Annotated in this window: 216 protein-coding genes, 3 tRNA genes and 1 rRNA gene (1 of these 220 only partly in view); 94 read left to right on the top strand and 126 right to left on the bottom strand. The window is 72.8% G+C overall.

The genetic code is table 11. From position 1 onward, the window contains the following. A protein-coding gene (locus ABFT23_RS09195) for an APC family permease (RefSeq protein ID WP_347895070.1) crosses the window boundary here: on the bottom strand, positions 1 to 76 show its start. 1,979 nt of this gene lie to the left of the window's left edge; only the first 76 of its 2,055 coding nucleotides appear in the window; its start codon is at positions 74 to 76; its stop codon lies off the left edge, out of view. A 73-nt stretch (positions 77 to 149) separates the two neighbouring features. Here ABFT23_RS09195 and ABFT23_RS09190 point away from each other — a divergent pair, with 73 nt between their 5' ends. Both ABFT23_RS09190 and ABFT23_RS09185 read left to right on the top strand, forming a co-directional pair. Further along, complete coding sequence (locus ABFT23_RS09190; protein WP_457623300.1) at positions 150 to 800, top strand: potassium channel family protein; 651 nt, start codon at positions 150 to 152, stop codon at positions 798 to 800. A gap of 1 nt (position 801) precedes the next feature. Further along, complete coding sequence (locus ABFT23_RS09185) at positions 802 to 1,476, top strand: potassium channel family protein (RefSeq protein WP_347894436.1); 675 nt, start codon at positions 802 to 804, stop codon at positions 1,474 to 1,476. Positions 1,477 to 1,627: 151 nt separating this feature from the next. Here the strand turns inward: ABFT23_RS09185 and ABFT23_RS09180 are convergent, their stop codons facing one another. Genes ABFT23_RS09180 through dut form a run of 4 tightly spaced genes read right to left on the bottom strand, consistent with a single transcriptional unit; the run spans position 1,628 to position 3,878 of the window. Continuing rightward, positions 1,628 to 2,398, bottom strand: coding sequence for a DUF3159 domain-containing protein (locus ABFT23_RS09180; RefSeq protein ID WP_347894434.1), 771 nt, complete (start codon positions 2,396 to 2,398; stop codon positions 1,628 to 1,630). Next, positions 2,395 to 2,760, bottom strand: a complete 366-nt coding sequence (locus ABFT23_RS09175; protein ID WP_457623201.1) for an OB-fold nucleic acid binding domain-containing protein — start codon at positions 2,758 to 2,760, stop codon at positions 2,395 to 2,397. The genes ABFT23_RS09180 and ABFT23_RS09175 overlap by 4 nt, the downstream gene beginning before the upstream one ends. A 15-nt stretch (positions 2,761 to 2,775) precedes the next feature. Next, positions 2,776 to 3,393, bottom strand: coding sequence for a DUF3710 domain-containing protein (locus ABFT23_RS09170; protein ID WP_347894433.1), 618 nt, complete (start codon positions 3,391 to 3,393; stop codon positions 2,776 to 2,778). Continuing rightward, positions 3,390 to 3,878, bottom strand: coding sequence for a dUTP diphosphatase (dut, locus tag ABFT23_RS09165; protein WP_347895066.1), 489 nt, complete (start codon positions 3,876 to 3,878; stop codon positions 3,390 to 3,392). Before dut ends, ABFT23_RS09170 begins: the two co-directional genes overlap by 4 nt. A gap of 78 nt (positions 3,879 to 3,956) precedes the next feature. Between dut and ABFT23_RS09160 the strand changes: the two genes are divergently transcribed. Together ABFT23_RS09160 and ABFT23_RS09155 are read left to right on the top strand one after the other, a co-directional pair. Beyond that, positions 3,957 to 4,409 carry a DUF3093 domain-containing protein gene (locus tag ABFT23_RS09160; RefSeq protein ID WP_347894431.1) on the top strand — a complete coding sequence of 151 codons (453 nt, stop codon included), beginning with the start codon at positions 3,957 to 3,959 and terminating at the stop codon, positions 4,407 to 4,409. 33 nt (positions 4,410 to 4,442) lie between these two features. Next, entirely contained in the window at positions 4,443 to 4,763 is a 321-nt protein-coding gene (locus tag ABFT23_RS09155; protein WP_347894429.1) for a DUF4235 domain-containing protein, read from the top strand. A gap of 78 nt (positions 4,764 to 4,841) precedes the next feature. Here the strand turns inward: ABFT23_RS09155 and ABFT23_RS09150 are convergent, their stop codons facing one another. The 3 genes from ABFT23_RS09150 to ABFT23_RS09140 form a co-directional block, all read right to left on the bottom strand. Then, positions 4,842 to 5,132 carry a DUF4193 domain-containing protein gene (locus tag ABFT23_RS09150; protein ID WP_347894427.1) on the bottom strand — a complete coding sequence of 97 codons (291 nt, stop codon included), beginning with the start codon at positions 5,130 to 5,132 and terminating at the stop codon, positions 4,842 to 4,844. 173 nt (positions 5,133 to 5,305) lie between these two features. After that, positions 5,306 to 6,127, bottom strand: coding sequence for an inositol monophosphatase family protein (locus ABFT23_RS09145; RefSeq protein ID WP_347894425.1), 822 nt, complete (start codon positions 6,125 to 6,127; stop codon positions 5,306 to 5,308). Continuing rightward, entirely contained in the window at positions 6,124 to 7,218 is a 1,095-nt protein-coding gene (locus tag ABFT23_RS09140; RefSeq protein WP_347894423.1) for a ferrochelatase, read from the bottom strand. The genes ABFT23_RS09145 and ABFT23_RS09140 overlap by 4 nt, the downstream gene beginning before the upstream one ends. An 88-nt stretch (positions 7,219 to 7,306) precedes the next feature. Here ABFT23_RS09140 and ABFT23_RS09135 point away from each other — a divergent pair, with 88 nt between their 5' ends. Next, entirely contained in the window at positions 7,307 to 8,518 is a 1,212-nt protein-coding gene (locus ABFT23_RS09135; RefSeq protein WP_347894421.1) for an MFS transporter, read from the top strand. A 45-nt stretch (positions 8,519 to 8,563) separates the two neighbouring features. Then, the gene (locus ABFT23_RS09130) at positions 8,564 to 9,364 is read left to right on the top strand and encodes a DNA-formamidopyrimidine glycosylase family protein (RefSeq protein ID WP_347894419.1); all 801 of its coding nucleotides are present in this window, start codon (positions 8,564 to 8,566) and stop codon (positions 9,362 to 9,364) included. 11 nt (positions 9,365 to 9,375) lie between these two features. Here ABFT23_RS09130 and ABFT23_RS09125 read toward each other — a convergent pair whose 3' ends face one another. Next, on the bottom strand, positions 9,376 to 9,996 hold the full coding sequence (locus tag ABFT23_RS09125; protein WP_347894417.1) for a trimeric intracellular cation channel family protein: 621 nt from the start codon (positions 9,994 to 9,996) through the stop codon (positions 9,376 to 9,378). A gap of 111 nt (positions 9,997 to 10,107) precedes the next feature. On the opposite strand from ABFT23_RS09125, the gene sepH reads away from it, so the two are divergent. The 7 genes from sepH to ABFT23_RS09090 all read left to right on the top strand — a co-directional run bounded on the left by sepH (position 10,108) and on the right by ABFT23_RS09090 (position 16,792). Next, entirely contained in the window at positions 10,108 to 11,148 is a 1,041-nt protein-coding gene (gene sepH, locus ABFT23_RS09120; protein WP_347894415.1) for a septation protein SepH, read from the top strand. A gap of 271 nt (positions 11,149 to 11,419) precedes the next feature. Further along, positions 11,420 to 13,405: an SDR family oxidoreductase gene (locus ABFT23_RS09115; RefSeq protein ID WP_347894413.1), complete on the top strand. Its 1,986-nt coding sequence runs from the start codon at positions 11,420 to 11,422 to the stop codon at positions 13,403 to 13,405. 101 nt (positions 13,406 to 13,506) lie between these two features. Continuing rightward, positions 13,507 to 14,451, top strand: coding sequence for a metal ABC transporter substrate-binding protein (locus ABFT23_RS09110; protein WP_347894411.1), 945 nt, complete (start codon positions 13,507 to 13,509; stop codon positions 14,449 to 14,451). Then, a complete protein-coding gene (locus ABFT23_RS09105) occupies positions 14,442 to 15,242 on the top strand; it encodes a metal ABC transporter ATP-binding protein (protein ID WP_347894409.1) in 801 nt (266 codons plus the stop codon). Before ABFT23_RS09110 ends, ABFT23_RS09105 begins: the two co-directional genes overlap by 10 nt. Then, entirely contained in the window at positions 15,239 to 16,252 is a 1,014-nt protein-coding gene (locus ABFT23_RS09100) for a metal ABC transporter permease (protein WP_347894407.1), read from the top strand. Before ABFT23_RS09105 ends, ABFT23_RS09100 begins: the two co-directional genes overlap by 4 nt. Next, positions 16,239 to 16,664: a Fur family transcriptional regulator gene (locus tag ABFT23_RS09095; RefSeq protein WP_347894405.1), complete on the top strand. Its 426-nt coding sequence runs from the start codon at positions 16,239 to 16,241 to the stop codon at positions 16,662 to 16,664. The genes ABFT23_RS09100 and ABFT23_RS09095 overlap by 14 nt, the downstream gene beginning before the upstream one ends. Further along, positions 16,661 to 16,792, top strand: a complete 132-nt coding sequence (locus ABFT23_RS09090) for a hypothetical protein (protein WP_347894403.1) — start codon at positions 16,661 to 16,663, stop codon at positions 16,790 to 16,792. Before ABFT23_RS09095 ends, ABFT23_RS09090 begins: the two co-directional genes overlap by 4 nt. Positions 16,793 to 16,797: 5 nt before the next feature. Here ABFT23_RS09090 and ABFT23_RS09085 read toward each other — a convergent pair whose 3' ends face one another. From ABFT23_RS09085 to ABFT23_RS09075, 3 genes are all read right to left on the bottom strand, one after another. Further along, positions 16,798 to 17,562 carry an isoprenyl transferase gene (locus ABFT23_RS09085; protein WP_347894401.1) on the bottom strand — a complete coding sequence of 255 codons (765 nt, stop codon included), beginning with the start codon at positions 17,560 to 17,562 and terminating at the stop codon, positions 16,798 to 16,800. Positions 17,563 to 17,679: 117 nt separating this feature from the next. After that, a complete protein-coding gene (recO, locus tag ABFT23_RS09080; protein ID WP_347894399.1) occupies positions 17,680 to 18,408 on the bottom strand; it encodes a DNA repair protein RecO in 729 nt (242 codons plus the stop codon). Between the two features lie 16 nt (positions 18,409 to 18,424). After that, positions 18,425 to 19,297 carry an alpha/beta fold hydrolase gene (locus tag ABFT23_RS09075; RefSeq protein ID WP_347894397.1) on the bottom strand — a complete coding sequence of 291 codons (873 nt, stop codon included), beginning with the start codon at positions 19,295 to 19,297 and terminating at the stop codon, positions 18,425 to 18,427. Positions 19,298 to 19,412: 115 nt separating this feature from the next. Between ABFT23_RS09075 and ABFT23_RS09070 the strand changes: the two genes are divergently transcribed. Then, complete coding sequence (locus ABFT23_RS09070) at positions 19,413 to 21,671, top strand: PAS domain-containing sensor histidine kinase (protein ID WP_347894395.1); 2,259 nt, start codon at positions 19,413 to 19,415, stop codon at positions 21,669 to 21,671. On the opposite strand, the gene leuA is transcribed toward ABFT23_RS09070, so the two are convergent. Further along, entirely contained in the window at positions 21,658 to 23,382 is a 1,725-nt protein-coding gene (gene leuA / locus ABFT23_RS09065; protein ID WP_347894393.1) for a 2-isopropylmalate synthase, read from the bottom strand. The genes ABFT23_RS09070 and leuA overlap by 14 nt on opposite strands. 198 nt (positions 23,383 to 23,580) lie before the next feature. On the opposite strand from leuA, the gene ABFT23_RS09060 reads away from it, so the two are divergent. The 3 genes from ABFT23_RS09060 to ABFT23_RS09050 are packed head-to-tail and all read left to right on the top strand — an operon-like array spanning position 23,581 to position 25,763. Then, complete coding sequence (locus tag ABFT23_RS09060) at positions 23,581 to 24,066, top strand: flavodoxin family protein (protein WP_347894391.1); 486 nt, start codon at positions 23,581 to 23,583, stop codon at positions 24,064 to 24,066. Between the two features lie 34 nt (positions 24,067 to 24,100). Beyond that, the gene (locus ABFT23_RS09055) at positions 24,101 to 24,928 is read left to right on the top strand and encodes a septum formation family protein (RefSeq protein ID WP_347894389.1); all 828 of its coding nucleotides are present in this window, start codon (positions 24,101 to 24,103) and stop codon (positions 24,926 to 24,928) included. Further along, positions 24,921 to 25,763 carry a septum formation family protein gene (locus ABFT23_RS09050; RefSeq protein ID WP_347894387.1) on the top strand — a complete coding sequence of 281 codons (843 nt, stop codon included), beginning with the start codon at positions 24,921 to 24,923 and terminating at the stop codon, positions 25,761 to 25,763. Before ABFT23_RS09055 ends, ABFT23_RS09050 begins: the two co-directional genes overlap by 8 nt. Positions 25,764 to 25,946: 183 nt before the next feature. Here the strand turns inward: ABFT23_RS09050 and era are convergent, their stop codons facing one another. The 9 genes from era to ABFT23_RS09005 all read right to left on the bottom strand — a co-directional run bounded on the left by era (position 25,947) and on the right by ABFT23_RS09005 (position 35,325). Then, on the bottom strand, positions 25,947 to 26,885 hold the full coding sequence (gene era, locus ABFT23_RS09045; protein WP_347894385.1) for a GTPase Era: 939 nt from the start codon (positions 26,883 to 26,885) through the stop codon (positions 25,947 to 25,949). After that, positions 26,882 to 27,595, bottom strand: coding sequence for a siderophore-interacting protein (locus ABFT23_RS09040; RefSeq protein WP_347894383.1), 714 nt, complete (start codon positions 27,593 to 27,595; stop codon positions 26,882 to 26,884). The genes era and ABFT23_RS09040 overlap by 4 nt, the downstream gene beginning before the upstream one ends. Positions 27,596 to 27,653: 58 nt before the next feature. Then, entirely contained in the window at positions 27,654 to 28,952 is a 1,299-nt protein-coding gene (locus ABFT23_RS09035; RefSeq protein ID WP_347894381.1) for a cyclopropane-fatty-acyl-phospholipid synthase family protein, read from the bottom strand. An 8-nt stretch (positions 28,953 to 28,960) separates the two neighbouring features. Further along, positions 28,961 to 30,376, bottom strand: coding sequence for an FAD-binding oxidoreductase (locus ABFT23_RS09030; RefSeq protein WP_347894379.1), 1,416 nt, complete (start codon positions 30,374 to 30,376; stop codon positions 28,961 to 28,963). Between the two features lie 83 nt (positions 30,377 to 30,459). Next, positions 30,460 to 30,786, bottom strand: a complete 327-nt coding sequence (locus ABFT23_RS09025) for a cytidine deaminase (protein WP_347894377.1) — start codon at positions 30,784 to 30,786, stop codon at positions 30,460 to 30,462. A gap of 5 nt (positions 30,787 to 30,791) precedes the next feature. Then, the gene (locus ABFT23_RS09020) at positions 30,792 to 32,513 is read right to left on the bottom strand and encodes a S49 family peptidase (RefSeq protein ID WP_347894375.1); all 1,722 of its coding nucleotides are present in this window, start codon (positions 32,511 to 32,513) and stop codon (positions 30,792 to 30,794) included. A 34-nt stretch (positions 32,514 to 32,547) separates the two neighbouring features. After that, positions 32,548 to 33,858 (bottom strand): hemolysin family protein, encoded by a 1,311-nt coding sequence (locus tag ABFT23_RS09015; protein WP_347894373.1) that lies wholly within the window; start codon positions 33,856 to 33,858, stop codon positions 32,548 to 32,550. Continuing rightward, positions 33,855 to 34,304: an rRNA maturation RNase YbeY gene (ybeY, locus tag ABFT23_RS09010; RefSeq protein WP_347894371.1), complete on the bottom strand. Its 450-nt coding sequence runs from the start codon at positions 34,302 to 34,304 to the stop codon at positions 33,855 to 33,857. Before ybeY ends, ABFT23_RS09015 begins: the two co-directional genes overlap by 4 nt. A 7-nt stretch (positions 34,305 to 34,311) precedes the next feature. Continuing rightward, a complete protein-coding gene (locus tag ABFT23_RS09005) occupies positions 34,312 to 35,325 on the bottom strand; it encodes a PhoH family protein (protein WP_347894369.1) in 1,014 nt (337 codons plus the stop codon). Positions 35,326 to 35,428: 103 nt separating this feature from the next. Here ABFT23_RS09005 and ABFT23_RS09000 point away from each other — a divergent pair, with 103 nt between their 5' ends. After that, a complete protein-coding gene (locus ABFT23_RS09000) occupies positions 35,429 to 35,698 on the top strand; it encodes a hypothetical protein (protein WP_347894367.1) in 270 nt (89 codons plus the stop codon). 25 nt (positions 35,699 to 35,723) lie between these two features. Here the strand turns inward: ABFT23_RS09000 and ABFT23_RS08995 are convergent, their stop codons facing one another. After that, positions 35,724 to 36,083 (bottom strand): HIT domain-containing protein, encoded by a 360-nt coding sequence (locus ABFT23_RS08995; RefSeq protein WP_347894365.1) that lies wholly within the window; start codon positions 36,081 to 36,083, stop codon positions 35,724 to 35,726. 55 nt (positions 36,084 to 36,138) lie between these two features. Here ABFT23_RS08995 and ABFT23_RS08990 point away from each other — a divergent pair, with 55 nt between their 5' ends. From ABFT23_RS08990 to ABFT23_RS08975, 4 genes are read left to right on the top strand one after another with little or no spacing between them, the layout of a single operon-like run. Further along, the gene (locus ABFT23_RS08990) at positions 36,139 to 36,711 is read left to right on the top strand and encodes a SigE family RNA polymerase sigma factor (protein WP_347894363.1); all 573 of its coding nucleotides are present in this window, start codon (positions 36,139 to 36,141) and stop codon (positions 36,709 to 36,711) included. After that, positions 36,708 to 37,673, top strand: coding sequence for a Gmad2 immunoglobulin-like domain-containing protein (locus ABFT23_RS08985; RefSeq protein WP_347894361.1), 966 nt, complete (start codon positions 36,708 to 36,710; stop codon positions 37,671 to 37,673). Before ABFT23_RS08990 ends, ABFT23_RS08985 begins: the two co-directional genes overlap by 4 nt. Before the next feature lie 27 nt (positions 37,674 to 37,700). Beyond that, complete coding sequence (locus ABFT23_RS08980; RefSeq protein WP_347894359.1) at positions 37,701 to 38,636, top strand: Gmad2 immunoglobulin-like domain-containing protein; 936 nt, start codon at positions 37,701 to 37,703, stop codon at positions 38,634 to 38,636. Between the two features lie 10 nt (positions 38,637 to 38,646). Then, positions 38,647 to 39,690 (top strand): winged helix DNA-binding domain-containing protein, encoded by a 1,044-nt coding sequence (locus ABFT23_RS08975; protein WP_347894357.1) that lies wholly within the window; start codon positions 38,647 to 38,649, stop codon positions 39,688 to 39,690. On the opposite strand, the gene ABFT23_RS08970 is transcribed toward ABFT23_RS08975, so the two are convergent. Further along, complete coding sequence (locus tag ABFT23_RS08970) at positions 39,659 to 40,528, bottom strand: MmyB family transcriptional regulator (protein ID WP_347894355.1); 870 nt, start codon at positions 40,526 to 40,528, stop codon at positions 39,659 to 39,661. The genes ABFT23_RS08975 and ABFT23_RS08970 overlap by 32 nt on opposite strands. Before the next feature lie 100 nt (positions 40,529 to 40,628). Between ABFT23_RS08970 and ABFT23_RS08965 the strand changes: the two genes are divergently transcribed. Beyond that, the gene (locus ABFT23_RS08965; RefSeq protein WP_347894353.1) at positions 40,629 to 41,366 is read left to right on the top strand and encodes an SDR family oxidoreductase; all 738 of its coding nucleotides are present in this window, start codon (positions 40,629 to 40,631) and stop codon (positions 41,364 to 41,366) included. A 30-nt stretch (positions 41,367 to 41,396) separates the two neighbouring features. On the opposite strand, the gene ABFT23_RS08960 is transcribed toward ABFT23_RS08965, so the two are convergent. From ABFT23_RS08960 to hrcA, 3 genes are read right to left on the bottom strand one after another with little or no spacing between them, the layout of a single operon-like run. Then, entirely contained in the window at positions 41,397 to 42,137 is a 741-nt protein-coding gene (locus ABFT23_RS08960; RefSeq protein ID WP_347894351.1) for a 16S rRNA (uracil(1498)-N(3))-methyltransferase, read from the bottom strand. Continuing rightward, on the bottom strand, positions 42,137 to 43,288 hold the full coding sequence (dnaJ, locus tag ABFT23_RS08955) for a molecular chaperone DnaJ (protein WP_347894349.1): 1,152 nt from the start codon (positions 43,286 to 43,288) through the stop codon (positions 42,137 to 42,139). The genes ABFT23_RS08960 and dnaJ overlap by 1 nt, the downstream gene beginning before the upstream one ends. Positions 43,289 to 43,333: 45 nt before the next feature. Further along, the gene (gene hrcA, locus ABFT23_RS08950) at positions 43,334 to 44,353 is read right to left on the bottom strand and encodes a heat-inducible transcriptional repressor HrcA (RefSeq protein ID WP_347895065.1); all 1,020 of its coding nucleotides are present in this window, start codon (positions 44,351 to 44,353) and stop codon (positions 43,334 to 43,336) included. 184 nt (positions 44,354 to 44,537) lie between these two features. Here hrcA and ABFT23_RS08945 point away from each other — a divergent pair, with 184 nt between their 5' ends. The 4 genes from ABFT23_RS08945 to ABFT23_RS08930 are packed head-to-tail and all read left to right on the top strand — an operon-like array spanning position 44,538 to position 47,295. Then, positions 44,538 to 45,287, top strand: a complete 750-nt coding sequence (locus ABFT23_RS08945; RefSeq protein WP_347894347.1) for a hypothetical protein — start codon at positions 44,538 to 44,540, stop codon at positions 45,285 to 45,287. A 24-nt stretch (positions 45,288 to 45,311) separates the two neighbouring features. Beyond that, a complete protein-coding gene (locus tag ABFT23_RS08940) occupies positions 45,312 to 46,184 on the top strand; it encodes an MBL fold metallo-hydrolase (protein ID WP_347894345.1) in 873 nt (290 codons plus the stop codon). Between the two features lie 40 nt (positions 46,185 to 46,224). Next, positions 46,225 to 46,425, top strand: coding sequence for a hypothetical protein (locus ABFT23_RS08935; RefSeq protein ID WP_347894343.1), 201 nt, complete (start codon positions 46,225 to 46,227; stop codon positions 46,423 to 46,425). 36 nt (positions 46,426 to 46,461) lie between these two features. After that, on the top strand, positions 46,462 to 47,295 hold the full coding sequence (locus ABFT23_RS08930) for a DUF3097 domain-containing protein (RefSeq protein ID WP_347894341.1): 834 nt from the start codon (positions 46,462 to 46,464) through the stop codon (positions 47,293 to 47,295). 10 nt (positions 47,296 to 47,305) lie between these two features. Here ABFT23_RS08930 and hemW read toward each other — a convergent pair whose 3' ends face one another. From hemW to ABFT23_RS08890, 8 genes are all read right to left on the bottom strand, one after another. After that, a complete protein-coding gene (hemW, locus tag ABFT23_RS08925; RefSeq protein ID WP_347894339.1) occupies positions 47,306 to 48,502 on the bottom strand; it encodes a radical SAM family heme chaperone HemW in 1,197 nt (398 codons plus the stop codon). 187 nt (positions 48,503 to 48,689) lie between these two features. After that, a complete protein-coding gene (locus ABFT23_RS08920) occupies positions 48,690 to 49,478 on the bottom strand; it encodes a dioxygenase family protein (RefSeq protein ID WP_347894337.1) in 789 nt (262 codons plus the stop codon). A gap of 58 nt (positions 49,479 to 49,536) precedes the next feature. Further along, on the bottom strand, positions 49,537 to 51,357 hold the full coding sequence (locus ABFT23_RS08915; RefSeq protein ID WP_347894335.1) for an AMP-dependent synthetase/ligase: 1,821 nt from the start codon (positions 51,355 to 51,357) through the stop codon (positions 49,537 to 49,539). An 80-nt stretch (positions 51,358 to 51,437) separates the two neighbouring features. After that, on the bottom strand, positions 51,438 to 52,013 hold the full coding sequence (locus ABFT23_RS08910; RefSeq protein WP_347894333.1) for an MOSC domain-containing protein: 576 nt from the start codon (positions 52,011 to 52,013) through the stop codon (positions 51,438 to 51,440). A 25-nt stretch (positions 52,014 to 52,038) separates the two neighbouring features. Continuing rightward, a complete protein-coding gene (locus ABFT23_RS08905; RefSeq protein ID WP_347894331.1) occupies positions 52,039 to 52,899 on the bottom strand; it encodes an aminoglycoside phosphotransferase family protein in 861 nt (286 codons plus the stop codon). A gap of 29 nt (positions 52,900 to 52,928) precedes the next feature. Beyond that, positions 52,929 to 54,809 carry a translation elongation factor 4 gene (gene lepA / locus ABFT23_RS08900; protein ID WP_347894329.1) on the bottom strand — a complete coding sequence of 627 codons (1,881 nt, stop codon included), beginning with the start codon at positions 54,807 to 54,809 and terminating at the stop codon, positions 52,929 to 52,931. A gap of 89 nt (positions 54,810 to 54,898) precedes the next feature. Further along, positions 54,899 to 56,620: a thiamine pyrophosphate-dependent enzyme gene (locus tag ABFT23_RS08895; RefSeq protein ID WP_347894327.1), complete on the bottom strand. Its 1,722-nt coding sequence runs from the start codon at positions 56,618 to 56,620 to the stop codon at positions 54,899 to 54,901. 85 nt (positions 56,621 to 56,705) lie between these two features. Next, positions 56,706 to 58,286, bottom strand: coding sequence for an FMN-binding glutamate synthase family protein (locus ABFT23_RS08890; RefSeq protein WP_347894325.1), 1,581 nt, complete (start codon positions 58,284 to 58,286; stop codon positions 56,706 to 56,708). A gap of 70 nt (positions 58,287 to 58,356) precedes the next feature. Here ABFT23_RS08890 and ABFT23_RS08885 point away from each other — a divergent pair, with 70 nt between their 5' ends. Together ABFT23_RS08885 and rpsT are read left to right on the top strand one after the other, a co-directional pair. After that, the gene (locus ABFT23_RS08885; protein WP_347894323.1) at positions 58,357 to 59,313 is read left to right on the top strand and encodes a phosphotransferase family protein; all 957 of its coding nucleotides are present in this window, start codon (positions 58,357 to 58,359) and stop codon (positions 59,311 to 59,313) included. 130 nt (positions 59,314 to 59,443) lie between these two features. Next, positions 59,444 to 59,704, top strand: a complete 261-nt coding sequence (rpsT, locus tag ABFT23_RS08880) for a 30S ribosomal protein S20 (protein ID WP_347894321.1) — start codon at positions 59,444 to 59,446, stop codon at positions 59,702 to 59,704. Positions 59,705 to 59,795: 91 nt separating this feature from the next. Here the strand turns inward: rpsT and holA are convergent, their stop codons facing one another. The 6 genes from holA to ABFT23_RS08850 all read right to left on the bottom strand — a co-directional run bounded on the left by holA (position 59,796) and on the right by ABFT23_RS08850 (position 68,474). Continuing rightward, positions 59,796 to 60,764: a DNA polymerase III subunit delta gene (holA, locus tag ABFT23_RS08875; RefSeq protein WP_347894319.1), complete on the bottom strand. Its 969-nt coding sequence runs from the start codon at positions 60,762 to 60,764 to the stop codon at positions 59,796 to 59,798. A 43-nt stretch (positions 60,765 to 60,807) separates the two neighbouring features. Beyond that, positions 60,808 to 63,159: a ComEC/Rec2 family competence protein gene (locus tag ABFT23_RS08870; protein ID WP_347894317.1), complete on the bottom strand. Its 2,352-nt coding sequence runs from the start codon at positions 63,157 to 63,159 to the stop codon at positions 60,808 to 60,810. A gap of 4 nt (positions 63,160 to 63,163) precedes the next feature. Beyond that, on the bottom strand, positions 63,164 to 64,171 hold the full coding sequence (locus tag ABFT23_RS08865) for a ComEA family DNA-binding protein (RefSeq protein WP_347894315.1): 1,008 nt from the start codon (positions 64,169 to 64,171) through the stop codon (positions 63,164 to 63,166). Between the two features lie 133 nt (positions 64,172 to 64,304). Next, positions 64,305 to 65,168 (bottom strand): DegV family protein, encoded by an 864-nt coding sequence (locus tag ABFT23_RS08860; RefSeq protein ID WP_347894313.1) that lies wholly within the window; start codon positions 65,166 to 65,168, stop codon positions 64,305 to 64,307. Between the two features lie 26 nt (positions 65,169 to 65,194). Further along, positions 65,195 to 67,705: a leucine--tRNA ligase gene (gene leuS / locus ABFT23_RS08855; RefSeq protein ID WP_347894311.1), complete on the bottom strand. Its 2,511-nt coding sequence runs from the start codon at positions 67,703 to 67,705 to the stop codon at positions 65,195 to 65,197. A gap of 151 nt (positions 67,706 to 67,856) precedes the next feature. Beyond that, positions 67,857 to 68,474 carry a TetR/AcrR family transcriptional regulator gene (locus ABFT23_RS08850; RefSeq protein ID WP_347894309.1) on the bottom strand — a complete coding sequence of 206 codons (618 nt, stop codon included), beginning with the start codon at positions 68,472 to 68,474 and terminating at the stop codon, positions 67,857 to 67,859. Between the two features lie 146 nt (positions 68,475 to 68,620). Between ABFT23_RS08850 and ABFT23_RS08845 the strand changes: the two genes are divergently transcribed. Genes ABFT23_RS08845 through ABFT23_RS08835 form a run of 3 tightly spaced genes read left to right on the top strand, consistent with a single transcriptional unit; the run spans position 68,621 to position 72,130 of the window. Next, a complete protein-coding gene (locus tag ABFT23_RS08845) occupies positions 68,621 to 69,424 on the top strand; it encodes an SDR family NAD(P)-dependent oxidoreductase (RefSeq protein WP_347894307.1) in 804 nt (267 codons plus the stop codon). A 2-nt stretch (positions 69,425 to 69,426) separates the two neighbouring features. After that, positions 69,427 to 70,572 carry a DUF5938 domain-containing protein gene (locus ABFT23_RS08840; protein WP_347894305.1) on the top strand — a complete coding sequence of 382 codons (1,146 nt, stop codon included), beginning with the start codon at positions 69,427 to 69,429 and terminating at the stop codon, positions 70,570 to 70,572. Positions 70,573 to 70,576: 4 nt separating this feature from the next. Then, the gene (locus tag ABFT23_RS08835; protein ID WP_347894303.1) at positions 70,577 to 72,130 is read left to right on the top strand and encodes an AMP-binding protein; all 1,554 of its coding nucleotides are present in this window, start codon (positions 70,577 to 70,579) and stop codon (positions 72,128 to 72,130) included. Here the strand turns inward: ABFT23_RS08835 and ABFT23_RS08830 are convergent. Then, complete coding sequence (locus ABFT23_RS08830) at positions 72,120 to 73,019, bottom strand: alpha/beta hydrolase (RefSeq protein ID WP_347894301.1); 900 nt, start codon at positions 73,017 to 73,019, stop codon at positions 72,120 to 72,122. The genes ABFT23_RS08835 and ABFT23_RS08830 overlap by 11 nt on opposite strands. 14 nt (positions 73,020 to 73,033) lie before the next feature. Here ABFT23_RS08830 and ABFT23_RS08825 point away from each other — a divergent pair, with 14 nt between their 5' ends. After that, complete coding sequence (locus tag ABFT23_RS08825; protein ID WP_347894299.1) at positions 73,034 to 73,795, top strand: SDR family NAD(P)-dependent oxidoreductase; 762 nt, start codon at positions 73,034 to 73,036, stop codon at positions 73,793 to 73,795. 82 nt (positions 73,796 to 73,877) lie between these two features. Here ABFT23_RS08825 and ABFT23_RS08820 read toward each other — a convergent pair whose 3' ends face one another. Beyond that, positions 73,878 to 76,034: a PhoX family protein gene (locus ABFT23_RS08820; RefSeq protein ID WP_347894297.1), complete on the bottom strand. Its 2,157-nt coding sequence runs from the start codon at positions 76,032 to 76,034 to the stop codon at positions 73,878 to 73,880. Positions 76,035 to 76,232: 198 nt separating this feature from the next. Between ABFT23_RS08820 and ABFT23_RS08815 the strand changes: the two genes are divergently transcribed. Continuing rightward, positions 76,233 to 77,945, top strand: coding sequence for an alkaline phosphatase (locus ABFT23_RS08815; protein WP_347894295.1), 1,713 nt, complete (start codon positions 76,233 to 76,235; stop codon positions 77,943 to 77,945). Positions 77,946 to 78,139: 194 nt separating this feature from the next. On the opposite strand, the gene ABFT23_RS08810 is transcribed toward ABFT23_RS08815, so the two are convergent. Then, positions 78,140 to 79,087: an AraC family transcriptional regulator gene (locus ABFT23_RS08810; protein WP_347894293.1), complete on the bottom strand. Its 948-nt coding sequence runs from the start codon at positions 79,085 to 79,087 to the stop codon at positions 78,140 to 78,142. Between the two features lie 70 nt (positions 79,088 to 79,157). Between ABFT23_RS08810 and ABFT23_RS08805 the strand changes: the two genes are divergently transcribed. Continuing rightward, positions 79,158 to 80,627 carry a flavin-containing monooxygenase gene (locus tag ABFT23_RS08805; RefSeq protein WP_347894291.1) on the top strand — a complete coding sequence of 490 codons (1,470 nt, stop codon included), beginning with the start codon at positions 79,158 to 79,160 and terminating at the stop codon, positions 80,625 to 80,627. Positions 80,628 to 80,828: 201 nt separating this feature from the next. Here the strand turns inward: ABFT23_RS08805 and ABFT23_RS08800 are convergent. The 12 genes from ABFT23_RS08800 to ABFT23_RS08745 form a co-directional block, all read right to left on the bottom strand. Next, positions 80,829 to 80,901 (bottom strand) — tRNA-Ala (locus ABFT23_RS08800). 51 nt (positions 80,902 to 80,952) lie between these two features. After that, on the bottom strand, positions 80,953 to 81,564 hold the full coding sequence (locus ABFT23_RS08795; protein ID WP_347894289.1) for a histidine phosphatase family protein: 612 nt from the start codon (positions 81,562 to 81,564) through the stop codon (positions 80,953 to 80,955). Then, a complete protein-coding gene (gene rsfS, locus ABFT23_RS08790; protein ID WP_347894287.1) occupies positions 81,561 to 81,938 on the bottom strand; it encodes a ribosome silencing factor in 378 nt (125 codons plus the stop codon). The genes ABFT23_RS08795 and rsfS overlap by 4 nt, the downstream gene beginning before the upstream one ends. Beyond that, on the bottom strand, positions 81,935 to 82,552 hold the full coding sequence (gene nadD / locus ABFT23_RS08785; protein WP_347894285.1) for a nicotinate-nucleotide adenylyltransferase: 618 nt from the start codon (positions 82,550 to 82,552) through the stop codon (positions 81,935 to 81,937). Before nadD ends, rsfS begins: the two co-directional genes overlap by 4 nt. 11 nt (positions 82,553 to 82,563) lie before the next feature. Beyond that, positions 82,564 to 82,731, bottom strand: a complete 168-nt coding sequence (locus ABFT23_RS08780) for a hypothetical protein (protein WP_347894283.1) — start codon at positions 82,729 to 82,731, stop codon at positions 82,564 to 82,566. A gap of 22 nt (positions 82,732 to 82,753) precedes the next feature. Next, positions 82,754 to 83,233 carry a VTT domain-containing protein gene (locus tag ABFT23_RS08775; RefSeq protein WP_347894281.1) on the bottom strand — a complete coding sequence of 160 codons (480 nt, stop codon included), beginning with the start codon at positions 83,231 to 83,233 and terminating at the stop codon, positions 82,754 to 82,756. Between the two features lie 4 nt (positions 83,234 to 83,237). Then, positions 83,238 to 83,858 carry a CDP-alcohol phosphatidyltransferase family protein gene (locus ABFT23_RS08770; RefSeq protein ID WP_347894278.1) on the bottom strand — a complete coding sequence of 207 codons (621 nt, stop codon included), beginning with the start codon at positions 83,856 to 83,858 and terminating at the stop codon, positions 83,238 to 83,240. Between the two features lie 41 nt (positions 83,859 to 83,899). Further along, positions 83,900 to 85,147 carry a glutamate-5-semialdehyde dehydrogenase gene (locus ABFT23_RS08765; protein WP_347894276.1) on the bottom strand — a complete coding sequence of 416 codons (1,248 nt, stop codon included), beginning with the start codon at positions 85,145 to 85,147 and terminating at the stop codon, positions 83,900 to 83,902. A 93-nt stretch (positions 85,148 to 85,240) separates the two neighbouring features. After that, positions 85,241 to 86,191, bottom strand: a complete 951-nt coding sequence (locus ABFT23_RS08760) for an electron transfer flavoprotein subunit alpha/FixB family protein (protein WP_347894274.1) — start codon at positions 86,189 to 86,191, stop codon at positions 85,241 to 85,243. Positions 86,192 to 86,225: 34 nt separating this feature from the next. Continuing rightward, entirely contained in the window at positions 86,226 to 87,002 is a 777-nt protein-coding gene (locus tag ABFT23_RS08755) for an electron transfer flavoprotein subunit beta/FixA family protein (protein WP_457623182.1), read from the bottom strand. A gap of 285 nt (positions 87,003 to 87,287) precedes the next feature. Beyond that, the gene (locus tag ABFT23_RS08750) at positions 87,288 to 87,854 is read right to left on the bottom strand and encodes a hypothetical protein (RefSeq protein ID WP_347894270.1); all 567 of its coding nucleotides are present in this window, start codon (positions 87,852 to 87,854) and stop codon (positions 87,288 to 87,290) included. 4 nt (positions 87,855 to 87,858) lie between these two features. Further along, positions 87,859 to 88,638: an enoyl-CoA hydratase/isomerase family protein gene (locus ABFT23_RS08745; protein ID WP_347894269.1), complete on the bottom strand. Its 780-nt coding sequence runs from the start codon at positions 88,636 to 88,638 to the stop codon at positions 87,859 to 87,861. Between the two features lie 46 nt (positions 88,639 to 88,684). Here ABFT23_RS08745 and glgX point away from each other — a divergent pair, with 46 nt between their 5' ends. The 4 genes from glgX to ABFT23_RS08725 all read left to right on the top strand — a co-directional run bounded on the left by glgX (position 88,685) and on the right by ABFT23_RS08725 (position 93,564). Next, the gene (glgX, locus tag ABFT23_RS08740; RefSeq protein ID WP_347894267.1) at positions 88,685 to 90,847 is read left to right on the top strand and encodes a glycogen debranching protein GlgX; all 2,163 of its coding nucleotides are present in this window, start codon (positions 88,685 to 88,687) and stop codon (positions 90,845 to 90,847) included. A 76-nt stretch (positions 90,848 to 90,923) separates the two neighbouring features. After that, the gene (locus tag ABFT23_RS08735) at positions 90,924 to 92,498 is read left to right on the top strand and encodes an alkaline phosphatase D family protein (protein WP_347894265.1); all 1,575 of its coding nucleotides are present in this window, start codon (positions 90,924 to 90,926) and stop codon (positions 92,496 to 92,498) included. Positions 92,499 to 92,573: 75 nt separating this feature from the next. Further along, complete coding sequence (locus ABFT23_RS08730; protein ID WP_347894263.1) at positions 92,574 to 92,762, top strand: hypothetical protein; 189 nt, start codon at positions 92,574 to 92,576, stop codon at positions 92,760 to 92,762. Then, positions 92,740 to 93,564, top strand: coding sequence for a peptidoglycan recognition protein family protein (locus tag ABFT23_RS08725; RefSeq protein WP_347894261.1), 825 nt, complete (start codon positions 92,740 to 92,742; stop codon positions 93,562 to 93,564). The genes ABFT23_RS08730 and ABFT23_RS08725 overlap by 23 nt, the downstream gene beginning before the upstream one ends. Positions 93,565 to 94,038: 474 nt before the next feature. Here the strand turns inward: ABFT23_RS08725 and glgP are convergent, their stop codons facing one another. Continuing rightward, complete coding sequence (gene glgP / locus ABFT23_RS08720) at positions 94,039 to 96,636, bottom strand: alpha-glucan family phosphorylase (protein ID WP_347894259.1); 2,598 nt, start codon at positions 96,634 to 96,636, stop codon at positions 94,039 to 94,041. Between the two features lie 125 nt (positions 96,637 to 96,761). Here glgP and ABFT23_RS08715 point away from each other — a divergent pair, with 125 nt between their 5' ends. The 5 genes from ABFT23_RS08715 to glgB all read left to right on the top strand — a co-directional run bounded on the left by ABFT23_RS08715 (position 96,762) and on the right by glgB (position 107,873). Then, on the top strand, positions 96,762 to 100,346 hold the full coding sequence (locus ABFT23_RS08715; RefSeq protein WP_347894257.1) for a M36 family metallopeptidase: 3,585 nt from the start codon (positions 96,762 to 96,764) through the stop codon (positions 100,344 to 100,346). A gap of 111 nt (positions 100,347 to 100,457) precedes the next feature. After that, the gene (locus ABFT23_RS08710) at positions 100,458 to 102,422 is read left to right on the top strand and encodes an alpha-1,4-glucan--maltose-1-phosphate maltosyltransferase (protein ID WP_347894255.1); all 1,965 of its coding nucleotides are present in this window, start codon (positions 100,458 to 100,460) and stop codon (positions 102,420 to 102,422) included. An 8-nt stretch (positions 102,423 to 102,430) separates the two neighbouring features. Next, a complete protein-coding gene (treS, locus tag ABFT23_RS08705; protein ID WP_457623179.1) occupies positions 102,431 to 104,248 on the top strand; it encodes a maltose alpha-D-glucosyltransferase in 1,818 nt (605 codons plus the stop codon). Continuing rightward, positions 104,245 to 105,618: a maltokinase N-terminal cap-like domain-containing protein gene (locus tag ABFT23_RS08700; RefSeq protein ID WP_347894253.1), complete on the top strand. Its 1,374-nt coding sequence runs from the start codon at positions 104,245 to 104,247 to the stop codon at positions 105,616 to 105,618. The genes treS and ABFT23_RS08700 overlap by 4 nt, the downstream gene beginning before the upstream one ends. Next, entirely contained in the window at positions 105,615 to 107,873 is a 2,259-nt protein-coding gene (glgB, locus tag ABFT23_RS08695) for a 1,4-alpha-glucan branching protein GlgB (protein ID WP_347894251.1), read from the top strand. Before ABFT23_RS08700 ends, glgB begins: the two co-directional genes overlap by 4 nt. Here the strand turns inward: glgB and ABFT23_RS08690 are convergent. Continuing rightward, positions 107,786 to 108,742 (bottom strand): EamA family transporter, encoded by a 957-nt coding sequence (locus ABFT23_RS08690; protein WP_347894249.1) that lies wholly within the window; start codon positions 108,740 to 108,742, stop codon positions 107,786 to 107,788. The genes glgB and ABFT23_RS08690 overlap by 88 nt on opposite strands. Before the next feature lie 73 nt (positions 108,743 to 108,815). Between ABFT23_RS08690 and ABFT23_RS08685 the strand changes: the two genes are divergently transcribed. Together ABFT23_RS08685 and ABFT23_RS08680 are read left to right on the top strand one after the other, a co-directional pair. Beyond that, on the top strand, positions 108,816 to 109,739 hold the full coding sequence (locus ABFT23_RS08685; protein ID WP_347894247.1) for a LysR family transcriptional regulator: 924 nt from the start codon (positions 108,816 to 108,818) through the stop codon (positions 109,737 to 109,739). A gap of 9 nt (positions 109,740 to 109,748) precedes the next feature. Continuing rightward, positions 109,749 to 110,630 carry an NUDIX hydrolase gene (locus ABFT23_RS08680; protein WP_347894245.1) on the top strand — a complete coding sequence of 294 codons (882 nt, stop codon included), beginning with the start codon at positions 109,749 to 109,751 and terminating at the stop codon, positions 110,628 to 110,630. 4 nt (positions 110,631 to 110,634) lie between these two features. Here the strand turns inward: ABFT23_RS08680 and ABFT23_RS08675 are convergent, their stop codons facing one another. Further along, a complete protein-coding gene (locus ABFT23_RS08675; RefSeq protein WP_457623176.1) occupies positions 110,635 to 111,987 on the bottom strand; it encodes an MFS transporter in 1,353 nt (450 codons plus the stop codon). A gap of 24 nt (positions 111,988 to 112,011) precedes the next feature. Here ABFT23_RS08675 and ABFT23_RS08670 point away from each other — a divergent pair, with 24 nt between their 5' ends. Beyond that, positions 112,012 to 112,350, top strand: coding sequence for a winged helix-turn-helix transcriptional regulator (locus ABFT23_RS08670; RefSeq protein WP_347894241.1), 339 nt, complete (start codon positions 112,012 to 112,014; stop codon positions 112,348 to 112,350). 13 nt (positions 112,351 to 112,363) lie between these two features. On the opposite strand, the gene ABFT23_RS08665 is transcribed toward ABFT23_RS08670, so the two are convergent. Both ABFT23_RS08665 and ABFT23_RS08660 read right to left on the bottom strand, forming a co-directional pair. Next, entirely contained in the window at positions 112,364 to 113,128 is a 765-nt protein-coding gene (locus tag ABFT23_RS08665) for an EI24 domain-containing protein (RefSeq protein ID WP_347894240.1), read from the bottom strand. 19 nt (positions 113,129 to 113,147) lie between these two features. Next, a complete protein-coding gene (locus tag ABFT23_RS08660; RefSeq protein WP_347894239.1) occupies positions 113,148 to 114,104 on the bottom strand; it encodes a tetratricopeptide repeat protein in 957 nt (318 codons plus the stop codon). A 137-nt stretch (positions 114,105 to 114,241) separates the two neighbouring features. Here ABFT23_RS08660 and ABFT23_RS08655 point away from each other — a divergent pair, with 137 nt between their 5' ends. Continuing rightward, a complete protein-coding gene (locus ABFT23_RS08655; RefSeq protein ID WP_347894238.1) occupies positions 114,242 to 115,489 on the top strand; it encodes an endonuclease/exonuclease/phosphatase family protein in 1,248 nt (415 codons plus the stop codon). 7 nt (positions 115,490 to 115,496) lie between these two features. On the opposite strand, the gene meaB is transcribed toward ABFT23_RS08655, so the two are convergent. Beyond that, complete coding sequence (gene meaB, locus ABFT23_RS08650; RefSeq protein WP_347894236.1) at positions 115,497 to 116,462, bottom strand: methylmalonyl Co-A mutase-associated GTPase MeaB; 966 nt, start codon at positions 116,460 to 116,462, stop codon at positions 115,497 to 115,499. 6 nt (positions 116,463 to 116,468) lie between these two features. Then, positions 116,469 to 117,659 (bottom strand): acetyl-CoA C-acetyltransferase, encoded by a 1,191-nt coding sequence (locus tag ABFT23_RS08645; protein WP_347894234.1) that lies wholly within the window; start codon positions 117,657 to 117,659, stop codon positions 116,469 to 116,471. A 119-nt stretch (positions 117,660 to 117,778) separates the two neighbouring features. Here ABFT23_RS08645 and mce point away from each other — a divergent pair, with 119 nt between their 5' ends. The 4 genes from mce (at position 117,779) to ABFT23_RS08625 (ending at position 122,525) form a co-directional block, all read left to right on the top strand. Beyond that, positions 117,779 to 118,225, top strand: coding sequence for a methylmalonyl-CoA epimerase (gene mce / locus ABFT23_RS08640; RefSeq protein WP_347895063.1), 447 nt, complete (start codon positions 117,779 to 117,781; stop codon positions 118,223 to 118,225). Positions 118,226 to 118,447: 222 nt separating this feature from the next. After that, on the top strand, positions 118,448 to 119,797 hold the full coding sequence (ccrA, locus tag ABFT23_RS08635; protein WP_347894232.1) for a crotonyl-CoA carboxylase/reductase: 1,350 nt from the start codon (positions 118,448 to 118,450) through the stop codon (positions 119,795 to 119,797). A gap of 233 nt (positions 119,798 to 120,030) precedes the next feature. After that, positions 120,031 to 121,329 (top strand): coiled-coil domain-containing protein, encoded by a 1,299-nt coding sequence (locus tag ABFT23_RS08630; RefSeq protein ID WP_347894230.1) that lies wholly within the window; start codon positions 120,031 to 120,033, stop codon positions 121,327 to 121,329. Continuing rightward, a complete protein-coding gene (locus ABFT23_RS08625) occupies positions 121,326 to 122,525 on the top strand; it encodes an AI-2E family transporter (RefSeq protein WP_347894228.1) in 1,200 nt (399 codons plus the stop codon). The genes ABFT23_RS08630 and ABFT23_RS08625 overlap by 4 nt, the downstream gene beginning before the upstream one ends. An 8-nt stretch (positions 122,526 to 122,533) precedes the next feature. On the opposite strand, the gene ABFT23_RS08620 is transcribed toward ABFT23_RS08625, so the two are convergent. Then, complete coding sequence (locus ABFT23_RS08620; protein ID WP_347894226.1) at positions 122,534 to 123,505, bottom strand: EamA family transporter; 972 nt, start codon at positions 123,503 to 123,505, stop codon at positions 122,534 to 122,536. Between the two features lie 39 nt (positions 123,506 to 123,544). Here ABFT23_RS08620 and ABFT23_RS08615 point away from each other — a divergent pair, with 39 nt between their 5' ends. Both ABFT23_RS08615 and ABFT23_RS08610 read left to right on the top strand, forming a co-directional pair. Further along, complete coding sequence (locus ABFT23_RS08615; RefSeq protein ID WP_347894224.1) at positions 123,545 to 124,081, top strand: CGNR zinc finger domain-containing protein; 537 nt, start codon at positions 123,545 to 123,547, stop codon at positions 124,079 to 124,081. Between the two features lie 49 nt (positions 124,082 to 124,130). Next, entirely contained in the window at positions 124,131 to 124,574 is a 444-nt protein-coding gene (locus tag ABFT23_RS08610; RefSeq protein WP_347894222.1) for an SRPBCC family protein, read from the top strand. Positions 124,575 to 124,613: 39 nt separating this feature from the next. On the opposite strand, the gene ABFT23_RS08605 is transcribed toward ABFT23_RS08610, so the two are convergent. Together ABFT23_RS08605 and ABFT23_RS08600 are read right to left on the bottom strand one after the other, a co-directional pair. Next, positions 124,614 to 125,399, bottom strand: a complete 786-nt coding sequence (locus ABFT23_RS08605) for an endo alpha-1,4 polygalactosaminidase (protein ID WP_347894221.1) — start codon at positions 125,397 to 125,399, stop codon at positions 124,614 to 124,616. 74 nt (positions 125,400 to 125,473) lie between these two features. Continuing rightward, on the bottom strand, positions 125,474 to 126,466 hold the full coding sequence (locus tag ABFT23_RS08600; RefSeq protein ID WP_347894220.1) for a TIGR03557 family F420-dependent LLM class oxidoreductase: 993 nt from the start codon (positions 126,464 to 126,466) through the stop codon (positions 125,474 to 125,476). Positions 126,467 to 126,590: 124 nt separating this feature from the next. Here ABFT23_RS08600 and ABFT23_RS08595 point away from each other — a divergent pair, with 124 nt between their 5' ends. From ABFT23_RS08595 to ABFT23_RS08585, 3 genes are read left to right on the top strand one after another with little or no spacing between them, the layout of a single operon-like run. Further along, positions 126,591 to 126,995, top strand: a complete 405-nt coding sequence (locus tag ABFT23_RS08595) for a hypothetical protein (RefSeq protein ID WP_347894218.1) — start codon at positions 126,591 to 126,593, stop codon at positions 126,993 to 126,995. A gap of 41 nt (positions 126,996 to 127,036) precedes the next feature. Then, a complete protein-coding gene (locus ABFT23_RS08590) occupies positions 127,037 to 127,240 on the top strand; it encodes a hypervirulence associated TUDOR domain-containing protein (RefSeq protein WP_347894216.1) in 204 nt (67 codons plus the stop codon). Positions 127,241 to 127,293: 53 nt separating this feature from the next. Beyond that, a complete protein-coding gene (locus ABFT23_RS08585; protein WP_347894214.1) occupies positions 127,294 to 128,796 on the top strand; it encodes a catalase in 1,503 nt (500 codons plus the stop codon). Between the two features lie 67 nt (positions 128,797 to 128,863). On the opposite strand, the gene ABFT23_RS08580 is transcribed toward ABFT23_RS08585, so the two are convergent. The 15 genes from ABFT23_RS08580 to ABFT23_RS08510 form a co-directional block, all read right to left on the bottom strand. Continuing rightward, entirely contained in the window at positions 128,864 to 133,546 is a 4,683-nt protein-coding gene (locus ABFT23_RS08580; protein ID WP_347894212.1) for a S8 family serine peptidase, read from the bottom strand. Between the two features lie 230 nt (positions 133,547 to 133,776). Then, positions 133,777 to 134,049 (bottom strand): DUF7218 family protein, encoded by a 273-nt coding sequence (locus tag ABFT23_RS08575; protein ID WP_347894211.1) that lies wholly within the window; start codon positions 134,047 to 134,049, stop codon positions 133,777 to 133,779. Then, the gene (locus ABFT23_RS08570; RefSeq protein ID WP_347894209.1) at positions 134,049 to 134,255 is read right to left on the bottom strand and encodes a hypothetical protein; all 207 of its coding nucleotides are present in this window, start codon (positions 134,253 to 134,255) and stop codon (positions 134,049 to 134,051) included. Before ABFT23_RS08570 ends, ABFT23_RS08575 begins: the two co-directional genes overlap by 1 nt. A gap of 68 nt (positions 134,256 to 134,323) precedes the next feature. Further along, a complete protein-coding gene (locus ABFT23_RS08565; RefSeq protein ID WP_347894207.1) occupies positions 134,324 to 135,031 on the bottom strand; it encodes a GNAT family N-acetyltransferase in 708 nt (235 codons plus the stop codon). A 33-nt stretch (positions 135,032 to 135,064) separates the two neighbouring features. Next, positions 135,065 to 135,853, bottom strand: a complete 789-nt coding sequence (locus ABFT23_RS08560) for a GntR family transcriptional regulator (RefSeq protein WP_347894205.1) — start codon at positions 135,851 to 135,853, stop codon at positions 135,065 to 135,067. 16 nt (positions 135,854 to 135,869) lie between these two features. Continuing rightward, complete coding sequence (locus tag ABFT23_RS08555) at positions 135,870 to 137,204, bottom strand: NtaA/DmoA family FMN-dependent monooxygenase (RefSeq protein WP_347894203.1); 1,335 nt, start codon at positions 137,202 to 137,204, stop codon at positions 135,870 to 135,872. A 103-nt stretch (positions 137,205 to 137,307) separates the two neighbouring features. After that, a complete protein-coding gene (locus tag ABFT23_RS08550) occupies positions 137,308 to 138,099 on the bottom strand; it encodes an ABC transporter ATP-binding protein (protein ID WP_347894201.1) in 792 nt (263 codons plus the stop codon). Further along, the gene (locus ABFT23_RS08545) at positions 138,099 to 138,956 is read right to left on the bottom strand and encodes an ABC transporter ATP-binding protein (RefSeq protein WP_347894199.1); all 858 of its coding nucleotides are present in this window, start codon (positions 138,954 to 138,956) and stop codon (positions 138,099 to 138,101) included. Before ABFT23_RS08545 ends, ABFT23_RS08550 begins: the two co-directional genes overlap by 1 nt. A 31-nt stretch (positions 138,957 to 138,987) precedes the next feature. Next, positions 138,988 to 140,610, bottom strand: a complete 1,623-nt coding sequence (locus tag ABFT23_RS08540) for an ABC transporter substrate-binding protein (RefSeq protein WP_347894197.1) — start codon at positions 140,608 to 140,610, stop codon at positions 138,988 to 138,990. Positions 140,611 to 140,706: 96 nt separating this feature from the next. Further along, the gene (locus tag ABFT23_RS08535) at positions 140,707 to 141,636 is read right to left on the bottom strand and encodes an ABC transporter permease (RefSeq protein ID WP_347894195.1); all 930 of its coding nucleotides are present in this window, start codon (positions 141,634 to 141,636) and stop codon (positions 140,707 to 140,709) included. Beyond that, on the bottom strand, positions 141,633 to 142,769 hold the full coding sequence (locus ABFT23_RS08530; protein ID WP_347894193.1) for an ABC transporter permease: 1,137 nt from the start codon (positions 142,767 to 142,769) through the stop codon (positions 141,633 to 141,635). The genes ABFT23_RS08535 and ABFT23_RS08530 overlap by 4 nt, the downstream gene beginning before the upstream one ends. A gap of 129 nt (positions 142,770 to 142,898) precedes the next feature. After that, positions 142,899 to 143,810 carry an aldo/keto reductase gene (locus tag ABFT23_RS08525; RefSeq protein ID WP_347894191.1) on the bottom strand — a complete coding sequence of 304 codons (912 nt, stop codon included), beginning with the start codon at positions 143,808 to 143,810 and terminating at the stop codon, positions 142,899 to 142,901. A gap of 110 nt (positions 143,811 to 143,920) precedes the next feature. Beyond that, a complete protein-coding gene (locus ABFT23_RS08520; protein WP_347894189.1) occupies positions 143,921 to 144,439 on the bottom strand; it encodes a flavin reductase family protein in 519 nt (172 codons plus the stop codon). After that, positions 144,436 to 144,960, bottom strand: coding sequence for an NADPH-dependent FMN reductase (locus ABFT23_RS08515; protein WP_347894187.1), 525 nt, complete (start codon positions 144,958 to 144,960; stop codon positions 144,436 to 144,438). Before ABFT23_RS08515 ends, ABFT23_RS08520 begins: the two co-directional genes overlap by 4 nt. A 329-nt stretch (positions 144,961 to 145,289) precedes the next feature. Next, positions 145,290 to 145,928 (bottom strand): IMPACT family protein, encoded by a 639-nt coding sequence (locus ABFT23_RS08510; protein WP_347894185.1) that lies wholly within the window; start codon positions 145,926 to 145,928, stop codon positions 145,290 to 145,292. A gap of 34 nt (positions 145,929 to 145,962) precedes the next feature. Here ABFT23_RS08510 and ABFT23_RS08505 point away from each other — a divergent pair, with 34 nt between their 5' ends. The 3 genes from ABFT23_RS08505 (at position 145,963) to ABFT23_RS08495 (ending at position 147,365) form a co-directional block, all read left to right on the top strand. Further along, positions 145,963 to 146,844 carry a serine hydrolase domain-containing protein gene (locus ABFT23_RS08505; RefSeq protein ID WP_347894183.1) on the top strand — a complete coding sequence of 294 codons (882 nt, stop codon included), beginning with the start codon at positions 145,963 to 145,965 and terminating at the stop codon, positions 146,842 to 146,844. Positions 146,845 to 146,878: 34 nt separating this feature from the next. Beyond that, the gene (locus ABFT23_RS08500) at positions 146,879 to 147,055 is read left to right on the top strand and encodes a hypothetical protein (protein ID WP_347894181.1); all 177 of its coding nucleotides are present in this window, start codon (positions 146,879 to 146,881) and stop codon (positions 147,053 to 147,055) included. Positions 147,056 to 147,122: 67 nt separating this feature from the next. Then, entirely contained in the window at positions 147,123 to 147,365 is a 243-nt protein-coding gene (locus ABFT23_RS08495; protein ID WP_347894179.1) for a hypothetical protein, read from the top strand. 7 nt (positions 147,366 to 147,372) lie between these two features. On the opposite strand, the gene ABFT23_RS08490 is transcribed toward ABFT23_RS08495, so the two are convergent. Beyond that, complete coding sequence (locus ABFT23_RS08490) at positions 147,373 to 148,281, bottom strand: EamA family transporter (RefSeq protein WP_347894177.1); 909 nt, start codon at positions 148,279 to 148,281, stop codon at positions 147,373 to 147,375. A gap of 83 nt (positions 148,282 to 148,364) precedes the next feature. Between ABFT23_RS08490 and ABFT23_RS08485 the strand changes: the two genes are divergently transcribed. From ABFT23_RS08485 to ABFT23_RS08450, 8 genes are all read left to right on the top strand, one after another. Continuing rightward, positions 148,365 to 149,237 (top strand): LysR family transcriptional regulator, encoded by an 873-nt coding sequence (locus tag ABFT23_RS08485; protein WP_347894175.1) that lies wholly within the window; start codon positions 148,365 to 148,367, stop codon positions 149,235 to 149,237. Positions 149,238 to 149,303: 66 nt separating this feature from the next. Further along, on the top strand, positions 149,304 to 150,068 hold the full coding sequence (locus ABFT23_RS08480) for an enoyl-CoA hydratase/isomerase family protein (protein WP_347894173.1): 765 nt from the start codon (positions 149,304 to 149,306) through the stop codon (positions 150,066 to 150,068). Next, positions 150,065 to 151,285: a CoA transferase gene (locus tag ABFT23_RS08475; RefSeq protein ID WP_347894172.1), complete on the top strand. Its 1,221-nt coding sequence runs from the start codon at positions 150,065 to 150,067 to the stop codon at positions 151,283 to 151,285. The genes ABFT23_RS08480 and ABFT23_RS08475 overlap by 4 nt, the downstream gene beginning before the upstream one ends. Then, entirely contained in the window at positions 151,285 to 152,112 is an 828-nt protein-coding gene (locus ABFT23_RS08470; RefSeq protein ID WP_347894170.1) for an HpcH/HpaI aldolase/citrate lyase family protein, read from the top strand. The genes ABFT23_RS08475 and ABFT23_RS08470 overlap by 1 nt, the downstream gene beginning before the upstream one ends. Then, complete coding sequence (gene fabG / locus ABFT23_RS08465) at positions 152,109 to 152,852, top strand: 3-oxoacyl-ACP reductase FabG (protein WP_347894168.1); 744 nt, start codon at positions 152,109 to 152,111, stop codon at positions 152,850 to 152,852. Before ABFT23_RS08470 ends, fabG begins: the two co-directional genes overlap by 4 nt. Then, complete coding sequence (locus tag ABFT23_RS08460) at positions 152,849 to 153,658, top strand: FAS1-like dehydratase domain-containing protein (RefSeq protein WP_347894166.1); 810 nt, start codon at positions 152,849 to 152,851, stop codon at positions 153,656 to 153,658. The genes fabG and ABFT23_RS08460 overlap by 4 nt, the downstream gene beginning before the upstream one ends. Continuing rightward, positions 153,655 to 154,872, top strand: a complete 1,218-nt coding sequence (locus ABFT23_RS08455) for an acetyl-CoA C-acetyltransferase (RefSeq protein ID WP_347894164.1) — start codon at positions 153,655 to 153,657, stop codon at positions 154,870 to 154,872. Before ABFT23_RS08460 ends, ABFT23_RS08455 begins: the two co-directional genes overlap by 4 nt. Beyond that, on the top strand, positions 154,869 to 155,345 hold the full coding sequence (locus ABFT23_RS08450) for a MaoC family dehydratase (RefSeq protein WP_347894162.1): 477 nt from the start codon (positions 154,869 to 154,871) through the stop codon (positions 155,343 to 155,345). Before ABFT23_RS08455 ends, ABFT23_RS08450 begins: the two co-directional genes overlap by 4 nt. Positions 155,346 to 155,364: 19 nt before the next feature. Here ABFT23_RS08450 and ABFT23_RS08445 read toward each other — a convergent pair whose 3' ends face one another. Continuing rightward, positions 155,365 to 156,087, bottom strand: coding sequence for an SDR family oxidoreductase (locus ABFT23_RS08445; protein ID WP_347894160.1), 723 nt, complete (start codon positions 156,085 to 156,087; stop codon positions 155,365 to 155,367). Between the two features lie 83 nt (positions 156,088 to 156,170). On the opposite strand from ABFT23_RS08445, the gene ABFT23_RS08440 reads away from it, so the two are divergent. Continuing rightward, positions 156,171 to 156,725, top strand: coding sequence for a TetR/AcrR family transcriptional regulator (locus tag ABFT23_RS08440; protein ID WP_347894158.1), 555 nt, complete (start codon positions 156,171 to 156,173; stop codon positions 156,723 to 156,725). Here ABFT23_RS08440 and ABFT23_RS08435 read toward each other — a convergent pair. The 7 genes from ABFT23_RS08435 to ABFT23_RS08405 are packed head-to-tail and all read right to left on the bottom strand — an operon-like array spanning position 156,722 to position 166,915. Continuing rightward, complete coding sequence (locus ABFT23_RS08435; protein ID WP_347894156.1) at positions 156,722 to 157,885, bottom strand: ABC transporter substrate-binding protein; 1,164 nt, start codon at positions 157,883 to 157,885, stop codon at positions 156,722 to 156,724. The two genes, ABFT23_RS08440 and ABFT23_RS08435, sit on opposite strands and share 4 nt — an antisense overlap. A gap of 19 nt (positions 157,886 to 157,904) precedes the next feature. Then, positions 157,905 to 159,668 (bottom strand): ABC transporter permease, encoded by a 1,764-nt coding sequence (locus tag ABFT23_RS08430; RefSeq protein ID WP_347894154.1) that lies wholly within the window; start codon positions 159,666 to 159,668, stop codon positions 157,905 to 157,907. Between the two features lies 1 nt (position 159,669). Next, a complete protein-coding gene (locus ABFT23_RS08425; RefSeq protein ID WP_347894152.1) occupies positions 159,670 to 160,785 on the bottom strand; it encodes an ABC transporter ATP-binding protein in 1,116 nt (371 codons plus the stop codon). Continuing rightward, positions 160,782 to 162,998 (bottom strand): acetate--CoA ligase family protein, encoded by a 2,217-nt coding sequence (locus ABFT23_RS08420; protein WP_347894150.1) that lies wholly within the window; start codon positions 162,996 to 162,998, stop codon positions 160,782 to 160,784. The genes ABFT23_RS08425 and ABFT23_RS08420 overlap by 4 nt, the downstream gene beginning before the upstream one ends. Further along, positions 162,995 to 164,401, bottom strand: coding sequence for an MmgE/PrpD family protein (locus ABFT23_RS08415; protein WP_347894148.1), 1,407 nt, complete (start codon positions 164,399 to 164,401; stop codon positions 162,995 to 162,997). Before ABFT23_RS08415 ends, ABFT23_RS08420 begins: the two co-directional genes overlap by 4 nt. Next, positions 164,398 to 165,552: an acyl-CoA dehydrogenase family protein gene (locus tag ABFT23_RS08410; protein ID WP_347894146.1), complete on the bottom strand. Its 1,155-nt coding sequence runs from the start codon at positions 165,550 to 165,552 to the stop codon at positions 164,398 to 164,400. The genes ABFT23_RS08415 and ABFT23_RS08410 overlap by 4 nt, the downstream gene beginning before the upstream one ends. Positions 165,553 to 165,589: 37 nt before the next feature. Then, on the bottom strand, positions 165,590 to 166,915 hold the full coding sequence (locus ABFT23_RS08405; protein WP_347894144.1) for an MmgE/PrpD family protein: 1,326 nt from the start codon (positions 166,913 to 166,915) through the stop codon (positions 165,590 to 165,592). A gap of 139 nt (positions 166,916 to 167,054) precedes the next feature. Here ABFT23_RS08405 and ABFT23_RS08400 point away from each other — a divergent pair, with 139 nt between their 5' ends. Both ABFT23_RS08400 and ABFT23_RS08395 read left to right on the top strand, forming a co-directional pair. Then, positions 167,055 to 167,768 carry a GntR family transcriptional regulator gene (locus ABFT23_RS08400; RefSeq protein ID WP_347894142.1) on the top strand — a complete coding sequence of 238 codons (714 nt, stop codon included), beginning with the start codon at positions 167,055 to 167,057 and terminating at the stop codon, positions 167,766 to 167,768. Positions 167,769 to 167,774: 6 nt separating this feature from the next. Continuing rightward, the gene (locus ABFT23_RS08395) at positions 167,775 to 168,974 is read left to right on the top strand and encodes an MFS transporter (protein WP_347894140.1); all 1,200 of its coding nucleotides are present in this window, start codon (positions 167,775 to 167,777) and stop codon (positions 168,972 to 168,974) included. A 1-nt stretch (position 168,975) separates the two neighbouring features. Here the strand turns inward: ABFT23_RS08395 and ABFT23_RS08390 are convergent, their stop codons facing one another. The 3 genes from ABFT23_RS08390 to ABFT23_RS08380 are packed head-to-tail and all read right to left on the bottom strand — an operon-like array spanning position 168,976 to position 171,237. Next, positions 168,976 to 169,761, bottom strand: coding sequence for an SDR family oxidoreductase (locus ABFT23_RS08390; protein ID WP_347894138.1), 786 nt, complete (start codon positions 169,759 to 169,761; stop codon positions 168,976 to 168,978). A gap of 25 nt (positions 169,762 to 169,786) precedes the next feature. After that, on the bottom strand, positions 169,787 to 170,836 hold the full coding sequence (locus tag ABFT23_RS08385) for an alpha/beta hydrolase (protein WP_347894136.1): 1,050 nt from the start codon (positions 170,834 to 170,836) through the stop codon (positions 169,787 to 169,789). A gap of 29 nt (positions 170,837 to 170,865) precedes the next feature. Further along, complete coding sequence (locus ABFT23_RS08380) at positions 170,866 to 171,237, bottom strand: nuclear transport factor 2 family protein (RefSeq protein WP_347894134.1); 372 nt, start codon at positions 171,235 to 171,237, stop codon at positions 170,866 to 170,868. Positions 171,238 to 171,315: 78 nt separating this feature from the next. Between ABFT23_RS08380 and ABFT23_RS08375 the strand changes: the two genes are divergently transcribed. Both ABFT23_RS08375 and ABFT23_RS08370 read left to right on the top strand, forming a co-directional pair. Then, the gene (locus ABFT23_RS08375) at positions 171,316 to 172,122 is read left to right on the top strand and encodes a MerR family transcriptional regulator (RefSeq protein WP_347894132.1); all 807 of its coding nucleotides are present in this window, start codon (positions 171,316 to 171,318) and stop codon (positions 172,120 to 172,122) included. A 392-nt stretch (positions 172,123 to 172,514) separates the two neighbouring features. Beyond that, positions 172,515 to 172,856 (top strand): hypothetical protein, encoded by a 342-nt coding sequence (locus tag ABFT23_RS08370; protein ID WP_347894130.1) that lies wholly within the window; start codon positions 172,515 to 172,517, stop codon positions 172,854 to 172,856. 10 nt (positions 172,857 to 172,866) lie between these two features. On the opposite strand, the gene ABFT23_RS08365 is transcribed toward ABFT23_RS08370, so the two are convergent. The 9 genes from ABFT23_RS08365 to ABFT23_RS08325 all read right to left on the bottom strand — a co-directional run bounded on the left by ABFT23_RS08365 (position 172,867) and on the right by ABFT23_RS08325 (position 183,979). Then, the gene (locus ABFT23_RS08365; protein WP_347894128.1) at positions 172,867 to 173,196 is read right to left on the bottom strand and encodes a hypothetical protein; all 330 of its coding nucleotides are present in this window, start codon (positions 173,194 to 173,196) and stop codon (positions 172,867 to 172,869) included. A 54-nt stretch (positions 173,197 to 173,250) separates the two neighbouring features. Continuing rightward, on the bottom strand, positions 173,251 to 174,423 hold the full coding sequence (locus ABFT23_RS08360) for a hypothetical protein (protein WP_347894126.1): 1,173 nt from the start codon (positions 174,421 to 174,423) through the stop codon (positions 173,251 to 173,253). Between the two features lie 245 nt (positions 174,424 to 174,668). Then, positions 174,669 to 174,742 (bottom strand) — tRNA-Met (locus ABFT23_RS08355). 69 nt (positions 174,743 to 174,811) lie between these two features. Continuing rightward, entirely contained in the window at positions 174,812 to 178,060 is a 3,249-nt protein-coding gene (locus ABFT23_RS08350) for a hypothetical protein (RefSeq protein ID WP_347894125.1), read from the bottom strand. A 115-nt stretch (positions 178,061 to 178,175) separates the two neighbouring features. After that, the gene (locus tag ABFT23_RS08345; protein WP_347894124.1) at positions 178,176 to 181,322 is read right to left on the bottom strand and encodes a UPF0182 family membrane protein; all 3,147 of its coding nucleotides are present in this window, start codon (positions 181,320 to 181,322) and stop codon (positions 178,176 to 178,178) included. Then, the gene (locus ABFT23_RS08340; RefSeq protein ID WP_347894122.1) at positions 181,319 to 181,999 is read right to left on the bottom strand and encodes a PPA1309 family protein; all 681 of its coding nucleotides are present in this window, start codon (positions 181,997 to 181,999) and stop codon (positions 181,319 to 181,321) included. The genes ABFT23_RS08345 and ABFT23_RS08340 overlap by 4 nt, the downstream gene beginning before the upstream one ends. A gap of 1 nt (position 182,000) precedes the next feature. Continuing rightward, positions 182,001 to 183,104 (bottom strand): YlbL family protein, encoded by a 1,104-nt coding sequence (locus ABFT23_RS08335; protein WP_347894120.1) that lies wholly within the window; start codon positions 183,102 to 183,104, stop codon positions 182,001 to 182,003. 67 nt (positions 183,105 to 183,171) lie between these two features. Next, positions 183,172 to 183,504, bottom strand: a complete 333-nt coding sequence (locus tag ABFT23_RS08330; RefSeq protein ID WP_347894118.1) for a hypothetical protein — start codon at positions 183,502 to 183,504, stop codon at positions 183,172 to 183,174. A gap of 49 nt (positions 183,505 to 183,553) precedes the next feature. Continuing rightward, the gene (locus ABFT23_RS08325; RefSeq protein WP_347894116.1) at positions 183,554 to 183,979 is read right to left on the bottom strand and encodes a molybdenum cofactor biosynthesis protein MoaE; all 426 of its coding nucleotides are present in this window, start codon (positions 183,977 to 183,979) and stop codon (positions 183,554 to 183,556) included. 37 nt (positions 183,980 to 184,016) lie between these two features. On the opposite strand from ABFT23_RS08325, the gene ABFT23_RS08320 reads away from it, so the two are divergent. Continuing rightward, a complete protein-coding gene (locus ABFT23_RS08320) occupies positions 184,017 to 185,354 on the top strand; it encodes a zinc-dependent metalloprotease (RefSeq protein ID WP_347894114.1) in 1,338 nt (445 codons plus the stop codon). After that, positions 185,351 to 185,962: an NUDIX hydrolase gene (locus ABFT23_RS08315; protein WP_347894112.1), complete on the top strand. Its 612-nt coding sequence runs from the start codon at positions 185,351 to 185,353 to the stop codon at positions 185,960 to 185,962. Before ABFT23_RS08320 ends, ABFT23_RS08315 begins: the two co-directional genes overlap by 4 nt. Here the strand turns inward: ABFT23_RS08315 and ABFT23_RS08310 are convergent. The 3 genes from ABFT23_RS08310 to ABFT23_RS08300 all read right to left on the bottom strand — a co-directional run bounded on the left by ABFT23_RS08310 (position 185,878) and on the right by ABFT23_RS08300 (position 188,590). After that, positions 185,878 to 186,426 (bottom strand): M48 metallopeptidase family protein, encoded by a 549-nt coding sequence (locus ABFT23_RS08310; protein WP_347894110.1) that lies wholly within the window; start codon positions 186,424 to 186,426, stop codon positions 185,878 to 185,880. The two genes, ABFT23_RS08315 and ABFT23_RS08310, sit on opposite strands and share 85 nt — an antisense overlap. 9 nt (positions 186,427 to 186,435) lie before the next feature. Then, on the bottom strand, positions 186,436 to 187,482 hold the full coding sequence (locus tag ABFT23_RS08305; RefSeq protein ID WP_347894108.1) for a PHP domain-containing protein: 1,047 nt from the start codon (positions 187,480 to 187,482) through the stop codon (positions 186,436 to 186,438). A gap of 316 nt (positions 187,483 to 187,798) precedes the next feature. Continuing rightward, positions 187,799 to 188,590, bottom strand: coding sequence for an enoyl-CoA hydratase/isomerase family protein (locus ABFT23_RS08300; protein WP_347894106.1), 792 nt, complete (start codon positions 188,588 to 188,590; stop codon positions 187,799 to 187,801). 236 nt (positions 188,591 to 188,826) lie between these two features. On the opposite strand from ABFT23_RS08300, the gene ABFT23_RS08295 reads away from it, so the two are divergent. Beyond that, positions 188,827 to 188,985 carry a DUF5679 domain-containing protein gene (locus tag ABFT23_RS08295; RefSeq protein ID WP_091115022.1) on the top strand — a complete coding sequence of 53 codons (159 nt, stop codon included), beginning with the start codon at positions 188,827 to 188,829 and terminating at the stop codon, positions 188,983 to 188,985. Between the two features lie 153 nt (positions 188,986 to 189,138). Continuing rightward, on the top strand, positions 189,139 to 189,957 hold the full coding sequence (locus ABFT23_RS08290) for a hypothetical protein (protein WP_347894103.1): 819 nt from the start codon (positions 189,139 to 189,141) through the stop codon (positions 189,955 to 189,957). Between the two features lie 14 nt (positions 189,958 to 189,971). Here ABFT23_RS08290 and ABFT23_RS08285 read toward each other — a convergent pair whose 3' ends face one another. The 5 genes from ABFT23_RS08285 to ABFT23_RS08265 form a co-directional block, all read right to left on the bottom strand. Then, the gene (locus ABFT23_RS08285; RefSeq protein ID WP_347894102.1) at positions 189,972 to 190,136 is read right to left on the bottom strand and encodes a hypothetical protein; all 165 of its coding nucleotides are present in this window, start codon (positions 190,134 to 190,136) and stop codon (positions 189,972 to 189,974) included. A 165-nt stretch (positions 190,137 to 190,301) separates the two neighbouring features. After that, the gene (locus ABFT23_RS08280; RefSeq protein ID WP_347894100.1) at positions 190,302 to 190,457 is read right to left on the bottom strand and encodes a hypothetical protein; all 156 of its coding nucleotides are present in this window, start codon (positions 190,455 to 190,457) and stop codon (positions 190,302 to 190,304) included. Positions 190,458 to 190,531: 74 nt separating this feature from the next. After that, positions 190,532 to 190,951, bottom strand: a complete 420-nt coding sequence (locus tag ABFT23_RS08275) for a WhiB family transcriptional regulator (protein ID WP_457623151.1) — start codon at positions 190,949 to 190,951, stop codon at positions 190,532 to 190,534. Between the two features lie 124 nt (positions 190,952 to 191,075). Next, positions 191,076 to 191,336 (bottom strand): hypothetical protein, encoded by a 261-nt coding sequence (locus ABFT23_RS08270; RefSeq protein WP_347894098.1) that lies wholly within the window; start codon positions 191,334 to 191,336, stop codon positions 191,076 to 191,078. Positions 191,337 to 191,488: 152 nt separating this feature from the next. Continuing rightward, the gene (locus ABFT23_RS08265) at positions 191,489 to 193,525 is read right to left on the bottom strand and encodes an ATP-dependent DNA helicase UvrD2 (RefSeq protein WP_347894096.1); all 2,037 of its coding nucleotides are present in this window, start codon (positions 193,523 to 193,525) and stop codon (positions 191,489 to 191,491) included. 113 nt (positions 193,526 to 193,638) lie between these two features. Here ABFT23_RS08265 and ABFT23_RS08260 point away from each other — a divergent pair, with 113 nt between their 5' ends. After that, positions 193,639 to 194,229 (top strand): sugar O-acetyltransferase, encoded by a 591-nt coding sequence (locus ABFT23_RS08260; protein ID WP_347894094.1) that lies wholly within the window; start codon positions 193,639 to 193,641, stop codon positions 194,227 to 194,229. Further along, positions 194,226 to 194,690, top strand: coding sequence for an NUDIX domain-containing protein (locus tag ABFT23_RS08255; protein ID WP_347894092.1), 465 nt, complete (start codon positions 194,226 to 194,228; stop codon positions 194,688 to 194,690). Before ABFT23_RS08260 ends, ABFT23_RS08255 begins: the two co-directional genes overlap by 4 nt. Before the next feature lie 296 nt (positions 194,691 to 194,986). Here the strand turns inward: ABFT23_RS08255 and ABFT23_RS08250 are convergent, their stop codons facing one another. Beyond that, positions 194,987 to 196,450 (bottom strand): RNB domain-containing ribonuclease, encoded by a 1,464-nt coding sequence (locus ABFT23_RS08250; protein ID WP_347894090.1) that lies wholly within the window; start codon positions 196,448 to 196,450, stop codon positions 194,987 to 194,989. 24 nt (positions 196,451 to 196,474) lie between these two features. On the opposite strand from ABFT23_RS08250, the gene yaaA reads away from it, so the two are divergent. Then, positions 196,475 to 197,266 carry a peroxide stress protein YaaA gene (yaaA, locus tag ABFT23_RS08245; protein ID WP_347894089.1) on the top strand — a complete coding sequence of 264 codons (792 nt, stop codon included), beginning with the start codon at positions 196,475 to 196,477 and terminating at the stop codon, positions 197,264 to 197,266. After that, positions 197,266 to 197,757 carry a DinB family protein gene (locus tag ABFT23_RS08240; RefSeq protein WP_347894087.1) on the top strand — a complete coding sequence of 164 codons (492 nt, stop codon included), beginning with the start codon at positions 197,266 to 197,268 and terminating at the stop codon, positions 197,755 to 197,757. The genes yaaA and ABFT23_RS08240 overlap by 1 nt, the downstream gene beginning before the upstream one ends. A gap of 3 nt (positions 197,758 to 197,760) precedes the next feature. On the opposite strand, the gene ABFT23_RS08235 is transcribed toward ABFT23_RS08240, so the two are convergent. The 4 genes from ABFT23_RS08235 to ABFT23_RS08220 form a co-directional block, all read right to left on the bottom strand. Continuing rightward, positions 197,761 to 198,915 carry a bifunctional RNase H/acid phosphatase gene (locus ABFT23_RS08235; RefSeq protein ID WP_347894085.1) on the bottom strand — a complete coding sequence of 385 codons (1,155 nt, stop codon included), beginning with the start codon at positions 198,913 to 198,915 and terminating at the stop codon, positions 197,761 to 197,763. Next, complete coding sequence (locus ABFT23_RS08230) at positions 198,915 to 199,658, bottom strand: zinc ribbon domain-containing protein (RefSeq protein WP_347894083.1); 744 nt, start codon at positions 199,656 to 199,658, stop codon at positions 198,915 to 198,917. Before ABFT23_RS08230 ends, ABFT23_RS08235 begins: the two co-directional genes overlap by 1 nt. A 10-nt stretch (positions 199,659 to 199,668) precedes the next feature. Next, positions 199,669 to 200,787 carry a Nif3-like dinuclear metal center hexameric protein gene (locus ABFT23_RS08225; RefSeq protein WP_347894081.1) on the bottom strand — a complete coding sequence of 373 codons (1,119 nt, stop codon included), beginning with the start codon at positions 200,785 to 200,787 and terminating at the stop codon, positions 199,669 to 199,671. A gap of 285 nt (positions 200,788 to 201,072) precedes the next feature. Next, positions 201,073 to 202,659 carry an AMP-binding protein gene (locus ABFT23_RS08220; RefSeq protein WP_347894079.1) on the bottom strand — a complete coding sequence of 529 codons (1,587 nt, stop codon included), beginning with the start codon at positions 202,657 to 202,659 and terminating at the stop codon, positions 201,073 to 201,075. A gap of 149 nt (positions 202,660 to 202,808) precedes the next feature. Here ABFT23_RS08220 and ABFT23_RS08215 point away from each other — a divergent pair, with 149 nt between their 5' ends. The 3 genes from ABFT23_RS08215 to ABFT23_RS08205 are packed head-to-tail and all read left to right on the top strand — an operon-like array spanning position 202,809 to position 205,304. Further along, complete coding sequence (locus tag ABFT23_RS08215; protein ID WP_347894073.1) at positions 202,809 to 203,168, top strand: hypothetical protein; 360 nt, start codon at positions 202,809 to 202,811, stop codon at positions 203,166 to 203,168. After that, positions 203,089 to 204,624: a sensor histidine kinase gene (locus ABFT23_RS08210; RefSeq protein WP_347894069.1), complete on the top strand. Its 1,536-nt coding sequence runs from the start codon at positions 203,089 to 203,091 to the stop codon at positions 204,622 to 204,624. Before ABFT23_RS08215 ends, ABFT23_RS08210 begins: the two co-directional genes overlap by 80 nt. 5 nt (positions 204,625 to 204,629) lie before the next feature. After that, positions 204,630 to 205,304 (top strand): response regulator transcription factor, encoded by a 675-nt coding sequence (locus ABFT23_RS08205; RefSeq protein ID WP_347894067.1) that lies wholly within the window; start codon positions 204,630 to 204,632, stop codon positions 205,302 to 205,304. An 11-nt stretch (positions 205,305 to 205,315) separates the two neighbouring features. On the opposite strand, the gene ABFT23_RS08200 is transcribed toward ABFT23_RS08205, so the two are convergent. The 3 genes from ABFT23_RS08200 to ABFT23_RS08190 all read right to left on the bottom strand — a co-directional run bounded on the left by ABFT23_RS08200 (position 205,316) and on the right by ABFT23_RS08190 (position 207,468). Then, positions 205,316 to 206,191 (bottom strand): serine/threonine-protein kinase, encoded by an 876-nt coding sequence (locus tag ABFT23_RS08200; RefSeq protein WP_347894065.1) that lies wholly within the window; start codon positions 206,189 to 206,191, stop codon positions 205,316 to 205,318. After that, positions 206,188 to 206,664, bottom strand: a complete 477-nt coding sequence (locus ABFT23_RS08195; protein ID WP_347894063.1) for a hypothetical protein — start codon at positions 206,662 to 206,664, stop codon at positions 206,188 to 206,190. Before ABFT23_RS08195 ends, ABFT23_RS08200 begins: the two co-directional genes overlap by 4 nt. 114 nt (positions 206,665 to 206,778) lie before the next feature. Then, complete coding sequence (locus tag ABFT23_RS08190; protein WP_347894061.1) at positions 206,779 to 207,468, bottom strand: DNA alkylation repair protein; 690 nt, start codon at positions 207,466 to 207,468, stop codon at positions 206,779 to 206,781. A 57-nt stretch (positions 207,469 to 207,525) separates the two neighbouring features. Between ABFT23_RS08190 and ABFT23_RS08185 the strand changes: the two genes are divergently transcribed. After that, a tRNA-Val gene (locus ABFT23_RS08185) sits at positions 207,526 to 207,600 on the top strand. Between the two features lie 11 nt (positions 207,601 to 207,611). Here the strand turns inward: ABFT23_RS08185 and ABFT23_RS08180 are convergent. The 4 genes from ABFT23_RS08180 to ABFT23_RS08165 all read right to left on the bottom strand — a co-directional run bounded on the left by ABFT23_RS08180 (position 207,612) and on the right by ABFT23_RS08165 (position 210,989). Then, positions 207,612 to 207,914 (bottom strand): DUF3467 domain-containing protein, encoded by a 303-nt coding sequence (locus tag ABFT23_RS08180; RefSeq protein ID WP_347894059.1) that lies wholly within the window; start codon positions 207,912 to 207,914, stop codon positions 207,612 to 207,614. A 259-nt stretch (positions 207,915 to 208,173) separates the two neighbouring features. Beyond that, positions 208,174 to 208,647, bottom strand: coding sequence for a peroxiredoxin (locus ABFT23_RS08175; RefSeq protein WP_347894057.1), 474 nt, complete (start codon positions 208,645 to 208,647; stop codon positions 208,174 to 208,176). After that, a complete protein-coding gene (locus ABFT23_RS08170; protein WP_347894056.1) occupies positions 208,644 to 210,287 on the bottom strand; it encodes an AMP-binding protein in 1,644 nt (547 codons plus the stop codon). The genes ABFT23_RS08175 and ABFT23_RS08170 overlap by 4 nt, the downstream gene beginning before the upstream one ends. A 258-nt stretch (positions 210,288 to 210,545) precedes the next feature. After that, the gene (locus ABFT23_RS08165) at positions 210,546 to 210,989 is read right to left on the bottom strand and encodes a DUF3052 domain-containing protein (protein WP_347894054.1); all 444 of its coding nucleotides are present in this window, start codon (positions 210,987 to 210,989) and stop codon (positions 210,546 to 210,548) included. Positions 210,990 to 211,269: 280 nt separating this feature from the next. Here ABFT23_RS08165 and aceE point away from each other — a divergent pair, with 280 nt between their 5' ends. Further along, positions 211,270 to 213,993, top strand: a complete 2,724-nt coding sequence (gene aceE, locus ABFT23_RS08160) for a pyruvate dehydrogenase (acetyl-transferring), homodimeric type (protein ID WP_347895061.1) — start codon at positions 211,270 to 211,272, stop codon at positions 213,991 to 213,993. 73 nt (positions 213,994 to 214,066) lie between these two features. Here the strand turns inward: aceE and ABFT23_RS08155 are convergent, their stop codons facing one another. After that, positions 214,067 to 215,041: an alpha/beta hydrolase family protein gene (locus ABFT23_RS08155; protein ID WP_347894052.1), complete on the bottom strand. Its 975-nt coding sequence runs from the start codon at positions 215,039 to 215,041 to the stop codon at positions 214,067 to 214,069. Positions 215,042 to 215,226: 185 nt separating this feature from the next. Here ABFT23_RS08155 and ABFT23_RS08150 point away from each other — a divergent pair, with 185 nt between their 5' ends. From ABFT23_RS08150 to ABFT23_RS08120, 7 genes are all read left to right on the top strand, one after another. Further along, positions 215,227 to 216,462, top strand: a complete 1,236-nt coding sequence (locus tag ABFT23_RS08150; RefSeq protein ID WP_347894050.1) for a PucR family transcriptional regulator — start codon at positions 215,227 to 215,229, stop codon at positions 216,460 to 216,462. A gap of 91 nt (positions 216,463 to 216,553) precedes the next feature. Beyond that, positions 216,554 to 217,738, top strand: coding sequence for an acyltransferase domain-containing protein (locus tag ABFT23_RS08145; protein ID WP_347894048.1), 1,185 nt, complete (start codon positions 216,554 to 216,556; stop codon positions 217,736 to 217,738). After that, positions 217,738 to 218,742, top strand: coding sequence for a beta-ketoacyl-ACP synthase III (locus ABFT23_RS08140; protein WP_347894046.1), 1,005 nt, complete (start codon positions 217,738 to 217,740; stop codon positions 218,740 to 218,742). Before ABFT23_RS08145 ends, ABFT23_RS08140 begins: the two co-directional genes overlap by 1 nt. Before the next feature lie 71 nt (positions 218,743 to 218,813). After that, positions 218,814 to 219,059 carry an acyl carrier protein gene (locus tag ABFT23_RS08135; protein ID WP_347894044.1) on the top strand — a complete coding sequence of 82 codons (246 nt, stop codon included), beginning with the start codon at positions 218,814 to 218,816 and terminating at the stop codon, positions 219,057 to 219,059. A 1-nt stretch (position 219,060) separates the two neighbouring features. Further along, a complete protein-coding gene (locus ABFT23_RS08130) occupies positions 219,061 to 220,329 on the top strand; it encodes a beta-ketoacyl-[acyl-carrier-protein] synthase family protein (protein WP_347894042.1) in 1,269 nt (422 codons plus the stop codon). A 12-nt stretch (positions 220,330 to 220,341) separates the two neighbouring features. After that, positions 220,342 to 221,778, top strand: coding sequence for an acyl-CoA carboxylase subunit beta (locus tag ABFT23_RS08125; protein WP_347894040.1), 1,437 nt, complete (start codon positions 220,342 to 220,344; stop codon positions 221,776 to 221,778). 98 nt (positions 221,779 to 221,876) lie between these two features. Next, a complete protein-coding gene (locus tag ABFT23_RS08120) occupies positions 221,877 to 222,308 on the top strand; it encodes a hypothetical protein (protein ID WP_347894038.1) in 432 nt (143 codons plus the stop codon). Positions 222,309 to 222,332: 24 nt separating this feature from the next. On the opposite strand, the gene ABFT23_RS08115 is transcribed toward ABFT23_RS08120, so the two are convergent. Next, positions 222,333 to 222,836 (bottom strand): DUF3145 domain-containing protein, encoded by a 504-nt coding sequence (locus ABFT23_RS08115; RefSeq protein ID WP_347894036.1) that lies wholly within the window; start codon positions 222,834 to 222,836, stop codon positions 222,333 to 222,335. A gap of 208 nt (positions 222,837 to 223,044) precedes the next feature. Here ABFT23_RS08115 and ABFT23_RS08110 point away from each other — a divergent pair, with 208 nt between their 5' ends. Beyond that, positions 223,045 to 223,560, top strand: a complete 516-nt coding sequence (locus ABFT23_RS08110; protein WP_347894034.1) for a hypothetical protein — start codon at positions 223,045 to 223,047, stop codon at positions 223,558 to 223,560. 27 nt (positions 223,561 to 223,587) lie between these two features. Here the strand turns inward: ABFT23_RS08110 and ABFT23_RS08105 are convergent, their stop codons facing one another. Continuing rightward, positions 223,588 to 224,256, bottom strand: coding sequence for a hypothetical protein (locus ABFT23_RS08105; protein ID WP_347894032.1), 669 nt, complete (start codon positions 224,254 to 224,256; stop codon positions 223,588 to 223,590). 328 nt (positions 224,257 to 224,584) lie between these two features. Further along, a 5S ribosomal RNA gene (rrf, locus tag ABFT23_RS08100) occupies positions 224,585 to 224,700 on the bottom strand.

Genomic DNA, 224,700 nt, shown 5'->3' with positions numbered 1-224,700 from the left:
GCAGGGTCTCCCCCAGCTGCGCACTTCTCAGCTTGCGCCCGAGCAGGATCCGCTTCGAGACGTCACCGACACCCACGAGCGTGAAGGCTACGGCAGCGGGCACCGTCCGGTTGCTTTACGGCTACGGTGGGCGCGTGCACGTCGTGATCATGGGCTGCGGCCGCGTCGGCTCGACGCTGGCCCGCAGCCTCGAGGACCGCAACCACACCGTCGCCGTCATCGACTCCGAGCCCGACGCCTTCCGGCGTCTCGGGCCCTCGTTCAACGGCGACAAGGTGACCGGGCAGGGCTTCGACCAGCAGGTCCTGCAGAAGGCCGGCATCAAGCGCGCCGACGCGTTCGCGGCGGTCTCCAGCGGCGACAACTCCAACATCATCGCCGCGCGCGTGGCCCGCGAGACCTTCGGCATCCAGTCGGTCGTCGCCCGCATCTACGACCCCGGCCGCGCCGAGGTCTACCAGCGGCTCGGCATCACCACGGTCGCCACGGTCAAGTGGACCTCCGACCAGGTGCTGCGCCGCATCCTCCCGGCCGGCGCCGAGCCCGACTTCCGCGACCCCAGCGGCGCGATCCGGGTCGACCAGGTGCCGGTGCCGGAGGTGTGGGTGGGTCAGCGCACGATCGACCTGCAGGCCCAGTCCGGTGGCCGCATCGCCTGGATCGACCGGCTCGGCGAGGGCATGCTGCCCGACCGCGACACCGTCATCCAGGAGAGCGACCTCATCCACCTCGTGATGCGCGAGGCCGACGCCGGCAAGGTCTTCGACGTCATCAAGAACGGGCCCGAGGAGCAGCACTGACATGCGAGTCGCGATTGCCGGGGCCGGCGCCGTGGGGCGCTCCATCGCCCGCGAGCTGATCCAGAACGGCCACGAGGTGCTGCTGATCGACAAGAGCCCGCGCTCGGTGCAGCCCGAACGGGTCCCCGACGCCGAGTGGCTGCTCGCCGACTCCTGCGAGCTCTCCTCGCTCGAGGAGGCGCGGCTCGACAAGTGCGACGTCGTCATCGCCGCCACCGGCGACGACAAGGTCAACCTGGTCACCTCGCTGCTGGCCAAGACCGAGTTCGGCGTCCCGCGCACCGTCGGGCGGGTGAACCACCCGAACAACGAGTGGCTGTTCACCGAGGCCTGGGGCGTCGACGTCAACGTCTCGACCCCGCGCATCATGTCGGCACTGGTGGAGGAGGCCGTCTCGGTCGGCGACCTCGTCCGGCTGTTCACGTTCCGCCAGGGCAACGCCAACCTCGTGGAGATGACGCTGCCGGCCGACTCCCCCTACGTCGGCAAGCCCACCGGTCTCATCCCGCTGCCGGAGAACTGCGCGCTGGTCTCCATCCTGCGCGACGGCCAGGTCTACGTGCCCGACGCCGAGCAGCCGGTCGAGTCCGGCGACGAGCTGCTGTTCGTCGTCCCGGCCGAGCTCGAGGACGAGCTCGAGCGGCTGCTGGCGCCCTCGGCGCACCCGTCACCCTGACCCACGACGCCGGTCGAGGGCCCACGCTGATCGAGGTGCGAGCGCAGCGAGCCTCGAGATCCACCGGCCCCCCACACCCAGGCCCATAGCGCGGCGGGGTCTCGAGGCTCCTCGCAGAGCTCGCCGCACCTCGACCAGCGCAGGCGCAGAGCTATGCCTGGTCGTCGGCCGACTCGAGCCCGGTGGCGTCGGAGGAGATGGGCGTGGCGTTGCGGGCCAGGAGCCAGACCATCGCCGACCACGAGGCGATGCGCAGCGGCCAGCCGAGCCCGTAGCGCAGCCCCGCGATGATCGCGACGGCCGTGCCGGTGCCGATGGCGTCCTGCCACCCCAGGATCCACACGGGCCCCTGCAGGAGCACGCCGACGGCGCCCGGCGCACCGAGGAGCAGGGTGAGGCGGCTGCAGAGCCTCACCACCTGCTTGTCGTCGTGCCAGGCCGTCGGATCGCCGGTGACGCTGCCGAGCATGAACCCGACGACGGGCCAGCGGGCGGCCACCGAGCCGAAGAGCAGGATCGTGTAGCCGAGGCTGTAGAGGATGCCCGGCAGGAAGAACGCGAGCGCCTGGTCGTCCTCGGAGCCGCCGCTGCCCTGGGCGATGCGCACGAACAGGTAGCCGATGCCGATCGAGAACACGGCGTTGAGCACGTACTGCAACGTGCTCTTCTGCACGAGCCGGACCACGAGAGCGGCCACGGCCGAGGCCAGGCTGACGATCAGGGCCAGCCGGAGGTCCTTGGTCGGCAGCCAGATCGCGGTGAACAGCAGGCCGGGGATGGCGGCCTCCAGCATGCCGCGCTTGCCGCCGAGGGCCTTCGACATCTGCTGGCGCACCATCGCCTCGACCGTCTCGACGGTCGCGGCCGGCTTGCCGGGCTCGGCGGGATGGGGCCCCTCGGTCGTTCCTGCGGGCTCGCTCATGAGCAGATCAGCTCGTATCGGGGGTTGTAGATGATCCGGTGGCCGTCGTGGACGCCGATGCGGCCGCGCACCTGCAGCGACCGGCCGGGGTCGATGCCGGCGATGCGGCGGCGTCCGAGCCAGACGATGGTGAGCACGGCCGAGCCGTCGTACAGCTCGGCCTCGAGCGCCGGGACGCCGCCCCGGGGGCGGACCGTCACCGTGCGCACGGTGCCTCGCAGCGTGACGAGCTCACGGTCGGGCGCCTCGTCGATCGACAGCTCGGACTGGGCGGAGTAGGTGGCGCGCATGTCACGGGCGTAGGAGTCGTCGGAGCTGGCCCACTTGCTGATGGTGCGCCGCAGTCGGCTCTTCCCGGTCATGGGTCCCGACCCGCGCTAGCCCTGGACGCGGCGCGCCGAGTCGGGCAGCACGAGCGGCAGCGGCTCGCCGACCATCATCGGGTTGCCGCCGCGGCGGACCGCGACCCGGGTGATGAGGTCCTCCCAGTCGCCGGCCTCGTCGACCGCACGGGCCGGCTGGCCGAGGAACGTCGCCCGCAGCAGCCAGCGCGGACCGTTGATGCCCACGATGCGTGAGTGCTGGACGCCGGTGCCCTCGGGGCGCTGGACCTGGATCTCGCAGCTCAGCTCGGTGCCGAAGCGGCCCTCGCGCTCGTCGGCCTTGCCACCACGCTGGGTCATGTCGGCGGCGATCTTGGGACGGACCTCGCTCCACAGGTCGCCGTGGCGCGGGGCCGCGAAGGCGCGCAGCTCGACAGCGCCGTCGGGGCCGGCGAGCATGACCGACTGCACCTGGCCGGACGACTCGTCGACCTGCATGCGCAGCGCGCGTCCCTCGCCCGGCGCGATGAGGAGCGAGCCGAGGTCGATGCGGTCGAGGCCGTCGTCGGGCAGGTCGTCGACATCGTGCGGACCCTCGGGCGCCTCGGCGGTGGTCGCCTCCGACTCCTCGGCCGATGCGGCCTCCGGGGTGGACTTGCGGCGGAACTTCACGGGGTGACTCCTCGATCGTCGACGTCGGGGCGGCCGAAACCGCCGGTAGAACCGTAGCCCCCGGAGCCACGAACACTGTCGCTGAGGCCGTCGACCTCGACGAACGCGGCGCGCTCGACCCGCTGGACGACGAGCTGGGCGATCCGGTCGCCGCGCTTCAGCTCGATCGGCTGACGGGGGTCGAGGTTGACCAGGAGCACCTTGATCTCGCCACGGTAGCCCGCGTCGACGGTGCCCGGGGTGTTCACGATCGACAGGCCGTGGCGGGCCGCGAGGCCCGACCGGGGGTGCACCAGGGCCACGAAGCCGTCGGGCAGCGCGATCGCGATCCCGGTCGGCACCAGCACCCGCTCCCCCGGCGCGAGCGTGACGTCGACGGTGGTCAGCAGGTCGGCGCCGGCGTCGCCGGGGTGCGCGTACGACGGCAACGGCAGGTCGGGGTCGAGGCGCACCACCTGGACCTCGAGGTCGGGGAGGTCGGGGATGTCTTGCACGCTCGGACACTAGGGCAGGCTGGTGGGGTGACGACGACCAGGCCGGACCCGGATGGGAGGCTTCTCCCCGTGGTGACGGCCTACGACGAGCGGCTGCACGTGCCGTTGCGCTGGTGGGTCCAGGGCTCGATGCTGGTGATCAGCCTCTTCCTCGCCCTCGTGGTCGCCACACCCGCCGCCCTGGCGTTCTCGGTCACCGCGGTGTGCCTGCTGATGCTGGTCGGTGCCCTGCGCAGCTACGGCGCAGCCCGCGTCGTCGTCGCCGACGGCGTCCTGCGCGTGGGCCGCGCCCAGATCGAGGCGCGCCACCTCGGCGACGCCGAGCCGCTCGACGCCGAGCAGACCCGCCGGGCCGCGGGCGTCGAGGCCGACGCCCGCGCCTTCTTGATGCTGCGGCCCTACCTGTCCCGAGCGGTCAAGGTCGCGGTCACCGACCCGGCCGACCCCGCGCCCTACTGGCTGGTGAGCACGCGTCACCCCGACGAGCTGGCCGACGTCGTCAGGACGATGACACGGTCATGACCGGGCGGGGTGCGGCCGGATAGGGTCGTCGCCATGGCGAAGAAGGCGAAGAAGGACCCCGGCGCGGTCCCCGACAGCTCGAAGATCTGGTCCGCGTTCTCGGTGGTCGCCGCGCTCGGCGCGGCCCAGGTGGCCAAGAGGGGGCTCAACGCCACCTGGAAGGCCGCCACCCGTCGCAACCCGCCGGAGAACCCGGCCGACCCCGACGTCGCCTTCCGCGAGGCCGTCGCGTGGGCGGTGGCCAGCGGTGCGTTCGTCGGTCTGGCCCGCATGCTGGCCCAGCGCCGGGCGGCGTCGTACTACGCGCGCTCCACGGGTCACCTGCCGCCCGGGCTGCAGAAGGACGGCCAGTAGCCTCCGCGCAGCACGACCACACGGCAAAGGCCCGTCACGTCGACGACGTGACGGGCCCTCTCGACCAGCGTCGTGCGATCACACGCAGTCGACGCAGTACATCTTCTTCTCGTCGGCCAGCTGGCTGCGGTGGTGCACCAGGAAGCAGCTCATGCAGGTGAACTCGTCCTCCTGCTTGGGCTTGACCTCGACGGCCAGCTCCTCGTGCGACAGGTCGGCCCCGGGAAGCTCGAAGGACTCTGCGGCTTCGGTCTCGTCCTCGTCGACCTTGCCCGAGTTCTTGTCGTGCCGCCGTGCCTTGAGCTCCTCGATGCTCTCCTCGGACTGGTCTTCCTCGGTCTTGCGCGGTGCGTCGTAGTCGGTCGCCATCGCGGCGCTCACTCCTCTCCACTGATGATGTCTAGATCGGCGGGCGCGTCCGACGGGCCCGTCCCCGGTGGCCCCCTGGGGTTCCCTCACCGGCGCGGCAGATCATGCACCATGCCGCCAAGTGTGGGAACACCGGTCTCACCGACGTGCGCACAACAGGCCGTGAGGCCCTGCTATTCCGCCCAGAAACCGGCGTCGACGGTGGCTGCTCGCAGCTCGTCGAAGCCGTGCTCCGGAGCGCACAGCAGCAGGGTCAGCCCGCCTCGTCCGGGGCCGAGCTCGGACCGGGCCCCGGCGGCCCGGGCGATGAGCGCTCCGGCGGCGTGGTCCCACGGGTTGACGCCCTCCTCGACGTAGCCGTCGAGCAGCCCCTCGGCGACGTGGCACAGGTCGAGGGCGCAGGAACCGAGACGACGGACGTCGCGCACCCGCGGCAGCAGCGCCGACACGGCAGCCGCCTGCACCACCTTGACGTCGCGCACGTAGGAGAACCCGGTGCCGACCAGCATCTGCCCCAGCGCCCGCTCGGGCCCGACGCCGATCGCGACGCCGTCGCGCAGCGCGACGGTGGCGCCGTCGGCGCTGCGCGGGTCGGGCCGGGCGACGTACTCGACGCCCTTGGCGACGTCGATGACGACCCCGGCGACCGCCTCGCCGTCGACCACGGCGGCGACCGAGACGGCGTACTGCGGGATGCCGTAGAGGAAGTTGACGGTGCCGTCGATGGGGTCGACGACCCAGGTCACCCCGCTGGTGCCCTCGACGTCGGCGCCCTCCTCGCCCTCGAAGCCGTCGTCGGGACGGCGCGCGAGGATGCGCGACCGGATGAGGTCCTCCGCCGCCCGGTCGGTCTCGGTGACGACGTCGATGTCGCTGGTCTTGGTGTCGGCCACCGTCACCTGGCCGTGCCGGGCGTCCCGCACGAGCCCGGCCGCCTCGCGGGCGACGTCGAGCGCGACGTCGGCCAGCCGGCCGGCCTCGGCCGGGTCGGTCACTCGGGCTCCCCGCACAGGGCCGGGCGCGGGCCCTGCGGGTTCGGGCAGCAGCCCACCGGGCACCGGTCCCAGCGCGGCCCGATGTCGCCCAGGGCGGCCCGCGTCGGCGTCTCGCCGCGCTCGGCGGCCGCGCGCTCGAGCAGCAGGTCGCGGACGACGGCGACGAACCGCGCGTCGTCGCCGGGCGTCGCTGCCCGCTGGGCCGCGATGCCGAGCCGCTCGGCCGTGGCCAGCGCCTCGGTGTCGAGGTCGTAGATGACCTCCATGTGGTCGGAGACGAACCCGACCGGCACCAGCACGACGGCGGTCACGCCATGCTCGGCGAGGGCCTCGAGGTGGTCGTTGACGTCGGGCTCGAGCCACGGCGTGCGCGGCGAGCCGGAGCGCGAGCAGTAGACGAGGTCGTGCTCGTGACGCACCCCGGACTCGGCCGCGACCCGCTCGACCACGACGCCGGCGACGTCGAGGTGCTGGCTGACGTAGGCGCCCTGCACGTCGGGCGGGCCCGAGCCCTCGTTCATCGCCGTGGGGATCGAGTGGGTGACGAAGACGAGCCGGGCGCCGTCGCGCAGGTCGTGGGGCAGCTCGGCCAGCGCGCTCCGGGTGGCGGAGACGACCGGCTCGACGAAGCCGGGGTGGTTGAAGTAGTGCCGCAGCTTGTCGAGCCGCGGTGCGCCGTCGACGGGCTCGACGGCGTCGAAGAGGTTCTCGCGGTACTGCCGGCAGCTCGACCACGACGAGTAGGCGCTGGTGACGAAGCACGCCGCCCGCTGCACGCCGTCGGCGGCCATCTGCGCGACCGTGTCGCGCAGGTAGGGGTCCCAGTTGCGGTTGCCCCAGTAGACCGGCAGGTCGAGGTCGTGGGCCGCGAGGTCGGCCCGCAACGCGTCGAGGAACGACCGGTTCTGGTCGTTGATGGGCGAGCGACCGCCGAACAGGAAGTAGTGCTCACCCACCTCCTCGAGGCGTTCGCGCGGGATGCCGCGACCCCGGGTGACGTTCTCCAGGAACGGGACGACGTCGTCGGGGCCCTCGGGGCCACCGAACGAGACGAGGAGCAGGGCGTCGTACGGCGAGGCGTCAGGCACCACGCCATCCTAGGAGTGCGGCGACCTCACCTGCGGGTGAGCGTGCGGCCTTTCGTCCGGGCCGCCGCGGCCGCACTAGCATCGGCGCGCCATGTTCTCGTCGTACTCGCGGATCCTCGCGCACCCCGGCGCGGCGCTCTTCTCGGGCACCGCGCTCGTCGCCCGGCTGCCGATCGCCATGCTCGGCCTCGGCATCGTGCTGCTCGTCGAGGACGCCACCGGGTCGTACGGCCTGGCGGGCGCGGTCTCGGGCGCCGGCCTGCTCGCCAACGCCGCCTGCGCGGTGCTCCAGGCCCGGCTGATCGACCGGTTCGGGCAGTCGCGGGTGCTGCCCGTGGCGATCAGCCTGTGGGGCGTGTGGCTGGCCGCCCTGATGTCCTCGGTCGAGGCCGGCTGGGCGCTGTGGACGACCTACGTGTTCGCGGTGCTCGCCGGCGTCTGCATGCCGTCGGTCGGCTCGTGCGTGCGGGCGCGCTGGGCGCACGTGCTGCCCGAGGACCGCGACCGGCAGACGGCCTTCGCCCTCGAGGCGGTGGCCGACGAGGCCGTCTTCATCGCCGGACCGATCCTGGCCACGGTGCTCGCCACGGCGATCCACCCCGTCGTCGGACTGACGACCGCGCTCACCACCGGCGTGCTCGGCACGCTCGCGTTCGCCGCGCAGCGCGCCACCGAGCCGCCGCCGCATCCGGCCGTCGTCGAGCCGACCGACCGGGCGCGCATGCCGTGGGCGACCGTCCTGCCGCTCTCGGTGGCCTCGCTCGCGCTCGGCACCCTCTTCGGCGCGGCCGAGGTGACCACGGTGGCCTTCGCCGACGAGCGCGGCGCCAAGGCGGTCTCGGGCGTGCTGCTCGCGCTCTGGGCGGCCGGCAGCCTCGTCGCGGGGGTGCTGACCGGCATGGTCGTCTGGCAGCGACCGGTGCTCTGGCGCCTGCGGGTCGGCGCTGCCGCCATGACCGTGGTCATGGTGCCGCTGACGTTCGTCGAGCCGCTGTGGCTGATGGGCGTCGTGCTGCTCGGCGCGGGCCTCGCGATCGCACCGACCCTCATCGCCGTCATGACGCTCACCGAGCAGGTCGTGCCGCCGTCCCGGCTGACCGAGGGCATGGCCTTCGTGCACACCGGGATCGTCGCCGGGGTCGCCCCCGGCGCCGCGGCGGCCGGCCTCGTCGTCGACGGAGCCGGGGCGTCGGCGGCCTACCTGGTGCCGGTGGCCGGCGGTCTGCTCGCCCTGGCGGCGACGGCAGCCGTCCGCTCCGGGGCAGTACCGACACGCTCCCCGCGCGACCTCGCCACGACCTGACACCGGGGTGAGCAGCGCCGGCGGTCGGGGTCCGAGGATGGTCCCGTGCCGGAGCTGCCCGAGGTCGAGTCCGCCCGTGCCGCGATCGAGCGGTCGGCACTCCGGCGCACCATCGCCGACGTCGACGACCAGGACACCTACGTCTGCCGCCCTCACGCGCCGGGTGAGATCCGCGAGGCCCTGGTCGGCCGACAGCTGACCGCGGCCCACCGGCGCGGCAAGTCGATGTGGGTGACGACGTCCCGGCCCGGGCCATCGCTCGGGCTGCACCTCGGCATGGCCGGGCGCATCATCGTGACCTCGCCCGACGGCGACACCGTCGAGGGCGGCGACCCGATCCGCCGCGGCGGCAGCGAGCCGAAGGCCGAGTGGGACCGGTTCACGATCACCTTCGAGAGCGGCGCCGTGCTGCGCCTGTTCGACAAGCGACGCCTCTCCCGGGCCCGGCTCGACCCCGACGTCGACGCGCTCGGCCCCGATGCCGCCGAGGTGCGCCTGCCCGAGCTGCGCGAGCTCCTCGCCCGGGGCACGGCACCGCTCAAGGCCCGCCTGCTCGACCAGTCGGCGCTGGCCGGGGTCGGCAACCTGCTCGCCGACGAGACCCTCTGGCAGGCCCGGCTCGACCCGCGACGTCGGGTCGACACCCTCGACGCCGACGAGGTCGCGACCCTGCACCGGGCACTGAGACGGGCGACCCGCGCCGCCATCCGGCACGGGGGTGTGCACACCGGCGAGGTCATCGGCCACCGGCGACGAGGTGAGCACTGCCCGCGGTGCGGCGCCGAGATGTCCCGCGGCACCGTCGGCGGCCGCACGACGTGGTGGTGCCCCCAGGAGCAGCGCTGATGCGCCGGTGACTACACGCTGGCCGGGCCGGTCGGCAGGGGCGCCGTCCAGCCGCGCCACAGGGCCAGCAGCCGCCAGACCAGGCACACCGCCGCTCCCGCGACGGCGACCACGGCGACGGGGAGGTCGGCGCGCTCGCCCAGCACGGCGATCGCCCCGCCGGCCAGTGCCGGGGTCGCGTAGAGCTCGCCGCGGAAGACGACCGGGACCCGGCCGGCGAGCACGTCGCGCACCATGCCACCGCCGATCCCGGTGACCATGCCCATCAGCGCCGCCGGGATCGGGCTGAGGCCGTAGTCGGTGGCCTTGAGCGCCCCGGCGACGCAGAAGACCGAGAGCCCGAAGGCGTCGAAGACCACCACCTGACGCTCGACACGGCCCACGGCACCGTGGAAGGCGAACGTGACCAGCCCGGCCGCCACCGGGACGAGCAGGTAGCGCCAGTCGGCGAGCGCGGCCGGCGGCGTCGCCCCGATGAGGACGTCGCGCAGGAAGCCCCCACCGAGGCCGGTCGTGCCGGCGAGCACGAGCACGCCGAAGACGTCGAGGTCCTTGCGTACCCCGACCAGGGCGCCCGAGATCGCGAACACGAAGATGCCCACGAGGTCGAGGGTCACGAGCGTGGCGGTCACCCGCCGACTGTAGGGCCCGGCGTCGGGCGCGCCGCCCGGGGATCGGGGCACGCCTGGCGTAGGGTCGAGCGGAACGGATCAGGGCTGATCACGACGGGCGAGGGGCACACCATGGAGCGGGCGCAGCAGGTCGAGCAACCTGCCGAACCGCGACGGCTCGCGCCACCCGGGCCGCGCGAGACGTTCCTCAGCTTCGCCGGCGTGAGCGACGACCGCGAGCACGTGCTCCTCGTCGACGAGAGCGGCGCCTCGTTCCGCCTGCCCGTCACCGCCGGGCTGCGGGCGGCCCTGCGCCCCCGCACCACCGACGCCCCCCGCCCCGGCCGCTTGGAGACCACCATGGACAGCGTCCTGCGCCCCCGCGACATCCAGACCCGCATCCGCGCCGGAGAGTCCCCCGAGGCGGTGGCCGAGGCCGCCCAGACCACCGTCGACAAGATCATGCCGTTCGTCGCGCCGGTGCTTGCCGAGCGCGAGCACGTCGCCGACCGCGCCCAGCGCGCCAACGTGCGCCGTCCGGCCGGCGAGGGCGCCTCCGCCTCGCGCATCCTCGGCGACGCCGTCGAGGCCCACCTGCGCTCGCTCAACGTCGACCCCGACGGCGTGGCCTGGGACGCCTGGCGCCGCGAGGACGGCCGCTGGACCCTCACCGCCTCCTACGCCCTGCCGGTCCGCACCGGCACGGCCCACCTCACCTACGACGTGCGCGGCAGCTACGTGGTCGCCGACGACGACGACGCCCGGTGGCTGCTCGGCGACGGGGTCGCCACCCCGCCCGCCGTGCACGACGACCTGCAGAGCGTGCGCGCTCGCCGCCTCGCCCCGGTGGTCGACCCCGCCGACGAGCTCCCGCTCGGCGACGACGCGATCGAGCTGGTCGCCGACCCTGAGCCGGTCTCGGAGTCGGTCTCGGAGTCGGTCTCCGTCGACGAGCCGCTCGAGGCGTTCCTCGACGAGTCCCCCGCCTCCGACGACCCCGAGGCGCGCGACGACGCCGCCGACGCGGCCGCCGCAGAGCCCGAGCCGGACCCCGAGCCCGAGCCGGACCCCGAGCCCGAGCCGCCGGCGCGGCGTCCGGTGCAGAAGAAGAAAGGCCGCGCCTCGGTCCCGTCGTGGGACGAGATCATGTTCGGTGGGCCGAGCTCGGACTGATCGAGCTTGCTCGATCAGTCCGAACGCGAGGCGGTCGAGGGAGCCCGAGGCCGAGCTTGCTCGGGCTCGACGGCGGCTCGAGACCCAAGCGAGCAGTGACCCAGCGAGGAACGAGCTGGGTCACGTCGCTCGCGCAGATCGAGCAAGCCTCCGGCTGAGGAACGAAGCCGGAACGGCGCGTCGAGATCACCGCAGCGTCAGCTCGACGGGTCCACGACAGCCGCTCGCGAAGCCCTGTCCGCACAGGTGACCCGGCAGTAGGGTTCGGCCCATGGCCTACTTCGTGACCGGCGCCACCGGCTTCATCGGTCGTCACCTCGTCCAGGAGCTCGTCGACCACCGCGAGGGTGAGATCTTCGTGCTCTGCCGCGCGGGGTCGATGGGCCGGCTCAAGACGCTGATGCGCCGGTGGGGCTCCGAGCGCGTCGTCCCGGTGGTCGGCGACCTCGGCCAGGACGGTCTCGGCGTCGACCCCGACTGGGTGGGCGAGCACACGGGCGGCATCGACCACTTCTTCCACCTCGCGGCCATCTACGACATGACCGCCGACGACGCGACCAACGAGGTCATGAACGTCGGCGGCACCCGCAACGCGGTCTCGCTCGCCTCCGCCCTCGACGCCGGGACCTTCCACCAGGTCTCCTCGGTCGCCGCGGCCGGCGAGTTCCGCGGGCGCTTCGACGAGACGATGTTCGCCGAGGGCCAGCACCTGCCCTCGCCCTACCACCGCACCAAGTACGAGTCCGAGAGGATCGTGCGCGACGAGAGCACGGTGCCGTGGCGGGTCTACCGGCCGGCGATCGTGGTCGGGCACTCGCAGACCGGTGCGATGGACAAGGTCGACGGGCCCTACTACTTCTTCCCGTTGATGAAGACGCTGCGCGACCGGCTGCCGGCGTGGCTGCCGCTGGTCGGGGTCGACCTCGGCGCGACCAACGTCGTCCCGGTCGACTACGTCGCCAAGGCCATGGACCACCTCGCCCACCTCCCCGACCGCGACGGCGAGGCGTTCCACCTCGTCAACCCCGAGCCGCAGCCCACGGTCGAGATGGTCAACCTGTTCTGCAAGACCGCAGGCGCGCCCCAGTTCGCGACCACCGGGCCTCGGCTGCCGGTACCGGCACCGTTGCGGACGGCGCGTCTGATCAATGCCGTCGTCAAGCAGAGGCCAGCCCAGGTCCTGCTCGACCAGACCCTCGGCCGGCTCGGCATCCCGGCCGAGGTGGTCGCGCACACCGGCTTCACCGCGACCTTCGACTCACGCCGCACCGAGGAGGCCCTGTCCGGGTCCGGCATCGCCGTCCCCGACCTGGAGAGCTACGCGCGCACCCTGTGGGGCTACTGGGAGGAGAACCTCGACGAGTCGACGGGGCGCGACTCCCGGGTCCGCTCGGCCCTGGCCGGCAAGCACGTCGTGATCACGGGCGCGTCGTCCGGCATCGGCCTGGTGACGGCCCTCAAGGTCGCGCAGGCCGGTGGCGTGCCGGTGCTCGTCGCGCGCGGCAAGGACAAGCTCGAGGAGACCCGGGCCACGATCGAGATGCGCGGCGGACGGGCCTACGTCTTCCCGTGCGACCTGTCCGACCTCGAGGCCATCGACCGCCTCTGCGAGCAGATCACCGCCGAGGTGCCCTCGGTCGACTACGTCGTCAACAACGCCGGTCGCTCGATCCGTCGCTCGCTGCGCCTGAGCACCGACCGTTTCCACGACTTCGAGCGCACGATGCAGCTCAACTACTTCGGCGCGATCCGCCTCGTCATGGGCCTGCTGCCCGCGATGGAGCAGCAGAAGTCGGGGCACGTCGTCAACATCTCCTCCATCGGCGTGCAGACCAACCCGCCGCGCTTCTCGGCCTACGTGGCCTCCAAGGCCGCGCTCGACTCCTGGAGCAACGTCGTCGCCTCCGAGGTGGTCGGCAACGGGATCACCTTCACCAACATCCACATGCCCCTGGTGCGGACGCCGATGATCGCGCCGACGAAGATCTACGACAAGTTCCCCACGATCTCGCCGGCGCAGGCCGCCGACACGGTCATCACCGCCATGGTCGACAAGCCGCACGAGATCAACACGCTGCTCGGCAACGTGGGCGCCGTCGCCCACACCATCGCGCCCAAGATGGCCTTCCGGGTGCTCAACATGGCCTACCACGTCTTCCCCGACTCGGCCGCCGCGAAGGGTCAACCCTCCGCGGGCGGCACCCGCGAGTCGGAGCAGATCATGCTCGCCAAGGTGTTCAAGGGCGTGCACTGGTAAGCGCCCGGCGCTCGCCCGATAGGCGAGCCTGCTCGCGGGCGGGCCGGTCCCGCACGCTCGCACTTTGACAACGGTTCTCATCTGCAATGAGAATGATTCTCATGCGACGTCTGGCTCTCACTGCCGCCGCCCTGGTCGTGGCGACCCCCGGCTGCGCCGCCTTCGGCGACGACGCCGACGGCACCCAGGTCGCGGCCGCCTTCTACCCGCTCGCCTTCGTCGCCGACCGGGTGGCCGGCGACCTCGCCGAGGTCGACAACCTCACCACGCCGGGCGCCGAGCCGCACGACCTCGAGCTGACCATCAAGGAGACCGCGGTCATCGCGCAGGCCGACCTCGTCATCCACGAGCAGGGCCTGCAGCCGGCGGTCGACGAGGCGGTCGAGCAGAACGCGGCGGGTGACGTGCTCGACGCCGCCGCCGTCGTCGGCCTGCAGCCGTTCGCCGACGACCACGACGACCACGGCGGTGAGGACGACGGGCACGACGAGCCCCACCACGAGGACGACGGGCACGACCACGACGGCGGGCTCGACCCGCACTTCTGGCAGGACCCGCTCCGCATGGCCGACCTCGCCGACGCCGTCGCCGACCGGCTCGCCGACCTCGACCCCGAGCACGCCGACGACTTCGCCGCGAACGCCGCCTCGCTGCGCGCCGACCTCGAGGACCTCGACGCCGCCTACACCGACGGCCTCGCCGACTGCGAGCGGCACACGATCGTCGTCTCGCACGACGCGTTCGGCTACCTGACCCGCTACGGCCTCGAGGTGGCGCCGGTCTCCGGTCTCTCCCCCGACGCCGAGCCCAGTCCCGCGACGCTCGGCGAGCTGCAGCGCCTCATCGAGGACGACGGCATCACCACCGTCTTCTCCGAGCGGCTCGCCAGCCCACGCCTGACGCGGTCGCTGGCCGCCGACGCCGGGGTGACCACGGCCGTGCTGGACTCCATCGAGGGGCTGACCGACGAGACCGCCGACCAGGACTACCTGAGCCTCATGCGTGCCAACCTGGCCGCGCTGCGGGAGGCCAACGCATGTCGCTGACCGACCCGCCGCCCGTCGAGCTGCGCGACGGCGCCGTCGCCATCGGCGGCCGTCCCGTGCTGCGCGGCATCGACCTGACCGTCACGACCGGCGAGTTCGTCGCCCTGCTCGGGGCCAACGGCTCCGGCAAGTCGACGCTGGTCCGCGCCCTGACCGGCCTGCGCCCGCTGACCCGCGGCGAGCTCCGACTGTTCGGCACGCCGTTCGACGAGTTCCGCACCTGGCACCGCATCGGGTTCGTGCCGCAGCGCACCGGCGCGGCGTCGGGCGTGCCGGCCTCGGTGCGCGAGGTCGTCACCTCCGGCCGCCTCACCCGGCGCCGCCTGCTCCGCCCGCTGCGCGCCGCCGACCGGCTGGCGATCGACGAGGCGATCGAGCTCGTCGGCCTCACCGACCGGGCCACCGACGGCGTCAGCACGCTGTCGGGCGGTCAGCAGCAGCGCGTGCTCATCGCCCGTGCCCTGGCCGGTGACCCCGAGCTGTTCTTCCTCGACGAGCCGACCGCCGGCGTCGACCTGCACCACCAGCAGGTGCTGGCCGACGCGCTCGCGGCCCTCAAGGCCCGCGGCTCGACCGTCGTCCTCGTGGCCCACGAGCTCGGGCCGATCGAGCCGCTCGTCGACCGCGCCGTCGTGATGCGCGACGGCCGCATCGACTACGACGGCCGGCTCGCCGACCACGTCGACCCCACGGGGCACCACCACGCCGCGCACCGGCGCGTGCACGACCACGTGCCCCACGTGGCCGCACCGCTCGAGCACCTCCACAGCAGCCGGGAGCCGCGCGCATGAGCCCGGCCGAGCTGTTCAGCCTGCCGTTCATGCAGCGCGCCCTCCTCGCCGCGCTGTTCACCGGCCTGGCCGCGCCGGCCGTCGGCACCTACCTGGTGCAGCGGCGTCTCGCGCTCATGGGCGACGGCATCGGCCACGTCGCCGTCACCGGTGTCGCGATCGGCCTGCTCACCGGCTGGTCACCCACCTGGACGGCGGTGCTGGTCGCCGTCGTCGGCGCGATCGCGATCGAGCTGATCCGCGAGCGTGGCCACACCAACGGCGACGTCGCGCTGGCCCTGCTGTTCTACGGCGGACTCGCCGGCGGCGTCCTGGTGACCGGCATCGGGGGGCAGAGCGCCGCGCGGCTCCAGCAGTACCTGTTCGGCTCGATCACCACGATCTCGTCGGGCGACGTCGTCGTCACGATGGTCCTCGCCGCGCTCGTGATCGGCGTCTGCGTCGGTCTGGCGCCGCAGCTGTTCGCCGTCGCGCAGGACCCCGAGTTCGCCCGCGTCGCCGGGCTCCGGGTGCGCTTCTACAACCTGCTCGTGGCGGTGCTCGCCGCCGTGAGCGTCACGGTGGCCATGCGCACCGTCGGCCTGCTCCTCGTCTCGGCGCTCATGGTCGTGCCCGTGGCGACGTCGCAGCAGCTCGCCCGCTCGTTCCGCACCACGCTGGGCGCCGCGATGGTGCTCGGCGCGGTGGCCTCGGTCGGCGGCCTGGTGATCGCGGCGTTCGCCTCCTACGAGGTCAACGCAGCCCCCGGACCGACCATCGTGCTGCTCGCGCTCGCGATGTTCGCCGTCACCTGGCCGATCGGCGTCTGGCTGCGCCGACGCAGCCGTCTGCAGGCCCCCTTCGACGACGACCCGCCCGGGCACGACGAGGCCGACCACGACCACGGACCCCACACGCACGACCACGGACCCGCCTGCGGGCACCCCGCCGTCCAGCACGACGACCACGTCGACTACGTCCACGACGGCCACCGTCACGCCCCGCACGGGAGTCACTATGACGAGCACTGAGCCGTCCTCGCGGCCGACCCGACAGCGCGCCGCGGTGGAGGAGGTCCTCGACCACACCGACGGCTTCCGGTCGGCGCAGGAGATCCACGCCCTGCTCGAGGAGCGCGGCGAGCAGGTCGCGCTGGCCACCGTCTACCGCACCTTGCAGCGCCTCGCCGACGCCGGCGAGATCGACCTGCTGCGCACCGACGGCGGCGAGGCCACCTACCGGCGATGCTCCGGGCGGCACCACCACCACCTGGTGTGCCGCTCGTGCGGCGCGACCGAGGAGATCGAGGGCCCGGCCGTCGAGCGGTGGACCCGCGCCGTTGCCACCGAGCACGGCTTCATCGACGTCAGCCACACGCTCGAGGTCTTCGGGACGTGTGCGCCCTGTCGCCGAGCGGGGTCCGGGCGTACCGTCTCGGCATGAGCCGCTTCTCCGAGCTGCCCGAGCCCACGAGGCTCGAGGACACCATCACCTCCGAGGACGTCGTCCACCTCGACCCCGACGTCGGTCAGGTCGAGGACGACTGGCTGCTGCGCAACGCAGGCGGCTGAGCCCCTCAGGCCTTGCCGTAGCGCCGGTCGCGCTCGGCGTAGATCTCGATCGCCCGCCACAGGGCGAGCCGGTCGACGTCGGGCCACAGGATGTCGGTGAAGACCATCTCGGCGTAGGCGGCCTGCCAGAGCACGAAGTTGCTGAGGCGCTGCTCGCCGGACGTGCGCCAGACCAGGTCGGCCTCGGCGAGCTCGGGCACGTAGAGGTGCTTGGCGAACGTCTTCTCGGTGATCTTCTCGGGGTCGAGCCGGCCCGCCGCGACCTCACGGCCGATCGAGCGAGCGGCGTCGGCCAGCTCGGCCCGGCCGCCGTAGTTGACGCACATCGTGAGGGTGCAGACGTCGTTGTCGCGGGTCATCTCCTCGGCGACCTGCAGCTCCTTGATCACCGATCGCCACAGCCGCGGCGCGCGACCGGCCCACCGCACCCGGACGCCGAGCTCGTGCATCTCGTCGCGGCGGCGGCGGATGACGTCGCGGTTGAAGCCCATGAGGAACTTGACCTCGTCGGGCGAGCGAGTCCAGTTCTCGGTGGAGAACGCGTAGGCCGAGACGGCCTTGACGCCGATCTCGATGGCGCCCTCGACGACGTCGAACAACGACGCCTCGCCGGCCTCGTGGCCCCTGGTCCGCGGCAGCCCGCGGTCCTTGGCCCAGCGGCCGTTGCCGTCCATGACGATCGCGACGTGCCGCGGCACGAGGTCCTTCGGGATCGCCGGCGGCCGGGCCCCCGACGGGTGCGGCGTAGGTGGTCGGACGGCGCGCTTCACGGCGTCCACCGTAGTGGGCCGGCGTGGTGGGGCGGTGCGTGAGCCACCGGATCAGACCCCGCTCGGGTCCCGGACGGTGGCTCACCTACCGCCCGACCGCCCCACCGACCGCCCGCCTCAGCGCGCGACGTGCTCCCACGACCTGAGCTGGCGCTCGAGGTGCCAGGTCAGGAACGCCGAGACGAGGCCGCTCGCCTCGCGCAGCTGCCGCTCGGGGGTGGCGTGGACGACGTCCCAGTCGCCGGCGAGCAGCGCGCCGAGGGCGACGATGGTCTCGGGGGCGGGCGCGGCGGAGCCGGGCAGCCGGCAGGTGACGCACAGGACGCCGCCCATCGACGGGTTGAACCAGCGGTGCGGCCCCTCGACCCCGCAGTGGGCGCAGTGCTCGAAGGACGGCGCGTAGCCGGCGACCGAGAGCGAGCGGAGGACGTAGGAGTCGAGCACCTGCAACGGACGGCGGTCGGGCGAGGTCAGGGCGCGGAGGCCACCGACGAGCAGGAGGAACTGCTGGAGCGCGGGCTCCTTCTCCTCGGTGACGAGCCGCTCGGCGGTCTCGAGCATCGCGGTGCCGGAGGTGTAGCGGTCGTAGTCGGCGCCCAGGCCCGCGTGGAACAGCGAGCGGGTCTCGGCCTGGGTGATGATCTCGAACGTGCGGCCCTCGGCGAGCTGGAGGTCGACGTGGGTGAACGGCTCGAGGCGCGAGCCGAACTTGCTCGTCGTGCGGCGCACGCCCTTGGCCACCGCACGCACGCGGCCGTGGTGGCGGGTGAGGAGGGTGACGATGCGGTCCGCCTCACCGAGCTTGTGGGTGCGCAGCACGACCGCCTCGTCGCGGTAGACGGGCACGCCCCCATCATCCCCCTCAGGCGGTGGAGCCCCGTGGACGCCGCGCCCGTTGACGGGGTGCTCGTCGCCACGCCGCGAGCGCGAACTCGGCGGCGGCGGCGTCGAGCCGCTCGGGCCGCAGGCGCCACTCGAGGATGCTGTGGGCCTGCACGAACGTCGCGCGCGGCAGCTCTGCGGCGAGCATGGCGGCGTCGGCGGCGGGGTGGATCGGGTCGGCCGGGTGCCCGACGACGAGGGCCGGCATCGTCATCTGCTTGCGCAGCCTCGACGACGGCGCCACGCGCCCGAAGAACAGCCCGTGCACCACGGCGGCCATCGAGTCGGCGCGCTGGTTGCACGTGTCGAGCGCGATGCCGGCCCAGAACGGCACCAGCCCGCGAGGCACCGTCCTGGTGACCCTGCGCAGGCCGTTGACGGTGAACGGCAGGAACCGGGCGGCGAACATGAGCGGGGCGAAGGCGATGATGCCGGCCTCGACGGCGTTGTCGAGCACCGGCATCTCCAGGATCATCCCGCGCACCCGCTCGGGCGCGATGGCGGCGACCTCGAGCGAGACGTTCGCGCCGAGCGAGGTGCCGCCGACGACGGCCTGCTCGGCGCCGAGGTGGTCGAGCAGCGCCACGACCTGCTCGCCGAACGCCGTCATCGAGTAGACGAGCGGGTCGGCCGGGCGGTCGGAGCGGCCGTGGCCGAGCAGGTCGAGGGTCACGACGTGGAGTCCCTCGGCGGCCAGCGCCCGGGCGAGCGGCTGGTGCATGCGGCGCGGCATGAGCTGGCCGTGCACGAGCACCACCCACGAGTCTCCCCCGCCGTACTCGGTGTACTCGAGCCGGTCACGGCCCGACTCGCCGTCGAGGAAGAACTGGCCGATGCGCTCGGAGACCACCATGCCCCCGAGGTTACGCGCCGGTAGCCCCGACGTCCCGGACCCGCCGGCGCACGCGGTCGGGGCAGGGGTCCGCGTTCTCCTGCGATCGGACGGCGAGTGGCACAGACTGGACCCCGTGACGGCCCCCCGAGCGACGCCTGCGCGCGCCGGCGAGGTCGTCGTCCAGGTCGCGGTGCTGGTCGCCGTCCTGGCCGCGGTCTTCGCGCCCGGTCAGCAGCTGCCGCTGATGTTCGTCACCGCGACACCCCTGGTGTGGGCGGCACTGCGCCTGCCGTGGAGCATGGTCGCCGTCGAGCTCGCCGGGTTCGCCGCCGTGGTGAGCGGCGCGACCGTGGCCGGTCTCGGCCCCGTGGGCACCTCGGGCCTGGGCGCCCCGGCCCGCGCCGCCACGGTCGCCGCGTTCGTGGTCTCGGTCGCCGTGGTGGTGCTGGTCCTCGCGCGCGGCGTGCGGCGGCGCGCCGAGCTCGTCGCCCGCGCCACCGCCGACAGCATCCTGTTCCGGCGGGCGTTCACCGAGTCACCGCTCGGCCTGCTGCTGCTGCGCGGCGAGGGCGACCACCTCGTGGTCGAGGAGATCAACGCCAGCGCGGTGACGATCCTCGGCACGCCTCACGCCGACGCGATCGGGACCCCGCTCGACGACCTGATCGCGCGTGACGGCCCTGACGAGGCCGGGCTCCGCGCGGTCGTTTCCGGCCGGCTCGAGGCCTGGCACGGGTGGGCCTCCGTGCCCGGGCGGCCCGGCAGCCGGCTCGAGGTCACCGTGGCGGCGCTGGACGGCGGAGGCGGCCCCCGCACCTACTCCGCGCAGCTGCTCGACGTCACGGGCGAGCACGAGGCGCGCCGGCGCCTCCTCACGGCCGAGCGTCTGCACGAGGCCACCATCGACACCACGGCCTCGGTCACGGTCGTCATCGACGCCGACGGGGTGGTGGTGCGGGCCAACCCGGTCGCCGCCGAGCTCGCCGGCGTGGCCGAGGGCGAGCTGGTGGGCCGGCCCGTGTGGGAGAGCGGGCTCGGCGCCCTCTCCCGCGCCGAGGTCGAGGCGCTGTTCGTCTGGCCCAACCGGTCCGACGTCCCGGTGGTCACCGAGCGGACGACGAGCACCGGCCCCGGGCGGGTGGCGACCATCGTGTGGCACACCCGCGTCGTGCGCGACGACATCGGGACGCCGTCCCACGCCGTGCTCACGGGCACCGACGTCACCGCCGCCCGGTCGAGCGCGCAGCTGACGACGCGGCTGCTCGGGGCCTCGATCTCCACCGCCCTCGTGGGCGTCTCCGCCGACGGGCTGATCACCTTCGTCAACGCCGGCGCCGAGCACATGCTCGGCTGGTCCGCCGACGACGTCCGCGGGCGCGCCTTCGCCGAGCTGTTCGACGCCGACGAGCTGCGCTCGCGGGCCGACGGCTTCGCCGGGCTGCTGCGCACGATCGAGGAGGGTGGTGAGACGCCCGCCCGCGACTGGACCTGGCGCACGCGCGACCGCGAGGCGGTCGTCGTATCGATGACGGTGAGCCGGACCGGTGACGACGGGGGCGACCTGCTCTGCGTCGCCCGCGACGTCACCGAGCAGCGCGCCACCCAGGGGCGCCTGCGCGACGCGCTCGAGAAGGAGCGGGCCGCCATCGAGCGGCTCCGCTCGCTCGACCGCGCCAAGGACGAGTTCGTCTCGACGGTCTCGCACGAGCTGCGCACCCCGGTGACCAGCATCGTCGGCTACACCGAGATGCTGCGCGACGGCAGTGTCGTCGACGCCGCCCCGGCGCAGCACCCGCTGCTCGACAAGATCGCCCGCAACGGCGCGCGCCTGGTCGCGATCTGCGACGACCTGCTCCTGCTGAGCGGCTTCGACTCCGACGCCGCGACCGGCGTGCCGACCCGCGTCGACCTGCGCTCGTGCGTCACCAACGCCGTCGACACCACGCCGGCCGGCGACGTCCGGGTGCACGTCGTCCTCGACCCCGAGCCGGTCGAGGTCGTCGGCGACCGGGCGCAGCTCGACCGCGTGGTCGCGAACCTGCTCGGCAACGCCGTCAAGTTCACCTCCCGCGCTGCCGGCGCCGCCCCCGACGGCGAGGTACGGGTCACGCTGCAGCGCGACGCGGGCCACGCCGTGCTCGAGGTCGCCGACACCGGCATCGGCATCGCACCCGACGACCTCTCGGCCGTCTTCGACCGCTTCTACCGCTCGGAGGAGGCCCAGCTGCGCGCCGTCCCCGGCACCGGGCTCGGCCTGTCGATCGTCGCCGCCGTCGTCGAGGCGCACGACGGCCGGCTGACGCTCGACTCGGAGCCCGGGCGGGGCGCGACGTTCAGCGTGCGGGTGCCGTTGGTCGACACCCGCGTGGACGCCGACGTCAGGCGCGGTTGACCGCGCTGATCACGGCCTTGAGCGAGGCCGTGACGATGTTGGGGTCGAGGCCGACGCCCCACAGCACCTTCTCGCCGACCGCGCACTCGACGTAGGCGGCGGCGATGGCGTCGCCGCCGGCGCTGAGCGCGTGCTCGTGGTAGTCGAGCACGCGGACGTCGAAGTCCTGCGGGAGTCCGTTGATCGCGTCGCAGAAGGCCGAGAGCGGGCCGTTGCCGGTGCCCTGGAGGGAGTGGACGACGCCGTCGACGTAGACGTCGACGTCGAGCGCGTCCTTCTCGCCCGCGGCCGAGCTGGTGTGCACCGAGTTGAGCCGCAGCGGCGTCTCGCGGTCGAGGTACTCGGCCCGGAACGCCGTCCAGATCTGGTCGGGCGTGACCTCGCCGCCCTCGGCGTCGGTGCGGGCCTGGATGACGCGGCTGAACTCGATCTGCGCCCGGCGGGGCAGGTCGAGCTTGTGCTCGGTCTTGAGGATGTAGGCCACGCCGCCCTTGCCGGACTGGCTGTTGACCCGGATCACGGCCTCGTAGGAGCGTCCGACGTCCTTGGGGTCGATCGGCAGGTAGGGCACGGCCCAGGTGTGCTCGTCGACCGGGACGCCGGCCGCGGCCGCGTCACGCTCGAGGGCCTCGAAGCCCTTCTTGATCGCGTCCTGGTGGCTGCCGGAGAAGGCGGTGTAGACCAGGTCGCCGCCGTAGGGGTGGCGCTCGGGCACGGGCAGCTGGTTGCAGTACTCGACCGTGCGCCGGATCTCGTCGATGTCGCTGAAGTCGATCTCGGGGTCGACGCCCTGGGTGAACAGGTTGAGGCCGAGCGTGACCAGGCAGACGTTGCCGGTGCGCTCGCCGTTGCCGAACAGGCAGCCCTCGATGCGGTCGGCGCCGGCCAGGTAGCCGAGCTCGGCGGCGGCGACGCCGGTGCCGCGGTCGTTGTGCGGGTGCAGCGACAGCACGACGTGCTCGCGGTGGGCGAGGTGGCGGTCCATCCACTCGATCGAGTCGGCGTAGACGTTGGGCGTGGCCATCTCGACCGTGGCCGGCAGGTTGATGATGACCGGCTTCTCGGCGGTGGGCTGGAAGACCTCGAGCACGTCGTTGCACACGCGGACGGCGAACTCGAGCTCGGTGCCGGTGTAGGACTCGGGGCTGTACTCGTAGAAGACCTCGGTCTCGGGCACACCCTCCTCGTACTTCTTGCACAGGCGCGCGCCCTGGACGGCGATGTCGGCGATGCCGTCCTCGTCGAGGCCGAAGACGACGCGCCGCTGCAACGTGGAGGTCGAGTTGTACAGGTGCACGATCGCCTGCTTGGCACCGCGAATGGCCTCATAGGTGCGCTCGATCAGCTCCTCGCGCGCCTGGGTGAGCACCTGGATGACGACGTCGTCGGGGATGAGGTCGTCGTCGATGAGCTGGCGGACGAAGTCGAAGTCGGTCTGGCTGGCGCTCGGGAAGCCGACCTCGATCTCCTTGTAGCCCATGCGCACCAGCAGCTTGAACATCTCGAGCTTGCGGGCCGGGCTCATCGGGTCGATGAGGGCCTGGTTGCCGTCACGCAGGTCGACCGCGCACCAGCGCGGAGCCTTCGTGATGCGCTTGGTCGGCCAGGTGCGATCGGTCAGGTCGATCGGGATGAACGGCTGGTAGCGCGCGTGCGGCATGCCGCTGCTCTGCTGCTCACCGGTGTGATGAGTCGGGTTCTGGGTGGTCATGGCTTCTCCTGCGGGACGTCGGTCTGAGCGGCGCCGGCGCGTCACGAACTCCGCAGCGAGGAGGTCGGCTGGTCAGACCTCGCTGCGGCAGCGAAGGAGGAGGCTCGTCGTCATGACGCGACCACCATAGCGAGTGGGGCCGGCGAGGTCGCGACCGGCTCGAGCAGCGGTCACCGGGCGGGCGGCTAGCGTCGTGCCGTGCCCACGCTGCTCGTCGTCCACCACTCCCCGACCGCCTCGGTGCAGCGCCTCACCGACGCCGTCGTCGCCGGCGCCGGCGACGACGCGATCGAGGGCGTCGACGTCATCGTGAAGCCGGCGCTCACCGCCACCGCCGACGACGTGCTCGCCGCCGACGGCTACCTGCTCGGGACACCCGCGAACTTCGGCTACATGAGCGGCGCGCTCAAGCACTTCTTCGACTCGCTGTTCCTCGAGATCGGCGGCTCGCTGTCCGACGACGGGTCGGCGACGACGGCAGCCGGCGGCAAGCGGCCGTTCGGGCTCTACGTGCACGGGCGCTACGACACGACGGGCGCCGTCCGCTCGGTGCTCTCGATCGTCGGCGCGCTGTCGTGGCGCCAGGCCGCCGGGACGCTCGAGGTGCTCGGCGACGTCGGGGAGGCCGACCTCGAGCGAGCCTACGAGCTGGGCGGCACGCTCGCCGCACTCGTCGCCGGGTGAGCCGCCGACCATGGCGCCGGTAGCATCGCCCCTCGTGGCACCCCGCTCGACTCCCGCCCGGATCGTCTCGGCGATCGCGGCGCTGGCGACCCTCGGTGGTCTGCTCGCCGCCTGTGGCGAGCCGGCGACGCCGGTACCGCCGGGCGCCGACCGCGACCAGGTCGACGCCGTCGAGGCCCCGCCCAACGGCGCGTGCCGGGTGCTGGAGATCGAAGACGTCAGCGCGCCGACCAACGCGAGCCCGATGGTCGACTGCGCGAGCCCGCACACCGCGCAGACCTACGCCGTCGGCGAGGTGCCCGACGAGATCGGCGACGCCGGCTACGACTCCCCCGAGATGGGGGCCTTCGCCTACGCGACGTGCACCAAGGGGCTGCAGGAGTACCTCGGCGCCGACGAGAGCACCGCGATGCGCACGCTGCTCAGCTGGGCCTGGTTCCGCCCCTCGCAGAAGGCCTGGGAGGAGGGCGCCCGCTGGTACCGCTGCGACGTCGTCGGTGGCGGCGAGCAGAGCCGCGAGCTGGTGAACCTGCCCCCGACGGCCAAGGGCCTGCTGATGGGCCGGCCCGACGACAAGTGGCTCGCGTGCGTGAAGGGCGCGACCGTCAGCGGCTCGCAGAAGATCCCCTGCTCCGAGCCGCACGACTGGCGGGCGGTCACCACGATCAAGCTCGGTGAGGCGGCCGACCCCTACCCGGGCGACCGGTTGTCGGAGGTGCGCACCAACGACTTCTGCAAGCGGTCGGTGCAGGCCTACCTGAACTACCCGCCGGCCTTCACCTGGGGCTACACCTACTTCCACGAGCCGGAGTGGAAGGCCGGCAACCGGCGCTCGGTGTGCTGGGCCCAGACGAGTGAGTAGCCGGGCCCGGTCCGCGCTCGCCGCCGCCGTCGGTCTCCTGCTCGCGACGACCCTCGGTGCCTGCTCGGACGACGAGCCCGCCGAGCCCGCGCCCACCACCCCGACAGCCACGCCGACCCCGCCGCCGGCCGCGACCGCCGTCCCGGCGCCGTCCGCCGACGCCTGCTACCGGCTCAGCTACCGGCAGGCGGTCTCGCCCACCAACGGCGCCCGGGCGGTGCCGTGCCGGCGTCCGCACACCGCAGAGACCTTCGCCGTCGGCGAGCTCGACAACGTCGTCGCCGGCCACCTGCTCGCGGTCGACTCCGAGCGCGTGCAGACCGCCGTCGCGACCACCTGCCCGGAGCGGCTCGGCGACTTCGTCGGGGGCTCGCTCGACGACCAGCGGCTCAGCATGCTCCGTGCGGTCTGGTTCACCCCGAGCCTCGAGCGCTCGGCCGCCGGCGCGTCGTGGTTCCGCTGCGACGTCGTCGCCTCCGCCGGGGCCGAGTCGCTCATCGAGCTCACCGGCTCGCTCCGCCAGGTGCTCGACGACGAGGAGGGGCGCGAGCGCTACGCCATGTGCGGCACCACGAGCCCGGACGCCGACGACTTCGAGCGCGTGCCGTGCGCCGGCGAGCACTCCTGGCGCGCCATCTCGGTCGTCGACCTCGGCGACGGCGAGTTCCCGGGCCGCGACGCCGTGACCGACGCCGCCGCCGGCTGCGAGGACGACGCCGAGGCCCAGGCGAGCGACGCGCTGGACTACCGCTGGTCGGCCGAGGGCCCGAACGCCGAGCAGTGGGCCACCGGCCAGACGTTCGTGCGCTGCTGGATGCCCGAAGCGGACAGATAGATTGCTCGCTGCGCGAGCCGCGCCCAGCTGCCGCCTTCGCGCGGCCCGCTCCGCTTCGCGGCAGTTGTCTCCGACCCGTGGTGGCGTCGTCGTGGCGCTCGGCTCGGTGCGCGAGCCGCGGCAGTTGTCTTCGGCCCGTGGTGGCGTCGACGTGGCGCTCGGCTGACCTGCCCGAGCACTGCCTCAGAATCCCAGCTTGCGCAGCTGCCTCGGGTCGCGCTGCCAGTCCTTGGCGATCTTGACGTGCAGGTCGAGGTAGACCGGAGTGCCGAGCAGGGCCTCGATCTGCAGCCGGGCCCGCTGGCCGACGTCCTTGAGCCGGGAGCCCTTGTGGCCGATCATGATCCCCTTCTGCGAGTCGCGCTCGACGTAGAGGTTGGCGTGCACGTCGAGCAGCGGCTTGTCGTCGGGGCGGTCGTCGCGCAGGTTCATCTCGTCGACGACGACGGCGATCGAGTGCGGCAGCTCGTCGCGCACACCCTCCAGGGCGGCCTCGCGGATGAGCTCGGCGACGAGGACCTCCTCGGGCGCGTCGGTGAGGTCGCCGTCGGGGTAGAGCTGCGGGCCCTCGGGCAGCCGGCCGACGAGGAGGTCGGCGAGCAGGTCGACCTGGTGGCCCTCGGCGGCGGAGACCGGGACGATCTCGGCCCAGTCGGTGCCGGTCTCGGTGCCGAGCGCGGCGATGTCGAGCAGGTGCTGGCCGAGCTGCTCGGGCGTGGCGAGGTCGGTCTTGGTGGCGATGGCGACCTTGGTGGTGCGCTTGACCTTGCCGACCTCGTTGACGATGAACCGGTCCCCCGGCCCGATCTTCTCGTTGGCCGGGAAGCAGACCGCGACGACGTCGACCTCGGCGAGGGTCGTCTTGACCAGGTCGTTGAGCCGCTCGCCGAGCAGCGTGCGCGGCCGGTGCAGGCCCGGGGTGTCGACGAGGATCAGCTGCGCGTCGGGGCGGTGCACGATGCCCCGGACGACGGTGCGCGTCGTCTGCGGCTTGTTGCTGGTGATCACCACCTTCTGGCCCACGAGGGCGTTGGTCAGCGTCGACTTGCCGGCGTTGGGCCGGCCGACGAACGACGCGAAACCGCTGCGGTGCGGGGGCAGCTCTGCGGGCTGGTCGGTCATGTGTCTCCTCGGACGGGGTCGACGGCGCGCGGCTGGCGTCCGGCCACCGAGCGCCAGTAGCCCATCACGTCGTAGGCGGTGGCGGGTAGCCGTCGGACCCGCATCAGGTGCTTGCGGACGGCGCGCATCTGGGCCGACTCCCCCGCCATCCAGAAGTAGCCGTCGCCGTCGGGCCAGTCGATCGTCTCGACGACCTCGGCGAGGTGGCTGACGCCGTCGGCCTCCTGGTCGAGCCAGGTGACGTCGCCGGGCTCGTTGTCGGGCAGGTAGTCGGGCACGTGCTCGGGGCTCTCGGCCCAGACCCGGGTCGGCACGTCGACGGTCTCGCGGATCCGGGCCATCGCCGGTAGCGCCGTCAGGTCGCCGACGAGCAGGAGCCAGGAGGCGCCGTCGGGAAGCGTGAACGAGCCCTTCGGCTCGCTGATCGTGACGACGTCGCCGACGCACTCGCCGCGCGCCCACTCGGTGACCAGGCCGACGTCGTGCACGACGACGTCGAGGGTGAGCTCGGTCCCGGTCCACGACCGCACGGTGTAGTAGCGGCTCTGGAACTGCCCGGGCACCACGAGGCCCACCCACTCGTCGGGGGTGCCGGTGCTGACGAAGCCCTCGCGGAGCTGGTCGCCGCCGAGCACGAGCCGGACCAGGTGGTCGGTGAGCTGGGTACGACTGACCACCTCGGCGGTGTAGGTCTCGGCCCGGGTGCTCATCGGCTCGATGCTAGTGGTGCGGCCCGAGGCGCCCCAGCCGGGACTCCGCGCGACGAGGTCAGGAGACCCAGGTGGGTCGGAGCGCGAACCCGTTGGACCCGCCGTCGGCGACCTTGGCGGCCAGCACCTGGTGCAGCTGCACCTCGTTGCGCTCGAAGCCCACGCGGCACGCGGCCATGTAGAGGCCCCACACCCGGGCGGTGCCGAGGCCGACCTCCTCGACGCAGGCGTCCCAGTTGTCGACGAGGTTGCGGTTCCAGTCGCGCAGCGTCATCGCGTAGTGGATGCGGAGGTTCTCCGAGTGCTGTACCTCGAGGCCGACGTCCTGCATCTCGGTGATGAGGCGACCCGACCCGGTCAGCTCGCCGTCGGGGAACACGTAGCGGTCGATGAACGCGCCGGTGCGCACCGAGCGGTTCTCGTGGCGGGTGATGCAGTGGTTGAGCAGTCGCCCCTCGGGCTTGAGCTTGTCGCGCAGGAACGTGAAGTAGGACTCGAGCTGACCGACGCCGATGTGCTCGGTGAGGCCGATGGAGGAGACCGCGTCGAAGTCGGTCTCGAGCACGTCGCGGTAGTCGAGGTGGCGCACCTCGGCGAGGTCGGAGAGACCGGCCTCGTCGATCGCATGCTTGGCCCACTCGGCCTGCTGACGGCTGAGGGTGACGCCGAGGGCCTTGACGCCGTAGTGCTTCGCCGCGTGCATGACCATGCCGCCCCAACCGCAGCCGACGTCGAGCAACCGCTGACCGGGCTGCAGGTCGAGCTTGCGTGCTACGAGGTCGAACTTCTCGTGCTGCGCCTCCTCGAGCGTCGCCGTCTCGGACGGGTAGACCGCGCAGGTGTAGGCCATCGACGGCCCCAGCACGTGGCGGTAGAAGGCGTTGGAGACGTCGTAGTGGTGGTGGATCGCCTCGGCGTCGCGGGTCAGCGAGTGCCGCATGCCCTCCATGAGCCGGCGCCAGCGCGGCAGGTGCTCCTGCGGCGGGGGCGGCGGCGGCTTGAGGTTCGACAGCCCGAGACCTCGCACGATCGTGACGAGCTCGGACGCCGACGGGGCCCGGAACTTCGTGTGGTCCTTGAGCTTCTGCATCACCTCGTAGGGGTTGCCCGGGTGCTCGCCGTGCACGACGAGGTCTCCGGACACGTAGGCGCGGGCCAGGCCGAGGTCGCCGGGCGCGGTGACGAGGTACTGCAGGCCCCGCTGGTTGACCAGCTCGAGACGGATCTCGGCGTCCTCGGGGCCGGCGGCGCTGCCGTCGTAGGCCTCGAACCGCAGCGGCATGCCGCCCCGGGTGAGGTCGGCGATGACGTCGGCGATCTTGAACGCGGGCTTGTCCTTGATGCTGCTGCTGCTCATGGGGGTGATCACTTCCTGCGGACGGTCTTGTCGTAGAGGCTCGTCAGTCGGTCGTCGGGGTCGTAGCGGGCCTTCACGGCCGCGACGTGGTCGCCTCCGTAGAGGCTGTCGAAGGTCTCGCGGTCGTAGAAAGCCTCCGAGTACAGCGATTTATGCCCGCCGAGCTCGTGCACCTTGGTCTCGATGGCCCGGTTGCGCGGCGCGTCGACCGCCTCGGGACCGACGTGGACGGTGCCCCAGAACCCCACGTTGACGTAGGGCTCACCGGCCTCGAGCGGGTAGGCCGGCCAGGGACGGCGCGCGACCAGCGGGCACAGCCACACCGGCCGCATGCCGATCTCGTCGTCGAACCAGCGCAGGAACTCGGGCAGCTGCTCGGTGGGCACCTCGATGTCCTGGACGACGCGCTCGCGCTGCGGCCGGCCGGCCCGGCGGTCGAGGCGGTCGGCGATGTCGAAACGCCGGTCGAGGCCGAGCAGCTTCATGTACACGTCGGAGCGCCGGAGCGCACGCGGCCAGAAGCGGCGGATGCGCGGGTTCTGGGCGCCGAAGGCACCCGAGCACCAGAACCAGTCGGTGTCCCAGCGCCACAGGTAGTCGTACATCGTCAGCAGGTCCGTCTCGCGCTCCTGGAGCGAGCGGAAGAAGACCTGCTGGCCGGCGTAGTCGGACGGGTCGGCATCGAGAGCCGCGCCGGCAGCGCCGGTCGGGCCGGCCGGGCCCGAGACCCAGCGCGCGATCGTCAGGTAGAGCTCGTCGGGCGAGAACGCGACGCCGTCGAGGCCGTCGACGGGCTCGCCGTCGTGCTCCCCGCTCGCGACGATCTCCTCGATCGTCTTGGTGAGCAGGGCGGCGTCGTCGAAGCGCACGTGGCGCAGGGCGACGTAGGCCGGCACGGGCTCGAGCTCGATGCGCAGCCGCGTGGCGTAGCCGAGCGAGCCGTAGGAGTTCGGGAAGGCGTCGAACAGCTCGTCGCCCGGGCGCGTGGTGACGACCTCTCCGGCGCCGGTGAAGACGTCCATCTCCAGCACCGACTCGTGCGGCAGGCCGTTGCGGAAGCTCGTCGACTCGATGCCGAGGCCCGTGACCGCGCCGCCGAGCGTGATGGTGCGCAGCTGCGGGACGACGAGCGGGATGAGGCCGTGCGGCAACGTGGCGTCGACGAGGTCCTCGTAGGTGCACATGCCCTGCACCTCGGCGGTGCGCGTGTCGGGGTCGACCTCGATGACGCCGGTGAGCCCGGAGACGTCGAGGCCCGGAGCCGTCGTCGCAGCCCTGACGCGGAACAGGTTCGTGGTCTTCTTGGCCAGCCGCACCGGTTGCCCGGGCGGGATCGCCGCGTAGGAGGCGGCCAGCCGCGCGACCGCCTGCGCGTGCTGCTGCCAGGCCGGTGAGCCTGCTTGTGTAGTGGGCACATCCCTCACGCTTCGCAACCTACCCCCGCCCCACGCGGGCGCGCTCGCGGGTGCCCGGTGGTGTGACCCACGCCCTTCGTCCGGCGGCGAGGTCAGTGCAGCGTGCCGCGCGCGTCGCCGAGGTGGACGACGACGTCGGGGCCGGCGTACTCGTCGAGCACGGCGCGGTCGGCGTCGGCCAGTTCGGTGGCCTCGCCCAGCACGACGACGGCGGCGAGCCCGCGCGAGCCCGACGAGACCGCCATGGCCACGCACACCTGCACGGCGCTCACCTGGAGCGAGGCCAGGTCGACCGTCGCGGCGGCGTAGGTGCGGCCGTCGAGGTCGCGCACGGCGGCGCCCTCGGCCGCCTGGGTGCGGGCACGGGTGGCGCGCGCGAGGGTGACGAGCTTGGTGTCCTCGGGGCTCAGGTCGGGCATGGGGATCAGCGTAGGGAGACCCCGACCGGCATCGACAGCACCCCGTGCGGGACGGCGATGCCGACCGACGCCGCGAGCGTGGCCAGCAGCGACTCGGGGCCCGTGGGCAGCACCATCGCGGCCGCGGCCGGCGACTCGCTCGACTCGGCGGGGCGCAGCTGCTGCAGCCACTCGAGTGGTGACGACGACGGCACCACGACGTCGTCGGGGTCGATGCCGGCGAGGGCGCAGGAGCGCTCGACGGCGAGACGGGTGCCGCCGAGGTGGTCGACGAGGCCGCGCGCGTGGGCGTCGGTGCCGAGCCACACGCGTCCCCGGGCGAGCGGCTCGAGCACGGCGTGCTCCATGCCGCGGTCGGCGGCGGCCTTGGTCGTGAAGTCGTCGTACACCTCGTCCAGCCAACGGTCGAGGAACGCCCACTCGTCGTCGCTGAAGCCACGGGCCGCCGACAGGAAGCCGGCGCGGGGACCGGCGTCGATGCCCTCGTGGACGACGCCGACCCGGTCGAGCAGCCGCCGGACGACGAGCTTGCCGGCGAGCACGCCGATCGAGCCCGTGAAGGTGGTGGGTTGGGCGACGATCTCGTCGCAGGGCATCGAGACGAAGTAGCCGCCGGAGGCTGCGGTGGCGCCCATCGCTGCGACCACCGGACGGCCGCCCTCGCGCAGGCGGATCACCTCGCGGCGGATCGCGTCGCTGGCGACGTAGGACCCGCCGGGGCGGTCGACGCGCAGCACGACGGCCTTGACGGCGTCGTCGCGGCCGACCTCGCGCAGCCGCGCCGTGACGCGGTCGGAGCCGGCCTGGTTGCCGGTGCCGGGGCCGAGCACGATCGGACCGGCGACGTCGACGACGGTGACGACCGGCCTGTCGCGCCGGGTGAGCGCCTGCAGCCGCTCGGCCGGCGACGGCTGCTGCGCGTGGGCGTAGCGGTGCACGAACAGCGGCTCCCAGGACGGCGTCCAGGCCGTGGCCGCGTGGGCGTAGACCTCGTCGCGGTAGCCGAGCCGGTCGACGAGACCGGCCTCGAGTGCGGCAGCGGCGCCGACCGGTGCCTGCGCCATGGCGGCGCGCACGGCGGCGTCGTCGAGCCCGCGGCGAGCGGCGACCCGGGCCACCGTGTCGTCGACGACGGCGTCGGCGAGCCGCTGCACCATCTCGCGGTTGGCCTCGCTCACCTCGGTCGCGGCCAGCTGGTCGGCAGCCGACTTGTACTCGTGGCGCTGCGCGAACTCGGGGTCGACGCCCACCTTGTCGAACAGCCCGCGCAGCAGCGTGATGCCGGCGTGGACGCCGGTCAGCCCGAGCGCACCGGTCGGCTGCAGCCAGATCTCGCGGGCGTTGACCGCGATCCGGTAGGCCGCCAGGCCCGGGCCGAGCTCGCCGAAGGTCGCCGTCCAGGCGATGGAGGGCTTGGCCTGCGAGAAATCGGCCACCATCGCCGCGACCTCGTCGGCCGCGGCGAGCGTGAGCGGTGTCGTGCCGACGTGCACGAGCAGCCCGAGCACGTCGTCGTCGTCGGCCGCGGCGCGCAGGCCCGCCCCGACCGCCCGCAACGACGGGGAGTGACGCTGCCGCAGCGCCTCCAGCGGGTGGCGCGCCGGGCCGGTGCGGACGCCGTGCGCCAGGTCGAGCTCGAGCACCGTGCGCCGAGCGGTGCCACCGAGGCCGGGGACGCCGGGGATCGCCGGGAGGTGGCGCAGGAGGGGCAGCGAGGGCAGGTCCATGCCCCCGAGCGTAGGCAGCCCGAGGTAGACAGGTTCAGGCGTCGACCGCGGCTGCGACGTCGTCGGTCTCGGCGCGCGCGACGAGCCGGATGCGCACGGTGCCGATCTTGTTGCGGCGTCCGGCGGCGTCCTCGGCCTCGAACCGCAGGCCGTGGGCCTCGACGGCGGAGCCCGGGATCGGCACGCGGCCCAGGTGCTTGGCCATGAGACCGCCGACGCTGTCGACGTCCTCCTCCTCGACGTCGAAGCCGAACAGCTCCTCGAGGTCGTCGACGGGGTAGCGCGACGAGACCCGTACTCCCCCGCCCTCGACGTCGTCGAGGTGCTCGATCTCGATCTCGTCCTCGTCGTACTCGTCGGTGATCTCGCCGACGATCTCCTCGAGGAGGTCCTCGATGGTGATCAGCCCGGCCGTGCCGCCGTACTCGTCGACGACGACCGCGATGTGCTGGCGTCCGGCCTGCATCTCGCGCAGCTGCGCGTCGACAGGCTTGGACTCCGGCACCCAGGAGACGGGGCGCATGACCTCCTCGACGTGCTGGGTGAGCTCGACGTCGGGGGCCTCGAAGTCGCGGCGCACGATGTCCTTGAGGTAGGCGAAGCCGCGCACGTCGTCGAGGTTCTCGCCGATGACGGGCAGGCGCGAGAAGCCGCTGCGCAGGAACAGCGACATCGTCTGCCGCAGGTTCTTGTAGTGCTCGATGTAGACGACGTCGCCGCGGGGCACCATGACCTCGCGCACGGTCGTGTCGCCGAGCTCGAAGACCGAGTGGATCATCCTCCGCTCGCCCTCCTCGATCAGCGCCGACTCGCCCGCCATGTCGACGAACTCGCGCAGCTCGGTCTCGGTGGAGAACGGGCCCTCGCGGAAGCCCTTGCCGGGCGTGATGGCGTTGCCGAGCAGGATCAGCAGCCGGGTGATCGGGCCGAGCACCCGGGTGACGACGGCGAGCGGGCCCGCCGAGAGCACGGCGACCGTCTCGGAGTGCTGGGTGCCGAGCGTGCGCGGGCCGACGCCGATGACGACGAACGAGACGACCAGCATGATGGCGATGGCCAAGAGCATGCTGATCCACCACGAGCCGTTCAGGGCGTCGTCGAGCTCGAGGGTGACCAGCACGATGGCCGCGATCTCGCAGGCCAGGCGCAGCAGCAGCGCGGTGTTGATGTGACGGGCGGCGTCGTCGAGCACCGCGACGAGTCGCTTGGCGCCCGTGCGCTCCTCCTGCACGAGCTCGGCCGCGCGGGCCTTGGAGAACGAGGCGAGGGCGGCGTCGACGGCCGAGAACAGTCCGGCGAGGACGACGAGCAGGGCGGCGACGACGAGGGTGAGGGTGCCGCTCACCGGCTACGCCACTCCGCGAGCAGCCGGTCCTGCAGGCCGAACATCTCGCGGTGCTCCTCCGGCTCGGCGTGGTCGTAGCCGAGGAGGTGGAGGATGCCGTGGGTGGTGAGCAGCTCGATCTCGGCGAGCGTGCCGTGCCCGGCGGTCTCGCCCTGGGCGGCCGCGACCTGCGGGCACAGCATGATGTCGCCGAGCACGCCCTCCTCGGGCTCCTCGTCGACCAGGCCGGGCCGCAGCTCGTCCATGGGGAAGGCCAGCACGTCGGTGGGGCCCTCCTTCTCCATCCACTTCTCGTTGAGCTCGGTGATGGTCGCCTCGTCGACGGCCTTGATGCACAGCTCGGCGAGGGGGTGCACCCGCATCTGGTCCATGACGAACCGGCTCAGCTGCGCGAGGTGCTTGACGTCGATGCCCGTGCCGGACTCGTCGAGGATCTCGATGGTCATCGGTGGGTCACCGTCGCTGCTCCTGCGCTGTCGACAGGCCGCCGCGGGCGTCGAACTCGTCGTAGGCCGCGACGATCCTGCCCACCAGCCGGTGGCGGACGACGTCGTGGCTGGTCAGGCGCTGGAAGGAGATGTCGTCGACGTCGTCCAGGATGTTCTCGATGATCCGCAGACCGGACTTGGTGCCGCCCGGCAGGTCGACCTGGGTGATGTCGCCGGTGACGACGATCTTCGAGCCGAAGCCGAGACGGGTGAGGAACATCTTCATCTGCTCGGGCGTCGTGTTCTGCGCCTCGTCGAGGATGATGAAGCTGTCGTTGAGCGAGCGGCCGCGCATGTAGGCCAACGGGGCGACCTCGATGGTGTTGGCCGCCAGCAGCTTGGGGATCGACTCGGGGTCGATCATGTCGTGCAGGGCGTCGTAGAGCGGGCGCAGGTAGGGGTCGATCTTCTCGCTCAGCGTGCCCGGCAGGTAGCCCAGGCTCTCGCCGGCCTCGACCGCCGGACGGGTCAGGATGATCCGGTTGACCTGCTTGGCCTGCAGCGCCTGCACGGCCTTGGCCATCGCCAGGTAGGTCTTGCCCGTGCCGGCGGGGCCGATGCCGAAGGTGATCGTGTGCTTGTCGATCGCGTCGACGTAGCGCTTCTGGTTGAGCGTCTTGGGCCGGATCGAGCGGCCGCGGTTGCTGAGGATGTTCATCGACAGCACGTCGGCCGGGCGCTCGGTGGTCTCGGCCCGCAGCATCTCGATCGCCCGCTCGACGGTCTCGGACGTGACGCCCTGCCCGGTGCGGATGATCGTGACGAGCTCGTCGAGCAGCCGGTCGGCCAGCGCGACCTCGCCCGGGTTGCCCCGCATGGTGATGCGGTTGCCGCGCACGTGCAGCTCGGCGTCGAAGCCACCCTCGATGATGCCGAGGAACTCGTCGCCGGGCCCGAGCAGGGTGACCATGTCGATGCTGTTGGGGACCACGACGGTGTGCCGCGTCTGGAGGTCTCCGGGATTGTCAGTGGAAGTCATGGGTGCCCGGGCGGGCGGCCTTTCAGTGAGGAACTCCTGTGAAAACCATGCTACGCCGCCCCGATCGGGCCGTCTCGGGGGTTCTGGGACGTACGGTGTGCGCATGGGCCCGGACCAGCACGTCGACGAGTTCGACGAGGACTACGGTCCCGACGACGACACCCCGCCCTACTGGTTCGCCGGGCAGCACCTGCCCGAGCACGCCCGCAAGATGGGCCTCAACCACAGCGTCCCCGACGGCGCCCTGCTCGACTTCGCCGGCAGCCTCGACGCCACCAAGCCCCTGCACCGCATCACCGCCTGGGTGCTGCTGGTCGTCTTCGGCCTGCCGGTCGTCTTCGCGATCATGCGGATCTTCGTCGCGTTCACGTGATCGGTGGTCGAGCCGGGCGCGGGCGTCATCCCGGGGGCCAGGCGAGGTCGCGGCCGGCGAGCACGTGCAGGTGGGTGTGGAAGACGGTCTGGCCCGCGCCGGCGCCGGTGTTGAACACGAGGCGGTAGTCGTCGGGGTGACCCTCGGCCGTCGCGACCGCGGCCGCCGTCCGCACCAGCTCGGCCGTGGCCTCGGGATCGCCGGCCGCCAGCTCGGCGGCGTCGGCGTAGTGGTCGCGCGGGACGACGAGCACGTGCGTCGGAGCCTGGGCGTTGATGTCGCGGAAGGCGACCGTGCGCTCGGTGGCGTGCACCACCTCGGCGGGGACGTCGCCGGCGACGATCCTGCAGAAGAGGCAGTCGGCTTCGGTCTTCGGGGTGCTCACGAAATCACCGTAGTGCGCCGGTAAACCGGCGGCGAGCCTCGGGCGTCGCACTAGCGTGACCACCCATGCGACCGAGCGCGGACCGGCGGGTCCGGTGACGGGCGACCCGGCGGGTGACCCGGCGACCTGGGACGCCGACGCCGCCGTCGACGCGCTCTACGCCGCCCACTGGCGCCGTCTCGTGCGCCTCTCGGTGCTCCTCGTCGGCGACGTCGGCACGGCCGAGGAGGTCGTGCAGGACGCCTTCGTCGCCCTCCACGGCCGCTGGGGCCGTCTCCGCGACCCCGACCGGGCCGCGGCCTACCTGCGCCAGAGCGTCGTGAACCGCTCACGCTCGGTGCTGCGGCACCGCGGCGTCGTCGACCGCCACGCCGCCCGCGAACGGCGTCCCGACGACGCCTCCCCGGCCGACGCGCCGCTCCTGGACGACGAGCGCCGGGCCCGGGTGCTCGCCGCCCTTCGCGCGCTCCCCCGCCGCCAGCGCGAGGTGCTCGCGCTGCGCTACTACCTCGACCTCTCCGAGGCCGACATCGCCGACACGCTGCGGATCAGCCGCGGTGCGGTGAAGTCGCACGCCTCCCGCGGCAGCGCCGCGCTCCGCACGCTCCTCGAAGGACACGACCTGTGACCGACCCACGAGACGACCAGGACCTCCACGACCTGTTCGACGACACCGTCTCCGACGTCGAGCCGGTCGACCGGCTCGGCCAGATCCGCGCCCGGACGACGCGCGCCACCGTCCGGCGACGCCGCGGCTGGGCCGTCGCCGGCGGCGCGGCCGTCGCCGCCGCCGCGGTGGTGGCCGCGGTGGCCGTGGTCTCGACCGGTGACGCCCCCGAGGGCGACGTCGCCGGACCTGCGCCGGCCCCGGCCCCGACCCGGACGACGACCGCGACCACCGACGCCACCACCCACGCCACCGACGCCACCGACGCCGTCACCGCGGTCTACTACGTCAGCCAGGGCGGCAGCGCCGAGGGCTCGCCCGAGGCGCTCTACCGCTACTTCGAGCCCGCCGGCGACCCGCTCGAGCTCCTGATGAGCACGCCCAGCGACCCCGACTACCAGACCTTGTGGCCCGAGGGCTCGCTGCTCTCGTGGGAGGTGACCGACGACGAGATCGTCGTCGGGGTCGCCGACGTCCAGGAACCCGGCCAGGGAGACCTGGCGTTGCAGCAGCTGATCTACACCCTGCAGGCGGCGACCGGGACGGACCTGCCCGTCCGGCTCGAGGGGGTGGCCAGCGGCGTCCTGGAGCGCCGCGCCCCCCTCGACGTCCTGTCGCACATGTCCATCAGCGACCCTGCCGAGGGCAACGTCTACGACGCCCCGTTCACCGCCCGCGGGGTCGCGAACGGCTACGAGGGCAACGTCGCCTGCCAGGTCGTCACCGCCGACTGGACGCCGGTCTGGAGCGGCGCGACCATCGCGGGCTGGACGGAGGACCGGCTGTTCCCGTGGGAGCTCGAGGTCGACCTGACCGGGGTGGCGCCCGGCGACTACACCTTCACCTGCTCGACCGACGACCCGGCCGGGGGCGCCGAAGGCACCGGCACCTTCACCGACACGCGGTCGATCACCGTCCGCTGAGCACCGCCGCCCGACAGGATGGACCTCATGCGCCCCCTCACCGCCGTTGCCGCGCTCGCCCTGACGACCGGACTGTCCGGCCTGCTCGCCGGCTGCGGCGACGACACCGAGCCGACGTCGTCCGAGACCGGCAGCGACACCCCCACGAGTGCGACCACCGACGAGGCGACCTCGCAGCCGGCCACGCCGACCGAGACGCCGACGGACACCGCGACCGACACCGACGGCGCGGCCCCGAGCGGCACCGCGCCGATCTACTTCACCGGCTCGACCCCGCTCGGCACCCGGCTCTACCGCGAGTTCCGCGAGGTCGAGGCCGACAACCCGCTCGAGGAGGCCGCCGCGCTGCTCGTCGCCGGCGACACGGCCGACCCCGACTACAGCACCCTGCTGCAGGGCGTGGTGGTCGACGCCGTGGCCCAGGAGCCCGACGCGATCGTGGTCACGCTCGGCGACGACTCCGCCGTCGCGCCCGACAAGGGGATGTCGCCCGACGACGCCGCGCTCGCCGTCCAGTCGCTGGTCTACACGCTGCAGGGCGTCGCCCAGGAGCGGCTGCCCGTGCGCGTGCAGCTGAGCGACGGCAGCCCGGCCGACCTGTTCGACCAGCCCACCGGCGCCGGCGTCGACGCCGCGCCCGAGCTCGACGTGCTCGCCCTGGTGAGCCTGACGACGCCCGAGGAGGGCGCCACCTACGCCGCCGGCGACACCCTCACCGTCGACGGCCGGGCCAGCTCGTTCGAGGCCACCGTGCCCGTCGTCCTGCTCGACGCCGACGGGCAGCCCGCGCTCGACACGTTCGCCACCGCCGAGGGCTGGACGGACCGGCTCTACCCCTACTCGGTCGACCTCACCCTCGACGTCGCCCCGGGCACCTACACCGTCGTGGCGCGCACCGACGACCCCTCCGACGGCGAGGGCCCCGGGCCGTTCGAGGACACCCGCACGATCGTCGTCGAGTGACGCACCCGCGATGAGGCTGTCGGCGCGGCGGCTCAACCGCACGCTGCTGCGCCGTCAGCACCTCCTCGAACGGGTCGACCTGACCGTCGAGGAGATGTCGAGACACCTCGTCGGCCTGCAGGCCCAGGAGAACCTCTCCCCGTTCTTGTCACTGCACGCCCGGCTCGACCCGTTCGACCCGCTCGACGTCACCCGCGGGCTCGACGACCGCTCCCTGGTGCGCCTGCTCGTCATGCGCGGCACCGTGCACCTGCTGGCGGCCGACGACATCGGCCTGCGGACCTGGACGACGCCCGTGCACGAGCGCGAGGTCAGGGCCAGCCGGGTGATCGGCCCCGCCCGCGAGGTCGACCGCGACGCGTTCCTCGCCGCCCTGCACGAGGTGCTCGGCGACGGTCCGTTGCCGCAGAGGGCCATCGGCGAGGCGCTCACCGTCCGGTTCCCCGGTGCCACAGCCACGCAGCTCGGCCAGCTCGCCCGCTGCACCGCCCCGCTCGTGCAGCTGCCGCCGCGCGGCACCTGGAGGGGCTCGGGCGGCGTCGTCCACGACCTCGCCGACCGCTGGACCGGCGCCTCGCTGGAGGCGCCCGACCCGGCCGACGTCGTCCGGCGCTACCTGCGGGCCTTCGGGCCGGCGTCGGCCGCCGACGTGACGGCGTGGTCGGGGGTCACCCGGCTCGGTCCGGTCGTGGCGGCGATGGACGACCTGGTGCACCACGAGGACGACGACGGCCGCCCGCTCGTCGACGTCGCCGACGGCGTCCTCGAGGACGACGACTCCCCGGCCCCCGTACGGCTGCTCGGGACGTACGACAACGTCTGGCTCAGCCACGCCCGTCGCGACCGGGTCACGCCGCCCGGCAGCCGCGAGGCCTGGTCGGGACCCAACGGCGGCTCGGCCTGCACGCTGTTCGCCGACGGTTGGCTGGTCGGTCTCTGGCGGGCGGTCGACGGGCGGGTGCAGGTCGTCGAGACGCTGCGCGACCTCACACCCCGCGAGCGGTCGGGGCTCGACGACGAGATCAGCCGCGTGGAGGCCCTGCTGGCGCGCTGAGGCCGCCGAGGTCCTGGGTGCCCACGACGCTCAGCAGTGCGAGCCGGTCGGCGCTGTCGGTGCCGAGGGCCGGGGTGAACCACAGCAGGCGCTGACGTCCGTCGTCGCTGAACAGGTTGAGGCAGTTGACCTCCAGCACCCCGAGCTCGCGGTGCACGATGCGCTTGCGCTCGGCGCGGCGGAAGCCGACGTCGTGCTGCTCCCACAGCGCCGCGAACTCGGGCGAGCGCTGCTGCAGCTCGGCGACCAGGTCGGTGACCTCGGGGTCGTCGGCGGCCCGCCGGGACGACGCGGCGCGCAGGTCGGCGACGAACGTGCGGCTGTGGTGGTCGTGGTCGACCACGGGGTAGAGCTCGCGCGCCTCGACGTCGGTGAACCATCGGTACAGGAAGCTGGCGCGTGCGCCGGTGTGCACCGAGGCGTCGCCGAGCAGCGCGATGGCCAGGTCGTTCTGCAGCAGCACGGCGTGGAGGTCGGTGATGACCTGGGCCGGGGTGCCGTCGAGCCGCTGCAGCAGGTCGGCCAGGCTCGGGTGCACGTGGGACGACGTCCCGCCGGCCGGCACGGGCCGGCCGGCCAGCTGGTACAGGTGATCGCGCTCGTCGCGGGTCAGGCGCAGCGCCCGGGCGAGCGCGGCGAGCATCTGCTCCGACGGCTGCGAGCCGGCACCCCGCTCGAGCTCGATGTAGTACTCCACCGAGGCCCCGGCCAGCACCGCGACCTCGTCGCGCCGCAGCCCCGGCACCCGGCGGCGCGGGCCGACCGGCAGCCCGACGTCGCTCGGGCGGATGCGGTCGCGCCGCGAGCGCAGGAAGCGGCCGAGCTCGGGGAGGTCCACCCGGCCAGTGTGCCGCGACCGGCGGCCCCGAGGGAGGGGACGTCGTCCCCTGGGTGAGCGCCGTCTGTTCCGTGCGGTGGCGGGGCGGCACGGTGGAGCCATGACCGAGAACACCCGTACTGCCATCGTCACCGGCGGCTCTCGCGGCATCGGCCGCGCGGTCGCCACCCGCCTCGCCGCCGATGGGCTGGCCGTCGTCGTCGGCTACGCCGGCAACCGGGCCGACGCCGAGTCGGCCGTCACCGAGATCGAGGCCGCCGGCGGCACCGCGACCGCCGTGCAGGCCGACGTGGCCGACGAGCACGCGGTGGCGGCGCTCTTCGACGCCGCCGACGCCCTCGGCGGCGGCGTCGACGTCGTCGTCCACGCCGCCGGCCGCATGGTGCTGAGCCCGATCGCCGACCTCGACCTCGACGACCTCGACGCGCTGCACCGCACCAACATCCGCGGCACGTTCGTCGTCGCCCGGCAGGCCGCACGCCGACTGCGCGACGACGGCTCCGTCGTGACCTTCTCGACCAGCGTCGTCGCCACCCAGTTCCCGACCTACGGCGCCTACGCGGCGAGCAAGGGCGCGACCGAGGCGATCACGCTCATCCTGGCCCGCGAGCTGCGCGGGCGCCGGATCACCGTCAACTGCGTGGCGCCCGGGCCGACCGCGACCGAGATGTTCCTCGACGGCAAGTCCGACGAGCTCGTGGCGGACCTGGCACAGCAGAACCCGCTCGAGCGGCTCGGGACGCCGTCCGACATCGCCGAGGTGGCCGCCTTCCTCGCCTCGCCCGCCGGGCACTGGGTCAACGGCCAGGTGCTGCGCGCCAACGGCGGCATGGCCTGAGCGTGAGCGAGCCGGGTCGGTCGGCGGTCGTCAGCCCCAGCGCGGCGTCCGGCTGAGCAGGGCGGCCACGGCGGCCACGCCCGCGGTGGAGGTGCGCAGCACCTCGGCGCCCAGCAGGACCGCGTGCGCCCCGGCGTCGGTGAACGCCACGACCTCGTCGTCGGTGAGCCCGCCCTCGGGGCCGACGACCACCACCACCCGCCCGGTGGCCGGCACGGCGAGCGCGGACAGCGGTGCGTCGGTGGCCTCGTGCAGCACGACGGCGAGGTCGGCGCCCGCGACGAGGTCGACGACCTCGGCCGTGGTGGCCATCGGGACGACGCTCGGGTGCCACGTGCGGCGGGCCTGCTTGGCGGCCTCGCGGGCGGTGGCCCGCCACCGGGACAGGGACTTCTCGGCCCGCTCGCCCTTCCAGACCGCGACCGAGCGCGAGGCGGCCCACGGCACGACCGTCGCGACCCCGATCTCGGTGAGCACCTCGACCGCGAGCTCGCCGCGATCGCCCTTCGGCAGGGCCTGCACGACGACGACGTCGGGCTCGGGGCGGGGGTGGTGCGACACCTCGGCGGCGGTCACCTCCAGTCGTCGCTTGCCGACGCCGGCGACCTCACCGACCACCGACGTGCCGGCGCCGTCGGTGAGCACGAGCCGCTCGCCGACGCGCATGCGCCGCACCGCGACGGCGTGGTGCGCCTCGTCGCCGTCGACGACGACCCTCGCTCCCGGAGCGACGCCGTCGAGCGACGGCACGAGGTGGACCGGGAGCGACATCAGTGGCCGAACAGGCGCCCGAAGACCGACTTCTGCTGCGCCTTGACCTGGCCGGTGGGCCGCTCCTCGTCGCGCAGGCGGGCCAGCTCGCGCAGCAGCTCCTCCTGGCGCGCGTCGAGGCGGCCGGGCGTCTCGACGATCGTGGTGACGACGAGGTCGCCGCGACCACCGCGCAGCCCGGGGACACCCCGGCCGCGCAGCACCGTCTCGGCCCCGGACTGGGTGCCGGCGGGGACCTCGAGCTCGAAGCTGGTCTCGACGCCCGAGCCGGCGCCGTCCTCGACGTCGGCCTCGAGGGTGGGCAGCGTGAGCGTGGTGCCGAGCGCGGCCGCGGTCATGGGCAGCGTGACGGTGCAGTGCAGGTCGTTGCCGTGCCGGGTGAAGGTCTCGTGGGGCGCGACGTGGATCTCGACGTAGAGGTCGCCGGCCGGGCCGCCGCCGGGGCCGACCTCGCCCTCCTCGGCGAGCTGCACGCGGGTGCCGGTGTCGACGCCGGCCGGGATCTTGATGGTCAGCGTGCGGCGCGAGCGCACCCGGCCGTCGCCGGAGCACTCGCGGCACGGGTCGGGGATGATCGTGCCGAAGCCGCGGCACGCGGCGCACGGGCGCAGCGTGCGCACCTCGCCGAGGAACGAGCGCTGCACGTGGGCCACCTCGCCCTGCCCGCGACAGGTCTCGCACGGCACCGGGTGGCTGCCCGGCGCGGCGCCGTCGCCGTGGCAGGTGGTGCACACGACGGCCGTGTCGACCTTGAGCTCCTGCGAGACGCCGAACGCCGCCTCGGCGAGCTCGATCTCGACCCGGATGAGCGCGTCCTGGCCGCGACGCACCCGCGAGCGGGGTCCACGTCCGGCCCCCGGGCCACCCTGGCCGCCGAAGAAGGCGTCCATGATGTCGGTGAACGAGAAGCCGGCGCCCTGACCGCCGGCGAAGCCCCCGAACGCGTCGCCTCCGCGGTCGAAGGCGGCGCGCTTCTGCGGGTCGGAGAGCACCTCGTAGGCGGCCGTGACCTCCTTGAAGCGGTCCTGCGTCGCGGGGTCGGGGTTGACGTCGGGGTGCAGCTGGCGGGCGAGCTTGCGGTAGGCCTTCTTGATCGTGTCGGCGTCGGCGTCGCGGGCGACGCCCAGCAGCTCGTAGGGGTCCTGAGGCACGGGTTTCCTTCGGGTGGTTCGCGGTGTGGTGCGGGGCGGGTCCGGTCAGGACTCGTCGAGGATGCGGGAGACGTAGCGGGAGACGGCGCGCACGGCGGCCATGGTGCCGGGGTAGTCCATGCGGGTGGGCCCGACGATGCCGAGCGTGGCCAGGGCGTCGTCGTGGGGCCCGTAGCCGGTGGTGACGACGCTGGTGGAGGCGAACTCCTCGATGGGGCCCTCGGCGCCGATGCGCACGGTGACGGTGCCCGAGGCCGAGGCCTCGCCGAGCAGCTGGAGCAGCACGACGTGCTCCTCGAGCGCCTCGAGCAGCGGGCGGACGGCGGAGTCGAAGCTGTCGCCGTAGCGGGCCAGGTTGGCCGCTCCGCCGACCGCGACCCGCTCGTCGGAGCGGTGGTCGCTCATGGCGTCGACGAGCACCTGGACGACGGCCGCGGTGGCGGCGTCGTGCGGCTCGTCGGCGGCCGCGAGGTCGCCGAGCGCGGTGACGGCCGCGCCGATGACCTCGCCGGTGACGCTGAGGTTGAGCCGGCTGCGCAGGCGGGCGAGGTCGTCGTCGGGCAGGTCGGCGTCGAGGTCGACGACGCGCTGCTCGACGCGGCCGGTGCTGAGGATGAGGATGACCAGCAGCCGGTCGGGGGCGAGCGCGACGACCTCGACGTGGCGCACGGTCGAGCGGCTGAGCACGGGGTACTGCACGACCGCGACCTGGCGGGTGAGCTGCGAGAGCAGGCGGACGCTGCGGCTGACGACGTCGTCGAGGTCGACCGCGCCGTCGAGGAAGCTCGCGATGGCCCGCTTCTCGGCCACGCTCAACGGCTTGACCGCACCGAGCCGGTCGACGAAGAGGCGGTAGCCCTTGTCGGTGGGCACGCGGCCGGCGCTGGTGTGCGGCTGGGTGAGGTAGCCCTCCTCCTCGAGGGCCGCCATGTCGTTGCGCACGGTGGCCGGCGAGACGTTGAGCCCGTGGCGCTCGACGAGGGCCTTGGAGCCGACCGGCTCCTCGGTGGCGACGTAGTCCTGCACGATCGCCCGCAGGACCGCGAGGCGGCGCTCCTCCTGCACGGTGACCTCCCGGGCTCGACGACGGACGACCTGACGCACGACGCCTGGCACTCCGAGACGTCGAGTGCCAAGCCTACCGTCCTGCGGAACCCGGGTGGACGTCGTCCGTCGCCAAGGTTAGGCTTGCCTTACGTTGCGCACCGCGACCTACCTCGCGCGACGTCCCGCCGCCGGAGGAGACCGCATGACCAGCCTCGACCACCACACCTCGACCGGTGACCCCGCGCTGCTCGCGGCGGCCGCCCGGGCCGTGCTCGCGTGCCCGGCCGCCGTCAACCTCGTGGTCGACGGCGTCGACGACGTGCTCGGCGACCTCGGCGACCCCACCGAGGGTGGCCGCGGCGAGCTCGGCATGCAGGACATCGCCGGCGTGCCGACGTTCTCCAGCCCCGCCGGCACCCGCCTCGTCGAGGCCGCGGCCCGCGGACGCCGCGCGCTGCTGACCCTCGAGAGCGGCCTCGGCCCGGCCGCCTCCGCCGACCGCGACGCCGTGCTCACCCTCGGGGGCCGGCTCGAGCGCCGCGGGCAGGAGGCCTGCGAGTGCTGCACCGAGGTGCGCGAGACCGTCGTGCTCGTCGTCGACGTCGTCGTGCTCAGCCGCCCGCAGCGCGGCGGCGACCAGGTGCGGGTCCCGGTCGCGGCCTTCCGCTCCCCCGCCCACGTGCTCAACCGCGGCTACCTGCAGCGCTCGGCCGAGCACGCCAACCTGTGCCACCAGGACGAGCTGCGCCGCGCCGTCTCGACCACCACCGGCACCCGCCTGGCCGAGGTCGTCGGTGTCTCCCTCAGCGGCCTGACCGCCACCGGCGTCGAGGTGCAGTGGGTCGACGTCACCGGCGCCCATCGCACCCGGCTGCGCTTCCCACGGGCGGCCACCAGCACCGACGACCTCGGCGACCTGCTGCGCGGCGAGCTGCACGCCGGGCTCTGCTAGAACCGCCTCTGCTAGAACGGCCGGGTGCCCTTCACCGAGATCGCCGACCGCGTCTGGGTGGCGCGCTACCCCTGGTTCGACGTCAACGTCACGGTCGTCGGTGGCGACCGCGGCCTGCTCGTCGTCGACACCCACGCCTCCGCCGAGGCGGCCCGTGAGGTCGTCGACGACGTCCGCGCCCTCGGTGCCGGGGAGGTGGTCGAGGTCGTCAACACCCACGAGCACTTCGACCACACCTTCGGCAACGCCACGCTGCGCGCGGCCTACGGCGACGTCCCGATCCACGCCCACGAGAGCGCGGCCGAGTCGACGCTCGCGGCCGGACGCCGCGTCCAGGCCCTCTACGAGGCCGAGGCCGGAGAGGCCGCCGACCCGCACCGCGCCGAGGTGCTGGCCACCGAGATCGTGGTCGCCGACCACACGTTCTCCTCGGCGCGCGTGCTCGACCTCGGCGACCGCTACGTCGAGCTCGTCCACCCCGGGCGCGGCCACACCGCCGGCGACGCCGTCGTCCGGGTGCCCGACGCCGACGTCGTGCTCGCCGGCGACCTGATCGAGGAGTCCGCCGACCGCGACGCGACCCCCGGCTTCGGCGCCGAGTGCTGGCCGCTCGAGTGGCCGCTCACCCTCGACGTCGTGCTCGGCCTCTGCACCCGGTCGACCGTCGTCGTGCCCGGGCACGGCACCGTCGTCGACCGCGAGTTCGTCGAGCAGCAGCGCAACGACATCGGCATCGTCGCCGAGACGATCCGCGACCTCGCCGGCCGGGGCGTGCGGGTCGACGAGGCGCTGGGCGCGGCCGAGCAGTGGCCGTTCCCGGCCCGCTACCTCGCCGACGCCGTCGTCCGCGGCTACGAGCACCTGCCCCGGTCGCAGAAGCGACTTCCCCTGCTCTGAGGTGAGGCGACGGCGCCCGGGCGCGGCCTACGGTCGCGAGATGAGCGAGACCGACCCGGCGCCCGAGGCGATCGACGACGACCAGCTGCCCGACGACGTGCGCCCGGGCGAGGACAACCCGCTCGCCGACGGCCTCGGCGACAACGAGACGGTCGGCGACCTGCTCACCGACGGCAAGCGGCCCGAGCAGTCCGACGACCGGTCGACCGGGTCACAGGACGGTGACGACGGCGCGTCCTGACGCCCGCGCCCCGGTCCGCGCCCTAGCGTCGGCGAGGTGGATCGATACGGCACCGACGTCCTGAGCGGCGACTGGCGCGTCCCGAAGCGCGGCCGCGCCACCGAGGCGACCGCCGACCTCGGCGTCGTCGTCGAGGAGGTGATGACCGACTTCGTGGGCGAGGTCGTCGCCGTCGACCGCGACCTCGACACCCTCACGCTCGAGGACCGTCGCGGCAAGCGGCGCACCTTCCCCCTCGGCCCCGGCTTCCTGCTCGAGGGCAAGCCGGTCGTGCTGGTCGCGCCGATCCGTCAGGTCGCCCCGGCCAAGCCGACGCGCACGGCGTCCGGCTCGGTGGCGGTGCACGACACCAAGGCACGCGTGGCGCGAGCCAGCCGGATCTTCGTCGAGGGCCGCCACGACGCCGAGCTCGTCGAGAAGGTGTGGGGCGACGACCTGCGCATCGAGGGCGTCGTCGTCGAGCTGCTCGACGGCGTCGACCACCTCGAGTCGGTGCTCGCCGAGTTCGGCCCCGGCCCCACGCGCAAGGTGGGCGTGCTCGTCGACCACCTCGTGCCCGGCTCGAAGGAGCAGCGCGTCGCCGCGAAGGTCGAGGGCCCGCACGTCCTGGTCGTCGGCCACCCCTTCGTCGACGTGTGGGCCGCGGTCAAGCCCGAGCGCATCGGCCTCGAGCGCTGGCCCGACGTGCCGCGCGAGGTGGAGTGGAAGAAGGGCGTCTGCGCCGCCCTCGGGTGGCCGCACGACACCCAGGCCGACATCGCCCGCGCCTGGAAGCAGATCCTCGGCCGCGTCGACTCCTTCGCCGACTGCGACCCCGCTCTTCTCGGCCGCGTCGAGGAGCTCATCGACTTCGTGACCGCCGAGGACTGACCGCAGTCTCTCAGAGCAGGTCGCGCACGACCGCGTCGGCGAGCAGCCGGCCGCGGTCGGTGAGCACCAGCCGGTCCCGCTCGACGCTCGCCAGACCGTCGGCGACGACCTGCGGCACGGCGGCCCGTCCGGCGTCGTCGAGCACACCGAGGGGCAGCCCGTCGCGCAGCCGGACCTCCAGCAGCACCCGTTCGACCCGGCGGGTCTCGTCGTCGAGCACCTCCCGGGCGTGCGCCGGCGAGCGACCGGCTGCGATGCGCTCGGCGTAGGCCGCCGGGTGCTTGACGTTCCACCAGCGGGTGCCGCCGACGTGCGAGTGGGCGCCCGGGCCGACGCCCCACCAGTCGGCGCCGCGCCAGTAGGCCAGGTTGTGACGGCACGGCTCGCCCCAGTTCGAGACCTCGTACCAGCCCAGCCCCGCCGACGTGAGCCGCTCGTCGGCGGCGACGTACTTGTCGGCGAGGTCGTCGTCGTCGGGCATCGGGACGACGCCGCGCCGCACGTTGCGCGCCAGGGCCGTGCCGTCCTCGACGATGAGGGCGTAGGCCGAGACGTGGTCGGGCCGGCAGGCGAGCGCGGTGTCGAGCGAGGTCTCCCAGTCGGCGAGCGACTCCCCCGGCGTGCCGTAGATCAGGTCGAGGCTGACGTTGTCGAACCCGGCGGCGCGAGCCGCCTCGACCACCCGCGGCACCCGCTCGGGGTCGTGCGTGCGGTCGAGCACCCGCAGCACGTGGCTCACCGACGACTGCATGCCGAACGAGATCCGGTTGTAGCCGGCCTCCCGCAGCGCCTCGAGGTCGGCCGGCGTGACCGAGTCGGGGTTCGACTCGGTGGTCACCTCGACGCCCGGAGCCAGCCCGAACTCGGCGTCGATCGCGGCGAGCACCGCACCGAGGTCGGACGGCGGCAGGAGGGTCGGTGTGCCGCCACCGAGGAAGACGGTGTGCACGGGCAGGTCGCGGTCGCCGAGGACGCCGCGCGCGAGCCGGACCTCCTCGACCGCCTGGGCGGCGTAGGTGGCGCGGCTCACCCCCGGGCCGAGCTCGTCGGCGGTGTAGGTGTTGAAGTCGCAGTAGCCGCAGCGCACCGAGCAGTACGGCACGTGCACGTAGAACGAGAGCCCGCCCGCGCCGAGGTCGCGCAGCGCCGTCGACGGCAGCGCGCCGTCGTCCGGCACCGGGTCACCGGGAGGCAGGGCGGACGGCATGCCTCCAGTCTCGGGGGCGGTGGGTGAGCCACCGAATCCGGCCCGGGGCCGTGGCTCACGCACCGCCCCGGTGGACGACGTCAGACCGGCACGTTGAGCGTGAACGTGTACCCGTCTGCGACCGAGCCGGTCACGGCGGCCATCTGCAGCGAGTAGCCGTCGGAGAAGATGCCGTCGGAGTCGAGGCTCACCTGCGAGAAGGTCGAGACGCTCGCGTCGTAGCCCTCGCGACGCCGTAGACCTCGGCGCAGGTCGCCTCGGGGATCGCGAGCTGCGAGGTGCGCAGCTTGTTCTCCGCCGAGGTCGCCTCGTCGACGCTCGGGTAGACCTCGAAGTGCATGTGCGGCCACCGTCCGGCGTAGCAGGCCGGGAAGATCGTCGTGAACTCGACCACGCCGTCGGCGTCGGCCACCTGCACGCCGCGCAGGTAGTTGGCGTCGACCGCGTCGCCGTCGTACATCGAGTAGCTGCCGTCGCGGTCGCAGTGCCACAGGTACAGCGCGGCACCCTCGAGGATCGTGGCGTCGGTGCCGTCGAGGTCGTAGACCTTCATGCGCACCGTCACCGGCACGCCCTCGGCCGTGCCGCTCGCGCTGCCGAAGCTCGTCGTGATGTCGCTGCGGACGACGCCCGACTGCCCCAGCACGTCGGGCCCGTTGGAGCCGTCGCCCGGGTAGGGGCCGGCGGTCTCCTCGGGGATCTCGCCCTCGGCGACCTCGACGCTGCTGGCGCCGCCCGTCACGCCGTCGGGCGGCGTGCCACCGGGGCCGCCGGGGCTGCCCGCCGATGTCGTGGTCTCGGACGCCGTGCCGCCGCTGTCGGTCGCGCACCCGACGACGGCCACGGCACCGAGCCCGCCGAGGACGCCGAGCAGCCCCCGTCGTCCGAGCCGCTGCCGCTGCTCACGGATGCGGGTCAGGTCGTGGGTGAGGCCGAGGTCGTGCTCCTCGACGCCGTCGTGGTCGTGGCTGCTCATGCCCCTACGATGCGGGTCGCGTCTGTGCGGTCGCTGTGCGAGCCCGGTGAGCGGGTGATCAGCCGTAGAACGCGTCGATGCGCTCCTTGTTGTTGGCCTCGACGACGTTGCGCTTGACCTTGAGCGACGGGGTGAGCTCGCCGGACTCGATCGAGAGGTCCTCGGAGAGGATCTCCCACTTCTTGATCGTCTCCCACCGGTTCAGCTTGGCGTTGAGCTCGTCGACGTAGCCGCCCACCATCGCCTTCGCGGCGTCGGAGGCGACGACGTCGGCGTAGGACGCACCGGCCATGCCGTTCTCCTCGGCCCAGCCGGCCATGGCGTCGGGGTCGAGGGCGATCAGCGCGACCACGAAGTTGCGGTCGTTGCCGAAGACCATGAACTGACTGGCGTAGGGGCAGATGGCCTTGAACTTCGCCTCGATCGACGACGGCGCGATGTACTTGCCGCCCGAGGTCTTGAAGAGGTCCTTGATGCGCCCGGTGATGGTCAGGAAGCCCTCGCTGTCGAGGGAGCCCTTGTCGCCGGTGTGCAGCCAGCCGTCGGCGTCGACGGCCTTCGCGGTCTCCTCCGGGTTGTTGTGGTAGCCGGCCATCACGTGCGGGCCGCGCAGGAGGACCTCGTCGCCCTCGCCGATCTTCACCTCGGCGCCGGGCAGCGCCTTGCCCACGGTGCCCATCTTGTACTCGTCGGGATGGTTGACCGTGGCGCCGGCGGCGTTCTCGGTCATGCCGTAGCCCTCGAGGATGAGCACGCCGGCGGCGTGGAAGAACGCCGCGATCTCGGGGTTGAGGGCGGCGGAGCCGGAGATGAAGAACTTCACGCGGCCGCCGAACCGGTCGCGCACCTTGCTGAAGACGAGCTTGTCGAACAGGCCGTGCTGCAGCTTGAGCGGCAGTGGGACCGACCTGCCGGCCGTGGTGAGCTCGTCGACCTTCGTCCCGACGGCGAAGGCCTGCTTGAAGATCTTCTCCTTCAGCCCGCCCTCGGACGCCTGCATCGTGACGATGCGGGCGTGCGCCTTCTCGAAGATGCGCGGCGCGGCGCCCATGAAGGTGGGCTTCACGACGGCGAGGTTGTCGACGATCTTGTCGACGCGGCCGTCGATGGCGGTTGCGAAGCCGCAGGCGAGCTGCGCGGACAGCAGGACCTTGCCGAACGAGTGGGCCATCGGCAGCCACAGGAACTGCAGGTCGGTCTCGTCGAGGATGTCCTGGACCTTGATGGCCGCACCCTCGTAGACCCAGGCGCGGTGCGTGAGGCGGACGCCCTTGGGGCGCCCGGTCGTGCCCGAGGTGTAGATCAGCGTGGCCAGCGCCTCGGCCGGGATGGCGGCCGCGATCTCGGCGATGGCGCCCGGGTGCTCGGCCAGGTAGGCGTCGCCCAGCTCGCCCAGGCGGTCCATCGTGATGACGCGATCACCGTCGGCGGTGCCGTCGAAGGTGATGATCGTGGCGAGCTGGTCGAGCTTGGCGGCCTGCTCGTCGAGCTTGGCCAGCTGCTCGTCGTCCTCGGCGAAGACGAAGCGCGACTCGGAGTCGCCGAGGATGTAGGCGGTGTCCTCGGCGTTGGTGCTCGGGTAGACCGTGGTGGTCGCGCCGCCCGCGCACATGACGGCGAGGTCGGCGAGGATCCACTCGTAGCGCGTGCCCGACGCGATGCCGACGCGCTGCTCGCGCTCGAGGCCGAGCGACAGCAGGCCGGCGGCGAGCCGCTGCACCTGGTCGCCGGCCTGCCTCCAGGTCACCGACTCCCACGACTCGCCGCGCGGGAAGCGGAAGGCCTCGCTTCCCGGGGACTTCTCCACGCGCTCGAGGAAGAGCAGGGCGACGTTCTGGGTGAGGTGGTCGACGAAGGAGGTGTCACGGTTGACGGGCATCGAGGCTCCAGGGTCCGGCCGAGAGTGGCGATCGGTTGCTGATGAGTAACTTAGTGCCCTACGCCACACCACCGACAGGCCTATCCGGTTCTCCGCACGACGTCGCCGAACCAGGAGGCCACCGTGACGCCGGTGCCGGGCTGGTGCACCACGTCGACGGGGTCGCCGGCCTGCACCAGACCGGGGACGACGACGCGCAGGTAGGCCCCCGGGCGCCCGTCGTCGGCGAACCGGCGCACCCAGGCCCGCTCGTCGTAGCCGTTGCGGCCCATCCAGGCCTTGAAGGTCTGGCACGGCGTGCGGAACATGGTGACCTCGACGACGACGTCGTCGCCGATGCGCCACCGCTCGCCGATCTCGGCGCCGTTGACGTCGAGGCCCTCGGTCGTGAGGTTCTCGCCGAACGTGCCGTCGGGCACCGGCAGGTCGAACGTCTCGGCCCAGCGGTCGAGGTCCTCGCGGGCGAAGGCGTAGACCGCCTTGTCGGGGCCGCCGTGGTGGCGGGTGTTCGAGACCTCGTCGCCGTCGAGCCCCAGCGGGCCGACGGCGACCGGCACCGTGAGCGTGGTCTTCTCGATCGAGGTGCGCCCGATCGTCGTCCACGACGCCGGGCGGGGCCGGCCGACGTTCACCGAGCGCAGGACTGCGTCTGCCATGACGCCATCGTCTCGCGCCCCGGGCTCAGTCCTGCACGGCCTTCGCGATCGTCAGCATCGTCGTGATGGAGACCGGGTCGGGGTCGCCGTCCTCGATCTCCCACAGCACCCGGTGCAGCATCCGGACGACGACCCAGTCGCGGGCGCGGTCCTCGTCGAGCCCGGCGGCGTCGATCGTGGCGTGGAAGCGACGGCGCACTCCCCCGCGCACGTCGCCGGCCAGCTCGTCCCACCGGTTCCACAGCAGCGGCGCGACCTCGTAGTGCGGGTCGCCGCTCACCGGCTTCGGGTCGATCGCCAGCCACGGCTCGCGGTCGGCGGCGAGCACGTTCTCGTAGTGCAGGTCGCCGTGGATCATCGTGCCGACGCTCGCCGCGTCGTCCACGAACGAGCGCCCCAGCGACACGGCCTGCTCGACCATGCGGTGCGGCACGCCCGCGTCGCGGGGCAGCGCGGCGAGACCCTCGGTCCAGCGCGCGACGTACGACGTGAGCGGGCGCAGCTGCGGCGGCGCCGGCACGTGCAGCCGGCCGTAGAGACCGGCGACGACCTCGCAGGCCTCGAGGTCCCACAGCTCCGACAGGTCGGTGGGGTGGAGCCGCTCGAGCAGCAGGGCGTAGCGGCGCGGATCGGCCCGCAGCAGCTGGACGGCGCCACGGCCGTGCCAGTGCTGCAGGGCGAGGTGCTCGTGCTCGGACTCGTCGTCAGGGCGGTGCACCTTGAGGACGGCGCGCTGCCCGTCGGCGTCGAGCACCGGGACGACGAGCGCGCACTCGCCGTGGGTCGGGTCGCCGTCCGGCGTGAGCGACCACTCGTCGAGCAGGTCGCGCACGAGGCGCGGCAGCGCGTCGACCCACGCGGCCCAGCCGGGCCCGCGGGTGGCCATCGCCGCCACGCCGGGCGGCAGGACGACGGCTACTTCTTGCCCTTCTCGGACGAGCCGGCACCGTCGTTCGAGAGCGCGGCGACGAACGCCTCCTGGGGGACCTCGACGCGGCCGACCATCTTCATCCGCTTCTTGCCCTCCTTCTGCTTCTCCAGCAGCTTGCGCTTGCGGGTGATGTCGCCGCCGTAGCACTTGGCGAGGACGTCCTTGCGGATCGCGCGGATGTTCTCGCGGGCGATCACGCGCGCGCCGATGGCGGCCTGGATCGGCACCTCGAACTGCTGGCGCGGGATGAGCTCCTTGAGCTTGCCGGCCATCATCACGCCGTAGGCGTAGGCGGCGTCCTTGTGCACGATTGCGCTGAAGGCGTCGACCGGCTCGCCCTGCAGCAGGATGTCGACCTTGACGAGGTCGGCGGCCTGCTCGCCGGAGCGCTCGTAGTCGAGCGAGGCGTAGCCCTTGGTGCGCGACTTGAGCTGGTCGAAGAAGTCGAAGACGATCTCGCCCATCGGCAGCGTGTAGCGCATCTCGACGCGGTCCTCGGAGAGGTAGTCCATGCCGCCGAGCTGACCGCGCTTGGTCTGGCACAGCTCCATGATCGTGCCGATGTAGTCGCTCGGGCTGAGGATGGTGGCCTTGACGACCGGCTCGCGCACCTCGGCGATCTTGCCCTCGGGGAACTCGCTCGGGTTGGTCACCTCGATCTCGGAGCCGTCCTCCATGGCGACCTCGTAGACCACGTTGGGCGCGGTCGAGATGAGGTCGAGGCCGAACTCGCGCTCGAGGCGCTCGCGGGTGATCTCCATGTGCAGCAGGCCCAGGAAGCCGACGCGGAACCCGAAGCCGAGCGCGCCGGAGGTCTCGGGCTCGTAGACGAGGGCGGCGTCGTTGAGCTGCAGCTTCTCCAGCGACTCGCGCAGCTCGCCGTACTGGTCGCCGTCGATCGGGTAGAGACCCGCGTAGACCATCGGGTTCGGGTGCTTGTAGCCGCCGAGGGCGTCGACGGCGCCGTGGTGCTGCGTGGTGACGGTGTCGCCGACCCGGGACTGACGGACGTCCTTCACGCCGGTGATGAGGTAGCCGACCTCGCCGACACCGAGCTCGCCGGCCTTGACCTGCTCGGGGCTGATGACGCCGATCTCGAGCATCTCGTGGGTGGCCCCGGTCGACATCATCTTGATCCGGTCGCGGTGGGTCAGTGCGCCGTCGACGACGCGCACATAGGTGACCACGCCGCGGTAGGTGTCGTAGACCGAGTCGAAGATCAGAGCACGGGCCGGCTTGTCGGCGTCGCCCACGGGCGCCGGCGTCTCGGCGACGACGTGGCTGAGCAGCTCGGCGACCCCGAGCCCGGTCTTGGCGCTGACCCGCAGGACGTCGTCGGGCTCGCACCCCACGAGGCCGGCCAGCTCGGCGGCGTACTTCTCCGGGTTGGCGCTGGGCAGGTCGATCTTGTTGAGCACCGGGATGACGTGCAGGTCGGCGCCCATCGCGAGGTAGAGGTTCGCCAGCGTCTGCGCCTCGATGCCCTGGGCGGCGTCGACGAGCAGGATGGCGGCCTCGCACGCCTCGAGCGAGCGCGACACCTCGTAGGTGAAGTCGACGTGGCCGGGGGTGTCGATCATGTTGAGGATGTAGGTGCCGGGCTCGGCACCCGCCTCGTTGTCGGCCGGCACGGTCCAGGGCATGCGCACGGCCTGGCTCTTGATCGTGATGCCACGCTCGCGCTCGATGTCCATGCGGTCGAGGTACTGCGCCCGCGCGGCCCGCTCGTCGACCACGCCGGTCAGCTGCAGCATCCGGTCGGCCAGCGTCGACTTGCCGTGGTCGATGTGGGCGATGATGCAGAAGTTGCGGATGATGCTCGGGTCGGTCGATCCGGGCTTCGGCGCGTCAGCAGGCAGGGACATGGTGCGCCCCATTGTTCCAGGCTGGCCCGGCCCGGCGAATTCGGTGACCGGACGCCGTCCTCGCCGGGCCGGCCCGGGGTGTCCCTGGGTCACTCGGGCGACTCGACGAACTCCTTCGTCTTGGCGATGGCGAAGCCCCAGCCCTGGGCGAGGGTGGGCCGGGGCGGCACGGCGATCTCGTCGGCGCTGGTGACCACGTCGAGCAGCGCCGGACCGTCGTGGGCCAGCAGGTCGCGAACCGCGGCGTCGACGTCGTGCGGGTCCTCGACCCGGATGCCGTGCAGACCCGTGGCCCGGGCGACGGCGGCGAGGTCGGGGTTGTGCAGGGTGGTGCCGAAGGCCGGCAGCCCGGCCTGCTCCATCTCGAGCTTGACCATGCCGAGGCTGCCGTTGTCGAAGACCACGATCTTGACCGGGAGGTCGTGCGAGGCGGCGGTGAGGAGGTCGCCCAGGAGCATGGTGAGCCCGCCGTCGCCGCAGAACGCGATCGTCTGGCGCGTGCGGTCGAGGGCAGCGGCGCCCAAGGCCTGCGGCATCGCGTTGGCCATCGAGCCGAGGTTGAACGAGCCGAGCAGCCGGCGTCCGCCTGTCATGCGCACGAACCGGGCGAGCCAGGTCGTCGACATCCCGGTGTCGGCGGTGAACACGGCGTCGGCGGCGGCGTGCCGGTCGACCGTGGCGGCCAGCAGCTCGGGCCGCACCCGCGCGTCGGGGTTGTCGACCTTGCGGCGCAGCAGCCCCTTCGGCTTGCGGTCGTAGTCGGGGTCGACGAACGACTGCTGACGCTCGCGCCACGACTCGTGCCTCGACCGGGCGGCGTCGAGGTGCGCGCGGTCGGTCTTGGCCTGCACCAGCGGGAGGAGGGCCTCGACCGTCTCCCCGGCGTCGCCGACGACCGGGTGGGTGACGACCGCGCGGCGTCCGATGTGGCGGCCGGCGTGGTCGATCTGCACGACCGGGACACCCTCGGGCAGGAACTCCACGTAGGGGAAGTCGGTGCCGACCATCAGCAGCAGGTCGCAGCCGTCGAAGGCGACCTTGCTGGCCGGTCCGCCCAGCAGTCCGGACAGACCGACCTCGTGGTCGGTGCCCTCGAAGCCCTCCTTGGCCTGCAGCGTGATCACCATCGGCGCCGCCAGTCGCTCGGCGAGCGCGAGGGTGGCCGCGCGGGCCGGTCGCGCGCCGCGCCCGACGAGCATCGTCACCCGCTCGGCGACGTTGATCGCGGCCGCGGCCGCGCCCAGGGACTGCAGGTCCGGTCCGGCGGCGGCCGCGGGTCGGGCGAACCGACCCGGCGCGACGGCGCTGGGCAGCTCGAGCCCGCCGACGTCGCCGGGCAACGTGAGCACGGCGACCCCGCGCTCGGTCAGGGCGGCGTTGGCGGCCTGCTCGACGATGCCGGGCAGCTGCTTCTCGCTCGTCACGGTCGCGGTGAACACGGCGACGTCGCTGAACAGCACGTCGTTGTCGACCTCCTGGAAGAAGTCGCTGCCGATGTCGGGTCGGGGCACCTGGCCGCAGATGGCCAGCACGGGCGTGTGCGACTTCTTGGCGTCGTACAGCCCGTTGAGGAGGTGGATCGCGCCGGGCCCGACCGTGCCCATGCAGACACCCAGGCGGTCCGTCAGCTGCGCCTGCGCGCCGGCGGCGAACGCGGCGACCTCCTCGTGCCGCACTCCCATCCACTCGATGCGGTCCTCGCGCCGGATGGCGTCGGTGACCGGGTTGAGCGCGTCGCCGACGACCCCCCAGACCTGGGTGACGCCGTGCTCGGCCAGGGACTCGACGAGGTGCTCGGCGATGGTGGTCATGTGTCCACGCTGGCACTCGCCCCGGCTCGTGGGACCACCCGGAGTGACGGGTGCGGGGGCAGGATGCGGGCGGCCCGCACCTGGCTCAGGGCGTAAAGCGGTCCGGGTCGGCGGCGTCCCAGTCGGCGCGCCAGGCCGGCGGTGCATCGGTGAGCAGCTGGCCGGGAGCGAGGTAGTCGAACATCTCGGCGTAGGAGCGGATCGTCTGGTGGTCGACCCGGCGGCGCAGCTGGTGCGGGGCGAGGTCGTCGAAGGAGTGCAGGCCCATCGAGGCGACGACCTTGGTCGCCGCCGTCATCACCTCGCGCTGGTAGCTGGCGACGCGCTGCGTCTTCGTCGGGACGTCGAGCGCCCGCGTGCGCTTCGGGTCCTGCGTCGCGACGCCCACCGGGCAGGTGTTCGTGTGGCATGTCTGAGCCTGGATGCAGCCGACGGCCATCATCATCGAGCGCGCGGCGTTGGTGTAGTCGGCGCCCTGGATGATGCGCTTGACCACGTCGACGCCGGTGGCGACCTTGCCGCTGGCCCCGACCCTGACTCGGTCGCGCAGGCCGACACCGACCAGGGCGTTGTCGATCGTCATGAGCGCCTCGGTGAGCGGCATGCCGACGTGGTCGGCGTACTCCATCGGCGCGGCGCCCGTGCCGCCCTCGGCGCCGTCGACCACGACGAAGTCCGGCGTCGTGCCCTCCTCGACCATCGCCTTGCAGATCGCCAGGAAGTCGACCCGCGAGCCGAGACACAGCTTGAACCCGGTCGGCTTGCCGCCCGAGAGCTCGCGCACGTGCCGGACGAAGAGCACGAGCTCGCGCGGCGTCGAGAACGCCCGGTGGTACGCCGGCGAGACGACGGTCTCGCCGACCGGCACGCCCCGGGTCGCGGCGATATCGGCGTCGACCTTGGCCCCCGGGAGCACGCCGCCGAGGCCGGGCTTCGCGCCCTGACTGAGCTTGATGTTGATCATCTTGACCTGCGGGTCGGCCGCCTTCTCGGCGAAGACCCGCTCGTCGAAGCCGCCGTCCGGCGTCCGGCAGCCGAAGTAGCCGGACCCGATCTCCCAGACGAGGTCGCCGCCGTGACGGTGGTGGGGACTGATGGCCCCCTCGCCGGTGTCGTGGGCGAACCCGCCGAGCGCGGCGCCCTGGTTGAGCGCCTGGATCGCCTGAGCGCTCAACGAGCCGAAGCTCATCGCGCTCACGTTGAGCAGCGCCAGGTCGTAGGGCTGCGTGCACTCCGGGCCACCCACCCGCACCCGCGGCGGCACCGGCATCGGGTCGACCGGGCGGCTCGAGTGCACCAGGTACTCGTAGCCGACCGCGTAGAGGTCGCGCTCGGTGCCGAACGGCTGCTCCTCCTGGGCCCCCTTGGCGCGCTGGTAGATCGACGAGCGGGTGTTGCGGTCGTAGGGCCGGCCGTCGAAGTTGCGCTCGATGAAGTACTGCTGCAGCTCGGGCCGGATCTCCTCCATCAGGAAGCGCATGTGCCCGATCACCGGGTAGTTGCGCAGGATCGCGTGCTGCTTCTGCACCAGGTCGTGCACGCCGACCACGAGCAGCACCACCGCCACCGCGGCGAGCAGGATCCAGCCCGGACCGCCGATGGTGGCCGCGAGCGTGGCGACGGCGCCGACGAAGACCAGGGAACCCAGCACGTAGAAGCGCAGCACGAGGCGTTTCTACCAGCGCCGGGCCGACGTCGACCGTCACGGTGACCGCCCATGGGTGAGGATGCCACGCGTGAGTGAGCGTCGTGCCTACCCCGCGCCCGTCGGCCGGACCGCCCAGCGGCTCGAGTGGCAGCACCTGCCCCCGCGGGTCCGCGCGGTCGTCGAGCAGCGCATCGGGACGACGGTCGCCGACGCGCGCTCGCAGACCTCCGGCTTCACGCCCGGGTTCGCCTCCGTGCTCACCGGCGCCGACGGGTCGCGACACTTCGTCAAGGCCGCCTCGGTCAAGGCGCAGCGGATGTTCGCCGAGTCCTACCGCACCGAGGCCCGCAAGCTCGCTGCACTCCCCGACGGCGTCCCGGCCCCGCGGCTGCGGTGGCTCCACGACGACGGCGAGTGGGTGGTCCTCGGCATCGAGCACGTCGAGGGCCGCGCCCCCCACCGGCCCTGGACCGACGCCGACCTGACGACCTCGCTCTCGATGCTGGCCACCACCGCCGAGCACCTCACGCCACCGCCCGCGGGACTCGCGCTCGACACCTTCGAGGACGCGTTCGCCGGCTGGCCCGCCCACTGGGACTACGCCCGCGCCACCTTCGTGCTCCCCCACGGCGCCGAGGCGGCCGCGCTCGCCGCGCGCTACCCCGAGGTGTGCGGCGGCACCACGCTCGTGCACACCGACGTGCGCGACGACAACATCCTCCTGCGACCCGACGGCACCGCCGTGCTGTGCGACTGGAACTGGCCGGTCGTCGGAGCCGCCTGGCTCGACCCGCTCTTCCTGCTCATCGGTCCGCGCGGCGACGGCCTCGACGTCGAGGCGGTCCTGGCGGGGCACCCGGCCTTCGCCGGCGTCGAGCCCGAGTCCGTCGACATCATGCTCGCCCTGGTCATCGGCTACTTCCTCAAGACCGCCGACGACCCGGTGCCTCCGACCTCGCCGTTCATCCGCGAGCACCAGCGCTGGCAGGCCGACGTGCTCTGGGACTGGCTGTGCGAGCGGCGGGGCTGGGAGACCGGCGAGTGAGGCTCGTGAATTAGGCCGCCCCGGACCCCACTGGTAACTTTGGGGGTCGCGTGCCATGACGCTGAGTCCACGCGCGCACGCAACCAGACTTCAGTCCAGTACCCCGAGCAGCAGAGGCGAAGGCACACCCGTGGCGAACATCAAGAGCCAGATCAAGCGCAACAAGCAGAACCAGAAGCGCTACGAGCGCAACAAGGCTGTGAAGACCGGTCTGAAGACCGCGATCCGCAAGTTCCGTGAGGCCGCCGAGTCCGGCGACAAGGAGCAGGCCGTCGTGCTGGGCCGTGAGGCCAACCGTCAGCTCGACAAGGCTGCCTCGAAGGGCGTCATCCACAAGAACCAGGCGGCCAACCGCAAGTCGTCGATCTCCAAGAAGGCTGCCGCTCTCTGAGCCCGGCGTCTCCCGCGGCCCGTCACCTCCTCGGTGGCGGGCCGCGGTCGTCTGTCGGCACCGTCGCCGGTCGCCGGAGCGAGGATGCGCTCTAGTCGCGCAGCGCTGCGACGGTGAGCACCAGCCGCTCGAGCGCGTAGGCGGCGTCGCTCGCGGCGCCCTTGACGTCGGCGTCGGCCTGGGCGACAGCCCGGATCGCACGCGCAAGCCCCTGCTCGGACCAGCTCTGCGACTGACTGCGGATCGTCTTGAGCTTCCACGGCGGGACGCCGATCTCGCGCGCCAGGTCGCCCTCGCGCATGCCACGGGGCGCGCCCTTGTAGCGGGCCAGGCCGCGGACGCTGCCGGCGAAGGCCGAGGTGATCAGCACCGCCGCGGTGCCGTTGTCGAGCGCCCAGCGCAGCTCTTCGAGGGCCTGCTCGCGGCGCCCGTTGAAGGCGTGGTCGGCGACCGCGAACGACTTGGCCTCGGCCCGGCCACCGAAGTAGCGGCCGACCTTGTCGGCGGTCAGCTTCTCGCCCGGGAAGTCGTTGGTGAGCTGATGGCTGGCCGCGGCCAGTGACCGGAGGTCCTGGCCGACGGCCTCGACCAGCAGGCGGGCGGCGTCGTTGTCGATGCTCGCGCCGTGCCGACGGACCTCGGCGGTGACGAACCCGGGGAACTCGGAGGCCTTGAGCTCCTCGGACTTGTGCTCGGTGACGGTCTTCAGCTTGCGCAGCTTGGTGAGGTGGCCGGACCCCTTGGGACCGCCGCCGTGCACGAGCACCAGCGCGACGTCGTCGACGGGCGCTGCGGCGTAGTCGAGCAGGCCGGGCGCCGCGTCGTCGGTGAGGTTCTCGAGGCCGTTGACGACGACGAACCGCGTGCTGGAGAACAGCGACGGCGCGGTGAGCTCGCCGAGCGTCGCCGCGCTCAGGTCGGACGCGGCGCTGTCGGCCACCTCGGTCTCGGCGTCGTGAGCCAGCACGGCCGCCCGCGCCACCTGGATCGTGCGCTGGTTGAGGAACTCCTCCTTGCCGGTCACGAGGGTGACCCGGCCGAGCACGTCTCCGGCTTGCATGTCGCCACCTTGGCACAGCCCACCGACAGTGCGGCGCCAGGCCTCACCGCCGCACGAGCCGCACCCCGTCGCCGTCGGGCACCACCACCACGGTGCCGTCCAGGTCGGTGCGCGCGACCTCTGCCCCGACCTCCTCCAGCGCCGCCAGGACGCCGGCGTTCGGATGGCCGTAGTCGTTGTCCTCCCCCACCGGCACCAGCGCCACGTCGGCGCCGAGCGAGGTCAGCCACCCGACGTCCTGGTAGCGGCTGCCGTGGTGCGGCACCTTGAGGACGTCGACCTGCAGGCTCGGCAGCTCGCGGGCCAGCACGGCCTGGCCGGGCGGCTCGAGGTCGCCGGTCAGCAGGATGCGGACGCCACGTACCTCCGCGACGAGGACCACGCTCGCGTCGTTGGCCGTGCTGCCGTCGCCCGGCCCGGCCCGCGGGTCCCCGGACGGCGGCCACACCGGCTGGAGGGTGACGTCGCCGACGGTCGTCGCCGTGGTGGCGGGCAGCGTCGGCACGACGCCGACCTCGCCGGACTCGGCCACCACCTCGTCGACGGCGTCGGGCGGGTCGAGCAGCGACGTCGTCCAGACCGCACCGACCACGCGGTCGTCGAGCACGCCGGGGAGCCCGTCGACGTGGTCGGCGTGGAAGTGCGTCAGCACCACCAACGGCACCTGCTCGATGCCGAGGTCGTCGAGACACCGGTCGATGGCGCCCGGGTCGGGGCCGGCGTCGACCACGACGCCGCTGCCCGGGCCGGCCCGGATCACCAGCGCGTCGCCCTGACCGACGTCGCACATGGCCAGCACCCAGCCCTCGGCCGGCCAGCCCGGCGTGGGGAGCCGGACCGTCGTGACCAGCACCAGGACGGCGACCAGCGGCACGGTGCGCCGGGCCGAGCGGAGCAGCCACGGTGCCGCGGCCGCGAGGGCGACGCACGCGGCCGTGAGCACCACCAGCGCGGTCGCACCGGTGCCCCACTCGACGGCCGCCAGCGGCAGCTCGGCACCACGGCGGGCCACGGCCGCGATCCAGCCGACGCACCAGCCCGCCCCCGTGCCCAGCAGCCGACCGAGGGGGGCCGACACCAGCGCCACGAGCCCGCCGCCCAGCCCCAGCACCGTCGCCGGCCCCACGGCCGGCGCGACCACCAGGTTGGCCAGCACCGCGACGATGCTGACCTGGCCCGACAGCGCCGCGACCACCGGGGTGCACGCCACCTGGGCCGCGGCCGGCACCGCGACCGCCTCGGCCAGCCACCGGGGCAGCCACCGCGCCATCGCGTCGCGCCAGCCGGGCGCCAGCAGCACGATGCCGGCCGTGGCGAGCGCCGACAGGGCGAAGCCGGCGGACGTGGCCAGCGCCGGCTGCACCAGCAGCAGGACCACCACGGCCACGCCGAGCCCCCGCGTCGCCCGGAGCCGCCCGTTGCTGCCGAGGGCCAGCAGCCCGACCGTGCCCATCGTCGCGGCGCGCAGCACGCTCGGCTCGGCCCGGGCGACCAGCAGGAAGCCGATGATGCCCAGCCCGGCCACCGGCACCAGCCACCTCCCCCGCACCCGGCACCACCGGGCCAGCACGAGCAGGAACCCGACGACGAGGGTGAGGTTGGTGCCGCTGACCGCGGTCAGGTGGGTCAACCCGGTCGTGCGGAACGCGTCTTCGAGGGCAGGGTCGAGGCCGGCGTCGTCGCCGGTGACCAGGGCCGGGACGAGCGCGCGCTGGTCGTCGGGTCGGTGCGCGACCGCGTCGCGGATCGAGGCGCGCACTGCGGCGGCGCCCCGCCACCACACGTCGGGCGGCGCCACCCGGGTGGGCGGCCCCGCCCCGGTGAGCAGCGCCGAGACGCCGTCGCGAGGATCGTCGGGCTCGACCAGCCGGCCGGTCGCCGCCACCGTCGCGCCGAGCGGCTGCCGCAGCCAGGCCGGGTCGCCGAGCACCACCACCGGCGCCCGCACCCGGTGCCGCTCACCCCGGCCGGCGACCTCGCGCACCGACAGCCGCACCACGACCTGGTCGCCGAACCGGCTCGCCACCGCTCGCGGGTCGGACGAGACGACCCCGACCAGCTCGACGGCCGCCCGCTCGCGGGCGAGGTCGGCCACCGGGTTGTGCGAGGTCGCCTCGACGCGGACCCACGCCGAGGCGACGACGGCGAGCCCGACGACGGTCGCGGCGAGCACCGCGGCCACGCCCCCGCGCCCGCGTCTCGGACCGGCGACCAGCAGGCCGACCACGGCCGATCCGGCGACGACGGCGAGGCAGACACCGCGGGGCGCGACGGCGAGCAGCCCGCCGGCCCAGGCGGCGACCGCGAGGAACGGCATGCGCAGGTCGGCGCCCGGGTCGGTTCCCGGGTCAGTGCCCGGCCCGACGCCGGGGTCAGGATCGTCGATGCGCGGCACGCGGTCACACCGTCACCAGCGGGGTGAGGACCGCGAGCGTCTTGTCACCGATGCCGTCGACCTCGAGCAGCTCGGTGACCGCGGAGAAGCCACCGTGCTGCTCGCGCCAGGCGATGATCGCCGCCGCGGTGACCGGACCGACCTGCGGCAGCGCCTCGAGCGCGGGCTGGTCGGCGAGGTTGAGGTCGACCAGCGCACCCGGCGGCGACGCCATGCCACCGCTGCCGGTGCCGCTGCCGGTGCCGGACGACGGGGGTGGCCCCGGGGCCGCACCACCGTCGACCCCGACCAGGATCTGCTCTCCGTCGACGAGCACGCGCGCCAGGTTGAGCGAGGTGAGGTCGACCGCGGGCCGGGCCCCACCTGCCTGCTCGAGGGCGTCGACGACCCGCGCGCCGGCGTCGAGGACGACGATGCCGGGACGACGCACCTTGCCGGCGACGTCGACGGTGACCGTGCCGGCCTCCGCCCCCGGCGCCGGGGAGGACGGCGTCGACGGCACCGAGGGCGGCACCGCAGGCGGCACCGACGGCGGCGGACCCTCGGCCACGGAGACGAGTCCGTCGGCCGGGTTCACGGGTGCGGCCTGGGGTGCGGGGTCGTCGCGCACGACCTGCCAGCAGGTGTAGGCAAGTCCCACCGCCACCAGCAGCGCGACCACCGCCAGCGGACCCGGGCCGAGCGCGACCCGGCCGCGGAGCGTGTCGGGCAGGGCGGCCGACCACGCCCCGGCCCGGCGCGAGGCGTGTCGTCCCGGCTCGGGCAGCAGGGCCGGCGCGGGCGCACGCGCGGCCTGGGGGACGTCGGGCGCCACGACCGGCGGCGCGGGCCCGTCGTCGTCGGTGACGGCGTGCAGCACCGGGCGCGCCGAGACGTGGGTGTGCCCGCCCCACCACTCGTCGCCCACCGCCGCGCCCTCCTCCTCGCGAGCGCTGGCGAGCTGGTCGGAGAGCAGGGCGAGCCGTCGGGCCACGGCGTCCTGGTGCTCGGGACTGGGTCGTCGACTGCGCATGGCGGCGAACCTAGGCGCGCCCGGAGACAGCGGCGACCGGCCGGGGCGGCCGCTGTGGACAACTCCCCGGGAACGGCTCCTGTGGACGGTTCCGGGACGTTTCCACAGGCCGCGACCGGCCGGGGCCGGGGTCCTACCGGTCGGTGGGCGCCGGCGCGACGCAGACGGCGAGCATCCCGGGTCCGACGTGCGCCCCGAGCACCGCACCCACCTCGGAGCACCCCACGTCGCCGACGAGCTGCTCCCCCAGCCGCTCGGTGAGCTGCGTGGCCAGGTGCTCGGCTCGCTCGGAGCTCGCCAGGTGCGCCACCGACACCTCGACGGCGTCGTCGCCCGCGGCCTCGACGGCCAGCTCGGCCAGGCGCGCCAGGGCCCGCCCCGACGTCCGCACCCGCTCGAGCGACTCGACGACGCCGTGCTCGATGGTCAGCAGCGGCTTGACGGCGAGCGCGCCGCCGAGGAGCGCGGCCGCGGCCCCGATGCGGCCGCCGCGGCGGAGGTACTCGAGGGTGTCGACGTAGAAGTACGACGCGCAGGCCGCGGCCACGTCGCGGGCGGCCCTGGCCGCCTCGTCGGCGCTCGCCCCACCGGCCGCCGCCCGTGCGGCGGCCGCCACGGCGTAGCCGGTCGCGACGCCCACCTGGCGGGTGTCGACGCAGACCACCGGCACCGCCGCGTCGCGGGCCGCCACCTGGGCCGACTCGAACGTGCCGCTCATGTCGCCCGAGAGGTGCACCGAGACGATCGCGGTCGCGCCGGCGTCGACCAGGCCGGCGTAGACCGCACGGAACACCTCGGGGGCCGGGCGCGACGTGCTCACCGAGCGGTGGGCCCGCAGCGCGGTGGCCACCGCCTCGGGGGTCGCCTCGGGCGCACCCTCGTCGAAGACCTCGTCGTCGACGACGACCTGCAGCGCCACCACGGTGACGCCGAGCCCGGCCGCGACGTCCGGCGGGAGGCTGGCCGTCGAGTCGGTGACGACCACGACCTGGGACATGGGCGCGAGACTAGTGGCCCGCGACGTCACACGACGACGTTGACCAGCTTGGGCTCGCGCACGATCACCTTGCGCACCTCGCGGCCGGCGATCGCGGCGACGACGGTGTCGTCGGCCAGCGCCCGGGCCTCGAGGTCGGCGGCGGTGATGTCGGGCGCGACCTCCAGGCGGGCCTTGACCTTGCCCTGGATCTGCACGACGGCGGTCACCGACTCCTCGACCAGAAGCGCCGGGTCGACGACGGGCCACGGCGCGTGCGCGACCGACGGCGCGTGGCCGAGCCGCTCCCACATCTCCTCGGCCACGTAGGGCGCGACCATCGAGAGCAGCTTGGCGACGGTCTCGGCTGCTTCGCGCACGGCCGGGTCGGCGCCGCCGACGCCCGTGTCGATGGCCTTGCGGGTGGCGTTGACCAGCTCCATCGTGCGGGCCAGCATCACGTTGAACCGGTGGCTCTCGACCAGCGTCTGGGCGTCGTCGACCGTGCGGTGGGTGACACGGCGCAAGGCGACGTCGCCGGTGGCGGGGTCGGCGTCGGGCGCCGACGTGACGTCGCCACTCAGGCGCCACGCCCGCTGCAGGAAGCGCAGCGAGCCCGACGGGCTCATCTCGGCCCAGTCGATGTCGTCCTCCGGCGGGCCGGCGAACACCAGCGTGAGGCGGACGGCGTCGACGCCGAACTCCTCGAGCTGTGCGCCGAGGTTGACCCCGTTGCCGAGCGACTTCGACATCTTCTTGCCGTGGTTGATCACGAAGCCCTGGTTGAGCTGGGCGGCGAACGGCTCGCGCACGTCGAGCATGCCCATGTCGGCCAGCACCTTGGTGAAGAACCGCGCGTACAGCAGGTGCAGCACGGCGTGCTCGACCCCGCCAATGTAGATGTCGGCCGGCATCCACGCCTTGGCCAGCTCGACGTCGAACGGCCCCTCGGTGTAGCCGGGCGAGCAGTAGCGCAGGAAGTACCACGACGAGTCGACGAAGGTGTCCATCGTGTCGCTGTCGCGGGTGGCCGGGCCGCCGCACGAGGGGCAGTCGACGTTGACCCAGTCGGTGGCCGCGGCCAGCGGCGAGACGCCCTTGGGCTTCAGGTCGGCCCCGCGCAGCTCGGGCAGCGTGACCGGCAGCTGGTCGTCGGGGACGGCGACCTCGCCGCACGCCTCGCAGTGCACGATCGGGATCGGCACGCCCCAGTAGCGCTGGCGGCTCAGCAGCCAGTCGCGCAGGCGGAAGTTGACGGTGCCTTGGCCAAGGCCCTCGGCCTGCAGGTGCTCGATCGCCCGGCGAACGCCGTCGGCCTTGGTCTCCACGCCCTCCAGCAGGGGCGAGTTGACGTAGGCGCCGTCGCCGACCGTGGCCTCGAAGGTGACGGCGGGGTCGTCGGTGCCGGGGACGTCGACGACGCGGCGCACCGGCAGGTCGAAGACCTTCGCGAAGTCGAGGTCGCGCTGGTCGTGCGCCGGAACGGCCATGATCGCGCCGGTGCCGTAGTCGGCCAGCACGTAGTCGGCGGCCCAGATCGGGATCTGCTCGCCGTTGACCGGGTTGGTCGCGTGGACGCCCAGGAACACGCCGGTCTTGGGCCGGTCGGTCGCCATGCGCTCGATCTCGGACGCCGTGCGCACCTGCTCGAGGTAGGCCTCGTAGGCAGGTCGCTGCTCGTCGGTGACCAGCTCGGCGGCCAGGGCGGCGTCGGCCGCGACGACCATGAAGGTGGCGCCGTACAGGGTGTCCGGTCGAGTCGTGTAGACGGTGAGCGGCGCCTCGCGCCCGGGCACGACGAAGTCGACGTGGGCTCCCTCGGAGCGACCGATCCAGTTGCGCTGCGCGGTGACGACGCGGTCGGGCCAGGTCGGCGCCAGCACCTCGAGGTCGTCGAGCAGCTCTTGGGCGTAGTCGGTGATCTTGAAGTACCACTGGGTCAGCTCGCGCTTGGTCACCGTGGCCCCGCAGCGCTCGCAGGTGCCGTCGACGACCTGCTCGTTGGCCAGCACCGTCTGGTCGTTCGGGCACCAGTTGACGGGGCTGTTGCGGCGGTAGGCCAGGCCGCGCTCGCGGAAGCGCAGGAACAGCCACTGGGTCCAGCGGTAGTACTCGGGGTCGCTGGTGTGCAGCCGGCGCGACCAGTCGAAGCTCAGCCCGAACTTCTTGAACGAGTCGTACTGGGTCTCGATGTTGGCGTAGGTGTAGGTGGCCGGGTGCTCGTCGTTGCGGATGGCGGCGTTCTCGGCCGGCAGCCCGAACGAGTCCCAGCCCATCGGGTTCATGACCTCGTAGCCGCGGAAGCGCCAGTAGCGGGACACGACGTCGTGCAGGGCGGTGACCTCGGCGTGACCCATGTGCAGGTCGCCGCTCGGGTAGGGGAACATCGTGAGCGCGTAGCGCTTCTCGCGCTCGCCCGCGAGCACGGCGGCGTCGTCGGCGACGAAGGGCTGCAGGTCCTCCCAGACCTGCTGCCACTTGGCCTCGACGCTCGCGACGTCGTAGGACGTCGCCTCGCCCGCCGGCCCGGCGCTGTCGGTGCTGTGGTCGGTGCTCATCTGCTGCTCCTGGTGGGGATCCCTGCGGTGGACCTCGGGGTAGACATGAAAAAACCCCTCGCATGGAGGGGTGGCCGCGCGATCAACGAGTGATCAGCGCGGCTGGCCGAGAAGCAGGCTGTGGGTGCTCACGCCGTGATCGTATCGCGCGTCAGGGCTTGAGCATCATCGGCATCAGGCCGTGCACCTGGGCGACGAGGTCGTCGAGGACCTCCTGGCCGCCGTCCTGGTGGGCGAGCAGTGCCTGCTGGAACAACCCGTCGAGGACGCCGTAGGCCGCGGCCGGCGCGAGGGCGGGCTCGCGGCCCGCGAGCCGGGCGTAACGGTCGACGACGCGCCAGATCATCTGCTGCAGCGTGGAGTCGATGTGGGTGACCGCGTCGCGCAGTCCGGGCTCGAACATGCTCTGTGCCCGCAGGTCGTACCAGAGGCGGTGCATGGGCGCCTCGGTGGAGAGCGTCTCGACGAGCTTGGCGGCGAAGGCGTCGAGCAGGCCGTCGGCCGTGGTCGCGTCGGCGACCACGGAGTCGTAGCGGGTGACGCACTGCGCCTTGTAGTAGCGCACGCAGTAGACGATCAGCTCGAGCTTGTCCTGGAAGTAGTAGTGGACGACGCCGTGGCTGAACTCGGAGTTGGTGGCGATCTCGCGCAGGCTGGCGCGGGCGTAGCCGAGCTCGCCGAGGGTCTGCAGCGCCGACTCGGCCAGCTGGTTGCGGCGCGCGTCGTGCTTCTCAGCCGGCGTGCGGCGGGCCTCCCGGGTCGGGCTCATGCCGCCATCGTGACACAGCGAGCGGCTCGGAGAACACGCGTCCACCCAGACTCTTGACAGTCGTCCAGAAAACCCGTCAGGTTGGTGACGCGCCTCACAGTCCCCATCCCGGGGTGCACCCGACCGACGACGCTCGAGGAGACCGCATGACCGTGTTCGACCTGACCGGACGCACCGCCCTGGTGACCGGTGGAGCCCAAGGACTCGGCGAGGGGATGGCGCGGGCGCTCGCCCGCGCCGGCGCCACCGTCGTCATCGGCGACCTGCAGCACGACCTCGCCGCCACGGTGGCCGGGTCGCTCGGCGACCAGCCCGACCAGCACGCGGCCGTGCACCTCGACGTCACCGACGAGGCGTCGTGGGAGGCCGCGATCGCCACCACCGTCGAGCGCACCGGCCGCCTCGACGTGCTCGTCAACAACGCCGGGGTCGAGATCACCAGCCTGATCACCGAGATCGAGGCCGCCGACGTGCGCACCATGCTCGAGGTCAACGTGCTCGGCACGGCGCTCGGGCTCAAGCACGGCCTGCGCGCGATGCGGCCCGACGGCGCCGCCGGGCAGGGCGGCAGCATCGTCAACATCTCCTCGGTGGCCGCCACCATCGCCTTCCCCGGCATCCCGATCTACTCGGCCACCAAGTCGGCCGTCGACCGGCTCACCCGCGTCTCGGCCATGGAGGCCGGCAAGCTCGGCTACGGCGTCCGCGTCAACTGCGTCTACCCCGGCCTGGTGCCCACCGCGATGGGGCAGGGCCTGGCGGTGAGCATGGCCGACATCGGCCTGTTCGAGTCGCCCGACGCCGCCGTCGGCGCCGTCGTCGAGCAGACGCCGCTCGGCCGGCTCGGCGAGGTCGGCGACATGGCCGACGCCGTGGTCTTCCTGGCCTCCGACGCATCGAGGTTCGTCACCGGCACCGGGCTGTCGGTCGACGGCGGGATGGGGATGTGAGCATGAGCGAGACGAGCGAGAAGAACCAGAAGAAGGTCGTCGTCTACGGCGCGTCCGGCTACACCGGCCGGTTGGTCTGCGAGTACCTGCGCGAGTACGGCGTGCCGTTCGTCGCCGCGGGTCGCTCCGCCGAACGGCTCCAGGAGTCGATGGACGGCCACGTCGCCGGCATCGAGACCGCCGACTACGAGGTCGTCGAGGTCACCCACGACGTCGAGTCACTCACCGATCTGTTCCGCGGCGCGAGCGTCGTGCTCAACACCGTCGGCCCGTTCAGCAAGTGGGGCCCGCAGGTCGTCGAGGCGTGCCTGGCCACCGGCGCCCACTACACCGACACCACCGGTGAGCAGGACTGGCTGATGACCTGCGACGAGACGTACGGCGCCGACTTCGCCGCCGCCGGCCTGCTGCTCGCGCCCGGGATCGCGCACATGTACACCACCGGCGAGATCGCGGCGCAGCTGTGCCTCGAGAAGCCCGGGCTCGACACCCTCGACATCGCGGTGTTCTGGGGCGGCAGCCCGACCATCGCCTCGACGCAGACCATCCTGGTCAACGCCGCCACCTCCGCCGCGCACTACCTCGAGCAGAACGCCTACGTGCCCTTCGACCCCGGGCAGGGTCTGCTGCCCCTCGTCGTGCCAGGCCAGCACGAGCTCGCGCTGTCGCTGCCCTGGGGCGGCACCTCGCACCCGGTCTGGTTCAAGCGCGACCCGCGGGTGGCCAGCTGCAAGGCGCAGGGCGGGGTGTTCAACGCGGCGCTGATGAACGGCGTCCCGCAGATCGTCGCGGCCGCGCTCGAGGCGACCAAGGACATGAACGAGGAGGACCGCGACGCCGCGCTCACCGCCACCGCGGCGCAGGTGATGAACACGATGCCGCCCCGCGAGAACCCGCGGCTCAACAAGTCGCTCGACTCGGTGCACGCCTCCGGTCCGCTGGGCCGGGCGCACTGCGTCATCCACGGCAACCAGAACTACAAGCAGACCGGGCTCCTGCAGGCCTACGCCGCCTACTCGCTCCTGCAGCAGCCGCCGCTGCGGGTGGGCTTCGCGTCGGGGTGCCAGGCCTTCGGGCACCGTGAGCTGCTCGGCGTCCTGCGCGCGTTCGGCCTGGTCGCCGAGCCGGTGCTGACGGTCGAGGGCTGAGCCGGTGGGCGCACGGCTGGTCGACTACCTCGACAAGGGCTGGTCGGTCTCGCCCGATGCGCCCTGCCTCACCACCGACGGCGTCTCCAGCAGCTACGCCGAGGTGCGGGAGCTCAGCTTCCGCATCTCGGCGGGCCTGGCCGCGCAGGGCGTCGGGCGGGGCGACACCGTCGCGATCCTCTCGGCCAACGACCCGGTCGCGTTCGCCACCCTGCTCGGCATCAGCCGGGCCGGCGCGGTCTGGAGCCCGCTCAACCCGCGCAACGAGGCCGGGGAGAATTGCGACCTGCTCGACCTGGTCGGGTGCCGGCTGCTGGCCTTCCAGGCGGCGTTCGCGCCCCTGGTGGAGCGGATCAAGGACGACCTGCCCGACCTGCAGGCCCTCGTCTGCCTCGACGGCCACCTCGACTGGGCCCTCGACTGGTCCGACTTCCTGGACGGCGGCGACGGGGCGGTCGACCGTCCGGCCGCCGACGACCTCGCCGCGATCGTCGGCACCGGCGGCACCACCGGTCGCCCCAAGGGCGTCCGGCTCACCGGGACGAACCTCGAGACGATGACGGCCATCACGCTGATGGCCTACCCCTGGCGCGGCCGGCCGGTCTACCTCGCCCTCGCGCCGCTCACCCACGCGGCCGGCGTCCTGTGCTTCCCGGTGCTCGCGCACGGCGGCGAGATCGTCGTCATGCGGGCACCCGACGTCGGCGGCTTCCTCGAGCACGTCGAGCGCCACGGCGTCACGCACACGTTCCTGCCGCCCACGCTCGTCTACATGGTGCTCGCCCACGAGCGGCTCGAGAGCACGGATCTCTCCAGCCTGCAGTGCTTCTGGTACGGCGCTGCGCCCATGTCCGCGGCCCGGCTCGAGGAGGCCCTGACCCGCATCGGCCCGGTGATGGCCCAGCTGTTCGGCCAGACCGAGGCGCCGATGATGATCTCGACCCTCTCCCCGGCCGAGCACTTCCGCAACGACGGCAGCATCGCCACCGAGCGGCTGTCGTCGGCGGGGCGTCCGGCTCCGCTGGTGACGGTCTCGATCATGGACGGGGAGGGCACCCTGCTCCACCGCGGCGCGACCGGTGAGATCGTCGTCCGGTCGTCGCTCGTGATGGCCGGCTACCATCGCGACCCCGGGGCCACCGCCGAGGCCTCGGCGCACGGCTGGCACCACACCGGCGACGTCGGCTACCTCGACGACGACGGCTACCTCTTCATCGTCGACCGGGCGAAGGACATGGTCATCACCGGCGGCTTCAACGTCTACTCCACCGAGGTCGAGCAGGCCGTGATGGCGCACCCCGACGTGCAGGACTGCGCGGTCGTCGGGCTGCCCGACGAGAAGTGGGGCGAGCGCGTGGTCGCCGTCGTCGAGGCCCGCGGCGGCGCGACGATCGACGGCGCGGCGCTCACCGCGTTCGTGAAGGAGCGCATCGGCAGCGTGAAGGCGCCGAAGCAGGTGGAGGTGTGGGACGACCTGCCGCGCTCGAAGGTCGGCAAGGTGCTCAAGACCGACATCAAGCAGCGGCTGCATGCCGACGACACGGGGGTCAGGGGCTGAGCACCGAGTCGAGGAACGCGACCTGGGCGGCCACCGAGGTGGCGAACGGCTCGCCCTCGTAGATGGCGAAGTGGCCGACGTCGAGGCGGAGCGTCTCGACCCGGCCACCCGCCTTCCGGGCCACGGACTCCACCGCCGTGGGCGGCGCGATGGTGTCGTCGGAGGCGATCACCAGCAGCAACGGCGCCGACACCTTCGAGGCCGCCGCGACCGGGCGGTTGAGCAGGATCAGCAGGATGCCGCGGGCCAGCATCTCGTTGCGGAACGTCGGCCCCATGATCAGCTGATAGCCGGACAGGCCGTCGTGTGAAGTAATCGCGGCCAGCGACCCCGGCTCGCCCACGATCGGCAGCGTGTGACCACGCTGGACGACGCCCCGCAGCGCGTGGGCGGTGAGGCGGAGCACCTGCCGCAGGCCGGCGTAGCGCCGGATCTCCAGCACCGCGGCGAGCCCGTCCATCGCGGCGCCCTGCGAGACGACGGCGGCGATGCGCGGGTCGCGGGCGGCGACGGCGACCACGTGGCCGCCCGAGTACGACGACCCCCACAGCACGACGCGGTCGGCGTCGACGCCGTCCATGGATCGCACGTGGGCGACGACGGCGGCGTAGTCCTCGCGGTGCCGACGGTGGTCGACCGCCTGGCGCGGGATCCCGTCGGAGGTGCCGAACCCGCGGTAGTCGAACACGACGACGTCGGCCCCGGCCGCGGCGAACCGCTCGGCGAAGGGCGCGAGGCCGGCGTCCTTGGTGGCCCCGAACCCGTGCGCCATGACGACGACCGGGCGGCCGGCGGGCGTCGTCCAGGCCCCGGACGACGCCCGGTAGTGCCAGGCCGACAGCCGGACGCCGTGGCTGGTGATGTCGAGGTCGGTGCGGGGGTTCGTCACCCTACGATCACAGCATGACTGTCAACGACATGTTCCGTCTCGACGGCAAGGTCGCCGTCGTGACCGGCGCCTCCAGCGGCCTCGGCGTCGCCTTCGCGCAAGGTCTGGCCGAGGCCGGCGCCGACGTGGTGCTCGGCGCCCGCCGGGTCGACCGCCTGGCCGAGACCGCCGCCCTCGTCGAGGCCACAGGCCGCAGGGCCCTCACCGTCGCCACCGACGTCGCCGACCCCGACTCCTGCACCAACCTGGTCGCGCTGGCGATGGAGGAGTTCGGCCGGGTCGACGTGCTCGTCAACAACGCCGGCGTCGGCACCGCCGTGCCGGCGACGCGGGAGACGCCGGACGAGTTCCGGGGCGTCATCGACGTCAACCTCAACGGCTGCTACTGGATGGCGCAGGCGTGCGGTCGCGTCATGCAGCCCGGCTCGAGCATCGTCAACATCTCCTCGGTGCTCGGCATCACCACCGCGGGCCTCCCCCAGGCCGCGTACGCGTCGTCCAAGGCCGGGCTCATCGGCCTCACCCGCGACCTGGCCCAGCAGTGGACCGGGCGCAAGGGCATCCGGGTCAACGCGATCGCCCCGGGCTTCTTCGTCTCCGAGATGACCGACACCTACCCGCCCGGCTACCTCGACTCGCAGCTGCCGCGCATCCCCGCCGGCCGCAAGGGCGACCCGGCCGAGCTCACCGCGGCCGTCGTCTTCCTCGCCTCCGACGCCGGTGGCTACGTGACCGGGCAGACCCTCGCCGTCGACGGCGGGATGACGATCACCTGAGGTGGTGTGCGTACCGTGAGCACGCACCCCGGCCGCGGGGGTGGACATCCGACGGCGGCCGGGGTGCGAGCGTCTGCGGCGCCTACTGGTCGAGGTAGGCGACGACGACCGACGGCCGCGGGAAGTCGTCGGTGTGCGGCCACGTGCTGGCCTGCTCCTCGAAGGTCGCGCCGGTGATCTCGCCCGGGTGCTGGACGGCGACGAACAGCGAGCGGTCCCTGTCGGCGACCAGCGGGCCGCACGCCTCGGCGCCCTTGGGCACGGTGAGGAACTGCGTCACCCGGCCACGGTCCGGGCCCGTCACCGGCACGCGGAAGACGCCGTCGTTGGAGCCGAGCGCGTTGCCGTCGGTGGAGATCCACAGGTTGCCGACGCTGTCGAAGGCGACGTTGTCGGGGCAGCTGATCGGGCTCACCCGCCGCTTGTCGAAGCCGCCGAACCAGGTCTCGGCGGCAGCCGGGTCGCCGCAGACGAGCATCAGGTTCCAGCTGAACCGGCGTCCGGCGTGGCCGTCGCGGGCGGTCTCCTCGAGCTCGAGCACGTAGCCGTTGCGGTTGCCCGAGGCCGACGTGAGCGGCGCGCCGATCGAGGCCCGCACCATGGACGACGCCAGCGGGTTGGCCTCGTCGACCGGCATCGCCGCGCTGCCGCGGTTGGAGTTGTTGGTCAGCGCGGCGTAGATGCGGCCGTTGACCGGGTTGGGCTCGACGTCCTCGGGTCGGTCCATCTTGGTGGGCCCGACCCTGTCGGCGGCGAGCCGGGTGAAGATGAGCACGTCGTTCACCGACATCCCGGGCACGAAGGACTCCCGGTCGGTGCACAGGCGGATCCACTCGCCGGTGCCGTCGAAGCGCCCGTCCTGGGAGCCGTCCCCGGTGAGCCGGGCGACGTAGAGGGTGCCCTCGGTGAGCAGCTCGAGGTTGTGACGGCGTGCGGCGCGGTTGCCGCGGGGGTCGTAGGCCCGGCGGGAGACGAACTTGTAGAGGTAGTCGCCGCGCTCGTCGTCGCCCATGTATGCCACGGCCTGGCCCGTCTCGGCGATGGTGACGTTGGCGCCCTCGTGCTTGAAGCGCCCGAGCATCGTGTGCTTGCGCGGGGCACCGTCGGGGTCGTGGGGGTCGACCTCGACGACCCAGCCGAACCGGTGGGCCTCGTGCGGCTCGCGGGTGAGGTCGAAGCGGGCGTCGACGCTGCTCCATCCCTTGCCCTGGCCGGTGATGCCGTAGCGCGCGTACTCGGCGGAGTAGCGGGGGTCGAGCCCGGCCGAGGCGTCGAAGTACTGGTTGATGTTCTCCTCGCCGGAGAGCACCGTGCCCCACGGCGTCATGCCGCCCGCGCAGTTGTTCAGGGTGCCGAGCACCGTGCGGCCGCGCCGGTCCGCCGACGTGCGCAGCCGCGGGTCGCCGACGGCGGGGCCGGTCAGCTCGAAGGAGGTGTCGATGGTGATGCGGCGGTTCTCGGGGGTGCGGCGGCTGGGCTCGACCCGCTTCCACGAACCGGGGACGAGACCGCGGCGCACGCGGAGCACCGACATGCCGTGGTTGACCATGGCGATCGCCTTGATCTCGTCGTCGGTGTAGGTGTCGGCGGGGAACATGAGGTTCTCGTCGGTGTACTCGTGGTTCACCACGAGCAGCGCCTCGTCGCCGGGGACCGCCGCGTCGGGGTCGCGGCGCTTGAACGGGTCGAGGGGCAGCAGACCGACGTAGTCGCAGTTGTAGCCGAACTGCGTGCGGGCGGCCTCGACCGACTGCCGGTGCGCGTCGAACGCCGGACCGGCCACGACCGGGTCGCCCCAGCGGACGACGACGGCGGAGGTGAAGGACGGCGCGGTCACCAGCGCGTCCCGCCTGTTCGGCTCCACCGCCGACCACGTCCCGGTCAGCGCGGCCCCCCGGCCCGAGGGCCCGCCGGAGGGTCGGCCGGAGGGGCCGGGGCGGTGGGGCGCGGCCGCGGCCGCACCGGCCGTCGCCGTCGCCGCGGCGCCACCGACGGCCAGCGCCGTGCCGCCGAGCAGCGCGCTCTGCAGCAGCCCGCGGCGTCCGACGACCTTCGCGATCTCGTCCTGCACGTGCCCGTTCTCCGAGCGGTTGGGCTCGGGGTGGTCGCAGGCGTTGCCGCACTTGAACAGGCAGGTCATCGGGTCGCGCGAGGTGCGCCCGTGGGCACCGATCGCGTCGTGCTTCGGGGTGATCGGGAGGAGTCGACGAGTGCCGGAGGATTCGGTACTGAGAGTCATGATCGAGAAGGTAGGCGCGGCGGGCGGATGGCCCTCCACCTCGAGGTGAACGGCGGGCGACGGACGTCCGTCGGCACGGTGTCGCCGGTCGCCCAGCGGCCACCTGATCGTCATGCCCGGGACCCCTGGGCGATGCCGTGAGGTGTGGCGCGACCGGTTGGTTGGCACGTGGACATCCGACCGAAAGGAAGCACCCTCGTGCGACGCAGTACTCGCAAGACCCTGGCCGTGGCCACCCTCGCCACGACCGCCGCTCTCGGCGTCACCGCCGCCTTCGCCGTCCCCGGCGCCACGCAGCGCGTCGACCCCGGCTTCACCCAGGACCGCTCGGGCGAGCTGGCCGCCCAGATCGACCCGGCCAAGCCCCAGAACGTCATCCTCATCATCGGCGACGGCATGGACGACTCGATGATCACCGCCGCACGCAACTACTCGGTCGGCGCCGACGGCCGGTTCGCCGGCCTCGACAACCTGCCGTTCACCGGCGCGATGACGACGCACGGCCTCAAGGTCGGCGCGAACCCCGCGGACTATCAGTTGGCCTACGTCTCCGACTCGGCCCCGACCGCCTCCGGCTGGTCGACCGGCAAGAAGACCGTCGACGGGCGCCTCTCGCAGGGCCCCAGCGCCGCCGCCAACATCCCCGGCGAGAACTACAAGACGGTGCTCGAGACCTACCAGGAGCAGGACTGGCTCGTCGGCAACGTGTCGACCGCCGAGATCACCGACGCCACGCCGGCCGCCGCCGCGTCGCACATCAGCCAGCGCGGCTGCCAGGGCCCGACCGACATGGCGAACTGCGCGGTCGAGAAGAAGTCGGCGACGCCCCCCGGCCTCGGCTCGGTCGCCGAGCAGCTCGTCGACCACGACATCGACGTCCTCATGGGTGGCGGCAAGCAGCGCTTCACCCAGGCCACCGACGCCGGCTCCACGCCGCTCGCCGACGCCCAGGCCAACGGCGCCCGCCTGGTCGAGACCGAGGCCGCGATGAACGCGATCACCTCGCTCGACGACGGACCGGTGCTCGGGCTGTTCACCAACGGCAACATGACGCCGAAGTACAACCAGCTGGTCGCCGCCGCTCCCCCGGGATCCGGCAGCGCCACCACGCGGTGCACCGAGGCCGACCGCGGCGCGCAGCCCGACTTCTCCGAGATGACCGCCAAGGCGATCGAGCTGCTCGACAACGACAACGGCTTCTTCCTGCAGGCCGAGAGCGCCATGATCGACAAGCAGGAGCACGCCTCCGACATCTGCGGCGCGATCGGTGACCTCGAGGAGCTCGACGAGGCCGTGCAGGTCGCGCTCGACTTCCAGGCCGACAACCCCGACACGCTCATCATCGTCACCGGTGACCACGCGCACTCGACCCAGATCGTCGGCGACGGCTCGCAGGGCCGTCAGACCGCGACCGTGCAGACCTTCGACGGCGACCCGATGAGCGTGGCCTACTCGACGTCCGCCTCGGGCTCCAACCACACCGGCGCCCAGATCCGCGTCGCCGCCTCCGGCCCGCAGGCCGCCAACGTCACCGGCGTCATCGACCAGACCGACCTGTTCGCCACGCTGCTCGGACGCACCCCGAGCACGCTGCCCCCGGGCCCGACGCCGCCCGCCCCGCCGGCCACCCCGCTCAAGCCGTCGGTCTCCGTCGCCGCCCAGCCGTCGATCCGCCGCGCGGTGCTGAAGAAGGCCGGTCTGCCGGTCTCGATCGCCGCCGCCGGCACCACCCAGGTCACGCTCACCGTGCGCAACAAGGGCAAGGTCCTGCTGACCAAGACGGTCTCGCCCCGCGGCACCACCGCCTGGGTGAAGATCAAGAGGAACATCACCGGCCCGCTGACCCTCCAGGTCCGCGGCACCGGCAAGGGTGGCACCGCCACCGCGACCAAGACGGTCCGCACGCGGTGAACTGCCTCGCTTCGCTTCGGCTGCTGCGGCGCCTTTGAGCGACCGTCTCCGTCGCGGCCCGTGTGGTCGGGCTGACCTTCGGTAGGCAGCCGCGCCGGACACGATCGCGCGCCGCAGCGCAGCAGGGCGGAAGTTGCGGGCCGGCGTCCTCCGCGGACGCCGGCCCGTGCCGCGTCGGTCTCCTCGGCCCGCCGTCAGCCGCTCGAGGCGGGACCGCGCCGGGTCCAGCGAGCCCGGGCGTGCAGGTAGGCCGGCGCGCTCGCGTAGCCCAGGCGCGCCGCGAGGTCGTCGAGCGGCAGCGTGGAGCGTCCGGCGGTGAGCGCCTCGGCCATCGACGAGCGCACCTCGTCGACGAGCTCGCGGTAGGAGACGCCCTCCTCGGCGAGGCGCCGCCGCAGCGTCCGCTCGGTCCAGCCGAGCGAGGCGGCGACGTCCGGCATCGGTGCGCCGTCGCGCAGCCGCTGGACGACGAGCACGCGCACCTCGGCGGCCAGGCCCGTGCGGGCACGACGCCGGTCGACCACGTCGCGGCACACCGTGGCCGCCGCCTCGAGCGCGTCGGCGCTGCGCCCGGGCAGCGGTCTGTCGAGCTGGTCGGCACCGAACTCGAGCGTCGACCGGTCGCCGTCGATGCTCAGCCGGGCGCCCACCCCGCCGGGCACGAGCTCCTCGACCACCTGCCGCACGGCCTCGGCGTCACGTTCGAGCAGGAACCGCCGGACGTCGTCCGGCAGGTCGACGGCGTCCTGGACGACCAGCACGCGCTCGCCCACCACCTCGGCCCGCGGGAGGGCGAACGCGAAGCTGAGGTCGATGAAGCGCGCCGCGGTCGCCATCGCCTCGAGCACCGTGCGCGACGACCGCACCGCGTACCCGAACGCCCCGAAGGTCGCGGCCCGGTAGGTGGCGCCCACCTCGAGCCCGACCTCGCCGAGCTCGCTGCGCAGCGTGCGGACGACGCGCAGCTCCTGCGCCGCCGTCACCTCGCGGCCGGCGTCGTCGAGGTCGGCGGGGCCCAGGCCCGTGCCGGCGAGGCACCGCCGCGCGCCCAGCCCGTGGCTCTGCCCGTAGCGCACGAGCACCGCGACCCCGGTCACGTCGCGCGCGAAGCCCCAGTCGTCGGCGGCGGGCTCGAAGCGCATGTCCGCAATTATCAACCCGATTCGCCCGAGCGGCTATGGCCGGCGCGCGCGGCGTCCTAGCGTCGACGCCATGGCTTCCCAGAACGGACCCCGCGTCGTCGTCATCGGCTCCGGCTTCGGTGGGCTCGGCGCCGCCCGGGCCCTGCTGCAGCGGGGCATCACCGACGTCACGATCCTCGAACGGGCCGACGCCACCGGCGGCGTGTGGCGCGACAACACCTACCCGGGCGCGGCGTGCGACGTCCCCTCGCCGCTCTACTCGTGGTCGTGGGCGCTCAACCCGGCCTGGGGACGGCGCTACTCGCAGCAGCCGGAGATCCTCGCCTACCTGCGTGCGGCCGCCGAGCGCGAGGGACTCACCGACCTCGTCGTGTTCGACGCGGCCGTCACCTCGTGCACCTGGGACGACGACGCCGCGACCTGGCAGGTCGCCTGCGCCGACGGCTCCACCTACGAGGCCGACGTCGTCGTCTCGGCGATGGGCCAGCTCTCGAACCCCGTCGTCCCCGACCTGCCGGGGCTCGAGACCTTCGCCGGGCCCGCCTTCCACTCCGCGCAGTGGCGCCACGACGTCGACCTGACCGGGCGGCGCGTGGCGGTCATCGGCACGGGAGCCAGCGCCATCCAGTTCGTGCCCGGCATCGTCGACCGGGTCGGCGCGATGACGGTGTTCCAGCGCTCGGCCCCCTACGTCGTGCCGAAACCCGACCAGGAGTACCGCAACCACCACCACCGGGCCTTCGACCGGTGGCCGGGCCTGCTGCGTGGCGAGCGGCGCACCGTCTTCTGGCTGTCGGAGAGGCTGAACGCCGCACTCGGCGGCCAGGTGCCGTGGTCGAAGCCGTTCCTGGCCGCCGTGAAGGCCGCCTGGCGGCTGCACCTGCGCCGCCAGGTGCGAGACGAGACGCTACGCGCCCAGCTCGTGCCCGACTACGACATCGGCTGCAAGCGCATCCTGTTCTCCAACGACTGGTACCCCGCCCTCGCCCGCGAGCACGTCGACGTCGTCACCCACGCCGTCGGTGCCGTGGAGCCCGGCGGCGTGCGCACCGACGACGGCACCCTGCACGAGGCCGACGTGATCATCTGGGGCACCGGGTTCGCGGCCACGGGGTTCCTCGCCGGGGTCGCGGTCACCGGCGTCGGCGACGCCGACCTGCACGAGCGGTGGGCGGACGGCGCCCACGCCCACCTCGGCCTGTCCGTGCCCGGCTTCCCGAACTTCTTCACGATCTACGGCCCCAACACCAACCTCGGCGGCAGCTCGATCATCGGCATGATGGAGGCCCAGGCCGACTACGTCGCGCAGGTGGTCGCCCGCCTCGCCGCCATCGGTCCCGGACGCCGGGTCGAGGTGCTGCCCGACGTCGAGGCCGCCTACGACGCGGAGATGCAACGACGCCTTCACGACTCCGCGTGGTCGGGCTGCGAGAGCTGGTACGTCGACGGCTCGCGCATCACCACGAACTGGCCGGGCCGGGTCGCGGAGTACCAGGAGCGCACCGCCGTCGTCGACTGGGACGAGCTGGTCGTGCGCTGAGCCCGTGCCGGGCGGTGCCACCTGGGTCGCTCCGTCCCAGCCGTCCCGTCGGCCGGTCGTCCCGAACGTCACAAGGGTGGAGTCCGGGCACGCAACCCGGCCCGACGACGTCCCCGACTCCACCATGGTGAAGTCCGGGCGTCGGGAGCGGCAGACAATGACGAAGGCCCGGTCGTGATCGACCGGGCCTTCGTGTTCGGGTGGAGGTGAGGGGACTCGAACCCCTGACCCCCTGCATGCCATGCAGGTGCGCTACCAGCTGCGCCACACCCCCGCGAACTGGAGAGAACATTACCCAATGCCCCGGGCGGACGTGAAATCGGGGTTACCCGACCGAGCGTCCGTAGGCCTGCAGCCGCAGGACGCCGTCGGCCGAGTGCTCGTGCAGCGCGGCCCAGTGGCAGTTGCCGAGCGCCCCGAGGGTGCGGAAGACGCCGTCGGGCCAGGCGAGCAGGGCGCCGACGGCGACGCGGATCGCGGCGCCGTGGCTGACCGCGACGGCGGTCTGGCCGGGCTCGGTCGCGGCGAGCAGGTCGTGCAGGGCGGCCAGCATCCGCTCGTGGACGACGCCCGTCGGCTCGGCGTGCGTCACCTGCTCGTAGTCGCCGCGACGCAGGGCGGCGAGGCTGTCGGGGTCGCGATCGGCGAGGTCGTCGTGGGTGAGGCCCTCGTAGGGGCCGAAGCCGAACTCGCGCAGGCGCGCGTCGAAGGTGACCTCGAGCCCGCAGGCCGCGGCGACGGGGGCCACGGTCTGCCGGGTGCGCTCGAGGTCGGAGCTCCAGACGACGGCCGGCGACAACGCCGCGACGGCCGGGGCGACCGCCTCGGCCTGGGCGCGGCCGACGTCGTCGAGGCCGACGTCGAGCTGACCCTGGAGGCGTCGCTCGTGGTTGAAGGCCGTGCGGCCGTGACGGAGCAGGACGAGGGTGCGGGTCACCGCTCGTGCGAGACGACGTCGGCCGGCAGCTTGATGGTCGGGCAGTCGCGCCACAGCCGCTCGAGGGCGTAGAACTGCCGCTCCTCCTCGTGCTGCACGTGCACGACGATCTCGCCGTAGTCGATGAGCACCCATCGGCCGTCGCGCTCGCCCTCGCGGCGGATCGGCTTGGCGCCGATCTCGCGAAGCTTGTCCTCGACCTCGTCGACGATCGACTTCACCTGCCGGTCGTTGCTGGCCGAGGCGAGCACGAAGGCGTCGGTGATGGCGAGCTGGTCGCTGACGTCGAAGGCGATGATCTGGCTGGCCAGCTTGTCGCTCGCGGCACGGGCGGCGGCGACGACGAGCTCGATCGCGTGGTCGGTGGCGGTCATGAGGGTGCAACTTCCGAATAGAGGTGGTGCTTGTGGATGTACTGCACCACACCGTCGGGCACGAGGTACCAGACGGGGCGGCCGGCGCGTTGCCGCTCGCGGCAGTCGGTGGAGCTGATGGACAGGGCGGGGATCTCGAGCAAGGTGACCCGGTCGTGCGGGATCGCCTCGACCGTCGACTCCGACAGGTCGGCTCCGGGGCGGGTGCAGCCGACGAAGTGGGCGAGCTCGAAGAGCCGCTCGGCGTCGCGCCAGCTGAAGATCTCCGAGAGCGCGTCGGCGCCGGTGATGAAGTAGAGGTCGGCGTCGGGCAGCTCGGCGGCGAGGTCGCGCAGGGTGTCGATCGTGTACGTGGGGCCGTGGCGGTCGACGTCGACGCGGGAGACGCGGAATCGCGGGTTGGCCGCGGTGGCCACGACCGTCATCAGGTAGCGGTGCTCGGCCGGCGAGACGGCGCGGTCGGACTTCTGCCACGGCTGACCGGTCGGCACGAAGACGACCTCGTCGAGGTCGAACCACGACTGCACCTCGGAGGCGGCCACGAGGTGCCCGTGGTGGATGGGGTCGAAGGTGCCGCCCATGACGCCGACCCGGCGCCGGGGGGTGGCTGGCACGCCGTCGCCCGTCAGGAGTGCTCCCGGCCCCCGCCGAAGGCGATGAGACCGATGAGCAACGACATCAGGATGCCGAAGGCGAGCAGGCCCACGACCCACACCGGGACGGCCGGGTCGCCGTGCTGCTCGGCCTCCTCGGCGGCGGCCGTGACGAGGGCGGTGACGGTGCTCAGCGACATGGCCGCAGCCTAGCGGTAGGGCTCAGAAGTGGAGGAACTCGGGCAGCACGGCGTCGACGCCGAGGAAGAGCAGCCCGAACCGGATGGAGCGGCCGACGAACACGGTCGGCACGAAGACCCACATCGGCATCCGGAGGAGCCCGGCGACGGCCGCCATCGCGAGCAGCGGCGGGATGCCGACCGAGGCGGCGACGAACATCACCGCACCGGCGTAGACCGGCCGGCCCTCCATGCGCGCCGTCCAGCGCTCGTAGCCGGCCTTGACCTTGGGCGAGGAGAGCTTCTTCTGCGCCCACGCGGAGTCGGAGCCCCGTCGCGCGAGCTCGTACCAGACGATCTTGCCGACGGTGGCTCCCGCGCCCGCGGCGATGCCGAGCGCGACCGCCTTCGGGACGCCGGGCGCCGCCGTGGCCGTGGCGATGATGACGCCCTCCATCGGCAGGAACGGCACCAGGGCGGACAGGATGCTGACCCCGAACATCGTCAGCCACAGGATCAGCACCCGGTCACCCCGTGGGCTGCGGTGCCCGCTCCGGCACCGGCAGGCCGAGCTCGAGCAGCCACTTCAGCGACATGCACTTGAGCACGACGAGCCCGCAGGCGATGGCGAGTCCGAGCCACCACCACCCGGTGACCAGCAGCAGGACGGCGAACAGCGACGAGTTGACCGCCTTGGCCGGCTTCGACCAGTTCCAGCGGTAGATGCGCTCGTCGACCTCGTAGAAGTAGTTGGGGCTGCGGATCGGCCAGGCGAGGAAGGCCAGGGAGAGGAAGAAGTCGACGACCATGAACTCGAACAGGTACACCGCGACCGGCAGGATCATCTCGTGCTCGAGCGCGGCGAAGCACAGGTAGAACGCCGCGCAGTTGAGCCGGTCGCAGAGCATGTCGACGACGCCGCCGATGCGGGTCTCGCAGTCGCGCCAGCGCGCGTAGCCGCCGTCGGCCATGTCGCCGAGCCAGTAGACGGCGAGGCCGGCGACGAGCCAGGCGAGGTCCTCCTGCCACAGCCCGACGAGGCACAGCACGAACGAGGCGATCGTGCGTGCGAAGGTGATGACGGTCGCCCCGGTCCACAGCCGTTCTACGGCGGGATCGGCATGGGTGGAGCGGACGACGTCGGGCACGGCGCGACCTTACCGGCCGCGCCTGTCACGGGATCGAGCAGTCAGCGAACGTGTCCCGACCCCGTGACGACGTACTTCGTCGACGTCATCTCGGGCAGGCCCATGGGTCCCCGGGCGTGCAGCTTCTGGGTGCTGATGCCGATCTCGGCGCCGAAGCCGAACTCGCCGCCGTCGGTGAAGCGGGTGCTGGCGTTGACGAGCACGGCGGCGCTGTCGACGGCGGCCACGAACCGGCGGGCGGCGTCGTGGTCGCGGGTCAGGATGGCCTCGGTGTGCCCGCTGGAGAACCGGCGGATGTGGGCGACGGCGGCGTCGAGGTCGGCCACGACGGCGGCCGAGATGTCGAGCGAGAGGTACTCGCGCCCGAAGTCGTCGTCGGTCGCCGGCTCGACGCCGTCGAGGCGGGCGACGGTCTCGTCGCCGTGCACGGTCACGCCGGCGTCCTGCAGGGCGGTGACCAGGCGCGGCAGCAGGGTGTCGACGAGGTCGGCGTGCACGAGCAGCGACTCGGCGCTGTTGCACACGCTCGTGCGGTGGGTCTTGGCGTTGAGCACGACCGCGACGGCCTGCTCGGGGTCGGCGCTGGCGTCGACGTAGACGTGGCAGTTGCCGACGCCGGTCTCGATCACCGGCACGGTCGACTCCTCGACGACGGAGGCGATGAGGCCGGCCCCGCCCCGCGGGATCAGGACGTCGACGAGGCCGCGGGCGCGCATGAGCGCCTTCACGGTGTCGCGGGTGTCGGCCGGCACCAGCTGCACGACGTCGGCCGGCAGCCCGGCCCCGGTGACGGCGTCGCGGAGCACCGCGACGATCGCCGCGTTCGAGGCCGACGCGCTCGACGAGCCGCGCAGCAGCACGGCGTTGCCCGACTTCAGGCAGATGCCGGCGGCGTCGGCGGTCACGTTGGGCCGCGCCTCGTAGATCATCCCGACGACGCCGAACGGCACCCGCACCTGGCGCAGCTCGAGACCGTTGGCGAGCGTGCTCCCCCGCACGACCTCGCCGACCGGGTCGGGCAGGCCGGCGACGTCGCGCAGCCCCTGGGTCATGCCCGCGAGCCGGTCGTCGGTGAGCCGGAGACGGTCGACGACGTTGGCCGGCGTGCCGTCGGCCTCGGCGCGGGCGACGTCGTCGGCGTTGGCCGCCAGCAGCTCGGGCGCCCGGACGAGCAGCGCGTCGGCCATCGCGTGCAGTGCGGCGTCCTTGGTCGCGCGGGTCGCCACCGCCAGGTCGTAGGACGCCTCACGGGCGCGGACGGCGAGGGCCTGGACGTCGGAGGTGCTCACAGGGTGAGGGTAGTGAGGCGCCCTCCGCGACGACGACGGCCCCGCCACCCGGGACGGGTGACGGGGCCGTACGACGCGTGGGCTCCGTGCGGGCTACTTGCGACCCTCGATCTGCTCGGTCGCGGCGGGCAGCACCTTGTGCAGGTCGCCGACGACGCCGAAGTCGACGAGCTCGAAGATCGGCGCCTCCTCGTCCTTGTTCACCGCGACGATCGTCTTCGAGGTCTGCATGCCGGCGCGGTGCTGGATCGCACCGGAGATGCCGTTCGCGACGTAGAGCTGCGGCGAGACGACCTTGCCGGTCTGGCCGACCTGGAAGCTGTGCGGCATCCAGCCGGAGTCGACGGCGGCGCGCGAGGCGCCGACGGCGGCACCGAGCGCGTCGGCGAGACCCTCGATCGGCGCGAAGTCGCCACCGGTGCCGCGGCCACCGGAGACCACGATCGCGGCCTCGGTGAGCTCGGGGCGCCCGGAGGCCTTGCGCGGCTGGGCGGCCACGATCTGCGCCTTCTTGGCGGACTCGGAGATGGTCGCGGCGAACTGCTCGACCGTGCCGGCCGCGCCGACCTCCTCGACCGGGGCCGAGTTGGGCTTGACCGTGATCAGCGGGACGCCGGTCGTGACCTTGGCCTTGACGGTGTAGTTGCCGGCGAAGACCGACTGCGTGGTGACGCCGCCGTCCTCGATGTCGACGGCGTCGGTGATGAGGCCGGCGCCGATCTTGATCGCGAGGCGGGCGGCGACCTCCTTGCCCTCGTAGCCGGAGACGAAGAGCACGCCGGCCGGCGACGTCTTCTCGACCAGCTGCTGCAGGGCCTCGGCCTTGGGGGCCACGAGGTAGCCCTTGATCTCGGCGTCGTCGACGACGTAGACCTTCTCGGCGCCGTGCTTGCCCAGCTTCTCGGCCGCGGCCGTGCCCGCCTCGGGGCTGCCGAAGAAGACGGCCGAGGGCTCGCCCAGCTTGCGGGCGAGGGTGAGCAGCTCGAGCGTGGGCTTGCGGATCGCGCCGTCGACGTGGTCGACGACCACCAGGACTTCAGACATGTCTCAGTACCTCTCTAGATCTCAGCAGCCGCGCTCAGATGAACTTCTTGGACACGAGGAACTCGGTCAGGGCCGTGGAGCCCGAGCCGTCCTCGTCCTTGACGATCTCGCCGGCGGTGCGCGGCGGACGCTCGGTCGCCTCGTCGACGGTGCTCCAGGCGACCGACAGGCCGACCTCGCCGGCGTCGACGCCGATGTCGCTCAGCGACAGGGTCTCGAGCGGCTTCTTCTTCGCCGCCATGATGCCCTTGAACGACGGGTAGCGGGCCTCACCGGTCTGGTCGGTGACCGAGAGCACGAGCGGCATCGTCGCGCCGATGACCTCGGTGGCGGTGTCACCGTCGCGCTTGATGCGCACCTGGTCGCCCTGGCTCTCGATGACCGAGGCGAAGGTGACCTGGGGCAGGTCGAGCCGCTCGGCGAGCATCGCCGGGACGACGGAGCCGGACGCGTCGGTCGAGGCCATGCCGCAGATCACCAGGTCGGGGACGCCGACCTTCTCGATGGCCTTGGCCAGCACGAGCGAGGTGGCGATGTAGTCGGAGCCCGCGATGGCCTCGTCGGTCACGTGGACGCCCTGGTCGGCGCCCATCTGCAGCGCCTTGCGGACGGCGTCGACCGCCTTCTCCGGGCCGATGGTCAGCGCGGTGACCGTGACGTCCTCGGGGTTCTCGGACTTCTCCTTCAGCTGCAGGGCCTGCTCGACGGCGTACTCGTCGAGCTCGGAGAGCAGCCCGTCGACGCCGACGCGGTCCACGGTGTTGTCCGACTCGAACCGCCGGTCGGCGGTGGCGTCGGGGACGTACTTCACACAGACGACAATGTTCATGGTGGTGTGGCCCTGGGGGCCGCCTCCTGATGCACTCGGCGGGCCCGGGCCGATGGGACGACCCGACCCGGTAGAAGCCAGTTGCTCGCAGGTTACCGCCGCGTCACAGGCCGACGTCCACCCGTCCGGCCGCTCGACGGGCGTGACGTGGGCGACATCACGCTCTGGATCGATCCAAAGCAGGACGCAAGCAGCCCGACCGCCGAGCACGCGGCGGTCGGGCCGGTCGAGAACGCCTGCGGCCTACGGGCGACCGGGCGTGTCGGACTACTTGCCGGGCCGGATGATCCGGTCGAGCACGCGCCCGAGGATCAGCCACACGATGGCCGCGATGCCGTAGTTGAACAGCGCCGTCTTCACGTCCTGGCTCGGGTCGGTCTCGGCCTCGTCCCAGTCCTTGATCGGGTTGGCGAGGTCGAAGAAGCCCAGGTCGACGTTGTCGGCGCGGGCCAGCACCCAGTCGACGAGGTCGTTGGAGGTGTTGGCGTCGATCGCGATCAGCAGGGCCGCGACGGCCAGGATCAGTGCGAACAGGGCGCAGACGCCCCACACGACCTGGGCGAGGATGGTGCGGAACGTGGCGATCCCGGCCTCGACCGCGCCGGGGCCGCCGCCCGAGGAGCCACCCGGGCCGCGCTGCCACGGACGGCGCCGCGCCGGCTCGGCCGGGGCAGCCGGCTCCGCCGTGCCGGTGGCGGCGGTCGGGGTCGCCGTGGTCCTGGGTGTCGTGGTCTTCGTGGCCTTGGACGTCTTCGGCGTCGCTGCGGGGGCCGGCGTCGTCGCCTTCTTCAGGGCGGCCGGCGAGGGGTCGGGCTGGTCAGAGGGAGCACTCATGTGATCAATGTCCCTTGAACTGGGCCTGGCCGGGACCCTTCTCGACGAAAGATCTCATGCCGATGTCGCGGTCGTCGGTGGCGAAGGTGGCCGCGAACTGCGCGCGCTCGATCTCCAGACCGGTCTCGAGGTCGACCTCGAGACCACGGTCGATGCTCTCCTTGGCGGCCCGCACGGCGTAGGCGGCGGCGTGGCTGAACTGGCCGGCCCAGGCGAGGGCGGCGTCGTGCACCTCGGCGGCCGGCACCAGGCGGTCGACCAGGCCGATGGCGAGCGCCTCGTCGGCCTTGACGAAGCGACCGGTGAAGATGATGTCCTTCGCCCGGCTCGGGCCGACCAGGCGCGCGAGTCGCTGCGTGCCGCCGGCTCCGGGGATGATGCCGAGCAGCACCTCGGGCTGGCCGAGCGTGGCGTCGTCGGCGGCGATGCGGTAGTCGGCGGCCAGGGCCAGCTCGCACCCGCCGCCCAGCGCGTAGCCGGTGATGGCGGCCACGACCGGCTTGGGGATGCGCGCGATCGCCGTCGTCGCCGAGCTGACCGAGGCCGAGAGCTTGACCATCTCGGGGTAGGAGAGGTCGGCCATCTCCTTGACGTCGTTGCCGGCCGCGAAGACCCGCTCGCCGCCGTAGACGACGACGGCGCGGACGTCGTCGCGCTCGGCGGCCTCGGCCGCGACCTCGCGCAGCTCGCCCTGCACCTGCACGCTGATCGCGTTCATCCTCGGCCGGTCGAGCCGGATGGTGCCGACCCCGCCCGCTACCTCGAGCCGCACGAACTCACCCATGAGCCACCCTCCTAGTCGGTGTGGCCACCTGAATATCATCACGGGGGTGTCCCCCGGCGTCTGGCATCAGCTCGGTGAGCGCGCGGCCGTGTGGCCGGGGCGTCTCGAACCCCTCGGCGCGACCTGGTCGGAGGAGTCGACGAACTTCGCCGTCCACGCGCCCCGCGCCACGCGCGCGTGGGTCTGCACCTTCGACGACGCCGGAGTCGAGACGCGGCACGAGCTGACCGAGCGCACCCTCGGCACCTGGCACGGTGCCCTGCCCGGCGTCGTCCCCGGCACGCGCTACGGGTTCCGGGTCGACGGCCCGTGGCGGCCCGCCCAGGGGCTGCGGTTCAACCCGGCGAAGCTGCTGCTCGACCCCTACGCCCGCGCGGTCAGCGGCGGCCTGGCGCCCGACGAGTCGGTCTACGCCCACGACGTCGACGACCCCACGACCCGCAGCGAGCTCGACTCCGCCGGCCACGTGCCGCTCGCCGTCGTCGTCGCACCCGACGACTTCGCGTGGGGCGGCGAGCGCCCGAAGCGGCAGCGGTGGCGCGACACCGTCATCTACGAGCTGCACGTCAAGGGCCTGACCGCGCTGCACGACCGGGTCCCCGAGCACCTGCGCGGCACCTACGCCGGGCTCGGCACACCCGCGGTCACCGACTACCTGCGCGACCTCGGCGTCACGGCGGTCGAGCTGCTGCCCGTGCAGCAGTTCGCCTCCGAACCGGCCGTGTCGGCCCGGGGACTGGTCAACTACTGGGGCTACAACACGATCGGCTTCCTCGCCCCGCACGGGGCCTATGCGGCGTCCGGCGACCGCGGCGAGCAGGTCACCGAGTTCAAGCAGATGGTCAGGGCGTTCCACGACGCCGGCATCGAGGTCTACCTCGACGTCGTCTACAACCACACCGCCGAGGCCGGACCTGACGGACCGTCGCTCAGCTTCCGCGGGCTCGACGACGCCGCCTTCTACCGCCGCCCGGCGACGTGGCCGGTCGACGGCCCCGCCGACGGCGACGACCCCTACTGGGACGCCACCGGCTGCGGCAACACCGTCGACACCGACGACCCGTTCGCCCTGCGCCTCGTGCTCGACTCGCTGCGCTACTGGGCCGAGGAGATGCACGTCGACGGCTTCCGCTTCGACCTGCTCTCGGCGCTGGCCCGCACCGACCGCGAGATCGACATGCGCTCGCGCTTCATGACCGCCGTCGGTCAGGACCCGGTGCTGCGGGGGGTCAAGCTCATCGCCGAGCCCTGGGACGCGACGATGACGGGCTACAACGTGGGCAACTGCCCGCCGCCGTGGGTCGAGTGGAACGACCAGTTCCGCGACACCGTCCGCGACTTCTGGCACGGCCGGGCCGGCATCCGCGACGTCGCCACCCGGCTCGCGGGCTCCTCCGACCTCTACGCCGACGACGGGCGCTCGCCCTACGCCTCGGTCAACTTCGTCACCGCCCACGACGGGTTCACCGTGCGCGACGTCGTCAGCTACGACACCAAGCACAACGAGGCCAACGGCGAGGACAACCGCGACGGCACCGACGGCAACCGCTCGCACAACCACGGCGTCGAGGGCGAGACCGACGACGCGGAGGTCGTGGCCGCCCGGCGCCGGACGGCGGCCAACCTGATGGCCACGCTCTGCCTCGCCAACGGCGTCCCGATGATCACCGCCGGCGACGAGCGTGGCCGCACGCAGCGTGGCAACAACAACGCCTACTGCCAGGACAACGAGATCTCCTGGGTCGACTGGTCGGCCGACGACGCCTGGCTCGACGTCTACGAGGTCACCAAGGCCGCGCTGCGGCTGCGCCGCGAGCACCCGGCACTGCGTCAGCGCCACTGGTTCGAGGGCCGCCCCACGATCGTGGGCGGGCCGAAGGACCTCGCCTGGCTGCACCCGGCCGGTCGTGAGATGACCACGGCCGACTGGCACGACGATGCCCTGCGCACGCTCGGGATGTTCGTGCTCGGCTCCCCCCTGCGCTCCCCGAGCCCGCGCGGCGAGCAGCAGTCCGACCGCTCGTTCGTGCTCTGGTTCCACGCCGGCACCGGCCCGGTCGACCTGGTGCTGCCCGACACCCCGTGGGCGCGGGCCGGCGAGGTCGTGCTCTCGACCGACCCCGCGGTGCCCATCGGCACGTCGGTGGCAGCCGGCGACACGCTCGCGCTGTCCGGGCCGAGCGTGGTCGTGCTGCGCGAGGTCGGCTGAACGCAGCGCGAACACTGGGCGAAGCCCGGTGCGCGCCCCTGTCGGCGCGCGGGCCGCTCTTCCTAGGGTCCGGGTCATGGCACCCTCGGACGCCGGACGTCGTACCTTCCTGCGCTCGGTCGGCACCGTGGCGGGTCTCGCCGCCGTCGGCCTGCACCCGCTCGACCACGCGATGGCCGGACCCGGCCGACCGCGCGGCAACCCGTTCACCCTGGGCATCGCCAGCGGCGAGCCGCGTGCCCACGGCGTCCTGCTGTGGACCCGGCTCGTGCCCGAGCCCCTCTGTCCCGACGGCGGCATGCCGGCGCGACCGAGCGCCGTCCAGTGGCAGGTGGCCGCGGACCGTCACTTCCGCCGCGTGGTGCGATCGGGCTCGGCGCGGGCGCTGCCCGAGCTGGCGCACTCGGTGCACGTCGAGGTCGACGGCCTCGCCCCCGACCGCGAGTGGTTCTACCGATTCCGCTGGGCCGGCCACCTCTCCGAGACCGGCCGCACCCGGACGGCGCCCCGGGCCGACGCCCGGGTGGGGCGGCTCGACGCCGCGTTCGCCTCGCGCCAGAGCTGGACCGACGGCTACTACCCGTCGTACCGCCACCTCGCCGACGACGACCTCGACGTCATGGTCTTCCTCGGCGACTACGTCTACGAGGGCGGCCTCGGCGCCACCGGGCGCGAGCGGGCGGTCGCCGTTCCCGAGGTCTACCGCAGCGCCCCCGAGACCACCGCGGGCTGGCGGCTGCGCTACACGCTCTACAAGTCCGACCCCGACCTGCAGCGCCTCCACGCCCGCGTGCCCTGGCTGGTCACCTGGGACGACCACGAGGTCGTCAACGACTACGCCGGCACCAGCTCGCAGTACACCGACGACGACATCGGCGCCCTGCGCGCCGCGGCCTACCAGGCCTGGTACGAGCACCAGCCGGTGAGCATCTCCGCGCGGCCCACCGTCGACGGCAACGCCCGCATCTACCGCCGGCTCCGCTGGGGACGGCTCGCCCAGCTCGACCTCGTCGACGGTCGGCAGCACCGCAGCGTGCCGCCGTGCGGGTGGGGCGAGGCCGACGCCTGCGACGCCGCGTACGCCCCCGACGTCACGATGCTCGGCCGCGAGCAGGAGAGCTGGCTCTACCGCGGGCTGGCCCGCTCGCGCGCGCAGTGGGACATCCTGGCCAGCAACGTCATGCTCGCCCGGCTCGACCACGACGGTCCGGACGGCGACGTCCTGTGGCACGACGCGTGGGACGGGTTCCCCGAGGCCCGTCAGCGGCTGATCGGCGCCTGGCGCCGCGCCGGCACCCGCAACCCCGTCGTGATCACCGGCGACTGGCACTCCTCCTTCGTCAACGACATCCACGCCGACTTCGACCGGCCGAACAGTCCCGTCGTGGCCACCGAGTTTGTCGGAACATCTGTCTCGTCGAATGGCGACCGGACCCCGTACGGCCCCTACTACGGCCCGATGATCCGCCACAACCCGCACATCAGGTTCTTCGACGGCGACCGCCGCGGACACCTGCGGGTCACCGTCGACCGGCACCGCTTGCGCGCCGATCTGCAGATGGTCCGCACCGTCACCCGCCCGGACGCCGAGCAGTACCGCTTCGCCTCCTTCGAGGTGCGCGACGGCACGCCGGGCGCCGTCCGGGTCTGACGCAAGGGTTCTCCCCGACGCGCCACGCACGGACCACGTGGTGGTCTGGATCGCATGCTTCCTCCTCGTCCCCCCTTGCCCTCGCGGCGCCTCCTGCTGCTCGGCGTGATCAGCGTGCCCGTCGCGGCCGCGGCCACCTCCCGGCCGCCGAGCGCCCGCGCCGTCCAGCCCGCCCCCGCCCCGGCCCGCGCCGCGGCGCCGGAGTGCCTGGCCGACCTGATCGAGAGCGGGGCGGTGACCCATGCAGATCTCGTGGCTCGGTGACGTGCTGCGCGCCGAGGGCGTGCAGGTGGTCGAGGAACCCGGTTGGCTGACCCGCACGGCCGGGGGCACGTTCGACCCGATCGGCGTGCTGTGGCACCACACCGCCGCCCCCAGCAGCGCGAGCAACCCGGCGCCGGCGCTGAACGTGGTGATCAACGGTCGCTCCGACCTGCCGGGACCGCTGTGCCACGCGCTCGTCGACTACCACGGCGTCTTCCACCTCGTCGCGGCCAACCACGCCAACCACGCCGGGACGGCGCGCGCGAGCGGTCCGATCCCGGCCGGCTCGGGCAACACGATGCTCGTCGGCTGGGAGATCGACTACGCCGGCGACGGCGGCGCCGGCCAGGTGCAGCAGATGACCCAGGCCCAGTACGACGCCTCCGTCAAGGCGACCGCGGCCGTGTTGCGTCGCCTGGGCAAGGACGCCTCGTACGCCCGTGGCCACCGCGAGACCAGCACGAGCGGCAAGATCGACCCGTCGTTCATCGACCTCGACGCCATGCGCGCCGACGTGGCCGCCGCGCTCGGCGGCACTCCCCCGCCCGGGCCTGCGGGCACGCCGTTCCAGGTCTACGAGCCCGACGTCAACGTGCGCCCGGCCCCGAACACCCAGCAGGCGCCGGTCGGCAACCTCGGCGCGCCCGGCACGGTCTACGTGCTCTGCCAGACCGCCGGCCAGACGGTGACCGCCAACGGCTACACCAACAACCTCTGGTCGCAGATCTCCAGCCCCATCCCGGGCTACATCAGCAACGTGTTCATCCAGGGCCCGGCCTCGCTCCCGGTCGGCAGCTGCTGAGCGACGGGCACCCCGACATCGAGCCGCCACACCCCTCTGCCCGGGTGAGACCGCCGGGGTAGTCCCTGACGTAGATCAACGATGCAGCGTCGACAACGCTGATTGACGTCAGGGACTACCCCGACGGTGCCGTGAACCCGCAGGCCGGACCCGGCGCGCCGCGAGGGCGTCTCGGTGCGCGTCGAGGGTGCGCGGAGCGAGGGACGAGCGGAGCGTGCGCTCGGCGTGTGCCGAGACGGCCTCTTCAGGCGGCGCGCCCCGCGCGAAGCGGAGCGAGCGCCGTCAGGCACAGGCGCGCCGCGAGGGCGTCTCGGTGCGCGTCGAGGGTGCGCGGAGCGAGGGACGAGCAAAGCGTGCGCTCGGCGTGTGCCGAGACGGCCTCTCCAGGCGGCGCGCCACGCGCGAAGCGAAGCGAGCGCCGTCAACCAGCGCGCCAAGCGCGAAGCGAAGCGAGCGCCATCAAGCACAGCGCCATCAAGCAGACGCGACGACGCCCAGCTCGGCGTACGACGTCAGCAGCCCGTTGCTGGGCACGACGCGGACGGTGTAGCCGAAGGGTCCGCTGCGGTCGAGGGCGACCTCGCCGTCGAGGCGGAAGCGGCCGCCCTCGTAGGTCTCGGCGAGGGTGAGCGCGACGGCGTGGGTGTCGACGAGGGTGTCGTCGGACTGCGCGCGACCGTGCACGAGCTGCACCTCGACGTCGTCGGGCGTGAGCTCGCCGAGGCTGACGAAGGCGCGGACGACGAGTGCGGCGCCGACCTCGACGGCGTCGCCGACGCCGCTGGACTCGACGTGCTCGACCTTGACGTCGGGCCAGCCGCCCTTGACGCGGGCCTTCCACTGCGCGAGCTCGCGGGCTCCGGCGTAGTCGGAGTTGAGCGCGCGGGCGTTGACCGAGGCCGGGGCGTAGAGCTCGCGCACGTAGTCGCGGACCATGCGGGTGGCCAGCACCTTCGGGCCGAGCGACTTCAACGTGTGGCGCAGCATCTCGACCCAGCGGGTCGGCACGCCGTCGTGGTCGACGTCGTAGAAGCGGGGAGCGACCTCGTTCTCGATGAGGTCGTAGAGCGCGGCGGCCTCGAGGTCGTCGCGCTTGTCGATGTCGTCGACGCCGTCGGCGGTGGGGATGGCCCAGCCGTTGTCGCCGTCGTACCACTCGTCCCACCAGCCGTCGAGCACCGAGAGGTTGAGGCCGCCGTTGAGCGCGGCCTTCATGCCGGAGGTGCCGCACGCCTCGTAGGGCCGCAGCGGGTTGTTCAGCCAGACGTCGCAGCCGGGGTAGAGCGGCTTGGCCATGGCGATGTCGTAGTTGGGCAGGAAGACGATGCGGTGGCGGACCTCGGGGTCGTCGGAGAGCCGCACGATGTCCTGGATGAGCTTCTTGCCGCCGTCGTCGGCCGGGTGGGCCTTGCCGGCGATGACGAGCTGCACGGGCCGCTCGGGGTGCGTGAGCAGCGCCTTGAGCCGCTCGGGCTCGCGCATCATCAGCGTCAGCCGCTTGTAGGAGGCCGCGCGGCGCGCGAAGCCGATGGTGAGCACGTCGGGGTCGAGGGCCTCGCCGACCCACTTGAGCTCGGCCGGGGCAGCGCCGCGCTTCTCCCACGACTTGGCCAGGCGCTTGCGGGCGTCGTCGACGAGGCGCTGGCGCAGCTGGCGCTTGACCGACCAGATCTCGGTGCCGGGCACCTTGTCGACGGCCGACCAGAAGCCGTCGGTCTCGTCGCCGTCGCCGTCGGCCCCGTGGGCGGTGGCGAGCGCGAACACCTCGCGGGCGACCCAGGTGGGTGCGTGGACGCCGTTGGTGATCGAGCCGATCGGCACCTCGGCCTCGTCGAAGGCCGGCCACAGGCCCTGGAACATGCCGCGGCTGACGTGGCCGTGCAGCTGCGAGACGCCGTTGGCGCGCTGGGCGAGCCGGAAGCCCATCACGGCCATGTTGAACACTCCGCCGTCGCCGCCGGCGTAGTCCTCGGTGCCGAGGGCGAGGATGCGCTCGGTCGGGACGCCGGGCGTGGCGCCGCCGTCGTCGTTGAGGTACTGCGCGACGAGCGAGCGCGGGAAGCGGTCGATGCCGGCCGGCACCGGGGTGTGCGTGGTGAAGACCGTGGAGGCGCGGCCGACCTCGAGCGCGGTGTCGAAGTCGAGCGCCGGGCCGTCGTCGGCGACGGTGAGCTCGCGGATGCGCTCGATGCCGAGGAAGCCGGCGTGGCCCTCGTTGGTGTGGAAGACCTCGGGCTCGGGGGCGCCGGTGATGCGCGAGTAGACGCGCAGCGCCCGGACGCCGCCGACGCCGAGCAGGAGCTCCTGACGGAGGCGGTGCTCGGAGGTGCCGCCGTAGAGCCGGTCGGTGACGTCGACGTAGTGCTCGGGGTTGCCCTCGACGTCGGTGTCGAGCATCAGCAGCGGCACGCGGCCCACGCTGGCGACCCAGATGCGGGCGACCAGCTCGGGACCGTCGGGCATCTGGATCGAGATCGTGGCCCGCGAGCCGTCGGGCTCACGCAGCAGCGAGATCGGCAGTTCGTCGGGGTCGAGCACGGGATAGGTCTCCTGCTGCCAGCCCTCGCGGGAGAGCGACTGCTTGAAGTAGCCGTGCTTGTAGAGCAGCCCGACGCCGACGATCGGGACGCCGAGGTCGCTCGCGGCCTTGAGGTGGTCGCCGGCGAGGATGCCGAGGCCGCCCGAGTACTGCGGCAGGACGGCGGTGATGCCGAACTCCGGGGAGAAGTAGGCGATCGCTCGGGGGCCGGCGGGGGTGGTGGCGTCGCCGGCCAGCTTGCGCTGGTACCAGCGGTCGTCGGTCAGGTAGTGCTCGAGGTCGGCGCGGGCGGCGCGGAGCCGGTCGAGGAAGCCCTCGTCGGCGGCCAGCTCGTCGAATCGCTCGCGGCCCACGGCCCCCAGGAGGCGGACCGGGTCGCGGTCGGTGGACTCCCACAGGTCGGGGTCGACCTCGGCGAAGACGTCCTGGGTCTCGGGGTGCCACGACCAGCGCAGGTTGCCGGCGAGCTCGCCGAGCGGCGCCAGCGCCTCGGGCAGGACAGGACGGACGGTGAATCGTCGGATCGCGCGCACCCGACGACGCTAGCGCCGATTCTTGGATCGATCCAAGAATTCGGCAGATCGGGCTCAACCTGACCCCGGCTCAGGTTCGTCCGTCGTGGCCCATAACGCTGCGCGACGTGCGCCGTTGAGTCGTCATGACCTCATACCCGTCGGGCCCGTCGCGTCGTGGCCGCCTCTCGGTCGCGATCCTCGCCGCGCTGACCGCCGCCGTGGTCCACGGCCTCGCCCCGCAGCCGGCACAGGCCCACGACGAGCTCGACCGGTACACCCAGCCCACCCAGCCCGCTGCTCCTGCCGTGGGCAAGGTGCCCGACCTGTCGACCACCTTCCGCGGCATCGGCGACGAGGTGCCGGGCCTCGACGACGTCGACACCCGGGGCACCGCGCTCCCGAGCCTGGCCCAGAAGCGTGCCGCCGCCCGTCTCGGCGCCGTCGACCTGCGCTGGAACGCGTTCGGCACGCCCGCCTCGATCCTGCCGGACGACGGCGTCCTCGCCCGGGCCACGTCGGGCGACCCCGTGGCCGCGGCCCGGGCGTGGCTGAGCGCCAACAACGCCGTCTTCGGCATCAGCAAGGCCCAGGTCGCCGGCCTGCAGGCCATCGACCAACGGCTCGCCTCCTCGAACGCGCACGCGGTCTTCTTCCGCCAGCGGTTCGGCGCGCTGCTGCCGGCCCTCGGTAGCGCGGTCACCGTCGGCGTCGCCGACGGCAGCATCGTCTACGCGTCGTCGTCGATCACCAGGACCACCCAGCAGCCCCCGCGGGCGCGCCTGAGCCCCGTCGAGGGCTGGCTGCGGGCCGCGCGGAACGTCGGCCTGGACCTGCCCGCCGACCTCGGTCGGGTGACCAGCCTCCTCCGCGACGGCTGGACCCGGATCGCCGTCCCCGGTGTCGTGCAGGAGCAGCAGGTGCGCCTGCGTGCCCTCGCCGACGCCGACGGGTCGGTCCGGCCGGTGCTGGAGGTCAACGTCGTCGACGTGGCGGGCGGCGCCTCGAGCGCCTACACCGTGCTCGTCGACGCCGTCGACGGCTCGGTCCTGTCCCGCCGCAACGTGGTGCTCAACCACAGCGACGTGCCTACGGGCGTCGTCCCGAGCCTGCCGCGCAGCAACGCCACCGCGCCCTTCACCGGGGCCATCACGGCGACCGCCTGCGGGCCGAAGCACCGGTTCGCGGTCACCGACAGCGCCACGCGGTCGATCACCGTGGTCGCCGCGATGGCCAACACGCTCACCGACATCACCGTCAACCTCTACGACCCGTCCGGTGTGGTCGTCGCCTCGCAGGACCTCGCCACCAGCCCCGAGGTGCTCGCCTACGCACCCAGCGGGCCCATCCGCGCCGGCGTCTGGGCGTTCGATGTCTGCCCGTTCGAGGGCGCCGACGTCCCGCCGCTGCCGCCGTACAACTACGTCGCCACCGCGACGACGAGCAACACCGGCACGGGCGCCGGCGGCACAGCGGCGTCGTACAACCCGCGCTACCGGTTCTTCGCCGCCAACCCGACGCTCGACTCCGCCCGGCAGACCCCGCGCAACGCCGTCGTCGGCTGCTGGACGCGGGTCAGCGGCTGCACCCTGCCCAGCGGCTCGTTCAAGAACCTCGCCGCGTTCGGCCCGTGGGACGTGCTGCCGCAGACGGGCACGTCGTCCACCACCACGGCCGGCAACAACGCCGCCACCCGCGAGGCGTGGATCAGCCCGCTCACGCCGGGCGGCTTCGCCCAGGCCCCGGTCGCCCTCGGCGGCGACTACCGGCTGCCCTTCACCGACGCGTGGAACAACTCGCGTTGCAACCCGGCCCAGCTGGTGCCCGGTGGCAACGACATCAACTTCTCCGTCGCCAACCTGTTCGTCACCCACAACCGCATGCACGACTACTCCTACTACCTGGGCTTCACCGAGCAGAACTACAACCTGCAGCTGTCCAACGGAGGTCGCGGCGGGCTGGGCAACGACGCCGAGATCGGCAACGTGCAGGCCGGCGCGCTCGGTGGCCTGCAGACCGGGATGGGGCGCGACAACGCCAACCAGATCGCGCTCCAGGACGGCGTGCCCGGCATCACCAACCAGTACCTCTTCCAGCCCATCGCCGGCGCCTTCTACTCCCCCTGCACCGACGGCGGCCTCGACATGGGCATCGTCGGCCACGAGTACACGCACGCGATCAGCAACCGCATGGTCGGCGGGCCCGACGAGGGCCTGACCTCCGAGCAGGGCGGCGCGATGGGCGAGTCCTGGAGCGACCAGGTCGCGGCCGAGTTCCAGTTCAGCCACGGCTACTCCAACGGCGGCAACGTCTGGGCCGTCGGGGCCTACGCCACCGGCAACAAGACCGTCGCCATCCGCGACTTCGCGATCGACAAGAATCCGCTCAACTACTCCAACTACGGCTTCGACACCACGGGCCCCGAGGTGCACGCCGACGGCGAGATCTGGAACGGCACCCAGTGGGAGGTCCGCCAGGCGCTGGTGAAGAAGTACGACAAGCGGTTCCCCTACCGCAACAGGGCGCTGCAGCTGCGGTGCGCCCAGGCCACCTCGACCAGCAGCCCGCTGCGGCCCGAGCAGTGCCCCGGCAACCGCCGGTGGGTGCAGCTGCTGTTCGACTCGTTCCTGCTCCAGCAGGGTGCCACGTCGATGCTCGACGCGCGCGACGCGATGATCGCCGCCGACCGGATGCGCTTCGGCGGCGCGAACCGCCAGCTGCTCTGGGACGCCTTCGCCCGCCGCGGCATGGGCGTCGGCGCGACGACCAAGGACGGCGAGGACACCGACCCGAAGCCGAGCTTCGCCTCCGTCGGCGGCGCCGAGCGGAACGTCAAGGTGGTCTTCCGGAGCACCTCGACCGGCATCGTCTTCGTCGGCGACTACCAGGCCCGCTCGCGGAGCGTGGCCGACACCTCGCGCCGGACGCCGCTCAAGGACTTCGCCTACTTCACCCCCGGTCGCTACGACATGCTGCTCACCGGCTCGCAGCACGGCTTCATGCGGTTCTCGATGACCGTGAAGCGCCCGAAGGCCGGGTCGAGCAGGAAGGCCCGCGCCTCGCGCACCCAGGTGGTGCGGGTGAGGACGTCGAAGAACTGGGCCGCGGGCCTCTCGGGCGCCACGGTGATCGCCGCCACCACCGGGTCGCGCAGGCCGGCTCAGCTGATCGACGGCTCGGAGAACCTCGGGTGGGGCGTGGCGACCGCGCAGGACGTCGACGTCTCCAAGCCGTCCGTCGCGATCGACCTCGCCGGTCGCAAGCCGGTCACGATCCGCACCGTGGGCGTCAGCGCCTACCTGCGGCCGGCCTACGCCGGCGACGAGGACGCCGGGTCGCGCTTCACCGCCCTGCGTCGTTTCGGGGTCGACGCCTGCGTCAGGGCCTGCGAGACCCGGAACGCGCGGTGGAGGCGGGTCTACACCTCGCCGGCCGACGCGTTCCCGGCCGACCGGCCGCGCCCCGTCGCGCCCAACCTCAACATGCGGGCCTTCCGGATCAAGCCCACCCGGGCGAGCGCGCTGCGTCTCGTCGTCTTGGAGAACCAGTGCACCGGCTTCTCCGGCTACGCCGGCGACCAGGACGACGACCCGTTCAACACGACCGACTGCAGGGCCGGATCCGACCGCGGCACCATCGCCCACGTCGCCGAGCTCCAGGCCTTCTCGACCACGTTCGCGAGCTGGCGGTCGTCGTACGGCATCGACCACCCGGAGCGCTCGCGTCGCTGACGCCCTCGCTGGTCGGGCCGCCGGGGACGGGATGATGGCGGCTCCGCGAGCGCGGGGTCTTCACCCTGGGGTGAGTTGCGGGCCCCGGGGGCGACCCGCAAGGGTGGAAACATGGTCGGACGCATTCCCGTCATGGACGTCCACCCGGTGGTGGACCTCGGACGGCTCCCCAGCAAGGCGACGGTCGGCGAGCCCTTCCCGGTCTCGGCGACGATCTTCAGGGAGGGTCACGACAGGCTCGGTGCCGAGGTGGTGCTCACCTCCCCGACCGGGGTGCGGCAGCCCCCGGTGCGCATGGAGAAGCTCGCCGACCCGGTCGACCGGCACCGGGCCTGGGTGACGCCCGACCAGCCGGGCGCGTGGACGTTCGAGGTGCAGGCGTGGTCCGACCCCGTCGCCACGTGGCAGCACGCGGCGGGGGTCAAGATCCCGGCCGGCATCGACGTCGAGCTGATGTTCACCGAGGGCCGCCTGCTGCTCGAGCGTGTGCGCGCCGAGGTGAGCGACCAGGCCGACGCCGCGGTGATCGACGGCGCCATCGCGGCGGCGTCCGACACGGCACGACCGGCCGAGGCGCGCCTGGCCCAGCTCGAGGCCGACGACGTCACGGCCGTGCTGCTCGCCCACCCGCTGCGCGAGCTGCTCACCGTCGCCGGTCCCTACCCGGCCTACGCCGACCGGCAGCGCGCCCTGTTCGGCAGCTGGTACGAGTTCTTCCCGCGCTCCGAGGGGGCCACGGTCGACCCGAAGACCGGCGCGGTCGTCAGTGGCACCTTCGCCACGGCGGCCGAGCGGCTCGAGGGCGTGGCCGCGATGGGCTTCGACGTGCTCTACCTGCCCCCGATCCACCCGATCGGCGAGGTCAACCGCAAGGGCCCCAACAACACCCTCACGCCCGGTCCCGACGACCCCGGGTCGCCCTGGGCCATCGGCAGCAAGGACGGCGGCCACGACGCCATCCACCCCGACCTCGGCACCTTCGCCGACTTCGACGCCTTCGTCGCCCGGGCCGGCGAGCTCGGCATCGAGGTCGCCCTCGACCTCGCCCTGCAGGCCGCGCCCGATCACCCGTGGGTCACCACGAACCCCGAGTGGTTCACGACGCGGGCCGACGGCACGATCGCCTACGCCGAGAACCCGCCGAAGAAGTACCAGGACATCTACCCGATCAACTTCGACAACGACCCCAACGGCATCTGCCGCGAGGTGCTGCGCGTCGTCAAGCTCTGGATGAAGCACGGCGTGCGGATCTTCCGCGTCGACAACCCGCACACCAAGCCGCTGGCCTTCTGGGAGTGGTTGCTGCGCGAGGTGCGCCGCACCGACCCCGACGTCGTCTTCCTCTCCGAGGCCTTCACCAAGCCGCCGATGATGCACGGCCTCGGCTCGGTGGGCTACCACCAGAGCTACACCTACTTCACCTGGCGCGTCGCTCGGTGGGAGATCGAGGAGTACCTGCGCGAGGTCAGCAGCGAGTCCGACCACGTGATGCGGCCGAACTTCTTCGTCAACACCCCCGACATCCTCCCCGAGCACCTGCAGTACGGCGGGCCGCCGATGTTCAAGATCCGGGCGGCGCTGGCCGCCACGAGCTCGCCGTCGTGGGGCGTCTACGCCGGCTACGAGCTCTACGAGCACGTCGCGGTGCGGCCCGGCAGCGAGGAGTACCTCGACTCCGAGAAGTACCAGATCCGCATCCGCGACTGGGAGGGCGCCGAGGCCGAGGGCCGTTCGCTGGCGCCCTACCTCACCCGGCTCAACGAGATCCGCCGCGCGCACCCGGCGCTGCAGCAGCTGCGCAACCTCACCATCCACGCCGCCGACGACGAGAACGTGCTCGTGTTCTCCAAGAAGGCGGACGACGACGTGGTCATCGTCGTGCTGAACCTCGACCCGCACGGCGCCCGCGAGACGACCGTGCACCTCGACATGCCGGCGCTCGGGCTCGACTGGACGGACTCCTTCGTCGTCCACGACGAGATCACCGGCGCCGACTGGACCTGGGCCGAGCACGACTACGTGCGGCTCGACCCGCACGACGAGCCCGCGCACGTGCTGACGATCAGGAAGGCCTGAGCATCCCCGTGACGACCACCGACCCCACGTCCGCCTCGCCCACCACGCCCGCCACGCCCACCTCCCCCGCGACGACCGAGATCGAGGTCAGCCCGGCCACCACGGGCGAGCCCGTCGACCAGCCGGTGCTGCCGGCCGAGCCCGGCGACCCGGTCAACCAGACCCCCGACTGGTTCAAGACGGCCGTCTTCTACGAGGTGATGGTCCGCAGCTTCCGCGACTCCAACGGCGACGGCACCGGTGACTTCAAGGGCCTCACCGAGAAGCTCGACTACCTGCAGTGGCTCGGCGTCGACTGCCTGTGGGTGCCGCCGTTCTTCACCTCGCCGTTGCGCGACGGCGGCTACGACGTCGCCGACTACACTGACATCCTCCCCGAGGCCGGCACCGTCGACGACTTCCACCACTTCCTCGACGAGGCCCACGCCCGCGGCATCCGGGTGATCATCGACTTCGTCGCCAACCACACCAGCGACCAGCACCCCTGGTTCCAGGCGAGCCGCTCCGACCCCGACGGCCCCTACGGCGACTTCTACGTCTGGTCCGACACCGACGAGAAGTACCAGGACGCGCGGATCATCTTCGTCGACACCGAGCCGTCGAACTGGACGTGGGACCCCGTGCGCCAGCAGTACTTCTGGCACCGCTTCTTCCACCACCAGCCCGACCTCAACTACGAGAACCCGAAGGTCCACGACGCGATCCTCGAGGCCATCTCGTTCTGGTTCGACATGGGCCTCGACGGCTTCCGGCTCGACGCCGTGCCCTACCTGTACGTCGAGGAGGGCACCAACGGCGAGAACCTGCCGGCGACGCACGAGTTCTTGAAGAAGGTGCGCTCCTACGTCGACGAGAAGTACCCCGGCAAGGTCCTGCTGGCCGAGGCCAACCAGTGGCCGGCCGACGTCGTCGACTACTTCGGCGACTTCGAGTCCGGCGGCGACGAGTGCCACATGTGCTTCCACTTCCCGGTGATGCCGCGCATCTTCATGGCCGTGCGCCGCGAGTCGCGGTTCCCGATCTCGGAGATCCTCGAGCAGACGCCGGCGATCCCCTCCGGCTGTCAGTGGGGCATCTTCCTGCGCAACCACGACGAGCTCACGCTCGAGATGGTCAGCGACGAGGACCGCGACTACATGTGGGACGAGTACGCCAAGGACCCCCGCATGAAGGCCAACATCGGCATCCGCCGCCGGCTGGCCCCTCTGCTCGACAACGACGTCAACCAGATCGAGCTGTTCAACGCGCTCCTGCTCTCGCTGCCGGGCTCCCCGGTGCTGTACTACGGCGACGAGATCGGCATGGGCGACAACATCTGGCTCGGCGACCGCGACGGCGTCCGGACGCCGATGCAGTGGACGCCCGACCGCAACGCCGGCTTCTCCTCCGCCACGCCGGGCAAGCTGTTCCTGCCCGCCATCCAGGATCCCGTCTACGGCTACCAGAGCGTCAACGTCGAGGCCCAGCTGGAGAACCCGTCCTCGCTGCTGCACTGGACGCGCCGGATGATCCACGCCCGGCGCCAGCACCCGGCGTTCGGCCTCGGCGAGTTCCGCGACCTCGGTGGCTCCAACGCCTCGGTCCTCTCCTACACCCGCGAGCACCAGGACGACGTCATCCTGTGCGTCAACAACCTGTCGCGTTTCTCGCAGCCGGTCGAGCTCGACCTGCGCCGCTTCGAGGGCATGACCCCGGTCGAGCTGCTCGGCGGCGTCGAGTTCCCCCGCATCGGCGAGCTGCCCTACCTGCTCACCCTCAGCGGCTACGGCTTCTACTGGTTCCGGCTCGTCGCGGGCGACCACGCCGACGAGGGGCAGCTGCTGTGAACCCCACGCCGGTCGACATCGACCTCAGCGTCTTCGCCCCCTACCTCGTGCGCACCCGGTGGTTCGGCGGCAAGGGCCGTACGTTCGAGGTCACCAGCGTGCAGCGTCTCGGCCAGCTCGGCGACGGCGCCCCGCGCGTCGACGTCCTGCTCGTCGAGCTGGTCTACGCCGACGGGGCCTGCGAGACCGAGCTCTACCAGGTCCCGCTGGCCTACTACGAGCACCCCGAGCACCGCATCGACCACGCCTTCGTCGGCTGGTGGGAGGACCCCGACCACGGATGGGTGCACGCCTACGACGCGCTGCACGACCGCGACGCCATGGCCCTGTGGCTGCAGGCCTTCGGACGCGCCGACGAGCGGCCGGGCGACGACGCCGGGCTCACGTTCCGCACCCTGCCGGGCCACGACCTCGACCTCACCGCGGTCGGCTCGTTGTTCAGCGGCGAGCAGTCGAACTCCTCGGTGCTCTTCGGCGAGGACTCCGTGCTCAAGCTGTTCCGCAAGATCACCCCGGGCGCCAACCCCGACATCACCACCCACGACGCGCTGACCCGGGCCGACTCCCCCGACGTCGCGCACCTCTACGGCTGGGTCGAGGCCGGCGACACCCACCTCGGCATGCTGCAGCAGTTCCTCCGCACGGCCACCGACGGCTGGGACCTCGCGCTGACCAGCGTGCGCAACCTCTACTCCGAGCCCGAGCTGTCCGCGAGCGACGCCGGCGGCGACTTCTCCGGTGAGTCGGGCCGGCTCGGCGACACGCTGCGCGAGGTGCACGCCCTGCTGCGTGAGCACTTCGACACCGGCACGGGCACGGCCCGCGCCACCGCTGACGCCATGCACGTGCGGCTCGACGCCGCGCTCGTGGCCGCGCCGGCGCTCGCCCCGCACGAGGCGGCGCTCCGCGCGGTCTTCGACGAGCTCGGCGACCTCGGCGAGCTCGCGGTGCAACGCATCCACGGCGACCTCCACCTCGGCCAGACGCTGCGCACCTCCACCGGGTGGAAGATCGTCGACTTCGAGGGCGAGCCGGCCAAGACCCTGGAGGAGCGGCTGCTGCCCGACTCCCCCTGGCGCGACGTCGCCGGCATGCTGCGCTCGTTCGACTACGCCGCGCACGCCGTCGACCGCCCCGACGGCGTCGGCGACGACGCGACCGGCACCGACCGCGGGGCGGAGTGGGTCGAGCTCAACCAGACCTCCTTCCTCCGGGCCTACGCCGGCGGCGACCTCACCGCCGAGCAGCGCACCATCGTCACCGCCTACACCGCCGACAAGGCGGTCTACGAGACCGTCTACGAGACCCGCAACCGACCCACCTGGGTGGAGATCCCCCTCAGCGCCGTCGCCCGCATCGGAGCCGCATGAGCCAGTCCGTCCCGCCCGTCCCGCCCGTCCCGCCCACCGGGCCCGCTCCGCTCGCCGTCCCGCGCGGCGAGCTCGACCAGGTCGTCCGCGGCGACCACGGCCACCCGCACGCGATCCTCGGGCCGCACCCCCACGACGACGGGTCCGCGGTCACCTTCCGCGCCCTGAAGCCCCTGGCCGAGTCGGTCGTCGTCCGGTTCGGCGACACCGACGTCCGGCTCGAGCACGAGCACGGCGGCATCTGGGCCGGCGCGGCGGCGATCTCCGACATCCCGGGCTACCGGCTCGTCGTCGACTACGGCCAGGGCGAGGTCGAGGTCGACGACCCCTACCGGTTCCTGCCGACGCTCGGCGAGGTCGACCTCCACCTGGTCAACGAGGGTCGCCACGAGAACCTGTGGGAGGTGCTCGGCGCGCGCGTGCACCGCTACGAGGAACCGCTCGGCGGCACGATCACCGGCACGTCGTTCGCGGTGTGGGCGCCGTCGGCGCGGGCCCTGCGGGTCAAGGGCGACTTCAACTCCTGGGACGGTCGCGAGCACCCGATGCGCCAGCTCGGCACCTCGGGCGTGTGGGAGCTGTTCGTGCCGGGCGTCGGCAGCGGCGCCTCGTACAAGTTCCTGGTGCTCGGCGCCGACGACGTCTGGCGCGAGAAGGCCGACCCGATGGCCTACGCCGCCGAGGTGGCGCCGAACACGGCGTCCAAGGTCTACGAGTCGACCCACACATGGGGCGACGACGCCTGGATGACGGCGCGCGCGCAGAAGAACCCGGTCGACGAGCCCATGTCGGTCTACGAGATGCACCTCGGCTCGTGGAAGCGTCACCCCGGCGGGCGGTTCTGGTCCTACGACGAGATGGCCGACGGGCTCGTGCCCTACCTCGCCGACCTCGGGTTCACCCACGTCGAGCTGATGCCGGTGATGCAGCACCCGTTCGGCGGGTCGTGGGGCTACCACGTCACCTCCTACTTCGCGACCGACTCGCGCTTCGGCGACCCCGACGGGTTCAAGCGCCTCGTCGACCGGCTGCACCAGGCCGGCATCGGCGTCATCCTCGACTGGGTCCCCGGGCACTTCGCCACCGACGAGTGGGCCCTGGTGAAGTTCGACGGCACGCCCCTCTACGAGGACCCCAACCCGCAGCGGGGCTGGCACCAGGAGTGGGGCTCGCACATCTTCAACTTCGGTCGCCCCGAGGTGCGCAACTTCCTCTACGCCAACGCCCTGTACTGGCTCGAGGAGTTCCACGCCGACGGCCTGCGCGTCGACGGCGTCGCCTCGATGCTCTACCTCGACTACGCCCGCAAGGACGGCGAGTGGCAGCCGAACGAGCACGGCGGCCGCGAGAACCTCGAGGCCGTGCAGTTCCTGCAGGAGATGAACGCCACCGTCTACCGGCGGGTGCCGGGCATCTGCACCATCGCCGAGGAGTCGACGTCGTGGCCCGGCGTGACCGGGCCGACGTCCGGCGGCGGCCTCGGCTTCGGGTTCAAGTGGAACATGGGCTGGATGCACGACACGCTCGACTACCTCGAGCGTGAGCCGGTGCACCGCCAGTGGCACCACCACGACCTCACGTTCGCGATCACCTACGCCTGGACCGAGAACTTCGTGCTGCCGCTCTCCCACGACGAGGTCGTGCACGGCAAGGGCTCCCTGCTGCGCAAGATGCCCGGCGACCGCTGGCAGCAGCTCGCGACGCTGCGCGCCTACTACGCCTTCATGTGGGCGCACCCGGGCAAGCAGCTGCTCTTCATGGGTGGCGAGATCGGCCAGGAGTCGGAGTGGGCCGAGTCGCGCGAGCTCGACTGGTGGCTGCTCGAGCACCCCGAGCACCGCGGCCTGTCCGACCTCGTGCGCGACCTCAACGCCGCCTACGTCGACACGCCCGCCACGTGGGCGGGCGACGTCTCCGAGGCCGGGTTCGAGTGGGTCGACGCCGACGACGCCGGGCGCAACACCTACTCGTTCGTGCGCCGCGCGCCGGCCGGCTCGGGCGAGCCCGACCTGGTGTGCGTGAGCAACTTCGCCGCCGTCCCCCACGACGGCTTCCGGCTGGGGCTGCCCGCAGCGGGGCTGTGGACCGAGGTGCTCAACACCGACGCCCACGCCTACGGCGGCTCCGGGGTCGGCAACCTCGGCTCGGTGCTCGCCGTCGACGGCGGTCACGGCTCGATGCCGGCGCACGCCGACCTCGTCGTGCCGCCGCTGGCGACGCTGTGGCTGCGAGGCCCCCGGCCGAGCGCCGGCTGACGGCGGGGGCGCCGACGGCGTCCCCCACGCAGGGCGACCAGCACGCCGGCGACCATGACGACGGCGCCGGTCGTCTCGGCGGCGTTGGGCGTCTGCCCGAGCAGCACCGCCGCCGACGCCATCGCCGTGACCGGAGCCAGCAGCACCCACGGAACGACGGACGCCGACGGGTTGCGGCCGAGCAGCGTGGTGAAGATGCCGTAGCCGACGAACGAGGCGAGCACGACCGTGTAGGCCGTCGACAGCCCGGCCTGCCAGCCGAACGCGCCGAGCCCGTCGGCGACCGCCCCCGGGCCGTCGACCACGAGCGACAGCGCGAGCAGCGGCACCGGGACGACGACCGCCGACCACACCGTGAGGGCCAGGCCGCCGGGGGCACCCGAGGCCCGGGCCAGCACGTTGCCGACGCCCCACGACAGCGCACCGAGCAGGCACAGCACGAGCGCGGTCACCGTCACCTCGCCACCGCGGCCGAGCGCGACGACGACGAGGCCGGTCGAGCCCAGGACGACGCCGCCCGCCTGGGTCGCCGTCGGCCGCTCCCCCAGCACGCCGGCGGCGATCAGCACCGTGAAGAGCACCTGCGCCTGCAGCACCAGGGCGGCCAGCCCGGGCGGCAGGCCGGCGCCCATCGAGACGTAGAGGAAGCCGAACTGCCCGAGCGACATGCACGCCCCGATGCCGGCGAGGGTGCGCCACGGCAGCTGCGGCCGCGGCAGCCAGAAGACCATCGGCAGCACCACGAGGGCGAAGCGGATCGCGGCGAACAGCAGCGGCGGGACGCCGTCCATGCCCCAGTCGATGACGATGAAGTTGAAGCCCCAGATCGTCGCGACCAGGGCGGCGAGGAGGCAGTCTCGGCGGCTCACGGGGTCCAGCCTGACGGTCGCCACCGTGAAGGACCAGCAATGCCTTCTGCCGCTTTCGCGGTAGCGTTGCTTCATGATCGACCTCCAGGCCGTCGTCGCCCTGCGTGCCGTGGACACGCACGGCTCCGTCGTCGGCGCCGCCGAGGCCCTCGGGTTCACCCCGAGCGCGGTGAGCCAGCAGGTCAAGCGCCTCGAGCGCCAGACCGGCGTCGCGCTGCTCGAGCGGGTCGGTCGCGGCGTCGTCCTGTCGCTGCCGGGGCGACTGCTCGTCGACGCCGGCACGTCGGTGCTGCGCGACCTCGAGCAGGTGCAGGCCGACCTGCACCGCACCGCCGGCGGCGTCGCCGGGCACCTGCGCGTCGGGGCGTTCTCGACGGCGATGCGCGGCCTGGTCGCCCCGGTCGCCCGCGACCTGCTCGCCGCCCACCCCGACCTCTCCCTCCGGCTCGTCGAGCGCGAGCCGTGGGACGCCATCGCCGACGTCGCCGCAGGCCGGCTCGACCTCGGCCTCGTGCACTCCTGGGGCGACGTGCCGATCGAGGTGCCCGACCACCTCGAGCGCGTCGACGTCGGCTCCGACCTCGCCGACGTCGTCGTGCACCGCGACCACAGGCTCGCCGACCGCCCGCACGTGACGCCGCACGACCTCGTCGACGAGGGCTGGGTCGCCACCCCCGAGGGCACGATCTGCCGCCAGTGGCTGGGCCGCATGTACGACGGCACCGGACGCCGTCCGCGCATCGCGCACGAGGCGATGGAGTTCGAGTCGCACCTCGCCCTGGTCGCGGCCGGGCTCGGCATCGCCCTGATCCCGCGCATCGGCCGCGCCCCGCTCGGCGCCGACCTCGTCGCCGTCCCGGCGGTCGACCCGACCCCGACGCGCTCGATCGTCGCGGTGCATCGGCGGAGCATGGGGGCCTCGCCGGCCGTGACCGCGGTCGTGGCCTCGCTCACCGCCGCGTCGCCCGGACGACGGCCCGACGACCGCGATGACTAACCTGGCAGCGTGAGCGAGCCGTCGACCCTGACCGACGGGACGGTGACGCTCCGACCGCGGGCGGCCTCGGGCTCGAGCGCCTTCGACGTCGAGACCGACGGCACCGTCGTCGGCACCGTCGAGGTGCGGGTCGACGACGACGGCGCCGGGCAGCTGACCTACGCCCTCGACGCCGACCACCGCGGGCGCGGCTCGGCGACCCGCGCCGTCCGGGTCGCCGTCGACTGGGCCCTGACCGACGAGGGCGACGGCGGCCTCGGGCTCAGCCGGGTGCAGGCGGTGGTGCCGAGCTCGCACGAGGCCGCGCTGCGCGTGGCCACGCGCTCCGGGCTGCGGCGCGAGGGCGTGCGCCGTGTCGTCGCCGCCGACGGCGAGCTCGTCGTCCTCGCCCGCCTGGCCACCGATCCCCCGTTGTCCGAGCCGGGTGCGTTCCGCGCCCTGCTCAACTCGTTCCTGCCCCGCAAGCGGGCCATCGGGCAGATGCTCGTGCGCGACGAGGCCGGCCGGGTGCTCTGCTGCCACCTGACCTACAAGCAGGACTGGGACCTGCCCGGCGGCGTCGTCGAGGTCGGCGAGTCGCCGCAGGTCGCGGTGGCCCGCGAGCTCGTCGAGGAGCTCGCGCTCACGATCCCCGCCGGCCGGTTGCTGCTCACCGACTGGCTGCCCCCGTGGAGCGGCTGGGACGACGCGCTGTGCCTCGTCTTCGACGGCGGCGTCCACGCGTCGTCCGTCGTCGAGCGGATCGTCCCCCAGGCGCGCGAGATCCGCACGGCCGAGTTCCTCACGGCCGACGAGGTGGTCGAGCGCTGTGCCGACTTCACCGCGCGGCGCATCACGGCCGCGCTGGCGGCCCTCGACGGTGGCGCCGCCTACACCGAGAGCGGGCGCTGAGCGCTCAGCGAGCCCGCCGCGCGACGGTGGCCAGCAGCGCCGCACCGCCGAGCAGGACCGCCGAGCAGAACACGACCGCCGCGTTCCAACCGGTCGCCACCGAGTCGCCGACGTGCGTGGCGATGATGACCGTGACCGTGACGCCGACGGCCGCCCCCACGTAGCGCGCGGTGTTGTTGGCCCCGCTGCCCATGGCGGTGCGGTCGGGGGGCACGTTCGCGACGGCCTCACGCCCGAGCACGGCGTTGAGCAACCCCGTGCCGAGGCCCGTCGCGACCATCACGACGGCGAGGCGCCACACGCCGGAGCCCGCCCCGAGTCCGAGCCCGGTGAGCTGGGCGAGGCCGACCGCGGTCAGCAGCACGGCGACCCCGCGCGGCCCGGCGAAGGTCCAGGGCAGTCGCCGCAGCGACAACGACGTGACGACGCTCGTGCCCGCCCACAGCGCGGCGAGCCCGGCCGACGACCACACCCCCGCGCCCAGACCGACCTGCGCGACCGTCGGGGTCAGCGAGGACAGCCCGATCATGCTGATGCCGAGCACGAACGAGCCGAGGGTGGCGGCCACGAACCCGGGGTCGCGGAGCAGGGCCGGGTCGAGCAACGGCTCGGCCACGCGCCGCTCGACGCGACCCAGCGCGGCGACGGCGACCGAAGCCACCACCGCGAGCAGGACGACGACCGCGTCGACGCCGTCGCGGACCTCGGTCAGCGCGGCGACCAGCGCGGTCATGGCCACCACGAGCAGCACCAGCCCCGGGACGTCGACGCGTCGCGGGTGCTCGGCCCACGATGCACCCAGACGCGACGAGAGCGCCACGAGCCCCAGGGCGGTGACGGCGTGGACGACGTACACCTCGCGCCAGCCGGTGCCGACCTCGCCCACGGCGGCGGTGAGCAGGCAACCGGTGGCGATGCCGAGCCCGACGCTGGCTCCCCACAGCGACGTCGCGCGCAATCGCTCCGGCCCGGGCGGGTAACGCGCGGCGAGCAGCGAGAGCCCGCAGGCGAGCACCGCGGCCCCGCCCGCGCCCTGGACCACCCGACCGGCCACGAGCACCGCGGTGTCGGGAGCAGCAGCACAGGCGAGTGCGCCGAGGGCCAGGAGCGCCAGGCCGGCGTCGTAGGCCACGCGGCGGCCGAACCGGTCGCCGAGGACGCCGCTGACCAGCAGCGCGGCCGCGAGGCCGACGCTCATCGAGCTGAGGATCCACGCCCGTCCGCCCGCGCCCGCGCCGAGGTCGCCGGCCGTGGCCGGCAGCGCGACGATCGGCGCGACGTAGGCGACCAGCACCAGCGTGGTGCCCAGTGCCACGGGGAGCAGCGGTCGCGCGAGATCGGTCGGTTTGATTTCCAAACTTACGACCGTGAGACTAGCAGGGTGACCGACCGCCGCATCCGGCTCGACGACCTCCCCGGCCGCCCGTGCCCGGCCGCCGCCGCCCTCGAGCTCGTCGGCGAGCGCTGGTCGCTGCTCGTCGTCCGCGAGCTGTCGTTCGGCGTCACCCGGTTCGGCGACATCGTGCGCGGCACCGGCGCCCCCCGTGACCGCGTCGCCGCGCGGCTGAGGTCGCTCGAGGACGCCGGCGTCGTCGAGCGCACGCCCTACCAGCACGCCCCCGTGCGGTGGGACTACCGCCTCACGGCCGCCGGCCGCGACCTGGTGCCCGTGCTCGACGTCCTCGTGCAGTGGGGCCGGCAGCACGCCGTGGAGCGCTGAGCCCGACGTCGACCTACGCGCGCGACTGCTTCACGAACGCCTGCGCGCGCTCGTCGGGCAGCAGGTCACGCACCAGTGCGGTGGCGCCGGCGATCGCGGCGGGCATCATGACGACGCCGCCGAAGGGCACCAGGAAGCAGGCCTGGCAGACCATGCCGAACCCGTGCACCCGGCGCCGGTGCGGCTCGAGGAACCGGGCTTGTGCGGCCTTGTCGAAGCCCCGGGCCGCGAGGGGGTTCTCCACGAGGTCGCGGGCGAGCATGCGGCCCGAGAGCGCGACGCCGAGGGCCAGGGCCAGCACCGGGCCGACGACCGGGACGAACCCGCTGGCCAGCACCAGCAGCGCGATGCCGAGCCCGACGAGCATCAGCTTCAGCCCGTCGCGCACCGACTCCCAGAAGCCGAACCCGTCACCGAGCTCGACCGGGCCGAGGAGGTCCTCGGCGCCCCGCCACACGCGCTCGTAGAACGGGTCGCCGACGGTGAGCGTGATCCCGGTGAACGTCGCGGTCCACAGCAGCACGGCCGCCACCACGACGGCGATCGCCAGGCCCCAGCGCAGGAGGTCGCGCAGCGGGTCGGGCCAGCCGTCGGCGAACGGGGTGAGCCAGGCGGTCACGCCGCCCAGGTTGAGCACCAGCAGCACGAACAGGCCGGCGAGCACGAGCCAAACCAGGAACGCCGGCACCATCCCGAGCACGAACAGCCCGGGCCGGCGGCGCAAGAGCTGCCACCCACGGCCGAGGAAGGCCGCGCCGTCGAGGTAGTCGCGCACCACGTGCCCCGGCCTGCCGCGGCTAGAACAGCGCGGAGGCGAGGTTGCGCCGCGCGGCGAGCACCAGGGGGTCGTCGTTGCCGACGGCGGCGAACAGCCCGATCAGGTGCTCGCGGGCCCGGTCGCGCTCCTTGTCGCTGGTGACCCGGACGAGCTCGACGAGCCGCGCGAACGCCTCCTCGGCCCGGCCCTCGGTGAGGTCGACGTCGGCCGCGAGCGTCTGCGCGTCGACGTCGGTCGGGGCGGCGTCGGCCGCGGCCTTGGCGGTCGCGGCGTCGACCGACTGCGTGCGCTGCCAGACCTTGGCCATCGCCAGGCCGGCCGCGGCGCCGTGATCGGCCGGGTTGGCGTCGACGAGCCGCTGGTACTCGGCGACGGCGGCGTCGACGTCGTTGCGGGCGAGGGCGTCCTCGGCCGCGGCGTAGCGCGGGTCGACGGCCGGCTCGTCGTCGTCGCCGACCGGCGCCGACGGCGCGAGCGGCTGGTGCCGTCCGCTCACGCCCTGCGCCGTGAGCTGCTGGCCGAGCTGGTTGAGCAGGGCGCTCAGCTCGTCGGCGGGCACGACGCCCGGGATGGGCTGGGTGACCGGGCGGCCGTCGAGGAGCACGAGCAGCACGGGGATCTGGGTGATCTGCAGCGCCTGGCCGACCTCGGGCGCGGTGTCGAGGTCGACGAGCCCGGCCAGGAACCGGCCCTCGTACTGCTCCACCAGGGCGCCGACGTCCTGGGCGTAGGTGAGGCTCTCGGGCGATCGCGAGGCCGAGTAGACGACGAGGAGCACCGGCGCGGTCATCGAGGACTCGACGACCTGCTGCATCGACTCGACCGTCACGTGCACGGTGTAGGCGCCGGCGTCGCCCGAGGCCGGCGCGCTGCCGGCGGGGGACGACGGGGCCTGGCGGGGTGCGGCCCCACCGGCAGGCTGCTTGAGCGCCGAGAGGTCGATGGCGCCACGACGGGAGAACGGCTGCTGCGACATGCTCGCAATCCTAGGGACCACCACGACCCGGCGGTGAGCGAGGTGCGGACGCAGCGAGCCTCGAGATCCTCCGGTGGGCCCACGCGTTCACCCCACGTTCGCCGACGCCGTCCGCCGCCCGTGGCAGGCTGAGTCGCATGACGACGCTTTCTCGGGCGCGCGTGGCCGCGCTGACCTCTGCCCTCGCCCTGGCCGCCGGACTCCTGGTCGCCGGACCGGCCGACGCCGGCCGCCACCACATCTCCGGTCACGGCTCCGGTCACGGTCACGGCGCCCAGCAGACCGTCCGTTTCCAGACCTTCAACGCCTCCCTCAACCGGGCGGCGGCCGGCCAGCTCGTCAGCGACCTGTCGACGACGATCGACGCCCAGGCCGCGTCGGTCGCCGAGATCGTGCAGCGCACGCGGCCCGACGTCCTGCTGCTCAACGAGTTCGACTACGTGCCCGACCGGCGTGCGGTCGACCTGTTCCGCAGCAACTACCTCGAGCGCGGCCAGAACGGCGCGAAGCCGATCTCCTACCGCTACTCCTACGTGGCGCCGTCCAACACCGGCGTGCCGAGCGGCTTCGACCTCGACGACAACGGCACCGTCGGGGGCGGCAACGACGCCTACGGCTTCGGCGACTTCGAGGGCCAGTACGGCATGGTCGTGCTCAGCCGGTACCCGATCGACTACCGCCAGGTCCGCACGTTCCAGACCTTCAGGTGGGCCGACATGCCCGGCAACCTGATCCCCACCGACTTCTACTCCCCCGAGGAGCAGGCCGCGCTGCGCCTGTCGAGCAAGAGCCACTGGGACGTGCCGGTGAAGATCGGCCGCGAGACCGTCCACTTCCTCGTCTCGCACCCCACGCCGCCGACCTTCGACGGCCCGGAGGACCGCAACGGCCGGCGCAACCACGACGAGATCCGCTTCTTCGCCGACTACGTCGAAGGCGGTAAGGCCGCGCGCTACGTCTACGACGACCGCGGACGCCGCGGCGGCCTGGCTCCCGGTGCCCGGTTCGTCATCGCCGGCGACCAGAACGCCGATCCCCTCGACGGCGACTCCGTCGACGCCGCGATCGACCAGCTGCTCGACCACCCCGCGATCCGCGACCCGCGCCCGACGTCGGACGGCGGGCCCGAGGCCGCGGCCCTGCAGGGCGGCGCCAACGCCACCCACGAGGGCGACCCGCGCTACGACACCGCCGACTTCGCCGACAGCCCGGCGCCAGGCAACCTGCGCGCCGACTACGTGCTGCCGTCGAAGCGGGGCCTGACGGTCCGTGACGCGGGGGTGTTCTGGCCGGTGCGGTCCGACCCGCTCTCGCGGCTGACCGGGGTGTTCCCGTTCCTGTCGTCCGACCACCGCGCGGTGTGGGTCGACCTGCGCGTGCGCTGACCCGGCGTCAGCGGTCGTCGATCCCGGCGAGCAGGAGGTCGGCGGCCGCGTAGGGATCGGACTCCCCCACCGCCACGGCGGCCGCGAGGTCGTCGAGCTCGTCGCGCTCACCGACCTGCGTCCAGCGGGCCCGGAGGGCGGCGACCGCGATGGCCTCGACCTCGGCCCGCGCCCGGCGCTCGCGGCGACGCTGCAGCTCGCCGGTCTTCTGCGACCAGGCGCGGTGCTCGGCCAGCGCGTCGACGACGGCCGGCACGCCGTCGCCCGACTGCGCCGTCGTCGAGAGGATCGGCGGGTTCCAGGCACCCTCGCGGCGGTCGGCGAGCGCGAGCATCGAGCGCAGGTCGCGAGCCACCTGCGCGGCACCGTCGCGGTCGGCCTTGTTGACGACGTAGACGTCGCCGACCTCGAGGATGCCGGCCTTCGCGGCCTGGATGCCGTCGCCCATGCCGGGCGCGAGCAGGACCATCGTGGAGTCGGCGAGACCGGCGACCTCGACCTCGCTCTGCCCGACCCCGACGGTCTCGACGAGCACGACGTCGTAGCCGGCGGCGTCGAGCACGCGCACGGCCTGCGGCGTCGACCACGACAGCCCACCGAGGTGGCCGCGGGCGGCCATGGAGCGGATGAAGACGCCGTCGTCGTCGGCGTGGTCGCCCATGCGGACGCGGTCGCCGAGCAGGGCGCCGCCCGAGAAGGGCGACGACGGGTCGACGGCGATGACGCCGACCGTGCGCCCCGCTTGGCGCAGGGCCCGGACCAGCGCGTTGGTCGACGTCGACTTGCCGACGCCGGGGGCGCCGGTGACGCCGACGACCTGCGCCCGCCCGGTGTGCGGGGCGAGCGCCGCCATGACCTCCCGCAGCGCGGGCGAGGCGTCCTCGACGAGCGAGATCAGGCGCGCGACGGCCCGGGGCTCACCGCCCCGGGCCCGCGCGACGAGGTCGGGCACGTCGACCCGACGACGGGCCACGTGCGACTAGGCCTGCGGCACACGCACGATGAGCGCGTCGCCCTGACCGCCGCCACCGCACAGGGCTGCGGCACCGACGCCGCCGCCGCGGCGCTGCAGCTCGAGCGCGAGGTGCAGCACGACGCGGGCGCCCGACATGCCGACCGGGTGGCCGAGCGCGATGGCGCCGCCGTTGACGTTGACCTTCGACTCGTCGAGGCCGAGCGAGCGGGCCGACTCGATGCCGACGGCGGCGAAGGCCTCGTTGAACTCGACGAGGTCGAGGTCCTTCGGGTCGATGCCCTCCTTGGCGCAGGCCTTGGCGGTGGCGTTGGCCGGCTGCAGCTGCAGCGTGGAGTCGGGGCCGGCGACCATGCCGTGCGCGCCGATCTCGGCGAGCCAGGTGAGGCCGAGCTCCTCGGCCTTGGCCTTGCTCATCACGACGACGGCGCAGGCGCCGTCGGAGATCTGTGAGGCGGAGCCGGCGGTGATGGTGCCGTCCTTGGCGAAGGCCGGACGAAGCTTGCCGAGCGAGTCAGTCGTGGTGTCGCCGCGCACGCCCTCGTCCTGGCTGACCACGACCGGGTCGCCCTTGCGCTGCGGGATCGAGACCGGCACGACCTCGTCGTCGAAGATGCCGTTCTTCCACGCCTCGGCGGCCTTCTGGTGCGAGCCGGCGGAGAACGCGTCCTGCTCCTCGCGGCTCAGCTGGGTGCCTGCGGAGTTGCACTGCTCGGTGAGCGCCCCCATGGCTTGCTGGGTGGCCTGGTCGAACAGCGCGTCGTAGGCCATCGAGTCGACGAGCGTGGTGTCGCCGTACTTGAAGCCCTCACGCGACTTGGGCAGCAGGTGCGGGGCGTTGGTCATCGACTCCATGCCGCCGGCCACGATGACGTCGGCCTCGCCGGCGCGGATCATCTGGTCGGCCGTGGCGATGGCGTTGAGGCCCGACAGACAGACCTTGTTGATGGTGATCGAGGGCAGCGAGAGCGGCAGGCCGGCGGCGATGCCTGCCGTGCGCGCGGGGTTCTGGCCGGCGCCGGCCAGGATGACCTGGCCCATGATCAGGTAGTCGACCTGGTCGCCGTCGACGCCGGCCTTCTCCAGGGCTCCCTTGATGGCCACGCCGCCGAGCTCGGCCGCGGACAGGGACTTCAGGCCGCCGAGGAGGCGACCGATCGGCGTGCGCGCCCCGGCGACGATGACGGATCCGGACATGAGTGCCTCCACTGGCTGGAACGGGACCTTTCATCGCAGGTTACCGATCGTTCACCACCCGGTGCGAGGTGTCCGGCGAGGCGCACGTCACACCGACGGGGCGCGCGATGCGCACCATGATGTCGGCCATGAGCCTCGACATCCCCGCCCACCTGTTCACCGCGATCGACCACGTGGGCATGGCCGTGCCCGACCTCGACGAGGCCATCGCCTTCTACCGCGACACGTTCGGCATGACGCTCGCGCACGAGGAGACCAACGAGGAGCAGGGCGTGCGTGAGGCGATGATGGCGGTCGGCGACTCCGGCTCGCACGTGCAGCTGCTCGCGCCTCTCTCGGAGTCCTCGACGATCGCGAAGTACCTCGACCGCAACGGCCCCGGCTGCCAGCAGGTGGCCTACCGGGTCACCGACGTCGAGCAGGTCAGCGCCGTCCTCCGCGAGCGTGGCCTCCGCCTGCTCTACGACGCGCCCCGGCGCGGCACCTCCGACTCGCGCATCAACTTCGTGCACCCCAAGGACGCCGGCGGCGTCCTCGTCGAGCTCGTGGAGCCAGGCCCGCAGTGAGGCAGCGAGGCACGAGCGGCCTCACATCGCGGGCACGGGTCGAGCAAGCGCAGCGACCGAGGCACGAGGTCGCGAAGCGCGTCGAGACCACCGCAGCCCCAGAACGGCTCGACCCCCAGCCCGGGTGACGTCGAGCACACCGCCCCCACCTCGCCGTTACCCGCCGGTACGGTGCCGCGAGGTCGACGTCCGACCACCCTTGACGTACAGGAGTCCGTAGCCGTGCAGCACATCCTCGACGCCATCACCGCCGGCCAGGCCGGAGACGCCACCGAAGCCGACTTCGCCGCCCTCGCGCTGCCCGAGTCCTACCGGGCCGTCACGGTCCACAAGGACGAGGTCGACATGTTCGAGGGTCAGGCCTCGCGCGACAAGGACCCCCGAAAGTCCCTGCACGTCGAGGACGTCGCCCTGCCCGAGCTCGGCCCGGGCGAGGCCTACGTGGCCGTGATGGCCTCCGCCATCAACTACAACACCGTCTGGACCTCGATCTTCGAGCCGGTCTCGACCTTCGGCTTCCTCGAGCGCTACGGCCGCGTCTCGGAGCTGACCAAGCGCCACGACCTGCCCTACCACGTCGTCGGCTCCGACCTGGCCGGCGTCGTGCTCAAGACCGGGCCCGGCGTCACCGCCTGGAAGCCGGGCGCCGAGGTCGTCGCGCACTGCCTCTCGGTCGAGCTCGAGGACCCCGCCGGTCACGACGACTCGATGATGGACCCCCAGCAGCGCATCTGGGGCTTCGAGACCAACTTCGGCGGCCTGGCTCACATCGCGCTCGTCAAGTCGAACCAGCTGCTGGCCAAGCCCGACCACCTCACCTGGGAGGAGGCCGCCTCCCCCGGCCTGGTCAACGCCACCGCCTACCGCCAGCTGGTCTCCAAGAACGCCGGACAGATGAAGCAGGGCGACAACGTCCTCATCTGGGGCGCCTCGGGCGGCCTCGGCGGCTTCGCGACCCAGTACGCCCTCAACGGCGGCGCCAACCCGATCTGCGTGGTCTCCAACGAGGACAAGGCCAACATCGTGCGCTCGATGGGCGCCGAGATGGTCATCAACCGCTCCGAGGAGAACTGGAAGTTCTGGAACGACGACAACACCGCCCAGGACCCCAAGGAGTGGCAGCGCCTCGGCAAGAAGATCCGCGAGCTCACCGGCGGCGAGGACATCGACATCGTCTTCGAGCACCCCGGCCGCGAGACCTTCGGCGCCTCGGTCTACGTGACCCGCAAGGGCGGCACGATCACCACCTGCGCCTCGACCACCGGCTTCATGCACGAGTACGACAACCGCTACCTGTGGATGAACCTCAAGCGCATCGTCTCCAGCCACTTCGCCAACTATCGCGAGGCCTACGAGGCCAACCGCCTCATCGCCCAGGCCAAGATCCACCCCACCCTGTCGCGCACCTACCCGCTCGACGAGGTCGGCCAGGCCGCGCTCGACGTCCACCACAACCTCCACCAGGGCAAGGTCGGCGTGCTGTGCCTGGCCCCCGAGGAGGGCCTCGGCGTCCGCGACCACGAGAAGCGGGCCACCCACCTCGACGCGATCAACCGCTTCCGCGGCGTCTGAGGGGCACCCGACCTCCAGCACGACCCCAGCACGACCCCAGCGCGGCCCGAGAGCCACCTGAGACGACTTTCACCGACGTCTCAGGTGGCTCTCGTCGCGCCGGGGTGTGATCGGGCCCCCGGATCAGGGAGGATGAGGCCCTGCCACTTCCCGGCAACCTTTCCCGCTGTGCGGGGGTCGTACCACCGTTGTGCGGCCGTCCCGCGTCCCGACCCGAACGAGGTAACCCCCGAATGAGCGATCGAGGCCTGTCCATCTTCGACGAGGAGCCGGACGAGGCCACCTCGGGCACCCGCAAGGCCGGCACGACCTCGGGCGACCCCGACGGCGAGCGCACCCAGGTGATCCCTGCGGCGAGCGCGACCGAGGCAGGGGCCACCCAGGCCCGGCCCTCCGCCCAGCACGCGCCGCCGCAGCCCGGCCGCCCGGTGCTGCCGCCGGCCGCCGGCGCGCCCGGCTCGCAGGGGGCCACCACCGCGGCGCAGAGCACGTTCCCCGTCGTCCGCCGCAACGGCTACGACCGCGCCGCCGTCGACGCCCGGGTGCGTCAGCTCAGCAGCGAGAAGGCCGGGCTCAGTGCAAGCCTGACCGAGTCCGAGCAGCGGGTGCTCGACCTGGAGAAGCGGCTCGACGACCTGCAGGTGCAGCTCGACGAGCAGAAGTCGCCGACCTACGCCGGGCTCGGCGGGCGCGCCAGCACGATGCTGCGACTCGCCGAGGAGGAGGCCGACGAGATCCGCGCCGCCGCGCAGCGCGACGCCGTCGACATCCGCGCCCAGGCCGAGCGCGACGCCAAGGCGGCTCGCGCCGAGGGCCTCAAGGAGCTCGAGGACATGAAGGTCGTCCAGCTCCGCGAGATCGACGAGACCCGTTCGCGCGTCGCGGCCGACGCCGAGCAGGAGCGCACCCTGGCCAGGAGCGAGGCCGCCGACATCGTCGCCGCAGCCCGGCGCGAGTCCGATCAGCTGCGTCTCGCTGCCCAGCAGGAGACCAACGAGATGCGCACCGGCGCCCAGCGCGAGGTCGAGCAGGCCCGTGCCGCGGCCGACCGCGAGGTGCAGGAGGCGCGGCGCACGCTCGCCGTCGAGAAGGAGCGGTTGGCCCGCGAGGCCACCGACCACCACAACTCCGCGGTCGCCGAGACCAAGCGCCTGGTCGAGGAGGCAGAGCGTCGGGCCGAGGCGGCCGAGCAGCGTGCCGCCGCCGCCACCCAGCAGGCGACCGAGAGCCGGGCCGCGTCGGCCGCCGAGGGCGAGGCCGTCGTCCAGCGGGCCAAGCGCGAGGCCCAGCAGATCGTGGCCGCGGCCAACCAGAAGGCCGAGGCCATCTCGACCGCGAGCGACGACGCCGCGGCCCGCGAGATCGCCGCCACCCGCGCCGAGCTCGACCGCCTCACCAAGCGCCGCGACTCGATCACCGCCCAGCTGGCCTCGCTGCGCGACGTCGTCGCCGGCTTCGGCGGCGACGACTCGGCCGAGCCCGCTGACTCCGCCGACTCCGCCGACAGCACCCCCGCCAAGGGCGACGGTTGAGTCCTGACCCGGTCCCGGTCGGCGGCCCCGACGACGTCGAGGCCGCCGCCGACCGGGCGGAGGACGCCGCCGAGCGGGCCGAGGAGTCGGCGGAGATCGCCACCGCCGCGGCCCGCACCGCGGCCCGCGTGGCCGACGTCGACGACTTCGGCGAGCCTGGCCTGCCCTTCGACAAGCGCAACCCGTTCTACCTCGGCTTCGTCGGCGCCCTCGGCGCGCTGACGGCGTGGTTCATCTTCGAGGCGATCGTGGGCATCGGCTCGGTGCTGATGCTCGTCGTCGTCTCGCTGTTCCTCGCCTGCGGCCTCCACCCGGCCGTGGTCTTCCTCGAGCGTCGCGGCCTGCGGCGCTCGCTCGCGTGCGCGGCCGTGATCGTCGGGGCCCTCGCCGGGCTCGCCCTGTTCGTCGTCGCCCTGGTCCCGGTGATCACCGACCAGGTCGCGGCCCTCACGGCCAACGTGCCGGGCTGGCTCGACGAGCTCGAGGAGAACCGCAAGGTCCAGGAGTTCAACGACGAGTACGACGTCATCGACCGGGTCAAGGAGTACGTCGCCAACGGCGACTTCGTCTCCGGTCTGTTCGGCGGCGCGCTGGGCTTCGGGCTCAAGATCGTCTCGGCGTTGTTCAACGCCTTCGTCGTGGTCGTGCTGACGCTCTACTTCCTGGCCTCGCTCGAGACGACGAAGAACGCGCTCTACCAGCTCGCACCGGCCTCGCGTCGCGACCGGGTCTCGCGGCTGGGCGACCGGGTGATCCGCAACATCGGCGGCTACGTCTCCGGGGCCTTCGTCGTCGCCCTCTGCGCCGGCCTGTCGTCGCTGGTGTTCCTGTTCGTCGTCGGCCTCGGCGAGTACGCGGTGGCGCTGTCGTTCGTCGTCGCGCTGCTGAGCGTGATCCCGATGATCGGGGCCACCATCGGCGCGGTGATCGTCAGCGCGATCGCGTTCGCCACCGACGTCAACGCCGGCATCGCGTGCGTGATCTTCTACGTGATCTACCAGCAGGTCGAGAACTACGTCGTCTACCCGCGCGTGATGAAGCGATCGGTCGACGTGCCCGGCGCGGTCACGGTGATCGCCGCCCTGGTCGGCACGGCGCTGCTCGGCGTCGTCGGCGCGCTGCTGGCCATCCCGGGGGCGGCGGCCATCCTGCTGATCTCGCGCGAGGTCATCGTCAAGCGCCAGGACGAGCGCTAGTCGCGCTGCTAGACCTTGATCTCGGGCTCGACCGCCGCGACGTCGCGCTCACCGAGCTTGACGCCGACGACCCCGGCCAGGATGAGCACCCCTCCGAGCAGCTGCACGGGTGCCGGCAGCTGGTCGAGGAGCAACCAGGCCCACAGCACCCCGGCGACGACCTCGCTGAGGGCCACGAACGAGGCCAGGCGCGAGCCCAGCCGGCGCGCGGCCGCGATGCCCGTCGTGTAGGCGATGGCTGCGGTGACCAGGCCGAGGCCGATCATCGGCACCCACCAGGCGACCGTGACGCCGGCGTAGGCGACGTCGACGTCGGTGGCGCGCATCGGCATCAGGCCCACGAGTCCCAGGACGCCGAGCACCACGGAGCCGACGACGAGGCCCCCGGCGGCGAGAGCCATGGGCGGCAGGCCGGTGGAGTCGTCGCCGTTGATGATGAAGTAGGTGGCGCAGCCGACCATGGCCGCAAGGGCCCACAGCACGCCGACGACGCTGAGGTCGGCGCCCGAGAACAGGTCGAGCACGAGCACCAGGCCGAGCGCGCACAGCGCGGCCCCGCCGAGGGTGACCGGGCCGGGCCGCTGGCCGTGGCGCAGCCAGAACCAGACGACGACCGCGGCCGGCGCGGTGTACTCGATGAGCAGCGCCGGCCCGACCTGCATGTGCGCGACGGCGGAGAAGTAGCCGAACTGGGCACCGGCGACGGCCAGGACGCCGTAGATCGTGATGAGTCCGGCGTTCTCGCGCAGCAGCGACCAGCGCCCGTGCAGCGCCCGCACCCCGAAGGGGACGACGACCAGCGCCCCGAGCGCGATGCGCACGAGCACGACGGCGCCCGGCGTCCAGCCGGCGTCGAGCAGCGGTCGCGCGAGGGCCCCCGAGAGACCGAAGGCGACGGCCGAGACGAGCGCGAAGGCGAGACCGGTCGTGGTGGGCGTGCGGCGGTTCGCCCGAGGCGTGTCATGAGCCAACGTCGTCATGGTTAATGACAGTAGGGATCGGTCCGGTAATCTGTCAACGTGGTATTCGCCCATGACGTCGAGCTCTCCCTCCAGTCGGCCACCGTGCTGGCCAACAGCGCCCTCGAACCCGTCACGATGACGACGGTCGACGAGCTCGCCGACTTCTACGAGTCCTTCGGCTACACCGGCCGCCACGACGGCGACGAGGCCGAGCTGCACGCCGTCCTGGCGCTGCGCGACGAGCTGCGCCGACTGCTCACGGCCGGGCGCGACGAGGCCGTCGCGCTGGTCAACACCATGCTCGCCGAGGAGCAGGCCGTCCCCCGCCTCGAGCGCCACGACGAGTTCGACTGGCACGTGCACGCCGTCGCGCCCGACGACCCGTGGGCCAAGCGCATCCGGGTCGAGACGGCGATGGCGATGATCGACGTCATCCGCGCCGACGAGATGTCGCGGCTGGCCATCTGCGCCGACGACACCTGCGAGGGCGTCGTCCTCGACCTGTCGCGCAACCGTTCGCGGCGCTTCTGCTCGACGACGTGCGGCAACCGCAACGCGGTCGCCGCCTACCGGGCGCGTCAGACCTCCGGGTGAACCCGCCCGGGTGTGCTCCCGGAGCGCCGCGCCTGCCTACCGTCGAGCCATGCCCACCGTGAACCGCACCTTCACCGTCCAGCCTGACCCCACCACCGTGGTCGGCTACCTCAAGGACTTCAGCCACGCCGAGGCCTGGGACCCCGGCACCGAGTCCTGCCGCCAGACGACGCCCGGCGCGGTGGCCGTCGGCACCCAGTGGCACAACGAGTCCAAGATCGCCGGCGTCAGCACCGAGCTCACCTACACGCTCACCACGCTGCGCGACGACGTCGTCGTGTTCGAGGGCGAGAACGACTCCGCCACCACCACCGACACCATCACCGTCAAGCCGGCCGCCGACGGCGGCAGCGAGATCACCTACGAGGCGGTCATCGAGGCCAAGGGCGCCGCCGGCAAGCTCGGCGAGCCGGTGCTGAAGCTGCTGTTCGAGCGCATCGGCACGAAGACCGAGCACCAGATGACCGAGGTGCTCAACGGGCTCGTCGCCTGAGACCTGTCCGGTCGTCGGCGCCCGGTCGCCGGCGCCCGGTCAGCAGTAGGTGGGCGTGTACGACGGGCTCAGGTCGAGGTCGCGCAGCACGACCGGGTGCGTGGCGCCGAACTCGCGGCAGGCCTTCACGAAGTCGCGCCGGCGGTACTCGATCATCACCACCTGGTCGCCGAAGTGGCGCACGTACGCGCCGCACTCGTCGAACTGCGCGCACGACTCGGTGACGGCGAAGTCGAAGCCGACCCGGGTGCCGTCGAGGTCGGCCAGGTTCTTCTGGCCGACGGCGAGGCCGGCCCGGTGTGCGCGCCGCACGAGCAGCCGCGAGAACGCGACGGCATCGACGCGCCGCAGCTGCTTCTTCGAGCGCGTGTAGGAGTCGAGGTTGTCGAGCTCGACGGCCTGGAACCCGTCGCGGCGACACCCACTGATCCAGCGTCCGACGATCGTGGCCAGCCGCTCGCGCTTGGCCGGCGTGCCGATGTCGAGCAGCCACTCGCCCCAGTTCTCGTCGACGACGGCGCGACCGTTGTTCTTCAGGACCAGGCTCCAGCGGCCGTGCCGCTTCCAGAACCGCTTCTGGTTCGGCTGGGTCTGGAAGCCGTTGACGTAGCAGATGTTGTACCTGCCACGCACCGCGCGGGCCGAGCGGTCGCGGGCGACGATGCCGACGTGCGCCGGGACGGCGTCCTCGCCGCCGAGCTGGTAGTCGGCGTCGGTGCCGCTCGGCAGGGGCTCCACCGCGGCACGAGCGGGGCTCACGCCCGCGAGGCCGAGGGTGAGCAGGACGGCGAGGGACACGGCGAGGAGGAGGGGCGGTCGGGGCACCGGACCACGGTAGGTGACCGACCCGCCTCCACGACGACGGTTGCGACGAGCGGGTGCTCGCCGGCGCCGGACGGTCAGGCCGCAGCTGCGCGCAGCTTCTCCAGCAGCGGCGCGGCCGCCTCGTCGAGGAAGCGCTGCTGGAGGCGGTCGCCGGTCTGCACAAGCGCGACGTCGGTGAAGCCGGCCTTCCAGTAGGCCGAGACCTGCTCGACGATGTGGTCGAGGTCGGGGCCGCACGGGATGTTCTCGGCGACGTCGTCCGGGGTGACGAACTGGCTGGCGCCGGCGAACCCGGCCGGCGTGGGCAGGTCGGCGTTGACCGACCACCCGCCGGCGAACCAGCGGAACTGCTCGTGGGCCAGCTCGCGGGCCTCGTCCTCGGTCGGCGCCCAGCAGATCGGGATCTGACCGATCGCCCGTGCGGACCCGCCGTCGCCGATCTGTGGCGCACCGTCGACCCCGTTCCACCGCGACACGAGCTCGTCGTCGGGCTCGACGGCGACGAGGTGGTCGGCGAGCGGCGCGAACCGCTCGACCGACCGCTCCCCCGACACGGCGAGGGCCAGCTCGACCGGCACGTCCGGCACGTCCCAGATGCGGGCGGACTCGACCCGGAAGTGCTCGCCGTCGTGGTCGACGAGGTCGCCGGTGTGCAGCGCCCGGATGACCTCGATGGCCTCGGCCAGCATGTCCTGACGCCGCGCGAGACCGGGCCACGACTGCCCGACGACGTGCTCGTTGAGGCTCTCTCCACTGCCGAGGCCGAGGGTGAACCGGCCGTCGGAGAGCAGCTGCAGCGTGGCGGACTTCTGGGCCACGATCGCCGGGTGGTAGCGGATCGTCGGGCAGGTCACGTAGGTCATCAGCTGCACCCGCTCGGTCGCCTGCGCCACGGCGCCGAGCACCGTCCAGGCGTGCGGCGCGTGCCCCTGCTCGACGAGCCACGGCGAGAAGTGGTCGCTCGAGACCTCGAAGTCGAAGCCGATGCGCTCGGCCTGCTGGGCGTAGGAGACCAGCTGCTTGGGTCCGCTCTGCTCGGTCATCAACGTGTAGCCGAAGTTCACCATGACCCGAGCGTGTCCGGACGTCGGCGGCGCCGGGTTCACCCGCTCGCATGGTGCTGGTGCGCCGAGGGGTGAATTCGAGCCGCACGCCTTCCACGACGCGGCCGGACCGGCCTAGGTTCCGAGCATGTCCAGCGACGAGCACCGCCGTCCGCCCGGGGTCACCGACGCGACGGTCGAGGCCCTCGGCAAGCTTTCTGCGGCCCTCGACCACGTCGAGGACGCCCGCGGGCACCTCTACGCGTTCCACCGCCTGATGGGCAGCGCCGAGAGCACCTTCGAGGAGGCCACCGCCCTGATCCGCGACGCCGGTCACGACGGGCTCGCCGACCGGCTCGACGCCGACGTGCTCGGCGCGAACCCCTTGCCGGGCATGTGGTCGTTCCAGATGGTCGAGGCCTTCGACGACGGCTACTACGCCACTGTCACCGGCGTCGAGCGTCAGGCGCGCGACGACATCGTCGGCGGGCGGCGCCACGTGTTCGAGGCCGAGATGAAGCAGCTGCGGCGCGACGAGGCGGACCCGTCGTAGGGGTGGCCCGAGCGACGGCGTCCCGCCCTAGCGTCGACGACATGAGCATCAGCAAGGGCGACAAGGTCCACTGGAACACCTCGCAGGGCCGCACGACCGGCACGGCGAAGGAGAAGAAGACCCAGGAGTTCCAGCACGACGGTCAGAAGTTCAAGGCCTCCGACGACGAGCCGTACTGGATCGTCGAGTCGGAGAAGACCGGCTCGACCGCGGCGCACAAGGAGTCGACGCTCGACAAGGCCTGAGCCTCACGCGTGCGGGTGGTGCCCGTCGTCCGGCGCGGCCGCGACAGTGGAGCATGACCACTGACGGATCGACCACCGGTACCGGCGCCCCCGCACCCTCCGACCGCAACAGCCTGACCGTCGGCCCCGACGGGCCGATCCTGCTGCACGACCACCACTTCGTGGAGCAGATGGCGCACTTCAACCGCGAGCGCGTGCCGGAGCGCAACGTGCACGCCAAGGGCTCGGGTGCGTTCGGCACGCTCGAGATCACCGAGGACATCAGCCTTTACACCTGCGCCGCCGCGCTGCAGCCCGGGACGACGACCGACGCGCTCGCGCGGTTCTCCACCGTCGCGGGCGAGATGGGCTCGCCCGACACGTGGCGCGACCCCCGCGGCTTCTCGCTGAAGTTCTACACCAGCGAGGGCAACTGGGACCTCGTCGGCAACAACACGCCGGTGTTCTTCATCCGCGACACGATGAAGTTCCCGCACTTCATCCGCTCGCAGAAGCGACGCGGCGGCAACGGACTGCGCGACAACGACATGCAGTGGGACTTCTGGACCCACAACCCCGAGTCGGCCCACCAGGTCACCTGGCTGATGGGCGACCGCGGCATCCCGCGCACGTGGCGGCACATGAACGGCTACGGCAGCCACACCTACCTGCTGCACAACGCCGCCGGCGAGAAGTCGTGGGTGAAGTTCCACTTCATCTCCGACCAGGGGGTCGAGTGCCTGACCCAGGCCGACGCCAACCGCATCGCCGGCGAGGACTCCGACTTCCACCGCCGCGACCTGTGGGAGGCCATCGAGGCCGGCGACCACCCGTCGTGGAGCTTCAAGATCCAGGTCATGCCCTACGACGACGCGAAGACCTACCGGTTCAACCCGTTCGACCTCACCAAGGTCTGGCCGCACGGCGACTACCCGCTCATCGACGTCGGCACGCTGCGCCTCGACCGCAACCCCGACAACCACTTCGCGCAGATCGAGCAGGCCGCGTTCGAGCCCTCGGCGATCGTGCCAGGCATCGGCTTCTCCCCCGACAAGATGCTGCTCGGCCGGGTCTTCGCCTACGCCGACGCCCACCGGCACCGCATCGGCGCCAACTACCAGCAGCTGCCGGTCAACCGGCACCGCGTCGAGGGTGCCTACACCTACCAGTTCGACGGCCCGATGGCCTACGACCACACCGGCGACCGGCCGAAGTACGCCCCCAACTCCTACGACGCCCCGCACAGCGACCTCACGGGCCCGGCGGCCGACGGGTGGGAGGCCGACGGCGAGTTCGTCCGTCAGGCCTACACCCTGCGCGAGGACGACGACGACTTCGGCCAGGCCGGCACCCTGGTCCGCGAGGTCTTCGACGACGCCGCGCGCGACCGCTTCGTCGCCACCGTCGCCGGGCACCTGCTCGGCGGCGTCAGCGAGCCGATCCTCGAGAAGGCCCTCGAGTACTGGAAGAACGTCGACGCCGAGATCGGCAAGCGCATCGAGGAGGCCGTGCGCACCGACGCCGGCCAGGACGTCGCGCCCGGGCCGACCGAGGCCGAGGACGTCGTCCGCGCCTGATCGACGACCGAGACAGACGTGGGGGCCGGTGCTGGTGCGCCGGCCCCCACGTCGTGCTGCTGCTGGCTCAGCGGCGTCGCTTGACCACCTTGATGGTCTTGACGGCCTTGCCCGACTTCACGGCCGCGTCGCCCAGGTAGGTGACGGTGACCTTCACCTGGCCGGGCTTGCGGAACTTGCCGATCAGGCGGGTCGCCTGGCCGAACCGGTTCAGCGTCACCACGGCGTTGGTCGTCTTCTTGCCCGGCGCCTTGACCGTGATGCGGACCTTGCCGGTCGGCGTCACCCGCGGCGCCAGGACGGTGACCGCGACGCGGGCCCTGTTGCCCTGACGGACCTGGGCGGGGGCCTTGACCTGCACCCGCGGCGTCACCTTCGAAGCCGGACCGGGCCGGGCGAGGACGGCCACGTTGACCGGCGCCGAGGTGCTGCCGATCGTGCCGGCGTCGCCCGAGTAGGTCGCGGTGATCGAGAAGACACCTTGTTGGGTGAACCCGTCGAGGGCCGCGCTGGCCGTGCCGTCGGCACCGACCTCGGCACTGCCGGCGACCCGGTCGCCGACCCGGAACTCGACGGTCCCGGTGGGCACGTCCTCTCCTGCGGTGAAGACCGTCGCCGTGGCGGTCGGCTTGCTGCCGGCCAGGAACACGTCGGGCGTCACGGACAGCGCGGTCTGGCTGCGCTCCTTGGCCCCGGTGACCGTGACGGTCGAGCTCGCCGTGTCCGGCTTCGCACCCTGGTTGTCGGTCGTGTGGACCGCCGTGTTGACCAGCCGCTGACGGTTGTACGTCGTGTCGTCGACCTTCACCTGGTAGGTGAAGGACGCACCGTCCGCGGCGGGGCCCTCGTAGGTCGCGCAGACGTTGAGGTCGTCCTCGAGCACGCCGGTGGCGTCGGCCTTGTTCACCAGCGCCGCGCCCTGGGAGCCGTCGGCGTTCTCGGTGCCGATGGTCACGCCCTCGAGGATCGAGCCCGGAGTGATGTTGTCGTAGGCGAACACCAGGTCGCGGCTGCCGCCGATGGCGAAGACCTGCATGTCCAGGCTGCCGTCGGCCCCGGCGGCGTCGCCGGCCAGACGCATGTTGTCGTACTCGATGATGAACGCCGCACCGTTGCCGCTGCCGGTCGAGGCGAGCGAGACGCCCGCGCCGCTCGCGGCGTCGTAGCGGAACTCGAGGTCCTGCCACAGCAGGGCTGCGAGGTTGTTCGGCAGGGCCGCGGTGGGCACCGACTGCGGCACGCTCGGGTCACCGTCGTAGTTCTCGTCGCCGTAGACGAGGAACCCGTCGTCGGTGAACGTCAGGCCCTGGAAGGTGCCCTCGAGGAACCCGAAGCTGGTCGAGGCGAAGGCGGTGAACGCCGTCCCGTCACCGGTGACGCCGGGGTCGGCGGGGACGCCCAGCCCGGCGAGGTCGAGATAGCCGGGGCCGAACGGGCTGACGCACTCCTCGTCGTCGGCGCTGGTGGTGATCGCGTAGCTGCCCTCGGCGCCGACGGCGGTGGGCAGGCTGCCCGACCACGAGACGGTGCCGTCGGCGTACGTCGCGCCACCGGTGGCCGAGCCGTCGACGTAGGTGGTGCCGGCCGGCAGCGTGTCGGAGATCGTGTACGCGAGGTCCTCGGGCGTCACGTTGGGGGCGACGTCGACCGTGTAGGTGATGACGTCGCCCGGCTCGGCCGTGGTGACGTCGGCGGTCTTGGTGACGTCGTCGTCGACGCGGTCGATGGTGACCGGGACGACGCCGATGTCACCCGGGCTCGCCGGCGACGTGCCGAGCGTCAGGGTGCCGTGCCAGGTCTCGCCGGCGTCCATGTCGGGCTCGTCCCAGAAGGTCCGCAGGTCGAACGGCGTGGCCGCCGGCAGGGCGCCCGACGGGCCCTCGGCCCGCAGGTTGCCCGGGTCGCCGGCGACGACGGCGGTGCGCAGGTCGGTGGTGTCGGTGCCACCGGGGGCCGAGGCCTCCCAGTTCTGCACGAGGACCCACCACGTGCCGGCCGCCGGGTCGGCGACCGAGACGGACTCGTTCGAGCCACCGCTGGCGCTCGAGGCGACCACGTTGGCCGCGGAGACCTCACCGGTACCGACGTAGAGGTCGAAGTCGGGGGCGGTCGGGTCGGCCAGCGCGGCGATGAGGCTCGTGGCGCCCTCGGGCACCGTCACCTCGGTGACGACCGTGCCGTTGCCGTCGAACGGGTCGGTGTTGGTCGGGTCCTCGGGCACGCTGAGCGCGGTGCTGGTCTCGGGCACGAGGCCGCTCACGCCGACCTGGAGGTCGGTGATGGCGATGGCCTCCAGGCCGGAGGTCACCTGCGAGCCGGCGTCGCGGCGCGTGGTGATGTCGACGCCGGTCGGCAGCACGCCGGACGACGGCTTGACGCCGACGGGCAGGTGGGCTGCGGGAGCGGTGGAACCGGCGGGCGGCGTCAGCACGAGCGTGCCGAAGAGCCACTCCTCGGTCGAGGCGGTGCCGTCGACGGTCGCGGTGACGGTGATGTCGGCGTCGCCGCCGTCGGTGAGCGCGATCGTGTCGACGTCGGTGTCGAGCGTGACCTCCTCGGAGAGGCTCTCGACCGAGACGGTCCACGTGCCGGCGCCGGTGGCGGTGCCGGTGAGGGTGCGCGTCCACGAGCAGGTCTGCAGGCAGTCGTCGTCGGCCATGCTCGCGGTGTTGAGCGTGGTGACGTCGCCGCCCTCGGCCGGGTTGGCGGCCTCGTAGTCGGCCAGGGTCTCGTCGAGCACGAAGCCGGCCTTGGCCGCGTTGCGCAGCTCGATGCGGCCCGCGCCCATGTCGAACCAGTCGGCCTCGGTGCCGTCGGAGTCACGGATGTCGCGCTCGGAGGTCGTCATCAGCGCGGACTCGACCTCGGCCGGCGTCCAGTCGGGCTGCACGGCAGCCATGAGTGCCATCGCGCCGGCGGTGTGCGGGCTGGCCATCGAGGTGCCCGAGATGAACTCCCACTTGACGTCGTTGTCGGTGCCGGCCGCGGCGAGGATGTCGACGCCGGGGGCCGAGACGGAGGGGCTGATGAGCGGTACGGCGCCGTTGGGGCCGCGGCTGGAGAAGGCGGCCATGATGTCGCCGTTCTCCGGGTCGACGTCCTTGACCGAGCCCGAGAGGGCGGCCTCGGCGCCGGGGTTGGCGACCAGGAACGCCTTGAGCGCGACGCCGTCGGCGTAGGTGATGTGGGCCGCCGGCAGCGCGTGCGCGTCACCGTTGAGCGAGGTGCCGCTGGCCTCGTCGTTGACGAGGACCATGCCCTCGGCGCCGAGCGCGGCGACGACCTCACCCTTCTCGACGCGGCCGTTGCCGCCGCGGGTGCAGATGACGATCGTGCCGCTGAGGTCGGTGCCGGCCGGGAACTCCGCGGCCTCGCACAGGGAGTTCTCGTTGATCGTGGCGGCGTCGACGAGCGGGAACGCACCGTCGGTCGGTCCGGCCAGGCCGGCGCCGGCGATGTCGGGCAGCGTCGCCGTGCCGGCGGTGATGTCGACGACCGAGGCGACGTACTTGCGATCGTGCGTCGTCGCGCCGACCGAGGTGATCCACGGGACGTCGGCGGGGCTGCCGACGGTCGCCGCGCCCGGGCCGTCGTTGCCGGCGGAGGTGGCGACCCGGACGCCCGCGGCGCGGGCGTTGAGGAAGCCGACCGCGTCGGCGTCGACCCACGGGTTGGACGGGGTGCTGGCGCCGATCGAGTAGTTGATGACGTCGACCTGGTCGATGATCGCCTGCTCGATGGCGGCGATGATCGAGGAACCCTGGCAGCCGGCGCCGTCGCAGACGTCGTAGCCGATGACGTTCGCGTGCGGGGCGACGCCCTTGATCGTGGAGGTCACCGAGAACTCGTCGTCGGTGCCCTCGGCGCTGTAGGCGGTCGCCTCGACCTGGTTGCCGGCGGTCGTGCTGCCGGTGTGGCTGCCGTGCCCGTCGTCGTCGTAGTCGCCGTCGGCGTTGTCGGCGACGTCGAAGTCCCAGTAGCCGATGAGCTTGTCGTTGCAGCCCCAGTCGGGGATGTAGCTGTCGTCCTCGGGGTCGCACACGCCGTAGTAGGTGCCGCGGGGGTTGGTGTGGTCGAAGCCGTCACCACCCTCCTCGACCGGGACGACGTCGTGGAAGGAGGGGTTGGCCGGGTTGATGCCGGAGTCGAGGATGCCGACGACGACGCCCTCGCCCTTGCTGCCGACGTTGTCGGGCACGTTCGTGCCGTCCCACACGGTCGGGGCGCCGATCCACTCCGGGCCACGGTCGGTCGTGAGCTGGCGGGTGAAGTCGACCTGCACCGACGAGACGCCGTCGATGCGTGCGACGTCCTGCGCCTGCTCGCGCGTGAGCTCCACCACGACGCCGTTGATGGCGTGGGTGAAGGTGTCGAGGACCGGGGTCCGCGTGCCGGTCACCCGATCGATCTGCGCGGTCAGGTCGGCCTGCTCGGCACGCAGCCGGTCGGCGTAGGCCGTGGGGCTCGACGACCGCGCACCCGTGCCGCCGGCCAGCGAGCGCGTCGGGACGGCGGGCGAGTCGAGCTGGACGATGTAGGTCTCGGGTCCGCGACGGGAGCCGAGGGTCAGGGCGGTGCCCTTCTCCCGGGCCTGGTCGGTGACGGCGGTGGCCGCCTCCAGGTCGTCGGGAGAGAAGGACTGGTCCGGGCCGGCGCCGGGCGCGGCCTGGGCAGGGGCGCCGGCCGGTACGGCCAGCAGTGCAGCGGATACAGCAATGGCCATCGAGGCCGAGATGGTGCGTCGAGTCACGCAGAACTCCCGTGGGCAACGGTCGAGCCGACCGTTGGACCGAGAGCACCGAGAGAGAGGGCTCCAAGCCGTCGGGCGGGACGGTGGATGGAGGAACCTGATTCCTAACCACCCCCGGGCATCCTGTCAAGGTTCCCGCGTGCGGACCGGACGATCTCCGGCGTGCCGCCACGTGGGCGAAACGCGATCGTGACCTCGCCGCCACCCGCTGACGACCGACGGGGTCGTGCTCAGCGGTCGCGCAGGGCCTCGACCAGCTCGTCCTTCGTCATCGACGAGCGGCCCTCGACGTCGAGCTCGGCGGCCCGCTTGCGCAGGTCGTCGACCGTCCAGTCCTCGTAGGAGCCTGCCTGGCCACCGCGTCGTCCGACCGTGTCCTTGCCGTCACGGGCGCCGGCGTTGGCGATCCGCGCCGCCTTCTCCTTGCTGGCGCCCTGGTCGCGCAGCGCCTCGTAGGTCTCGTCGTCCTTCACGCTCGGGCCGGGTGACTTCTTCCCGGCCATCAGAGCACCTGCGCCACGTCGACGGGCTGGTCGGCCTTCTCGATCGCCCCGACGAGACGCGCGAGCTCGTCGTCGCTGACGTCGACGTCGGTCTCGGCGAAGGCCTCGCGGAGCTCCTTCTCGACGGTGCTCTCGGTCGCGGACTCCTGGTAGGAGGTGACGCGGTCGACGACCGCCTGGATCGCTTCGGTGCGCTCATCAGTCATGTCTCCAACGTGCCGGTCCGGACGGCCGGCGAGGACACCCCGGCAGGTGGTCTGGGGTTGAGCCGCCCTCAGGGCACCCGGTAGCCGCGGAACACGACGTCGTCCGACACCTCGAACCCGAGCCGCCGGTACAGCGCCAGGGCGCCGGCGTTGGCGCGCATGACGTGCAGGAAGGGCACCTCACCCCGGTCGAGGACGTCGCGCACCAGCGCGGCCACCACCGCCGCAACCAGACCGCGGCCGCGAGCCTCCGGGCGTGTGCACACCGCGCTGATCTCGGTGCCGCCGGGTGGGCGGAGCCGCTCCCCCGCCATCGCCAGCAGCACGCCGTCCGCCCGGACGCCGACGAACCGGCCGAGCTCGTGCGTGCGCGCGAAGAAGGGCCCCGGCCGGGTCTGCGCGGCGAGCGCCCGGACGTCGTCGGCGTCGTCCGGCCCGAGCGGCTCGACGACGGCGGCAACGGGGCCGGGGACCGGGGCGGAGAAGGTCATCCGCTGCCCCTCGAGCTCGAACGCCGGCTCCCACCCCGTCGGCGGGGGCGCCGTGGCCGAGAACAGGTCGGCGAGCCCGCCGGGTCCGACCAGAGCGGCGAGATCGGCCCAGTCCTGCTCGGTCGGCGTCGCCGGCACCGCGACGAACGAGGCCACCGCCGGGTCGTAGCGGACGGCGGCGCCGTGCTCGACCCGGAAGCGCCGGTGCCGGTCGTGCAGCGAGGCCCGGACGACGTCGTCGGGCGAGGCGAGCCCGCGCACCCTCAGCCCCGCACCACGGCCCACGCCGCTCGATGCTGTCACACGGCCCGGGCCGGTTCACCCCTGGAAGGTCACCAGGTCGGCGCGGTAGTGGTCGAAGACGGCCTGCACGGGCAGGTCGCCGGCCCCGACGAAGACCTGCTGGCGGGTGAGCACCGCGCTGCCGGGGGTGATCTTGAGGATGCGGGCCGTGGCGGCGTCGGCGACGGTCGCGCCGATGCGGGTGGACGCCGCGTGCATCTCCTCGGTGTTGAACACCGTCTGGCCGACGGCGCCCATCTCGGCCGGCCCGTCGTAGTCGAGCACGGGGTAGCTCGTCGGGAAGTACGCCGTGCGGACGCCGATCGGCAGGTCGCCGCAGACGAACAGGTTCTCCATCATGTGCACGGTCTCGTCGTCGCAGGCGAGCAGTGACCGGATGAGGCCGGAGGCCGGCACCGGCCGGGTGTCGGTGATCCGGATGCGCACCCGGGGCCGCTCGGCGCCGACGCCCGAGCCGGGCACGTCGGTGATGTCGTCGAGCACCAGGCGCACCGACCGGTTGCGCGGGTAGGTGCCGAACCGCGGACGACGCTCCAGCAGCCCCTCGTGGGTGAGCTGCTGCAGCGCGCGGCGGATCGCGCTGCGGGTCGCCGACAGCGACTCGATGAGCGTCGTCTCGTCGAGCTGCAGGTCCTCGTCGAAGACGCCGTCCTCGATCGCGGCCCGCACCAGGTCGCGCACCCGACGCTCCGAGCTCTGCCGTCCCCGGTCGGAGCCACCGGCCGCGCGCGGGTGCTGCTGCGGCGCCTCCGAGCCGGGGACCGCGGACAGGTGCTGGACCTCGAAGCCGTCGGACGCGCTCATCGGGTCGGCGCTCGTCTCAGAACTCGGTGAGGTGGTCGCGGAGCGTGACGCCGGAGTAGCCGTCGCGGATGAGGCCACGGCGACGCAGCGCCGGCGCGAGGCCGTCGGAGATCTCGGCCATCGTGCGTCGCGTCGGCGGGAGGTAGAGGAGGAACCCGTCGCCGCCGACCTCCTCCATGATCTCGCCCATCTTTCCGGCCACGGTGTCCGGCGAACCGACGAGGCCGAGGTCGGTGATCTGGAACGACGTCGCCACGACCTCGCGCAAGGTCTTGCCGCGCTGGGCCATGAACAGGTTCTCGATCGAGGAGAACTCGCCGTTCTGCCGCGACAGGTCGATCTCGTCGACGATCGTGTCGGGATCGATGTTGCCGAAGTCGATGCGACCGCCGGAGGTGTACGACATGTTCCACAGGTTGTACTCGACGGCCTTGTCGGTCCGCTTCGCGGCGGCGATGGCCTTGGCCTTCTCCTGCGCCTGCTCGTCGGTCTCGGCGATGACCGGCATGCAGAGGAAGAAGAGCTTGATGTCCTCGGGCCGGCGCCCGTAGGCCGCCATCCGGGCATGCATGTCCTCGCGGAACTCCTTCATCAGCTCCGGGGTCTTGCACTGGATCAGCATGGTGTCGTCCCACCGGGCCGCGAGGTCCCGCCCCGCGGCCGAGCCGCCGGCGGAGGCGATCGGCACCTGGCGCTGCGGGCCCGGGATGGTGTTGAGCGGACCCCGCGACGCGAAGTACTTGCCGCGGTAGTCGATCGGCGACACCTTCGTGTGGTCGGCGTACACGCCGGCGATCGGGTCGGCCACGACGGCCCCGTCCTGCCAGGAGTTCTGCAGCTGCGTGACGACGTCGACCCACTCGTGCGCCATCTGGTAGCGCTCGTCGTGCGCGAGGTGCTGGTCGTAGCCGAAGTTCTGCGCGACCCGGTCGGTCACCGAGGTCACCACGTTCATCCCGACCCGACCCTCGGTGAGGTGGTCGAGCGTGGTGAACAGGCGCGAGGCGAGGTAGGGCGGGTACTGGATCGTCGAGGCCGTCGGGATGATGCCGATGTGCTTGGTGGCCGAGGTCATGAACGGCACGAGCGGCATCGGGTCGTTCTTCGGCGCCATGATGCCGCGGCGCAGCGAGGTCTCGGCCGAGCCCTTGTAGGAGTCCTCGACCATCGCGGTGTCCTCGATGAGGATGTAGTCGAAACCGGCGCGCTCCATGTGCTGCGCGAGGTCGACGTAGATGTCGGGCTTCATCCAGTCGTTGACGTTCGAGCCGACCCAGGGGCCGTCGCCGTTCGTCGGGCTCCAGGGCTGGATGCCGAAGCCGTTGCCGAGGAACCAACCGATGTGGAACATGTCGTTCTCCTTTGTGCCGTGCCGATGGTGCTGGGGTGACAGGGGTGACAGGGGTGGTCGGGGTCGCGCCGCGGACGACGTCCGGGCGCGCGTGCGGGTGCGGTCAGGTCGCCGCGAGCTCGCGGTACGAGGCGACGAGGCCGGCGGTGTAGTCGTCGGTCGGTGCCGCCATGAGGGTGTCGGTGTCGCCGCGCTCGACGAGACGGCCGCGGTACATCACGACCATCTCCTCGCTCACGAACGCGGTGGCCGGCAGGCCGTGGGAGATGAAGACCAACGTCGCGCCGGTCTCGACGGCGTAGGTCTTGACCAGGTTGAGCACCCGGCCCTGGGCCGAGACGTCGAGGGCGCTGACGGCCTCGTCGCACACGAGCACCGACGGCCGGACGACGAGGGCGCGGGCCAGCGCCATCCGCTGCCGCTGCCCGCCCGAGAGCTGCGCGGGGCGTGCCTCGAGGAGCCGGTCGGGCAGCCCGACCGCGTCGACGACCCGGGCCGCCTCGGTCTCGGCCGCCCTTAGGTCGAGGCCGAGCAGGCGTTGGGCCGGCACGCTCAGGGCCCGCGCGAAGGTGAACCGGGGGTTGAACGACGAGGCGGTGTCCTGCTGCACCAGCTGCACGCGGCGCCAGTAGTCACGGCGCCCGGACGGCGTCGCGAGCCGCTGGCCCAGCTCGAGGCCGTCGACGACGATCGCGCCGGACGTCGGTCGCTCGAGACCCATGACGAGGCGGGCCAGGGTCGACTTGCCCGAGCCCGACTCCCCCACGATGCCGACCCGCTGGCCGGGATCGAACGTCGTGGTGACGCTCTCGAGGGCGGTGTGGCGGCCGTAGCGCTTGCCGACGCCGTCGACGACGATCTGCGCGCCCTGGATGCCTGCGCTGTCGTTCGCCATCACGCACTCTCCAGCATCAGCGACTCGTCCATCACCGGCAGCAGGTCGGCACGAGCGGAGTCGAGGGTCGGCACGCAGGCCAGGAGCCCACGCGTGTACGGGTGCTCGGCCTCGCCGAGCCGGGCGGTGGCGATGTCCTCGACGAGCTCGCCGCGGAACATCACCAGCAACCGGTCGGTGTAGCGACGGCACAGCTCGAGGTCGTGACTGACCAGCAGCAGCGCGGCGCCGTGGTCGTCGGTGGTGGCGACCAGGGCCTTCATGGTGGCCACCGCGACGCTGACGTCGAGCGCGCTGGTCGGCTCGTCGGCGAGCAGCAGCCGCGGGTCGCTCGACAGGGCCGTGGCGATCATCGCCCGCTGGCGCATGCCACCGGAGAGCTCGGCCGGCCGGGCCTTCATCACCCGGCCGGGGTCGGGCAGCCCGAGCTCGGCGAGACGACGCTCGGCCTCCGCCCCGGCCTCGGCGCGACCCAGCCTTTGTGCCGCCCGCAGGACGGCGACCAGCTGGCTGCCGACCGACCACAGCGGGTCGAGCGAGGTCATCGCGTCCTGCAGGATCATCGACACGCCGGGGCGCCGGCGCGGGACGCGGCGACGCTGGGCGCTCAGGTCGAGCGGCTCCCCCAGCAGCCGGGCGCCGCGCGCGGTGACCGTGGCGACGTCGTCCGAGAGCAGGCCGGCGATCGCGGTGACCAGGCTGGACTTGCCGGAGCCGGACTCACCGACGACGGCGACCCGCTCGCCGGGCCGCACCGACAGCGAGACGTCCTTGACGACGTGGTGGTCGCCGTAGCGGACGTCGAGACCGTGGACCTCGAGCACGACCTGCTCGGCCGCGGACTGCTTCTCGGACATGCTGTCTCCTCGAATCGGTGGTAGCCGTGGGCTACTTGCTGAGCTCGGAGTAGTCGATGACGTTGTCGGTGCGGAACGTGTAGCCCTCGACGTCCTTCGCGAACGCGTTGAGCGGCTGCACCTTCAGCGCCCAGATCGTCGGCACCTGCTCCTCGATGAGCCGCTCGGCCTTGTTCCACAGGACGCCGGCCTCGTCGCTGAGCGGGTCGGCGGCGTCGTTGCCCTCGGCGACGGCGTCGTAGAACGCGGGCACCTCCCAGTTGGGCCAGTTGATCGGCGAGCCGGCGGCGTAGAAGAGGGTCATGACGTACGGCGGGGACTGCACGATCGAGTAGTCACGCCCCATGGAGGCCTGGAACGACTTGCTCGACAGGCCCTCCTGGAAGGCGGCGTTGCTGACCGGGTCGATCGTGACCTCGAAGCCGGCCTCGGCGGCCGCGCTCTGGATCTGCACGGCGGCCGCCTGCAGGTCCGGGTAGGTGTTGTTGACGGTGAGCGTGAACTCCACGGGCTCGGTGATGCCGGCGTCGGCCAGGATCCTCTTGGCCTGCGCGGGGTCGTAGGTGTTCTGCACGATGCCGGTGGCGTCGTAGCCGGGCGCGGTGGGGTCGAGGACGCCGGCAGCCGGCTCGGCGCGGCCCTCGTAGACCTCCTCGGCGATCTGGTCGTAGGGCACGGCCAGCGCGAACGCCTTGCGGACCGCCTCGTCGTCGAACGGGGCGATCGTCGTCGTCAACGGGAGATACATGAAGGCGTTGGTCGGCACGGTGAAGACCTGGGCGGTGCCGTTCTCGACCATCGTCTTCTGGTCGGACGGCAGGAGCTGGGTGGCGATGTCGGCGTCACCGACGGTGAGCAGGTTGGCGCGCTGGCCGGGCTCAGCGATGACGCGTTGCACGATCCGCTTGACCTCGGGCTCGCCGAGGGCGAAGTCGGGGTTGGCCGAGTAGACCATCTGCTGGCCGGAGGTGAAGTCGTCGACCTTGTAGGCGCCGAAGCCCCAGTTGAAGTTCTGGCTCGACCACTCGACGGCGTAGGGGTCCTCGGCGGACTCGTGCTCCTTCAACACGGTGGAGTCGTAGATGGCGCCGACGGCGAAGTGCGAGAGCAGCGACAGGAGCGTGAAGCCGTAGCCCGGCTTGTCGACGGTGAAGGTCACCGTGTGCTCGTCGACGGCGGTGACCTGGTCGGGCGAGGTGAAGATCGGTGCGGAGACGAAGGAGACGACCGAGGTGGGCGTCTCGAACTTGCGCTTCATCGAGTACACGACGTCCTCGGCCGTGAGCGGGTTGCCGGCCGTGCTCCTCGCGGTCGTCGAGAGGTTGAAGATGTAGGTGAGCCCGTCGTCGCTGACCTCGTAGCTCTCGGCCAGCTCGGGCTCGAAGTCGTAGACGTCCTGGTGGCGGTCCATGCCCTCGGTGCCGTCGACGTAGGGATTGCGGATGAGGGTGCCACTGGTGTTGACGAAGTACTCGGCGGCCTCGTAGCCGGTGGAGGCGTAGTCGGCGGCGAAGGAGGCGGGCTGAGAGGCCGTCACGATGACGAGCTGGTCCGCCGAGGTGCCGCCGGCGCTGCTCGAGCTGCCGCAGGCGGTGAGGGCCAGGGCGGTCAACGACAGGGCGCTCGCGAGGGTGGTGCGGAACGGGATCTTCATGCGATGTGACTCCGTACTGGACCCGGCGGTGGCCGGTGGTGATGGGTGGTGCGGGACTGACCCGAGTGGTGGTGCGGTCGGCGCGGGCGGCGGTGCCTAGCGACGACGGGGAGAGAGCGCTGAGAGGAGCAGCGCTGCGGAGAGGACGGAGAGTCCGATGGCGGCGGCCGGGAAGAGCGCGCTCCACCAGCGGCCCACCAGAGCGTCGGAGACGCCGGCCGCGAGCATGCTGCCCCACTCCGGTCGCGGCAGCGGGATGCCGACCCCGAGGAAGCCGAGGCCCGCGGTGAAGATGATCGCCATGCCGAACACGGCCGAGGAGTTCTCGAGGGTGGGGCGCGCGGCGTTGGGCAGCACGTAGCGGGTCAGCACTGTCCACGTCGGCTCGCCGCTGAGGCGGGCGGCGTCGACGTAGCCCTCGCGGCGGACCCACAGCACCTCCGTGCGCATCAGGCGGAGCTGGTACGGCAGGATCGACAGGCTCAGGGCGAGCACGATCACGAGCGGGCTGCGGCCGAAGAACGAGGCGGCGGTCAGTCCGGCGATGAGGATCGGCACGGCCTGCACCATGTCGACGAGCCGTCCGGCGCCGCGCGCGGTCCAGCCGAGCGGTCCGCGTCGCGACTCGCCGGTCGCCACGAGCAGCCCGATCACGAGGCCGAGCACCGTGGTGAGCACCGTGATCGAGATCGCGAGGGTCATGTCGAGCCGCGCCGCGGTGACGATGCGCGAGAAGACGTCGAGGCCGTTGGAGTCGGTGCCGAGGTAGTGCGTGCCGGACGGCGCCTCCGAGGTGCTGCCGGTGACCCGCTCGGGGTCGTGGTTGGCCAGGCTCGGGCCGACGACGGCCAGCAGCACCAGCAGCGCGAACGGGGTGGCCAGCACGACTCGGGTCGCGGCGCCGCCGCCTCGGCGCTCGGTCCGGCGCGGCGCCGTCCTCCTGGCCTTGCGGGCCATGGCGGTCGTCTCGGCCGTCGGGGTGGTCTGGCCGAGCACGGAGTCGGTCGGGGCGGGTGCGGCGGTCATCGGGCCTCCTCCCGCTGGATGCCGGTCTGGCGTCGCGGGTCGATGATGGAGTTGACGAGGTCGGCGAGCAGGAAGACGCCCATCGACAGGGCGGCCACGACGACCAGGAACGAGCGGAGCGCGAACACGTCGGCCGAGGTGACCGCGCTGACGGCGTACTGACCGAGGCCGCCGAGGCCGAAGAGCGCCTCGATCACGACCGCACCGGACAGGAAGAGCCCGAACAGCATGCCGATCATGACGACGAGCGGCGGGAGTGCGCGGCGGTAGATGCTCGCCACGATGGTGCGGTACGGCGCTCCGGAGGCGATCCGGAACCGTGTGCTGGGTTCGTCGATCGCTGCGTCCAGCGAACCGATGAGCGTCTTCATCAGGATCGCGGTGTGGGCGACCACGAGCACCACCAGCGGCAGGACGAGGTGGTCGACGTAGGAGCGGAAGACCTCGGGCCGGCCAGCGAGCAGCGCGTCGAGGAGCGGGACGTGCGTGATCGGGTCGGGCGGCAGCAGGATCGGGTCGAGCGCTCCGCTCGGCGCCGCGGCCCACTGCAGCTGGGCGTAGAACACGAAGACGAACACGACGCCGAGCACGTACTCCGGCAGCGCGCCGGCACTGCGGGCGTAGGTGCTCATCAGCCGTGAGACCGGGTTGCGCGGCCGCGACACGACGAACCACGAGAGCACCAGGGCGAACGCCACGGCGAGCCCGAGTCCGAGCAGGATGAGCTGCAGCGTGGTCGGCAGCCGGTCGGCCAGATCGTCGGCCACCGGGCGGTTGGTCGAGATCGAGGTGCCGAGGTCGAGTCGCGCCAGGTCGGCGAGGTAGTGCCCGAGCTGGGTGGTCCACGGGTCGTCGAGGCCGAGCTGTCCGCGGGCGGCCTGGGCCGCCTCGTCGCTCAGCCGACCGCCGGTGGCGATCTCGACGGGGTCACCCGGGATGAGCTTGACGATGAAGAAGGCCGCGACGGCGAACACCGCGGTGCTGGCGAGCCACCGGCCCAGGAACCGGGCGGCGCCGACCAGGGCCCGCACGGCGACCGGCGTACGGCGTGGGACGCCGTCGTCGGGGCCGGCCGGGGCGACGGGCGTCGGCGACGGTGCCGGCGTTGCTTCGAGGGGTTCCGCGACGCTCATCGCCTACCTCCTGGACTGGTCGGACTGGTCGGTCGTCGGTCTTCTCCGGGGTGTGGTGCTGGCTTCCTCGGGTACTGCGCTGAACCGTAGGAAGCCGGTGTTTCTCGACACGACGGGCGCCGTAACCCGTCAATTGCGCGTGTTTCCCGCGAGGGACGGACCCGCTCCCACCTGCGGAAACGTGGTCCCGTGAGCCGTACGCGCCGGGTCGGCGGGGTCGTCGGCGAGGGTCGGCGTCGGCGGGTCGTTGTCGACGAACGTGTCGGGGCGGGGCCCGGTGCGACCGGCGTCACCCGGTCGGTCGAGCGCGTCGAGGGCGAGGTGGTCGGCGGCGGTCAGCGCGAGGCCGGGCGCGCCGAGGTTCTCGGCCAGGCGAGCGGGGTTCGAGGTGCGTGGCACGGTCGCGACGCCGTGGTGGCGGTGCCAGTCGAGCACCACCTGGGCCGGCGTGACGTCGTGGTCGGCGGCGATGCGGGCGAGGACGTCGTCCGCGAGCAGGGTGCCCTGGCCCAGGGGGCTCCAGGCCTGCGTGAGGATGCCGCGACGGTCGTGCTCGGCCCGCAGCCGACGCTGCTGCAGATAGGGGTGCAGCTCGACCTGGTTGAGGATCGGCACGACGCCGGACCCGGCCGCGAGCCGATCGAGGTGCACCGGCTCGAAGTTCGACACCCCGATCGCGCGGACGCGGCCCTGCTCGAGCAGCTCGACCATGGCCAGCCACGTCTCGAGGTACCGATCCCGCGCCGGGACCGGCCAGTGGAGGAGCAGGACGTCGACGACGTCACGGCGCAACAGACGCGCGCTCTGGTCGACCGAGCGGAGCGTGCGGTCGCGTCCGTGGGCGTCGTTCCAGACCTTGGTGGTGACCAGCACGTCGTCGACGCCGGCGAGGGCCGAGCCGACGCCGGCCTCGTTGCCGTAGACGCTGGCGGTGTCGACCAGGCGGTAGCCGGCCCCGACGGCGGCCTCGACCATCGACGCGGTGCGCGACTCCGGCAGCACACGCCACACGCCGTAGCCGACGGGCGGGATCGGCGGCATCGGGGTCACTCCAGCAGGGCACACCCGGGCGGTTTCGGTCGTGTTGCCGTCGTGCGACGCGGCCGCATCGTTCTCCGACATCTGTCGTGTTTCGCGCCACACGGTCGTGGTCAGGTCAGCGCGCGGAAGGCGCTGCCGTGGAACACGAGCGGCTCGTCGGGGCAGGCCCCGAAGCGCACGACCTCGAGCAGCACGACCACGTGGTCCCCGGCGTCCACCTCGCCGTGGACGCGCGTGTCGAACCAGGCGCTGGCGCCGGGCAGCAGCACTGCTCCCCCGTCGGCAGTCTCGACGTCGAGCCCGGCGAACCGGTCGCCCGAGCGCGAGGCGAGCTGGCGGGCGACGCCGGCGTGCCCGGCCCCGAGCACCGAGACGCCGAGACGGCGGGCCCGGCGCAGGCGCGGCCAGGTGCTGGACCCGCGGTCGAGGCAGACCGAGACGAGCGCCGGCTCGAGCGAGACCGAGGTGAACGAGCTGACGGCCATGCCGATGCGCTCGCCCTCCACCTCGGCACACACGGCGACCACGCCGGAGGGGAACCGGCCGTACACGTCACGCAGGGCACGGCCGTCGGCGGCGTCCGGCGCGCGGAGCCCTGCGACGGTCTCGTAGGTCACCTCGGCGGTCATGCGGTCGCTCCCTCGGGGGTCAGGGACGCCGTGTGCCGCAGCACCGGGCCCCAGGTGGTGGCGTAGCCGGCGATGCGGTCGTCGTCGGCGAAGGTCTTGTCGAGGCAGAAGAGGGCCGGCGCCGGCACGGTCGCGCCGAGCTCGGCGAGCAGCGGGCGCAGGTGCAGCTCACCGGCCATCGCGTGCACCGGGGCGGCGCCGAGCATCAGCGGGACGGCGACGACGCCGGCCAGGCCGGTGCCGCCCTCGAACTGGTCGAGGAACAGCTTGAGCAGGCCGGTGTAGGTGGCCTTGAACGTCGGACTCGCGACGACGACGAGACCGGAGGCCGCGACGGTCTCCCTTGCCGCCGTGACGGCAGGGTCGCCCCATCCCAGGAGCCCGACCCCGAGGTCGGCGACGTCGACGACGTGGTCGGGCGCGCGGCCCGCGACCTGCTCGGCCAGCAGGCTCGCGGCCTGCCGGGTCCGCGACTGCGGCTTGGGGTTGCCCACCACGACGGTGACCGGTGCCTCGATCATCGTGCGTCTCCTCTCGTTGCGCGGCCCGTGACCCGGGCCGTGACGAGGACCGATGTCATCGCGCGGCCGTTACCGGCACGAACGCGCCGTGGACCGGCTCGATTGCGCGACCTGCCGCCGACGCCCGCAGCCCGCCTGACCTGCGCGGACGTCGTCCAGTGGTCGGGATCGCGCTGGTCGCCGTCGTCCGGGTGTCCGCTACGCGCCGGGCGGGGAACACCCGGTGCACCGGGTGTTCATGACGTTCTCGGCCGTTGCAACCCCTGAGAGGCGCACGCAGTCCCTGACCAGTTCGCGCCGGGCGACCGCGACCCCGAGCGTCAGGTCTGCTAGACGTCGACGACCCGGACCGACCCGAACACCGGCGTGAGTGCACCCGCCGACAGCGCCGCGACGTCGTCGACGAGGCGTGCCTCGGCGTGCGGCGGCACCCACAGCGTGAAGGTCGCGGCGGCGCCGTAGACGACATCACCGATGGTCGCGCCGTGGGCGTCGGCCCAGTCGCGCAGGCCGTTGTCGACGCGACCGGCATCGGCGTGCCCGACCTCGACGCGGGCCTCGCGCAGCTCGACGCGGCTCAGGAGCCGTGCCTGGTCGAGCGCCTCGGAGACCGCCGTCGAGTAGGCCCGCACGAGGCCGCCGGCGCCGAGCTTCACGCCGCCGAAGTAGCGGCTGACGACGGCGACGAGGTCGGTGAGGTCGCGGCGACGGAGCACCTCGAGCATCGGCATGCCCGCGGTGCCCGACGGCTCCCCGTCGTCGGACGAGCGCGCCTGGTCGCCGCGCACGCCGGTCACCACGGCGCTGCAGTGGTGGCGTGCGTCCCAGTGCTGCCTGCGGGCCGCAGCGACGACGTCCTGGGCCTCGGACGTCGACGAGACCGGCGCGACGTGGGCGACGAACCGCGACCTTTTGACGACGAGCTCGTGGGTGACCGGCTCGGCGATCGTGTCGGGGTAGGCGGGCACCCACCCATCATCCCGACCACAGCAGACTGGCCCCGTGTCCCGTGCCCGCCAGGTCCTCGAGCGCGTCGTCCGCGCCGCCGACGACGACGGCTTCGGCGCGCACGCCGTCCACGTGCTGGTGGGCGACGACGTGGCCGTGCACCACTGGAGCCCCGACGTCCGCCGCGACATCCACTCGGCCGCGAAGGCCGTGTGCACGCTCGCCGTCGGCGTCGCGAGCGACGACGGCGTGCTCGACGTCGACGCGCCGGTGACGACCTACCTGCCGCACGTCGTCCTCGGCGACGGCGTCGACGCCGTCACCACGCGGCACCTGCTGGCCATGACGAGCGGCATCGACCTGCCGTGGACGCCGACGCTGCTCACCGACTGGCCCGACCTCGCCGTCGAGTACCTCGGGCGGCCGTCGTCGGGGCGGGTGTTCCAGTACTCCAACGCCAGCACCTACACGGCGATGCGCGTGCTCGCGGCGGTCGTGGGCGACGTCCACGCCTTCGTGGCGCGCCGGCTGCTCGCGCCCCTCGGCATCGACGACACTACGTGGGACCGCTGTCCGCTCGGGTTCGTCGCCGCCGGCGAGGGCCTGCACCTGCGTGCCGCGGAGCTCGCCCGCATCGGCCGGTTGATCCGCGACGACGGCACGTGGGACGGCGAGCGCCTCGTGTCGGCCCGCTGGCCGGCCGCCCTGCGCACGGAGTGGACCTCTCGCGAGGCGTCCCCGGTCTACGCGCGCTACTCCCTCGGCGCCTGGGGCGGGCCGGGTGCCGGCTGGCGGTTGCACGGTGCCCACGGCCAGCTCGTCGTCTTCGTCGACGACGCCGTCGCCGTCGTCACGGTGACCGCCGACGACCACGCCGGCGCCGACCTGATGGCCGAGCGGGTCGTGCACGCGGTGGCGGCGGGCGCCGAGGGGTGACGTGAGGAGCGCTGGGCCCGACCTATGGTCGGCCATGGCCTCCTCCAAGAGCACCACCCCTGCCGCGCTCGTCGTGTGCGCGATCGCCGTCGTCCTCGCCGTCGTCGTCGCGGTGAGCTTCGACTCCCCTACCTCGGTCTTCCTGCTGGTCGCGATCGTCTTCGTCGCGCTCGCCCTCGGTGGCGGGCTCACCCTCCGCGGCCGGCGATGAGCGACGCGGCGACCCGACGGGCCCGCCAGACCTGACGACGGCGAGACCAGCGCCTAGCATCCTGCCCGTGCGGAACGTTCCCGAGAGCCTCCCCTGGCTGCTGTCTCCGTTCGGCGTCCTGCTGCTCCTGGCACTGTGGGGCATCGCCGCGCCCCGCTCGCAGTGGCGCGTGCTCTACAGCTGGCAGCACCGCTACCGCGAGCACGAGCATCCCGCCGACCAGCACGACCTGGTCTTCCAGACCGCCGTCGTGTTGTTGGGACTGGCCATCGCCGGCGGCGCGCTCGTCACGCTCGGCCACCTCGCCTGAGCGCCGGTCAGCGCGGCGGCAGGCCGCCGGCCACGGCGACGTCGAGGGTGACGTCGCCGGACTCCGGCACCCGGTCGGCGCCGTGCCGCTCGGTGCCGATGCCGGCCGCGACGACGAAGGCCACGCCGAGCACCGCCAGGCCGTTGGGCACCTGGTGCAGCGCGGCGAAGCCGATGCCGAGGGCGAAGGCCGGCTCGAGGGCCATCAGGGTGCCGAAGGCACCCGTCGAGAGGCGCCGCAGGGCGAGCATCTCGAGTGTGAACGGCACCACGGGCAGCAGGACGGCGAGCCCGACGCCGGCGAGGAGCAGCTCGGGGGTGAGCTGGTCGACGACGCCCGGACCGGCCACGACCGAGGCGACCACGGCCGCGACCGGCATCGAGATCGCCAGGCCCCGGACGCCGCCGGCGGAGTCGCCGACCCGTTGCGTCAGCACGATGTAGGCCGCCCAGCAGCACGCGGCCGCCAGGGCGGAGGCCACGCCGACCGGGTCGGCGGCGCCGGTCCACGGCTGGGTGAGCAGCAGGACGCCGCAGGCGGCGACGAGCGCCCACCCACGTCCCGCTCCCCGGCTGCGTGCGATCGCGACGCCGAGCGGGCCGAGGAACTCCAGGGCGCTGGCGGTGCCGAGCGGCAGGCGCTCGACGGCGCCCATGAACAGCAGGGTCACGCCGGCGGTCACGACGCCCAGCGCCGTCGCGGCGACCACCGTCTCGCGGTCGTACCAGGACCGCCGGGGCCGCACGAGCACGAGGAGCAGCACCCCGGCCCAGAACAGTCGCAGCCACGCCGCGCCGCCGGCTCCGACGTCGTCGATGAGGCCGACGGAGACGGCGAGCCCGAGCTGCACGCAGAGCATCGAGGCGACGGCCATCGAGACGCCGGCACGGGCGGGAGACAGCTGCGGTGAGATCACCCCGGAAGTGAACCCGCATCCGACCGTCCGCGTCCACGTGACATTGCTGCACAGTTCGTTCAGCGATCCAGCATGATGGGGTCATGGACGTCCGCCGCCTCCGGCTCCTGCACGAGCTCTCCCGCCACGGCTCGATGGCCGAGGTCGCCGCCGAGGTCGGCACCACGACCTCCAACGTCTCCCAGGCGATCGCCGCGCTCGCCCGCGACGTCGGCACGCCGCTCGTCGAGCCCCACGGACGACGCGTCCGCCTCACCCCGGCCGGTCGCCGCCTGTCCGAGCACGCCGTCGGCATCCTGGCCGCCGTCGACGCGGCCCGTCGCGACCTCGACCCCGACGCCGAGCCGCAGGGCACCGTGCGGGTGGCCGGGTTCGCCACCGCCGTCCGTCGCTCGCTGGTGCCGGCCCTCGACACCCTCGCCGACGTCCACCCCGGCGTCGAGGTGCTGGTGCTCGAGCACGAGCCGTGGGAGGCCTTCGACCTCCTCGAGCGCGACGCCATCGACCTGGCTCTCGTCTACGACTACGACCTCGCCCCGCTGTCGTGGCGCAGCGATGTCGTCGCCGTCCCGCTCTGGACGACGCCCTGGGGCCTCGGCGTGCCGAGCGACGACGTGCGCACCGCCGCCCACCCGGTCGCCGCCTACGCCGAGAGCGCGTGGATCGTGAACTCCCGCAACAGTGCCGACGAGGACGCCCTACGCACCCTCGCCTCGATCGCCGGGTTCGAGCCCCGCGTCACCCACCGCATCGACTCGCTCTCGTTGGTCGAGGACCTCGTCGTCGCCGGCCGCGGCGTCGCGCTGCTGCCGACCGAACGCACCCCGCGCGACGGCGTCAGGCTGCTCGACCTCGACTCCCCCGGCCTCGAGCTGCGCGCCCACGCCGTCACCCGTCGCGGCCGCGACCGGTGGGCGCCGCTGCGGGCGGTGCTCGACCACCTGACGTCGGCCTGACGACGGACTCTCCATCCGAGGGTGGCGGTCGACACACGTCGGGCGGTGCTCTACATTCTATAGACTATGGAAGCCACCACGGTCTCGGACGGCGTGACGACGTTCCGCATCGACCGGCCCGAGCGTCGCAACGCGCTCGACGCGGCGACGCTGGAGGCGCTGCTCGATGCGCTCCGCGGTGCCGAGCGACGCGGCGACGCCGCCCTCGTCGTCACCGGCGGGCCGGTCCACTTCTCCTCCGGCGGCGACGTCAGCTCGATGCCGACGGCGGCCGACGGCCTGCAGGGTGCGGCCGGTCGGCTCCGGCTGGTGCACGAGGTCATCCAGGCCTTCACCGGGAGCGACGTGCTCGTCGTCGCGGCGGTCGAGGGCTACGCCATCGGGGCGGCCTGGGGCGTCGTCCTCGCCTGCGACCTGGTGGTCGCCGCCGACGACGCCTGGTTCGCCGCGCCCTTCGCGGCCCGCGGCCTGGCCGCCGACGCCTCCACGGCCTACCACCTGCCACGACGGCTCGGACACCAGCGCGCCGCCCGCCACCTCTACCTGGGCGAGCGCCTCACCGCGCCCGATGCCCACGCGGCCGGCCTCGTCTCGCACCTCTCCCCCGCCGGCCTGGCCACCGACACCGCGGCCGAGCTGGCCGGCCGGCTCGCCGGGGGCGCCCGCGAGACCAACGCCCTCACCAAGTCGCTCGCCACGCGAGGACGCACCGGCGAGCTGGCCGACTTCCTCACCGCCGAGCGCACGGCCGTCGCGCTGGCCGGCCACGGCGCCGAGTCCCGCGAGGGTCGCGCCGCCTTCCTCGAGCGACGGGAGCCCTCCTTCCGATGAACCCCACCTCCCCCCTCGACCACCTGCAGGTCGTCGAGTGCGCCACCTTCGTCGCCGGACCCTCGTGCGGGCTCGGCCTCGCCCAGCTCGGCGCCGACGTCGTCCGCGTCGACCTGCCGGGGGGCGGCAGCGACCACCTGCGCTGGCCCCTCGCCCCGAGCGGGGCGAGCCTCTACTGGGCGAACCTCAACAAGGGCAAGAGGTCGGTGACCCTCGACTACCGCACGCCCCGGGGCCGTGAGCTGCTCCTGGCGCTCGCGACCCGTCCGGGGCCCGGCGCCGGCATCTTCGTCGACAACCTGGTCGGCCGCCACCGCGTGCGCCACACCGACCTGACGGCGCTGCGCCCCGACGCGATCTCGCTGCACGTGCTCGGCTTCCCCGACGGTCGACCGGCCGTCGACTACACGGTCAACGCCGCGGTCGGCGTCCCCGGCATGACCGGGCCGTCCGCCGTCGAGCCGGTCAACCACGTGCTGCCGGCCTGGGACCTGCTGACCGGCTCGACCGCCGCCGTCGGGCTGCTGGCCGCGGTCACGCAGCGCGACCGCACCGGCGAGGGGGCCCAGATCGACCTGGCGCTGTCCGACATCGCGCTCTCGGCCGTCGGGGCGCTGGGCTGGCTCTCCGAGGCCGAGTCGGCCGGGCCCCGACCGGCGATCGGCAACCACGTGTTCGGCTCGTTCGGCACCGACTTCGCCTCCGCCGACGGGCACCGGGTGATGGTCGTGGCCCTGACCGAGGGCCAGTGGCGCGCGTTGTGCGAGGTCACCTCGACCGGCCCGGTCTTCGAGGCGCTCGAGCAGGCGCTGGGCGTCGACCTGCGTGAGGAGTCCGCGCGCTACGAGCTGCGCGAGACGATCGCCTCGATCCTGCGCCCGTGGTTCTCCGCCCGCACCCTGGCCGTGCTCGAGGCCGACCTCGACCGGGCCCGGGTGCTGTGGGGCCCGTACCGCTCGATGGCCGAGGCCGCCGCGTCGGCCCGGACGACGTCGGAGCTGGCCGAGGAGGTGCAGCAACCCGGCGTCGGAGCGATGCTCGCCACCGGCAGCGCACTGCGCTGGTCGGAGTCGGTCGTCGCGCCCGAGCCGGCACCGAGCCTGGGCGCCGACACCGAGCACGTGCTCGGTGAACGCCTCGGGCTCACCTCGGCCGAGATCGGCCGTCTCGTCGCCGACGGCGTCGTCTCGGTCGACGCCACTCGGGGTGCGGCCTGATGCCGGTCGACCTCGCCGCGGTGCGCACGGCGCTCTTCGTGCCGGGCGACCGGCCCGATCGGTTCGACACCGCGCTGGCCTCGGGCGCCGACCTGGTGGTCGTCGACCTCGAGGACGCCGTCGACCCCGGACGCCGGGCGACCGCGCGCGAGCACGTGGCAGCCCTGCTGGGACGGGCACCGACGGCCCCGGTCGCCGTCCGGGTCAACGCCGCCGGCACGCCCGACCACCCGCTCGACGCCGACCTGGTCCGCGCGCACCGGTGCGCGGTGCTGCTGGCGAAGGCCGACGACGCCGCGGCGGCCGAGGCCCTGGTCCCGTGCCCCGTGGTCGCGCTGGTCGAGACGGCGCGCGGCGTCCTCGCCGCGCCGGCGGTGGCCGCCTCCTGCGCCGTCACCCGCCTCGCCCTCGGCCACCTCGACCTCGCCGCCGAGCTCGGCGTCGACCCCGACGACCGCACCGCGATGACCGCGGCCCGCAGCGCTCTCGTGCTGGCCTCCGCCGCCGCCGGGCTCGCCCCGCCCATCGACGGCGTCACCGTCGACGTCACCGACGACGCCCGGCTCACCGACGACGTCCGCCACGCCCGGAGCCTCGGCCTCGGCGGCAAGCTGTGCATCCACCCCCGCCAGGTGACCCTCGCCGCAGCCGCCCTCGCGCCGTCGCCGGACGACGTGGCCTGGGCCCGGCGCGTCGTCGCGGCCGCAGACACCAGGGGCACCGACGCGGTCACCGTGCTCGACGGGCGCATGGTCGACCGTCCGGTCGTCGAGCGCGCCCGCCGGATCCTCGACCACCCCCATCCCGCACCGGAAGGACTCGCATGACCCAGCTGCTCACCGGCCAGACCGCCGTCGTCACCGGAGGTGCCCAGGGCATCGGCCTCGCGATCGCGCGCACCTACGTCGAGCACGGCGCCCGCGTCGTCCTCGGCGACCTCGACGAGGCCGCCGCCGAGGCTGCGGCGAAGGAGCTCGGCGGGCCGGACGTCGCCACCGGCGTCCGCTGCGACGTCGTCGAGGCCGACCAGGTGCAGGGCCTGGTCGAGGCCGCCGTGGCGACCTACGGCTCGCTCGACGTCTTCGTCAACAACGCCGGCATCACCCGCGACGCCACGATGCGCACCATGAGCGAGGACGACTTCGACCTCGTCGTGCAGGTGCACCTCAAGGGCACGTGGAACGGCACCCGGCTGGCCGCGGCCCACATGAGGGGCGAGAAGAGCGGCGCGATCGTCAACATCTCCTCGCTCTCGGGCAAGGTCGGCATGGTCGGCCAGACCAACTACTCCGCCGCGAAGGCCGGCATCGTCGGGCTGACGAAGGCGGCGGCCAAGGAGATGGCGCACCACGGCGTGCGGGTCAACGCGATCCAGCCCGGGCTCATCCGGTCGGCGATGACCGAGGCGATGCCGCAGAAGGCGTGGGACCAGAAGATGTCCGAGATCCCGATGCAGCGCGTCGGCGAGGTCGACGAGGTCGCCGGGGTGGCGCTGTTCTACGCCTCGTCGCTGTCGTCGTACATGACCGGCACCGTCGCCGAGGTCACCGGCGGGCGGTTCATGTGAGCTCGGCCCGCTCCGAGACGGTCTCGCGGGTCGTCGACCCGGTCGCCGTCGCCGCGCTGGCCGACCTGCTCGGCAGCGACGTCGACACGAGCCCCGGGGCACCGCTGCCGGCGCTGTGGCACTGGGTCGCGCTGTCCCGGTGGCCGGCGACCGACACGCTCGGCCCCGACGGGCACCCGCGGCGCGGCACGGGCGTCGTCCCCGAGATCGACCTGCCGCGCCGGATGTTCGGCGGCGGCCGGCTGACCACGCACGCCCCGGTACCGGTCGGGGCCGAGGTCACCGTGACGACGTCGGCCGGCGAGCCCCGCGAGCGCGAGGGCCGCAGCGGTTTCCTGGTCCTGCTCGACCTCACGGTCGAGGTGCGCTCGGTCGACGACTCGCCGTTGCTGACCGAGGTGCAGCACCTCGTCTACGCCGGCCCGCGCCCACCGCTCCCGTCCCCGCCGGAGCCGGTGGTGGCCGGCCAGGCCACCCGGCTGCTCGACGGCTCGACGCTGCGCACCGACCCCGGCCTGCTGGCCCGGTTCAGCGCGCTCACGGCCAACCCGCACCGCATCCACACCGACTGGCCCTACGCCACCCGCGAGGAGGGCTACCCCGGCCTCGTCGTCCACGGACCGCTGCTCGCGCTCGTGCTCGGCGAGGCGCTGCGCCGCGCCGGGTCGAGCGGCGCGATGCTGGAGCATCGCGGGACCGCGCCGCTGTTCTGCGGCGAGCCCGCCGAGATCAGCCTCGACGACCGGTCCGCCACCGTCCACTCGTCCGCCGGCACCCACGCCACGCTTCGTCTAGGAGACCAATGAACGCCACCGACGCCGTCATCTGCGAGCCGCTGCGCACCCCGATCGGCGGCTACGGCGGCTCGCTGAAGCCGCTCACCGCCGTCGATCTCGGCGTCGCGGTGCTGCGCGAGCTCGTCGCACGCACGGGCATCCCCGGCGAGGGCGTCGACGACGTCGTGCTCGGGCACTGCAACCCCAACAGCGAGGCCCCGGCCATCGGGCGCGTCGTCGCCCTGACCGCGGGGCTGCCCGTCACCGTGCCCGGCCAGCAGCTCGACCGCCGCTGCGGCTCGGGGCTGCAGGCCGTGCTCAACGCCGCCATGACGGTGCAGACCGGCGCGGCCTCGCTCGTCGTCGCCGGCGGCGCCGAGTCGATGAGCAACGTGCCGTTCTACACCACCGACGCCCGCTGGGGTGCGGCCCGCGGCGGCATGGTCATGCACGACGCGCTCGTGCGGGCGCGGGAGACCGCCGGGGGGCCCGACTACCCGGTGCCGGGCGGCATGATCGAGACGGCCGAGAACCTGCGCCGCGAGTACGGCATCGGCCGCGAGGAGCAGGACGAGCTCGCCGTCGACTCGCACCGGCGCGCGGTCGCCGCGCAGGACGCCGGCCTGTTCGCCGAGGAGATCGTGCCGGTCGAGGTGCCCGGACGCCGTGGCGCCGTCACCGTGGTCGACACCGACGAGCACCCCCGTCGTGACACCTCGCTCGAGACGCTCGCCGGGCTCCGACCGATCATGGGCCGCCAGCTCGACGACGCCACCGTCACCGCCGGCAACTCGAGCGGGCAGAACGACGCGGCCGCCCTGTGCCTGGTCGCCTCCCCCGCCCGCGCCGACGAGCTCGGCCTCCGACCGCTGGTGCGCGTCGTGTCGTGGGCCGTGGCCGGCGTCCCGCCGCGGACGATGGGCATCGGGCCGGTGCCGGCGACGGCGCTCGCCCTCGCTCGGGCCGGGATCACGATGGACGACCTCGACCTCATCGAGCTCAACGAGGCCTTCGCCGCGCAGGCCCTCGCCGTCCTGCGCGAGTGGCGCATCGACCCGGCCGACGAGCGGGTCAACCCGCACGGCTCCGGCATCTCCCTGGGCCACCCCGTCGGGGCGACCGGCGCCCGGCTCGTCGGCACCCTCGCACGCGAGCTGCACCGCCGCGAGGGCCGCTACGGCCTGGTGACGATGTGCATCGGCGGCGGCCAGGGCCTCGCGGCCGTCGTCGAGCGGGTCGCATGACCGCCACGACCGGCCCGCTGGTCATCGACTCGATCGCCGACCTCGAGGCCGCCGTCGGCGTCGAGCTCGGACCGGGCCCGTGGCTGCGCGTCGACCAGGACCGCATCGACACGTTCGCGCGGGCCACGGACGACCACCAGTGGATCCACGTCGACCAGGAGCGCGCCGCCGCCGGCCCGTACGGCGCCACGATCGCCCACGGCTACCTGACGCTGTCGCTCGTCTCCGGCCTCGCCGCCGACCTCTACACCTTCACGCTCGGCTCGGCCCGGCTGAACTACGGCCTCGACCGGGTCCGGTTCCCGACGCCGGTGCCGGTCGGCTCGCGGCTCCGGCTGCGGTGCACCATCGCCGCGCTCGAGGAGCGCGAGGCCTCGGTGCTCGTGCCGATCGACTTCGTCGTCGAGCTCGAGGACGCCGACCGGCCGGCCTGCGTGGTGCGGAAGATGTCGCTCGTGCTGCTCGGCGGCTGACGCTGCGCCCGGTGGGCCGTCAGCGGGCGGACAGGGCTCCGAGGATCTGCGCGTAGCGCTGCTCGGGGGCGAGCGACAGACCGGCCTTGACCGAGCGGGCCCAGTCGTCGGCCAGCACCTCCTGGGCCCCGGACCCGACGGCGTCGAGTGCAGCGGCAGCGAGGTCGGCCACCGTCAGCTTCGGCGCGTCCATGCCTCGCGACATGTCGGTGTCGACGAGACCCATGTGCACGCCGACGACGTGGGTGCCCTGCGCCGCGAGCTCCACCCGGGTGCTGTCGGTGAGCATCCACGCGGCCGCCTTCGAGGCCGCGTAGGCGCCGGCGCCGGGTGCGGTGAACCAGGACAGCGCCGAGAGGATGTTGACCACGGCACCGCCGCCGTTGGACGCCAGCACCGGGGCGAAGGCACGCGTCACCAGCAGCGGACCGTAGAAGTTCGTGTCGAGCTCGCGGCGGATCGCCGCCTCGTCGCCCGACAGCAGCGGGGTCCCGGTCGAGATGCCGGCGTTGTTGACGACGACCTGGACGTCGCCCGCCGCCCGCGCGGCGGCCTCGACCTGACGCGCGTCGGTGACGTCGAGCCCGATCGGGACGACGCCGTCACGCGCCACGACCGAGCCCGCCTCCCGCGCCGCCGCGTAGACCTTGCCGGCACCGCGCTCGAGCAGCTGCCGTACGAGCTCGGCGCCGATGCCCCGGTTGGCTCCGGTGACGAGTGCGACCGCACCGTCCAGCTCCATGACGTACCCCATTCTGTAGTGATCACTATGAATAGATACGACCGTAGCACATTCGATAGTGATCGCTACGTTATGCTGGGGCAATGGCCGGACGACCTCGCAGCTTCGACCGCGACGCGGCCCTGCAGGCCGCCGTCGAGCACTTCTGGCGCGACGGGTACGAGGCGACGTCCATCAGCACCCTCACCGCAGCCATGGGGGTCTCGCCACCGAGCCTCTACGCCGCCTTCGGCGACAAGCAGCGACTGTTCGAGGAGGCCTCGGCGACCTACTTCGCGCGCACCTGCGAGGGTCTCGACCAGGCCCTGGCCCTGCCCACCGCGCGCGAGGCGGTGCAGCGGATGTTCGACGACACCGCCCGCGTCCACGCCGATCCCACGACGCCGCTGGGCTGCCTGATGCTCTCCGAGCCGCTGCTCGCCGTCCAGCGCGACGAGGTCCGCCGCCGCCTCCGCGACCGGATCGACCGGGGTCGGCGGGACGGCGACCTGCCCCCCGGAACCGACGCCGAGCAGCTCGCGACGTTCCTGGTCGCGGTGCTGCGCGGCATGTCGGGGTGCGCCCGCGACGGTGGCACGCTCGACGACCTCACGGCGATCGCCGCGACCGCGATGAAGGCCTTCCCGAGCCCGGCCTAGTAGCCGAACGTCTTGTTCCACCGCGCGACGATGTCGGTGCCGAGCTCGCGCGCGTCCTCCGGGGTGTAGACCACGAACGACGGGTCGTCGGCGGCCGGCAGCTGGTAGTCGCCGGTGGGCACCTGCTCGACGTCGGTGCGGGCACCGACGAAGCCCTGCGCGGCGGCGAAGCGCTGCCCGGCCTGCGACATCGTCCAGTTCATGAACAGCTGGGCCGCCGGGCTCCGCGCGCCGGTCGTCGTCAGGCCCTGCATGTTGTAGGTGCCGGACACGCCCTTCTCGGGCACGACGAGCCGCACCGGCGAGCCGGACTCCTCGGCGCCGTAGGTGCTGTTGAAGCCCGCGGTCGCGACCAGGATCTCGCCGCGGGCCAGCGCCTCGAGCTGCGGCGAGGTCGTGTCGAAGATGCGCGGGTTGAGGTCCTCCAGGCCCTGCCAGTAGTCGTCACCGAGCTGCTCCTCCTGGAACTGGGCGAGCCCCTGCACGGTGCCGCCGGCGCCGGCGCTGACGATGCCGATCCGGTTCTCCCAGGTGTCGTCGAGCAGGTCCTCCCACGTCGCGGGCGGCTCCATGCCGAGCTCGTCGAGGGCGGCCTCGTTGTAGGCGAACGAGTACGCCGAGTAGTAGGGCGTGTAGTAGAGCCCGTCGTCCCACACGACGCCGTCCATGTCGGAGACGGCGTCGTAGCCCGGCACCTCGTAGCGGGAGAAGACCCCGCTGTCGGCCATCTCCTCGGCGATCGCGGGGTCGGTGACGAGCACGACGCCGGCGCCGAGCCGGCCCGCGCCGGCCTCGGACAGCACGCGCTCGGAGAGCTTGCCGGAGGGCAGCCTCGTGACGTCGACGCCGACCCCCGTCTCGGCCTCGAACCGGGCCGCGGTCAGCTCGGCGCTCTCGGCGCCCGAGCCGGTGTACCAGCTCACCGAGCCCTCCTCGCGCGCCGCGGCGAGGAGCTCGCGCGACGCGACGCGCTCGCCGTCGATGACGAGTCCGTCGGCGTCGTCGACCGGGGGCAGGGCGAGCATCTCGTTGGCGACCTCGGTGGGCGAGGCCGCGGACGACTCGCCGCCGCAGCCGCTCAGGCCGGTCGCGACGAGCGCGGCCGCGGCGATCGCGAGCACTGCTCGCTGGTTGCGGGTGGTGACGGGACTGGTCTTCATGTGTCGGCTCCCTTGCCGGTCACGAGCGCGCGCGACGTCGGTCGAGCAGGCGCGGCAGCGAGGACAGCACGAACATGAACGCGGTGTAGATGACGCTCATGGCCGCGGCCTCGCGCAGCGCGCCGCCGTTCTCGAACGAGTCGTAGATCGCGATCGAGAGGATGGTGGTGTCGCTGGTGTAGAGGAACAGCGGGACGGTCAGCTCGCGCATGCTCAGCATGAGCAGCAGCACGAAGGTCGACAGCAGGCCCGTGCGCATGAGGGGCACGGTGATCGCCCGAATCGCGCGGGTCCGTCGGGCCCCGTGCATGACCGCGGAGTCCTCGAGGTCACGGTCGGCGGCGAGGATCGAGGAGGCGACCCCGCGGAAGCCCTGCGGCGTCTGGACGGCGAGGAACGCCACCACCATCAGCGCGAGGGTGCCGTAGAGCGGGATCGGCATCACCAGCCAGGTCCAGAGCAGACCCATGCCGAGCACCACGGCGGGGATCGCGAGCGGCACCATCGAGACCGCCTCGACGAGGCCGCGCCCCGACGCCTTGGTGCGGTAGGTGACGTAGGCCGACACGAACGCCAGCAGGGTGCCGATGGCCGCGGCGGCCAGCGAGACCACGATGCTGTTCTGCGCCGCGGAGCGGAAGACGTCGTCGGCCAGCACGTCGGTGAACGAGGTGAAGTCGAGACCGCCCGGGGCCCAGAAGTCGGAGATCGAGCTCGTGTAGGGCGAGGTCTGCCCGGCGGTGATCACCAGCGCCAGGATCGGCAGCACGATCGAGAGCAGGAAGAACAGCACGACCAGCGCGAAGAGCGGCAGGCGGGCGCGGCCGAGCGATACCCGGCGGGCACGCACGCCCTTGCCGGTCACGGTGGTGTAGCTGCGCTTGGCGAGCACGCGGTGCTGCCACCACGTCACGAGGACGACGATCGAGACGAGCACCACGGCGATCGCCGCGCTCTCGTTGCCGCGCGACGGGGTCGCGTTGAGCAGGCGGAAGATGAAGGTGGGCAGGGTGTCGACGCCGCCGGGCGTGCCGAGCACCTGCGCCACCGGGAAGTTCTCGAAGATCAGCGTGAACGTGAGGATGGCCGAGCCGACGATGGCCGGCGTGGCGAGCGGGAACGACACGCGTCGCAGCATCCGGCCCGAGCTCGCGCCGTGCACGCGCGCAGCCTCCTCGAGGTCGGGGTTCATCATCGACATCGCCCCGTGGACCAGCAGGAAGGTGTACGGCGAGTAGTAGACCGCGAACACGAACACCAGCCCGGGCATCGAGTAGGCGTTGATCGGGATCGACATCCCGAGGTCGCGCTGGGCGATGTTGAGCAGGCCCGCGAACGGGCTGGCCAGGATCGACCAGGCCAGCGCGCCGACGTACGACGGCAGGAACAGCGGCATCAGGCCGACGAGGTAGACGAAGCGTCGCATCGGGATGTTGCTGCGTGCCGCGAGGAACGCGAGCCCGCCGCCGATGCACACGGCCAGCAGCGTCGCGAGCACCGCGAGGAGCAGCGAGTTCACGAACGCCCGCAGCACCTCGGGCTCGGCGAAGATCGAGAAGTTGACGACGGTCAGGTCGAAGCTGACGTTGCCGGGCCGGGGCACCCGACCGGTGAAGGCCGCGAGCAGCACCAGCCCGGCCGGCAGCAGCACCAGGACGGCGAGCAGGGCCAGCAGGACGCCGGTCGGCAGGAACCGGCGCCGGGCGCCGACGACGCCGGCCGCGGGCTTGGCGGCGGGTTCGGGCGGCGGCGGCGCCACCTCGGTCCGTTCGAGCAGCGCCATGTCAGGCCGCCTGACCCAGGGTCGCGGAGGTGACCTCGCGCGGCAGGACCTGCACGTGCTGGGGGTCGATCGAGACGTGCACACGGTCCTTCTGCCGCAGGGTGCTCGCGGCGTCGTCGTGCGTCTGGACCTCGATGAGCGGTCCGGCGTCGAGGCGCACCGAGCAGCGGGCGAAGCTGCCCTGGAACACGCTGACCTCGACCGTCCCGGGCCAGGTGTTCACCGTGGCGGCCGTCGCGCTCGGCTCGTCGAGCGCCAGGTGCACGTGCTCGGGACGGATGCACACGCTGAGGTGCTCGCCGGCGGGCAGCGCCGCGTCGACGGCGACCTCGACCGGGTGGTCGACCATCGCGAGACGTCGGTCGCCGGCCGCCGGCGTGGCGACCTCGAAGATGTTGGCCACGCCGAGGAAGGCCGCGATCGAGGCGGAGGCCGGGTGGCGGTAGGTGTCGACGGGGTCGGCGAGCTGGCGGATGCGGCCGCCCTGCATGATCGCGATCCGATCAGCCAGGGCGAGTGCCTCTCCCTGGTCGTGGGTGACGTAGATCGAGGTGAGACCGAGCTCGAGCTGGAGCCGGCGCAGCTCGACCCGGAGGTCCTCGCGCAGCCGGGCGTCGAGGTTCGACAACGGCTCGTCGAGCAGCAGCACGTCGGGCTCCATGGCCAGGCTGCGCGCGAGGGCGACGCGCTGCATCTGGCCGCCGGAGAGCATGCTCGCGCCCTTGTCGGCGTGCTGGGCGAGACCCACGAGCTCCAGCGTCTCGAGGGCCTTGGTGCGGACCTGCTGCTTGGGCAGCTTCTTCATCCGCAGCGGGAAGCCGACGTTCTCCAGCACGGTCATGTGCGGCCAGACGGCGTAGGACTGGAAGACCAGGCCGACCTTGCGCCGGTTCGGGGCCACGTTGAGCCCGGCCCCGGCGTCGAAGACGGGGGTGCCGCCGATCGAGATCGAGCCGCCGCTCGGGTCCTCGAGGCCGGCGACGCACCGCATGGTGCTCGTCTTGCCGCAGCCCGACTGCCCGAGCAGGACCAGCGACTCGCCGTCGGCGATGTGGAGCGAGAGCCGGTCGACCGCGGTGAAGTCCCCGTAGCTCAGGCTGAGGTCCTCGATGTTCACGTCCATGACGGTCCCTGCTTCCTCGAACGGGTGTGTCCTGACTCACCTTGCCGGTCAGCCTGGTCGGTCGGTGCAACGGGTGGGGTGCCGGTTCGTCGGCGCACGAGCGCGTCGAGTGCGGTGACCCCACCGGGCCGGACGGCGACGGGGTTGGCCTCGGCCTCCAGCACGTCGGGGTGCTCGACGGCGAGCCGCGAGACCGCGACGACCGCCTCGGCGAGCGCATCGAGGTCGCCGGCCGGGCCGCCGCGGAAGCCCTGCGCGATGCGCATCGCGGTGACCTCGCCGATCATCTCCCTGGCCTCGTCGAGCGAGACCGGGGCGAGCCGCAGGCTCGAGTCGCCGTAGAGCTCGGTGTGCACGCCACCGGCCGCGAGCAGCACCAGCGGCCCGACCGTCGGGCTGACGCGGTAGCCGACCAGGGCCTCGACGACCGTGTCGCCGACCTGCTCCTGCACGAGGAACCGCTCGAGCGCGACCGACGGCGCGTGGCGGGCGACGTTGTCGGTGATGGTGCGCACGGCCCCGGCCAGCCCGGCGTCGTCCTGCACGTCGAGGACGACGGCGCCGGCGTCGGACTTGTGCGGCAGGTGCTCCGAGAGCGCCTTGACGACCACCGGGTAGGCGGGCGGGTCGGCGGGGTCGGCGTCGGGGCCACACGTCGTCGCGGCCGGGAAGCCGAGCCCGACGGTGGCGAGCAGCTCGGCCGAGGTGGCCTCGTCGAGCGTCTCGGAGGTCGCGTCGTCGTGGCCGGTCTCGCCGTGCGGCTGCGAGGCGGCGAGCGCGTCGAGCCGGGCGGGGTCGACCGGACGGCGGGCCAGCGTGGCCGCGACGGCCTCGGCGCACGCCTCCGACGTCCGGAACGCGGGGACGCAGGCGTCGTTGAGCATGCTCAGCGACGCGAGCGCGTCGGGCAGTGCCCAGGCGGCGAGTGGCACGGGGCCGTCGGCCGACTCGGCGATCGCGCGGACGGCGAGCTCGGGGTTGAGCCGCGCCGAGGAGCCGATGACGAACAGCACCAGGTCGAACTCGCCGCTCGAGCCGAGCACGTCGAGCGCACCGAGCACGAGGTCGTGGCGGGTGCCGGCCAGCGTGAGGTCGACGATGAGGTTGTCGGCGACGTCGAGCCCGAGCGCGGCGAGGCCCTCGAAGACGGCGCTGCTCGGGCGGGCGACGCGCACGCCGCGGGTCTCGAGCTGGTCGACCAGGATCGCGGCACCGCCGCCGGTGGAGGTGATGACGGCGACCCGCCCGGCGATGGTCGCCGCGGACGGCGGACCCACCCGGCGCTGCAGCGCCTCGGCCTCGATGAGGGCCTCGAAGTTGTCGACACGGGCGAACCCGCAGGCCCGGAAGAAGGCGTCGGCCTCGTCGTCCTCGCCGGCGAGGGCGCCGGTGTGCGAGACCGACAGTGCGGCGGCGGCGTCGCTGCGGCCGAGCTTGTAGACGGTGACCGGCTTCTCGCGGCGTGCCGCCTCGCGGGCGAACGCGGCCAGCGAGGCGGCGTTCTCCATGGACTCCACGAACAGGGTGTACGACTCGATCTCGGGGTCGTCGAGGGTGGCGGCGCAGATCTCGCCGAGCGTGAGGTCGACCTCCGAGCCGGTCGAGACGAACCCGGCGAAGCCGAGCCCGCGGGCCTTGGCGCGGGTCATGAGGGCACCGATCACGCTGCCCGACTGCGAGGCCACGAACGAGCGACCGACCGGCACGTCGGGCTCGCCGAAGGCGGCGTTGGCGGTGAGCATGAGGCCCTCGCGAGGGTTGACGACGCCGATGCTGTTGGGGCCGAGCACCCGTACGCCGTGCTCGGCCGCGACGGCGAGCAGCTCGCACAGCCGCTCCTGGCCCTCCGGGCCGCCCTCGCCGAAGCCGCCGGAGAGCACGGTGACCAGCGGGACGCCGGCCTCGCCGCAGGCCCGCACGGCGTCGACGACGAGCGAGGTGTCGGCGACGACGAACACGTGGTCGGGCACCTCGGGCAGCGACGCGATGCTCGGCCACGCCTTCTCGCCGAGCACGGTCTCGCGGCGGGGGTTGACCGGGTAGACGCGACCGGTGAAACCGGCCTCGCGCAGGAACGTCAACGGCCGGGCGGTGGTCTTGCGGGCGTCGTCGGAGGCGCCGACGATGGCCACCGAGCGGGGGGCGAGGATCGCCGCGCCGAGCGTGAGGCGGTCGGCGGCGTCGGGACGATCGGTCAGCTGGGTCATGCGACACCTCGGCAGTGCTCGTCGACGTGGGCGACCACGTCGAGGGACGTGAAGGCCCACAGGTCGTCGGCCAGGCTCCGGGCGGCGTCGGCCCCGATCACGGGTCCGCACAGGCGCACCATCTTGGCGGTCATCTCCTCGTCGCTCACCGGGTTGCCCGGCTCGCCGTAGGGCACCGGTACCCGCTCGACGACCTCGCGGCCGTCGGTGAGCCGCAGGGTCACGACGGCGGTGCGCAGCGTCGGGTAGTCGGCGTCGGCCTGGGCGTCGGCGCGCACCGTGACGCGCTCGACCAGCGACCGGACGGCAGGGTCGAGTCGCGCCGCGTCGTCGAACTCGGTCAGCCCGACCTCGTCGTGCACGAGGGTGGTGGCGATCGCGAACGGGATCGACATCTGGGCGTCGAGCAGCGAGTCGACCTCGGTGCTGGCGTGGTGCGAGGCGACCGTGTAGGTCGCGACGTCGACGGAGGCGACGTCGGCGGCGCTGACGCCGTCCCTCTTGAGCGCCAGGACGGCGTCGATCGGCCCGTGCAGGTGGCGGCACGACGGGTAGGGCTTGACGTAGGAGTCGAGCATCACCCACCGCTCGCCGAGCCCGCCGAGCAGCCGCTCGACGTCGAACCCGTCGGCGGCGAACGCCTCGACGTAGCCGTGCTTGGCCTCGATGATCGCGCGCGGACCGGTGAGTCCGGCGACGGCGAGCTCGACGCTGGCGACGGCGTCGCGGGCCGCCTTGCCGGGGTGCATCCGCTTGACCTCGGCGGACTGGCCGAGGAAGGCGAACAGGCCGCCGGCGTGCGAGGCCGCGATGCCGAGGGCGTGGTGCAGGGTGTCCTCGTCGAGGCCGTGCAGGACGGCGACGCCGCAGGTGGCGCCGACGACGCCGGCGAGCGGGGTGTTGTGGAAGTGGTTGCGCCAGGTGGCCGGGTGGCCCGCGGCGGCGAGGCGCGAGACGGCCTCGTGGCCGACCGCGAGGGCGCGCACGGTGGTCTCGGTGTCGCTGCCGAGCGCCTCGGCCTCGGCGAGCACCGCCGGGAAGGCGACCGACGTCGGGTGCACCGAGCCGGGCGTGTAGCCGTCGTCGACCTCGAGGCTGTGGCAGCTGGTGCCGTTGAGCAGCGCGGCGCCGGGCGCCGAGACGCGCCCGAGGCCGACGGCGGTCGCGCCGCTGCCGGGAGCGGCACCGTACGACGTGGCGACGTGGCCGGCGACGGCCTGCGCGGGCTGGGTGCGCGAGCCGGGCACGACGGCGGCGACGTAGTCGACGAGCAGCCGGCGCACGTGGTGCTCGACCTCGGCCGGCAGCGGAGTCGTCCGGGCGGCGACGGTCCACGCGACGAGTGCGTCGGTGGCGCCGTCGAGGCCGGCGTCGAGGGCGGGGCGGGTGTCGGTGGCGGTCACTTGGCCGCCACCGCCCCGGCGCGCTGGTCGAAGCGGCGGTTGAAGATCGAGCCGGCGATCGTGTTGCGCAGGATCTCGACCGAGCCGCCGGCGATCATCCAGCCACGCGTGCGGCGCACGATGTACTCCAGCGGGAACTCCTGGCTGTAGCCGGAGGCGCCGAACATCTGCAGCGCGTCGTTGGCCACGGCGAACGCGGTCTCGTTGGCGAAGAGCTTGGCCATCGCGGCCTCGGTGGCGTCGGGGGTGCCGGCGTCGGCGTTGGCCACGGCCCGGAAGAGCAGCAGCTTGGCGGCGTCGAGGCGCACCTTCATGTCGGCGAACTTCCACTGCAGACCCTGGAACTCGCACAGGTCCTTGCCGAACGACTTGCGGGTCTGGGCGTGCTCGACGGCCATCTCGTAGGCACGCTCGGAGATCGCGAGCGCGCGGGAGGCGTTGCCCATCCGCTCGACGCCGAAGATCGAGAGCATCTTCTTCAGGGCGCCGCTGTCGGCGAGCACGTACTCCTTGGGCACGCGACACTCGTCGAAGAACAGCTGGCAGTGCGACTCCCCCGACATGTGCAGCTCGCGCTTGCCGCGGCTGAACCCGGGCGCGTCGAAGGGCACCAGGACGGCGCCGATCTCGCGCGACGACGGCCCGAAGCGGCACCACACGACCGAGTGGGTGGCGTCGGGTCCGTGGGAGTTCCAGATCTTCTGGCCGTTGAGGACGACGTGGTCGCCGTCGTAGCGGGCGGTCGTGCGCAGCTCGGTGAGCGCGCTGCCGGCGTCGGGCTCGCTCATGCCCGCGGTGACCAGCGCCTCGCCGGACAGGAACAGCGGCAGCACCTCGTTCTTCACGTGGTCGGAGCCGAACTTCGCGACCTGGCGGATGGCGCCGAAGTTGCTGGCCTGCAGGGCGTCGGCGCTGTGCGGGCACACCTTGGTGATCGCCATCATCACCAGCACCGCGTCGAGCAGCGAGGCGCCCTGGCCGCCGAGCTCGACCGGCAGCGTCAGGCCGGTCAGGTCGTGCTCGGCCAGCACCTTGAGGCTGTCCCAGGCGAACTCGGTGCGGGTGAAGGCGCGCTCGCCGAACTCGCGCTCGGCGAGCTTGGAGACGGACTCGACGAGGGAGGTCTGCTCGGGCGTCAGGCTGAAGTCCATGGAGTGGGTGACTTCCTTCTCTTCTGTGGTGGGGTGATCAGGCCGGGACGGCCACGGGACGGCCGAGGTGCGCGAGCGCGGCGGTGAGCTCGGGTCCGGAGAGGTCGGGCAGGTCGTCGACGAGGCGCCACAGCCGGTCGGCGGTCGCAGCGGGCTCGTCGACGCCGGCGACCTCGAGGCAGCCGGCGAGCTTGCGGGCGTGGGTGTCGCGGTCGAGGCGGTGCTCGCCGCCGCCGGGCATGGCCGCGTCGCGGGTGACGGTGCGGCCGTCGCTCAGGTGCAGGTCGACGACGGCGCCGGACATGACGGTGCTCGGCGGCAGGTCCTGGCGGACCTCGACCCGGGCGGCGGCCGCGGCGATGTCGGGGCGGCCGAGGTCGTCGACCAGGGTGGCGAGCGAGTAGCGCCCGGTCACCCACAGGGCCGCGACCTGCCAGGGCAGCGAGAACTGGGCGTCGACGAGCGGTGCGCCGCGGTCCTCGTAGGGTCGCGCCACCAGGGCGTAGCCGTCGCCGGCTGGCAGGTGGGCCACCACGCGCTCCACGCGGGCCCAGTCGGGGTGGTCGGCGTGCAGCATCTCGGCGGCGGCGATGGCGGCGTGGCCGTAGCGGCAGGCCGGGTAGGGCTTGAGCGCGATCCGGTCGAGCTCGACGTCGCCGTCGCGCATCTCGGCGAAGGTGAGGTCGCTGCCGGGCAGGATGCCGAACTCGCCGCCCAGCCAGCCGCTCGGACCGGCGACGCCGGCGCGGGCGAGCGCGGCGGCCGTGAGTCCGTGCGCGGCCACGAGGCCCGGCTGGAGGCGCTTGGCGACCGACCCGTCGACGACGGCCTGGCGGGTCGTCGGCGCCATCGCGCCCCCGACCGCGAGGGCCGCGCCACTCTCGACGTTCGGGAGGCCCCACACGGTCGCGGCGGTGGCGGCCGCGGCCGGCGCGCCGAGCCCGGCCGTGCGGATGACGCCGGGCCGCGGGCCGGTGGCGCCCGCCAGCCGCGAGAGCACCTGGACGCCGGTCGCGATGCCGTCGAGCACCGCGGCGCCCGAGCCCACCGGGCCGACCGCGGCCGCGGCCAGCGCCGTCGGCACGACGACCGTCGAGGTGTGCACGACCGCGTCGTCGTGGGTGTCGTCGAAGTCCCAGGCGTGGATCAGGGTCGAGAGCGCGGTCGCGGCCTGCGGGGCGGCGAGCCGGTGCGTCGTCCAGGGCACGGCGACCGGGCCGGGGGCCAGGGCCGACAGACCGGTGAGCACCCGTTGCGCGTCGGCGTTGGCCGAGCCGGCCGCGGCGAGCCCGAGGGCGTCGACGACCAGCAACCGCAGCTGCTCCTGGTGCTCCGGCGACAGCTCGCGCCATCCGAACGACATCCGGGTCCTTCCGTCGAGGTGATGCGGGTCACGTGATGTGTGCCACTCAGGCAAACAGACCTGCTCGCCCCGGTCAATAGATTCTATAGAATCTTTTCGGTGGACCATCGAAAGTGGAATCGGTGCTAGCGTGCCGATCATGAGCGCGAGCGACGGGCTGCCCCAGAGTCGGACGGCCTACGTCCTCGAGCGGCTGAAGGCCGATCTCGACGCCGGCGTCATCAACCCCGGCGACCAGCTGCGCCAGACCGCGATCGCCAAGCGCTACGGCGTGAGCCCGACGCCTGTGCGCGAGGCGCTGCGCATCCTGGCCGCCGACGGCACCATCGACTACACCTCGCACCGCGGGGCCACGGTGCGCGACTTCACCCCCGAGATGGCGCACGACCTCTACCGCATGCGCTCGGAGATGGAGGGCTTCGCCTGCGAGCTCGCCGTCGAGCGCATGAGCGACGCCGACCACGCGCGCATCGTCGCGGCCAACGAACGCCTCATCGAGGCGACCCGCGACGGAGTCGACCCCACGACCTTGTCGCTGCTCAACAAGGAGCTGCACTTCTCGATCTACGCCGGCACCTCCCCCATCGTCATCGAGTGCATCCAGCTGCTCTGGGCGCGCTTCAAGCCCTCGGTGACCCTGTGGGGCGTGACGTCGTTCAGCTCCGCGCTCGACCACGACCACACCGAGATCCTCGACGCGCTGGCCCGACGCGACGGCCCGGCCGCCCGCGAGGCCATGTCGCGCCACGTCATGCACGCCTGGGAGCTGCGCCAGACCAGCGACGACCTCCGCGCGACGGGCGCCGCCCCGGCTCAGGCGGCAGCGCCGGCGTCCGACGTCGAAGCCTCCTGAGCCCAGGTGACCCGCCGCCCCTCCTGGTTCGTCTGCCTCGTCCTCGTCACGCTGCTCTCGCACGCCGTCCTGAGCGGGGTGCGCACGCTCATCTCCTACCGCGCGCTCGCGCTCGGCGGTGACGCGCTCGCCGTCGGCGTGATCACCGCGGCGTTCGCGCTGCTCCCCCTGGCCGTCGCGCTGCAGATCGGTCGAGCGGTCGACCGCGGCCGCGGCCTCCTGCTCGTGCGGTGGGGGCTCGTCCTCACGGTGCTGGCCGTCGTCGCCGCCGCCCTCAGCCCGGGCTTGGCGGTGCTGGCGATCGCCAGCGCGCTCCTCGGTCTGGGCCAGATGCTGCACACCGTGGCGTGCCAGAGCCTGATCCCGCTGTGGTCGCCACCGGACAAGATCGACGGCCGGTTCGGCCAGCTCACCCTCGGCGTCTCGACCGGCCAGCTGCTCGGCTTCCCGATCGCCGGTGTCGTCGCCACGCTGACCAACTCCGGCTCGAGCGACGCGAACCACGTCGCCACCACCCCGGCCCTGCTCGTCATGGCGGCCCTGGCCACGCTCGCCGTCCCGCTCGCCTACGTGTTCCGCCCTGCCGTCACCGAGCGCGTGAGCCGCAGCGACCACGCCGGCAACCAGCAGTCGACGCTCGCCATCCTCGGCACGCGCGGCATGCGCCCAGCCATCTACTCCAGCCTCACCGTGCTGACCGGCATGGACCTCCTCATGGCCTACCTGCCGGTGCTCGGACAGCAGATGGGGCTCAGCGTCGGCACCGTGACGTTCCTGCTCACCGCCCGCACGGTGACCTCGGTGATCTCGCGTGCCACCATGCCCTGGCTGCTGCGCACCTTCCCGCGGCGCTGGCTGCTCGTCTCGGCCACGCTCGCGTCGTCGGTTCCGATGCTACTGCTCCCGCTGACCTCGAACGTCGCCCTGCTGACGGTGTTCATGCTCGTGGTGGGCTTCTTCTGGGGACTCGGCCAGCCCCTGACGATGTCGTGGGTCACGACCGTCGCCGACCCGAGCAACCGCGCCGCCGCCCTGTCCATCCGCCTCGCCGGCAACCGGATCGGGCAGGTCGTCGTCCCGGTCACCGCCGGCGGGCTGGCCGGGCTCACCGGCGTGGGCGCCGTCTTCGTGGCCTGTGGCCTGCTCCTGATGACGTCGGCGGCGTGCACCGCGCGCTCGACCCGGGACCTCGGCGCGCCGACGTAGCTCAGACCGTCGTCACCGTCCCGCCGTCGATGACGAGCTCGGTGCCGACGATCGCGGTGGCGCGGTCCGAGACGAGGAACCCGACCAGGTCGGCGATCTCCTCGGTGCGGGCGAAGCGCCCGAGCGGCACGCCGCCGAGGGAGTCGAAGATGCTCTGCTCGGCCTCCTCGCGCGTGCGTCCGGTGTCGTTCGCGATCGAGGCGACGAAGGCCTCGTAGCCCTCGGTCTCGATGCCGCCCGGGCTGATCGTGTTGACCCGTACCCCGTGCGGCGCCAGCTCGTTGGCCAGACCCTTGCTGTAGGTGCGCAGCGCGGCCTTGGCCGAGGCGTAGGGCAACGTCGCCTCGTGCAGGGGCATCACCCGCTGGATGGAACCGACGTGCACGACCGACCCCGAGCCCGCCGCGATCATCGCCGGAACCAGCGCCTGGTCGAGACGCACGGCACCGAGGAGGTTGAGGTTCAGCTCGCGCAGCCAGTGCTCGTCGGTGGCGGCGGCGAAGCCGCCGGGCGGCGTCGTCGACCCGCCGACGACGTGCACCAGGATGTCCAGGGCACCGTGCCCGGCGACCCGGGCCGCCACCGCCTGCGCACCCTCCGCGGACGAGGTGTCGGCCTCGACGAAGCGGTCGGGGCGGTCGTAGCCGTCCGGCATCGTGCGGGCGCTCGTCCAGACGTCGGCGCCCATCTCGCGCAGCCGGGCGACCACGGCCCGTCCGGCGCCCTTGGACCCGCCGGTGACCAGGGCCCTGCGGCCGTCGAGTCGGTCGCGATCGTGGTGTGTCATGTCTTCTCCTGTGTTCGTGGTGGTGTCAGGCCGGGAGGGGCGAGGACGCGGCTCGACGCCCGTCGCGCTGGTCGAGCTGTCGGCGCAGCCAAGCGGCCCGTGCCGCGATCGCGTCCTGCGAGATCGCGGCGTGCGGGGCCACCACGTCGAAGCCGTGGAAGCCGCCGGGCCACACGTGCAGCTCGGCCTGTCCGCCTGCCTGCCAGATGCGGCTGGCGTAGGCGACGTCCTCGTCGCGGAAGGTCTCGGCCGACCCGACGTCGATGAACGTCGGCGGCAGGCCGCCCAGGTCGGTGGCCCGCGCGGGTGCGGCGTAGGGCGGGACGTCGTCGCTCCCGGGGACGCCGGCGCCGAGCAGCGCCTCCCATCCCGTGCGGTTCGACGAGCGGTCCCAGATGCCGAGGCCCCGCATCTGGTGCGCGGAGGGTGAGTCGTTGCGGTCGTCGAGCATCGGGCACAGCAGGAGCTGTGCGGCGATCGCGGGGCCACCACGGTCGCGCGCCAGCAGCGTCGTGGCGGCGGCGAGGCCTCCGCCGGCGCTCGTGCCCGTGACCATGACCAGCTCGGGGTCGATGTTCAGCTCGGACGCGTGGGCGGCCGTCCACAGCAGCCCGGCGTAGCAGTCCTCGACCGGGCCGGGGTGCGGAGTCTCGGGCGCGAGCCGGTACTCGACCGAGACCACCGCCATGCCGAGCGGCTCGGCCAGCGCGACCATCTCGGGCACCCCGAAGCGGTGGTCGCCGACGATCATGCCGCCGCCGTGCACGTGGTAGAGCGCCGCGGTGGGGGCCTGTGCGTGCGCCGGTCGGCAGACCAGCAGCGCGACGTCCGGCGCTCCCGGTGGCCCGGGGACGACGTGCTCCTCGACGAGGTAGGCGCCGTCGCGCGAGAGCATCGCGTCGCTGGGGGCCTCGACGCCGGGCACCTGTCGACGCATCTCGTCGATGTTGTCCGGGCGGTAGGCGTCGGGGGCCCGCAGGCTCGCCACGAGCTCGACCACCGGGGCGAGCTCGGGGTCGAACGGCGGCGGGGGGCCGGTGCGGGTCGGGCCGGTCTCGGCTCCGATGGTGGTCATGCTCGCTCCTCGAGGACTCGCGCTGGCAATCAGCCGAGGACGATGTCGATGCGCTCGACCAGCTCGCCGGCGAGCGTGAAGCGGTAGTCGAGGTCGGCCGTGCCCCCGGGGAAGTCACCCTCGAGGTGGTGGCCGACGACCCAGGTCTCGCCGTCGAGACGGATGCCGGTGACGTCGTCGGTGTAGGCGAACTCGGCCCCCGCCTCGCGGACGAAGTGCCGCAGGGCCTCCTCGCCGGTGAACGACTCACCGACGTCGGAGATCACGGCGCCGGGGGCGAGCAGGGCGAGGGCCGCGTCGGCGTCGCGAGCCGCGTGGGCGTCGGTGAAGGAGCGGATCGCGGCGGGGACCTGGTCGGTCGTGGTGGCGGTGGTGTTCTGGGTGGTGGTGTCGATGTCCATGGCTCGAGCCTGGGCGCTCGCGCGCAGCGAGGGTCAAGCACTGGAGTCTCTCCCGGGGGGAGACTCCACAATGGGGCCATGTTGGCGATCGGCGAGTTCTCCCGGGTGACCCACCTGAGCATCCGCACGTTGCGGCGCTACCACGAGGCCGGGCTCCTCGAGCCGGAGGTGGTCGACCCCTCGAGTGGCTACCGCTACTACTCGGGCGACCAGATCCCGACCGCCCAGGTCATCCACCGCCTGCGCGAGCTCGACGTGCCGCTGTCCGACGTCGAGCGCATCCTGCGCTCCCCCGACCCCGACCAGCGAGCGGCCCTGGTGGCCGAGCACCTGCAGCGACTGGAGTCGGAGCTGGCCCGCACGCGCGTCGCCGTCAGCTCGCTGCGCCGGCTGCTGGCGCCCGAGCCGACGCCGTTGCAGGTCGAGGTGCGCAGCGAGCCCGAGGTCGTCGTCGCGGCGGTCGAGGACGACGTGGTCGCCGACGACGTCGGGGCCTGGTTCGCCGGCGCGATGGCCGAGCTGGACGCCGTCCTCGGCCCGGCCGCGGCGCTGGCGCCACCCGGCGGCCTCTACGACAACGGCCTCTACGAGCACGGTCGCGGGCGCCTGCTCCTCTACCGACCCGCCGCCGAGCCGCCGACCCGCGGCCGCGTCCGGCCCGTGACCCTGCCCGCCGTCGAGCTCGTCGTCACCACCCACCAGGGAGAGCACGACGGCATCGACGTCACCTACGGCCAGCTCGGCTCGTGGGTCGTCAGGAACGCGCTGACCGTGGCCGGGGCCGTGCGCGAGCGCTACCTGGTGGGCCCCCGCGACACCGACGACATCACCGCGTGGTGCACCGAGATCGGCTGGCCCGTGTTCCGGGTGGCCGCGAGCTCCTGACGGGCACGCGGCCGCCGGTGCAGGATGAGGCACGAGGATCGCCGCCGTCCTGACGACCGGGCTGCTGATGGCGACGCCCCTGTCGGCGTGCTCGGGGCAGGACCTCGCCTGCGTGCCGGCCGACCCGAGCGGAGGCCGTGGCTCGGTCACCGTGCCGGTGATCGCCGTCGGCACCTCCGTCGACGACGCCCTCGCACAGCTGCGAGGCGCCGGGCTCGCGGGATGCACCCCGGAGGTCGACTTCGCGCACTACGCGACCGGCACCGATCCCGCCGGCGGGAGGACGGTGACCCGCGGGTCGCGGGTCGCGGGTGGCGCTCGAGATCGGCGATGGCTGAGGGTGCGGTCCCAACTCGCTCGGCGTCCGACGGACCTGCTTACGCTCCTGCGTCATGGAGCTCGTCGCGGAGTTCGTCGACTACCCGTCACTCAAGCTCTTCTGGCTGTCCGGCATCGAGGCGGCCGCGTTCCTGGCCGCGGGTGCGTACTGCCTCTCGAAACTCCGTGAGGGAGCGTGGTCGACGGTGGGGCTGATCGGCGGGCTGGTCGGTGGCCAGGCTGCGCTGATGTACGCCTACGCGTGGGCCAGGCTGGAATGGGCCGACGACCTCGGGCCCGTCGACGCCATCGGTAGCAACGCCGTCCTCGTGCAGACCGACTGGGCGCGCTCCGTCGCCCTCACCCTGGTGGTGGCGTCGCTGATGCTGTCGCGTCGTTCCCGTCGCGGCGCCTGAGACGATCTCGTCACCGCCGTCGCCACCTGTCTCGCCACGGCCGCTCGTTCAGCAGCCGCTGCTGGCCCCAGGCGAAACGGGACCCCGAGATGAAGTCCTCCAGCCCGTCGACGAAGACGTCCAAGCCGTCCTCGGGCGCGTAGCCGGCGCCCTCCCAGATGTAGCCGTCGAACGTCTCGCCCGCTGCCGCCACGCTGGCCATCAGCTGGTGCGGTCCGGACCTCCCGTCACGACGCCAGACGAAGCACCAGCCGTCGAGCTCGCCCGGTCGGAACAGACGCTCGACGACGAGCTGCACCAAGGGCCGGAGCCTGTCCTCGACGTCCGGGTGCTCGCTCATCTCGAAAGTCTCGCCGGCGCCTGGCCCACCGGCACACCCCGGGTCGACCGCCGACTAGCGAGCGACGCGTCGGCGCAACGTCACGGTCCGGGTCCTGAAGCTCGGGGCCTGGGCCGACACCTCGACCCGGATGCGCGCGCCACGGAACCGTGGAGCCACCACGAGCTTCGCGCCGCAGGCACGGAGTCGGCGCCCGTCGGCGTACCAGCGGTAGCGGGTGGTGGCGCGTCGGGGACTGTAGGCACCGGCCGTCACCCGGAGCGTGCGGCCGGCCCGGGCCACGCCGGCCAGTCGGGGTCGACGCTCGACCTCGACTCGCGGCCGAGGCTTCACGGTGAGCATGACGTCGTGGGTGACAGAGGCTCCACGTGACGGGACGACGACGGACGTCGAGTAGCCGTCCTCGTACACGCCGAACCCGTTGATCCGGTAGCGGTAGGTGCCCGGTGGCACGCCGCGGGTGCCATAGGCGCCGAAGCCCGCTCCGGCGTCGATGGGGTACGGACGCCACCCGGCGGTGGTCCGGCGCTCGAGCTGGAGGCCGACTGCCTTCGCCGGGCGTCGTCGGGGGTCGATCAGCCGGCCGCTGATGTGGCCACCGGCGCTGAGCCTCACGTCGACGCCCGCGACGCTCTGGCCCCACCGCAGGTCGAGCCGTCCGGCGTCGATCGCTGACCACGAGGCGGGCCAGTACTGGGTGGCGTAGGTGCTCCCCCGCTCGGGCTGCAGGTAGGACAGGTACGAGGCGTCGTCGAAGAAGCGGACGACGTGGCGGCCCGGCCGGTCGGCCTGGACCCGGTAGGTCGAGTTCGTCACGAAAACTCCGTCGTTCCAGAATCCGTCCTCCTCCGGTCCGCCGGTCTCGACGCTCACCCGCACCGTGCCGTCGGGCACCGGTCCACCGTCCGGACCGGAGACCCGGCCCGAGATGACGGGGTAGGCCTCGGCGCGGAAGTCGACGACGGCCACTCCTCCCTCGGTGACCGTCACCCTCCGCCCGAAGTCCACCCGGCGATCTCCGGGCTCGAGCCCGTAGACCTGCGTCACGTATCGCTCCGACGGCGAGAAGGTGACGAGGTAGCGACCGCTGCGCACGGAGAGCTCGTAGTCGGGCTCGCGGAAGTACCCACAGGTGGGCACCCCGGTGGCGTGACCGTTCTCGTCCAGGCGGTAGAGACAGATCGAGTACGACGACGGCGCCTGGGTGAACGTGATGATGCCTCGCACCAGAGCGGGATCCTGCGCCCTGGCTCCGGGCACGCCGAGCAGTGCGACGCCGCAGATCAGTGCGGCAAGGACGACGACGACACGACGCAAGACGGCTCCCAGCGGTTGGTCGTGCGCACGCTAGGTGCCCCTCTTTACGATGGACAACCTGGTCCAGTCGTCCGCGTGGCGGTGAACCCCGGCGTCCGCTAGCCGAGAAACAACAAGGCCCGGCCTGCGTGATGCAGACCGGGCCTTGCTTCTTGTAGCGGGGGCAGGATTTGAACCTGCGACCTCTGGGTTATGAGCCCAGCGAGCTACCGAGCTGCTCCACCCCGCGTCGGTGAACAGAACGTTACCGGACGAGCGAACAGCGACTCAAATCGGGACGCTGTGGCGCGCACCACGCTCAGGGACGTACCTCGGGGCGCCAGTGCGCCAGCGCCTCGGTGAAGGCCTCCGGGTCGACGACCTGGCGGTCGATCTCGACGGGGGCGAGGCCCCGGCGCACGAGGACGACGGTCCAGTCGGGCTCGGCGGGCGTGGAGACGACCTCGATGGTCGTGGCGTCGTTCGTCAGGTCGAAGGTGCGGCGCAGGTCGCCCAGTCGGAGGTTGAGGGTGCCCTGGTCGATCTCGACCTCGGTGGCCCGGCCGCCGAGGAACACGACGACGAAGACCGAGATCAGGAACAGGAACACCGGCAACAGCATCGCCGGCGACACGCCTGCGGTGAAGAACATGATCGCGGTGATCACGAACCCGACGCCGGCGGCCCCGAGCGCCACGAGGGTCGGCGTGCGGTAGTTCCGCACCTCGTGGAAGTCACCGGGACGCCTCGGTTCGACCGGCGCCTGCTCGGTCGCCTTCTCGAGCTGGGTGGTCGGGGTCCGGTCCTGAGTCCCCGTTACCGGCTCCTCGGCCGGCTGGACGTCGGCCTCGTCGAGGTCGGCCTCGTCGACGTCGGACTTCTCGAGGTCGACGGGCGACTCGATCACTGCGTCGGCGTCGGACGCAGGCTCGACCTCGAGCGGGCCGGTGGTCACGGCTGCGGCGTCACGCTCGCCGTCCTTCACGCTCTCGTCGCCGCGGGTCTTGGCGGCCCGGGCGGCAAGGCGGCGCGCGAGCCCGCCCAGCGAGGCCGGGACCAGGCCCGGGGCGCCGTCGGCCCGCTCGGTGGCCGTCGGCGCGGGCGGAGGGATGATCGGACGGGCGGTCGGCGGACCCGAGGCGGCCTGGGCCGGCTCGACGGGCTCGACGGCCTCCTCGAGCACGTCGTCCTCGACGTCCTTGGCGTCCTCGACCTCGAGGACCTCCTCGACGGGCTCGACGACATCGGGCTCGACCGCGGCCGGCTCGTCGGCGGCCGGCGGCTCGGGCACCCCCGGGACGTCGGACTCGGGCTCGGGCGGCGCCGCGACGGCGACCGTCACGGGCTCGGGCTCCGGAGCGGCCGGCACGGAGACCGGCCGCGGGACGGCGAGCAGCCGGGCACGCGCCTCGGCGAGCTGGATGGCGAGGTCGGCGGCACGGGTCTCGGCCTCGGCCCGGGCCTGGGCGTGCCGGGCCGCCGTGCGCTCGGCGTCGGCGCGGGCCTGCGCCTGCTGGGCGGCCTCGCGCTTGGCGCCGGAGAGCTGCTCCTGGGCGATGCGCAACGACTCACGGTGCTCGCTCAGCAGCGCCTCGGCCTGCTGGTGGATGTCGCGCACCCGCTGCTCGGCCTCGCGACGCTGCTGCGCCGCGGACTCGGCCAGCGAGGCCATCTCGCGCGCGGACTCCTCCGCCTCGAGCCGGGCGCGCGAGGCCTTCTTGGCGGCGTCCTCGACCGACTGGCGCAGCTGCGCGGCGAGGCGGGCGTCCTCGGCGGCCGCGGCGGCCTGCTCGGAGGAGGCGACGGCGATGCGGTTGGCCTCGACGACGAGGTCGATCTGCTCGCGGGCCTTCGACTCGGCCTGCTCGCGGTCGAGGAAGGCCTGCTCGGCCCGGGTGGCCTGCTCGGTGGCGGCCTGCTCGGCGGCCTGCCGCAGCTCGAGGGCCCGGGTCGTGAACGCGGTGTACTCCTCGGCCGCGGCGGCGGCGGCCTCGGAGACCTCGCGGGCCCGGAGCTCGGCGTCCATCGCGGCCTGGTGGGCCTCGGCGGCCAGCCCGGCGTGCCGGCTCGCGGCCCTCTCGGCCTCGCCCCGGGCGCGGGTCTGCTCCTGGGCGTTCTCCTGCAGGACCTCACGCTCGCGCTCGACCTGCTCGACGAAGGTCGCGAACTCCGCCGCCGACGACTGGGCCTGCAGGGCGGTGTCGCGGGCGTGCTCCTCGGCCCGGGTTCGCTCGAGCAGCGCGACGCGGGCCAGCTCGGCCTGGGCCGCGGCCGACTCGTCGGCGAGGCGACGGGCCTCGGCCATCTCGGCCACGCGGGCCTCGATCGCGCGGCGCTCGTCGTGGGCGTCGCGGGCGAAGGCCGCGTGCTCCTCGGCGGCCGTGGCGGCCTCGTCGGCCACCCGGCGGGCCAGGTCGGCGGCCTCGGCGGCCTCGACGTGGGCGATGCGGGCCAGCTCGGCCTGCTCGGCGGCGACCTCCTCGGCCCGGGTGCGCAGCTTGCCGGCCTCGGTGGCCACACCCTGCAGCTCGTCGCGGTCGCGCGCGGCGCGCTTGACGAACTCGTTGTACTCCTCGGCCGACGCGCTGGCGTTCTCGGCCAGGTCGCGGGCACGGTCCTCGGCCTGCGCCCGGGCGAGCATGGCCTGCTCGGCCAGGGCCGACTGCTCGGCGGCCGCGACCTCGGCGAGGCGCCGCGCCTCGGCCATCTCGGCCAGGGCCGCCTCGGCGACCTCCCGCTCGGCGAGCGCGTGCCGCGCGAACGCGGCGTGCTCCTCGGCCTTGCTCGTGGCCTGCTCGGCCACGCTCTTGGCCCGCAGCTCGGCGTCGCGCGCGGCCTGCTCGGCCTCGGCGGCGAGGCGGGCCTGCCGCTCGACGGCCTCCTCGGCCGCGGTGCGGGCCCGGACCTGCTCGCGCGCCGCGCGCTCGAGCCGCTCGCGCTCGTCGTGCCACTCGCGGACGGCGATCGCGTGCTCGTCGGCGGCGGCGACGCCGGCCTCCGAGAGCTCGAGCGCGCGACGCTCGCTGTCGGCGCGGTCGGACAGCGCCTGCTCGGCCAGCTCGGCGTGGTACTTGGCGTTCTCCTCGGCGCGCGCTCGTGCGCTGCCCGCCTCCTGCGCCGCGAGCGCCTCGCGGCGGGCCGCGGCCTCGGCCGCCTCGCGCTCGGTGAGGGTCGTGACGACGCGTTCGGCGAGCTCGGTGGCGTGGCGCTCGGCCGAGGACCGCTTGGCCGACTCGGCCTCGGCGAGCTCGACGTGGTCGCGCGCCGAGCGCTCGGCGGCCTCGCGCGTGACAGCGGCGCGCTGCGCCGACTCCTCGGCCTGGCGCCGCTGCTCGGCGTAGCGCGCCGCGGCCGCCGCGGCCGCCGCCCGGGCCTCGTGGGCCTCGGCGGCTGCCTCGGCGTGCTGCTTGGCGAGTCGCTCGGCCTCGGTGCGGGCCTGGATGGCCTCGGTGGCGAGCTCCTCGGCGACCAGCCGCTCGGCCGCCTGCTCGGCCGCGGCCATCTCCGCGTCGCGGCGCAGGCGGGCGGCTTGCTCCGCTGCGCCGGAGTAGGGAGAGGACGAAGGCATGGTCACCAGGTTCTGCGAGGGAGATCCGCCGACGTCACGGCAGGAGTTGTCGAGCGAATCCTAACCATGAGCCGACCCCGGCGGGAACGGACGTCCGCCGCCCCGCCGGTGCTCCTCAGCCGTCGGACGGCGACGCGCCGGCGGTGCTGTCGCGCGGCGCGGCGGAGTCCTGCTGGGCGCCGCCACCGGTGCGCCGGTCGATCTCGTCCTGGAGGTCGGCGACGTCGCCGAGCGCGTCCTGCACCTGCTCGACCGCCTCGGCGTAGCCCACGGTGTCGCCCTGGCTGAGCGCCTGCTGGGCCTCGGTGGACGCCGAGATCGCCGCGTCGAGTCGGGTCTGCAACCGCTGGCGCAGCTGGGCGACCGACTCGTTCGTCGGCGGGGTCGACGGCTGACCGGTGGGCGGGTCGGTCGGGTTCTCCGTCGGGTCGCCGCCGCCCGGCTCGCCGGGCGTGCCGGTGTCGGGCGGGGGCGTGGTCGTGGCGCCGTCGAAGAGGTTGGTGAGCGCCGACTGGAACGACGACCCGACGCCGACGCGGTTGCCGTACTTGGTGAGCACGAGCCTCAGCTCGGGGTAGGCCGACTCGGAGCTCGTGCGCTGCACGTAGACGGGTTGCACGTACATGAACCCGTCGCTCACCGGCAGGGTGAGCAGGTTGCCGTACTGCACGTCGGCCTCGGAGTTGGTGCCGGTGAACGGCAGCAGCGCGTCGCGGACCTTCTGGTCGGACTGGAAGTCGTTGGCCACCTGGCCCGGGCCGCGCGCCTGAGAGGAGTCTTCGGAGGCATCCTCGGCCCCCTCGACCCGCAGCACCGACATCTTGCCGTAGTCGTCGCTGGTGGCGTCGGAGTTGACCGAGACGAACGAGGCCAGGTTGTTGCGGCCGAACGGCACGTAGACCGACGTCAGCGAGAACGTGCCGGTCGAGCTGGCCTCGGCGTCGGGGCTCTGCACGAAGAGTCGGTAGGGCGCCTGGAACCGCGACGAGGACTGCGGGTCGGTCGGCACCTGCCACCGGTCGTTGTTCTCGTACCAGTCGCTGGCGTCCTCGACGTGGTAGCGCGCGTACTGGTAGCGCTGCACCTTGAACAGGTCCTCGGGGTAGCGCACGTGGCGCAGCAGCGCCTCGGGCATCTGGTCGCGGTCCTGGACGCTGCCCGGGAACGCCTTGCGCCAGGCCTTGAGGATGGGGTCGTTGTCGTCCCACGCGTAGAGGGTGACCTCGCCGGTGTAGGCGTCGACCGTGGCCTTGACGGCGTTGCGCATGTAGTTGATCTCGTCGGTCGGCACGGTCTGCAGCCCGTTGTTGACCTGCAGGGCGTCGTCGATCATCGACTCGAACGACTCGCGCTGCGCGTTCGGGTAGCGGTCGGTGGTCGTGTAGCCGTCGAGCACCCACAGGATGCGTCCCTGCTCGTCGCCCTCGCCCGGCACGACCACGGGGTAGGCGTCGCTGTCGACGGTCAGCCACGGGGCCACCTTCTCGACGCGTTGCTGCGGCTCGCGGTTGAACAGCACCTTCGAGTTGTCGTTGACCCGCCCGGAGAGCAGGAAGTTCGGCTCACCGAACTTGATGGCGAACATCAGCTGGTTGAACGTGCTGCCGGCGTCGGCGTCGCCGGGTCCGTCGAACGTCGTCGAGGTGCCGAGGTCGGAGCCGGGGATCGGCAGGTTGAGCTCGACGTCGCGGTCGCCGGTGCTGCCGACGACCGAGTAGTCGGGGCTCTGCTCGCCGTAGTAGATGCGGCCCTCGAAGTCGCCGAGGGCCTGGCTCAGGTCGTTCTCGTCGGCGTTGATGCCCTGCGCCCACTCGAGGCCGCCCGAGCCGGTGTCGGCGGCCTCTGCGGCCTCGTCGCCGGAGGCCGCGTCGCCGTCGACCACGGTCTCGCGGCCGTCAGCGGCGTCGCGCTGGTTGGCGTAGGCGGCGACGATACCGTTGCCGTGGGTGTAGACGGTGTGCAGGTTCGACCAGTTGCGGGCGTCCTCGGGCATGCCGGCCTGGTTGAGCTCGCGGACGGCGAGCACGAGCGCCCGGTCGTTGCCCTCGATCTCGTAGCGGTCGACGTCGAGCACGTCGGGCACCGAGTAGTAGCGGAACTCCTGCTGGATGCTCTCGAACGTGCGCGAGACCCGCTGCGGGTCGACCAGCGGGATCGTGCTGAAGAACTGGTCGTAGGCGGCCCGGTCGGGCAGCGTCGTCGACGGCGGGTACGACTGGAGGTCGGCGTCCTGCAGGTCGTAGGCCGCCTGCGTGGCGTCGATGTTCGCCTGGATGTACGGCTCCTCGCGGTCGGCCTCGGACGGCTTGACCTGGAACTGCTGGACGGCGGCCGGGAAGATCATGCCGATCAGCACGGCCGACAGCGCGAGGAGCGCGAGGCCGACCGTGGGCAGCTGCCAGGTGCGGCGCCAGACGTTGACGAAGAACAGCACGGCGCAGATCACCGCGACGGCCATCAGGATGTTCTTGGCCGGCAGCACGGCGTTCTCGCCGGTGTAGTTCATGCCGGTGAACAGGCCGTTCTCGCGCACCACGAGGTCGAAGCGGTCGAGGTAGTAGTCGACGCCCTTGGCCAGCACGAACAGCCCGAGCAGCACCGAGACCTGCGCCTGCGCCGAGCCGGAGAACCGGTCGTGGGTGGCCTGCAGCCGGATGCCGCCGTAGAGGTAGTGCGTGACGACGGCGGCGAGGATCGCGATCACGAGCGTCGCCATCATGAAGTCGACGACGAAGTGCCACCACGGCAGGTCGAACAGGTAGAAGCCGATGTCCTTGTCGAAGTAGGCGTCCTGCTCGCCGACCGTGCCGCCGTTGCGCCACAGCAGGTAGGTGCGCCAGTGGCTGAGCCCGGACGCACCGGCGAACGCGCCCAGCACGACGGCGCCGCCGGCGACGAGCCACATGCGGATCGGCGTCACGACGTCGCGGTAGCGGTCGAGGTTGGACTGCTCGCGCGAGGACGGGCGGAACAGGGGCCGGAAACGGTAGGCGAGGTACATGTTCAGCGCCGCGGTGCCGCCGAGCACCAGCCCGAAGACGAGGAACAGCGCGACCTTCGTCCAGAGCATGGTGCTGAAGACCTGGCCGTAGCCGATCGACTGGTACCACATGCGGTCGGTGTAGATCGAGGCGAAGGCGGTGAGCGCGAAGATCGCGAGCACCACGACGATCGCGGTGATCAGCAAGGCACGGGAGCGACTGCCCGAGGCTCGCGTGGGCGGTGGTGTCGCCCGCGGGTCGTCGTCGAACAGCTCGCTCACGGCGTGTGGTCCTTTGCGTCGTGGGTGGGGTCGGTCGGGGTGTCGTCGGTGTCGTCGTGGAGGGTCGCGCGCAGCAGCTCGAGGAGCCCGGGCACGAGGTCGAGCCCGCCGACCACGGAGGTGTCGTCGTCGTGGGCCCGCAGGCGCAGCGCGCAGTAGGTCGAGCCGCTGCGGGTGGCGCCGGCGACGATGCGCACCTCCTGGCGGTCGGGGTGCTCGCGGGCGAAGGCCTGGGCGGCCTCGACGTCGTCGGGCACCTCGGCGTCGGTGCCGGGTGGGAGCACGAGCCGCTCGACCATGGCCGCGCAGCCGGCGACCGCCTCGGGCCACACGATCGACTCGAGCACCTGCTCGAGCGGGGTGCCCGGGTCGAGCTGCTCCTGCTCGACGGCGGTGAGCGAGCCGCGCTCGGCGGCGGCGTCGAGGCCCATCGCGGCCGCGAGCTCCGGCTCCTGGGCCGCGAGCGCAGCGGTGTCGACGAGGGCGTAGAGACGGGCGGGTTGGTCCCAGCCGTTGCCGGCCAGGTGCTGCTCGATCTCCAGGACGGCGCTCGCGAGCGCCGGGTCGGCGTCGAGGTCGCCCCAGCGCGGGTCGGCGGTGAAGGTGTCGTCACCCATGTCGTCGTTGCCCGTGTCGTCGTTGCTCATGTCGTCGTTGTTCACGTCGTCGTTGCTCATGTCACTGGGCCGCCCTCTCGGCGATGGCCGCGTCGGCGTCGTCGCACGACGGCAGGTCGGCGTCGTCGTCGGCGGCGTAGTCCTCGAGCGCGAGCCGGACGTCGTGCATGGTCTCGGCCATCATCAGCCGCATGTCGCCGGGGTCGGCCTCGAGGGCGTCGGCGCAGTTGTCGACCGGCACGAGGAACAGGTCGGCGCCGTCGTCGCGCGCACCGGCGATCTTCTGCTGGATGCCGCCGATCGGGCCGACCGAGCCGTCGGTGTCGATCTCGCCGGTGCCGGCGACGTGGTGGCCACCGGTGAGGGAGCCGGGGGTGAGGGTGTCGTAGACGGCCAGGGAGAACACGAGCCCGGCACTCGGACCACCGATGGAGGCCGGCACGTTGATGCGCACCTCGAAGGGGAAGTCGTCGTAGCCGACGCCCGGCGTGATGCCGACCTTGGGCTCGCCGTCGACGTCGACGGTCTTGATCCGCACGGTGCGGTCGGTGCCGTCGCGGGTGATGCCGAGGCGTACCTCGTCGCCGGGCTCGCGCCGGCCGACGGCGGCCACGAGCTCGTCGGCGTCGGCGACCTCCGTGCCGTCGACGGTGCGGATGACGTCGCCGACCTCAAGGACGTCGGCGGCGGGCATGCCCTCGGTGAGCTCGGCGACCTTGAGCACCTGCGCCACGGGCTCGCCCATCTCGGCGAGGGCGATCGCGATCGCGGTGTCCTGGGAGGTGCTCATCTGCACCTGACCCTGCTCGCGGCTGCTCTCGGGCGTCTCGTCGGGACCGTGGACGAGGTCGTAGGGGTAGACGGCGTTGTCGCCGTCGAACCACGTCGACAGCAACGACAGGAGGTTCTCGCCACCCTCCTGGCCCTTCTCGGCGGCCGGCGAGACCCGCACGGTCGTCATGCGCAGCTCGCCGTCGTCGCGGAAGGTCTCGTGCCCGTCGACCTGGATGATCTCGGCGTCGTTGTTCTCGGGATCGGTGCCGAGGATGTCGACGGTGCCGCCGGGTTGGTAGGTGGCGTAGGGCAGCGTGGTGAAGGCCGAGTAGAGCAGCAGCGCCGCGATCGCAGGCGCGGCGAGCATCGCGGCGACCAGGCGCTGAGTCATGGGCGAAGCCTCTCATCCGGCACCAACCCGCCCGGCGTGCAGGTCGGCCGCACGCAGGCGCAGGGCCTCAGGACGCGCGGCGCTGCTCCGGGCGTGGGTCGTCGCCGCTCGGGCGCGCCCCGTCGGCCGGACCCGCCGGGCTCGCCGGACGGGTCGGACGGGAGGGTCGGACGGCGACGCCGGTGCTCCGGTCGCGTCGGGCGGTGACGGCGGGCGCTGCCCCGGGGGTGCGTCGTCGGCGCCACCGGCGGCGCGTCGGCGTGGGCTCGAGCACCGTCGCCATGCGCCGCAGCGCGACCTCGCGGTCGACCTCGCCGCGGCCCTGGCGCCCGAGCCACGAGACCCAGAGCATGGCCGCGACGGTCACCACGACCGTGGGCGCGAGCCAGAGCAGGACCATGACCCGAGGGTAGGCACGCACCCGGCCGGATCGTCGGACCCACGCTGCGCTACGGCGTGCCGACCCACTCGTCGCTGCCGTCGGCGAAGACCTGGTGCTTCCAGATCGGCACCTCCGACTTGAGGGTGTCGATGAGGTCGCGAGAGGCCTCGAACGCGGTGCCGCGGTGGGCGGCCGCGGTGGCGACGACGACGGCGAGGTCGCCGATCCCGAGCCGACCGACCCGGTGGACGGCGGCGACCCCGTGGACGTCGTGGCGCGCCGCGACCGTCTCGCAGACCTCGCGCAAGCGCTCGATCGCCGTCGGGTGCGCGGAATAGTCGAGGCCGCTGACGCCGCGCCCGCCGTCGTGGTCGCGGACCTTGCCGACGAACAGCGTGACGCCGCCGTCGGTGTCGTCGTCGAGGCTGGCGAGCACCTCGACGACGTCGAGGGGGGTGTCACGGATCTCGACGAGGCGCACGACGGAAGTCACGCGGGCCACCCTATGAGTCGCGGCGTACCGTGGGTACATGGCCGACAACCCCGACGACGAGCAGCCCAACCCGTTCAAGGGCACGCCGTTCGAGCAGTTCTTCTCCGGCATGCAGGGCCTGGGCGGCCTGGGTGGCCTGGGCGGAGGTCAGATGAACTTCGCCGGGATGCCCGACCTCGGGCAGCTCTTCGGCCAGCTGCAGTCGCTCATGCAGCCCTACGACGGCGCCCTCAACTGGGACGTCGCGGTCGACATCGCCCGCAAGAGCGTCGCGCAGGCTCCCGACCCGACCCCCTCCGCCAAGCAGTCCGAGGCCGTGGCCGACGCCGTCCGCCTGGCCGACCTGTGGCTCGACGAGGCCACCGAGTTCCCGTCGGGCGTCACGTCCACGGCGGCCTGGAGCCGCGCGGAGTGGATCGTCGGCACGCTCGAGGTCTGGAAGGTGCTCGTCGAGCCGGTCGCCGAGCAGTCGGTGCACGGCCTCGGCCAGGCGCTGCCCGCCGAGGCGCAGGCGCAGGCCGGCCCGATCCTGGGCATCCTCGGCAAGGCGGTCGGCGCGATGCTGGCCACGCAGGTCGGCTCCGGGTTCGGAGAGCTCGCCGGCGAGGTGCTGACCGCCTCCGACGTCGGGCTGCCGCTGGGCGAGAAGGGCAAGGCCGCGCTGGTCACCGCCAACGTCGCCGCGTTCGCCGAGGGCCTCGACGTGGGCGAGGACGACGTCGTCCTCTACCTCGCCCTGCGTGAGGCCGCCCACCACCGCCTCTTCAGCCACGTACCGTGGCTGCGCGAGCACCTCATCGGCGCCGTCACCGACTACGCCCGCGGCCTCGAGATCAACGCCGAGAGCCTCCAGCAGCGCATGGAGGAGCAGCTGCGCGGCGTCGACCCGACCAACCCCGAGTCGATGCAGCAGCTGCTCGAGGGCGGCATGTTCGACATGCCCCGCTCCCCCGCCCAGTCCGCGGCGCTCGAGCGTCTCGAGGTCGCGCTGGCGCTGGTGGAGGGCTGGGTCGACGAGGTCGTCGGCCAGGCCACCGAGAAGCGGATGCCGGCCGCGGCCAAGCTGCAGGAGGCCGTGCGGCGTCGTCGTGCCGCGGGCGGGCCGGCCGAGCAGACCTTCGCTGCCCTGGTGGGCCTCGAGCTGCGGCCGCGCCGGCTGCGCGACGCCTCCACCCTGTGGGGCTCGCTGCGCACCCGGCAGGGCACCGAGGCCCGCGACGGCGTCTGGCTGCACCCCGACCTGCTGCCCACCTCGGCCGACCTCGACGACCCGCTCGGCTTCCGCGAGGAGGCCGCGGCCCCCGAGGTGCTGACCGACGACGACTTCGACGCCGAGCTGCGCAAGCTCCTCGACGGCGACAAGCCGGAGGAGTGAGCCTCCACGCCGACGCGCTCGCCGTGCTGAGGGCCTGGACGCCGCCGACGCCCGTCCAGGAGTCGTTGCGACAGCGCTACGTCGCCCACCTCGAGGCGCACCCCGACGGGATGACGCGCGCGTGCCGGCCCGACCACGTCACGGCCAGCACCCTGGTGCTCTCGCACGACCGGCGCGAGGTGCTGCTCACGCTGCACGCCAAGGCGGAGCAGTGGTTCCAGCTCGGCGGCCACGCCGAGCCCGACGACGCCACGCTGGCCGGCGCGGCGCGGCGCGAGGCCGACGAGGAGTCCGGGGTCGCTGGGCTCGTCGTCCACCCCGTACCGGTGCACCTCGACGAGCACGCCGTCGCGTTCTGCCGCCTGCCCGACGGCGGGTCCGACGACCAGGTGGTCCACCACCTCGACGTCCGGTTCGTCGCGGTGGCGCCGCCGGGTGCGAGGCACGTCGTCAGCGAGGAGTCGCTCGACGTGCGGTGGTGGCCGGTCGACGACGTGCCGAACCCCGACCTCGTGCCCCTGGTTCAGTCGGCGCTCGACGCGCTCGACGAGGTGCGGAACTCCGAGGGCGGCGTGATGCGCGAGGCCTCCGACCAGCCGAGCAGGTAGCCCTTGGCCCGCTCGGCGTCGGGGTAGCGGTCGACCCAGCCCCAGAACGCGGCGTCGTGGTGCGGCTCGAGCAGGTGCGCGAGCTCGTGCACGAGCACGTAGTCGAGCACCCACATCGGCATGCCCCGCAGCCGTTCGGAGAGACGGATGGCGCGGTCGCCCGGCGTGCACGAGCCCCAGCGCGCCGTCTGGTTGGAGACCCACCGCACCGACTCGGGCTGCGCGAGGCCGCCGAGGAAGTCGTCGCTGAGCCGGCCCGCCCGGGCCAGCAGGTCGTCGTCGGTGAGGTCGGCACGGCGCTCGGAGCGCTCGACCTTGGCGATCATCGTGGCGACCCACGCGGTCTCGTCGTCCTTGCTGAACGAGGCCGGGATGAGGACGACGATCCGGTCGCCGTCGCGGTAGGCCGAGACGGTGCGGCGGCGTCGCTTGGAGCGGCGAACCTCCACGCGCGCCCCGTCCATGACCAGAACCTACTTCGCGGCCCAGTCGAGCAGACGCTCCTTCGACCACGTGTTGACGATTCGTTCCGGGCCGATGCCGGCCTTCTCGGCCCGCTCGCAGCCGAGGGCGAGGAAGTCGAGCTGGCCGGGTGCGTGGGCGTCGGAGTCGATCGAGAACACGCAGCCGACGTCGCGGGCGAGCTCGAGGAGGTCGTCGGGCGGGTCGCAGCGCTCGGGGCGTGAGTTGATCTCGACCGCGACGTCGTGCTCGACGCAGGCCTCGAAGACCGCGCGCGCGTCGAACTGCGACTGCGCCCGGGTGCCGCGGCTGCCGGTGACCATGCGCCCGGTGCAGTGCCCGAGCACGTTGGTGCGCCGGTTGCGGACCGCGCCGATCATGCGTCGCGTCATCGGGGCGGCGTCCATCGCGAGCTTGGAGTGCACGCTCGCCACGCGGACGTCGAGCCGCGCGAGCATCTCGTCGGTCTGGTCGAGCGCCCCGTCGTCGAGGATGTCGACCTCGATGCCCGTGAGCAGCGTGAAGCCGTCGGGAGCGGAGCCGCCGAGGTGCTCGTTGACGGCCTCGACCACGCCGAGCTGACGCTGCAGCCGCTCGACGCTGAGGCCGTTGGCGACCCGCAGGCGCGGCGAGTGGTCGGTGAGCACGAGGTAGTCGTGGCCGAGCTCGATGGCGGTCATCGCCATCTCCTCGATCGGCGAGCCGCCGTCGCTCCAGTCGGAGTGGGAGTGGCAGTCACCGCGCAACGCTGCCCGCAGCTCGGCGCCGCCGCGCGCGAGCGGGGCGGCGTGGGTCTTCTCGAGCGCCGCGAGCCGTTCGGGCACCTCGCCACGGACGGCGGCCGCGATCACCTTCGCCGTGCTCGCGCCGACCCCGGGCAGGTCGGTGAGCGTGCCCTTCTCGGCGGCCCGGGCGACGGCGTCGTCGCCGAGGGGCAGGATGGCCGCGGCCGCGCCGCGGAAGGCCCGCACCTTGTAGGTGTCCTCGCGCTGGCGCTCGAGCAGGAAGGCGATCCGGCGCAGGGCGGCGACCGGGCCGGCGTCGTAGGTCTCGCTCAACTGTCTTTCCTCCACAGGCTGTGGGCGCACATCGTCGCAGGTCACCGCAGACTACGGGGCTCGGACGACGTCGTCGTCCACCCCCGTCGTCCACAAGCTGTGCACATCGGGACGCGCGTTCTGGCACCGTTCCGGCGATTCTCCACAGCGTTGTCCACAACCTCGTCCACAGGCCGGTGGGCCGGTGGATTGACCGGGTCCCGCCGCGCTCCTACCGTGGCGCCAGATGGCCCTCGGGCCGGCGAGCGACACGCGCAAGGGGAAGGCACGTGTCGTGGGTCGGTCCGGGGGCCGCCTGTCCGTCCCGGTCGGCGCCTCAGCGGCCCTCGAACCGCGGCGGGCGCTTCTCCTGGACGGCGCGGATGCCCTCCTGCAGGTCGGCGGTCGCCATCGTCACCGGCTGGGCGAGCGCCTCCCACTGCAGGGCCGACTCGATCGAGGGGTGCCGCTGCCGCAGCGCGAGCGTGGTGAGGCGGCTGGCGATCGGGGCGGTCGCGGCGATGCCGACGGCCGTCTCGACGGCCACGTCGAGCAGGTCGTCCGGCTCGGTCACGCGCGAGACCAGGCCGATGGTCAGCGCCTCGTCGGCGTCGAGGAGACGGCCGGTGAGCATCAGGTCGCGCGCCGCCGACTCCCCCACGACGTCGGGCAGCAGGTAGGTGCCGGCCATGCCCGGGTGCAGGCCCAGCTTGGTGAACGGCACGCCCATCCGGGCCCCGCGGGCCGCGAGACGGAGGTCGCAGGCCAGCGGCAGGCAGAGCCCCGCCCCGATCGCGGGTCCGTTGATCGCGGCGATGGTGGGGACCTCGAGGCGGCGCACCGACAGCCACGACTGGTAGAACGGCAGCATCCGGGCGCGCAGTGCCTCGACGCCGGCGTCGGGCTCGGAAGCGAGCCAGGAGGTGTCACCACCCGAGGAGAACGCCGAGCCCTCGCCGGTGACGACGACGGCGCGCACCCCGGCGTCGGCGACCAGCTCGTCGATCGCGGCGACCCACGACGACGTCATCTCGGGCGACATCGCGTTGCGCTGCGCAGGGTTGTCGAGGACCAGCAGGGCGACCCCGTCGGCGGGTCGTTCGAGGCGGAGGTGAGTGTGCTCGGGCATGTCGGCCACCGTAGTGGCGGGCCGAGACCGGGCCGGGGCAGGCCGGGGCGGGTCACGGCGCGCCGCGCGGCGCCGTGCCGGGTGCCGCGCGGCGCCGTCGTCGTGTCGTATGGTCGAAATGACCCTGGCTGACGCGGGGTCACCGGCGGGCTTCCCTGATGTCCCCCGCCGCGGCTAGTGCCACGATTCGACTGAGCACCCACGAACGGGTGCACCACAAGGGCAAGGAGGCCGTCATGGCGGAGACCTGGAGCGGTGAGTTCTACTGCGTGAAGTGCAAGGAGAAGCGCGAGGCGGAGGGCGAGGTGAAGGTCAACGACAAGGGCACCCGCATGGCGAAGGCCGTGTGCCCGGTCTGCAGCACCAACCTCAACCGGATCCTCGGCAAGGCCTGACCGGCCCGCACCCGAGCACGTGCACGCCACGGCGGCGGCCTCCGGGGCCGCCGCCGTGGCGTCTGTGCGTCGCGAGCCGCTCTGCTCCTCCCGCGGGCACGGGCCTGTGGATGACGCCGGCGGGACGACGCCGATCCGTGCCACGCTCGGGCCATGAGCACGGTGGTCCCGACGGCGTCCGCGTCCGCGGGGCCACCGCCCTCGCCGTCCACGAGGTGGCGGCTGGCGCCCGGGGTGCACGTGGTCGACCGCGACGACGACCACGTGCAGGTCGGCCTCGACCCACCCGCGCGGGTCATCGTCGCGCGCGACGCCCTGCTCGTCTCGGCACTGCGCGACCTGGGTCGCGGCCGTCCGGTCCGCGCCCGCGGGCCGCGGGTCGATGAGCTGCTGAGCGCCCTCGACGCGGCCGGTCTCGTCGTCACGACCCGCCCGGCCCGCTCCGTCGCCGGCACGGCGGCCCTGCTCGACCGGGGGCTCGGGCTGGGCCACCTCGCCCGCCTGCTCGGCCGATCGGGGGTCGTGGTGACCACCGACGGTGCGGCGGCCGACGTCACCGTGGTCGCCGCGCACGGTCCGGTGCCGCGTCGGCTGCTCGACGACTGGGTGCGCGACGGGCACCCGCACCTCGTGCTGGCCGGGGCCGGCCCGGCCGGCAGCCTCCGGCTCGGCCCGCTCGTGCAGCCCGGCCTGACGGCGTGCCTGCGCTGCGTCGACGCGGCCGAGTCGAGCGCCGATCCACGACGTCCGCTGGCGATCGAGCAGCTCGCCGAGCTGCCGACGGCGCCGCTCGACCCGGCCGTCGTCACGGTCGGCTCCGGGTGGGCCGCCCGCGAGGTGACGGCGTTCCTCCGCGGCGAGCGGCCGGTGACCTGGTCGGCGAGCATCGACCTCGACGAGCCGGTGCCCGCCGTCCGGCAGTGGCGGCGGCACCCGCACTGCGGCTGCGTGTGGGACGCCCTGCCCGACTGAGGGGCGGCGTGGGCCTACCAGAACTCCGAGTCGAGCTTGCCCTCCATCGAGCGCAGGTGGTCGCGCGAGCACGTGTCGCAGTAGCGACGCTGTCGCTTGTTCTCGACGCTCGTCGTCCACGTGAGCGTCTCGGACTCCGCCGCCTGCCGCCCACAGAAGTCGCACGTCACGGTCGTCATGACGACCAGCGTAGGCCGGGCGGGCCGGGTCGGAGAACCGCGAAGGCCGGGCTCGACCAACGGTCGAGCCCGGCCTCCGGGTCTGGTGCTACCTGAGTGGTGGTGGTGCTTCACCCGCGATCATGGGTGACTCCGGAGCTGACGACTCCGGGGGACCTCGACGATCTAGAGGACGCGGGCGAGGGCGAGACGCGCCTGGGCGGCCGCTCGCTCGGCCTTGCGGCTCAGGCGACGGGCCCGCACCAGCTGGTGGCCGGTGCGCAGGGCCTGCGCCTCTCGATGGCGGTCGGCCACGTGGGCCTCGGCCAGCTGCTCGTACATGCTCATGATGATGGTGCTCCGATGCGGTGGAGTGGGTGGGTGGGATGGTGTGGTCGGGGTGGGGTCGCTCATCGCTACGCGACGGCGTCCTTGCGGGGCCGGCCCCGGGGCCGCTTGCGGGGGATCACCGTTCCCTGGAGGAACAGCTCACCGCCCCACACGCCCCACGGCTCGCGCCGGTCGAGAGCGCCGCCGAGGCACAGCTGCTGGACCGGGCAGGTCTGGCAGAGGTCCTTGGCGAACTCGACGTCGGCCGGGAGCTCGGCGAACCAGAGCTCGGGGTCGTTGACCCGGCACGGGAGCAGGGCCTCGTCGACCACGCCGAAGCGGTCGGCCTCGTCGTGCAGGTGGCCCAGGCCAGAAGTGGCCTGGAACTCGACCAGCTTGCCGTCCGAGCGCTCGAAGATGCTGGCAGTCATCGTGTCACCTCTTTCGTTCTTGATCGCGGATGTGTCGTGCGGGTGCTGCTGGATCGTGCTGGTGGTGCTGGTCATCTCCTGGCTTCCTGTGCGTCCCCGGAGGTCCTCCGGAGGAGCTGAGGTGCTGTGAGAAACAGAAAGGCCGCGGATCCCGGTATCGGGTTCCGCGGCCTGGAGGCTGCTGAGTCTGTCGAGGGTGTCAACAGATCGGCGGACTCCAGGCGAGGCAACCCGGGGCGAAGGCGGCGAGGGCCACGTGTCCCTTGACGGCCGAGGCCTTGCGGTCGCGCACATCGGTGCCGGCGGTGGTCGCGGTGGACAGACCGGTGGCGGGGATGCGGGCGGCGCGCTCGGTGACGAACGAACCGAGCTGGACCTGGACGCAGATGGGCATGGCGACGCCGAACGCCTGGTTGATCGGCATGATCGGCGTCTGGTTGGTCATCGTGATGTTCTCCACGGGGGTCACCTCCTCGGTGTGTTCGTGCGCGGGCGTTGTCAGTGCCCTGGTGCGCTGGTCGGCTGTGAGAGGAACGCTACGCGCCCCGTCATGTAAGGAGCAAACTATTTAATGACTTTGTCTTGAAAAGTTCTGCAGAGGGGGCGACGGACCTACTCGGCGAGGATCGCCAGCAGGTCGTCGCCGTACTTGGTGACCTTGTCGGGGCCGATGCCGGAGACCGCGAGCAGGGAGCGGGTCGACGTCGGCCGCGCCGTGGCGATCTCCTCGAGGGTGGCGTTGCTGAACACCACGAAGGCCGGCTTGTCGATCGCGGCCGCCGTCTCGGCCCGCCAGGTGCGCAGGCGCTCGAACAGCGCCTCGTCGTAGGGCGCAGGACACTCGGCGCACCGCCGCTTGCCCTTGGCGCCCGCGAGGGGCTTGCCGCACTCGACGCAGGTCTGGACGCCGCGCGCGGCCTTGCGCGACGACGTCACCCGCTCGGTGTCGGGCAGGAGCGGGTCGAGGAACCGGGACGGCTTGCGGCGGGCCGCCTGGCCGGGGTTGCGGGCCTGGGCCCACGACAGGGCGAGGTCGGCCCGGGCGCGGGTCAGGCCCACGTAGAGCAGGCGACGCTCCTCCTCGACGGCTGCCGGCGTGTCGGCGTAGGTGATGGGGAGGGTGCCGTCTTGGAGGCCGACGAGGAAGACGGAGTCCCACTCGAGGCCTTTCGCGGCGTGGAAGGTGGCGAGCGTGACGCCCTCGGCGACGGGGGCGTGCTGCTCGTTGGCCCGGCGGTCGAGGTCGTCGACGAAACCGGCGAGGTCGTGGTCGTCGGACTCGGCGGCGAACGCCTCGGCCTGGCTGACCAGCGCCTGCCACGACTCCCAGCGGTCGCGGGTCTGCCCGCGGGCCTCGGGCGGGTCGGGGGTCCAGCCCATGCCGGACAGCGTGTCGCGCACGAGGTCGACCCACGTGTCGCTCTCGGCCGGCACCGCTCCCCCGCGGGCGGCACCGCGCAGCCGGGTGACGGCCTCGCGCACCTCGCCGCGCTCGAAGAACCGTCCGGCGCCGCGGACGACGTAGGGCACGCCGGCGTCGGTGAGGGCCTCCTCGTAGGGCTCGGACTGGGCGTTGATCCGGAACAGCACGGCGACCTCGGCCAGGGAGCGGCCGGACGAGCGCTGTCGGGCGATCTCGCGCGCCACGGACCGGGCCTCGGCGACCTCGTCGGGGTGGCCGGTGTAGGTGACGGCGGCGCCCGCCGGGCGTTGGGCCCGCAGCTGCACGCTGGTGGAGCCGGTGCCGGCGAGCAGGGTGTTGGCGGCGGTGACGACCTGGGGCGTGGAGCGGTAGTTGCGCACGAGCTCGATCGACGTCGTGCGCGGGTGCTTGTGCGGGAAGTCGCGCAGGTAGGCGGCGTCGGCGCCCGCGAAGGAGTAGATGGTCTGCGCGGGGTCGCCGACGACGCAGATCTCGTCGCGTCCGCCGAGCCAGAGGTCGAGCAGGGCCGACTGCAGGGGCGAGACGTCCTGGAACTCGTCGACGACGAACCACTTGTACTGCCGGCGCACCTGGGCGGCGACCCGCTCGTCGTCGGCGAGCAGGCCGGCGGTGAGGAGGAGGACGTCCTCCATGTCCATACGGCCCTGCGCGCGCTTGACGTCTTCGTAGGCGGCGATCATGCGCCCGACCATCTCGGGCTCGACCTTCGCCACGCTGCGGTTGCGGGCCGCGGCCACGGTGGCGTAGGACTCGGGCCGGACGTTGCTGACCTTGGCCCACTCGATCTCGGAGGCGAGGTCGCGGAGCATGGCCTGGTCGGGCCGCAGCGACAGCGTGCGGGCGGCCCCGACCACCAGCGGGATCTTCGACTCGGTGAGCGTGGGCAGCTCGGTGCCGTGCACGTGCGGCCAGAAGTAGCGCAGCTGTCGCAGCGCGGCGGAGTGGAACGTGCGGGCCTGCACGGTGGGCGCCCCCAGCCCGCGCAGGCGGGCCCGCATCTCCCCCGCGGCCCGGGTGGTGAAGGTGACGGCGAGGACCTCGGTGGGCGCGTAGACGCCCGTGGCGACGCCGTGGGCGATGCGGTGGGTGATCGCCCGCGTCTTGCCCGTGCCGGCGCCGGCGAGCACCCGCACCGGGCCGCGCAGGGTCTCGGCGACCTGGCGCTGCTCGGGGTCGAGCGCGGAGAGCAGGTCGGGGGCGGGCATCGCGGGTCAGAGCTCCTGCGCTGGGACGGGTGTGGGCCGGACCCGTCCGACCCTAGACGGCGGCGCCGACAGTCCCGCCGGCCCTCCTCCTGGCCCCCTCCTAGGCTGGCGAGGTGACCTCGACCCACGAGCCTCCCTACGCCCCCGACGGCCGCAGCAACAAGGAGCGGATGCTCGCCGGCGACCCCTACATCGCCGACGACGCCGAGCTCGAGGAGTGGTACTACTCCGCCACCGACCTGACGACGGCCTACAACGCCACCACGCCGCGGCAGAAGCCGCTGCGTCGTCACCTGCTCGAGCAGCTGCTCGGCTCGATCGGTGAGGGCACCGAGATCCGGCCGCCGTTCCGGGTCGACTACGGCCGCCACATCAGCATCGGCGCGCGCTGCTTCGCCAACTTCGGGCTGTCCGCTCTCGACGTCGGGCCGATCACCATCGGCGACGACGTGCAGATCGGCCCGAACGTGCAGCTCCTGACGCCGACGCACCCGCTCGAGGCCGGGCCGCGGCGCGACAAGTGGGAGGGGGCGCGGCCGATCACGATCGGCGACAACGTGTGGCTGGGCGGGGGCGTGATCGTCTGCCCCGGCGTCACGATCGGCGCCGACACCGTCGTCGGCGCGGGCGCCGTCGTCACGAAGGACCTGCCGGCCGGGGTGCTGGCGCTCGGCAACCCGGCCCGGGTGGTCCGTCAGCTGTGAGCGGGTTCGCGCGCTGCAGCGAGGGTCACCGCCACTGGGGGCACCGGGGCGCGGCCGGGCTGCTCCTCGCGCGCGCCGGCGCGGTGCTGCTGCAGCTGCGTGCGGGGTGGGCCCACCACGGCGGCACCTGGTCGCTGCCGGGTGGCGCCCGCGAGCGCGGTGAGACCGCCGTCGACACCGCACTGCGCGAGGCCACCGAGGAGCTCGGCCTCGACCGCACCGTGGTCGACGTCCGCGGCTCGTGGCTCGCGTCCTGCGGTGGGTGGACCTACGAGACCGTGCTCGCCGTCCCGTCGCCGGTCGACGTCGAGGTCGGGCTGCACGACCGCGCCGAGAGCGCCGCCCACGCCTGGGTCGACCTCGACGACGTCGCCGGACGACGTCTGCACCCGGCCTTTCGCGAGGCGTGGGCCGACGACGACGGCGCCCTGCGTCGCTTCGTCGGGGCAACGGCGCCCTGACTGTCCGCTACACGGGCGAGTCCCCGGGGGGGGCGCGCCGCGAGGGCGTCTCGGTGCGCGCCGAGGGTGCGCGGAGCGAGGAACGAGCAGAGCGTGCGCTCGGCGTGTGCCGAGACGGCCTCCTCAGGCGGCGCGCCCCGCGCGAGCTCTGCTCGCGCCATCAAGCCAGCGCGCCGCGAGGGCGTCTCGGTGCGCGCCGAGGGGCGCGCAGCGAGGTACGAGCAGAGCGTGCGCTCGGCGTGTGCCGAGACGGCCTCTTCAGGCGGCGCGCCACGCGCGAAGCGAAGCGAGCGCCATCAACCAGCCAGCTCGAAGCGCACCGTGCGTGTGTCGACGTCGGCCTCGACGAGCCGGACCCGCACGTCCTGACCCAGCGGCAGCGCCACGGACGACGTCACCGGCGCCTCGACGCCGACCTCGCGCGCCATCACCTTGCCGCGTCGGTCGTCCTTGTCGTCGACGCTGACGACGACGCCGTCGAAGGTCTCGCCGACGCGGGCGGCCAGCAGGCCGGCCTCCACGAGGTCGACGACGGCACGCTCGTAGGACGACGCCTTCTGCCCCGACGTCCGCATCTCCTCCGGCAGGGTCGGCAGCGCCGCGAGCACCCAGTCGGGTACCGGGTCGCCCGCGCAGAGCGCCACGCAGACCTCGCCGGCGTAGCGGTCGGCGAGGCGGCGCAGCGGCGCGGTCACGTGGGCGTACTCGGAGGCCAGGGCTGAGTGCTGCGGCTCGGCCGGCACCTCGCCGTCGAAGGCGACGTAGCCGCTGCCACGCAGCAGCCGCGCGCTGGCCACCACGACGGCAGCGTGGTCGGGCCGGGTCGGGTCGAGCGAGCGGATGAAGTCGGGGTAGAGCTGCTCGGCCGGCCAGTCGACGCCGAGCGCGCGGGCCGTGCGATGCAGACGCTGCAGGTCGCGCGGGTCGGGCGACGGCAGCGTGCGCAGCAGGCCCACGCGGGCGTAGACCATGAGCGAGGCCGCACCGAAGCCGGTGAGCAGCGAGATCTGGGCGTTCCACTCCTCCACCGGCAGCAGGGTGCGGAACTCGAGCCGCCACGGACCCGACCCGTCGGTGGTGTCGACCTCCTGCTCGGGCAGCGGCAGCGACACGCCGCCGCGGGCGGCGTCGCGGGCCAGTCGCTTCTCGCCGAGCTCCTTCAGCAGCACCAGTACCTCGGGGGCGTCGCCGCCGTCGATCGCGGCCTGGGCCTGCTCGTAGGTGAGCTGGGCGGTGGAGCGCACGCGGGCGCGCACGACCTCGACGTCGGTGCCCTCGCCGGTCTCGTCGACCTTGATCGTCCACAGCAGCGCCGGTCGCACCTGGTCAGGCAGCAACGACGCGGCCTCCTCGCTCAGCACCGGCGGGTGGAGCGGGACCTTGGAGTCGGCGCCGTAGAGGGTCTGGCCGCGCCGGTGCGCCTCGACGTCGACCGGGTCGCCAGGGGTCACGAACGCGGCGACGTCGGCGATCGCGTAGAGCACCACGTAGCCGCCGGCCGTGTCGGGGTCGCGGGCGATGTGGAGGGCCTGGTCGAGGTCGCGCGCGCCGTCGGGGTCGATGGTGACGAACGGGACGTCGGTGCGGTCGAGCTCGGGCAGGCGCGGCGCCGCGGCCGCCGCCTCGGCGGCCGCCTGGACGTCTGGCGGGAACTGCGGTGTCACCTCGAGCTCGGCCTGCACCTGCTCGATCCCACGACGCAACGTGGCGACGACGTCACGGTCGTCGGTACGTACCCTGACCACACGACTGCTCGGCATGACCCTGACCCTACGATGCCACGGGTGCTGATCCTGCTACCCCCGAGCGAGGGCAAGGCGGCGCCGCGTCGCGGCAAGCCGCTCGACCTCGCCTCGCTGTCGTCGCCGTCGCTCACCGAGGCGCGTGGCCGCGTGCTCGACGCGCTCGTCGAGCTCTGCTCCGGTGCCCCCGACGTCGCCGCCACGACCCTCGACGTGCCGAAGTCACAGCTCGACCTGGTCGACCTCAACGCCCACGTGCTCTCCTCCCCCACCGCACGGGCCGACGCCGTCTACACCGGCGTGCTCTACGACGCGCTGGGCTTCGCGTCGTTGTCGTCGTCGGCCAAGCGGCGAGCTGCGTCGCGCGTCGCCGTGACGTCGAGCCTGTTCGGGCTGGTGCGGCCCGGTGACCGCATTCCGTCATACAGGCTGTCCGGCGATGCGTCGCTGCCGGGGCTCGGCAGCGTGGCTGGTCACTGGCGCGAGTCGCTCGGGCCGGCGGCGACCGACGCCGTCGGCAGCGGATTGCTGGTCGACCTGCGCTCCGGCATGTACGCCGCCTTATGGCGCCCCCCGGCTGAGCTCGCCCCGCGCGTCGCGACGGTACGGGTGCTGCACGAGAGCGACGGCAAGCGCTCGGTCGTCAGCCACTTCAACAAGGCCACCAAGGGTCGGATCGTGCGCGCCCTCCTGGAGGACGGTCGCGACCCGCGCACGCCGGCCCGGCTCGCCGACGTGCTCACCGATCTCGGCTGGACCGTCGAGGTCGGCCCGGCCACGGCCAAGGGCACCCAGCTCGACGTCGTCGTCACCGACGTCTCGGCCGGGCACTGATGGCCGCCACGTCGCAGCCACCCGCCTGGACCGACGACCTCAGGGGGCGGCTCGACGAGCTGCTCGACGAGCACCGCACCATGCTGCGCGACAGCCTCGACGGCCTCACCGACGACGAGGCGCGTGCCCGGCTCGTGCCGTCGGCGACCACGCTGCTCGGCCTGGTCAAGCACGTCACCTACGTCGAGCGACACTGGTTCGGGCACGCCTTCACCGGGCTGCCGATGAAGCACTACGGCGTCGCGTCGACGCCGTCCGGCTCGTTCCGGCTGGCGAGGGCCGACACGGTCGAGTCGATCCGCGCGGCACACCGTGCGGCGTGCGCCGCGTCGCGGGAGGCCTGTGCCGACGTCGACCTCGACACGATCGTCACCGGCAAGGGCGAGCGCGTCGTGTGGGCGATCTACACCCACGTGCTGCGCGAGCTGGCCCAGCACTGCGGGCACGCCGACATCCTGCGTGAGCAGGTCCTGGCGGCGCGCGCCGGCTGAGTCCTACCAGGTGCCGGCGGCGAACGCGTCGCGCGCCGGCGGCAGGGCGTTGAAGAGCCGCAGCGAGGCGCGACCGTCGTCGTACCACGAGGCGACGCTGACCGAGGCCGGCGAGAGCTCCATGCGGAAGACCGCCTCGAGAGGCGCGCCCATCGCGTGGGCGACGAGCGTCTTGATCGGGGTCACGTGGCTGACGACGACCACGGTGCCACCGGCGTGGGCGGCGAGCACGCGGGTGAGGCCGGCGAGCACGCGCTTCTGCACGGCGCGGAAGGACTCGCCGCCGGCCGGGGCGACGTCGAGGGAGCCGAGCCAGGCCTCAAGCTCGGCGCCGTGCCGCTCGCCGACCTCGGCGAAGGTGAGGCCGTCCCAGTGACCGAACTCCATCTCGGCGAAACGCGGCTCCTCGGAGACCGCGACGCCTAGTCGGTCGGACAGGATGTCGGCCGATTCGCGGGTGCGACGCACGGGTGAGGCGATGATGGCGTCGATCTCGTCGGCCATCGGCAGCAGCCACTCGGCGGCGGCGCCGATCTGCTCGCGGCCCTCGTCGCTCAGCGACGGGTTGTCGCCGCCGAGGCCTCCGGAGAACCGCTTGGCCGAGGTGTGGGCCGTGACGCCGTGGCGGACGACGACGAGAGTCGTGGCGGCGCCGGCTCCGCTCCAGCCGCGAACAGGCGGCGTGGTCTCGGGCTCCTCGATCTCCTCGATCAGCGACTCGGCCGGCTCGCCCGCGACCGTGACTCCCGACCGCTTGCCGTCGAGCGCCTCGTTGGCGAGCCGGTCGGCGTGCTTGTTGCGCTCGCGCGGGATCCACGTGTAGGTCGTGCCGAACGGTGCGAGCCCGTTGGCCTCGCGGTTGAGCGGGATCATGTCGGGGTGCTTGACCTTCCAGCGACCCGACATCTGCTCGACGACGAGCTTGGAGTCCATGCGCACCTCGACGTCGGCGTCGGGGGCGTGCTCGGCGGCCAGGCGCAGGCCGGCGATGAGGCCGGAGTACTCGGCGACGTTGTTGGTCGCGCGACCGATCGTCGTCCCGTCCTCGGCGATGACGGCGCCGGTGTCGGCGTCCATGAGGACGGCGCCGTAGGCGGCCGGACCGGGGTTGCCGCGCGAACCGCCGTCGGCCTCGATGACGACGCGGCGTGCGCCCACTACAGGCCCGACTCGGCCGTGCGAACCAGGATGCGCGAGCACTCCTCGCACCGCACGACGGTGTCGGCCGTCGCGGCACGGATGACGGCGAGCTCGGCGTTGTCGATGCCCAGCTGGCAGCCGGTGCAGCGGCGCTGGGTGAGCGCGGCCGCGCCGACGCCGCCCTTGCTGGCGCGCAGCTTGTCGTAGAGCGCGACGAGGTCGTCGGGCAGGCCCTCGGCAGCAGGGCCCCGACGGGTGGCGAGCTCGGCGAGCTCGCGGTCGATGATCGCGGTCTTGTCGTCGCGGATCTTGCCCAGCTCGGCGAGCCGCTCGTCGGAGGCGGCGATGCGCTGCTGGAGCTCCTCGAGGGCGGCCTGTGCCTCCTCGAGCTGCTCCATCACCTCGAGCTCCTCGTCCTCGAGCACCGAGATGCGGCGCTCGAGCGAGGCCAGCTCGTGCTGCATGCGCTCGAGGTCCTTGGGGTTGGTGATCAGCCCCTGCGCCATGCGGTCGGTGTCACGGGTGCGCCGCGCGCGGACCTGCTCGACGTCGAGCTCGGCCTTCTTCTGCGCGGCGGTGAGGTCGTCGACGACGATCTGCTGGTCGCGGCGCTGGTCGTCGACCTCCTGCCGGCTCGCGCTGAGCGAGGCGATCTCGGCGAGCTCGGGCAGGTGACCGCGCTGGTGGCGCAGCACGTCGGCCCTCGAGTCGAGCTCCTGCACGTCGAGGAGACGGAGCTGGGCGGCGGGGTCTGCCTTCACGGGGTGGTCCTCACAGGCGCATTGTCCACGGGTCGGTGACGAGCTCGCTGACCCGGGTCTGGACGGCGTCGCCGAGCGTCTCGACGAGCCGTGCTGACAGGGCCGGCAGCCAGGTCCACTCGGCCGCCCAGTGGGCGACGTCGATGACCGCGGGACCGGCCTTCTCGGCGAACTCGGCGACGACGTGGTGGCGCAGGTCGCTGGTGACGTAGACGTCGGCGTCGGTGCGCAGCACGGTGTCGAGCAGGAAGTCGCCGGCCCCGCCGCACACGGCGACGCGGCGGATGCGGCGGTCGGGGTCGCCGGCCACGCGGACGCCGTGCACGGTGTCGGGCAGCGCCTCGGCGACGAGGTCGGCGAACTGGGCCAGCGGCAGCGGTGTGATGGTGCCGATGCGCCCGGTACCGGTCGGGGCCACGTCGCCGTCGGCCACCTCGACGACGTCGTAGGCCGGCTCCTCGTAGGGGTGCGCGGCCTTCATGGCCGACACGACCGCGCCCCGCTTGCCGCGCGGGAGCACGACCTCGATGCGCACCTCCTCCACCTGGGAGATCGCGCCGACCTCGCCGACCATCGGCGTCGCGCCGGCCAGCGGGCGGAACCGGCCCTGCCCGGGCGTGCTGAACGAGGCGAAGTCGTAGTCGCCGATGGTGCCGGCCCCGGCCTCGGCGAGCGCGGCGCGCACGATCGCGGCGGCGTCGACGGGCACGTAGGCGGTGAGCTTGTCGACCGGCGGCCCCGGGGCCCGCACGATCGGCGCCTGGTCGACGAGCCCGAGCGCGGTGGCCATCGACTCCGAGACGCCCCCGGCCGCCTGGTCGGCGTTGGTGTGGGCGGTGAGCAGCGCGCACCCGGCCTTCACGAGGGTCGCCAGCGTGCGGCCCTTCGGCGTGGTCGCGGCGAAGCCGTGCACGGGCTTGAGGAACAGCGGGTGGTGGGCGACCAGCAGGTCGGCGCCCCACTCGGCCGCCTCGGCCGCCACCTCGGGCGTGACGTCGACGGCGAGCATCACCTTGCGCACCTCGGCGTCGGGATCACCCCAGACCAGGCCGACGGCGTCCCAGGACTCGGCGGTGTCCGGGGGGTACCAGGTGTGCAGCAGGTCGACGACGTCGTGGAGGCGAGGCACCGGGACACCCTACTGAGGAGTGACGCCGGTCGAGGTGCGAGGAGCCCCAGCGACGAGCCTCGAGACCACCCCCGCTCAGTTCACCTGACGCTCGCGCCCCTCCCAGTACGGCGCGCGGAACGCGGTGACGCCGGTCGAGGTGCGAGGAGCCCCAGCGACGAGCCTCGAGACCACCCCCGCTCAGTTCACCTGACGCTCGCGCCCCTCCCAGTACGGCGCGCGGAACGCGGTGACGCCGGTCGAGGTGCGAGGAGCCCCAGCGACGAGCCTCGAGACCACCCTCGCTCAGTTCACCTGACGCTCGCGCCCCTCCCAGTACGGCGCGCGCAGCTTGAACTTCTGCAGCTTGCCGGTCGCCGTGCGGGCCAGCTCGTCGCGGAACTCGACCGAGGTCGGCGCCTTGTAGCCGGCCGCCTTGTCCTTGCACCAGGCGATGAGGTCGGCCTCGGTGACCGAGCGGGCGTCGTCGCTGTCGGCGAGCACGACGAGCGCCTTGATCGTCTCGCCCCACTTCTCGCTCGGCACACCGATGACGGCGACCTCGGCGACGGCCGGGTGCGAGAAGAGGACGTCCTCGACCTCGATCGAGGAGACGTTCTCGCCGCCGGTGATGATGACGTCCTTCTTGCGGTCCTGGATGGTCACGTAGCCGTCGTCGCCGATGACGGCGCCGTCACCGGTGTGGAACCAGCCGCCGGCCAGGGCCCGCGCCGACTCCTCGGGCTGCTCCCAGTAGCCCTCGAGCACGACGTTCGAGCGGGCGAGCAGCTCGCCGCCGGCGACCGCCTCGCCGTCGTCGTCGACGCCCTCCTCGGTCACCGACAGGCGGACGCCGAGCGCGGGCGCCCCGGCGCGGGTCAGCTTGTGGGCGCGCTCCTCCGGCGTCAGGTCGTCCCACTCGGCGCGGGAGCGGTTGACGGTGAGCAACGGCGAGGTCTCGGTGAGGCCGTAGATCTGGATGAACTCCCAGCCGAGCTCGCTCTCGACCCGGGCGACGGTCTTCGTCGGCGGCGGCGCGCCGGCCATGATGATGCGGACGCGGTCGCGCCCGGGGATCTCGCCCTCCCACGACTGCGCCGCCTCGAGCACGGCGGCGGCGACGGCCGGTGCGGCGCACATGACCGTGACGCCGTGGTCGCGCACGCGCCGCAGGATCTCGGCGCCGTCGACCTTGCGCAGGATGACGTGCTTGACCCCGAGGCCGGTCATGGCGAACGGCATGCCCCACCCGTTGGCGTGGAACTGCGGGAGGGTGTGCAGGTAGACGTCGCGGTCGGTGACGCCGACGTGCATGGCGAAGGTGACCGCGTTGGTCCAGATGTTGCGGTGGGTGATCTGCACGCCCTTGGGCCGCGCGGTCGTGCCGGAGGTGTAGTTGATCGTCGCCGTGGCGTTCTCGTCGGGCTCCCACGGCCGCGGCTCGGCGCCCGGCCCGTCGGTGCCGGCCCCGAACAGGTCGTCGTCGTGCCCGAGCACGAAGCGGTGCTCCGCGGTGACGTCGGCGAGGGTCTCGTCGAGCTCGGGGTCGACGTAGAGCACCCTCGCGCCGGAGTGCTCGATGATGTAGCGCACCTCGTCGGGCCGCAGCCGGAAGTTCACCGGCACCAGCACGCGCCCGGAGCCCGAGACGCCGAAGAACGACGTCAGCAGCCGGGCGCTGTTGTGGCTGACGACGGCGACCCGGTCGCCGACCTCGAGCCCGAGCGCGTCGAGGTGCGCGGCCTGACGCCGGGCGAGGGCGCCCATCTCGGCGTAGGTCAGCTCGCCGAGCGTCGGCGCGGGCTGGTCGGGCTCGTCGACGACGCCGACCCGCTCGCCGTAGACCTGCACGGCCCGGTCGATGAAGTCGTTGACGGTGAGCGGGACGAGCATCGTTTCCTCCTGTGACCCTGCGTGCACGGTGACCCCGGTCACTCTAGTGACGCCGTGTTGCACCGAGGTTGGACCTCGGACGCCGGGCATGAGAGTCCTCTCATCGAGGTCTCACGCCGCCCCCACCTTGGGGCAGGATCGTGCAGGTCATGAGCCCGGTCTTCAAGACGATCCTCACGCTGCTGCTCGTGCTGCCGCTGGGGGGCTACGTGGTGGGCTCGCTCATGGCCTCCGGCGCCGAGCCCGACCGACGCGCCCCCATCGTCATGCCGGGCGAGGCGGACTCCCCCACCGAGACGCCGTCCAGCGCCACACCCCCGACCACACCGCCGACCTCACCTGCCCCCACGGACCCTCCCCCGGCCCGGCCGACCGTCGTCCCGCCGCAGCCCGAGCAGCGCGCCGACCGGGACGACGACGATGACGACGATGACGACGGCCCCGACGACGGGGACGATGATCGCGACGACGATGACGAACCCGACGATGACGAACCCGACGACGACTGACCCCGAGCCGGCGACCCGACCACGGTCGGGTGCCTCGGTGCGCGTGCGCATCGTCGCGGCGATCTCGCTGCTGGTCACGGTGACGCTGGTCGGAGCCGGCATCGTGGTCTACCTGATCGAGCGGCAGCGACTCGACGAGCAGAGCGTCGAGGAGGTCAACCAGGAGTTCGCCGAGTTCTCCCGCCTGCAGACGGCCGGCACGGACCCCGAGACCGGCGACGACTTCGCCTCCATCGGGCGGCTGCTCACCATCTTCTTGCAGCGCAACGTGCCCGACGACGACGAGCTCCTCGTGGGCTGGGTCGGCGACGAGCCCGAGGTGTGGTTCCCCGACGACGCGCTGGTGAGGGACGACGCGTTCCTCGACGCCGCGCGGCCGCTGGTCGCCGACGGCGGGTGGACCCGTCTCGAGACGCGCGACGGCGAGGTGCTCATCGCCTCGCAGCAGATCGTGCGCGGCGCCGAGAGCGGCGCGCTGATCGTCGTCCTCTACCTCGACGAGGACCGCGCCGAGCTGTTCGACACCATGCGCACCTACGCGATCGTGTCGTTCCTGTCGCTGCTGCTGCTGATCGCGATCGCGATCTGGCAGTCCGGGCGCCTGCTCGCGCCGCTGCGCGTCGTCCGCGAGACCGCCGACGAGATCACCGAGACCGACCTGTCACGCCGCCTGCCGGTCACCGGCAACGACGACATCACCGCGCTCACGCGCACCTTCAACGGCATGCTCGACCGTCTCGACAACGCCTTCACCGCCCAGCGTCAGCTGCTCGACGACGCCGGCCACGAGCTGCGCACGCCGCTGACGATCCTGCAGGGCCACCTCGAGCTGCTCGACTCCGGCGACCCGGTCGAGGTCGACGAGACCCGCACGCTGCTGCTCGACGAGGTCGACCGGATGGCCCGCCTCGTCGACGACCTCATCCTGCTCGCCAAGACCGAGCGGCCGGGGTTCCTCAGCCTCGCCCCGGTCGATGCCGCCGAGCTCACCGAGGCCGTGGCGGCCAAGGCCGCCGGCCTGGGCGATCGCGCCTGGTCGGTCGACGGCGTCGCCGACGTCACCGTGCCGGCCGACCAGCAGCGCATCACCCAGGCGCTGCTGCAGCTGGCCCACAACGCGGTGAAGCACACCGGGCCCGGCGACGCCGTCGCGCTCGGCTCGGCGCGCGAGGGCGACGCCGTCCTGTTCTGGGTGCGCGACACCGGGCCGGGTGTCGCCCCGGAGGACCGCTCCCGCATCTTCGAGCGGTTCGGCCGCGCCCACGACGCCGACGACCGCAACCCCGAGGGCTTCGGCCTCGGGCTCTCGATCGTCACCGCCATCGCGCGCGCCCACGGCGGCGACGCGTGGCTCGACGACGACTACGACGAGGGAGCCCGGTTCGTGCTCTCCGTGCCGCTACCGCCGGGCCACGTCGAGCCGACCCGCCCGCAGCCCGTGCTCCAGGAGGCCTGAGCCCCGTGTCCCGCATCTTGATCATCGAGGACGAGGACCGCATCGCCTCCTTCGTCGCCAAGGGCCTGCGCGCCGAGGGCCACACGACGACGATCGCCACCGACGGCCGCACCGGCCTCGACGAGGCGATGAGCGGCGACCACGACCTCGTCGTGCTCGACATCGGCCTGCCGGTGCTCGACGGCTACACCGTCCTCGAGACCCTGCGCGACCAGGGCTCCCGCATCCCGGTCATCGTGCTGACCGCGCGCGACTCGGTGACCGACACCGTCTCGGCGCTCGAGGGCGGCGCCGACGACTACATGCCCAAGCCGTTCCGCTTCGCCGAGCTGCTCGCCCGGGTCCGGCTCCGCCTGCGCCAGCAGGGCGACGCCGGCAACGGCCCGGGCGAGCGCGACGTGCTCGAGGCCGGCGGCGTCCGCCTCGACCTGCGTACGCGGCGCGCCACCGTGGCCGGCAAGGAGATCGACCTCTCGGCGCGCGAGTTCACCCTCGCCGAGACCTTCATGGTCAACGCCGGCAACGTCTTGTCCCGCGAGCAGCTGCTCGACCACGTCTGGGGCCTCGACTTCGACCCCGGCTCCAACGTCGTCGACGTCTACGTCGGCTACCTGCGCCGCAAGTTCGGCGCCCAGACCATCGCCACGGTGCGCGGCATGGGCTACCGGTTCGTGTCCTGACCCGCCGGCCCTCAGCGGACCTTGAACGACAGCTTGGCCCTCGGCTGGTTCGCGAGCACGGGCTCGAGCGCCTCGGCGACCTCGGCCGGCAGGGGCCGCGCCTCGGGGCGCGGCGACAGGCACGCGTAGAGGATCTTCGCGACGGCGCCCGGGACGCCGTCCGGCAGCGTGTACGGCTCGTCGGCCAGCTGCGGGAACCGCAGGGCGTCGGCCTCGGCGTCCGGGTCGCCCTCGTCGAAGGGCCGGTAGCCGGCGACGGCGTGGAAGAGCGTCGCCCCGAGGCCCCAGACGTCGCTGGCGTGGCCCGGGACGCCGGCCTCGCCGGGAGTGGCCTGCTCGGGCGCCATGTAGAGGTCGGTGCCGATCGGCGAGGTCAACGCCTCGGCCGAGGCCGACGAGCGCGCGACCGAGAGGTCGATCAGCCGCGCCGGCGCGCCCATGATCACGTTGCTCGGCTTGATGTCGAGGTGGCACACGTCGACGTGGCCGAAGAAGTGCAGGGCGGAGGCGATGTCGATGCCGAGCGCGAGGTACTGCTGCTCCGACAGCCGGCCGTGACGCCGGATCAACGTCGAGAGACGTGGCCCGTCGATGTTCTCCAGGACGACGTGCGGCCGCTCGCCGTCCAGCTGGTGCCGCAGCCCACGGACGACGACCGGGTGGTTGGCGATCTCGAGCGCCGTCACCTCCCGCTCGAGGCCGCGCAGGCTGCCCTCGTCGTCGACCTGGTCGGGGCGCAGCACCTTGACGACGACCGGCGAGAGGGTGATCTCGTCGTAGGCGAGGTAGGCCTCGTACGCCGAGCCACCCCCGAGCAACCGCATCGCGGTCAGCTCGGGGGTGATCTCGTCCCCCTCGCGGAGGCGCCAGGAGGCGGCGTCGGTCATCGGCGGGTGTTGTTGCGCGAGCGGTCGTTGGTGCTGTCGGCCGTCCAGTCCCGCTTCTGCTTGCCCGGGCCGTCGGTCGTCCAGTCCTTCTTCTTGGCCTGACGCGAGTCGTCGCGGCCGGTCTGCGCGCCGGTGCCGGTGCGGTCGTTGGTGCGCGAGTTGGTGTTGTCGTTGCTGCGGGTGTCGACGCCCGAGCGCGTGTTCACGTTGGTGCGCGAGTTGGTGTCGCGGGTGTTGCGGGTGTTGGTGTCGCGCGTGTTCGTGTCGTCGCGACGCTGCTTCAGCGCGAGGGTGTCGTCGTCATCGTCGTCGTCGGCGACGAGCACGACCTCCGGGGTGTCGTCGTCGCGCTTGGCGAAGCGGTCCTCGCCGGCGGCGTTGGACGACGACGCGCCCGGCAGGGCCAGCAGGCCGGCGGCGAGCAGACCGGAGACGCCGAGGGTTCCGGTGGTGACCAGGGTGCGGACCTTCATAGTGTTGCCTTTCGACGGGGGCCGCGTCGTGCGGCCCGATGGAAGAACCATCCCGAGCCGCGGTGAGGCGTCCGTGAGGCCGTCGTGAGAGGTCTCTCATGGCTCTCACGAGGCTCACATGCGCTTGAGCGCCTCTCGTCGCGACAGGCCGCTGAGCCGCTCGCCGAGCCGGTCGACCTCGGCCCGCACCCAGACGGGATCGGTGCGGGCGTAGTCGCGCAGCGCCCACCCGATCGCCTTGCGCAACCAGTTGGTCGGGTCGGCGGCGTTGGCCTCGATCGCGTGCCGCAGCAGGTCGCGGTCGGTCGCGTCCCTCGCCCCGACCTGGCAGAGCACCGCCGTCCGGCGCACCCACGGGTCGTCGTCGACGGCCCACGCCCGCATCGTCGCGGTGACGTCGCCCCGGTGCCCTGTGAGGACGTCGGCCACCGGGTGGGTCGCGACGTCGTCGACGACGTCCCACCACGCCCCGGTGACCACGAGGTGTCGCAGCAGCGGCAGCGCCTCGGGGTCAAGCCACGAGCGGAGCCGGCGCAGCCGCATGAGCGCGATGGCGGCGTACCACTCCTCGCGGTGGGTGGCGTCGTCCCAGAGTCGGCGGACGGTCGCCTCGTGCACGGCCCGGTCGGCCGGCGCGTCCACCGCCAGCAGGGGCTGCAGCGCCACCGTGAGCTGCGGCGCGGAGAGGCCGTGGAACGGCAGGGCCGACTTCATGTAGGCCTGCTGCCGCGCGGCGCGTCCCGGGTCGCCGGACGCCGCCAGCGTGGCTCGCACCTCGTGCACGAAGTCCACGTCGGCGGCCACCGATCGACCGTAACGGCTCGGGTCTTTGTAGGCTGTGCCGTCGCCTCACGGCGCACCGGGCGTGTAGCTCAGCGGTAGAGCGCTTCGCTTACAACGAAGTGGTCGGGGGTTCGATCCCCTCCGCGCCCACCACCGGCACCTCGCTAGTCGAGCTTGCGGCCCGGGTTCTCCCGCTCCCACTGGCCGAGCTGGGCCTGCAGCGCCTTCATGACCTCCCACACCTGTGCGGCCGGGATGCGGACGCGGGTGACGACCTGGGCGTCGATGCGGGCGACCTGGCCGCCGTCGTCGGTGGTGTGCGGGGTCGGCGGACGACTCATCGAGACGAAGTCGAGGATGAAGGTCTCGTTGTTGTGCCACACGCTCGCGAAGTCGGCGTAGTGCCCCTCGAGCTGCTCGGGCGGGATCGAGATGTTGAAGGCGGGGGCGAGCTGCTCGTCGGTCATGCCGCCAGTCTGCCGCCCGCACGAAAGCGCCCCCATCCGGGCCCGCTGCGGTTCCGAACCACGTCGGGGCCCGTGCCGGCTTCCGTGGGGGTGACCGGTGCGGGCTCCACCCATGCCCGCGCCGATAGGCACGAGTGGTGGAAAAAGAATTGAACCGCTGGCGTCTCGGGTCACCAGCGGTTCAACAGGTAGAACTCTACCCGGGCCCGACCGAGGGTCAACGCCCTCGTCGAGATCTCATCCGGGAGGACTAGCCGGCCTAGTCATTGCGGGCCATCTCGCGCAGCTGCACGAGGTGCTCGTCGAGGTCGCGCGCCTGGGCGCCCGGGTTGTGCACGGCCCACCGGACGACGCCCTCGCGGTCGACGACGTACGACGACCGCAGCGGGCACCCGCGGCGCTCGTCGAGCACCCCGTAGGCGCGGGTGACCTCGCCGTGCGGCCAGAAGTCGCTCAGGAGCGGGAAGTTGAGGCCGTCCTGGTCGGCGAACGCGCGCTGGGCGAACATCGGGTCGCAGGAGATGCCGAGGACCTCGGTGTCGAAGGTCAGGAACTCGTCGAGCCGGTCGCGGATGCCGGACATCTCCCCGGTGCACACCCCCGAGAAGGCGAACGGGTAGAAGAGGATCGCGACGGCCTTGCGGCCCCGGAACGCCGAGAGGGTGACGTCCTGACCGAACTGGTCGCGCAGCGTGAAGTCGGGGGCCGGGCCCCCGATCTCGAGTCCGGTCACTCTTGCTCGGCCAGCTCTCGCTTGAGGACCTTGCCGGTGGCGTTGCGCGGCAGCTCGTCCAGGAACACGATCTCGCGCGGCACCTTGTAGCGCGCGAGGTTCTCCTTCACCCAGCCCTTGAGGTCGTCCTCGTCGACGTCGGCGTCGGCGGTGACGACGACGAAGGCCCGCAGGCGCTTGCCGAAGTCGTCGTCGTCGACGCCCACCGCGGCCACCTCGGTGACGGCGTCGTGGCGGGCGATGCAGTCCTCGACCTCCTTGGGGAAGACGTTCTCGCCTCCGGAGACGATCATCTCGTCGTCGCGGCCCTCGATGTAGAGCCGGCCGTCGTCGCCGAACCGGCCGACGTCGCCCGACGACATGAGTCCGTCGACGACCTCCTTGTGGCCGCCGCCGGTGTAGCCCTCGAACAGCAGACCGTTGCCGACGAAGATCCGGCCCGGCGTGCCGTTCGGCACCTCCTGGCCGTTCTCGTCGAGGATCTTCACCGTCGTCGCGTGCGGCGGCCGGCCGGCGGTGCCGGGGTTCTCGCGCAGGTCGTCGGGGCCGGCGATGGCGGCGTAGGCCACCTCGGTCGAGCCGTAGGTGGAGTAGAGGTTGTCGCCGAAGCGGTCCATCCAGGTGGTCGCGAGGTCGCCCGGCAGCGCCGACCCCGAGCTCGCGACGACGGCGAGCCGGGGCAAGCGGTAGGCGTCCTGGACGTCCTTCGGCAGGGCCAGCACCCGCTGGAGCATCACCGGGATGACGGCGGCCGCCTCGCAGCGCTCGTCGTCGAGGGTCTTCAAGAAGCCCTCGGGGTCGAACTTGCGGCGCAGGACGACGGTGGAGCCGAGCAGCATCGACAGGGCCAGGTGGGCGTAGCCCCAGGTGTGGAACAGGGGCGCGGCGATGTGCACCCGCTGACCGGCCCGGAGCGGGATCGAGCCGAGCAGCGCCACGGCGGCCTCGACGCCGGCCTCGCTGCGCGGGGCGCCCTTGGGCGTGCCCGTGGTGCCCGAGGTGAGGATGATCAGGCGCCCGTGCCGCGACGGCGGCTCGAGGTCGACACCGCCCCGCTGGTCGATGTTCTGCTCGATCAGCTGCTCGAGCGTCGCCACGTCGTCGTCGGAGGCCGCTGCACCCTCCCCCGCCTCGGTCCAGGCGAGCACCCGGACGTCGACCGAGGCGTCGGCGACGAGGTCGGTGAACTCCTCGTCGTGGATCAGCACCCTCGGCTGGTCGCGCTCGAGCACCTCGACCAGCTGGGGGCCGGCGAAGGCGGTGTTGAGGTAGATGATGTCGGCGCCGAGCTTGGCCACGGCGATGCTGGCGTCGACGAACCCGCGGTGGTTGCGGGCCATGATCGCGACCCCGTCGCCCTCGCCGACGCCGAGCTCGCGCAGTGCGTGGGCGAGCGCGTTGGAGCGCCGGTGCAGCTCGCCCCACGTGAGTTCGCCGAGCTCGTCGACGATGCCGACCTGGTCGGGCACCCGCAGGGCCAGCGAGGTGAAGCCGCCGGCCGGGCCGGTGCCCCACGCCTTGAGCGTGCGGGCCAGCCTGACGAGCGTGCGCGGCGAGTAGGGCCGGATGACGCCCGCGCCTCCGAGCACCTTCAACGCGGTGCCGGCCGAGGCGGCACCGGAGGTCAACTTCGTGAGCACGGAGCACACCCTAGACCGTCGAACGGGCATCGAGCGGGTGACCGATGTCTCGCCGAGCTGGCGGAAAAGGCGGGCTCGGCCGGCGCTGCCACGGCTCGGCGACGGGGCGACCGCCCGACGGCGCCCCGACCACGAGACGACCGGTCCACACGGCGCGCGACGACGTCGTGCGCCTTCAGAGCCGGTCGGGCCCGCCGCCGACACTGCGGCAGCGAGCACCAGGCCCGTCGGGCCCGCGGCGACAGGCGCGCGACGGCGTCAGGAACGGGTGCGTGGCGCGACCAAGCGGCTGGCCGCCCAGTCCTTGCTGACCACCGCGGTCGTCGTCTGCGACAGCCCGGCGATCGGTGCGGCCTCGGAGATGTCGGAGGCGTCGACGGCGTTCGGCCGGCCGATCTTCGGCGTCAGCAGCCAGATCACGCCACCGCCGACGAGGTCGGTGAGGGCCTCGACGAGCCCGTCGACGAGGTCGCCGTCGTCGTCACGCCACCACAGGACGACGGAGTCGACCACGTTGCCGTAGTCGCCGTCGACCATGTCCGCGTCGATGGCGTCCTCGATGGCGACCCGCAGGTCGTCGTCGGTGTCGTTGTCCCAGCCGAGCTCCTGCACGACCATGCCTTTGCTGAAGCCGAGCCTCTCGGCCGGGCCGGACTGGCTGTTGCCAGCCTGGGTGGTGCCGCCACCGGCGGTCGCGCTCACGAGGTTCCTCCACAGGTTCAGACGTTGCCAGGCGTCGGTCGGACCGGGCGCCTGATGATTGTTTGGGGCGTAGTCCACCGGAGATGGGCGTCCGCCGCAAGCGCCGGAGCCGACCTGTGGGCGACCAGCGGCCGACTCGGCGGCTACCGGCAGGTAATCGCGCCGCGTTTTCCGACCCTCTCGCGCGTGCAACGATGGGCAGGTGAGCGGCGAGACATCCTCCTCCCCCAGCACCCCCGACCAGACGAGCGCGACGCCCCGGACCACGGGATCCCGCGCGGTGATCCACGAAGGCCTGCCGACCCAGCTGCCTGACATCGATCCCGACGAGACCCAGGACTGGCTCGACAGCTTCGACGCGATGCTCGACGAGCGCGGGCGTGATCGCGCGCGCTACGTCATGCTCCGGCTGCTCGAACGGGCCCGTGAGACGCAGGTCGGCGTGCCGGCCCTGCGCTCCACCGACTACATCAACACCATCCCGCCCGAGCGCGAGCCGTGGTTCCCCGGCGACTACGAGGTCGAGCAGCGCATCCGGGCGTTCCTGCGCTGGAACGCCGCCGTCATGGTCTCGAGCGCCAACCGCAAGGGCCTCGAGGTCGGCGGCCACATCGCCACCTACCAGTCGTCGGCCAGCCTGTACGAGGTCGGCTTCAACCACTTCTTCCGGGGCAAGGACCACGCCGGCGGCGGCGACCAGGTCTTCATCCAGGGTCATGCGTCCCCGGGCATCTACGCCCGCGCGTTCCTCGAGGGTCGGCTGTCCGAGCAGCAGCTCTACCGCTTCCGCCAGGAGGTGCAGCACGGCACCGGGCAGGGCCTGTCGTCCTACCCCCACCCGCGCCTGATGCCGGAGTTCTGGGAGTTCCCCACGGTCTCCATGGGCCTCACCGCCCTGCACTCGATCTACCAGGCGCGGTTCAACCGCTACCTGCACAACCGCGGCGTCAAGGACACCAGCCAGCAGAACGTCTACGCCTTCCTCGGCGACGGCGAGATGGCCGAGCCCGAGTCGCTCGGCGCGATCCGCGTGGCGGCCCGCGAGGAGCTCGACAACCTCACCTGGGTCGTCAACTGCAACCTGCAGCAGCTCGACGGCCCGGTCACCGGCAACGGCAAGATCATCCAGGAGCTCGAGGCCAACTTCCGCGGCGCGGGCTGGAACGTCATCAAGGTCATCTGGGGCCAGGGCTGGGACGACCTGCTCGCCCGCGACGTCGACGGCGTCCTCGTCAACAAGATGAACAGCACCCCCGACGGCGCCTTCCAGACCTACTCGGTCGAGGGCGGCGGCTACGTGCGCGAGAACTTCTTCGGCCCCGACCCGCGCCTGCAGGCCATGGTCGAGCACATGAGCGACAGCCAGATCCAGAAGCTGCCGCGCGGCGGCCACGACTACCGCAAGGTCTACGCCGCGTTCGACGCCGCCAGCAAGCACGTCGGTCAGCCGACCGTCATCCTGGCCAAGACCATCAAGGGCTGGACGATCGACGCCCTCGAGGGCAAGAACGCCACGCACCAGATGAAGAAGCTCACCCCCGACGACCTCAAGCGCTTCCGCGACCGGCTCTACCTGCCGATCAGCGACCGCGACCTCGAGCGCTCCTACGAGGAGACCGGCTCGGCACCGTTCTTCCACCCCGGCGCCGACTCGCCCGAGATCGAGTACATGATGCACCGGCGCGAGGAGCTCGGCGGCTCGCTGCCGAGCCGTCGGGTCGCGGCCAAGCCGCTCAAGCTGCCCGGCGACGCCGTCTACAGCGAGCTCAAGAAGGGCGGCGGCAAGAACAAGGTCGCCACCACGATGGCCGTCGTCCGGCTGCTGCGCGACTGGATGAAGGACCCCGAGATCGGCCGGCGCGTCGTCCCGATCGCGCCCGACGAGTACCGCACGTTCGGCATGGACTCCATGTTCCCGAGCGCGAAGGTCTACAACCCGGGCGGTCAGCAGTACGAGTCGGTCGACCGCAAGCTGCTGCTGAAGTACACCGAGTCGACGTCGGGGCAGATGCTGCACGAGGGCATCTCTGAGGCCGGCGCGATGGGCTCGGCGATCGCCGCCGGTTCGTCGTACAGCACGCACGGCGAGCCGATGATCCCGTTCTACATCTTCTACTCGATGTTCGGCTTCCAGCGCACGGGCGACTCCGTGTGGGCCATGGCCGACCAGCTCGCCCGGGGCTTCCTCATCGGCGCCACGGCCGGTCGCACCACGCTGACCGGCGAGGGCCTGCAGCACGCCGACGGCCACTCGCCGCTGCTGGCCGCGACCAACCCGGCCGTCGTCCACTACGACCCGGCGTTCAGCTACGAGGTCGCGCACGTCATGCAGTCGGGTCTGCAACGCATGTACGGCGAGAACGCCGAAGACGTGATCTTCTACGTCACCGTCTACAACGAGCCGGTCACCCAGCCGGTCGAGCCCGACGGCGTCGACGTCGAGGGCATCCTCAAGGGCATCCACCAGGTCTCGACCGCCTCGGGCGAGGGCCCGCGCGTGCAGCTGATGGCCTCCGGCGTCGGCTACCCGTGGATCGACGAGGCCGCGCGCCTGCTGTCCGAGGAGTGGGGCGTGCAGGCCGACACCTGGTCGGTCACGTCGTGGAACGAGCTGGCCCGCGACGCCGTGGCCGCCGAGGACCACAACCTCCTCCACCCCGACGACGACCCGCGCGTGCCTTACGTGACGACCAAGCTCGACGGCGCCGGCGGACCGTTCATCGCGGTGTCCGACTACATGGCCGCCGTCCCGCTGCAGATCGCCCGGTGGGTCCCGGGCGACTACTGCGTGCTCGGTGCCGACGGCTTCGGCTTCGCCGACACCCGTCCGGCCGCGCGTCGCTTCTTCAAGATCGACGCCCAGTCGGTCGTCGTCCGGTCGCTGCAGGCGCTCGCCGACGCCGGCGAGATCGACCCGGCCCTGGTCGCCAAGGCCCTGGCGCAGTACCGCATCGACGACCCGACGGCCGTCTCCGGCGTCAAGCAGGAGGGCGGCGACGCCTGAGCGTCACCGCACCGCACACCACTGCACAGGAGCACCCCGGCCGGCGCCGGGGTGCTTCTGCGTCGGGGCCCGTTCAGGCGGTGGTGGCGGCCCGGCGCAGGTCGGCGACCGTGCCGCCCTCGTTGAGCACGGTGGACGGCGCGGGGCCGGCGATGCCGGCGCGCATCAGGCCGCGCCACTTGGCTCGCGAGTAGGCGGCCGGACGGGTGGTGCGCACGAAGTCGTGCACGATGCGGGCGAACCGCTCGGGGTGGTCCTTGTGCGGGAAGTGGCCGGCGTTGGGCAGCACCTCGACCCGCGCCTTGGGCGCGAGGGCCGCGGCGTTGGCGGCGTGGGCGACCGGGATGACCTGGTCGCCGTCGCCCCAGACGACGGCCATGGGCATGGCGTCGGTGAGGTAGGCGCGGTCGGCCATCGTGACGATCTGGCCCTTCCAGTCGACGACGGCACGGACGACGTGGCGGATCGCGGCGCGGGCGTGCGGGTCCTTGAACGAGTCGTAGATCTCGGCGACCTCGCCGAGGTCGCGGGCGGCCTTGAGCCCGGTGGCCGAGGCGGCCTTGAGGCCGGCGACACCGAGGTGGCGGACGCCGGGCAGCGTCAGCAGCCCCATGGCCTGGTGGAAGCCGGGCGTGGTGACCGCCCTGATCGCCGGGGTGACCTCCGGGCCGAGTCCACCGGAGGCGACGAGCATCATCCGCTCGGTGCGCTCGGGGAACTGGTAGGCGAACTGCATGGCGACGCCGCCGCCGAAGCTGTGCCCCACGACGGTGACCTTGTCGATGCCGAGCAGCGTGAGCAGGTCGCGCATGCCGTTGGCGTAGCCGCCGACGCTGTAGTCGGCGCGCGGCTTGGCCGAGCGGCCGTGGCCGAGCAGGTCGGGGGCGATCACGGTGTAGCGCTTGGCGAGGGCGTCGATGACCGGCGACCACGTGGTGTGGTCGCACCCGAGGCCGTGCAGGAGCAGCAGGGCGGGACCGCTGCCGACCTTCACGAAGGCTCGACGGTGACCGTGGATCGTGACGAACTGGACGTCGTGCTCGGACACGTCGTGAACCTCCCTTGCGGTGCGCAGCCGCGGCGACTGGTTCGAGATTCAACCACGCCGCTCGTACCGGCCGTCCGACCTTGAGTCGTTCTGGAGGATACGGGCGGCGGTCGGCACCGGCGACGGCCGCCCGTCCGTCGGTACCGACCGTCGCCGGCGGCCCCCGCGGGGCTAACTTTGACCTCGTGGCTGCCTCGCGACCCGCATCCCCGTCGCGTCGCCGCGCCGCGCGGGCGCTCGTGCGTGCCAGCGGATCGCTCAGCACCTCGGCCACCACCCGCATGGACGCCGAGCTGCCCTGGTTCCGTGACCTCAGCGCCGACGAGCGGTCCTGGGTCGGCCAGATCGTGCAGGCCGGCGTCAAGGCGTTCGTCGACTGGTACGGCGAGATCGCCGACCAGGACGACGGCGACGGCGACGCCGACCCCACGGCGTCCTTCGCCGTCGCGGCGTCGGTCTTCGGCGCGGCGCCGCGGGCCCTGACCGGCACCATCAGCCTGCAGCAGACGGTCGACCTGGTGCGGCTGTCGATCGAGGTGGTCGAACGCGACGTCGACCAGGTCGTCGACGTCGACGACGTCGACGACGTCCGGGCGGCCATCCTGCGCTACGCCCGGGAGATCGCCTTCGCCACCGCGGAGGTCTACGCCCGCGCCGCCGAGATGCGCGGCGCCTGGGACGCCCGCCTCGAGGCACTCGTCGTCGACGCCGTGCTGCGCGCCGAGACCGACGAGACGATGCTCTCGCGCGCCAGCGCCCTGGGGTGGTCGGCCAACGGCGACGTCGCCGTCGTGCTCGGCGCGATGCCCGCACGTCGTACCGGCGCCGACCTGTTCGACGAGGTCCGGCGCGTCGCGCGCGAGGCCGGGATGGACGCCCTGTGCGCGACGCAGGGCGACCGGCTGGTGGTGCTGCTCGGCGGCGTCCGCGACCCGCGGCCCGCCGCCACGCTGCTGGCCGGCCGTTTCGGCGACGGCCCGGTCGTCGTCGGGCCGGTGGCCGAGACGCTCGGTCGGGCCTACGTGTCGGCGCGGGCCGCCCTGGCGGCGCACCGGGCGGCCGCGGGCTGGCCCGACGCACCGCGGCCGGTGCTGAGCTCGGAGCTGCTGCCCGAGCGGGCGCTCGCCGGCGACGGGCACGCCCGGCGGCACCTGGTGGAGGAGGTCTACCTGCCGCTCGTGGCCGCCCGCGGCGGCCTCGCCGAGTCCCTGGCCGCCTACCTGGCCCAGGGCGGTTCGGTCGAGGGCACGGCCCGCGCCCTGTTCGTGCACCCCAACACGGTGCGCTACCGCATGCGCCAGGTGGGCGAGCTGACCGGCTTCGCCCCGAGCCAGCCGCGCGACGCATTCGCGCTCCAGGTCGCGCTCGTGCTCGGGCGACAGTCCGGCCGCATACCCGCCCAGGTATCGGGCGGTTCGTGAGCCGGTTGTAGGAACCCGACAAAAATCTCGGGGGCAGATTCGTCCGCGTCGATTGCGCGATCCGACCCGTCCGACCGGCAGAGTAGAGCTCGTGCTGGTCATCGTCGCCCCCGGGCAAGGGGCCCAAACCCCTGGTTTCCTGACTCCCTGGCTCGAGGACGACGTGTTCGCCTCGCGTCTCCACTGGCTCTCGACGGTGGCGGGCATCGATCTCGCCCACCACGGGACCCTGTCCGATGCCGACACCATCCGTGACACGCGCATCGCCCAGCCGCTGCTCGTGGGCACCGCCCTGGTCGCCGTGCTCGAGCTCTTCCCGCACCCGGCCGACGGTTTCGGCCAGGTCGGCGCCGTGGCCGGCCACAGCGTCGGCGAGCTCGTCGCCGCGGTCGGCTCGCGGGCCATCACGGCCGAGCAGGCGATGGTGCTGGTGCGCGAGCGCGGCAACGCCATGGCCGACGCCGCCGCGGCCACGCCCACGGGCATGACCGCCGTCCTGGGCGGCGACCGCGACGAGGTCCTCGCCGCCATCGAGCGTCACGGGCTGACCGCGGCCAACGACAACGGCCCCGGCCAGATCGTGGCCGCGGGCACGCTCCAGCAGCTCGAGGCGTTCAAGGCCGACCCGCCCGCCAAGGCACGCCTGATGCCGCTGTCGGTCGCCGGTGCGTTCCACACCGAGCACATGGCACCGGCCGTGGGTCACGTCGCCCGCCTGGCGATGTCGGTCTCGACCCACGACCCGCGCATCCCCCTCATCTCCAACCGCGACGGCCAGGTGATCCACGACGGCCGCGAGGTGCTCAAGCGCCTGGTCGGCCAGATCGCCAGCCCGGTCCGGTGGGACCTCTGCCTCGAGACGATGGCCGACCTCGGCGTCACCGGCATCTTGGAGATGCCACCGGCCGGCACCCTCACCGGCATCGCCAAGCGCGCCCTCAAGGGCGTCGAGACGTTCGCCCTCAAGACCCCCGACCAGCTCGACGACGCCCGTGCCTTCTGCGCCAAGCACGGCGAGGGCAGCCTCATCGACGTCACCCCGACGTGGCGCATGGTCGTCTCGCCCGCCAAGGGCATCTTCGAGATCGGCGCCGACGTCGCCTCGTCCGCCGACCTCGCGGCCGGCGTCGAGATCGGCACCGTCGCCCGCCTGGGCGACAAGATCCCGGTCACCGCCAAGCACGGCGGTCAGGTCGTCGAGTGGCTCGTCGAGGACGGCGACCCGGTCGCCCCCGGCCAGCCGCTGCTGCGCCTGCACCCGGTCGGGGTCGAGTGATGCCGGCCTCCCTCGTCACGGCGTCCGGCTCCGCGCACGCCGCCGTGCTCGGCGTCGGCTCCTACCGTCCGCGGCGCCTCGTGCCCAACGCCGAGATCGTCGACGCCATCGACAGCAGCGACGAGTGGATCCAGCAGCGCTCCGGCATCAAGACCCGGCGCTTCGCGGGTCCCGACGAGTCGGTGCAGATGATGAGTGTCGCCGCGGCGCGCGGTGCCCTCGAGCACGCGGGCATCGACGCCGCCCAGGTCGACGCCGTCGTCGTCGCCACCGTCAGCCACCTGATGCAGACGCCGGCCATCGCACCGGCCATCGCGCACGAGCTCGGCTGCGACGCACCGGTCGCCTTCGACATCTCCGCGGCGTGCGCCGGCTTCTGCCAGGGCGTGGGCGTCGCCTCAGACATGGTCCGCTCGGGCAGCGCGCGCCACGTGCTGGTCATCGGCGTCGAGCGGCTCACCGACATCCTCAACCGCGAAGACCGCGGCACCGCCTTCATCTTCGCCGACGGTGCGGGCGCCGTCGTCGTCGGACCGTCCGAGACCGAGGGCATCGGCCCCACCGTCTGGGGCTCCGACGGCGAGCAGTTCGACTACATCCGCCAGACCGAGGACTGGCGCGACGTCATCGCCGAGGACTCCCCGGTGATGCCGACGCTGACCATGCAGGGCAGCGCCGTGTTCCGCTGGGCCTCCTTCGCCATGTCGAAGGTCGGGCTCGAGGCCATCGAGCGCGCCGGCATCACCGTCGACGACCTCGACGTCTTCGTGCCCCACCAGGCCAACATGCGCATCACCGACGCGATGGCCCGCTCGATGAAGCTGCCCGCCACGGTGCGCATCGCCCGCGACGTCGCCGACCAGGGCAACACCTCGGCCGCCTCGGTCCCGCTCGCCCTGCACCGCATGGTCGAGGAGGGCGAGGCCCGCCCCGGCGACCTGGCCCTGCTCATCGCCTTCGGCGCCGGGCTGTCCTACGCCGCCCAGGTCGTCCGCGTCCCCTGAGCCACCGGCCCACCAGTCCGACCAGTCCGACCAGTCCGACCGCACCACCCCAACCACAGGAGATCACCAGCATGGCCACCACCGAAGAGATCCGCGCCGACCTCGCCGAGATCGTCAACGAGGTCGCGGGCATCGAGCCCGACGACGTCCAGCTCGACAAGTCGTTCGTCGACGACCTCGACGTCGACTCGCTCTCCATGGTCGAGGTCGTCGTGGCCGCCGAGGAGAAGTTCGGCGTCACCATCCCCGACGACGAGGTCAAGAACCTCAAGACCGTCGGCGACGCCGTCGCCTACATCGAGCGCGCGTCGGCCTGATATGGGTAGCCGCACGCGCGTCGTCGTCACCGGCCTCGGCACCACCAGCCCCCTCGGCGGCGACGTCTCCAGCACCTGGGACGGCATGCTGTCCGGGCGTTCCGGCGTCCGCACCCTCGAGTTCGACTGGGTCGAGGACCTCGCGGTGAAGATCGGCGCGCCTGCGGCGGTCGACCCCACGGGCGTGCTCGAGCGGGTCAAGGCCCGCCGGCTCGACCGCAGCACGCAGCTGGCCGTCGTCGCCGCCACCGAGGCGTGGGCCGACAGCGGCCTCGCCGCCGCCCAAGAAGCCGGCGACCTCGACGGCGACCGGGTCGGCGTCGCGATGGCCACCGGCATCGGTGGCGTCACGACGCTGCTCGCCAACTACGACACGATGAAGGAGAAGGGGCCCCGCCGGGTCTCCCCCCTCGCCGTCCCGATGCTGATGGCCAACGGCCCCGCCGCCAACATCAGCCTGATGGTCGGCGCCCGCGCCGCCGTCAACACCCCGGTCTCGGCCTGCGCCTCCGGCAACGAGGCGATCGCCCTCGCCGTCGACCAGATCCGGCTCGGCCGGGCCGACGTCGTCGTCGCCGGCGGCACCGAGGCGGCGATCCACCCGCTGCCCATGGCCGCGTTCGCCAACATGATGGCCCTGTCGAAGACGGCCAGCGGCGACGACGGCCGCGACCCGTCCACGGTCAGCCGCCCCTGGGACACCGGCCGCGACGGCTTCGTGCTCGGTGAGGGCGCCGGAGTCCTGGTGCTCGAGTCCGAGGAGCACGCGAAGGCCCGCGGCGCCCACATCTACGCCGAGGTCCTCGGCGCCGGCATCACCGCCGACTCCCACGACATCGCCCAGCCCGATCCGGCCGGTCGTGGCGGCTCCCGCGCGATCCTCCGGGCGCTGCACGAGTCCGACGTCGACCCGTCGGCGATCAAGCACGTCAACGCGCACGCGACGTCCACCCCGCAGGGCGACATCGCCGAGGGCCTGATGCTGCACGCCACGCTCGGCTCGGCGGTCTCCGACGTCGTCGTCACGAGCACCAAGTCGATGACCGGGCACCTGCTCGGCGGCGCCGGTGCACTCGAGGCCGTCGCGGTCGTGCTCGCGATCCGCGACCGCGTGTCGCCGCCGACGATCAACCTCGACGACCTCGACCCCCAGGTCGAGCTCGACATCGCGACCACCAAGCGGGCCCTGCCCGACGGCGACATCGCCGCGCTCAACAACTCCTTCGGCTTCGGCGGCGCCAACGTCGCCGTCGTCCTCGCGTCCTACTAGGAGCACCCACCCATGACGGTCACCCAGGCCCCCGCCAAGCCGGCGAAGCTGCCCCGCGACCAGGACCCCCGCAACCCGGTCACCCGGCTCGCGGCCCTGCTCGACGACGGCTCGCTCGAGCTGATCACCCCCGACGACGACTCCGGCATGGTCGCCGCCGTCGGCACGGTCGAGGGCACGCGCGTCGTCGCGTTCTGCTCCGACGCCACCGTGATGGGTGGCGCGATGGGCGACGTCGGCTGCCGGGTCGTCGTCGAGGCCTACCACCGGGCCATGACCGATCGGGTGCCGATCATCGGGCTGTGGCACTCCGGTGGTGCGCGGCTGGCCGAGGGCGTGCTGTCGCTGCACGCCGTCGGCCGCATCTTCCAGATCATGACGCAGGCCTCCGGGGTCATCCCGCAGGTCTCCGTCGTGCTCGGCCCGGCCGCGGGCGGCGCCGCCTACGGCCCGGCCCTCACCGACGTCGTCATCCTCGGACCCGAGGGTCGGATCTTCGTGACCGGGCCCGACGTCGTCCGCTCGGTCACCGGCGAGGCGGTCGACATGCTCCGCCTCGGCGGACCCGAGCCGCACGGACGCCGTTCGGGCGTCGTCCACATCCTCACCGAGTCCGAGCGCGAGGCGCTCGACCGAGCGCGCACCGTCGCCTCGCTCCTCGGCTCCCAGGGCAGCCTCGTCGTCGACGACGTCGAGGACCGCGACCTCGAGGCCGTGCTGCCCGAGTCGAAGAAGCGCGCCTACGACGTCCACCCGCTGGTCGAGAAGCTCCTCGACGACGGCACCGCCCAGGAGCTGCACGCCCGGTGGGCACCCAACATCGTCACCGCGCTCGGCCGTCTCGGCGGTCGCACCGTCGGCGTGGTGGCCAACAACCCGCTCCGCCTCGGCGGCTGCCTCGACTCGCTCTCGGCCGAGAAGGCCTCGCGGTTCGTGCGCATGTGCGACGCGTTCGGCGTGCCGCTGGTCGTCGTCGTCGACGTCCCCGGCTACCTGCCGGGCGTCGGCCAGGAGTGGGACGGCGTCGTCCGCCGCGGCGCGAAGCTGCTGCACGCGTTCGGCGAGTGCGTCGTCCCGCGGGTCACGCTGGTCACCCGCAAGACCTACGGTGGCGCCTACATCGCCATGAACTCCCGCTCGCTCGGGGCGACCAAGGTGTTCGCGTGGCCCGGCGCCGAGGTCGCGGTCATGGGCGCCGTCGCCGCCGTCCGGGTGCTGCACCGCCGCCGGCTCGCCGAGGTGCCGCCCGAGATGCTCGCCCAGGTCGAGGCCGAGCTGGCCGCCGAGCACGAGCGGCTCGCCGGCGGCGTCGACAAGGCCGTCGAGATCGGTGTGGTCGACGAGGTGGTGGCCCCCGGCGTCACGCGCTCGGCCATTGCCCGGGCGATCGACGACTCCGTGCAGAGCGGCGGCGTCCGCCGGGGCGCGCACGGCAACATCCCCCTCTGACCGACCCCGAGACCGTCGCGGCGGCGTAACCCCGGTCACGTCGAGGCGTTGTACGTTTGACGAACGTCACACCGACCTCGACTCTCGGAGGACCCACGATGGTGCGCCGCCTCACGATCGCCGCCCTGATGGTCGGCCTGCTCGCCCTGCCCGCGTCCGTGCTCCCGCCGGCCCAGGCCGCGATCCGCATCGACAACAGCATCGGGTTCGCGACGGCGCCCGACCAGAAGTGGCGGGGCGGCTGCGCCCGCTACGCGATCCGCTGGGACTACCGGCCGCCCAACGACGAGTGGGCGGTCAAGGTGCAGATCTACGCCCCGCGAGGCTTCCGGATCCACCATCTGCTCCTCGACGCCGGCGCCGACCCCACGAGGGGCACCGAGAGGGTCACGTTCTGCGGCTCCACCGTCAAGCCCGGCCGGTTCAAGATGATCTCGACGATGATCTACGACGTCGGTCGAGAGGTGCACTACGTGCGCAGCGACCCGACGTACTTCAAGCTGTACAAGCCCCGGAAGAAGCGGCGCTGACCGAGGCCGCCGACGGCGCCGGGCTCAGACGACCTGGTGCAGCCAGCGCACCGGCGCGCCCTCGCCGGCGTGGCGGAAGGTCTCCAGCTCGTCGTCCCACGGCTTGCCGAGCAGCTTGTCGATCTCGGTCTCCAACATCGCCTCGCCGAGGGCCGAGCGAACCACGGCGGCCTTGAGGCGGTCCTCGGGGATCATGATGTCGCCGTGCGGACCGATCACCGCGTGGAAGACACCGAGATCGGGCGTGTAGGAGTAGCGGGCGCCCTCGGCGTACGACGACCCGTCCTCGGTGACCTCGAAGCGCAGGTGGTTCCAACCCCGGAGCGCCGAGGCGATCGCAGCGGCCGAGCCGGTGGCGCCGCTCCACGACAGCTCGGCACGGTAGGTGCCGGACTGCGCGGGCTGCGGGGTCCACGTGGGGTTGACCTGGACGCCGAGCACGCCGCCCACGGCCCACTCGACGTGCGGGCACAGCGCGGACGGCGCCGAGTGCACGAACAGGACGCCACGGGTGGTGGATGTGGTCACGGGGGGTCTCCTTCGATCTCCGGCGCGAGCTACGCCTTCCCCAGCGGGCTCGACACGAGATCGACGGACGGACCGACGAGTGACACGTGTGAAGTTATGCCTTCATTGTGACGCATGGGACGCCGTAGCACCAGCCGAACGAGCACTCCGGTTCGGGCCCGGCGCGTGCGGTCTGCCACGGCGCCTCCAGCCGGATACCGTGTGCAGCATGCCAGGCACGGGGACGCTGGAGATGGCTCCTCCTCCGAAGGCTCTGCTGGTCGGCGGCGTCGTCCTGCTCGTCACGGCCGCTGTCCTCGCCTGGTGGCGCACCGGTGCTCCTGAGGCGCTGCCGACCTCCGAGGACCTGGTGCCGGCCTCCACGAAGGTGGGCTCCCCCGTCTACGTCGGGGTCTTCACCGCGGGTTCGGAGTTCACGCGCACGCTCCACCTGTCCGGCGTCAAGGTCCACGCCACGAGCAACACCTCCCAAGTGACGCTGACGCCGCACCTGTGCCGCGGCGGCAGCCTCGGGGTCACCACCGAGCCCGAGGTGTTCTGCCCCGAGCTGCTGGATCCCGAGGGACAGACGTTCGGCTCCGGCGACGGCATCGTCGTCGAGGTCGCCGGCTCGGTGCCAGGCGTTGCCGTGATCGACCCGGTACGACTCGCCTTCCGCGAGAACCTGCACTGGGCCACCCTCCCTGCCGGGACGGGCGCAGTCGTGCAGATCCTCCCCCGATGAGGCCACCGGCGGCAGGTCGGACCTCGGTCAGACCAGGTCGTCGAGACGGCGCTCGAGCTCATCGGCGCGCTGCGCGGCGTCGGTGATCTCCTCGCTGTCGATGGCGTGGGTCCGGTGGAACCACGCCAGGGCGTCCTTCTCGCGGCCCGCAGCCACCAGCGTGTCGGCGTAGGCGTAGCGCAGCCGCACCACCCAGGCCTGGCGGCTCTTGCTGTTGAGGGGCGCGAGCTCGAGCGTGCGAAGCGCCGCGTCGAGCTGACCGAGGTCACGACGGGCACCCGCCTCGACCAACGTCATCTCCGCCTTCGCCTCCGGGGCGAACTTCGCCACCGACGGACTCTTGGCGAGCTTGAGCGCCTGGTCGGCGTTGCCCAGAGCCCGGTGGCAGTCGGCCATGATCGGCAGGTAGGCAGTCGCACCGTTCATGCGCTTCGCGGCGCGCAGCTCGGCCAGTGCCTCGGCGTAGTGACCTGCGGCGTAGGCGGCCTCGCCGGCGGCCTCGCGCACCACCGCGAGCCGCGGGGCACGCGCTCGAGCGGCCAGCGTGTGCTGGTAGGCGGTCTCGGGGTCGTCGTCGACCAGGACGCCGGCCGCGGCCAGGTGCCGAGCGACGCGGGCCGCCAGCTTCTCGGGCAGGCCCTTCAGCTGCGCCGAGATCGCGCGGTCGAGCTCGGCGCCGGTGATCTCGGGCGGCAACGGTGGACCGTCGTAGACGGCCTGATCGACCGTGCGCTCTCGCTGCTTGTCTGCAGGGCGCTTCCAGTCGTCACGTCGTTGAGGACGTTGCCCGGGGCCGGAGCCCTGGCGGCCCGATGGCCGTCCTCCACCTCGTCGGTCGTCCTGCTTGCGCTCGGGACGACCGGACCTACCGCCGGACTGCCCGCCCTGCGGGCGCGAGCCACGCTCGTTGGCCACGATCGTTCTCCCTCTTCACGTGTGTGGTGCCCGTTTGCCGCATCGGCGGCGGACGGACGTGTACAAAACAGAGTAGAGGCCACCTTTCGGTGGCCTCTACCCAATGTTTGTCCGGCGGCGTCCTACTCTCCCACAGCCTCTCGGTTGCAGTACCATCGGCGCTGGCAGGCTTAACTTCCGGGTTCGGTATGGGACCGGGTGTTTCCCTGTCGCTATGGCCGCCGT

The organism is Nocardioides secundeburneus (genome assembly GCF_039939255.1).
Lineage (GTDB): Bacteria > Actinomycetota > Actinomycetes > Propionibacteriales > Nocardioidaceae > Nocardioides.
The sequence above is the reverse complement of the archived record's forward strand: the minus strand, read 5'-3'. Positions and strand labels throughout refer to the sequence as shown.

What these genes read in the sequence shown, in the direction of transcription:
- ABFT23_RS09190 (WP_457623300.1), top strand. Translation starts at nt 150, where the DNA reads ATGGGCTGCGGCCGCGTCGGCTCGACGCTGGCCCGCAGCCTCGAGGAC.
- ABFT23_RS09185 (WP_347894436.1), top strand. Translation starts at nt 802, where the DNA reads ATGCGAGTCGCGATTGCCGGGGCCGGCGCCGTGGGGCGCTCCATCGCC.
- ABFT23_RS09180 (WP_347894434.1), bottom strand. Translation starts at nt 2,398, where the DNA reads ATGAGCGAGCCCGCAGGAACGACCGAGGGGCCCCATCCCGCCGAGCCC.
- ABFT23_RS09175 (WP_457623201.1), bottom strand. Translation starts at nt 2,760, where the DNA reads ATGACCGGGAAGAGCCGACTGCGGCGCACCATCAGCAAGTGGGCCAGC.
- ABFT23_RS09155 (WP_347894429.1), top strand. Translation starts at nt 4,443, where the DNA reads ATGGCGAAGAAGGCGAAGAAGGACCCCGGCGCGGTCCCCGACAGCTCG.
- ABFT23_RS09150 (WP_347894427.1), bottom strand. Translation starts at nt 5,132, where the DNA reads ATGGCGACCGACTACGACGCACCGCGCAAGACCGAGGAAGACCAGTCC.
- ABFT23_RS09135 (WP_347894421.1), top strand. Translation starts at nt 7,307, where the DNA reads ATGTTCTCGTCGTACTCGCGGATCCTCGCGCACCCCGGCGCGGCGCTC.
- sepH (WP_347894415.1), top strand. Translation starts at nt 10,108, where the DNA reads ATGGAGCGGGCGCAGCAGGTCGAGCAACCTGCCGAACCGCGACGGCTC.
- ABFT23_RS09115 (WP_347894413.1), top strand. Translation starts at nt 11,420, where the DNA reads ATGGCCTACTTCGTGACCGGCGCCACCGGCTTCATCGGTCGTCACCTC.
- ABFT23_RS09110 (WP_347894411.1), top strand. Translation starts at nt 13,507, where the DNA reads ATGCGACGTCTGGCTCTCACTGCCGCCGCCCTGGTCGTGGCGACCCCC.
- ABFT23_RS09105 (WP_347894409.1), top strand. Translation starts at nt 14,442, where the DNA reads ATGTCGCTGACCGACCCGCCGCCCGTCGAGCTGCGCGACGGCGCCGTC.
- ABFT23_RS09100 (WP_347894407.1), top strand. Translation starts at nt 15,239, where the DNA reads ATGAGCCCGGCCGAGCTGTTCAGCCTGCCGTTCATGCAGCGCGCCCTC.
- ABFT23_RS09095 (WP_347894405.1), top strand. Translation starts at nt 16,239, where the DNA reads ATGACGAGCACTGAGCCGTCCTCGCGGCCGACCCGACAGCGCGCCGCG.
- ABFT23_RS09090 (WP_347894403.1), top strand. Translation starts at nt 16,661, where the DNA reads ATGAGCCGCTTCTCCGAGCTGCCCGAGCCCACGAGGCTCGAGGACACC.
- ABFT23_RS09075 (WP_347894397.1), bottom strand. Translation starts at nt 19,297, where the DNA reads ATGGTGGTCTCCGAGCGCATCGGCCAGTTCTTCCTCGACGGCGAGTCG.
- leuA (WP_347894393.1), bottom strand. Translation starts at nt 23,382, where the DNA reads ATGACCACCCAGAACCCGACTCATCACACCGGTGAGCAGCAGAGCAGC.
- era (WP_347894385.1), bottom strand. Translation starts at nt 26,885, where the DNA reads ATGACCGACCAGCCCGCAGAGCTGCCCCCGCACCGCAGCGGTTTCGCG.
- ABFT23_RS09040 (WP_347894383.1), bottom strand. Translation starts at nt 27,595, where the DNA reads ATGAGCACCCGGGCCGAGACCTACACCGCCGAGGTGGTCAGTCGTACC.
- ABFT23_RS09035 (WP_347894381.1), bottom strand. Translation starts at nt 28,952, where the DNA reads ATGAGCAGCAGCAGCATCAAGGACAAGCCCGCGTTCAAGATCGCCGAC.
- ABFT23_RS09025 (WP_347894377.1), bottom strand. Translation starts at nt 30,786, where the DNA reads ATGCCCGACCTGAGCCCCGAGGACACCAAGCTCGTCACCCTCGCGCGC.
- ABFT23_RS09020 (WP_347894375.1), bottom strand. Translation starts at nt 32,513, where the DNA reads ATGGACCTGCCCTCGCTGCCCCTCCTGCGCCACCTCCCGGCGATCCCC.
- ybeY (WP_347894371.1), bottom strand. Translation starts at nt 34,304, where the DNA reads ATGACCATCGAGATCCTCGACGAGTCCGGCACGGGCATCGACGTCAAG.
- ABFT23_RS09005 (WP_347894369.1), bottom strand. Translation starts at nt 35,325, where the DNA reads ATGACTTCCACTGACAATCCCGGAGACCTCCAGACGCGGCACACCGTC.
- ABFT23_RS09000 (WP_347894367.1), top strand. Translation starts at nt 35,429, where the DNA reads ATGGGCCCGGACCAGCACGTCGACGAGTTCGACGAGGACTACGGTCCC.
- ABFT23_RS08980 (WP_347894359.1), top strand. Translation starts at nt 37,701, where the DNA reads ATGCGCCCCCTCACCGCCGTTGCCGCGCTCGCCCTGACGACCGGACTG.
- ABFT23_RS08975 (WP_347894357.1), top strand. Translation starts at nt 38,647, where the DNA reads ATGAGGCTGTCGGCGCGGCGGCTCAACCGCACGCTGCTGCGCCGTCAG.
- ABFT23_RS08965 (WP_347894353.1), top strand. Translation starts at nt 40,629, where the DNA reads ATGACCGAGAACACCCGTACTGCCATCGTCACCGGCGGCTCTCGCGGC.
- ABFT23_RS08960 (WP_347894351.1), bottom strand. Translation starts at nt 42,137, where the DNA reads ATGTCGCTCCCGGTCCACCTCGTGCCGTCGCTCGACGGCGTCGCTCCG.
- ABFT23_RS08945 (WP_347894347.1), top strand. Translation starts at nt 44,538, where the DNA reads ATGACCAGCCTCGACCACCACACCTCGACCGGTGACCCCGCGCTGCTC.
- ABFT23_RS08935 (WP_347894343.1), top strand. Translation starts at nt 46,225, where the DNA reads ATGAGCGAGACCGACCCGGCGCCCGAGGCGATCGACGACGACCAGCTG.
- hemW (WP_347894339.1), bottom strand. Translation starts at nt 48,502, where the DNA reads ATGCCGTCCGCCCTGCCTCCCGGTGACCCGGTGCCGGACGACGGCGCG.
- ABFT23_RS08920 (WP_347894337.1), bottom strand. Translation starts at nt 49,478, where the DNA reads ATGAGCAGCCACGACCACGACGGCGTCGAGGAGCACGACCTCGGCCTC.
- ABFT23_RS08915 (WP_347894335.1), bottom strand. Translation starts at nt 51,357, where the DNA reads ATGCCCGTCAACCGTGACACCTCCTTCGTCGACCACCTCACCCAGAAC.
- ABFT23_RS08910 (WP_347894333.1), bottom strand. Translation starts at nt 52,013, where the DNA reads ATGGCAGACGCAGTCCTGCGCTCGGTGAACGTCGGCCGGCCCCGCCCG.
- ABFT23_RS08905 (WP_347894331.1), bottom strand. Translation starts at nt 52,899, where the DNA reads ATGGCCACCCGCGGGCCCGGCTGGGCCGCGTGGGTCGACGCGCTGCCG.
- lepA (WP_347894329.1), bottom strand. Translation starts at nt 54,809, where the DNA reads ATGTCCCTGCCTGCTGACGCGCCGAAGCCCGGATCGACCGACCCGAGC.
- ABFT23_RS08895 (WP_347894327.1), bottom strand. Translation starts at nt 56,620, where the DNA reads ATGACCACCATCGCCGAGCACCTCGTCGAGTCCCTGGCCGAGCACGGC.
- holA (WP_347894319.1), bottom strand. Translation starts at nt 60,764, where the DNA reads ATGCAAGCCGGAGACGTGCTCGGCCGGGTCACCCTCGTGACCGGCAAG.
- ABFT23_RS08865 (WP_347894315.1), bottom strand. Translation starts at nt 64,171, where the DNA reads ATGCGCAGTCGACGACCCAGTCCCGAGCACCAGGACGCCGTGGCCCGA.
- ABFT23_RS08860 (WP_347894313.1), bottom strand. Translation starts at nt 65,168, where the DNA reads ATGTCCCAGGTCGTGGTCGTCACCGACTCGACGGCCAGCCTCCCGCCG.
- leuS (WP_347894311.1), bottom strand. Translation starts at nt 67,705, where the DNA reads ATGAGCACCGACCACAGCACCGACAGCGCCGGGCCGGCGGGCGAGGCG.
- ABFT23_RS08850 (WP_347894309.1), bottom strand. Translation starts at nt 68,474, where the DNA reads ATGAGCCCGACCCGGGAGGCCCGCCGCACGCCGGCTGAGAAGCACGAC.
- ABFT23_RS08845 (WP_347894307.1), top strand. Translation starts at nt 68,621, where the DNA reads ATGACCGTGTTCGACCTGACCGGACGCACCGCCCTGGTGACCGGTGGA.
- ABFT23_RS08840 (WP_347894305.1), top strand. Translation starts at nt 69,427, where the DNA reads ATGAGCGAGACGAGCGAGAAGAACCAGAAGAAGGTCGTCGTCTACGGC.
- ABFT23_RS08825 (WP_347894299.1), top strand. Translation starts at nt 73,034, where the DNA reads ATGACTGTCAACGACATGTTCCGTCTCGACGGCAAGGTCGCCGTCGTG.
- ABFT23_RS08820 (WP_347894297.1), bottom strand. Translation starts at nt 76,034, where the DNA reads ATGACTCTCAGTACCGAATCCTCCGGCACTCGTCGACTCCTCCCGATC.
- ABFT23_RS08810 (WP_347894293.1), bottom strand. Translation starts at nt 79,087, where the DNA reads ATGCGCTTCGAGCCCGCCGCCGACGACTGGGGCTTCGCGCGCGACGTG.
- ABFT23_RS08805 (WP_347894291.1), top strand. Translation starts at nt 79,158, where the DNA reads ATGGCTTCCCAGAACGGACCCCGCGTCGTCGTCATCGGCTCCGGCTTC.
- rsfS (WP_347894287.1), bottom strand. Translation starts at nt 81,938, where the DNA reads ATGACCGCCACCGACCACGCGATCGAGCTCGTCGTCGCCGCCGCCCGT.
- ABFT23_RS08780 (WP_347894283.1), bottom strand. Translation starts at nt 82,731, where the DNA reads ATGTCGCTGAGCACCGTCACCGCCCTCGTCACGGCCGCCGCCGAGGAG.
- ABFT23_RS08760 (WP_347894274.1), bottom strand. Translation starts at nt 86,191, where the DNA reads ATGTCTGAAGTCCTGGTGGTCGTCGACCACGTCGACGGCGCGATCCGC.
- ABFT23_RS08750 (WP_347894270.1), bottom strand. Translation starts at nt 87,854, where the DNA reads ATGAGTGCTCCCTCTGACCAGCCCGACCCCTCGCCGGCCGCCCTGAAG.
- ABFT23_RS08745 (WP_347894269.1), bottom strand. Translation starts at nt 88,638, where the DNA reads ATGGGTGAGTTCGTGCGGCTCGAGGTAGCGGGCGGGGTCGGCACCATC.
- ABFT23_RS08735 (WP_347894265.1), top strand. Translation starts at nt 90,924, where the DNA reads ATGGCACCCTCGGACGCCGGACGTCGTACCTTCCTGCGCTCGGTCGGC.
- ABFT23_RS08725 (WP_347894261.1), top strand. Translation starts at nt 92,740, where the DNA reads ATGCAGATCTCGTGGCTCGGTGACGTGCTGCGCGCCGAGGGCGTGCAG.
- ABFT23_RS08715 (WP_347894257.1), top strand. Translation starts at nt 96,762, where the DNA reads ATGACCTCATACCCGTCGGGCCCGTCGCGTCGTGGCCGCCTCTCGGTC.
- ABFT23_RS08710 (WP_347894255.1), top strand. Translation starts at nt 100,458, where the DNA reads ATGGTCGGACGCATTCCCGTCATGGACGTCCACCCGGTGGTGGACCTC.
- glgB (WP_347894251.1), top strand. Translation starts at nt 105,615, where the DNA reads ATGAGCCAGTCCGTCCCGCCCGTCCCGCCCGTCCCGCCCACCGGGCCC.
- ABFT23_RS08685 (WP_347894247.1), top strand. Translation starts at nt 108,816, where the DNA reads ATGATCGACCTCCAGGCCGTCGTCGCCCTGCGTGCCGTGGACACGCAC.
- ABFT23_RS08660 (WP_347894239.1), bottom strand. Translation starts at nt 114,104, where the DNA reads ATGTCGCAGCAGCCGTTCTCCCGTCGTGGCGCCATCGACCTCTCGGCG.
- ABFT23_RS08655 (WP_347894238.1), top strand. Translation starts at nt 114,242, where the DNA reads ATGACGACGCTTTCTCGGGCGCGCGTGGCCGCGCTGACCTCTGCCCTC.
- ABFT23_RS08645 (WP_347894234.1), bottom strand. Translation starts at nt 117,659, where the DNA reads ATGTCCGGATCCGTCATCGTCGCCGGGGCGCGCACGCCGATCGGTCGC.
- mce (WP_347895063.1), top strand. Translation starts at nt 117,779, where the DNA reads ATGTCGGCCATGAGCCTCGACATCCCCGCCCACCTGTTCACCGCGATC.
- ABFT23_RS08630 (WP_347894230.1), top strand. Translation starts at nt 120,031, where the DNA reads ATGAGCGATCGAGGCCTGTCCATCTTCGACGAGGAGCCGGACGAGGCC.
- ABFT23_RS08620 (WP_347894226.1), bottom strand. Translation starts at nt 123,505, where the DNA reads ATGACGACGTTGGCTCATGACACGCCTCGGGCGAACCGCCGCACGCCC.
- ABFT23_RS08610 (WP_347894222.1), top strand. Translation starts at nt 124,131, where the DNA reads ATGCCCACCGTGAACCGCACCTTCACCGTCCAGCCTGACCCCACCACC.
- ABFT23_RS08600 (WP_347894220.1), bottom strand. Translation starts at nt 126,466, where the DNA reads ATGGTGAACTTCGGCTACACGTTGATGACCGAGCAGAGCGGACCCAAG.
- ABFT23_RS08595 (WP_347894218.1), top strand. Translation starts at nt 126,591, where the DNA reads ATGTCCAGCGACGAGCACCGCCGTCCGCCCGGGGTCACCGACGCGACG.
- ABFT23_RS08590 (WP_347894216.1), top strand. Translation starts at nt 127,037, where the DNA reads ATGAGCATCAGCAAGGGCGACAAGGTCCACTGGAACACCTCGCAGGGC.
- ABFT23_RS08585 (WP_347894214.1), top strand. Translation starts at nt 127,294, where the DNA reads ATGACCACTGACGGATCGACCACCGGTACCGGCGCCCCCGCACCCTCC.
- ABFT23_RS08575 (WP_347894211.1), bottom strand. Translation starts at nt 134,049, where the DNA reads ATGGCCGGGAAGAAGTCACCCGGCCCGAGCGTGAAGGACGACGAGACC.
- ABFT23_RS08570 (WP_347894209.1), bottom strand. Translation starts at nt 134,255, where the DNA reads ATGACTGATGAGCGCACCGAAGCGATCCAGGCGGTCGTCGACCGCGTC.
- ABFT23_RS08560 (WP_347894205.1), bottom strand. Translation starts at nt 135,853, where the DNA reads ATGAGCGCGTCCGACGGCTTCGAGGTCCAGCACCTGTCCGCGGTCCCC.
- ABFT23_RS08555 (WP_347894203.1), bottom strand. Translation starts at nt 137,204, where the DNA reads ATGTTCCACATCGGTTGGTTCCTCGGCAACGGCTTCGGCATCCAGCCC.
- ABFT23_RS08550 (WP_347894201.1), bottom strand. Translation starts at nt 138,099, where the DNA reads ATGGCGAACGACAGCGCAGGCATCCAGGGCGCGCAGATCGTCGTCGAC.
- ABFT23_RS08545 (WP_347894199.1), bottom strand. Translation starts at nt 138,956, where the DNA reads ATGTCCGAGAAGCAGTCCGCGGCCGAGCAGGTCGTGCTCGAGGTCCAC.
- ABFT23_RS08540 (WP_347894197.1), bottom strand. Translation starts at nt 140,610, where the DNA reads ATGAAGATCCCGTTCCGCACCACCCTCGCGAGCGCCCTGTCGTTGACC.
- ABFT23_RS08535 (WP_347894195.1), bottom strand. Translation starts at nt 141,636, where the DNA reads ATGACCGCCGCACCCGCCCCGACCGACTCCGTGCTCGGCCAGACCACC.
- ABFT23_RS08530 (WP_347894193.1), bottom strand. Translation starts at nt 142,769, where the DNA reads ATGAGCGTCGCGGAACCCCTCGAAGCAACGCCGGCACCGTCGCCGACG.
- ABFT23_RS08525 (WP_347894191.1), bottom strand. Translation starts at nt 143,810, where the DNA reads ATGCCGCCGATCCCGCCCGTCGGCTACGGCGTGTGGCGTGTGCTGCCG.
- ABFT23_RS08520 (WP_347894189.1), bottom strand. Translation starts at nt 144,439, where the DNA reads ATGACCGCCGAGGTGACCTACGAGACCGTCGCAGGGCTCCGCGCGCCG.
- ABFT23_RS08515 (WP_347894187.1), bottom strand. Translation starts at nt 144,960, where the DNA reads ATGATCGAGGCACCGGTCACCGTCGTGGTGGGCAACCCCAAGCCGCAG.
- ABFT23_RS08500 (WP_347894181.1), top strand. Translation starts at nt 146,879, where the DNA reads ATGGCCTCCTCCAAGAGCACCACCCCTGCCGCGCTCGTCGTGTGCGCG.
- ABFT23_RS08485 (WP_347894175.1), top strand. Translation starts at nt 148,365, where the DNA reads ATGGACGTCCGCCGCCTCCGGCTCCTGCACGAGCTCTCCCGCCACGGC.
- ABFT23_RS08480 (WP_347894173.1), top strand. Translation starts at nt 149,304, where the DNA reads ATGGAAGCCACCACGGTCTCGGACGGCGTGACGACGTTCCGCATCGAC.
- ABFT23_RS08475 (WP_347894172.1), top strand. Translation starts at nt 150,065, where the DNA reads ATGAACCCCACCTCCCCCCTCGACCACCTGCAGGTCGTCGAGTGCGCC.
- ABFT23_RS08470 (WP_347894170.1), top strand. Translation starts at nt 151,285, where the DNA reads ATGCCGGTCGACCTCGCCGCGGTGCGCACGGCGCTCTTCGTGCCGGGC.
- fabG (WP_347894168.1), top strand. Translation starts at nt 152,109, where the DNA reads ATGACCCAGCTGCTCACCGGCCAGACCGCCGTCGTCACCGGAGGTGCC.
- ABFT23_RS08455 (WP_347894164.1), top strand. Translation starts at nt 153,655, where the DNA reads ATGAACGCCACCGACGCCGTCATCTGCGAGCCGCTGCGCACCCCGATC.
- ABFT23_RS08450 (WP_347894162.1), top strand. Translation starts at nt 154,869, where the DNA reads ATGACCGCCACGACCGGCCCGCTGGTCATCGACTCGATCGCCGACCTC.
- ABFT23_RS08445 (WP_347894160.1), bottom strand. Translation starts at nt 156,087, where the DNA reads ATGGAGCTGGACGGTGCGGTCGCACTCGTCACCGGAGCCAACCGGGGC.
- ABFT23_RS08440 (WP_347894158.1), top strand. Translation starts at nt 156,171, where the DNA reads ATGGCCGGACGACCTCGCAGCTTCGACCGCGACGCGGCCCTGCAGGCC.
- ABFT23_RS08435 (WP_347894156.1), bottom strand. Translation starts at nt 157,885, where the DNA reads ATGAAGACCAGTCCCGTCACCACCCGCAACCAGCGAGCAGTGCTCGCG.
- ABFT23_RS08430 (WP_347894154.1), bottom strand. Translation starts at nt 159,668, where the DNA reads ATGGCGCTGCTCGAACGGACCGAGGTGGCGCCGCCGCCGCCCGAACCC.
- ABFT23_RS08420 (WP_347894150.1), bottom strand. Translation starts at nt 162,998, where the DNA reads ATGACCCAGCTGACCGATCGTCCCGACGCCGCCGACCGCCTCACGCTC.
- ABFT23_RS08410 (WP_347894146.1), bottom strand. Translation starts at nt 165,552, where the DNA reads ATGGACTTCAGCCTGACGCCCGAGCAGACCTCCCTCGTCGAGTCCGTC.
- ABFT23_RS08405 (WP_347894144.1), bottom strand. Translation starts at nt 166,915, where the DNA reads ATGTCGTTCGGATGGCGCGAGCTGTCGCCGGAGCACCAGGAGCAGCTG.
- ABFT23_RS08400 (WP_347894142.1), top strand. Translation starts at nt 167,055, where the DNA reads ATGAGCGCGAGCGACGGGCTGCCCCAGAGTCGGACGGCCTACGTCCTC.
- ABFT23_RS08390 (WP_347894138.1), bottom strand. Translation starts at nt 169,761, where the DNA reads ATGACACACCACGATCGCGACCGACTCGACGGCCGCAGGGCCCTGGTC.
- ABFT23_RS08385 (WP_347894136.1), bottom strand. Translation starts at nt 170,836, where the DNA reads ATGACCACCATCGGAGCCGAGACCGGCCCGACCCGCACCGGCCCCCCG.
- ABFT23_RS08380 (WP_347894134.1), bottom strand. Translation starts at nt 171,237, where the DNA reads ATGGACATCGACACCACCACCCAGAACACCACCGCCACCACGACCGAC.
- ABFT23_RS08375 (WP_347894132.1), top strand. Translation starts at nt 171,316, where the DNA reads ATGTTGGCGATCGGCGAGTTCTCCCGGGTGACCCACCTGAGCATCCGC.
- ABFT23_RS08370 (WP_347894130.1), top strand. Translation starts at nt 172,515, where the DNA reads ATGGAGCTCGTCGCGGAGTTCGTCGACTACCCGTCACTCAAGCTCTTC.
- ABFT23_RS08365 (WP_347894128.1), bottom strand. Translation starts at nt 173,196, where the DNA reads ATGAGCGAGCACCCGGACGTCGAGGACAGGCTCCGGCCCTTGGTGCAG.
- ABFT23_RS08350 (WP_347894125.1), bottom strand. Translation starts at nt 178,060, where the DNA reads ATGCCTTCGTCCTCTCCCTACTCCGGCGCAGCGGAGCAAGCCGCCCGC.
- ABFT23_RS08340 (WP_347894122.1), bottom strand. Translation starts at nt 181,999, where the DNA reads ATGAGCAACGACGACGTGAACAACGACGACATGAGCAACGACGACACG.
- ABFT23_RS08335 (WP_347894120.1), bottom strand. Translation starts at nt 183,104, where the DNA reads ATGACTCAGCGCCTGGTCGCCGCGATGCTCGCCGCGCCTGCGATCGCG.
- ABFT23_RS08330 (WP_347894118.1), bottom strand. Translation starts at nt 183,504, where the DNA reads ATGGTCCTGCTCTGGCTCGCGCCCACGGTCGTGGTGACCGTCGCGGCC.
- ABFT23_RS08320 (WP_347894114.1), top strand. Translation starts at nt 184,017, where the DNA reads ATGGCCGACAACCCCGACGACGAGCAGCCCAACCCGTTCAAGGGCACG.
- ABFT23_RS08310 (WP_347894110.1), bottom strand. Translation starts at nt 186,426, where the DNA reads ATGGACGGGGCGCGCGTGGAGGTTCGCCGCTCCAAGCGACGCCGCCGC.
- ABFT23_RS08300 (WP_347894106.1), bottom strand. Translation starts at nt 188,590, where the DNA reads ATGCCCGAGCACACTCACCTCCGCCTCGAACGACCCGCCGACGGGGTC.
- ABFT23_RS08295 (WP_091115022.1), top strand. Translation starts at nt 188,827, where the DNA reads ATGGCGGAGACCTGGAGCGGTGAGTTCTACTGCGTGAAGTGCAAGGAG.
- ABFT23_RS08290 (WP_347894103.1), top strand. Translation starts at nt 189,139, where the DNA reads ATGAGCACGGTGGTCCCGACGGCGTCCGCGTCCGCGGGGCCACCGCCC.
- ABFT23_RS08285 (WP_347894102.1), bottom strand. Translation starts at nt 190,136, where the DNA reads ATGACGACCGTGACGTGCGACTTCTGTGGGCGGCAGGCGGCGGAGTCC.
- ABFT23_RS08280 (WP_347894100.1), bottom strand. Translation starts at nt 190,457, where the DNA reads ATGTACGAGCAGCTGGCCGAGGCCCACGTGGCCGACCGCCATCGAGAG.
- ABFT23_RS08275 (WP_457623151.1), bottom strand. Translation starts at nt 190,951, where the DNA reads ATGACCAGCACCACCAGCACGATCCAGCAGCACCCGCACGACACATCC.
- ABFT23_RS08265 (WP_347894096.1), bottom strand. Translation starts at nt 193,525, where the DNA reads ATGCCCGCCCCCGACCTGCTCTCCGCGCTCGACCCCGAGCAGCGCCAG.
- ABFT23_RS08250 (WP_347894090.1), bottom strand. Translation starts at nt 196,450, where the DNA reads ATGCCGAGCAGTCGTGTGGTCAGGGTACGTACCGACGACCGTGACGTC.
- ABFT23_RS08240 (WP_347894087.1), top strand. Translation starts at nt 197,266, where the DNA reads ATGGCCGCCACGTCGCAGCCACCCGCCTGGACCGACGACCTCAGGGGG.
- ABFT23_RS08220 (WP_347894079.1), bottom strand. Translation starts at nt 202,659, where the DNA reads ATGCTCGTCCCGCTCACCGTCAACGACTTCATCGACCGGGCCGTGCAG.
- ABFT23_RS08215 (WP_347894073.1), top strand. Translation starts at nt 202,809, where the DNA reads ATGAGCCCGGTCTTCAAGACGATCCTCACGCTGCTGCTCGTGCTGCCG.
- ABFT23_RS08210 (WP_347894069.1), top strand. Translation starts at nt 203,089, where the DNA reads ATGACGACGGCCCCGACGACGGGGACGATGATCGCGACGACGATGACG.
- ABFT23_RS08200 (WP_347894065.1), bottom strand. Translation starts at nt 206,191, where the DNA reads ATGACCGACGCCGCCTCCTGGCGCCTCCGCGAGGGGGACGAGATCACC.
- ABFT23_RS08195 (WP_347894063.1), bottom strand. Translation starts at nt 206,664, where the DNA reads ATGAAGGTCCGCACCCTGGTCACCACCGGAACCCTCGGCGTCTCCGGT.
- ABFT23_RS08180 (WP_347894059.1), bottom strand. Translation starts at nt 207,914, where the DNA reads ATGACCGACGAGCAGCTCGCCCCCGCCTTCAACATCTCGATCCCGCCC.
- ABFT23_RS08140 (WP_347894046.1), top strand. Translation starts at nt 217,738, where the DNA reads ATGCCGGCCTCCCTCGTCACGGCGTCCGGCTCCGCGCACGCCGCCGTG.
- ABFT23_RS08135 (WP_347894044.1), top strand. Translation starts at nt 218,814, where the DNA reads ATGGCCACCACCGAAGAGATCCGCGCCGACCTCGCCGAGATCGTCAAC.
- ABFT23_RS08130 (WP_347894042.1), top strand. Translation starts at nt 219,061, where the DNA reads ATGGGTAGCCGCACGCGCGTCGTCGTCACCGGCCTCGGCACCACCAGC.
- ABFT23_RS08125 (WP_347894040.1), top strand. Translation starts at nt 220,342, where the DNA reads ATGACGGTCACCCAGGCCCCCGCCAAGCCGGCGAAGCTGCCCCGCGAC.
- ABFT23_RS08120 (WP_347894038.1), top strand. Translation starts at nt 221,877, where the DNA reads ATGGTGCGCCGCCTCACGATCGCCGCCCTGATGGTCGGCCTGCTCGCC.
- ABFT23_RS08110 (WP_347894034.1), top strand. Translation starts at nt 223,045, where the DNA reads ATGCCAGGCACGGGGACGCTGGAGATGGCTCCTCCTCCGAAGGCTCTG.